The sequence below is a fragment of the Nonomuraea sp. NPDC049714 genome (assembly GCF_044465295.1).
GTDB lineage: Bacteria > Actinomycetota > Actinomycetes > Streptosporangiales > Streptosporangiaceae > Nonomuraea.
On the sequence record NZ_JBITLM010000002.1, the window covers coordinates 1,005,390 to 1,236,075 of the forward strand.

Consider the following 230,686-nt stretch of genomic DNA (forward strand, 5'->3'; position numbering starts at 1 on the left):
CGCGGGCACCCGGCTGACGCCCCTGCTCTCCGACTCGGACACCAGCCGCCTGGCCCAGGCCTCGCAGGTGCCGGCTCCCGTACGCCAGCACGCGCTCGCACTGGAGGCGGCGCTGCAGGAGGACGTCCCTGCGGCGTTCCGGGCGGTTCGCGAGGGGCTGGCCGAGGTGGGTGACCGAGCCGACGCCTTCGACGACCCGTCGCTGCGCGCGCACGCCGTCAGGGCGGGTGAGCGGCTGGCGGCGTTCGGGCTGCGGCTCGCGGTGCGTGACGGGGGCGCCGAGGAGGTGTTCGAGTGGGCCGAACGCTGGCGGGCGGTGGCCGTTCCCGCGCACGCCTGCTCCCCCGCGGTCCTCGACCAGGTACGGGCCGCGCTGGGCCGGGCGGCCCTGGTGGAGTTCGTCCCCGACGGGGAGTCGCTGGTCGCGGTCGTGGTCACCGGCGAGCGGGTGACGCTGCGGCGGCTCGGCGCCCTGCTGCCGGTGACCGAGGCCCTCATCCGCCTGCGCTACTCACTCCGCCGATCCACCCTCCGAGACGGCTTCCTCACCGAGCGACCGGCCGGCGAGACCGCAGAGCGTCCCACCGGCAGCGAAGCCGCCGGGCATCCCACCGCCGAGGACGACGGGCGGCCGATCAGTGTGCGTCATACGGCCGAGCCCGCTGCCGAGTTGGAGCGGCTGCTGCTGCGGCCGATCGACGCCGAGATCGGGGACCGGCCGCTGGTGCTGGTGCCCACCGGGGTGCTGCACACGCTGCCCTGGGCCACGCTGCCCGCCCTGCGCGAGCGTCCGGTGAGCGTGGCCGCGAGCGCCGCCGCCTGGCTCGGCGCCACCCGCCGGGCGCCCGTCACAGAGCCGACCACGGTGATCGCGGCGGTCGGGCCGGGGCTGGCGCACGCCCGCGAGGAGGTCGAGCGGGTGCTCGCCTGCCATCCTCACGCGCGTGAGGTGCCGGCGCGGACCGGCCCGGTGCTGGCCGCGCTGGAGTCCGCCGACGTGCTGCACCTGGCGGCCCACGGGGTGTTCCACGCGCGCAGCCCGCTGCTGTCGAGCATCACGCTGGACGACGGCCCGCTCATGGCCTACGACCTGCTGGGCATGTCACAGGCTGCCCGGCTCGTCGTGCTGTCGTCGTGCGACTCCGGGATGGCCCGCACGCCCACCGACGGCGCGCCGCTCGGGCTGGCCGGCACGTTCCTGGCGCGGGGCGCGGCATGCGTGGTCGCCGGGCTGGTGCCGGTGCGCGACGAGGACGCGCTGGCGCTGATGACCCGCTTCCACGAGCTGCTCGCGGCGGGCCACCCCCCGGCCACGGCGCTGGCGGACGCCTCGGCCAAGACCGGGGTGCTGGGGTTCGTCTGTTTCGGCGCGGGCGATCAGCCGGTGGCGACCGGCCTGGAGGGGTCGGCGACCCAGTTGGACCACGAGCCCACGTAGAGGGCGGCCGGCCGGCCCGCCACCTCCAGGGCGAGCACCTCGTGGGCGGCCGTCACGCCGGATCCGCAGTAGGCGCCGGCCGGGACGCCCTCGCCCACTCCGAGCTCGGTGAAGCGGGCCCGCAGCGTCTCCGGGGCCAGGAACCTGCCGTCGCTGCCGACGTTGGCGGTGGTGGGCGCGCTGACCGCGCCCGGGATGTGGCCGGCCACCGGGTCGATCGGCTCCACCTCGCCGCGGTAGCGCTCCTCGGCGCGGGCGTCGAGGAGCACGCCGGACACGGCCAGCGCCGCCGCCCCGTCCGCGTCGAGCATCGGCATCCCGCCCGGGACGGCGGTGAAGTCACCGGAGGCGACCTCGGGCTCCTCCTTGGTGACGGGCAGGCCGGCGGCGATCCAGGCTCCCAGGCCGCCGTCGAGGACCCGTACGTCCTGATGCCCGTAGTAGCGCAGCAGCCACCAGGCGCGCGCGGCGGCCATCGCGCCCGAGTCGTCGTAGACCACCACCGGCCGCCCGCCGGACACGCCCAGCCGTCGCATCGCCTGCTCGAACGCGGCCGCGTCGGGCAGGGGATGGCGGCCGGCCGCTCCGGGCGCCGCCGTCAGGTCGGCATCGAGGTCGCAGAAGACGGCGTCGGGCAGGTGCCCCTCCCGGTACATGCCGACGCCGGGCGGCCCGCCGAGCCGCCAGCGCACGTCGAGCACGCTCGCGTCGTCGAGCGCGGCCAGGTCGTCCGGGATGATCAGCGGGCTCATCGGGTGGATACCTCCAGAAGTGGCACGTGCTGCTCGGCCACGGTCATCGAGCCGTGGTAGCCGGTGAACAGGGCCTCGATCGGATGCGCGGCCGGGGCGACGATGGCCAGATTGGTGTAGGGGACAGCGATGACGTCGCCGATGCGGCCCAGCCAGTCGGCGCGCACCCGCGGCCCGAACCAGCCGGACTCGACCGCCTCCTGCCGGGAGACCACCCAGGCGCGGCCGCGCAGCATCTCGCCCCAGGCGTCGAACACCTCCACGGCGGCGCCCGGCTGAGCGTAGACATGCCTGGCCCTGGCCTCGCCGCCCAGCATGGCGACCCCGCGCGTCAGCTCGGGCGTCGCCTCGGCGTCGAGCTTGTCGAGCGCGTTGACCATCCCGTGGTCGGCCGTCACGAACAGCGCGGTGCCCGGCGGCAGGCCCTCGGCCAGCCGCTCGGCCATGGCGTCGACGATCGCCAGCTGCGCCAGCCACTCCGGGCTGCCCCAGCCCGTCATGTGACCGGTGGCGTCGAGATCGCCGTAGTAGACGGTGACGTGGGCTCGCGGGCGCGCCAGCTCGGCGAGTGTCCGCGCCACCCGCTCGTCCACCGTCTCGGCCCCCACATAACGGACCCCGCGATAGACGGCCTCGGTCAGCCCGGTGCCCTCGTAGGCGGCGGGCGCGACGTAGACGGGCTCGATCCCCGCCGCCGCGGCCCGCTCGTAGACCGTCGCGCTCGGCTGCCACTCCAGCGGGTCCATCGCCATCCCGGTCCAGCGCAGGCAGTTGAACAGCCGCCCGGCGCCGGGCACGGCGAGCATCAGGCCCATCATCCCGTGCTCCCCCGGCGACAGGCCGGTGCCGAGCGAGCACAGGCTCGTGACGGTGGTCGCGGGGAACCCGGCACTCAGCGTCCGGCCGGCGATGGCGGCCAGGAACGGCGCGGTGTCGGCGTGCGCGCGCAGCAGCTCCGCGCCGAGCCCGTCCACGATGAACAGGCAGGTGCGGGCGGCGGGCGCGATGGCCAGCGGATTGGGCTCGTCCAGGCCCAGCGCCGCGAGCAGGGAGCGGGCGAGATCGGGCAGCGCCGCCCCGTCGTACGCGGGCACCAGCGGTCCGATCTCCATGGCCCGATCCTATCGGCCCGCCCCCGCCCCGGCCATGAGCACGAACCCACCCAGGTCGTACGTTCCCTCCGCCCGGCCGGGCAGGCGGTCCTCCGATCGGTGGGACGGGACCTCAGTGCACGGCGGTGGCTTCGGACAGGGCCTTGGCGAACGACAGGACGTGGGCGACCGCCTCCGGGCCGTCGGCCGCCTCGCTGACCCGCAGCGAGAGGTCGTCGGCCGTGACGGCGCCGGTGTAGCCGTGGTCGGCCTCGCAGTTCTCGTCGCCGCAGGTCGCGGGCTCCAGGTCCACGTGGGAGATGGCGCCCCAGCCGATCGTGAGCGTCACCTCCGTCGGAGGGACGCCGGGAACATAGGAGGCGGGGTCGGGGACCACCCGGGTGACCGCCACCGACTGGATCCGGCTGAGCCGGACCGCCTCCGACGTGGTGGAGGCGTGCGCGGTGGAGACGCCCTCCACGGCCGGGTGCTCGTCGGTGTGGCAGACCAGGAGCCTCGAGGTGGACAGAACCAGGACGGTGACGTGCCTGCGCACCTCCATTGCGGGATCGAAGGTGGCCTCGTGGTGGACCACGAACGCGGTCACGGCCTCCTTGCCCAGCGCGGATTCGACCGCATCGGAGACGAGGTCGGGATAGTAGCCGCTGCGCTCGATGGCTTCACGCAGGCCCGCGGCTGAGACTCGGGTTTCCCTCATGGACCCAGTTTGCCAGGGCGACACAGTGCAACCACCCGCCGGATATAACGCTCTATAACGTCTTTTACCTGACGAAAACCTGACGTCGTGGCTGTCCGCCCACCCGGGGACGCGCCACGACAAGCGGGGGGCCGGGCTAACCCAGCCTGCGGGGGCCGCCGTCGAGGCGGGGGCCGGGTGGGGTGCGCAGGGTCGCCCGCGCGTCGAGGACTATCACCCCGGACTCCCCCACCAGGACCTGGTCCAGGTCGAGTCTGCACAGCTCGGGCAGGTCGTGGCCCAGGCGGCTCACCCTGGTCAGGAGGTCCTCGAGGGCGTCGACCGCGACCGGCGGGTAACCGTACTCACCGAACAGCAGCGGCGCGGCGCGTACGGACCGCACCAGGGCGGCGGCGTCCTCGCGGGTGAGGGGAGCCAGGCGGAAGCCCTGGTCGAGCAGGAGGCGCGCGGTCACCTCGCCCAGCCCGAAGGACACGACCGGCCCGAACGCGGGATCCTCGATGACGCTCACCACGGTCGGCACGGCGGGCTGCGGGGCCATCCGCTGGACTGCCAGCTCCACGTCCTCGCCGAACTGCTGGGCGAACTCGGCGTACGCGTGCCGTACGCTCTCGGCGTTCGGCAGCCCGAGCCTGACGGTGCCGGCGCGGCGCGAGGCGTCGGGGCCGGCCACCTTGAGCACCGCCGGCCAGCCGAGGCGTCCGGCGGCGGCGACCGCCTCGTCGGGCGAGCGCACCACCTCGGCGGGCCACACGGTGACGCCGTAGCAGGCGAGCAGTTCGGCGGCGTCGACCCGCACCGGCGGCCCCGCCTCGGCGAAGACGGGCGCCTTGGAGTAGGCCCCGGCATGCTCGGCGACGCTCACACCCGGCGAGCCCGGAACCAGGGGTGGGGCCGGAGTGCTGTCCGCGACAGCATCGGCCTGCGACGGAGCCTGTCCGCCATCAAGGCCGGTGGCGGCAGTCGACGGCTGTCCGCCGCCAGTGTCGGCGGCGACCGTCGACGGCTCTCCGGTAGCGCTGTCGGTGGAGGACGTCGACGGCTGAGCGGGAGTCAGCGCTTCGTTGGCGAGGGCGCGGGCGCGGTCCGTGTCGATGTCGTCGAGGTCCGGCGGCGGGAGGGCGGGCCGGGCTCGCCAGGTGGCGTAGCGGACCGCCAGCGCCAGCGCCCTGACCGCCTCCTCGGGCGCGGCGTAGGAAGGGATGGAGCCGCGTGCCGGGACCGGGCCGCCGGTCTGCAGGTAGGGGTGCATGCCGAGGCGCCCCTGGAAGGTGGCGAGCACGGGCTTGGCCGAGCCGTGCGAGACCTCCAGGAGCCGGGCGGCCACGGCTGCGGCGTCGCCGGGAATGGGCGGCATGTAGATGACGACCGCCGCGTCGACCTCGGGGGCGGCCAGCTCGCCCGCGAGTGCCGTACAGAACTCCTCGGCCCCGGCCGCCGGGCCGAGGTTGATCGGAGCGCGGGGCTCCAGCCCCGCCGCGACGCACCCGTCCGCGGCGAGCAGGCCGAGCGCGTCGGAGTTGGTGATCAGGGCGACGCGCGGTCCGGCGGGCAGCGGCTGGTAGGCCAGGAGCTGGCCGACGTCGAAGAGCTGGATGAGGTCGTCGACCCGGATCAGCCCGGCCTGCTCGAACAGGGAGCTGATCGCCGAGTCGGGCAGGCCGAGCTCCTCGGCGGAGTGACCGGCCGGGGTGCCACCGCTCTTGACCACCACGATCGGCTTGGTCCGCGAGATGCGCCTGGCCAGCCGGGTGAACTTGCGCGGGTTGCCGAGCGATTCGAGGTAGAGCAGGATCACCTCGGTCGAGGCGTCCTCCTCCCAGTACTGCAGCAGGTCGTTGCCCGACACGTCGGCCCGGTTGCCCGCGGAGACGAACGACGAGATGCCCATCCCGCGCTCCTTGACCCGCTGGAGCAGCGCGGTGCCGAGGGCACCCGACTGGCTGAAGAAGCCCACCCGGCCCCGGCCCGGCACGGTGGCGGCGAGGGTGGCGTTGAGCTTGACGGCGGGGTCGGTGTTGGCGATGCCGAGGCAGTTGGGGCCCACCACGCGCAGGCCGTAGGAGCGGGCGATGCGGGCCAGCTCGTCCTGCCTGCCCCGGCCCTCCTGGCCCGTCTCGCCGAACCCGGAGGAGAGCACGATCAGGCCGTGCACGCCCTTCTCGGCGCACTCCTTGACCACGTCGAGCACGCCTTCGGCGGGCACGGCGACGACGGCCAGGTCCACCTCGTCGTCGATGGCGGTCACACTCGGGTAGGCGCGCACGCCGGCCATGGCGCGCACCTCGCGGTGCACCGGGTAGACGGGGCCGGTGAAGTCGGCGGCGAGCAGGTTGCGCAGCGCGGTGTGGCCGACGCCGCCGGGGTCGCGCGAGGCGCCGATGACGGCGACCGAGCCTGGGGTGAGGAGCCTGGCGATCGAGCGGGCCTCGGCCCGGTGCTCGCGCGCGGTGGTCACCTCGGCGGCGGTCTCGGTGGGGGTCAGGTCGAGTGTCATGCGTACGACACCGTCGGCGAACCGGGTCTCGGCCGTGTAACCGGCCTGGCGCAGCACGCCCATCATCTTCATGTTGGCGGGCAGCACGTCGGCGACGAACCGCTCGATGCCCCGCTCGCGGGCGGTGGCGGCCAGGTGTTCGAGGAGCACCGAGGCCACTCCCCTGCCCTGGTGGGCGTCCTCCACGAGGAAGGCCACCTCGCCCTCACCCGGCGCGGTCCGGTCGTAGCGGATGACCGCGACCATCTCGGTGCCGATGGTGGCGATGAGGGCGACCCGGTTGAGGTAGTCGACGTTGGTGAACCACGCGACTTCCTTGTCCGACAGTCGCGGGCGCGGCCCGAAGAACCGGAAATAGATCGACTCGTCGGACAGGCGGGAGTAGAAGGCGCGCAGGCGGTCGGCGTCGGCGGGCCGGATCGGACGCACGTGGGCGGTGCCCCCGTCGGCCAGGACGACGTCGGCTTCCCAGTGGGCCGGATATTGTGCCTCCACAGTCACGAGCGTAAACCCGCATCCCACATGCCAAGAATTCCGGGGCGTTTTGGGCAACGCTTGTGCATCGACTCAGGCCTGGTGTCCTGGGTCCGCCCCACGAGCAGCCCGGAAGCTGTTAGTTTTGCCGTGGCCAGGCTCGATCCGAAGGCAGCAAGGTGGTGGCATCATGACGCGGGTCGTCGTGGTGGGCGATCTCATGACCGACGCGGTCGCTCGCGCCCGTTATGCGCTTGCCCGTGCGAGCGACACCCCGGCGATCGTGACCATGCATGGTGGCGGCTCCGGGGCCAACATTGCCTCGTGGCTCGCGGTCGAAGGCGCCGAGGTGGCCTTCATCGGCCGCAGAGGCGCCGACATCACCGGGCGTAACCGCGACATGGAGCTGATGGGCTATGGCGTGGACGCCAGGCTCGTCATGGATCCTGAGCGGCCGACCGGCACCTGCGTGGTGCTCGTCACGCACAAGGGTGAGCGCACCATGCTGTCCGATCCCGGCGCCAACGCCGCGCTCCTGCCGGAGGACCTGCCGCGCGACCTCTTCAACGGCGGCGGCGGACACCTGCACCTTTCCGGCTACACGCTGATCAACGAGGGCTCCCGCGACGCCGGCCTCGCCGCGCTCGACATGGCCCACCACTCCGGGATGTCGATCTCCGTCGACTGCGCCTCCTCGGCGCCTCTTGAGCGTACGGGGGCCGAGCCGTTCCTTGAGTGGACCAGTGGCGCCAAGCTGCTGTTCGCCAACATCGACCAGGCCAAGGTGCTGACCGGCCGGGACGACCCCGAGGCCGCCGCCAAGGTGCTGACGGCGTGGTTCCCGCAGGTCGTGATCAAGATGAACGCCGAGGGCGCGCTGTGGTTCGGCAACGGCCGGCCGGAGCCGGTCCGGGTGCCGGCCGAGCCGGTGGACCGGATCGTGGACGGCACGGGCGCGGGCGACGCCTTCTGCGCCGGCTTCCTGCCGCCGTGGCTGGCGGGCAAGCCTCCGGCGGAGGCCCTGGGCGCCGGCTGCAGCCTGGCGTCCAAGGCGATCGTGCACCTGGGAGCGCGTCCGCGCCTCTAGCGCCCGGCCTTCCGGACGACGTCTCCGACGCCCGGCTGCCGGACGGCCCTGCCGCGTGACCGGGCCGTCCCACTGCCGGGCCGTCCCACTGCCGGGCCGTCCCACTGCCTGCCGGGCCGTCCCACTGCCGGGCCGTCCCACTGCCTGCCGGGCCGTCCCACTCACGTGCACGTACGTCGTTGATCAGGACGTGGTGGCCAGAGCCAGCGGCAGGACCGCGGGGGCGCCCGCGTGGCGGATCAGGGCGGCGGCGAGGGTCATGGTCCAGCCGGTGTCGATCCGATCGTCGATGAGCAGCACCGGCCCGCCGCACGCGGCCACGGCGGCGCCCACGTCCTTGGGCATGGCCAGCGTCCCCCTGACGGCCTGGACGCGCTTGGCGCTGTTGAACTGCCGGCCGGGCGGCCCCGCGCGGTAGCCGAGCTCCCCCAGGTAGGTGAGCCGGCCGACCTGGGACAGCCGTTCGGCGAAACCGCGGACGAGCTGGGGCCGCGTCGAGGAGGGCACGCTGACGACGCCCACCGGCCGCTCCCGCCAGTCCCAGGCGGACAGCACCTGCACCACGGCCTTGAACATGTCGTCGGGCATCGGCCCGTCGGGGGCGTTGAACAGCTCTCGCAGCCGGTTGCCCCAGCCGATGTCGGTCAGCCGGCCCAGCGCCCTGCCCTGCTCGGCGCCGAGGTCGGGCTTGATCCGGCCGGACAGGTCGGACAGCCCGGTCGGCCACTGCCTGCGGGCGTCGATGTCGACGCCTGGCCTGCTCAGCCGCTCGCGGGCGCTCTCCACGGCCGGGGCCGCGATCTGCGGCGAGCGGTGCAGGCCGGTGCAGTTGTCGCAGCGCCCGCACGGCTTGGCGGCCTCGTCGTCGAGCCGCTTGCGAAGGTATTCCTCGCGGCACTCGGTGGTCGTCAGATAGCCGAGCATGGCGTCCTGCTCGGCCTTGCGCTCGCCGGCGATGCGGGAGTAGCGCTCGGCGTCGTAGTCCCACGGCCGGCCGGTCGCCTCCCAGCCGCCCTTGACCCTGCGCACCGCGCCGTCCACGTCGAGGACCTTGAGCATCATCTCCAGGCGGTTGCGGCTCAGGTCGACGGCCGTCTCCAGCGCCGGGGTGGACATCAGGCCCCGCTCCTCCAGCGTCTGCAGCACGGCCCTGACGACCGGCTCGGGCGGGAAGGCCAGCGAGGTGAAGTAGGCCCAGATCTCGCGGTCCTCGGTGCCCGGCAGCAGGATGACCTCGGCCCGCTCCACGCCGCGCCCGGCACGGCCGACCTGCTGGTAGTAGGCGACGGGCGACTGCGGGGCGCCTACGTGGACGACGAACCCGAGGTCGGGCTTGTCGAAGCCCATGCCGAGGGCGCTGGTGGCGACCAGCGCCTTGATCTTGTTGTTGAGCAGGGCCTCCTCGGCCTCCAGCCGTTCGGCCGGATCCGTCTGCCCGGAGTAGGCGGCCACCTCGTGGCCCTGCTCGCGCAGGTAGCCGACGATCTCGTGGGCGGCGGCCACGGTCAGGGTGTAGACGATGCCGGAGCCGGGCAGCTCGCGCAGCGTCTGCGCCAGCCAGGCCAGCCGCTGCTCCGCCGTCGGAAGCCGTACGACACTCAGGTGGAGGCTCTCACGCTCCAGCGCGCCGCGCAGGACCAGGGTGTCCTCGCCCATCTGCTCGGCCACGTCGCGGGTGACGCGGGCATTGGCCGTGGCGGTGGTGGCCAGCACCGGGATGCCGGGCGGCAGCTCCTCGAACAGGGTGGCGAGCCTGCGGTAGTCGGGCCGGAAGTCGTGGCCCCAGTCGGAGATGCAGTGGGCCTCGTCGACGACGACCAGGCCGGCGCTCTCGGCCAGCTCGGGCAGCACGTTGTCGCGGAAGTCGGGGTTGTTGAGCCGCTCGGGGCTGACCAGCAGCACGTCGATCTCACCCTCGGCCACCTGGGCGTAGACGTCCTCCCAGGCCTCGGGGTTGGCGGAGTTGATGGTGACGGCCTTGATGCCGGCGCGCTCGGCGGCGGCGATCTGGTTGCGCATGAGAGCGAGCAGGGGCGAGATGATGACGGTGGGCCCCTCGTCGAGCTCGCGCAGCAGGGCGGTGGCCACGAAGTAGACGGCCGACTTGCCCCAGCCGGTGCGCTGCACGACCAGCACCCGGCTCCGCTCGACGACGAGGGCCTCGATGGCCTTCCACTGGTCCTCGCGGAGCTTGGCGTGGTCGCCGGCCAGCGCCCGCAGCCGGGCCTCGGCCTGTTCGCGCAGCATCGCCGCGTCCGGGGCTTCAATCATGCGTCCTTGTTACCAGGTTTCCCCGACGTTTCGCGCACTCGGCGGCGCGGAACCCCGGGCCACGGCGGGACGTTGACTGTGTATCAACCGTGGATCGTGGCCCTGGAGGGCACATGACGCATGTTCCACTGGCCGGATCGGTGCGGAGGCGGAAGGCGATCCTACGCGTCGTCACGGCGCTCATGTTGCTCATGGGGGTGGGCGCGGCCGGTTGCTCGAGCGTGGATGTGAAGGCGTCGTACCGCCCCGCCTTCCTGCCGGTGAAGCTGGAGTGGGGCCCCGACGGGATGGTGAAGCTCACCGGCGACAGCTCCATCGTCACGCCGATCGGCGTCTTCTCGCTGGGCACCGAGCACGCCCTCTCGGCCAAGAAGCCGAACGTCATCTACGTCATCTTCCGCAACGCCAACGGGGTCCTGCCCGGCTCCACCGTGGTGGGCACCGATCAGGTCTTCGAGGTGATGAGTGGAGGCGGCCAGTTCACGGCCGTGGTCAACGGCACGGCGGTGATCCAGGTCGCCGACCAGGAAGTGCTCATCGATGTCACCGACGGCTCGGTCAGGGTCATCGAGTTCAAGGCCGCGCAGGCGGTCATGCAGGAGCAGCCCAGCGGCATCGCGCTGCGCTGGCAACAGTTCTGGGACGACTGCTTCTACTCCCCCATGGCCCTGTCCCGGTGGGCCTACGACGACTCCACCATGGACAAGTGGTTCGGGCTGGGCTTCTTCTGGTTTCTGATCCGGCTCGTGCTGGCGCTGATCCTCGGCGTGGTCGACCTGCTCCTCACCGCCGGCTGTTTCCTGGCCGCGATCGGCTTCCTGGTGGCCGGCACGACCGGGCGCAACATCGTCTACGGCGTCGAGGTGCTGCTCTTCATCATCCTGGTGTTCCTGTCACGGGATCTCCCCTAGAACCGATCAGCTGTCGGCGTGCTCAGGGAAGGCGTTGACGGTGACCCGGTGCATGCGGCGGCGCTCGGTGTAGTCGGCCACCGCGTAGTGCTGGGTGGGGCGGTTGTCCCAGAAGGCGAGGGTGCCGACCTGCCAGCGGAGCCTGACCTGATACTCCGGCGAGCGGATGTGGTCGATGAGCAGCGGCAGCAGCGCCTCGTTCTCGCGGTCCGTCAGGCCGACCAGTCGGGTGGTGGAGGCGCGGTTCACGAACAGCGCCTTGCGCCCGGTCTCGGCGTGCACGCGGACCACCGGGCGCTCGATCGGCGGCCACTTCGCCTGGATCTCGGCCAGGTCGAAGGGGTGTCCCTTGGAGATCGCCTTCTTCATGGACATCGTGATGTCGTGCACCGCGGTCAGCTCGTCGCACAGGCGCTGGATGGCGGGTGAGAGCGTCTCGTAGGCCAGGTAGGTGTTGGCCCAGCAGGTGTCGCCGCCCACGCTGGGCAGTTGGAGGCAGCGCAGCAGCGAGCCCATCGGCGGCGTCGGCTCGAAGGTGTTGTCGCTGTGCCATTCGTCGGCGCCCTCGCCCTTGGGCGCGGTCTGGTCGAGCACGTGGATGGGGCTGGTGGCGTCCTTTTTGAACGCCGGATGGTTCAGCGTGCCGAAATTCAGCCCGAACTGGACATGCTGCTCGTCGTCGATGTGCTGGTCGCGGAAGAACAGCACCAGGTGCTTCAACCAGCCTTGGCGCAGGATCTCGACCTCTTCCCGCTCCAGCGGCTTACGCAGATCTACCCCGGTGACCTCGGCGCCGATGTGCTTCGTCACGGGATGGAACTCGATCATGACGCCTCCGTGGGGCAGCGGGAAGGGAGCCTCCCGGGCAACGTAACGCCCAAGCAATTGCTTGGTCAAGGCGTCGGGATCGGTGTTGAAGTCGCGGGCACCCGGCTCTCTTCGGCACAATGTTCGACATGGCCCGACGCACGACTGCACCCCCGCCCGAGGACTTCGAGGAGCGGATCGTCGATATCGACGTCTCCTCGGAGATGCGCACGAGCTTTCTCGAGTACGCCTATTCGGTGATCTACCAGCGAGCGCTGCCCGACGCTCGCGACGGGCTCAAACCGGTGCAGCGTCGCATCCTCTACTCGATGAGCGAGATGGGACTGCGCCCCGACCGGGGGCATGTCAAGTGCTCCCGCGTCGTCGGCGACGTGATGGGCAAGCTCCACCCCCACGGCGACACCGCGATCTACGACGCCCTGGTACGGCTCGCGCAGCCGTTCTCCATGCGCCTGCCCCTGGCCGACGGCCACGGCAACTTCGGCTCGCCCGACGACCTGCCGGCCGCCATGCGTTACACCGAGGCCAGGCTGGCCCCGGCGGCGATGCTCATGGTGGAGTCGCTCGACGAGGACACCGTCGGCTTCAAGCCCAACTACGACGGCCAGGAGACCGAGCCCACGGTCATGCCGTCGGCGTTCCCCAACCTCCTGGTCAACGGCACCACCGGCATCGCGGTCGGCATGGCCACCAACATGGCGCCGCACAACCTCGTCGAGGTCATCGCCGCCGCCCGCCACCTGATCAAGAAGCCGGACGCGACGCTCGACGAGCTCATGAAGTACGTTCCCGGCCCCGACCTGCCGACCGGCGGCACGATCACCGGCCTGCAGGGCGTCCGCGACGCCTACGAGACCGGGCGCGGCACCTTCCGCATGCGGGCCAAGTGCGCGGTGGAGCAGATCACGCCGCGCCGCAAGGGCATCATCGTCACCGAGCTCCCCTACAACGTCGGCCCCGAGCGCGTCGTCACCAAGATCAAGGAGTTGGTGACCAGCAAGAAGCTGCAGGGCATCGCCGACCTCAAGGACCTCACCGACCGGCACAAGGGCCTGCGCCTGGTCATCGAGATCAAGAACGGCTTCATCCCCGAGGCCGTGCTCGACGAGCTCTACCGCCTGACGCCGATGGAGGAGACCTTCGGCATCAACAACGTCGCGCTGGTCGACGGCGAGCCCCGCACGCTGGGCCTGCGCGAACTGCTCCAGGTGTACGTCGACCACCGGATCGAGGTCGTCCGCCGTCGCTCCGAATACCGCAGGCGCAAGCGCGAGGAGCGCCTGCACCTGGTCGACGGCCTGATCGTCGCACTGCTCAACATCGACGAGGTCATCCAGGTCATCCGTTCCTCGGACGACTCCTCCCAGGCCCGCACCCGCCTGATGGAGGTCTTCAGCCTCACCGACATCCAGGCCGCCTACATCCTCGACACCCCGCTGCGCCGCCTGACCCGCTACGACAAGCTGGAGCTCGACAGCGAGAAGGTGACGCTGACCGAGGAGATCGCAGCGCTGACGGCCATCCTGTCGTCCGAGACCCGGCTGCGCCAGGTCGTCTCGGGCGAGCTCGCCGAGGTGTCGAAGAAGTACGGCACGCCGCGCCGTACCGTGCTGCTGGAGGCGTCCGGCGCCACCCGCACCGCCACGGTGACGCTGCAGGTGGCCGACGACCCGTGCCTGGCCCTGCTGTCGTCCACCGGCCTGCTGGCCCGCACGCCCGACGCCTCGCCGCTGCCGGGCGAGGGCGACCGCACGGCCCATGACGTGCTCGTCTCCGTGGTCCGCACGACGGTCAGGGGCGAGGTCGGAGTGGTGACGTCGCTGGGCAGGCTGATCCGCGTGCAGGTGGTGGACCTGCCGACCCTGCCGCCGTCGGCCAACCCGCCGTCGCTGTCTGGCGGCCATCCGGTGTCGGAGTACGTCTCCCTCCAGCCTGACGAGAAGGTGATCGGCCTCGGCTCGCTCGATCCCGACAGCCCGGGGCTGGCGATCGGCACCGCCCAGGGCATCGTGAAACGCGTGGTGCCTGACTACCCTGCCAACCGCGACGACTTCGAAGTGATCACCCTCAAGGACGGCGACACCGTGGTGGGCGCGGCCGAGCTGGATTCCGAGGAGCACGACCTGGTGTTCATCAGCTCCGACGCCCAGCTCCTGCGGTTCCAGGCCGCCCTGGTCAGGCCGCAGGGCAGGCCCGCGGGCGGCATGGCGGGCATCCGCCTCGACGGCGGGGCGCACGTGGTCTGGTTCGGCGTGGTCGATCCGTCCCGTCCCGCCCAGGTGGTCACGGTGGCCGGCTCGTCCACCGCCCTTCCCGGCACACAGGTGGGTGGCGGCAAGGTCTCCGACTACGTCGAATACCCCGCCAAGGGGCGCGCCACGGGTGGCGTCCGCACCCAGCGGTTCCTCAAGGGCGAGGACGTGCTGCTGCTCGCCTGGGCGGGGGCCGCGCCCGCCAAGGCGGTCTCGTCGGTGGGCAAGCCGGTGCCGCTGCCGGACGAGATCGGCCGCCGGGACGGCTCCGGCGTCCGCCTCACGCACACCATCGGCGCGATCGGCGGCGCCCTCGCCGGCCCCTCGGCCGCACCCCTCCCCGCTCTCCAGGAGGACGATCAGGACTGATCCGGCTCTTCTCCCGGCGGCTCACGCATCCCGGCCTGGAGGTCCGCTCCAGGCCGGCCCTTGACCGCCAGTGCTCGACCGTCAGCGCTCGACCGTCAATCCTCCGACCGTCAGCCCTCGACGGTCAGCCCTCGACGGTCAGGCAGAACGGGTGGCCCGCCGGGTCGAGGTAGACGCGGAAGTTGTCGTCCTCGCTCGGCTGGACCTCGCTCTTGGTCGCGCCGATCCTGAGCACCTGCTCCTCGGCCTTGTCCAGGTCCTCGACCATGGTGTCGATGTGAGACTGCTGGGGACGCTCCCGGCTCGGCCAGACCGGCGGCTGATAGCCCTCCACCCGCTGGAAGGCCAGCCGCATCGGTGACCCGATCTCGGTCACCACCACCCAGTCGTCCTCGTCGTAGGCGACGGGCCACCCCAGGAGCCGGGAGTAGAAGTCGGCCAGAGCTCGCGGGTCCGGGCAGTCGATCACGGTCGATCGAAACTCCGCGATACCGTTCATCACACACCTCCGAAATGATGGGGACAGGGGACAATAGGAGGCATGGCTGCCAACTCGTTCATGGTTCCTCTGGGCACACCTGCGCCTCCGTTCGATCTCACCGCCGTCAGCGGCGGCAGCGTTTCGCTCGCCGACCTGAAGGGCTCCCCAGCCGTCCTTGTGGCTTTCCTGTCCAATCACTGCCCATATGTCCGCCACATCGAGCATGGCCTCGGCGAACTGGCGGCCGGCTACGGCTCCCGGCTGTCGGTCGTGGCGATCTGCAGCAACGACAGCGTGAACTACCCGGACGACGATCCGACACACCTGGCCGAGCAGGCCGCCCGTGCCGGTTTCACCTTCCCGTACCTGCTGGACGACACGCAGGAGGTCGCCAAGGCCTACCGGGCCGCCTGCACACCCGACTTCTTCCTGTACGACGCGGAGTTCCGGCTGGTCTACCGTGGCGAGTTCGACGGGGCCCGCCCGCGTAACTCCGTCCCGGTGACCGGCTCCTCCCTGCGAGCCGCCATCGACGCCGTACTCTCCGGCGCCCCCGTCCCCGAGGACCAGGTCCCGTCCATCGGCTGCGGCATCAAGTGGAAGCCCGGCAACGACCCCACCTGACACCCGCCTCGCGCCCCTGCGAGAGCGCCCGTACGGAATCCGTACAAGCGCCCCCAGAGGCCTCAAACAACCCTCGGCATCCTCGGGGCCTCGCGAGGGGCGCGGGGCGTTCTCCGGGGCCGTGAGGGGCGCGGCGGCCCCTTCGGCGGCCACCAGACCGACCGCGGAGGGCCCGTAAACCCTCCCGCCCTGCGCCTCCGGCGACGGCCCCAGCACTTTCGCCGCAGACCCAGGCATTCACCGCAGCCCCTGACACACCCCTCCAGTACGACAGGCAGGCCAACTTACCGAGCCCCCCACCAGCCCTACTCCGACGGCACCGTAAGGGCGAACCTGAGGGCCGACCAGGCACGCGCTCAGATGAGAGGCGCGGACACGCCAGTTCTTTCGCCTGCCGTACTTCGGCGACGCCCGGGGCGGGCTCCAGCGCGAACTCGAGGCACATTCAGGAGAGGGCGCGGCGACATCGCGTCGGGTGAGAGAGACGCGGAGACGCGCCACCCAGTTCCCTCGCCGGCCCTCCTCCGACCACACCGGGAGGGCCGAACCCCAGTACGCGCGTGCAGGAAGGGCTCGGTGACGCGTCGCCCCTCGGCCCTACCTCGGCGACGCCGGGATGGCGGGATGGCGGGCTCCAGCGCGAGCTCGGCCGCCCTGCCCCACCCGAGGGACGCCGGGAGAGCGGCGGGCACACGGGCTCGCGGGCGGGCCCCGGCGTGTCCTCAGATGGGCCGGAAGGACGTGCTGCCGTATTGCTCGTCGGTGCGGTCCGGCGATGCGGTGATGGCGGCGGGCAAGGACAGCAGGAGGTCGTGGGGCTCGCCGCCCTGCCAGGTGCGGATGAGGCGGTTGCCCGCGTCGCCCGGGTCGAAGTCCTCGCAACCGAGCGGCCCGTAGCAGCCGGCCTGGTCGAGCATGAGGATGACCGGGTCGTCGTCGGGCAGGCTCGCGGCATAGGCCGCCGCGTCGAGCAGGGCCAGGGCTCCTCGGGCGTTACGGCCGCCGTCATTGGACTCCACTCGGTCCAGGCGGCGCCTGGCCTGGCCGCGCAGATATGCGGCGAGCGATTCGGACCTGCTCAAGACGACCTTCTTCAAGGGATGCACAACACTTTGGGCTATGACATCATCACGTAAAGTTAGCAGAGTTGGTGGGACGTTGGCCAAGTCCCGCCAGTCGCACCCCGCACAGGCTTACGAAGGAGGCATGAGGGATTATCTGTGACATGGATGCGTTCGACGACCTGTTTGCCGCCAATGCGACGTTCGCCGGAGTCTTCGAAAACTCCGGCCTCACCGGCACGGCAGCACGCGGCCTCGCCGTGGTGACCTGCATGGACTCCCGAATCGACCCACTCGGCCTGCTCGGCTTGCAGCCGGGTGACGCCAAGATCCTGCGTAACGCCGGCGCCCGTGTCACCGACGACGTGCTGAGGACCCTGGTCCTGGCCGTCTATCTCCTGGGCGTCGAACGAGTCCTGGTCATGCCCCACACCGACTGCGGCATGTCCAAGGTCACCGATGCCGAGGTCCACGCTCTGACCCAGAGCAAGGGTGTCGACACGCGCAGCCTGCAGTTCCACACCGTTCCCGACCAGGACGCAGCCCTCCGCTACGACCTCACCCGCATCAAGTCGTCCCCGTTCCTGCCGGAAGATCTGCCCGTGGCCGGCGCCATCTACGACGTCCGCACCGGCGAACTCCTGCCCGTAGCCTGACCAGCTCTCTGCGATAACACAGAGCGGGGAACGACGGCCGGGGCGGGCGGACAGGGAACACAATCCCGCCCCGGCTCCACGGGACCACGAAGCCAGGCCACCCGACCCAGCCGGACCAGGAAGCCCGATCGCTGCCCCGGACAACGCCACTTGATCACTGCCCTGGCCCAGCCCGACGCCGCCGCTTGATCACTGCCCTGACCCCACCGGGCAACGCCGCTTGATCACTGCCTTGGCCCAGCCGGACGACGCCGCTTGACACCACACCGGCCATACCGGATCCAGAGCCTGATCGCCGTCCTGCGATGACCGACCAAGGAATTCGATCATTGACCCGGGCCTTACCCGGCAACGCCGGTGGATCGACGCCTGCAGCGGCTACGCCACTTGAGCTGACAAGGTTGCCGGGCGCCTTCTCGCATCCGGCCGGCAGAGGCCTCCCGGTCACGGAGTCCACGGCGTCCCGCACGAGCGCACCCGCTCACCTGGAGAATGACCGGCCCCTCAGGGAGCCGGCACGATCATGCGTCGATGTGGTCGCGGTCAACCTCGGCGGCGCTCTTGACGATGAACTCGCGGCGCGGCGCCACATCGCTGCCCATCAGCAGGCTGAAGATGTTCTCCGCCTCCTGGACGTCCTCGATGCGGACGCGGCGCAGGATGCGGTGGCGCGGGTCCATGGTGGTCTCGGCCAACTGGTCGGCGTCCATCTCACCGAGGCCCTTGTAGCGCTGCACCGGGTCCTTCCACCGCTTGTTACGCCGCTCCAGGTCGCGCAGGACCTTCTGGAGCTCGGCGTCGGAATAGCAGTAGATGTACTTGTCCTTGCCCCGGCCCGGATTGGTGAGCTCGATGCGGTGCAGCGGCGGGACGGCGGCGAAGACGCGGCCGGCCTCCACCATGGGCCGCATGTAGCGGTGGAACAGGGTGAGCAGCAGGCAGCGGATGTGCGCGCCGTCGACATCGGCGTCGGCCATCAGGATGATCTTGCCGTAGCGGGCCGAGTCGAGGTCGAAGGAGCGACCGGACCCGGCACCGACCACCTGGATGATGGCCGCGCACTCGGCGTTCTTGAGCATGTCGCTCACGGACGCCTTCTGCACGTTGAGGATCTTGCCCCGGATCGGCAGCAGAGCCTGGAACTCCGAGTCACGGGCCAGCTTGGCGGTGCCGAGCGCGGAGTCACCCTCGACGATGAACAGCTCGCTGCGGTCGACGTCGTCGTTGCGGCAGTCGACGAGCTTGGCCGGGAGGGCGGAGTTTTCCAGGGCGCTCTTGCGGCGCTGGTTCTCGCGGTGCTCGCGGGCCGCGATGCGGGCCTTGGCGGCGGCGACGATCTTCTCGAGCGTGGCGCGCAGCTGCTGCTTGAGCCCGCGCGGCGGGTTGACGAACAGCTCCTTGAGCTCGCGGCTGACCACGTGGGAGACGATGCGGGTGGCGGCGGAGGTGCCGAGGACCTCCTTGGTCTGGCCCTCGAACTGCGGCTCCGGCACCCGCACGGTGACGACGGCGGTCAGCCCTTCGGAGATGTCCTCCTTGTTGACCGGGTCGTCGCCGTTCTTGAGCAGGCGGGTCTCGCGCAGCTGCTCGTTGAGGGTGCGCACCAGGGCACGCTCGAAGCCGGTGACGTGGGTGCCGCCCTTGGGGGTGGCGATCACGTTGACGAAGGAGCGGACGGTGGACTCGTAGCCCTTGCCCCAGCGCACCGCCACGTCGACGGTGAGCTCGCGCTCGACCTCGGTCGACGTCATGTGGCCCTGGTCGTCGAGGACCGGCACGGTCTCGTGGAAGTGGCCGACGCCCTGCAGCCGGAGCACGTCGCAGACGGCCTCGTCGCGGGCCAGGAACTCGGTGAACTCGGAGATGCCGCCGTCGAAGCGGAACTCCTCCTCGACGCGCTCCTCCTGCCTGCCGTCGATCAGGACGAGGGTGAGGCCGGGCACCAGGAAGGCGGTCTGGCGGAGCCTGACGTGGATCTCGTCGACCGACACCTCGGCGTCGGGCAGGAAGATCTGCTTGTCGACCCAGAAGCGCACCCGCGTGCCGGTGACCCGGGTGGCCACCTCGCCGCCGTCGCGCAGGCCGGACTTCTTCTTGAACTTGGCGGTCGGCCCGTCGCCGTCGAACACGCCGGGCACACCGCGGCGGAAGCTGATCTCGTGGATGTGGCCGTCGCGGTCGACCTGGACGTCGAGGCGCGCGGACAGCGCGTTGACGACCGAGGCGCCGACGCCGTGCAGGCCGCCGGAGGCGCCGTAGGAGCCGCCGCCGAACTTCCCGCCCGCGTGGAGCTTGGTGTAGACGAGCTCCACACCCGCCAGGCCGCTCTTGGGCTCGATGTCCACCGGGATGCCGCGGCCGTTGTCGCGCACCTCGATGGAGCCGTCGGGATAGAGCTCGACCTCGATGCGGTCACAGTGACCCGCGAGCGCCTCGTCCACCCCGTTGTCGACGATCTCCCAGAGGCAGTGCATGAGCCCGCGGCTGTCGGTGGACCCGATGTACATGCCGGGTCGCTTGCGTACGGCCTCAAGGCCCTCAAGCACCGACAGGTGACGAGCCGTGTAACCCGCCTCCACTAGCGTCACTCCGGCTCCCCTGGTCTCAGGTCATCGAACATGTGTGCGCAGCCTACCGCTCTTCCCCTATGGACGCGTACAAGCTTGCCATGACGGCACGTTTGCCGTTACCAGCGGGCTGATCATCAATACTTTCGGACACATTCTGCTCTGGGCGTAGAGAGGGGGCGGTTGGGAACGTCCACGTCCGGTTAGATGTTGTCCAAGTGACTGACGCCAGATCCTCGCTTCGGCGGGGGTGACCCGAAAGGCGATACGTGACTGGAGCTCTTGCCCCCGTTAAGCCGCTGACGGCCCTCGACCGCTGCGACCGTTGCGGTGCCCAGGCATACATTCGCGCGACCCTGCCCGTTGGCGGGGAGCTGCTGTTCTGCGCCCACCATGGGCGTCAGCACATCGCGGCGCTGCGCGAAAAGGGCGCCGACATCTTGGACGAGTCGGCACGTCTCAGCGAAACCCCTTCATTTACCGGCCCCAACGACGAGCGCTAACGCGTCCGTCGTGATGACATAACCACATATAGCGTTACAGAACGGCGATCCCGGCAACCCGGGGTCGCCGTTCTGCTTAAAACCAAGATCCATGCTAGGGCAGCGGCAGCGTCAACACGGGGATCCCGTACAGGACGCGCGGGTTCTATACCGATCTACGGGTCTGACCTGACGTGCCGATGCCGTACTGAGACACGCAGGTCTGTGCTGACATGCGGGAGCCGCACCAAGACACGCGGGTCTGCACTGACATGCGGGAGCCACGCCCAGACCCGCCTGTTCCACCCCAGGAAAGTCGGGTCCGCACCGATCTGTGGCCCTGAAGCCGCGCATAGGTGCGCGCGGTGTCTGAGGCCACACGGGCCAGCGCGCGCCGGGCTGACAAATCCGTGAGGGCCCGTGTCGACGTGCGTTCCTGCGTCCTGTACGGGTCCGCACGAGGTCTCAATCCCGTCGAGCGAGTCCGGGAGCCTGCGAATCCGTGGGGCCCAACATTCCGGTCCTGGGGCGTACGGCTCCGGGGTGGCCCTGCGTGTGGGTCTGCGGGCTGTGAGAGGGCTTGTGCGTTCAGCGGGCGCGGTAGTGGTACTCGCCCTTCACCGCTAGCCCCTCGCTGCCGTACAACGCCCGTGCGCCCTGGTTGCGGGACGTGACCACCAGGTACGCCGAGGTGCCGTCGAAGTGCCGGACGAGGGCGCGCAGGACGCTGCGAGCCAGCCCGCGCCGGCGAGCACCGGGCAGGGTGGCCATGCAGTAGACGCCCAGCGTGTCGCCCTGCGGCACGCCGCGCCCCACGGCGACCGGCACGCCGTCCTCCTCGACGGCGGCGTACCAGGCGGGCACGCCCGTGCAGATGCGTTCCGCCTCCGCCAGCCCGCTGCCGTAGCGGCCGTCGACCGCCCACCACGTCTCCAGCCACCCCCGCCACGGCCGTTCCTCGACCCGCACCTCGTCCAGGACGGGCTCGCGCACCACCGGCCCGGCCATGATTACAGTCGGATCGACCACGTGGTACCCCCGCGCCGCCAGCTCACCGTCGAGGCCGGGGGTGGCGCCGGGGCCGATGGAGAAGACACAGGGCAGCCCGCGCCCGGCGTAGAAGGTCTCGGCCTCCGCGATCGCCCCGGCCAGGTCCGCCGGGCTGCCCAGGGGCAGCACGGAGTTGGCCCGCTTGGTCACCCCTCCGGCGTGGCGCAGGACCCAGCCGTCGTGCGGGCGCTGCTCGTAGGCCGGCCACGCCTCATGGACGAGAAGGTCGAAATCCACCCCGAGAGCCTAGCTGACCTGCGGTGAGCGAAGTCGACCCCGGTAACGGCGAGCGACCCTCTTCCAGGGGACGGGCGGGGCAGGGGAATCGTCCAGGTGGGCGGTGCCGGCCGTTGGGCTGCGGGGCGCCCGCTTTCAACCTTCCCGTCAGATTCCCATGGAAATGTGAAACGCGAACGGTCCACGAGTTCTTCGCCCCTGATGGCCTGTGACGCGCGTACGCGACGTGCCCCGGCAAGCCCCCGATCCGGCCCGAACCACCCACGGCCACGACCCGAATTCGATCACCCTGCGTAACAGTGGCCCGCCTACAAAGATTTCATAACTCGTACGGCCGGCGTCCTGACCGACCGTTCACCCAGAGGACAGCGGCATCTTCGGGGCCGAAGCTGTGACCAGGAGCTTTGCCCAATAGGCTGCATCACTGTGCTGATTCTGCTGCCGCCGTCGGAGGGCAAGGCGTCCGAGGGAGCCGGTCCCGCCGTCGAAGGGCTGTCTTTCCCCAAGCTCGACCGGCATCGCAAGCGGGTGATGAGCGCCCTGATCAAGGCCTCACGCCGCCGCGACGCCCATCAGGTGCTCGGCCTGTCCCCGGGGCTGGGCCCCGAGCTGGCGAAGAACCTGGCCATCCGGCAGGCGCCCACGCTGCCCGCCGGCGAGCTCTACACCGGCGTGCTCTACGACAACCTGGCGCTGGCCGGGCTCGGCCCCGAGGCGCGGGCCAGGGCGGAGGAGAGCGTGCTGATCTTCTCGGGGCTTTGGGGGGTGTTGCGGGTCGGTGACCGGATCCCGCCCTACCGGCTGTCCATGGGTGTGAGCCTGCCGCCGATGGGCGGGCTGACGGCGTTCTGGCGGCCCGCGATCACCGCCGAGCTGGACCGGCTGCCCGGCCTGGTCGTGGACCTGCGATCGGCCACGTACGCGGGCGCGTGGCGGCCAGGCGAGCGCGGCGTGTCGGTGCGGGTGCTGAAGGAGGGCAAGGTCGTCAGCCACATGGCCAAGGCCACCCGCGGCGAGATCGCCAGGGCGCTGCTGGAGAGCGGCCTGAGCCCGTCGACGCCGGACGAGCTGGCCAAGGCGCTCGACGATCTCGGCTACGCGGTGCGGCCCGCGCCGGGCCGGCTCGACATCGACATCTGAGCAACAAAAAAGGGGGCAACGAGAGTTGCCCCCTTTTTGACCGCGATGCCTAGTCCAGGTAGTCGCGCAGGACCTGCGAGCGGGACGGGTGACGGAGCTTGGACATGGTCTTCGACTCGATCTGCCGGATGCGCTCGCGCGTCACCCCGTAGACCTTGCCGATCTCGTCCAGCGTCTTGGGCTGACCGTCGGTGAGACCGAACCGCATCGACACCACACCCGCCTCCCGCTCCGACAACGTGTCGAGAACGGAGTGCAGCTGCTCCTGCAGCAGCGTGAAGCTGACGGCGTCGGCCGGGACGATGGCCTCGGAGTCCTCGATGAGGTCGCCGAACTCGCTGTCGCCCTCCTCACCCAGCGGGGTGTGCAGGGAGATCGGCTCGCGACCGTACTTCTGGACCTCGACCACCTTTTCGGGCGTCATGTCCAGCTCGCGGGCGAGCTCTTCCGGCGTGGGCTCGCGGCCCAGGTCCTGCAGCATCTGCCGCTGGACGCGGGCCAGCTTGTTGATCACTTCGACCATGTGGACCGGGATGCGGATGGTCCGCGCCTGGTCCGCCATGGCACGCGTGATCGCCTGCCGGATCCACCAGGTGGCGTAGGTGGAGAACTTGTAGCCCTTGGTGTAGTCGAACTTCTCGACCGCGCGGATCAGACCGAGGTTGCCCTCCTGGATCAGGTCCAGGAAGAGCATGCCGCGGCCGGTGTAGCGCTTGGCCAGCGAGACCACGAGCCGGAGGTTGGCCTCCAGCAGGTGGTTCTTGGCCCGGCGGCCGTCCTCGGCGATCCACTCCAGCTCGGCCCTGACGTCGACCGGCAGGTTGTCGATCTCGCCGCCGCCGAGCTGCTCCTCGGCGAACAGGCCCGCCTCGATCCGCTTGGCCAGCTCGACCTCCTGCTCGGCGTTGAGCAGGGGGACCTTGCCGATCTGCTTGAGGTAGTCCTTGACGGGGTCGGCGGTGGCGCCCGCGGCCGCGACCTGCGCGATCGGGGCGTCATCGTCGTCGTCGGTCAGGATGAGGACCTCGTCCTCACTCTTCTCGACGACCACCGCGGCGGCGACCTCCGCGACCTTGGGCTCTTCGGGCTCCTCGTCGGAGTCGCCCTCGGTGTCGGAGTCGCTCACCGCGATCTCCACATCGTCGACGTCGATGTCCTCGAGGTCCTCCAGCTCGACGTCAGCGTCGAGCTCGATGTCCTCGTCGTCGACACCGTCGGCCGACTTGGGCTTGGTCTCGGCAGGCCCGGCGCTGTCCGGCTTGGCCTTCTTGGCCGGTCCGGCACTGTCTGCCTTGGCCTTCTTGGCGGCCGGCGCGGCCTTCTTGGCAGGAGTCGGCTTCTTGGCCGCCGGCTCGGCTTCGGCGGTGCCCACGACCGCGGTGACGGTCTCAGGCTGCTGCTCCTTGGCGGCTGCGGCCGCTTTGGTCTTGACGGGGGCGGCTGTGCGGCGCTTTGCTGGACGCGACTTCTTCGGCGCAGCCGAATCCGCGGCGGTCACCACCACGGTCACGCCCTCTTTGCTGAGGTTCCGCAAGAACGCGGCGGCGTGCGACATGGGGATGTCCGCCTCCTCGAAGGCCTGGCGGACATCCTCAGACTCGAGGAAACCCTGCGAGCGCCCACGCTCGAGCAGTCGCTGAATGACGGGCTCGTTCAGCTCTTGTGGCTTCGAGCGAGTCGAACTTGCAGGCGACACGAACACCTCTCGAACGAACGCGTGGCGACAATGGACCCAGATGCCCGCTGGGGGGCTGTTGCCTCTCTCAGAGATCGGTGAGGCCGTGCGGACCGCTACGGACCTGCCCAGCATTCTGGCACGACCTTGCGATCCATACGGCCACCTCCCGGCGGTTGACCTCCACCCTAGGCCGACCCAAGTAGTAGTGCGTACGTAAGGGCGGCACTGATACCCGAAAGCAACCCTTATGACTGATTCATTCAGTCACTCTTCGTGGCAGGCGGCACGTGAATGGCCAGGGCGGTAACGTCATCATCCTGTTCATATCCCGACAGCATCCGGTCAACCAGGAAGTCCAGCAGCATGTGCGGACTTCCGACCACCTCAGGCGGCGCTTCGGTCACAACACTGCAAATCTCTGCGAGTCCGGCATCCAGCCCGCGCTTGCGGTTCTCCACCAGTCCGTCGGAGTAGAGCACGGCGGTATGGCCGGGCGGCACTACGAAGCGGAACTGCCTTCGGCTGGTCGGCCAGCCTAGCGGAGTGCCCGGCTCGGCGTCGCAGAGAATCGCCGTGCCCTGCGGAGAGACCAGGACGGGTGGCGGGTGACCCGCGAGCGCCAGTGTGCCCTCGCCGGTGACCGGCTCGACCACCATGTAGGCGAGGGTGGTGACCTGCTCCTCCTCCTCGGTCGCGTCGAAGACCCTGTCGAGGCCCGTCAGCACGGCCGCGGGCGGCGGGTTGGTCAGCGCCAGCGCGCGCATGGCGTTGCGGATGCGGCCCATGCCGGCCGCGGCCTTGACGCCCTTGCCCATGACGTCGCCCACGACGGCCGCGACCCGGCCGTCCTGCAGCACGAAGGCGTCGTACCAGTCGCCGCCGACCTGCACGTGGCGGCTGCCCGAGCGGAAGCGCTGGGCCAGCTCAAGGCCCTTGATGACCGGCAGGCGGTCGGGCAGCAGGCTGCGCTGCAGCGTCTCGGCGGTGCGGTGCTCGCGCTCGAACAATGTGGCGCGCTCCACCGCCAGCGCGCACTGGCCGGCCAGCGCCTCCAGGAAGACGCCGTCCTCCTGCGAGATCTTCTGCGGCCTGGTGAACGAGAAGCGCAGCGCGCCCAGCGCCCGGCCGGCGGCGAGCAGCGGCAGCCCCACCCAGGCCCGCTCGTCGCTGTTGGCGAGGTAGGTGCTCAGCACGTCCTTGTCGCCGCCCGCCTCGAGAAGCTGCAGCTTCAGGCTGACGGGCGACTCGGCGAAGAACGGCCTGCGGCTGTTGACCGCCATGGTCATCACGCTGGTGTGAGACAGCGGGATCTCCTCGCCGGAGGACCCGGACGCCTCGGGGACGCCCTCGCCGTTGATCAGCTTGAGCGCCGCGCGGTCGGTGTCGAGCAGCGCCACGGCGGAACGGTCCGCGGCCAGCGCGGTGCGGCCGACGTCGATGATGACCTGCACCACCTGCTCGACCGTGAGCGCCTCGGCGAGCTGGGCGGTGGCGCCCTGCAGCCGGGCGGTGCGCAGGGCGGCGGCGCCGAGCTGGTCGGTCAGCCTGCCCCGCATCTCCTCGGCCTCACGCTGGGGCGTCACGTCGGTGTTGGCGCCCACCCACTCCACGACCCGGCCGTGCCGGATGATCGGCACCGCGCGCACCTCGAAGTGGCGGAAACCGCTGGCCCTGGTGCGCACGCGGTAGTTCCACTCGAACATGGTCCGGCCGCGCAGCGCCTCCTTCCAGGCCTCTTCGGTCTGCTGGCGCTCCTCCTGGTGGACCGCCTCCAGCCAGCCGTAGGCGAGATACTCCTCCAGGCCCTGGCCGGTGATCGCGCGCCACTGCGGCGCGTCCTCGACCACCGTGCCGGTGGGGGAGGTGATCCAGACGAGCTGCGACTGCGCCTCGACCAGCGAGCGATAGCGCTCCTCGCTGCGGCGCAGGTCCTCCTCGACCTGGCGGCTCTCGGTCACGTCGAGCCCGAGCATCGCGACGGCCAGCAGCTCGCCGGACTCGTCGTGCACCGGGGAGAACGACATCGACCAGTGGCGGTTCTCGCCCTCCGGCGAGCGCACCCGCACGCGCCGCTCCGCGACCGGCCCGCCACTGCCGATGACCGTCTGGAAGCTCTGTGTGACGACCTGACCGATCTCGGCGGTCAGCGCCTCGGCCGAGGCGCGGCCCAGCAGCCGCTCGGCCGGGACACCGACGACGTCGGTGAACACGTCGTTGACCCGCTGGATGCGGCCGTCGACGTCGAAGAAGGCAAAGGCGAACTCTGCCTCGGACAGCAGGCCCTTGAGGAGGGCGGAGTCTGAGATGTCCACATCCGACTCCCGGGGACGGGGAACGGAGGTCTCGGCGCTCATGGTCGGCACCTCCGTCGCGTGCCAGGGTCTCCCACGCGGCACATCTCCATAATCGTGTATCGGCGTAGCGCAGCTCCGGGCGACCGGATTCTGCAGTACATCATCGGCGATGGGCATGCGCGGACGGAAGCCCCGGCCGCCATACGGTCAACGCATCCTGTCAAAATCGCTCCACGTTGCGCAGCAAGATCAGGCTACTTGGCCTTCGCCGCCTGCTTGGCCTCCTGTTTGGCGGCTCGGACCCTGACCAGCGTGTCGGCGTCGACCACGTCGGCGACCGACCGGTAAGCGCCCTCCTCGCCGTAGGGACCGGCGGCCTCCCGCCATCCTGGCGGTTGGACCCCCAGCTGTTTGCCCAGCAATGCCAGAAAGATCTGGGCCTTCTGCTTGCCGTAACCCGGCAACTCCTGCAGCCGCTTCAGCAACCCTTTGCCGTCCGCCACGTCTTCCCAGAGCCGCTCGGCCTCGCCGTCATAGTGCTCGACCAGGTAGGCGGCGAGTTGCTGCACGCGCGCCGCCATCGACTTGGGGTAGCGGTGGACCGCCGGCTTTGCGGCCAGCAGCGCCACGAACGCCTCAGGATCATAGGAGGCTATCTCTTCGGCGGTCAGTTCGTGCCCGAGCCGCTCAGAAATGGTGTAGGGCCCCGTGAACGCCCACTCCATCGGCACCTGCTGATCGAGCAGCATGCCGATGAGCAGGGCGAGCGGGCTGCGGCCGAGCAGGTCGTCGGCCTCGGCGCGCTGGGCGAGCTGGATGCGCATGGGAACAGCTTCGCACGAAAGCCGTTCCCGAGAAGCGAACAAAGGCGTTGCGGAGGCTTGACAGTCGCCCGAGAAAAGATGAAATGGGAGCGCAAGTCGCCTGCGTCCATTCCTGGGGGTTTGCCCCGGGCGTACGGAGGAATCTCACATCTATGCTCGCTCTGGCCACACGCTTGCTCAAGGAACCGGTCAGTCTCAGACTCGCCGAAGAGTTCCTGACCGTGCCCGTGGACACGATCGACAGGTGTGTCGACGACGTGTGCGCCTGCGCGCATCACCTCGGCATCACGGCAACGCCCGAGATCGTCGAACGGATCGCCCGCGAACACCTGCTCGCGATCGTCAACTCCGCGCCACCGCCGCGGAGCCCTCGATAACATCGAAGTCACCAGGCCGCGTTCTACGCACCGTTTACGCCTGGAATGCGAGAGAGTGAGGGCGTGCGCCGACACCGACGAGACCCCCGGGAGAGCACCCCGCCCGACGATGTGTTCAAGGAGATGGTGCAGGCGGCCCGCGAGCTGCTTGCCGTACGCAGCCCGCTCGACGCGGAGCTGATGGTCTCCGACATGGTCGGCGCCTGGTGGGGCAGACCGGTGCGGGGCGGCGACGTCGAACAGGTCCTCGGTGAGGGGCTCGTCGACTACGCCGCCAAGGCCGGCACCCCGGCGTCGCTGACGCTGCTGATCTGCCTGGCCTATCTCGGCACGTCGCGGCAGGGCGCCAAGGCGGAGGGCGCGGCGCTGGCGATGATGGAGTCGGGCGTGGCGCGGCCGGGCTGGGCGGACCGGGTCGGCGCGGTCAAGCACACCGGCTGCTACGTCTCCCGCGACGCCTACGGCGACCAGGACACGGTGATCTGCACGTTCGCCTACCGCTGGAACGAGAACGAGACCCCGAGGCACGGCCAGGACCGCCACGCGCTCGTCATGGTCGTCGACCACAACATGTCCGGCATGGCGCGCGACGCCTGGGTCTCCTCCCACGTCGACAAGCTGCTGGAGCAGGCCAGGGCCGAGGCGGTCGGCAACCCGATGCTGCTGTTCGAGGAGATCGAGCCCCAGCAGGCCAGGGCGCTGCTGGAGTCGGCCATGAAGGCCACCAAGGAGCCCAAGACGCCGCCGCCCGTCAGCGACAGCTACAGCGCCTACCACGCCTTCGCCCGTGCCCGGCTGAAGGCGCTGCCACCCGGCCGCAAACGCCCCGCGCCGCTGCACATCGAGGCCCCGTACAGCCGTGAGCGGCGGGCCATGCTGGCGGCGGAGTTCCTCGCCTCCGACGCGGCCGAGCACCTGTCGGACCCGTCGGCGGCCTCCCGGTGCGCCGACCACATCATCGACTACGGCTGCGAGCGGGACTTCAGCAGGCCGCTGCGGGTCAGCCCGACCAAGTGCGAGACGTTCCTGCTCGACTGGCTGCCCCGCAAGGTGATGCTGTCGGTGGCCGAGCAGGAGGCCATGCCGCACGTCCTGGCCGCCTGGGTCCGTTTCGCCGCGCACCGCACCGGGCTGCCCGAGACGGGGCTGAAGGCCACCCTGGACGCGGTGTGGGAGGCCATCGGCAAGTTCCCGGAGGCCTACCGGGACCCGACGTCGTTCGGCCTGGACCGCCCCCTGCTGGAGCGGCTGCTGCCCGACGGCGACCTGTCCGCGCTGGCCAGGCGGGCCTTCGCGTTCCCGTTCCTGCAGGGCACGCACAACGGCGTCGACCTGGACCGGCTCAACCCCGCCGACGAGGCCGACAGGCGGGTGCTGCTGGAGATCGACCACGGGGGCACGCTCGACGAGGAGCACCTCGCCTGGCACGAGGAGATCGCCACCCGGATGTGGGAGGGCGATCCGCCGCAGCTCTGGGAGGCCGCCCAGCGCCTGCTCGACCTGGGCCACGACCGGCACGACGTGCTGCACGTGCTCATGGAGATCGCCGAGCGGATCGGCGACCATCCGGCGGAGCTGGCGGCGGCCCTCGACGACATCGCCGACATTCCCGACGAGCTCTAGATTCGACCGCATGTCGATGTACACCCGCCTGGCCCCCAGGCGCTATCAGGCAGCCGAGCACACCCAGGGCCCCTGGGACCCCGCCACGCAGCACATGGGACCGGTGACCGCGCTCATCGCGCACGAGCTGGCGATGACCGCCCCGCGCCCCGGCCTGGAGCTGTCCAGGCTCGCCGTCGACGTGTTCGCCCCCGTGCCCGTGGGTGAGCTGGAGGTCCGCACCGACGTCGTACGGGATGGAAAGCGGGTGCAGTGCCTGTCGGCGGCGGTGTTCTGCGGCGGACGCGAGCACGCCAGGGCCTCGGCCTGGCGCATCCGCGAGGCCGCCACCCCCGCGACCCCCGCGCAGGCCCCGCCGCCCCTCCCCGACGCGCCCACCGACAGCTGGCTGTCCACCGGCTTCGGCTACGGCAGGGCGACCGAGTGGCGCTTCGCCCGCGGCACGCCCATGGCGGTCGGGCCCGCCGCCGCCTGGGGCAGGCTCAGGATGCCGCTGGTCGAGGGCGAGGAGATCACGGCCACGGAGCGGCTGGCGCTGTTCGCCGACAGCGGCAACGGCATCAGCTTCGCCCTCGACTTCGACACCCACCTGTTCGTGAACGTCGACCTCACGATCTCGCTGTTCAGATCACCGGCCGGGGAGTGGATGTGCCTGGACGCCGAGACGGTCATCGGCCCGTCCGGCCGCGGCCTGACCCGCTCGATCCTGTACGACCAGAGCGGTGAAGTGGGCACCGCGACTCAGACCCTCTTCGTCGCGCCGAGGTAGTCCTACCGCCATGATGGAGTCCATGGTGATCGACCTCAACGCGGACCTCGGCGAGGGCTTCGGCATCTGGCGGCTCGGCGACGACACGGCGCTGCTCGACATCGTCACGAGCGCCAACGTCGCGTGCGGATTCCACGCCGGCGATCCGGTGACGATCAGGCGCACCTGCGCGGCCGCCGTCGACCGCGGCGTGACGATCGGCGCGCAGGTGTCCTACCGCGACCTGGCGCACTTCGGGCGCCGGGAGATGGAGGTGGAGCCGGAGGAGCTCTGCGCCGAGGTGCTCTACCAGCTCGCCGCCGTCGACGGCATCGCGCGGGCGATGGGCGGCCGGGTCTCGTACGTGAAACCGCACGGCGCCCTCTACAACCGGATCTGCCGCGACCGGGAGCAGGCCGCCGCGGTGATCGACGCGGTCGCCGACTACGACCTGTCGCTACCGGTGTTGACCCTGCCCGCGTCGGTCGTGCACGAGGTGGCGGCGGCCGAGGGCGTCCCCACCGTCAGCGAGGCGTTCGCCGACCGCGCCTACACCTCGGCCGGCGCTCTGGTGTCGCGGCGCGAGCCCGGCGCGGTGATCCACGACCCCGAGGCGGTCTCCTCCCGCGCCGTCCGGATGGCGGTCGAGCACACGGTGACGTCCGCCGACGGCCTGCAGGTTCCGGTCTCGGCCCGCTCGATCTGCGTGCACGGCGACACCCCGGACGCCGTGAGCCTGGCCCGCGCCGTGCGCGACGGCCTGCTGGAGGCCGGAGTGGTGCTGCAGGCCTTCGCATGACCACGCCACCGCGCCAGGACCGGGCTCTGGTCCGGCGCCGGCCGGGTGCGGGGCGGGGCCAGGCTCCGGCCGGGTCCCCGGCTGGGCTCGGGATCGGGTGGTGAGGCGGTGATCCGGCGGGCCGGGGAGCATGCGCTGCTCGTGGAGACCCGGGCGCTGGACCTGTCGCACCGCCTGGACGCCGCGCTGCGGGCCGATCGGCCCGAGGGGGTCGTTGAGGTCGTGCCCGGCCCTGAGACGGTCCTGGTGGTGGCTCCGGGAGCCGACCAGGGCCGGTTGCGGACCCGGCTGGGTGAGCTGCTGGCCGGCTGCGCGGAGAGCGGGAAGGGCGGGGAACCCGCGGAGGCCGCCGCGGACGTGGTGACGATCCCGGTGATCTATGACGGGGAGGATCTCCAGGCGGTGGCCCGGATGGCCGGGATCTCCGCCGACGAGGTGATCGCCCGGCACACCGGCCGCGAGCTGGTGGTCGGCTGGCTGGGGTTCTCGCCCGGGTTCGCCTACCTGATCGGCCTGGACCCGGTGCTGCACACGCCCCGGCTGGAGACGCCGCGCACGTCGGTGCCCGCCGGTTCGGTGGCGATCGCCGGCCCCTACTCCGCCGTCTACCCGACGGCCTCCCCCGGCGGGTGGCGGCTGCTCGGCCGTACCGGATCGCGGGTCTGGGACGTCACCGCCGACCCGCCCACGCCGTTCAGCCCCGGCACGCGCGTGCGGTTCGAGGCGGCATGATCGAGGTGCTCGCGCCCGGTCCGTACGCGACCGTCCAGGATCTGGGGCGGCACGGCCACGCCCACCTGGGCGTGCCCGGCTCCGGAGCCGCCGACGCGGCGAGCCTGCGGCTGGCGAACCGGCTCGTCGGCAACCCCGAGGGGCTGGCGGGGATCGAGCTGACGTTCGGGCTGGCACGGCTGCGGTTCCTGGCCGGGGCGTGGGTGGCGCTGGCCGGGGCGCCGTGCCCGGTGTGGAGCACGGCCCGCGATCCGGGGATAGGGGCGCCGTTCTGGGTTCCGGAAGGGGGTGAGGTGCGGCTGGGGGCGCCTTCGTGGGGGCTGCGCACCTACCTGGCCGTTCGCGGGGGGATCGCGGTGGAGCCGGTGCTGGGCAGCCGCTCCACCGACTCGCTGTCCGGCCTCGGGCCCCCGCCTCTGCGCCCCGGCATGGTGGTGCCGGTGGGAATGCGGCGAGGGGTGCCTGTGGGGGCGGTCGCGGGATTGGAGGACATCCGGGTGGATCTGGCGCCGCCGCGGCCCCCCGGGGCGGCGGTGCTGCGGGTGCTGGCGGGGCCGCGCGAGGACTGGTTCGTGCCCGGCGCGCTCGCGGCCCTGTGCGCGGGACCGTACGAAGTGAGTCAGGACAGCAACCGCGTGGGGGTGCGGCTGCGCGGCCCCGAGCTGGCGCGGGCCAAGGAGGGCGAGCTGCCGAGCGAGGGCATGGTCACCGGCGCGGTGCAGGTGCCGCCGAGCGGGCAGCCGATCGTCTTCCTCACCGACCACCCGCCCACGGGCGGCTACCCGGTGATCGCGGTGGTGTCAGAGGCCGACCTGGCCATCGCCGCCCAGCTCAGACCGGGCGACGAGGTCCGCTTCAGCACCCGGCTCCCCCACTGAACGGGCGAGCGTCGTCAAGACTCGACGCGACCACCGCCGGGCACGGCGTCAGGGCCCCGGCGTGACCGCCGACGGCCCGGGTGTCAGAGGTCGACGTGGCCGGTGACGCAGGTGATGGCGGGGCCGCCCACCCAGACGTCCTGGCCCGCTGAGGTGATGTGGATCTGTCCGGTGCGGCCGAGGGCCGTGCCCTGGCGGGCGGTATAGGGGGCGGTGACGCGGCCGGTGCGCAGGAGCCACTGGGCGACGGAGGCGTTCAGGCTGCCGGTGACCGGGTCCTCCGTCGTGCTGCCCCCGAGGGGGAAGAACGCTCGCACCTCGTAGGCGTGCGGCGATCCCGGCGGGTAGAGCCCGACGACGCCGATGTCCGCCGGGACCGACCCCGGCTTCAGGGCGAGCACCGCGTCGGCGTCCCTGAGCAGGAGCGCCACCCAGCCGGGGCCGTTGTCGGCCCACTCCGCGTCGACGATCTCGTCCCTGCCGATGCCGAGTGCCCGGGCGAGCTCTGCCAGGAAGTCCTCCTCCACCGGCCCCGACCGCAGCAGCGGCGGCGCGGCGAAGGCGTGCCAGGCGCCCTCGTCGCGGATGCGGACCAGCCCGGCGCCGCACTCCTGGACGACCGTGCGCGGGTCGCGGGGGACGCCGCCGGCCTCCAGCCAGGCGTGGCAGCTGCCGAGCGTGGGATGCCCGGCGAAGGGCAGCTCGCTGGAGGGGGTGAAGATGCGGACCCGGTAGTCCGCCTCTGGCGTGGTGGGCGGGAGCAGAAACGTGGTCTCGGACAGGTTGGTCCAGTTGGCGAACCGCGCCATCTCCTCGGTGCTCAACCCGGCGGCGTCGAGCACGACGGCGAGCGGGTTGCCGTGGTAGGGCGTCTCAGCGAACACGTCGACCTGGCGGAACGGGCGCAACATACGGCCAAGTGTCCCACGATCGCCCTCCCGGCCCCAGGCGATCCGCGCTGGGTCCACGAACCTCGCCCGCCGGTCCCCTCGGCGAACTCCGCCCTGTCTACGGACGACTCCTGCTGGGGCCCCGGCATTCTCCGCTCAGTGGGGAGGCCGCAGCAGCGACTCGATGCGGGTGACGGCCGCCTTCATCTGGTCCGGTGGCACCGGCTCGAACAGGTCCGTGGCGACCTGACCGTCCTTGGCCTCCCAGACTCCCGTGACCCTCCCCCGGTAGATCACCACGGGGGAGATCCAGCCTGCCTGTCGGCTGACCTTCGTCTTCACCGCCGCCGGGATGAGGGCCTCCAGAGCGCGGGGCGCGGCGAGGATGAACTGGTCGAAGCCCGGCAACAGGTGCACCTCGTCCGAGGGCCGGGTGGCGGCCAGCGCGTCCAGGTGAGCGGTCAGGGCCAGCAGGGTGCGGCCGTCGTCCGCCTCCACCTCGGTCAGCTCGGGCGCGAGGTCCCGGAACCATCCCTTGAGCACGGCCTTCCTGGCGGTGCCGCCGAAGAGCCAGGCGTCGAACATCTCGGGCGTCGCCGGCCCGTGGGCGGCCAGGAACGCGCGCGCCACCCGCAGGCCCGCCTCCTCATGCGGCGGCAGCTCCGCCGGCCAGCCGCGCAGCCAGTGACGCGGCGCGGTGAAGGTGACCCTGCCCTCGCGGGGCGGGCCGTAGCACAGCTCGCCGAGCCTGCTGAGTGGCTTGAGCAGCACGCCCCAGCCGGAGGTGAGCGCCTCCCGGAGATGGGCGTCTCCGGTCAGCCGGACCACCGCGTCGACCAGTTCCTGCCTGGTCTTCGGCACGTCGCCGAGGGCCTGCGGGACGGCCTCGATGATCGCGGCCATCTCGGCGGCGGTGACGCCGTGGCCGCGCAGCCAGGAGCCCTTCTCCCAGAACCGGAGCGTGCTGAGGGCAGCGCAATGGTCGGCCAGGTCGCCGGCGGGCACGAGGTGCAGGGTGCCGCCGCGCATGAGCCAGGTCTTGGCGAGAGTACGGTCGGCCCACAGGGCCCGGTCGACGCCGCCGGGGTCGGGCTCGGCGCTCCTGACCGCGACGGCGAGCTGGGCGGAGGAGGGCACCTGCGCCTGCACACCGCACAACCTGCCGGCGACCTCCACGGCACCGGAGGCGCCGGGCCCGCTCACGAACTGCCTGCGCAGCCGCCAGGCCAGGATCTGGGGCCAGGTCACCTGAATAGTCACCCGCCCACTTCTACACGCGGCCACCGACAAACCAGGAGAGGGGGTGAAGCCCACACCGACAAACCAGGAGAGGGGTGGAGCCCACACCGATAGACCAGCCCGGATGAGAGCTCCGCTGACAGACCAGCCCGGTGGGAACGCCGGGAGGTCGGACCGTCAGCGGAGGAAGCCGATGTCCTGGTAGCGGAGCCGGTGGAAGCCGCGGGCGCCCACGTTGGCCAGGGTCTCCTTCACCGCCACCAGCTGCGGCCGCTGGTAGAGCGGCAGGACGCTCGCCTGCTGCCAGATGAGCTTGTCGGCCGCGTTGGCTTCGGCGCGCGCCTGCTCCGGGTCCAGGTTCTGGGCCGCCCGGTCCATGGCGGTGTCGATGGCGTCGGACCCGACGCGGCCGAAGTTGGCGTTCCACGTCGTCCCGTCGGGCGAGTTCGCGTAGACGCCGTAGCTGCTGGACAACGGGTACGGGGTGCCGATGTAGGCGAACGGGGTGATGTCGAAGTTGCCGGGGATCACGTACTTGCTGAAGAAGTCGTCGCTCGGCACCACCTTGAGGGAGAGCTTCACCCCGATCCGGGTCAGCATGCTCTGTGCCAGCTCGCCCTCGGCCTTGCTGAGCTGCACCCCCGACGGGACGACGAAGCGCAGGTCGAGCGGGCGGCCGTTCTTCTGCCGTACGGAGCCGGTCAGCTTCCAGCCCGCCTGGTCGAGCAGGCGCTTGGCCCGTTCGGGGTCGTAGGCGCCGAGGTCGCCGGCGTTGTCCTGGTAGCCCTGCTGGGTGTTCATGAAGAAGTGGTTGTTCAGCGGCGTGCTCGGCCAGTCGAGGCCCTGCAGGTCGGATCGGGCGATGGCCTGCCGGTCGATGCCGAGCTGGACGGCCTGCCGTACGCGCACGTCCTGCAGCAGGTCGCTGGAGGCGTTGAAGGTGAGGTGGCGGAAGTCGGGACCCGCGGCCTGCCGCACCTGCGCGCCCGGGGTGGACCGGGCGCGGGCGTAGTCGGGCGCCGAGGTGCCGACGTCGGCGATGTCGAGTTCGCCGTTGCCGAACATGCCCATCAGCGAGTCCTGCTCGGCGGCGCGGTAGATGATCCGGTCGAGTTTGGCCCTGTCGCCCCACCAGCTGTCGTCGCGCACGATGGTGATGGTCTTGGCGGTCTGGTCGAAGCCGCCGAACCTGAACGGCCCGGCCGTCACGGGGATCTTGTTGAGCCAGGCGGTGTTGAAGGCCTCGGCCGTCTTGTTGGTCGAGGCGGGCAGCAGCGGGCTGAAGAGCGCCTTCCAGTCGCCGAAGGGCCTGGCGAACGTCACCACGACCTCGTGGTCGTTCCGGCCCCGCGTCACCTTCGAGATGTCCTGGTAGCCGGTGGAGGAGACGATGTGGAAGTCCGGGTCGCCGCCTTTCAGCGCGTGCCACTGGGTGTGGTAGTCGGCCCAGGTGATGGGCCGCCCGTCGGACCATCTGGCCTCGGGGTTGAGCCGGTAGGTGACGACCTGCTTCGGAGCCCGCCGGGTGACCGTGGCGTCGAGGAGGTAGTCGCGGTCGACGGTGATCCGTGCCTTGTCGTCGGAGACGAACGGCGACGGCAGCAGGGCGTCGCTGATCACGGCGGCCATCGCGAGGTTGCCGTCGACGTGGTTGCGGTTCCACTGGGAGGGGAACTCGTTGATGCCCCAGCGCAGTGTCCCGCCGTCCTTGACCAGGGGACGGGGCTGCGGGTTGATGTCGGACGCCTTGATCGTCTCATCGCCGCCGGGCCCGCCGCTGCCCCCTCCCGGGCCGCCTCCGCCGCATGCCGTCAGGGACAGCGCGACGGTCACGGCGACGGCCAGGCGAGGTGCTTTCATGGGCGGGCTCCTCCGGATCTAGACGACTGCGAGCTTCTCGGCGTAGTGGCAGGCCGCGCCCTGGTCCTCGCCGAGGGTGCGGATCTCGGGTTCGGCGTCCACGCACAGGGTGCGCTCCGCACCGGTCAGCACCCCGGCGAACTTCGGGCATCGGGTGCGGAAGCGGCAGCCCGACGGCGGGTGGGCCGGGTCCGGCAGGTCGCCTTCGAGCAGGATCCGCTCGCGGGCACGTTCGCGGACCGGGTCGGGCAGCGGGATCGCCGACAGCAGCGCCTGGGTGTAGGGGTGGGCGGGAGTCCCGTACACGGCCTCGACCCGGCCGATCTCGGCGATCCTGCCGAGGTACATCACGGCCACCCGGTCGGCGAGGTAGCGCACCACGGCCAGGTCGTGCGCGACGAACAGGTAGGACAGGCCCAGCCTCGCCCGCAGCGCGTCGAGCAGGTTGATCACGCCGGCCTGGATCGACACGTCGAGCGCGGAGACGGGCTCGTCCAGCACCAGCAGCCGGGGCTCCAGCGCGAGCGCGCGGGCGATGCCGATCCGCTGCCGCTGGCCGCCGGAGAAGTCCTGCGGGTAGCGGGCGGCGTGGGAGGGATCCAGGCCGACCAGGTCCAGCAACTCGGACACCCGCTGCCCCGGCGCCTGCCTGCGGTGCGTGCGCAGCGGCTCGGCCAGGATGTCGTAGATCGTCATGCGGGGGTCGAGGGAGGCCAGCGGGTCCTGGAAGACCACCTGCATGTCACGCCGGATCGCGGTGCGCTGCTCGCGGGTGAGCCGGGCGGTGTCCCTGCCGAGCACCACGACCCGCCCCTCCTGCGGCTGGGCCAGCTCCAGGATCTGCGTCAGCGCCGTGGTCTTGCCGGAGCCGGACTCGCCGACCAGGCCCAGGGTCTCGCCCTCGCGAAGGTCGAAGCTGACGCCCGCCACCGCGTGCACGGTGCCGACCCGGCGCTTGAGGATCCCGCCCTTGACCACCGGATAGTGCTTGACCAGGCCGTCGACCTCCAGCACCCGCCGCCGCCCGCGCGCCACCGGCCACCCCGCGCCGTCTCGGTCCGTCCACGGTCGTACCGCGTCGTTTTCGTCCGCCCACGGTCGTGCCGCGTCGTTTTCGTCCGCCCACGGTCGTACCGCGTCCCAGCGGATGCAGGCCGCCTGGTGCCCCGCCCCGACCTCGAACAGCGGCGGCTCCCGGTCGTCGCACGCCTCGACCCGCATCGGGCAGCGTGGCGCGAACGGGCAGCCGGGCGGGAGCGCGGCGGGCGCGGGCGGGTGGCCGTCGATCGGCACCAGCGCCCGCCGCCCGCCGGCGTCGACGCGCGGCACCGAGCCGAGCAAGCCCACGGTGTACGGCATGCGGGTGCGGTAATAGACGTCGTCCACGTCCCCCACCTCGACCGGGCGGCCCGCGTACATCACGAGCACGCGGTCGGCGAAGCCGGCCACCACGCCGAGGTCGTGCGTGATCATGACGATGGCCGCGCCCGTCGTGCGCTGCGCCGTCTTGAGCGCCTCCAGCACCTGAGCCTGGACGGTGACGTCGAGCGCGGTCGTGGGCTCGTCGCAGATGATGACGTCCGGGTCGTTGGCGATGGCCATCGCGATCACCACGCGCTGCCGCATGCCGCCGGAGAACTCGTGCGGGAAGGCCAGCGCCCTCTTCCCCGGGTCCGGGATGCCGACCAGGTCGAGCAGGTCGACGGCCTTGACCAGGGCTTGCTCCTTGCTGACCTTCTGGTGCACGCGCACGGCCTCGGCGATCTGGTCGCCGACCCGGTAGACGGGCGTGAGGGCGGACAGCGGGTCCTGGAAGACCATCGACACGGTCTTGCCCCGGAAGGCCGTCAGCTCCCGTTCGGGGGCGCCGATCAGCTGCTGGCCGTGCAGCCGGACCGAGCCGCCGACCCTGGCCCCGCGCGGCAGCAGCCCCATGACGGCGGCGGCGGCCACCGACTTGCCGGAGCCGGACTCGCCGACGATGCCGAGCACCTCGCCCTGCCGCACGGTGTAGCTCAGCCCGCGCACGGCGCGTACGTCGCCGAAGGAGACCTCCAGACGCTCGACCTCCAGGACCGGGCTCATCGTGACCTCCTGGCGGTGGGGTCGAACGCGTCGCGCAGCGCGTCACCGACGAGGTTGACCGCGAGCACGGTGATCACGAGCAGCCCGGCGGCGAACCAGAACGTCCACGGCGCGTAGACGGCGGTCCTGGAGCCGTCGGCGATGAGCGTGCCGAGGGAGACGTCGGGCGGCTGGATGCCGAAGCCGAAGTAGGACAGGGAGGTCTCGGTGAGGATGGCCGCGCTGACGTTCAGGGTGGCGTCGACGATCAGCAGCGACGACAGGTTGGGCAGCACATGAGAGAAAATGATCTTCATCGGCGGCGCGCCCATGAAGCGCGCCGCCTGGATGAACTCCCGCTGCTTCAGCGAGATCGTCATCCCCCGGGTGATCTTCGAGGTGACCATCCACAGGAACAGCGCCAGCATGAGCACGAACAGCGGCCACTGCCCGTCGCCGAACAGCGGCGACATCATCGCCAGGATGAGGAAGGCGGGCAGCACGAGCAGCAGGTCGGTGAGCCGGCTCAGCACCCGGTCGGTCCAGCCGAGGAAGTAGCCGGCGAAGGCGCCCACCAGGGCGGCCAGCGCCGTGGACACCAGCGCCGCGAGCAGACCGACGAGCAGCGACCGCTGCATGCCGCGCAACGTCATCGCGTAGACGTCGGCGCCCGTCTGCGAGGTGCCGAACCAGTGGCCGGCCGACGGCGGCCGCAAGAAGGCCAGGAAGTCCTTGTCGGTGTAGGTCCACGGGCTGAACAGCGGACCGGCGAACGCGAGCGCGAACATCAGGGCGAGCACCGCGAACCCGATCCGCCCCTGCCGGGAGGCGAAGAACCGCCCGGCCACCACCCTGAGCCGGGAAGGCGGGGCGGCCCGAGCCGTGGCGGCCCCGGTGCGCTCCTCGGCGAGTTCCTCCTCCGACAGCGTCATCCGGCGCCCCTCACCCGGGGATCGAGCACCCGTGGATCAAGCACGGCGTGCAGCAGGTCGGCGGCGAAGGAGGCGCAGAGCACGGCGACCGCGGCGAGGCAGGCGATGGCGGCCACGGTGTTGACGTCATTGGTGAAGATCGAGCTGATCAGGCGCTCCCCCAGCCCGTGCCAGCCGAAGATCTTCTCGGTGAAGGTGGCGCCGGTGAGCAGCACGCCGAAGGTGAAGGCGAAGTAGGTCACCACGGGGATCAGCGCTGTCCGCAGCCCGTGCCGGATGAGCGCCCTGCGCCTGCTCAGCCCTTTGGCCATGGCGGTGCGGACGAAGTCGGCGCCGAGCACGTCGAGCATCATGTTGCGCTGGTAGCGGCTGAACACCGCGACCAGCCCGAGCGACAGCGTGATCGTCGGCAGCACGAGATGCTGCAGCCGGTCCAGCAGCGAGCCCCAGAACCCGGCGTCGAGCCCCGCGGTGTACTCACCGCCGACCAGGAGCACCCGGTGGCCGAAGACATGGTCGTTGGCCCAGGTGCCGGCCAGGATCGCCACATTGGCCAGCACCACCACGGGCACCGCGAGCAGCACGAAGGCCAGGGCCGTCGACAGCCGGTCGAACCAGCCGTACTGCCTGACCGCGGCGTACGCACCGCAGAGCACGCCGAGCACGCTCCCGCAGACCAGTCCGAGCAGGACCAGCCTGAAGGTGACGCCGGCCCGCCGCGCGAGGTCCTCGTTGACCGGCGAGCCCGTCACGCTCCTGCCGAAGTCGCCGCGCAGCACCCCGCCCGCCCAGGTGAGGTAGCGCTCCAGCAGTGGGGTGCGGTCGTTGAGGTTGAGCTCGGTGAGCCGCGCGTCGACGACGGCGGGCGGCGGCTTCGGGGTGCGGTCGGCGTAGTTGGAGCGCGGGTCGAGCGCGCCGGCCGCCAGCAGGTAGGCGAGGCTGACCGCCACGGCCACCAGCAGCACGGAGCCGAGCAGCCTGCGGGCCAGGAACCCCGCCATCGCCCCTCCTCACACACTCTGTGTCGCCATATTGCTACACCAAGTGAGCATGTGGGCGCACGCATGTGCCAAAGAGGTGTCTGGTTAGCGTCCGGAAAGTTCGTCCACGGCGGTGCGGACGTCGTCGCTGGTGATGGTGGTCAGCTCGGCGGAGCTGGTGGACTCGCCGGTCGAGGCCAGCGCGGCCAGGCGCACGTCGCGGCGCATGGCCGCGCGCTCGAACAGCGACCTGGCGAACCTGCCGTTGCCGAGACCGTCGATCAGCCGCTCGTCGCACACCCAGGCGAAGACCTCGTCGAGGTCGCTCAGCGCGTCGTCGTCGAAGCGGTCACCGGCCTCCTCGGCCAGCAGCACGGCGATCTCCGACAGCTCGGCCGGGGAGTAGCTGGGGAACGTCACCCGCTGGCTGAACCTGCTGGCCAGGCCGGGGTTGGTGGCGAGGAAGGCGTCCATCTCGCGCTGGTAGCCGGCCAGCACGATGACGAGCCGGTCTCGGTCGTCCTCGGCCCGCTTGAGCAGCGTCTGCACGGCCTCGGCGCCGAACGCGTCGCCCCCGGAGTAGCCGGGGTTGACCAGGCTGTACGCCTCGTCGATGAACAGCACGCCGCCCAGCGCCCGGTCCACCAGCTCGTTGGTCTTGATCGCGGTCGCGCCGAGATGCTGGCCGACCAGGTCGGCCCGGTGCGCCTCCACCACGTCGGGCCTGGCCAGCAGGCCGAGCGCGGCGAAGACGCGGCCGACGACCCTGGCGACGGTGGTCTTGCCGGTGCCGGGCGGGCCGACGAACACGAAGTGGCGGGTCTGGGCCGGAGTGGGCAGCCCGCGCTCCTGCCGCATGCGGGCCACCTGGAGCTGCGCGGCGATCGCGTGCACCTGCCGCTTGACCGGCGCGAGCCCGGCCATCCTGTCGAGATCGGCCAGCGCCTCCTCCAGCGTGGGGGTGGCCACGTAGCCCCGGAAGCGCGCGGTCAGCTCGTCGAAGGCCTTGGTCACGTCGGCGGTCGTGGTCGTCACCAGGTCCTCGGTGGTCGGCGTGCCGCCCGCGCCCACCACCCGCACGTCGCGGGCCTGGGCGGCCGCCTCGACGAGGCTGCGCGCGAACCTGGCGTTGCCGAGCTCGTCGACGAGCCCCCGCCGGTGTACGTCCTCGAACCGGGCGAGGAGCTTGACCTTGGCCTCGGGGCCCATCGCGTCACCACGGCGGCGCTGGAGCAGCTCGGTGATCTCGGCCAGCTCGCCCGCCGAGTAGGTGGGGAAGCGCACCCTGGTGGCGAACCTGCTGGCCAGGCCGGGGTTGCTGGACAGGAACGAGGTCATCTCCTGCTCGTAGCCGGCCAGGATGATGATCAGCCGGTCACGGTCGTCCTCGGCCCGCTTGAGCAGCGTCTGCACGGCCTCGGCGCCGAACCGGTCGGGCTGGCCGTCCCCGGAGTTGACCAGGCCGTAGGCCTCGTCGATGAACAGCACGCCGCCCAGCGCCTTGTCCACCAGCTCATTGGTCTTGATCGCGGTCGCGCCGAGAAACTCGCCGACCAGGTCGGCCCGCTGCCCCTCGACCACGTAGGGCGTCTCCAGCAGACCGAACGCGTAGAAGATCTTCGCGAGGGTGCGCGCCACGCTGGTCTTGCCGGTGCCGGGCGGGCCGAGGAAGACGAAGTGCCTGGTGGGACGCCCAGCGGTGTAGCCGGCCTCGGCGCGCAGCCGGGACGCCTCGATGGAGGCGGCGATCGAGCGGACCTGCTCCTTGACCGGGGCCAGACCGATCATGCTGTCGAGCTCGGCGAGCGCCTCCTCGACGGAGATCTGGGGCAGCGCCGGCTGCTTGTCGGGGGCCGGCTCCGGCCTGCCCTCACGCGCCCGTACGCGTACCTGCTCCTCGGCGCTCATCTCGGACCTGGCCCTGCGGGCGAGCAGGAAGCGGTAGCCGAGGACGGCGGCGGCGGCGCCGTAGGCGACCCAGACCGCGAGGTTCGCCGAGACCAGCGAGAGCGCGGCGGCGAGCGCGCCGGCGGCCACGAAGGCGAGCAGCGCGGACACCCACGGCGTCACCCAGCGGATCAGGTGGGCGCCGGCGGCCACCGGCAGGGCCAGCACGAGCAGCAGCGTGGGGGCCATGGACGGAACCGGGAAGAGCATCATGAAGACCGGGAGCAACACGCACCAGCCCACGACGACCAGCGCGGTCGCGGCGGCACGCGGGAAGCGCAGGGTGAGCGCGACGAAGCAGAGCACCGCCCCGGTGATCAGGAAGGTGTTGACGAGGTCGCCGCCGAGCGCGGCGGCCAGGCCGACGGCGCCGATCAGGACCGCTACGTACAGCACGCGCCGGACGGCCGGTGGAAGCCGGAAGTAACGCTGCCGCACCTGTTCGAACAGATCCCGCATCGCGGCCCGTCCCGCGGTTCGGGTCCTGCTGGACTCCTGCATCACGCCTCCCCGGTCCGCCCCTGGTTATACCGCACCGGACCGTCGGTTGGGCGGACCTGACACGCTAGGTGGAGGTCACGAAAGCCGCTATGTGCCGCCCGAGTTCGGTGCCCGCGTCCTCCTGGAGGAAGTGCCCCGCGCCGTTGATCACCGGGTGGGCCCGGCCCGCCGCTCCCCGCATCGACCTGCGCAGAATGGGCGCCATGCCGCCGGTGATCGGGTCGCTGTCGGAGAAGGCGACGAGGAACGGCCGGTCGAGTGTGGTGAGGATCTGCCAGGCGGCGCGGTTCGCGGGCGCGGCCGGGTCGTCGGGCGTGGCGGGCACGAGCGGCGGCATGGCTCGCGGTCCCGCCTTGTACGTCTCGTCGGGGAAGGGGGCGTCGTAGGCGGCGCGGACCTCGGGCGCCAGCTCGGTGACGCAGCCGGACTGGACGAACCGGGCGATGTCCAGGGCGGGCGCGCTGATCACCGCGTCCTTGAACCGGTGCCACACCTCGGGCATGGGAATGTCACCGGTCGGCAAGCCCGTGTTGGCGGCGACGATCCTGGCGACGCGATCGGGATGCTCGGCGGCCAGGCGCAGCCCGATCAGGCCGCCCCAGTCCTGGCCGACCAGGGTGACGCCGGTCAGGCCGAGCGCGTCGTACAGCAGGGAGCGGGTCCACTCCACGTGCCCGGCGTAGCTGTGGTCGCCGACGTCGGCGGGCTTGTCGGAGCGGCCGAATCCCACGAGGTCGACGGCGATCGCGCGCAGCCCGGCCGCCGCGAGCTCCCGCATGACGTCGCGGTAGAGGAACGACCAGGAGGGCTCGCCGTGCAGCAGGACCACCGGCTCCCCGTCGGCGGGCCCGGCCTCGACGTAGGCCATCCGCAGGCCGTCGGGCACCTCGGCGTAGCGGGGTTCGTAGGGGAAGCCGGGCAGGCTGGCGAAGCGCTCTTCGGGCGTGCGCAGAACTCGCATAGAACAAGATTCTAGCTAGCGGCGCTGATGCCGCCCGGGGAACTCCCCGACGAGCACCTTCTTGGGAGTGACGCGCAGGACGTCCGAGCCGGCCAGCGCGACGCCCCGCACCTCGACCCAGTGCCTGCGCTGCAGGGGGTCTGCGGCGAACACCGACACGCTCGGGTCCGCCTCGATCGCCTCCCACGCCTGCGGCCCGGCGATCACCTTGAGCTCGCCCGATGCGGTGACCGTGGCCACCGCGCCCACCACCCTGGGCCCCAGGGCGTCGCCGTAGGCCAGCACGACGGTCCTGGCATAGCCGAACGCCTGCCGCGCCTGCGAGGTGAGCACGACGGTCGGCTCGGCCCCCATGGGCAGCTCACACATGATCAGCGAGGCGCGCCACGGTCCGGGCACCCCCTTCCACCAGGACCGCGCGGTCCGCAGCGCGAACACGGCCGCCACCGCGCCGAGCGCGCCGAACCCCATCCGCCACCCCCAGACCAGCCCGAGCCCGCCCCCGGCCGCGCACCCCACCGCCGCCAGCACGGTCAGCCCGCCCGCGACCGCCAGCCAGCGGTCGCGCCCGTGCCGGGTGGCGCGCCAGGCGCGCAGCATCGGGTACGGCGCCGCCAGCGTCACGACGGCGGCCCGCGGCTCCACCGCCAGGGCCGCACACCCCAACGGCACCAGCACCGACCAGGTACGGCCGAGCAGAACCCACAGGGTCACCCCCGCGTTCCGCCGACCCGCACGCTCCCCCGCACCGACGTCCAAGGAACCATCCAAACGCCTTCGGACCGCCACAGGACGCTCAGCCGTGTCCCCGAGGTCTGCACGCCCTCCCGGGCTGAGACCCCCGGGACGCTCTCCCTCGTCCCCGGGCGTCGTGCGCTCGGCGGCGGCCTGGTGGAAGTGGGTCAGGGCGCGTAGGGGGTGGCCGCGCCAGGTTTCCGCGAGTGCGCGTACGGCGGCCAGGGCCGGCCAGCCGAGCACCGCGAGGCCGCCCAGCCCGGCCCAGAGCAGGCCCGCCCAGGGCAGCCCACCGGCCGGCAGGCCGGGCAGCACGGCGATCCCCGCCGGCGCCGAGGCCAGCGCCAGCCACCCGGCGAACGCGACGACCGCCACGACGCCGCCCGCGACCGCCGCCCCGAACCACGGATCGCGCCCCAGCATGGCCGGCACCCAGGCCCACACCCGGACCCGGCGGGCCTGCCGTACCGTGAGCGCGGCCAGCAGCGCGAGCACGGCCAGGCCGCCCAGCTCCGCCTGCGGCCCCCGGTCGAAGACGAGTGCGGCCACCGCGATGGCGGCGGTCGCGACGGCGACCAGCAGGCGGGTCTGGCGGGACCACACCTCCAGTGCCCTCCTGGCCCAGCCGGTCTCGCGGGGGTCGATCGGCCAGGCCGGGTCGTGGTGCGTCCTGAACCGCTCCCAGCGCAGCAGCGTCAGGCCGAGGTTGACGTGGGCCTGCGGGTGCAGCGGGTCCAGGCGCAGTGCCTGGCGGTATCCGCGGGCGGCCTCGGCGTGCTCGGCGCGGAGCAGGTCGAGGTCGGCGACCAGGACGTGCGTGTCCGGCTCTTCCGGGGCGAACCTCGCGGCGAGCGCGGCCTGCTCGGCGGCCTCGTCCCAGCGGCCGGGGACGTGGCGCAGCACGGCGCCCAGGCGCAGGCGGGCCGCCCACGAGCCGGGGGCGAGGAGCACCGCCCGTTCGGCGGAGTCGACGGCGTCCGGCAGCCGCCCGATGCGCTCCTGCGCGAGGCTGAGCAGGCGATAGGCCCACTCGCTGGCGGGATCGAGGTGGGTCGCGGCGCTGGCGGCGGCCAGGGCGCTGTCCGCGCGACCGGCGGATAACATGGTGACGGCTTGGGCGCACCAGTCACGTGGTGACCGGTCGGATGCGTCTCTCTCGCCATCCGTGCCGTCGGTCCCCACGACAGCCATGATCGGTCGACTGATGGACGCTGAATAGATCCCGACATATGGCTGTATCTCTCTAGAGAGGTATCGACCGCCGGTGGATCATTCGATACCGCTACACCCATTGCGTGACATGGCCTAAGCTGCCACGCAAGTTCATGTGGGCCTGCTGTGAACTGATCGGCCTGCAAGGAGGTCCATGACCGTCACACAGGCCGCTCGCATCGCACGGCGCCCCGATCCCGAGCAGCGGGACAACCGCTGGGTCATCCTGGCTCTGCTCTGCTTGAGTCTTCTGCTCATCACCGTCGACGCCACCGTGCTGCACATCGCGGTCCCCGCCCTCACCGCCGCCCTGGAGCCGTCGGCGGTCCAGTTGCTGTGGATCGTCGACGTCTACTCGCTGGTCGTGGCGCCGCTGCTGATCATGTTCGGCACGCTCGGCGACCGCTACGGGCGAAAACGGCTGGTCCTCGCGGGGTTCGTGCTGTTCGGCGTCGCCTCGGCGGCGGCCGCCGCCTCCACCACCCCGCTGGCCCTGATCCTCTCCAGGGCGCTGCTCGGCGTGGGCGGCGCGATGATCATGCCGGCCACGCTGTCGCTGATCCGGCAGGTGTTCACCGACCGTCGCGAACGGGCCATCGCCCTGGGCGTCTGGAGCGCGGTCGCCGCCGCGGGGGCCGCGCTCGGGCCGCTGGTCGGCGGCCTGCTCGTCGGCTGGTGGTGGGGCGCGGTCTTCCTGATCAACGTGCCGATCCTGCTCGTGCTGCTGCCCGCCGCCGCGCGCCTGCTCCCGGACTCGCGGGAGCGGAGCGAGCGGCCCTGGGACGGGCTGAGCGCCGTCCTGTCCGTGCTCGGCATCCTGGCGCTCGCCTTCGGGCTCAAGGAGGCGGGCTCGGGCAGCCTGATGCCACTGGGCGCCGCCGTGGCCGTCTTCTTGAGCGGGGTGGCGCTGCTGGTCTGGTTCGTCAGGCGGCAGACCCGGCTGACCACGCCGCTGCTGGAGGTGGGCCTGTTCCGGAGCCGTGAGTTCACCACCGGCGTGGCCGGCGTGCTGTTCGGCGTGTTCGCGCTGGTGGGCCTGCAGCTCATGCTGGCGCAGTATCTGCAGCTCGTGCTCGGCGACAGTGAGGTCCGCGCCGCGCTCCGGATGCTCCCGCTGGTGCTGTCGGCCATCGCCGGAGGGCTGGCCGCGGCGCACATCCTGCCCAGGATCGGCATGCGGGCCACCATGAGCGGCGGCCTGGGCCTCGTCGCGCTCTCCCTCATGCCCACGCTGACCTGGGGCGTCGAGGGCCATCCCGTCATGCTCGCGTGCTGCTTCGTGGGCATCGGCTTCGGCGTCCAGGTCTCCCTGCTCGCCGCCTCCGACACGATCATGTCGTCGGCCACCGAGTCCCACGCCGGCGGCGCCGCCGCCATCGAGGAGACGGCCTACGAACTGGGCGCCGGCCTCGGCGTCGCCGTCCTCGGCACGATCACCACGATCGTGTACGCCCCCGCCCTGCGCACCGTGCCGGGGGTGCCGGAGCCCGGCATGGACCAGGCCAGGCAGTCGCTGGCCGGCGCCGCCCACGTGGCGGACCAGGTGGGCGGCAGCGCCGGCAGCGCCCTCCTCGACGCGGCCCGCTGGGCCTTCGTCAACGCCCTGCACACGACCGTGGTCGTGAGCGTCATCCTGCTCAGCCTGACCGCCCTGGCCGTGGCCACGCTGCTCCGTCGTGATAGAGGTGTGTGATGTCCCGATCAGGGCAGACAACAACCGTGAAGCAGGCCCTGCGTGATCTCGCCGCGATGGTCGCCCGGTTAGGTGTCGGCGGCATCTTCTTCGCCAACGGCTGGCGCAAGCTCGAGATCGGCCTGACGCAAACCGGCGTGCAGTTCCAGGGGCAGGGCGCACCCGCCCCCCGCGCCTGGGCGACGATCACCATGCTCACCGAGCTGATCGGCGGCGCGCTGCTGATCGCGGGGCTGATGGTGTCGGTGACGGGGCTGATCCTGTTCGCCGAGGCGGTCGCGGTCCTGTGGGTGGCGCCGCCGCTCAATCCCATCACCCTCAACGAGCTGATCCTGCTGGGCGCCGCCTCGCTGCTGCTGGCCGTGGTGGGCGCGGGGCGGATCTCCGTGGACCACATGGTGGTGATCAGGCGCAGGGAGTCGGAGGCGGCCAGCGAGTTCGCGGCCGACCATGAGGCCGACGCGGTGATCGCGTCCTTGCGCGAGCCGTCGAAACCGGCCGCCGACCCCGTGACGAAGACCTCCGACGCCGGGACCGCCGCCAAGAAGGACGCCACCAAGGACACCACCAAGGACGCCGCCAAGAAGGAGCCGCCCGCCAAGGCGGCCGACCCGGACGTCTCGCTGGAGGACACCGCTCCGCACGCCAGGCCGCGCCGTACGGACTCGGCCCCGACCCCCTCCGACGAGCCCGTTCAGGGCGACACGCTGGTGGCGGGCCGCAAGAAGCCGCCGGCCCGCGGCCGCCGCACCACCTCGGGCGGCGACTAGCCGGTCGCGGGCGCGGCGGCGGCTGTCACAGGTCGGCGGTCAGCCGGGCGATCACCCGCATCTTGTTCGTCGCGTCCAGCGCCGCCACCTTGTACGACTCCGCCAGGGTCGGGTAGTTGAACACGGCGTTGACCAGGTAGTCGACCGTCGCGCCACAGCCCATGACCGTCTGCCCGATGTGCACCAGCTCGGTGGCCCCGGTGCCGAACACGTGCACGCCGAGCAGCCGCCGGTCCTCGGTGGAGACCAGCAGCTTGAGCATGCCGTACGAGTCGCCGATGATCTGTCCCCTGGCCAGTTCGCGGTAACGCGAGATGCCGACCTCGAACGGGATCTTGTCCCGGGTGAGCTCGTCCTCGGACTTCCCCACGAAGCTGATCTCCGGGATGGTGTAGATCCCGATCGGCGCCAGGTGGTGCATCTCCCCCACCGGTTCGCCGCAGGCGTGCTGGGCGGCCAGCCTGCCCTGCTCCATCGAGGTCGCGGCCAGCGCCGGGAAGCCGATGACGTCGCCCACCGCGTAGATGTGCGGGACCGTGGTGGCGTAGTTCTCGTCCACCGCGATCCGGCCCCGGTCGTCGGCCTCCAGCCCGGCGGCCTCCAGGCACAGCTCGGCCGTGCGGCCCTGGCGGCCGGCCGAGTACATGACGCAGTCGGCGGGGATGCGCTTGCCGCTCTCCAGGACGGTCAGCGCGCCCCGGGACCGCCGCTCGACGGCGGCCACGGTCTCGCCGAACCGGAAGGTCACCGCGAGGTCCCGCAGGTGGTACTTCAGCGCTTCGACGATCTCCAGGTCGCAGAAGTCCAGCATCCGCTCGCGCCGCTCCACGACGGTGACCTTGGTGCCGAGCGCCGCGAACATGGAGGCGTACTCGATGCCGATGACCCCGGCGCCCACCACGACGAGCGTCTCGGGCACCTTCTCCAGGTGCAGGATCGCGTCGGAGTCGATGACGGTCTTGTCGTCGAACTCCACGCTGGCCGGGCGGGCCGGCGAGGTGCCGGTGGCGATCACGATCTTGTCGGCCGTGATCTTCTTCTCCTCCTCGTCGTCGACGACCCCGATGGTGTGCGGGTCCAGGAACCGCGCGGTTCCCTGCAGGAGGGTGACGTGGTTGCGGCCCAGCTGGCTCCGGATCACCTGGATCTCCCGGCCGATCACGTGCTGGGTGCGCATCCCGAGGTCGGCGACCGTGATCTCGTCCTTCACCCGGTAGCTCGCGCCGTACAGCTCCCGCTGGTTGAGTCCGGTGAGGTAGAGGACCGCCTCGCGGAGCGTCTTGGACGGGATGGTGCCGGTGTTGATGCACACCCCGCCGATCATGTTGCGTTTCTCGACCACCGCCACTCGTTTGCCGAGCTTCGCCGCGGCGATGGCCGCTTTCTGCCCGCCGGGACCCGTACCAATGACAACCACCTCGAAATCGGCCACATCGCCAGTGTGCTGGGTGCGGGCGATCAGGAGAAGGGCTGCGCCCCGGCGTTCGCCGGCCGGTCGTCGAGCGCTTTGCGGGCGTAGGCGCGGACGTCGGCGTCCAGGTCCGACAGCGCGGCCCGGAGTGCGGCGGCGGCAGGGGGCGCCGTCGACCAGCGGGTGAGCGCGAGCACGGCCGCCTTGCGTACGTCGAGGTTGGCGTCGGCGAGCGCGGCGGCGAGCGGTGCCACCGCGGTCCGCCGGTCCGCGGCGGCCAGGCAGCGGGCCGCGCCGACGCGCACCTCCCAGTCGGGAGCGGTGAGCCCGCGCAGCGCCTGCTCCTCCAACGGTGCGCCGACGGCTCCCGACGCCTCCAGGGCGGCGGCTCTGACCAGCGGGTCGGCGTCGTCGGCGAGGCCGGCCAGCACGGGGGACGGCTTGCCGATGAGGCCGAGGCCCTTGGCGGCCCAGACCCGGACCTCGCGGGACGGGTCAGCGGCGGCCGCGGCCACCCGGTCGGTCTCGTCGAGCGAGACCAGCCCCCGGATCGCCTCGATGCGCACCCGGCGGTCGGGGTCGGCCATGCCCGCGCCGAAGAGGTGCGCGTCGCCGAGCCGCAGGGCGCGCAGGACGTCCAGGCCGGTGGCTCTGACCAGGGCGTCGGCGCTGGTCAGGCGTTCGGCCAGGGCGGCGCCGAACGCCGGGGTCGCGGGCAGGACCTCGACCAGCTCCCGGAGGCCGGCTGCGGCGGCGCGGCGTACCGTGCCGTGGTCGTCGACGAGCGCGGCGACCAGGGCCGCGCCCGCGCCTTCGGGGACGGTCTCGGTGAGCGTGGCGATGGCCGCGCGGCGGACCTTGGGGTCGGCGTCGGCCAGGTAGGGGGCGAGCCGGTCCACCGTGGGCTGCTCCTCGGCCAGCCGGTTCAGCTCCAGGATCCGGGGCGAGCGCCCGACCGCGGTCCGCTCCGCGCGGGCGGCCGTGACGCGCCGGATCGCCGTGGCGGCCTGGGCGTCGAGCCGCACCGGCTCGCCGCCGGCCGGCGTGAACTCCGGCACGGGCACGAGGTACGGCTCCACCGGCCGCTTGACGAACTCCATCGCGCCATCGGACCGCCTGCGCAGGTTCAGGTGGTACAGCCATGCGGCGTCGTCGCGGGCGGGCAGGTCGGCGCGCTCGTGGTAGAGGCCCCAGCGGCTCTCGGTGCGGGTGAGCGAGGCGCGGGCGGCCATCTCGGCGCAGTCGCGGATGAAGTCGACCTCGGCGCAGCGCATGAGCTCGTGCGGGGTGCGCGCGCCCATCGAGGCGATCTCGTCGCGCATCCGCTCGAAGGACTCCAGCGCGATCTCCAGCTTGGCGCCGGTCTTGGGCGGGGCGATGTAGTCATTGACGAAACGCCGCAGTTTGTACTCCACCTGCTGCTGCGGCGGCCCATCGGGGTGGCGCAGCGGGCGGTAGATCAGCTCGTGCGCGTCGGCGATCTGGCCTTCCGGCAGCGCCGCGGCGGTGCTGTCGTGCCGGTTGTGCGCGGCGGCGTGCGCGCCGGCGAGGTCGCCGAACACGAACGCGCCGATCATGTAGTTGTGCGGCACGCAGGCGAGGTCGCCCGCCGCGTACAGGCCGGGCACCGTGGTCGCGCCGTGCTCGTCCACCCACACCCCGGAGGCGGAGTGGCCGCCGCACAGGCCGATCTCGGAAATGTGCATCTCCACGTCGTGGGTGCGGTAGTCGTGGCCGCGCCCGGCGTGGAAGGTGCCGCGGGTAGGCCGCTCGGTGAAGTGCAGGATGTTCTCCACCGCGCTGATCGTCTCCTCGGGCAGGTGCGTGAGCTTGAGGTAGATGGGGCCGCGGGCCGAGTCGATCTCGGCGGCCACCTCCGCCATCATCTGGCCCGACCAGTAGTCGGAGTCGACGAACCGCTCCCCCTTGCTGTTGACCTGGTAGCCGCCGAACGGGTTGGCCACGTACGCGCAGGCCGGGCCGTTGTAGTCCTTGATCAGCGGGTTGATCTGGAAGCACTCGATGCCGCTGAGCTCCGCGCCCGCGTGGTAGGCCATGGCGTATCCGTCGCCGGCGTTGGTGGGGTTCTCGTAGGTGCCGTACAGGTAGCCGCTGGCGGGCAGGCCGAGGCGGCCGCACGCGCCGGTCGCCAGGATGACCGCCCCGGCCGAAACGGTGACGAACCGGCCCGAGCGGGTGTCGAACCCGGCGATCCCGGCCGCCCGGCCGTCGACGGTGAGCACTCTGACCGGCATGACCCGGTTCTCGATGCGCACCTTCTCCCGGATGTCGCGGCGGCGCAGCACCCGGTAGAGGACCTTCTTGACGTCCTTGCCCTCGGGCATCGGCAGGACGTAGCTGCCCGAGCGGTGCACCCTGCGCACGGCGTACTCGCCGTACTCGTCCTTCTCGAACTTCACGCCGTAGCGTTCGAGGCGCTTGACCATCTCGTGGCCCCGGGTGGCCGTCTGGTAGATCGTCTTCTGGTTGACGATCCCGTCGTTGGCCCGGGTGATCTCGGCGACGTAGTCCTCGGGCGTGGCCTTGCCGGGGATGACGGCGTTGTTGACGCCGTCCATGCCCATGGCCAGCGCGCCGCTGTGCCGTACGTGCGCCTTCTCCAGCAGCAGGACGCGGGCGCCCTGCTCGGCGGCGGTGATCGCGGCCATCGTGCCGGCGGTGCCGCCGCCGACGACGAGCACCTCGCACTCCAGGTGCAGGCGGTCCTCGATCGAGGGGATCTCCATCTACAGCTCCTCCAGAATCCTGGCGCGCAGCTCGCCCCTGTCGGCGGCGGGGTCGCGCGGTCCCGGCACCTCGATCACCGAGCGGACGCCCTGCCGTTCGAGCACCACCACCCGGTCGGCGAGCAGCAGGGCCTCGTCCACGTCATGGGTCACGAAGACCACGGTCGCCCGGGTGTCGCGCAGCACGTCGAGCAGGAGGCGCTGCATCTGGGCGCGGGTCTGGGCGTCGAGCGCGCCGAACGGCTCGTCCATCAGCACGGCGCGGGGCGCGCCGACGAGGGCGCGGGCGAGCTGGACGCGCTGCCGCATGCCGCCGGACAGCTCGCGCGGCAGCTTGTTCTCCGACCCGGCGAGCCCCACCCGGCCGATCCAGGCGTGCGCCGCCGCCGCGCGCTCGCGCCGGGGGATCCCGCGGATGCGCAGCGGCAGCTCGACGTTGCGCCTGACGGTCCGCCACGGCAGCAGACCGTCGTCCTGGAAGATCATCGCGCGGTCACCTGACGTGGCCGCGACCTCCGCGCCGCCCGCCAGCACCTTTCCGCTGTACGGCCTGAGCAGGCCCGCCAGCGACCGGAGCAGCGTGGACTTGCCCGACCCCGAGGAGCCGACGACGACCAGCACCTCGCCGGGGATCACCTGCAGCTGGATCTCACGCAGGATCAGCTCGGGCCCGTAGCCCAGGGTCAGCGACTCCAGCGTGAACCCGAGTCCGGCCTGCGCCCCGGCCGTCCTCTCCTGCCGGGCGAGCGTCGTCATGCGGTGCTCCCTTCCGCGCGGGGCAGCCAGCGGGTGGCCTTGCGCCCGATGAGTTCGACGGCGGCCGAGGTGAGCCAGCCGAGCAGGCCGATGGTGGCCATCCCGACGATCACCGCCGGGTAGTCGACGAGCGTGTAGGACTGCCAGGTGCGGTATCCGACGCCGAACTCGCCGGAGATCATCTCCGCGGAGATCACGCAGATCCACGCCACCCCCATGCCGACGGACAGCCCGCCGAACAGGCCGGGCAGGATGCCGGGCAGCACGACGTTCCAGAGCACGTGGCGACGGCCGCCGCCGAGCGTCCTGACGGCGTCCTCCCACAGGGTCGGCAGGGCGCGCACGGCGTGCCGGGTGCTGACCATGATCGGGAAGAAGGCGGCGACGAAGGTGATGAACACGATGCCCTGCTCGTCGGTGGGGAAGAGCAGGATCGCCACCGGGACCAGGGCGATGGCCGGGATCGGGCGCAGGGCTTCGAGTAGCGGCAGCACCACGTCGCGGGTGGGGGCCGAGCGGGCGACGGCGATGCCCACGGCCAGGCCCACGACCGCGGCCAGGCCGAACCCGGTGAGGATGCGCACCAGGCTCTGCAGCAGGTCCAGGTAGTAGACCGAGGTGGCGAGCCTTCGCGCGGCCTCACCGGCGATCTCGTCCAGCGTCGGCAGCCGGTCGAAGGTCAGCCACAGGCGTGTGTCGGTGACGGTGAGCAGCTGCCACAGCCCCGCCGCCGCCAGGAGCGAGGCCACCTTGACCACCCCGCTCCGTCGCCGGGCGCCCATCAGGTGTCCCCGCCCTGCTCGGCGGCCTTGAGCGCGGCCTCGTAGGAGATCGGCTCGGCCTTCGGGTGGTCCTCGCGGTAGGCGTCGGCGCCGTCCTGCGTGGTGAAGGGCAGGAACCGGGCGTTCGCCGTGGCGCCGGGGTCGCGGAGCCAGACGGAGTCGGCGGCGAACCACTTGGTGCCGGTGACCGTGTCCGGGACGTACGCGGCCCGTACGGTGTCGCCCGCCCTGGCGATCTGGCGCAGCAGGCAGGTCGGCGTGGCGGCGGGCCGGGTCGTGGTGGCGCCGGCCGGCCACAGCTCGGAGGCCGTCCTCGGATCGTCGACCGGGCCGCCGCAGACGGGGTCGGTGCCGGTGATCGCGGCGGGGTTCGTCAGCCGGGCCACGTCGGTGTCGTAGGCCGCGCCGTACGCCTTGCGCAGGTAGGAGTCGTTGACGAAGGCCGGGACGTCCACTCCCGGGAAGTCGGTGCCGATCCGCTTGAGAAACGGCACGTCGTGCTCGTGGGCGGCCTTGAGCTGTGGTTTGAGCGTGACGTCGAAGGTGGAGATGCCGCCCCGCCCGTTGTAGAGGTAGACGACCTCGGCCGGCAGGCCGGTCGTCCGCGCCACGGACTCGGCGGCCTCCAGGGGGTGCTCGTGCAGGTAGCGGGTGGCGTCCATCTGCGCCTTGAGGAAGGCGTCCACCACCTCGGGGTGTGCCTCGGCGTACGCCTCGCGCAGCACCACGCCGTGGAAGGTGGGCACGTCCAGCGCGGAGCCGTCGTAGATCAGCCGGCCCTTGTCCTGGAACACCAGCAGGCCCGGCCAGGCCACGAACTGCGCGTAGCCCTGGACGCCGCCGGATTCGAGCTGTGAGGAGCCGACCGCCGGCTGGTGGTTGACGATCTCGGTGTCGGCGGCCGGATCGAGGCCCGCCCGTTCCAGCGCCTGGACGAGCGTGCCGTGCCCGGCGGAGCCGACGCTGGCGGAGATCTTGGCGCCCTTCAGGTCGGTGAGGGTCTTCGCCGTGGAGCCGGGCGGGACGACGACCATGTTGAGGCCGCCGCGCAGGTTGTAGCCCGTGATGGAGACCAGCTCCGTGCGGGCCGCCGGGATGTGCTGGGTGCGGGAGGCGTTGATCAGCAGCGGGTAGTCGCCCATCGAGCCGATGTCGATCTTCCCGGCGACCATCTTGGCCGTGATGGGGGCGCCGGTCTCGAAGTCCTGCCACTCGACGGCGTACTTGTCGCCGAGCCGCTTCTCCAGGTAGCCGAGCGAGCGCAACAACGTTCCGGCGGTCACGGTGTTGATGGTCTTGGACTGGTAGCCGACGACGACCGTCGTCCTGTCCTGCCCGCCCGCCTGGCCGGACACGGGACCGGCGACGGTGCAGCCGGTCGCGGCCAGCAGGGTGAGGACCGCCAGGGTCACGCGCATGGGTCGTTCCCTCATCGCAGCAGGTAGGGGATGTTGATGGTGACGGCGTCGACGGGGCACCTGGCGGCGCACGGGCCGCAGTACCAGCACTCGTCGACGTGCATGTACGCCTTGCCCGTCTCGTCGCTGATGGCCAGGGAATCGAGCGGGCACGCCTCCACGCAGAGCGTGCAGCCGTCGATGCAGAGTCCCTCGTCGATGGTCACGGGGACCTCGACCCGCTGGGTGATCAGTGCCATGGCTTCTCCTCCGGTTCGCGGTTCAGATGACCGCGCATGGTCAGCCGGTCGCCTCTGAAGCGGATGAACTCCAGGTCGACCGGCCGCCCGTCGGCCAGGTGGGTGAGCCGCTCGACCATGAGCAGCGCGGCGCCGCGCGGCGCGTCGAGGGCGGCGGCGGTGTGCGGGTCGGCGTTGACCGCTTCGAGGGTCAGCTCGGCCGTGCCGAGCGGCTGGCTCGCGATCCGTTCGAGCAGCACGAAGATGTCGTTGTGCACGAGATCGGCGTCGAACAGCGGCTCGCCGACGTCGCGGACCAGGTAGGTCAGGTCCAGGGAGAGCGGCAGGCCGTTGAGCAGCCGGAGCCGTTCGAGGTAGATGACCTGCTCCCCGGCGGGCAGGCCGAGCCGGTGGCGGACCGTCGCGGGCGGCTCGATCAGGGTCATCGTCCTGACCTGGTTGGTCACCTCGCCGTGCTCGTGCAGGGTCTCGGCCAGGCCGAGCAGCCGGTGCAGGCCGTGGGGATACTTCTCGCCCGCCACGGTGGTGCCCACGCCCGGGGACCGCTCGACCAGCCCTTCCTCGCGCAGCAGGTGGAGCGCCTCGCGCACGGTGTTGCGCGAGGTGTGGAACTCTCGGGCCAGCGCCGCCTCCAGCGGCAGCCGGCCGTGCGGGAACTGCCCGAGCACGACCTGCCTTCTCAGCAGATCGGCCACCTGCCGGGCACGATCGGCCCGGTGCCGCCGCGCCACCACCCGTACCATCCCTGCCTCCCGGCCGTCTCGCCTGTGCTGCCGGGATCAACCTACTAATCAGGTAGGAAAAAGGGAATAACGGGGAGATTGCGCCAGGGGGAAGGTGGCGCGACAGGCCCTCCACCAGGCGTTCCGACTTCTGTGCGGCAAGATCTGCCACCTGTTCTCAGGCGGACGCGCCCGCCATGATCCGGTCGACGATGCCACGGGTGCCCTCCTGGCGGGCGCAGTGAGCGCAGCAGTACCAGTGCTCGCCCGACTGGACCCCGTGGCCGATGACCTTGGTGCCGCAGTGCTCGCAGATCGGCGCCATGGCCTGGATGGCGCACTGGAAGGAGTCGAAGGTGTGGACGGCCCCCTGAGCGTGCACCTCGAAGGCCATGTCGTAGTCGTTGCCGCAGGTCTCGCAGACGGCCATGGTGATCCCCTCTTTCGTGGACTCGCCGATGGGCTACCCGGTGGCAGGGATTCATCTCCTCAACGAACGGCCATATTCAGGCCGCGAGAGCGCGGCCATCGCCAGCAGCGGGAGGGCGAACAAGCCCAGGCAGGCGAGGGCGCCGGGCAGGCCGAGCCACGCCGCCAGCGCCGCGACGAGCAGCGGGGAGGCCACGAAGGCGGCGTAGGAGATGGTCGACACGCTGGACACCAGCGCTCCGGTGGGGTCGCCGGCCGCGGCACGACTGAGCAGGGCGGGCACCAACGGGCCGAGCGTGAGCCCGGCGAGGGCGAACCAGGCCAGCGAGGGCCCCGGCGAGCCGGCCAGCCCCGCCAGGACGATACCGCCGCCGCCGCCCACTCCCCCCACCAGATACAGGGTGCGCGGCGTCAGCCGGGGCAGCGCCTGGGCGATGAGGCGACCGGCGGTGAGCGCGGCCATGTAGGCGGCGGGCGCGGCGCTGGCCAGCAGGACCGAGGCGCCCTGGTGGTCCTCGAGCAGCAGCACCGACCACTGCTCGACGGCGTTCTCGATCGTGAGCACAGCCGCCAGGAGCCCGCCGAGCAGCAGCGCGGCGGTCCAGCGGCGCGGCCGGGCGCCGTCGCCCGGCACGGGGGTCAGGCCCCGGCCCATGGGCAGGAGCGTCAGCGAGGCCGCCGCGACCACGACGACCACGCCGATCACCAGCAGTATCGCCTGCGTCTCGACGCCCTGCTCGCGGGCCAGGCCGGTGGCGGGCGCGGCGGCGATGACCGCGACGGGGAAGGCGGCGTGCACCGGCTGGAACAACCTGCGCCCGCTCTCCCGCTCGGCCCGCCCGGTGGCCATGTTGAGCGTGACGTCGAGCGCTCCGCTGGTGGCGCCGACGACCAGCAGCGCCACGGCCAGCTGCGGGGCCGAGGCGACCTGGCCGACGGCCACGATGCTCAGCGCGAAGACCACCGTGGAGGTGAGCAGCGCGGAGCGTTCCCTGCCGGAGGCCAGCCGCCCGACCAGGGCCATCACCGGGATCGCCCCCACCGGCGTGCCGATCAGCGCCAGCCCGAGCTCTGCGGTGGAGACCCCGAGCTGCTCCTTGACCGCCGGCAGCAGCGCCGACCAGGAGCCCCAGAAGACGCCCCAGGCCGCGCAGACGGCGATCAGCGGCGCGGCGTTTATCTTCATGACCGCTCCGGCGCGGCATTTATCTTCACGAACGCTCCACTGTTCGGTCAGTTCCCAGTAAAGTCGGTCGACGTCCTGTAAGTCCCCCTGCGAAGGGAAGCTCGTGCTCACGAGAACGGTCATCGCGGCCACTCTGGTCGCCGCCGGGATCGCCGCCACCCCCGCGCCCGCCTACGCCTCCTCCGCGGCCCAGTCTCCGGAGAGCATCTGCGGCCCCGGCTTCCACCGGGTCGCGGACGGCCACCGCTCGATGAAGACCCGCGCCGGCGCGGTGTTCGGGCATGTGTACCTCATGTTCAACAAGCGCAGCGGGAAGAACTGCGTCGCCGCGATCAAGACGGCCTACCGGGGGACGCGTACGGTCACGGGCGCCGCGCTCAACATCCGGGGCGGCGCCAAGTCGGTGGACGTGCGCGAGTATCGCTACTACGCCGAGACCGGCCACCTCACGGGAGCCTGGAAGTGCGTGAAGTACGCGGGCTGGACCAAGGACCCGCGCGGCCGGGTGGAGGCGTGGGGCGGCCGAGCCTCGTGGGGTAACTGCGCGGGTTAGAGGATTCTCCGCCGAAGCTGTCACAACGAGCGGCCCTGCCCCGTCCTCCTTGAGTAAGCACCACATCAAGGAGGTTCCCATGACACAGCGGCTCAATGTGGCGGCGCTCGCTCCGGAGGCCTACAAGTCGTTCATCGCCGTGGAGGCGTACCTGCACACCTGCGGGCTGCCCCTCGGCACGCTGGGGCTGATGAAGCTGCGCGCCAGCCAGATCAACGGCTGCGCCTTCTGCGTCGACATGCACAGCCGTGACCTGAAGAAGTCCGGCGAGGCCGACGAGCGGATCTGGTCGGTGGCCGCCTGGCGGGAGGCCACCGTCTACAGCCCCGCGGAGCGGGCCGCGCTCGCGCTCACCGAGGAGGCGACCCGGCTGGCCGACCGCGCGGCCGTGCCCGACGCGGTGTGGCAGGAGGCGGCCGAGCACTACGACGAGCAGCAGCTCGCGTCGATGGTGGTCGCGATCGCGATGATCAACGCCTGGAACCGGATCGCCGTCACGACCAGGACCCCTCCCGGCGCCATGTGACCGAGAGTGGGCGGCACAGCTCCGTGTCGCCCACCGTCACCGGGCCCAGCAGCCTGCTCATCCCCCGTGCTCATCCCCCGTGCTCATCACCGTACGAAGACGTACAAATGCATTGAGCGTCCGCGTGTCGCCGGTTAGGTTGGCGCCCAGGGCAACCCGTCGCCAAGCCGCTGTCAAGCGGCGCGGCGCAGAGTGGGCCCAGGGCGAGCGCTGAGAGGGGGCAGACCATGAGACGCGTGAGAACCGTCAAGACGACGAGCAAGCGGCGTCCGGACCGTGGAACAGACCTGGACCTGCGATCTCCGTCGGGCCGACGTCTTCCCTACTGATCTGATCCTTACACCGAACATACAGGGGTATCTGTAGATAACATAGGTAACAGGATTATCACGGGGGGGCTCACATGAACAGGCTGGTAGCAGTCGCATCGCACGTCGTCAGGCACAAGGTCCGCGACATCCGCTCGGCGGACCGGCGCAGGACCACCGCCGATCCGAAGGTCGTCGACCTGCGCGCCTACAGCGGCCGCAACGTCATCCGCTTTCCCGGTGGTCCCACTCCCGCCGCCTAGGAACGTTCCAGGCCGGTCGGCGTCCCGTCTTCAGGGGCGCCCGGCCTCAGCCGTAGAGCTTCTTGCTGTAGGCGGCCTCGGCGTAGTACGCCTCCAGCTCGGACAGGGTCTCCTCGGTCGCCTGAACGTCCTTGATCAGGGTGGCGTTCGAGGGCAACGCGTCGGGAGCCCAGGTGCCGGGCTTCCAAACCCCGCCGCGCATGAACGCCTTGGCGCAGTGGAAGAAGATCTGCTCGATCTCCACGACGAGCGCCAGGCGCGGCCGGTGACCCTTGACGATCATCTCGTCGAAGAACGGCGCCTCCCTGACCAGCCGGGCGCGCCCGTTGACGCGCAGAGTCTCGTCGCGGCCGGGGATGAGGAAGATCAGGCCGACCCGCGGGTTGGCCAGAACGTTGCGGAAGCCGTCGGCCCTGCGATTGCCGGGCCGGTCGGGGATGGCGATCGTGGTGTCGTCGATGACGTACGTGAAACCGGCGGGGTCGCCCTTGGGCGACACATCACAGGCGCCGTCGGCGTCCGAGGTCGCGATCAGGCAGAACGGTGAGGCCGCCAGCCACTGCCGGTCACGCTCGTGCAGGCGCACCCGCTCCTTGGTGACCGCCCGGGGCATCACCTCGCCCAGCAGCTCGCGCAGCTCGGCCTCGGACTCGATCTCCACCCAGCTCATCTGAACTCCCTTCGGGGGCTGCCGCGATTATGTCAGGGCAGGGGCTCCAGCATCCGGTTCGGCCTGCAGGCGGGCACGACGGTCGCCGTGGCGGCCTGCGTCGCGCTCACCACGCTCACGGCCATCGCCGCGCCGGCCACCCGGCACCGCTGAGCCGTCACCACAGCGGACCGTTGCCACCGCCGAGTCGCCGCCACCGCCGGGTCGTCACCACCGCCGGGTCGTCACCACCGCCGGGCCTGGGCCATCGCCCCCAGCAGCGCGTCACGCTCGACCTCGAACCGGCCCGCGTCCATGCCCTCGCGCTCGGTGCGCAGGTGCAGCATGGTCAGCTCGGTCGCCGCTTGCTGATAGTCGCTCATGGCCCGGCCCAGTCTGGCGCGCCTGGCCCACTTACGGGCCGCCCGCCGGGCCGGAAGAGTGGACAGCATGCGGATGTCCGGCGGCGTCACCAGTCCGGTCTGCTCGTATCCGGGCAGGTAGACGGCCATCTTGGCGACGAAGTGCTTGCGCTCCCTGACGGTGATCACGATCAGCAGGATCAGCGCCACCATGATCACCAGGTACGCGCCGCCGAGCGCCGGCAGCGACCCCATCGTGGCCGCGCCGTTCCACAGTCCGTGCAGCAGGACCGCGCCCAGGTAGCCGAGCGGGATCGCGGCGAAGCGGAAGGCGTTGCGGCGGGTGAGCGCGTAGGCGACGCCCACTCCGATCAGCGAGGTGTAGACCGGGTGGCCCAGCGGGTCGATCAGCCCCCGGACGACGAAGAGCTGCACGGCCGCCTCCAGGCCGTCCTTCCCGTAGGCGATCAGGTAGTAGCCGACGTTCTCCACCACGGCGAAGCCCAGCCCGGCCATCGAGGCGTACACGATGCCGTCGGTCAGCCCGTCGATCTCCCGCCTCCTGCGCAGGAGCAGCAGCAGCGCCGAGCCCTTGAGCGCCTCTTCGATCACCGGCGCCAGGAACACCGTGCCCACCACGTTGACCTGCTCAGGCCCGTAGCCCGCCCGAGCGAAAAGTGCCTGCCCGGCGATCGTGAGCACGATCGCGATGACCACCGCCACCCCCGCGCCCCAGGCGAACGCGAACAGGAGGTGGAGCTTCGGCTCCGGCTCCAGCCGGTCCAGCGAGAGCACCGCCGCCAGCAGCACCGGCAGCGGCGTCACCGCCAGCGCCGCCGCCACCCCGAACCCGACCGGCCCGCCGTCCAGCAGCAGCGCCACCAGCACGACCAGGGCCAGCACACTGGAGATCACCAGGCCGATCAGCAATGCCTTGCTGGGGCGTTGATCGAGCATCGACGTTCGGGCCGGAACGGTCATTGCGGAGCCTTCCTTGTTCTCGGGCTCCCACTGTGACGCAGCCGCATCGACGCCCGCTTGCCGATCACTTGCGAAACTCGTTGTAGAAGGGATCGACGACCCCCTCCGGGTACGAATACACCGCCCGGCCCGACACGAACACCCTCAGCGCCCGGCTCATCACGTCGAGCGGATCACCCGACCAGATGACCACGTCACCGTCGAGCCCCGGCCGCAGCGCGCCCACCCGGTCGTCGATCCCCATGATGCGAGCCGGGTGAACGGTGATCGAGCGCAGCGCCTCCGCCGCGTCCAGCCCTTCCTTGACCGCGAGCGTGGCCTGGTGGACCAGGAAATGGATGGGCACCACGGGATGGTCGGTGGTGATCGCCAGCTCGACCCCGGCGCGGGCCAGGATGCCCGGGTTGCGCAGCGAGCGCTGCCGCAGCTCCACCTTCGACCGGCTGGTGAACAGCGGGCCGATGATGACCGGGACACCGCGCTCGGCCAGCAGGTCGGCCAGCAGGTGCCCCTCGGTGCCATGGTTGATCACCAGGCGGTAGCCGAACTCGTCGGCGAGCCGCAGCGCGGTGGCGATGTCGTCGGCCCGGTGCGTGTGCTGGCACCAGGGCAGCTCGCCGTCGAGGACGCGGACGAGCACCTCCGACGTGGCGTCCCGGTCGAACGGCTTGCCCTCCTCCTCGGCGGCGGCGCGCTTGGCGCGGTAGTCCTGGGCCTTCATGAACGCCTCTCGGATCACCGCCGCCACGCCCTGCCGGGTGGACGGCAGCTTCTTCTGGTCGCCGTACACGCGCTTGGGGTTCTCGCCGAGCGCGCTCTTGACGCTCACCGGCTCCCTGATCAGCATCTCGTCGACGGTCCTGCCCCAGGTCTTGATCGCGACCGTCTGCCCGCCGATCGGGTTGGCGGAGCCCGGCTTGATCACCGCCGTGGTGACACCGCCGGACAGGGCGTCGGCGAAGCCCAGCTCCGCCGGATTGATGGCGTCCAGAGCGCGCAGCCGGGCGCCGTTCGGGTCGGTCATCTCGTTGGTGTCGTGCCCGGCCCAGCCCTCGGCCTCCTCGTGCACACCGAGATGGCCGTGCGCCTCCACGAACCCGGGCAGCACCCAGCCTCCTTGGGCGTCCACGACCGTGAAGCCCGCCGGCACCTCGACCTCGCGGCCCACCGCGACGATCTTCCCGTCCCTGATCAGAACGGTGCCGTCGTCGATGGAGTCGCCGTCGACGGGCACCACGTGCCCATGGGTGATCGCGAGATTCATGGCCCACAACCTACCGGCGCGGCCGTCAGGTGAGGGGACACGCCTGCCGGGTACCCGGAGGAGATGACCGCCGAACTGTACGAGCGCTGGCTGCTCGAGATGTGGAACGGGGACTTCCGGCTCGCGCACGACCTGGTCGGCCCCGGCTTCGTCGGCCACTGGCCGGGGATGGACGTACACGGGCCCGACGAGCTGATCGCGACGATGGAGCAGGGGCACGCGCCGTTCACCGGCGTCACCGTGACTCTCGACGTGGGCCCGATCGTGGACGGGGCGACCGTGGCGGCGCGGTGGACGTTCGCCGGCTCCTACCGGGGCGGCCTGCCGGGCGCGATGGCGCCGGTGGGCACCGGGATCGCCTTCAGCGGCCACGACATCCTCCGCGCCGAGGGCGACAGGTTCGCCGAATACTGGGTCATCTCCGACACCCAACACCTCTCCTGGCAACTCGGCATGACCTGACCGCCGGCCTCCCCCGGCAACGCCACACGTGCTGACTACTCCTACTACTGTGGGTCGATAAGTCGGGATAAAGGAGGATGTGTGACCCACGGTCCCGGGACAGGCCCGGCCCCCCGCGCGCTCCAGGACGCGGAGCTCGCCGACCTGCTCGCCCACCAGCGCTTCGGCGCGCTCGCGACCCAGCAGAGCAGCGGCCACCCCCACCTGTCCACCGTCGCCTACACCTGGGACCCCGAACGGCAGGTCGTCAGAATCTCCACCATCGCCGACCGCCTCAAGGTCCGCCAGCTCCAGCAGGACCCGTACAGCGCCCTGTACGTCGCCAGCGACGACTTCTGGTCCTTCGCCGTCGCCGAGGGCAAGGCCGAGCTGTCCCCGGTGAGCACCGAACCCGGCGACGAGGCCGGCCTCGAACTGCTCGCCATGCAGCCGAACGCCCCCGCGGACCAGGAGGCGTTCCTCCGGCAGATGGTGCACGACCGGCGGATGACCATCCGCCTCCAGGTCACCCGTCTGTACGGCACCGCACTGGACGCCACCGGCGAAACGTCCCCGTCGGCCCTGCTCCCAGAAGGCCTCGCGGCCCACCCACCCTGGTGACCCACCGCTCCGACCGTCAGCTATGCGACCCGTACCGACAGTGCTATACCCGCGTCTACTGGGGCAGAGCACTTATTCGAAGGGTGCGGTATTCCTCGCCGGCGGACGGGCTGCAACGCCTCCGAGCCCTCAAGGAGGGGAAGCCGGCTCTCCACGACGGCGCAATCCGTCGAGGATGACGCCGAGCAGGTGCCGGGCTCTGGTGTCCCACTCGGCCTGCTCAAGGCGGGTCAGATAGCCAATGAGCAGAATGACGTCACGGGCGTCGACGTCGGAGCGGATGACCCCACCGGTCTTCCCGGCGTCGAGGAGCATGGTCAGCGCGTCACCGATCGGGCCGAGGCTGTGCGCGGAGAGGTCCCGCCACACCGATGCCTCGATGGCGGCGAACACTCCACGTTTGATCTGCGCGTACTCGACCACCCGGTCAAACCAGCGGCCCAGCGCGGTGAGCGGATCGTGCTCGGCGAGCAGCGCCGAAGCCGCCGCCACGAGCTCACCGACGTCCTCTCGATAGACCTCGACGAGGAGATCCTCGCGGGTCGGAAAGTGGCGGTAGAGCGTGCCCTGGCCGACCCCCGCCTGTTTGGCGATCGCATTGAGCTTGATCTCGTCCGCGTCCGCGATGGCCGCTCGTGCGGCTTGGATGATCCGTGCGCGGTTGTCGGTGGCGTCGGCGCGGCGGCGGGTGGAGTCCATTCGTCCCTCTACTCGTTCACCTATACGGACACGTGTCCGGTAAGCTGCCAGCCATACGGACACGTGTCCACTTTAATGGAGGGATCCTGATGACAGCCATCGACGGCCAGGTCGTCGCCATCACCGGAGCGAGCAGCGGCATCGGCGAAGCCACCGCGCGCCTGCTCGCCGAGCAAGGCGCGGCCGTCGTCCTCGGCGCCCGACGGACACAGCGCCTCGACGAGCTCGCCCAGGACATCCGCGACCGCGGCGGACGCGCCATCGGCTGTGCCACGGACGTCCTCCGGCAGGAGGACCTCGAACGACTCGTCGGCGAGGCCGTGGCAGAGTTCGGTCGGCTCGACGTGTTGGTGGGCAACACAGGCATCGCCAAGATCGGGCCCGTGGCCGACCTCGACGTCAACGGCTGGTCGGCCATGATCGACGTCAATCTCCGCGGAGTGCTCAACGGCATCGCCGCCGCCCTGCCGGTGTTCCGCCGGCAGGGCCACGGCCACCTGGTGACCACGGTGTCGACCGCCGGCCTGACGATCACCCCCACGATGGCGATCTACGCCGCGACCAAGAACGCCGTCCGCACCCTGCTGGAAGGTCTGCGGCAGGAATCGACCGACGGTGTCCTGCGCACGACGGCCGTGTCGCCGGGCTTCGTCCGCACCGAACTCGCCGACTCCATCGACAACACTCAGGTCCGCGAGCAGATCCTCCGCAACATGGGCAAGATCGGCATCGCGCCAGAAGCCGTCGCCCGCGCCATCGCCTTCGCCATCGAACAGCCCCCCGACGTCGAAATCGGCGAAATCACCATCCGCCCGACCGTCCAGAACTAACCGCCGTCCTTGCGCTCGCCGGTCCGAATCCCTGGTCACGGGCGCCTGCTCGTGTTACGTCACGCAACGATGTCGTGCCGTTCGCTCCGAGAGCGGTGGTGCCGATTCGCTCGGTCCCACCGCTCTCGACAGCAGATTCGCGCCTGAAAGGTGCTCAGCCTCAGCTGCAGCCGCTGGTGGAGCCGCAGCCCTCGCAGACGTAGCAGCTGCCCGCCGGGCGCATCTTGGTGCCGCACGTCATGCAGAGCGGTGCGTCCGCCGTGAAGCGCTGGTGGCTCTCCAGCGTCAGCTCCAGCTCCTTGGCCGCCTCCGGCCTGGGCCGCTCCTCGATCGGCGCCGACTGGGCCAGCGCCTCGCGGTCGACCGTGTCCTGCAGCGCCGCCGGGTCCTCGCCGCGCTGCTGCGCCGCCCGCTCGGTCATCGAGAAGATCCCCAGCGCCGCCCGCTCGTCGTAGGGCAGGTGGTCCAGCGCCAGGCGGCGGAAGATGTAGTCCATCACCGAGGTCGCCATCCGGATGTCCGGATCGTCCGTCATGCCGGCGGGCTCGAAGCGCATGTTGACGAACTTGCTCATGTACGTCTCGAGCGGCACGCCGTACTGCAGCCCGATCGAGATCGCCACCGAGAAGGCGTCCATGACGCCCGCCAGCGTCGAGCCCTGCTTGGACATCTTGAGGAAGACCTCGCCGAGCCCGTCGTCAGGGTAGGAGGAGGCGGTCATGTAGCCCTTGGCGCCCCCCACCGTGAACCGGGTCGTGGTGCTGGGCCGCTGGTTGGGCATCCGGCGCCGGGTCGGCCGGTTGACCTCGATGACCTTGACCTCGGGCTCCGCCTCGGCCTCGGCCTTCTTCCCCTCGTTCTTCGAACCGCCGACCGACAGCGGCTGGCCCACCTTGCAGTTGTCGCGGTAGACCGCCAGCGCCTTCAGCCCGAGCTTCCAGCCCTCCATGTAGACCTGCTCGATGTCGTCGATCGTCGCCGACTCGGGCAGGTTGACGGTCTTCGAGATCGCGCCGGACAGGAACGGCTGCGTGGCGGCCATCATCCGGACGTGACCCATGGGCGCGATCGCCCGCTCGCCCATGGCGCAGTCGAACACCTCGTAGTGCTCGGGCCGCAGGCTGGGGGCGTCCACGACGTGGCCGTGCTCGGCGATGTACTCGACGATGGCCTCGATCTGCTCCTGCTGGTAGTGCAGCTGCCTGAGCGCGCGCGGGATCGTCTGGTTGACGATCTGCATCGACCCGCCGCCGACGAGCTTCTTGAACTTGACCAGCGCCAGGTCCGGCTCGATCCCGGTGGTGTCGCAGTCCATCATCAGGCCGATGGTCCCGGTGGGCGCGAGCAGGCTCGCCTGCGCGTTCCGGTAGCCGTTCTTCTCGCCGACCTTGAGGCACTCGGTCCACTGGCGCGTCGCCTCGGCGTGGATCTTGGCGTCCACGGTGCCGACCGTGCGCAGGTCGTCGTTGGCGGCGGCGTGCTTACGCATGACCCGCTTGTGCGGCTCGGCGTTGCGGGCATAACCGTCGTACGGCCCCACGACCCCGGCCAGTTCGGCACTGCGGCGGTAGGACACACCGGTCATCAACGACGTGATCGCCCCGGCCACCGCGCGGCCGCCGTCGGAGTCGTACGCGTGGCCGGTCGCCATGAGGAGCGCGCCCAGGTTGGCGTAGCCGATGCCGAGCTGGCGGTAGGCGCGGGTGGTCTCGCCGATCTTCTCCGTCGGGAAGTCCGCGAAGGTGATCGAGATGTCCATCGCCGTGATGATCAGCTCGGTCAGCTTGACGAAGCCGGCGATGTCGAAGGAGTTGTCGTCGTTCAGGAACTTCAGCAGGTTGATGCTGGCCAGGTTGCACGAGGAGTTGTCCAGGTGCACGTACTCGGAGCAGGGGTTGCTCGCGGTGATGCGGCCCGTTTCCGGGGTGGTGTGCCAGTCGTTGATCGTGTCGTCGTACTGCACGCCGGGGTCGGCGCACTCCCACGCCGCCTTGGCCATCTTGCGGAACAGGTCACGCGCGTCGACGGTCTCGATCACCTCGCCGGTCAGGCGGGCGCGCAGGCCGAACTGGTCGCCCTTCTGGACCGCGCGCATGAACTCCTCGGAGACGCGCACCGAGTTGTTGGCGTTCTGGTACTGCACCGAGACGATGTCCTTGCCGCCCAGGTCCATGTCGAACCCGGCGTCACGCAGCGCGCGGACCTTGTCCTCCTCGCGCGCCTTGGTCTCGATGAACTCCTCGATGTCCGGGTGGTCCACGTCGAGCACGACCATCTTGGCCGCCCGGCGGGTGGCGCCGCCGGACTTGATGGTGCCCGCGCTAGCGTCCGCGCCGCGCATGAACGACACCGGGCCGCTGGCCGTACCGCCGCTGGAGAGCAGCTCCTTGGACGAGCGGATGCGGGAGAGGTTGACCCCCGACCCCGAGCCGCCCTTGAAGATCACGCCCTCTTCCTTGTACCACTCCAGGATCGACTCCATCTGGTCGTCCACGGAGAGGATGAAGCAAGCGCTCACTTGCTGAGGCGACTGGGTGCCGACGTTGAACCAGACCGGGGAGTTGAAGGCGAAGACCTGGTGGACCAGGGCGTGCTTCAGCTCGTGGTCGAAGATCTCGGCGTCCTCCTCACTGGCGAAGTAGCCGTGCTCCAGCCCCGTCTTGGTATAGACGCCGACCACGCGGTCGACGAGCTGCTTCAAACTCCACTCGCGCTGCGGCGTGCCCACGGCGCCGCGGAAGTACTTGGTGGTCACGATGTTGGCCGCGTTGACCGACCAGAACTCGGGGAACTCGACGCCCCGCTGTTCGAAGTTGATCGATCCGTCGCGCCAGTTGGTCATGACAACGTCGCGGCGCTCCCACGTGATCTCGTCGTACGGGTGCACGCCGGGCGTGGTGAAGATCCGCTTCATCTTCAGGCCCTTGCGCGGACGCTTGCCCCCGCGCGCCACTGAACCACTGGACGTCTCCGTCATGACTCCCCCTTCTCCGCCTTCAACTGTTCGATCTCGGCCTCGAAATCCGCCAGGCTCTCGAAACCGCGATACACCGATGCGAAACGCAAATACGCCACCTCGTCGAGCTCGCGCAGCGGCCCGAGGATCGCCAGGCCCACCTCGTTGGCGGCGATCTCGGCAGCACCCCTGGCCCGGATGGCCTCCTCGACGCTCTGCCCGAGCTGGGCCAGGGAGTCCTCGCTCACCGGCCTGCCCTGACAGGCCCGCCGCACGCCCGCGACGACCTTCTCTCGCGAGAAGGGCTCGGTCACCCCGCTGCGCTTGTTCACCATGAGCAGTACGGTCTCCTGCGTGGTGAACCGCCGCCCGCATTCGGAGCACGTCCGGCGACGCCTGATGGCCGCGCCGTCCTCGGTGGAACGGCTGTCGATGACCCTGGTGTCGGGATGGCGGCAGAACGGACAGTGCACGCTTACGCCTCCTCGAACCGGGGTCACCACCGGCGCGAAACCCGCGTCACCATAGGCTCTCGCACGCGCCATGGCTCGCCAGGGTGCGTTCGCGGAAACACTAGGTGTGGTGAACTACATCGGTGTAACTACTAGATGTTGTGGTCCAACCGTAGGAGGGTGCGACCATGAACGCAAGTTGGAAACCGCCTGAACGCGGAACGCGCTGATCAGCCCCAGCCTTCCCTCCCGCCTCGGGCGTGTCGCCCCCTTCGCGGGCTCGCGTGTCACTCGCGTTGCTGTACGTCGCGTCGGTGAACTCCACTCACAGGGCGGTCATGTTCAACACCTGTCAAAGAGCGGCGATTACCTGGCGTCCCTGGCGGGCCGGAGAGTCGATCACCAGGCACTCCACTTGTGGATCTCCACCCAAGGCTGACTCACCCGGGCCGGTCCGGCGGACGCGTGACCCGCCGCCAGGGTTCCGAGCCAGAACCCGGCCAGCGACAGCAGAGCCAAGGCCAACACCAGCACGGCCCTGCCCCGGCGCGTGAGCCGCACCGGAGGCGCCTGGGACGGCTTGGGTGACTGGGGCGGCTGGGGCGGCGGCTTGGGCGCCGCGTTCTGGACGGCGCCGGACCTGCGGATCCCTGACACGGCATGCGGCCTGCCGCCCCTCCTGCGTGCCGCCCCCCGGATCGCCATCAGGTCGTAGACCTCGGCGCCACTCCCGGAGTCGGCCACGCGCCCACCCTCCCGGCTCTGACCTGAGGCCCGCAACGGCCCTCGGTGAGCCTTCACACCCGGCCGACGCCCCCTGCCGGCCCCCGCCGTCTCACCGCCACGTCCTACGGGCGTCGCACCCCGCACCGGCCGCCCGCCATCCGCCATCTGGTCGTACGGCCCCTCACCGCCCCGCCCACCCCGCCGTCCCCCGCTGCGCCCCTCCTGAGCCGCACCCCGCCCTCCGACTCGCCCACCATCGCGCCCCCACAGCCCAGCCCGCTCCCCCGGAGCCGCACCGCCCTCACCCTGAACCACGCCGCGCTCCCCCTGCACCGCACCACGCTGAATCTGGGCCGCACCACGCTTCCCCTGGACCACGCCGCGCTGACTCTGGGCCCCACCGCGCTGGGCCTGGGCCGCACGGCGCTCGCTCCCACCCGAGCCGCGCTTTCCAGTCCACCCAGCCAGTCCCGCACGCCACCCGCCGGCCCGCTCGCCGTCGCGCGCCTGCATCTCGGCCCTCTCGCCGTCACGCGCCCGCGTCGTCTTCCCACCGTCCTGCGCCCGCACCCCGACACGCTCATCCCCGACCGCACGCCGCAGCCCAGCCTCTTCATCCCGACCAGCACGCCTGGAAGCAGCAGGCTCACCCCCGCCTCCGGCCGCCTCACCGTCGCGCGCTCGCCTCTCAGCTCGCTCTTCTCCGGCCACACGCCGCCTTCCGACCGCCTCGCCTCCGCGCGCCCGTACCCTCGCCCGCTGATCATTGGTACGCCTCGGCGCCTCGGGCCGTTCATCGTCCTGTCGGCGTAGCACTGTCAGCTCATCACCGCGCGCACGGGCTTCGCCCCGCCTTTCCGGTACGCGTACGCCGGCCCGCTCGTCAGCATGAGCAGGCCGCACTCTCGGCGACGGCGGGAGGGCGTCAGAGTCCGCGCGAGGCGGAGGCACGAGCCGCAAGCGTGACCTCCCCGCAGATGCCGCCCGCCGGGCACCTGCCCCAGCAGTCCGGCGCGCACGTGCCCCAACAGACGGAACGCTCTCCGCGCGATCTACCGACTTTCCGGCCTCCCCGGCACCGCCATCCCCGGCCCCGCGAACCCCGGTACGGGGGACATCGTCGTCCGCAACGTCGTGGCGACCCTCCTCTGACGACACCTCGTCGCCCGCCGCGCCACCCTTCGGCCCCCGCTTGCCCAAAGCACCCCCGCTCGTGACACGCACACCCTCACTCGGAGCATCCTCGCCCAGAACACCCCCACTCGAAACGCACGGGACCGGAATTGTCACGGCCGGAGTACCCGCCGCAGAAACGCTCCCAGCCGTTTCCGAGAGGCCCCTCCTCACGACAGTTATCCCCTGGTCGACCTCTCCGGTCAGGCCCCCGCCCGGGACGCCGCGCCCCCTGCTACCACTCCCAGAGCCTTCATCCCAGCGACCGTCACCCTGAGTCATATCGCCCCCCGCACGCCTCCTGCGGGCACCACCGACCCCCGCGGCTTCGCTCCGGATCCGCCCATCCACAGGACTCGAACACGTCGCCGCCACTTCACCGGAAATATCGCCCGTACAGACACTCGTCCGGTCTTGATCGGAAATGTCCGAGCGGCCGTCCCTCCCCTGGACAGCCTCCATCACAAGGGTGAGACACTTGACGTCGTCGCTGGTCGGGTCTGTGTTTGTCGTCGCTCGCACGATTGACCTCCCGCCGTCGTGGCCCGAGAAACGCCACATAAAGATCGGCAAATCGAACACGATGTCGATCGAACTCCCGTACGATGTTGTACACCACGCTGCAAGCAATTTCGAGGAAGACTCGAACAATTGTTTGAAATTGATCTTCAACAGCGATACGGTCGCTGTGTGCGACATCGGGACCACGGACCGGGAGGCCTGCCGGTGAGGCGGGCCATCGGGCGAGGAGGCAGAGCATGAGCGAGCGGGATGACGCAAACGGGGTCACGGACCTCGCGGTGCGCCGGCGTGACTCCCTGGGGTTGACCCCCAGGCAGCGCAAGATCCTCGAGGTGATCCGCGAGTCGGTGCAACGGCGCGGCTATCCGCCCTCCATGCGTGAGATCGGCGAGGCCGTGCAGTTGACCAGCACGTCGAGCGTGTCGCACCAGTTGACCGCCTTGCAGCGCAAGGGCTATCTGCGGCGTGACCCGCATCGCCCGCGCGCATTGGAGGTTCGCCTGCCGGGCGAGCCGGTGCTCTGGGTCGACCCCGACGCGAGCAACGACGAGACCCCGGTCAGCAGGCCCACCGCCGCGTACGTTCCGCTGGTCGGCCGCATCGCCGCCGGTGGTCCGATCTTGGCCGAGGAGAGCGTGGAGGACGTCTTCGCCCTCCCCAAGCAGCTCGTCGGCGAAGGCACGCTCTTCCTCCTGCAGGTCGCCGGTGACTCCATGATCGACGCCGCCATCGCCGACGGCGACTGGGTCGTGGTCCGCCAGCAGCCGGTGGCCGAGAGCGGTGACATCGTGGCCGCCATGATCGAGGGCGAGGCCACGGTCAAAACCTTCAAGCGCAAGGACGGCCACATCTGGCTGGTCCCGCACAACGCCAACTACGAGCCGATCCCCGGCGACGAGGCCAGCGTCCTGGGCAAGGTCGTAGCAGTCCTCCGCCGCCTCTGACGACCGGCTTCCCCCACTGACACCCAGCATCGGTGCGGCTTTGCGCCGCACCGACGCTAGGTCTCATGGGTACGGCAATTCCGGGAGTAGGCCTGTACCTAGGTGCACCCTGTCCTGCACCCAGCGTGATTCCTCGGGTGAAGCCCGGTCCGTAACGTCGCCGGTATGACACTCATCGAAGCGAAAGACCTCCGCAAAAGTCGCGCACGCAACATCGCTCTCTGGGTGCTTCAGGTGCTTGCCGCAGCCTGCTTCCTCCTGGCGGCCGCCGGTAAGCTGACCGGCGCCGAGCCGTCCGCCTCCACCTTCGAGGCGCTCGGGTGGGGCGACTGGTTCCGCAACCTGGTGGGCGTGCTTGAGATCGTCGGGGTCGTAGCGCTTTTCGTCCCCTTGCTGACAGGGCTCGCCGCGCTGGCCTTCGCCGTGCTGATGGCCGGTGCGGTCGCGACCGAGGCGTTCGTGACCGGTGGCGGCGTGGTCCTGCCGCTGATTCTGCTCGTGGTGTCCGCAGTGATCGCCTGGGGCCGCCGAGGCAGCATCGCCCGCCTCCGGGCTCTGGTCACCCGGCGGTAATACGACGCCGCCCATCGAGCGGGGACCTTCCCAGCGGCGACGCGTCATTGGCCCGGCGCATCCGCAGGGAAGCTCAGCGGGTCCCGGTGAGATGGCCGGCCAGGATCGTGGTGACCGACAGCGCGGTGTCGAAGTTCGGGACGAGCCGGTTTTTCGTCAGCGCGAAGGCGACACCCCGCGCGGGGTCGGCGTAGGCGTAGCTTCCGCCGCCACCCGGCCATCCGAATGCCGTGCGGTTCTCCTCGGGAGAGGCACCCATCCTGCCGATCGGGAAGCCCAGCGCCATCCGCGCCGGAGTACCGAAAACCTGATCCACCCCCTCGAACGCGAGCGCGGACAGTTCCGCCAATCGCGCAGAGTCCACGAGCCTGCCCTGCAGCACGGCGTTGTACATCGCAGCAAGGCCATGCGCCGTAGCGATACCCACCGACGGTATATCGGCGCCCAGGATCTCGCCGTTGTTGCCGAAATCGGCACTCGGCCGGTTCTCCCACGGCGCGAGGATCACCGCACCGCTGTCCGGGGCGGCAGGCCATGGCCGCGCCTGCTCCTCCAGACGCGCCAACCCCGGCAGTGACTCCTCCGGAGCGGCGAAGTAGAGCCGCCCCTCGATACCAAGCGGCGCAGTGATCCACTCACGCAGCAGCTCGCACATCCGCGGCCCGGTCGCGCGGCGGGCCAGTTCACCGACGAGATAGCCGAAGGTGTAGGAGTGATAGCCCATGGCGGCGCCCGGCCGCCGCCTGCTGCGGCGTCGGCAGGAGCTTCACCTGCACCACCAGTTTCACAATCGAACACACTACCCTTGGGCCCATGTCACCGCGTCGGGAACCAACCCCGATATCCGGCGGGGCCGTAACGTGGTCTACAGCCTGCATGCGCATTTGGTCTTCACGCCCACATACCGGCGCAAGGTGTTCACCGACGAGATCCTGCGCCGCTGCGAAGACATCATGATCGAGATGTGCGACAGCTTCGCTGCCACGCTGGTGGAGTTCAACGGCGAACACGACCATGTCCACCTGCTAGTGCACCATCCGCCCAAGGCGGCGCTCTCGACTCTGGTCAACTCTCTCAAGGGCGTCTCAGCGCGGCTGCCGCGCAAGGAGTTTCCAGTCCACATCCGCCGGTATCTGTGGGGCGGCCATTTCTGGTCCCCCTCGTATTTCGCCGCGTCCTGCGGCGGGGCACCCCTATCGATCATCAAGGAGTACATCGAGAACCAGAAGCGGCCAGGCTGAGCTACCCACACAGACCGACTGTCAGAGCACCGCTCAGGCCTGGGGGCCCTCCCGCGCTGTCGTTTCCTCCCGGGCGTAAACGCCCGGGGTTCCACACCAGATCACGCTGAAGATCGGCGTACCGGAGGTGACCGGCCGCCCGCCGGCCGGATCGGCCGTACCGGCCACCGCGTCGACGATCAGCGCGCCATCCTGATAGACCGCGTCCTGCACACCGGTCTCCGCGCCGGCACCGACCAGCGCATCGATATGACGCTGGATCTGTTCCTGTATCTCACTCATCGCTACCCTCGTCACCCCCTGCCCGCGCGGAGGAATCGCCCCTCCGGCCGGCGGAGGATGGTGTGTCGGGCCAAGTCAACCGACGGCTGCCCACCGCGCGGACAACCATCAGCCACGAAGCCCTCACGTGCTGGTCGAACTGACCGGCATACGCTGCTGCTACCCACCCGCGAAGCACACGCCGAACGCGAGCTCAGGGCGTGCGTGGGTTGGGGGTGGCGGCCTAGGGGGATATAGGCGGGTATTTCTAGACTGGGTGGGTGAGCGACGCATTTGTGGGCGCAACCCTGAAGTCAACCAACGATGGACTCAAGTGGGCGAAGGCCGGACCCGAGGTCATTCCGGCCTGGGTCGCCGACATGGATCTGCCCACCGCCCCGGCGGTGATCGAGGCGCTGCACCGGCGGGCTGACGGCGATCTCGGCTATCCCGCCTGGCTCGACCGGCCGACGGGCGGTCCGCTGGCGGAGGCGTTCGCCGCGAGGATGACCGCGAAGTACGGCTGGAGTCCGGACCCGGGGCTGGTGCGACCCTTCTCTGACATCAACCAGGCACTCCAGGTGCTGCTCCACGTCTGGACCGAGCCGGGTGACGCGGTCGCCGTGCACACCCCGGCCTACCATCCGTTCCTCGGCACACTGGCGTCGATGGAACGCCCGCTCCGTCCCATCCAGGCCCGGCCTGACGGCGATTCGTGGCGGTTCGAGGTGCCGGATCTGTCCGGGTGCAAGGTGCTGCTGCTGGTCAACCCGCACAACCCCACCGGCAGGGTCTTCTCCCGCGCGGAGTTGGAGGAGCTGGCCGAGCACGCTGAACGGCACGACCTGATGGTCATCGCCGACGAGATCCACGCCGATCTGGTGTACGGCCCGGAGCGCCACATCCCCTTCGCCACCATCCTCCCGGCACGCACGGTCACCCTGACGTCGGCCACCAAGGCGTTCAACCTGGGCGGCGTCCGGTGCTCGGTGGCGCACATCGGCGCGCCGGAGGTGCGTAAGGCGCTCGACGCCCAGCCTGCCTTCCTGTACGGCTCGCCGGGCGTGCTCGGTGTGGAGGCCACGGTCGCGGCGTGGCTGCACGGTGACGGCTGGCTGGAGGAGGCCCGCGCACTGCTGGACCGCAACAGGCGCACGATCGCCGCACGCCTGCCCGACGGGGTGACGTACCGGATCCCCCAGGCCACCTACCTGGCGTGGCTCGACTACGGCCGGCCGGGCATGGCCGAAGTCCTGGAGAACGAGGCCAAGGTGCTGCTCAGCGACGGCGCGGCGTTCGGGCCGGGCGGCGAGACGTACGTACGGCTGAACTTCGCCACCACCGAGCCCGTTCTCGACGAGCTGCTGCGGCGGCTCGCGACCACGACGGCGTGACGCCCGCAGGCCCTCCGTGCGGAAGATCCGCACCGAGGGCCTGACGTCTACGGCGACCGCCGCGCAGCAGCCCTACGGCAGCGGCGGGAGGTCCGGAGGGCTGGCCGCGGGGTGCTCCTCCAGGGCGGCGAGGGCGAGCTCGACCGCCTTGTCCAGCTGTGGGTCACGCCCCGCGGCCCGGTCGTGCGGGGCCATGACCACCTCGACGTCCGGGTCGACGCCGTGGTTCTCCACGCCCCAGCCGTGGCCTTCCAGCCAGAACGAGTAGCGGGGCTGGGTGACGACGGTGCCGTCGACGAGGGAGTAGCGCGAGTCGATGCCGATCACGCCGCCCCAGGTGCGGACGCCGACGAGGGGGCCGATGGCGCGGTTCTTGATGCCGGCGCTGACGATGTCGCCGTCGGAGCCGGCGAACTCGTCGGTGACGGCGACGATGGCGCCGCGCGGTGAGTCCCCGGGGTAGCGCATCGGCTCGTAGCCGCGTGCTCGCATCCAGCCGGTGACCCGCCGCGACAGCTTCTCCAGCACGAGCTCGGAGACGTGCCCGCCACCGTTCTCGCGTACGTCCACGACGAGCCCGTCGAAGGCCATCTCCGTACGCAGGTCGCGGTGGAACTGCGCCCAGCCGGAGGCCACCATGTCCGGGACGTGCAGGTAGCCGAGCCTGCCCCCGGACGCCTGCCTGACATGGGCGCGGCGGCTCGCGACCCAGTCGTGGTAGCGCAGCCGGGTCTCGTCGGCGATGGGGGTGACCACGACCTTGCGCGGGTCGCCGCCCGTCGCGGGCCGCACGGTCAGCTCGATGGGGTGGTCGGCGGTGCCCGCGAGCAGCGGCAGGGGGCCGCGGGTGGCGTCGACGGGGCGGCCGTTCACAGCGGTGATGGCGTCACCCTCGCGTACGGCCACGCCGGGGGCGAGCAGCGGCGAGCGGGCGTCGTGGTCGGACGACTCGCCCGGCAGGATGCGTTCGACGCGCCACACCCCGTCGGGGTCGCGGGCGAGGTCGGCGCCGAGCAAGCCCTGGCGGCGGCGCGGGTCGAGGTGCGCGCCGCCGGCGATGGCATAGGCGTGGGAGGTGCCGAGCTCGCCCTGCACCTCCCAGAGCAGGTCGATCAGCTCGGAGTGGGTGCCGATGCGCTCGACGAGGGGCGCGTAGCGGTCGAGCACGCCCTGCCAGTCGACGCCGTTCATGTCCTCGCGCCAGTAGTGGTCGCGCATGAGCCGGCCGGCTTCGTGGTAGCCCTGCCGCCATTCGGCGACGGGGTCGAGCTGGACGGCGATCCGGTCGAGGTCGATGCCGACCGTGTCGTCGCCGTCGGTGGCGGGGCGGGTCTGCATGCCGTTCTTGCCGTTGCCGACGAGCCGGGTGCCGTCGCCGCTGACCTCGAAGGCCTTGAACTCCTTGCCGAGCTCGGACTTGGCGCGCTTCTTGAAATCGTAGCGTTCCAGGACGATCTCGCCGGTGCTCTCGGTGCCGTCGCCGAGGCGGCCGGTGAGCGGGTGGCGGAGCCAGACGAGCGCGTCCTTGGCGGTGCGCAGGTTGCCGTAGTTGGCGGCGGGCACCGGGACCGGCACCACCCGGGACTGCAGCCCTTCGGGGTCGACCTCGGTGCGCGGCGGGGCGTCGTCCTTCTGCTTGTCGTCCGCGGGCGGCTGGTCGTCCTCGCCGTTGAAGCCGCGCCCCTGCAGGCTGGGGTCGAACGGGGAGGGCGTGGTGGCGCGCAGCGGCACGAGGTACGGCCGGCAGCCGGTGGGGAACGACAGGTCGAACACGTGCGCGTCGTAGACCGGGTCGAACGTCCGGACCGACAGGAACGCCAGATGCTTGCCGTCCTTGGTGAAGACCGGGCCGTAGTCGGAGAAGCGCAGCGGGGTCACCTCGATCGACGAGGTGCCGTCGACACGGCCGATCTTGATCTGGGACAGCGGTTCCTGGTGCGGGTGCACCCAGGCCAGCCAGGCGGAGTCGGGTGAGAAGGTCAGGCCGCTGATGTCGCCGTGCGCGGTGCGGTCGAGCTCCCGGAGCTGCCCGCTCTCCAGGTCGACGACGAGCAGCCGCCCGTCGTGGGTGGCGACGGCGGCGTGCTTGCCGTCGGGCGCCGCGGCCAGGTCGAGGACGCGGCCGAGCTCGCCGGCGGCCAGGGTGCGGATCTCGCCGCCGGGGCTGCCGATCTCCAGCCCGTCCTCGCCGGTGGCGTCGGACACCCAGATGGCGTGGCCGTCGGCGTCCAGCACGCGCGGGAGCCGTACCCTGACTCCGGGCTGGACGCGCAGCGCTCCGGCGGGGCCGTCGCGGTGGGTGAGCCAGTGGGCGGTGCCGCGGATCTCCACGGCGCTGGCCCGTCCGGTGGTGTCGGGCGAGAAGGCGCCGACGCGGGCCGGCGCGGGCTTCCTGGCGCGGGCGGGGCGGGGGCCGCTGAGGTTGACCTCCAGGGGGTACGGCTCGGCGTCCAGGCTCTCCAGCAGCCACAGGTCGCCGGCGTGGCCGTAGATGACCCGCTCGCCGTCGGTGGTGGCGTGGCGGGCGTAGAACTCCTCGTGGGTGCTGTGGCGGCGCAGGTCGGAGCCGTCGGGCAGGCAGGAGTAGAGGTTGCCGATGCCGTCGGTGTCGGCAAGGAAGGCGATCCTGTCGCCCACCCACATGGCCGCCCAGTGCTGGGCGGCGTTGTCGGCGAACAGGCGGGTGAACTCGCCGGAGCCTTCGGCGTCGACCCAGATCTTGCCGGCCGTGCCGCCCCGGTAGCGCTTCCAGCTCGACGGGTCGCGGAACATCGGCGACACGGTGACCACACGGTCACCGCTGGTGGACAGGTCGCTCACCCATCCGTACGGCAGGCGGGTCGCGGGGCCGCCGTCGAGCGGGATCTCGTGGGCCCAGGTCCTGATGCGCCCGCCCTGGCCGGTGGCGCTGACCGCGCGCACCCGCCCGTCGGCGCTCCAGCCGCGCACCTGCGTGGTCGGGGCGCCCCAGTGGGTCAGCCGCTCGCCCTGCGAGCCGTCGAGCTCGGCGGCGAACACCTCGGGGGCGCCTTCGCGGCTGCTCGTCCAGGCGAGGTGGCCGCCGTCGGGGGAGAATCTCGGGTTCGACACGGGGGTCCGGTCAGCGGTGAACCTCCAGGCCCTGCCGCCGGTCACGGGGGCGAGCCAGACGTCGTCATCCGCTACGAAGGTGACCAGGTCACCGCATAGATGGGGGTATCTCAGGTAAGCGCCAGTTGTCACAGCTGAACCCTAATAGCAGGTCCCAGCCATGGGTTCATCAAAATCTCGCCGCCCTGAGCCGAAACCGGCCCTGGCCCGGTTCGGAAGCGGGTCAAGACCCTCACCGGCGTGGATACGAGAAAGGGGCGAGGGAAGAGGGCTCGCGTCCGCTTCGTACAGATGTGAGGCTTTCATGCGATTCTTCACCCGTACCCACCAGATCCCGCTCCGCCTGGCGACCGGGGCCTTCTTCCTGAACTCCGGCCTGAGCAAGGCCGAGGCCGACGAGCCTACCGCCGCGGGCTTGCACGGCATGGCCTCGCACACCTATCCCTTCCTGTCCAAGCTTGACCCGCAGCGGTTCACCCGGCTGCTGTCGAAGGCCGAGATCGCGCTCGGCACCGCCCTGCTGATCCCGGTGGTGCCGCCGCTGCTGGCCGGGGCCGCGGTCACCGCGTTCGCGGGCGGGCTGATCGGCCTGTATCTCAGGACGCCCGGCATGCGCGAGGAGGGCAGCATCCGGCCCACCCAGCAGGGCCTCGCCGTGTCGAAGGACATCTGGCTGCTGGGCATCGGGCTCAGCCTGGTGCTGGAGGAGCTCGGCGACCGCCAGGCCCACCTGCGGCCGGTGATCGTCGCCGAGCGATAACTAGCCAGGACAAATCAGGGTAGTTCGGACAGCATGCCAGAATTCGGCTACACCCTGATGTGCGAACAGACACCCGCCCGCCGGCTGGTGGACTTCGCCGCCATGGCGGAGCGAGCCGGCTTCGACTACGCGGTCATCTCCGACCACTTCTTCCCGTGGATCGAGGAGATGGGCCACTCACCGTACGCCTGGTCGGTCCTCGGTGCGGCCGCGCACGCCACCGAGCGCCTGCCGCTGATGACCTACGTGACCTGCCCGCTCATGCGCTACCACCCGGCCGTGGTGGCGCAGAAGGCCGCCACCATGGGCGAGCTCACCCAGGGCCGCTTCACCCTCGGCCTGGGCGCCGGCGAGAACCTGAACGAGCACGTGATCGGCGAGGGCTGGCCCTCCGTCGACGTCCGGCACCGCATGCTCAGCGAGGCGGTACGGATCATCCGCGAGCTGTTCGGCGGTGACTACGTCACCTTCCAGGGCGAGTTCTACGACGTGGACTCGGCCAAACTGTACGACCTGCCCGACTCACCGGTCCCGATCGGCATCGCCGCCTCCGGCGGCGCCTCGGCGCGGCTCGCCGCGGAGTACGGGGACAGTCTGGTGATCAACGAACCGATGCCGGACGTGGTGGAGCGCTTCAGGGCCGCCGGAGGCGCGGGCAAGCCGGTGTACGGCCAGCTCCCCGTCTCCTACGACACCGACGCCGAAGCCGCCAAGGAACGCGCCCACCGGCTGTGGCGCTGGTCGGCGGTGGGCGGCTGGAAGGTCATGGCCGAGCTGCCCGGCCCGGTCAACTTCGAGGCCGCCGCCGGCACCGTACGGCCCGACGACGTCGCACGGAGTGTGCCGTGCGGCGACGACGTGGACGCGGTCGTGGAGGCGGCCAGGAAGTACGTCGAGGCCGGCTACACGCATCTCGCGCTCGTGCAGATCGGCGCCGACCAGCAGGAGCCGTTCTTCGGCTGGGCGCAGGAGAAACTGCTGCCCGCGCTGCGCCGCCTGTGAGAGGCGGCGCGACGCGGGGATCAGGGAACGATGTTGACCAACTTCGGGGCACGCACGATCACCTTGCGAGGCGTGCCCCGCAGGTGGGCCTGGACCTTCTCCGAGGCCAGCGCCAGCTCGCGCAGCGCGTCCTCGGAGACGTCGGGCGCGACCTCCAGCCGGTCGCGCACCTTGCCCGCCACCTGCACGACGCAGGTCACCGACTCCTGCACCAGCAGCGCCGGGTCGGCGGCCGGCCAGCCGGCCTTGGCGACGGTGCCGCCGGTGTGGCCCAGCCGCTCCCAGCCCTCCTCGGCCGTGTAGGGCGCCACCAGCGACAGCATGACCGCCAGTGCCTCCGCGGCCTCACGCACCGCCGGGTCGGCCGCGCCGGGGCCGGAGTCGATCGCCTTGCGGGCGGCCGACGTCAGCTCCATCAGGCGCGCCACCGCGACGTTGAAGCGGTAGGAGTCCAGCAGTTTGGTGACCTCGTCGATGGTGTGGTGGGTGACCTTGCGCAGCGCCGGGTCACCGCCGTCATAGGAGACCCCGGGCGGGCTCGCCACCTCGTCCATGACGCGGAAGGCGCGGGCCAGGAACTTCTGCGACGCGGCCGGCGACAGGTCGGCCCAGTCGATGTCGTCCTCCGGCGGCCCGGCGAACACCATGGTCAGGCGCACCGCGTCCACACCGAAGTCGTCGATCTGCTGGCCCAGGTCCACACCGTTGCCCAGGGACTTCGACATGGCCTTGCCGCCGTTGATCACCTGCCCCTGGTTCAGCAGCCGCCGGAACGGCTCGGTGAAGCTGACCATGCCCATGTCGTGCAGGACCTTGGTGAAGAAGCGCGCGTACAGCAGGTGCAGCACCGCGTGCTCGACGCCGCCGACGTACTGGTCGATCGGGCCCCACTTGCGGACCTGCTCGACGTCGAACGGGCCGTCGGTGTAGCCGGGCGAGCAGTAACGCAGGAAGTACCAGGAGGAGTCGACGAAGGTGTCCATCGTGTCGGTGTCGCGCTTGGCGGCGCCGCCGCACTTGGGGCACTCGACGTTGACCCACTCGGTGGCACTGGCCAGCGGGGAGACGCCCTTGGGTGACAGGGCCTCGCCACGCAGGTCGGGCAGGGTGACGGGCAGCTGCTCGTCGGGGACGGGCACCTCGCCGCAGTCGGGGCAGTGGATGATCGGGATCGGCGTACCCCAGAAGCGCTGCCTGGACAGCAGCCAGTCGCGCAGCCGGAAGTTGACCGTGCCCTCGCCCTTGCGGTCGACCTCCAGGATATCGATGATCTTGGCGATGGCCTCGGTCTTGGTCAGGCCGTCCAGCGGGCCGGAGTTGACCAGCTTGCCCTCGCCCGGGGTGGCGACGCCGGTCTCGCCCGGGTCGGCCAGGCCGGTGTGCACGACGACCTTCACCGGCAGCCGGAACTTCATGGCGAAGTCCAGGTCGCGCTGGTCGTGCGCGGGGACGGCCATGATGGCGCCGTGGCCGTAGTCGGACAGGACGTAGTCGGCGGCCCAGACCGGGATGCGCTCGCCGTTGACCGGGTTGATCGCGTAGCGGCCCAGGAAGACGCCGGACTTGTCCTTGTCGGTGGACAGCCGCTCGATGTCGCTCAGCTTGGCGACCTCGGCGCGGTAGGCCTCGAAGGCCGGGCGCCGCTCGTCGGTGACGATCTCCTCGGCCAGCGCGGCGTCCACCGCGACCACGAAGAACGTGGCGCCGAACAGGGTGTCGGGGCGCGTGGTGTAGACGTGGACCGGCTCGTCGCGGCCCTCGATCTCGAACAGCACGTCGGCGCCCTCTGAGCGGCCGATCCAGTTGCGCTGCATGGTCATCACGCGCTCGGGCCAGCCGCCCTCCAGCTCGTCCATGTCGTCCAGCAGCCGCTGCGCGTAGTCAGTGATCTTGAAGTACCACTGCGTCAGCTCGCGCCTGATCACGTCGGCGCCGCAGCGCTCGCACTTGCCGGCCACGACCTGCTCGTTGGCCAGCACCGTCTGGTCGTTGGGGCACCAGTTGACCAGGCCGCCCTTGCGGTAGGCCAGGCCACGCTCGAAGAACCGGTTGAACAGCCACTGGTTCCAGCGGTAGTAGTCGGGGTCGCTGGTGTGCAGGCGGCGCGACCAGTCGAAGGAGACGCCGTAGCGCTTGAAGGAGTTGGCCTGCGTCTCGATGTTGGCGTAGGTCCACTCGGCGGGGTGCGCGTTGCGCTTGATCGCGGCGTTCTCCGCGGGCAGGCCGAAGGAGTCCCAGCCGATCGGGTGCAGGACGTTGTAGCCCTGCTGGAACCAGTAGCGCGAGACCACGTCGGCGATGGCGAACACTTCGCCGTGGCCCATGTGGAGGTCACCCGAGGGATAGGGGAACATGTCGCACACGTAGCGCCGTTCGCGGGTGTCGGCGGCGTCCTCGCTCGCCCGGAACGGGTCCAGCTCCTCCCATCGCTGCTGCCACTTGGCCTGCAGCGCCTGCGGGTCGTACTCACTCACGGCGGTCGTCCTTCTGATTGACTCGGACCCATAAGAAAACCCCTCGTGCGCAACGAGGGGTAGCCGCGACGGCGAGATGCTCAGAGCCGTCGCGGCCCGCTAAGAAGCAGGGTCGCGGAACGCATAGGTCAAGCCTAGCGCACGTCTTCGGCAGAATGCAGACGGTCGATCGAGGTACGGGGGCACAATGGATCCTTCAGGTCTGGTGAGATCTGATGGTGATCTATCCGTTGTGACCTCATATGTCCCTTTAGAATACTGTCGTCGCCGTGGTGCATCCAGCTGAGCCAGAACGCTCGGAGGCCGACCTGCCCATGCAGGATCCGCCGACCGATCCGCACGGCTTCGCCCGTTTCCCTGCGGAACCGGCAGGATCTCCTAGAAGATCCCATGAGATCATGCATGACACGTCGAAGTCGGACAGTAACTCGGGAGGGCCGGCAGCAATGGCAACGGAGAATTCCGGAGCACCCCACCTGCCGCCGTCCTGGCCCGAGGCACCGCAGCGGGACGCCCCCGCCTGGCCGGAGCCCCCGCGGAACGACGTCCCGACCTCCTGGCCCTCGGCCGGCGCAGGCCCGCAGCAGTCCGCCCCGTCCTGGCCGGAACCGGCATCCCGCGAGGCACAGGCCGGCTGGCCGGAGCCCGCCCGCGACGAGGTGCCCACCGGCTGGCCGCAGAGCTCGCCGCAGCCTCAGCCCTCCTGGCCGGAGGCCTCCCAGCCCGCGCACGGCCCCCAAGGCGGCCGCCCCGAAACCTCCCCCGGCCCCGGCCCCGGCGCGTCGTCGCCCGCCCAGGGCCCCTGGCCGGAGCCGCCCGTGCACGACCCCGTCCCGGCCTGGGCCGAAGCCCCCGCCAAGCAAGCCGCCGCCTGGGCCAACCTCTCCTCCCCGGCCCCCTGGCCGCAGCACGACGCCGCCCACGCGAGCGCCGCCTACGACCGGGCCCCCGCACCGCCGCACGACCAGACCCTGCCCGGCGCCTTGCCCCCGCACGACCGCGCCGGGCCGTACGACCAGACCTCGCCGCCGCGGGACGAGCGGGCGAGCACCTACAACGCGACGCACGACCAGACTCCGCTGGACGACAGAGGGACAGCGGTGTACGGACAGGGAGTTTCTCCGTTGGACGAGCGCGCCGCCGCGCCGCGTCACCAGGCCGCCACCCCGCTCGACGACCGCGCGACGCCGCGCGGTCCGGGCGGCGGTCCCGCCGATGACCGGACCATGACGTACGGCCAGCAGAACGGCCAGCACATCGGGCAACCGGGCGGGCACCCAGGCGGGCACCCGGGTGGGCAGCCGGGCGGCCGGGTGGACGAGCGGCCCGGCCAGGACGGCGGCCGGCCCGGCGAGCAGCATCCGGAGCAGGGCAGGCCGGGGCACAACCTGAGCCGCGACCCCTCCGACCCGGACCGGCCGTTCGTGACGGCGGGGCAGATCAGCGGCTCGCGCACCCCGCCGCCCGAGCGTCAGCAGGAGCTCTGGAACACCGTCTTCGGCGACAACTACCAGGCGATGGGCGAGCCCGAGTCGCTGGACGACCCGGGCAAGCCCATCTGGATCTACGCGCTGGCCGGTTCGGTGGCCATCGCGCTCGTCGCCGCGCTGCTGTGGGCGTTCCTCGCGGGCCCGCTGGCAGGCGAGGAGCCGCCCAAGACGAACGTGGCGGTCACCAAGTCCACACCCCCCGCCGCACCGACGAAGAAGCCGGTGAACGCGATCGGCCGGCTGCCGAGGTACCGGGGCAAGGCCGCCCCGGTGATCGGCACGGTGCCGAACGCCCAGGCGGGGATCACCGTGCCGCGCCTCGGCGGCACCTGGCGGCTCGACCAACGGTCCACGGTCAAGGGCACCTACGGCTTCGACACCCGCCAGTACGCGCTGATCGACTCGGACACCGCCGGCCAGATCCTCACCGGTCCGCTGCCCAGCCGGCTGACCGATTACTACACCACTCCCGACGACCTGGAGCCGGTGATCAAGGCCGTCGTGGTGGACGCGCGCAAGCGCTTGTTCCCGGAGGGCAACACGGTCCGTAAGATCGCCCAGCAGCCGATCAAGGTGGGCGACGCCACGGGCAGGCTGATGGCCTACTCGCTGACCTCCCCCACCGAGAAGGCCACCATCGTCACGGCCGCGATCAACACCGGCGGCGAGGTGCCGGCGATCGTCTACATGTCGATCCCGGCGGAGGGCAAGGCCCTCCTGCCCGACATCAACACCGTGGTGAAGCGACTCAGCCTCAGCCAGGGCTGACCGGCCGGGTCAGAACGTGCACTCCATGTGCTTGATGCCGTTGATGAAGCTGGAGTGCAGCCGGTCGGGGCTGCCGCCCTCGATCTGCGGCACCCGGCTCAGCAGCTCCCGGAACATCACGGTGATCTCGCGGCGGGCCAGGTGGGCGCCCAGGCAGAAGTGCGGCCCGGGGCCGCCGAACCCGACGTGCGGGTTCGGCCGGCGGGTGACGTCGAACCGGCCCGGGTCGGCGAACACCTCGGCGTCCCGGTTGGCAGCCCAGTAGTACAGCAGGACCTTCTCGCCCTCGCGGTAGAGGTGACCGTTCATCTCGTGGTCGCGGGTGACCTTGCGGCGCATGAAGTTGACCGGCGAGGCGAGCCGGACGATCTCCTCGACCGCCGTGGGGGTGTGGTGGTCGAAGTCGCTCAGCCACAGCGCCCGCTGGTCGGGGTTGCGGGTGAGCAGGCGCAGTCCGTACGAGATGGCGTTGCGGGTGGTCTCGTTGCCCGCAACGACCAGCAGGATGAAGAACGAGCCCAGCTCCTGCATGGTCAGCCGCTCGCCGTCGATGTTGGCGTTGACCAGTGACGAGGTCAGGTCGTCGGTGGGGTCCTCGGCACGCTGGGCGGCCAGGTCCTGGACGAGCTGCTGCAGCTCCATGCCGGCGGTGAGCAGGCGCTCGGCGATCTTGTCGAGGTCGGTGCCGGCGTACTCGGGGTCGAACCCGCCGAGGATCACGTTGGAGCGCTCGAAGACGAAGCCGTAGTCGCGCTCCGGGATGCCCATCATGTCGCAGATGATCTTCAGGGGCAGGCGGGCGGCGACCTCGGTGACGAAGTCACAGCCGGGGCCCTTGGCCAGCAGGTCGTCGACGATCTTCGTGGCCGCGCTCTCCACGTCGGCCTCGAACTGCTTGATCATCTTGGGCGTGAAGGCACGGGAGACGATCCGGCGCAGACGCGCGTGCCGTGGATCGTCCATGTTGATCATGGAACCGAAGTACTCGGCGAACTCCGCCGGCATGTCCGGGATGTTCGTCGCGCCGCCCTGGCCGGAGCTGAAGACGTCGGGGGTGCGGCTGGCTTCGAGGATGTCGGCGTGCTTGACCAGGGCGTAGTAGCCGGGGCCCCTGGGCGCGAAGGAGATCTCGGGCTCCTCGAAGAAGGCCGGCGTCCGCAGCCCGCGCAGCAGCTCGAACGCCTGCTCGCGCTCCGCCATGGGCTTGGCCCAGAAGAGGCTGTCCGACAGGTCGAAGTCAACGACGCTCATGAGGCCATCCTTGGAGTCGGGGGCACGTACGTCAATGCTTTGGCACGTACACCGTACGTACGCGGCCGGAAAACCTGTTGAAACGCGCGCCGGGTGATCGCTACGGTTCCCCGCGTGACGTACTACTTCTTCCTCCGCTAGCGACCCGCCGGCGGGTCGCGGACGACCCCACCGCCGGTGATGCGGGACGGCCGACCGCCGCCCCGGGTCGCTTTGTGGGAGAAAGTACGTGCATACTCCGCTGTCCGCGGTCAGTCCTGCCCTTGTCGTCGCCAGGACGGTGCGTGGCATCGAGCCACTGGTCGCCGCGGAAGTCCACCGCCGCCGGCTCGGCACCGTCCGCGAGCTTCGCCGCCGCGAGGTCTGGTTCGAGCCCGCCGCCCCCGTCCCCGCCCTGCTGGGACTGCGAACCGCCGACGACGTCCTGCTCGCGGCAGCCGTCGTCGACGGCATCGGCCACGACCGATCGGCCCTACGCCGCCTGTCTCAGGCGGCCCGCGACCTCGACACCACGCGCTTGACCGGCCTCCGCGCCGGGCACACCCGGGCATCCGACGACGAGCCGGGGCCGGTGACGCCGCCATCGGGACCGGGCCGCGAGCTAGGTCCGGTGATCTCCTCATCGGGACCGGGCGGTGTGCCGGGGCTGGAGGTGTCGGCGTCGTTCGTGGGGCGGCGCAACTACACGCGGTTCGAGATCGAGGATGCCGTTGGCGAGGAGCTCGGCGGGCGGCTGTGCCTGCCGTACCACTCGCGAGCGCGGGGCGGGGTGCCGCCGCGTGGGTCGATGGCCTGGCGGGTGACGATCGAGGGTGAACGGGCGCTCATCGCCCTGCGCGCCTCCGGCAGGCCGTTGCATCGCAGGCCGTACAAGATCGACTCGATCGCCGGCACCCTGCACCCCCCGCTGGCCGCCGCCATGGCCGAACTCGGCGGGCTCAGCCGGCCCAGCAAGCTCGATGGGCCGAGCGGACTCGGTGGACCGGGCGGACTCGGTGCGCGCGGCGGGCGCGATGAGCGGCTTACGGTGCTCGATCCCTGCTGTGGTGCCGGGACGACGCTGATCGAGGCGGGTGTGCTCGCGCCGCACGCCCGGCTGCTCGGGCTGGACCACGACCCTGGCGCGGTGGCCACCGCCGCCGCGAACGCCGCCCGCATGCCCACGGCCGGACGGCCGGCCTGGGGCGTGGCCGACGCCGGGCGGATACCGGTGGCGGACGGGAGCGTGGACCGGGTGCTGGTGAACCCGCCGTGGGGGCTGCAGGTGCCTGCCAAGGGCCTGCTCGCGCGAGACCCCTGGCGGTTGTGGCGGCAGGTGCGCCGCGTGCTGGCCGACGACGGCCTGGTGGTGGCCCTGCTGCACGACATCGCGGCGGACCCGCCCGGGTTCGCGCCGGTCCGGCGGCTGGAGGTGAGCCTGATGGGGCGGCACCCGGTGATCGCGGTGCTCAGAGAACAAGGCCGCACCGGGTCCCGACGACCCTGAGCCCACGCCGGTCAGCCGGCACCCGGCACCCGGCGCTGGGCCAGGCTCAGTGCCGGGTGATCAGGTCGGCCGCCTTCTCGCCGATCATGATGGCCGGGGCGTGCGTGTGGCCGCGATTCAGCGTCGGCATGACGGACGCGTCCACCACCCTGAGCCCCTGGACACCGCGCACCTTCAGGGTGGGGTCCACGACGGACTCTTCGTCCGCGCCCATCCGGCAGGTGCCGACCGGGTGGTAGAGGGTCTCGCCCCGCTCGCGCACCCACTGCGCCAGCTCGTCGTCGGTCTCGGGCGCGGTGTAGGGCGCCATCGGACCGTCCGCGTACGGCTGCATCGCGGTGGTGGTGAAGACCTGCTGGGCCACCTTCAGCCCGGCGACCAGCCGCCTGACGTCGGCCTCCTTGGCCAGGTAGCCGGGGTCGATCAGCACCTCGCGGCCGTTCAGCCCGACCCTGCCGCGGCTCTCCGGCTGCAGCAGGATGACGCCGACGGTCAGGCCGTGGGCGGTGGGCGGGGTGAGGCCGTGGTCGATGAAGGGGCCGGGCGCGAAGATCAGCTCGATGTCCGGCGCCGGCTCCTCGGGCGAGGTCCTGAGGAAGGCGACGGCCTCGCCCACGTTCGTGGTGAGCATGCCGGAGCGCAGCACGAGGTAGCGCAGCAGGTTGCCGATCGACTCGGCCCTGGTCAGGGTGACGGGCTGCTTGCAGGAGATGAACACCCCCGACGAGAGGTGGTCCTGGAGGTTCTTGCCCACCTGCGGCGAGTCGCGCACGATGGGGACGCCCGCGTCGCGCAGCTCGTCGGCCGCGCCCACGCCCGAGCGCAGCAGCAGGTACGGCGAGCCGATCGCGCCCGCCGACAGGATCACCTCCCGCCTGGCCCGCAGCACGGCGCCGCCGCTGTGCTGGACGCCGGTGGCGCGGGTGCCGTCGAAGATCACACGCTCCACGTTCGTGCCGGTGAGCACCGTCAGGTTGGGGCGTTTGCGCGCGGGGCGCAGGTAGCCGTCGGCGGCGCTCCAGCGGCGCCCGCGCTGCTGGGTGACGGGAGTGGGGCCGTAGCCGTCGTTGGAGGGGCCGTTCATCTCGGTCAGCCGGGGGATGCCGAGCTCTTCACACGCCCGCAGGAAGGCGGCGGTGGTGACGTTGGGGCTGCGCAGCTCGGAGATGAACAGCGGCCCCGCCGAGCCGTACACCTCGCCGTGGTTGCTGCCGACGCGCCGCTCGGCCCTGGCGAAGTACGGCAGGACCTCGTCGTAGGACCAGCCGGGGACCGCCCACTGGTCGTAGTCGCGCCTGCAGCCGCGCAACCACATCTGGGCGTTGAGCGAGGAGGAGCCGCCGATGACCCGGCCTCTGGGCCAGTAGAGCTCGCGGCCGGCCATCTCGCTCTGCTTGGCGGTGGTGAAGTTCCAGTCGTAGTCGGTCTTGAAGAGCTTGGCGAAGCCCGCGGGCATGCGGATCTCCAGCTTGTCGTCCTTCCCGCCGGCTTCGACCAGTGCCACGGACACCTCGGGGTCCGCCGAGAGTCTGTTGGCCAGCACGCATCCGGCCGACCCGGCTCCGACGATCAGGTAGTCGTACTCCACTGCCCCTCCCAGGGTGAGCAATCTGGTACTTGCTTACTCCACGTGGTGAGGCGCGTCCATACGTAGTTGTGACCTCTGTCACCTACCGGCCGGTATGGGTTGCTGCGAAGATGTCGCGCGAAGGCCAAACATGGGGAGGAAGGCACACATGCTGAACCTGTCGAGCGTCCTGGAAGACAGTGCGAGGAACACCCCGGACGGCACCGCCATCGTTTTCGGTGACATGCGCCTGCCGTACTCCATGATCGAGACTGTCGCCTGCCAGGTCGCGAACCTGCTGGTGTCCCGTGGCATCGGCAAGGGCGACAAGGTGGCGCTCGCCTGTCCCAACCTGCCCTATTTCCCGTTCGTCTACTTCGGCATCCTCAAGGCCGGGGCGACCGTGGTGCCGCTGAACGTGCTGCTGCAGGCCCGGGAGATCACCTACCACCTCAACGACAGCGACGCCAAGGCCCTGTTCTGCTTCGAGGGCACCCCCGAGCTGCCGCTGGGCGAGCGGGGCAAGGCGGGCTTCGAGGGCGCCGAGGGGTGTGAGCAGTTCTACGTGCTGCCCGCCACGCCGCTGGCGACGGAGTCGGAGTACGGCGAGTCGTTCTGGGCGGCGCTGGGCGGGATGTCAGGCGAGTTCGAGACGGTGCAGACCGCGGCCGACGACACCGCCGTGATCCTCTACACCTCCGGCACCACCGGCCAGCCCAAGGGCGCCGAGCTCAGCCACCAGAACATGCTGATGAACGTCATGGTCAACGACAAGATGTTCCCGCCCACCGAAGGCGGCGACACCTACCTCGCGGTCCTGCCGCTGTTCCACAGCTTCGGCCAGACGGTCTGCATGAACACCGGCTTCATGCGGGGCGCGACGCTGGTGCTGATGGCGCGCTTCGAGCCCGGCGAGGCGCTCGCCCTCATGAGCCGGGAGGAGGTCACCTTCTTCGCCGGCGTGCCGACCATGTACTGGGCCCTGCTCTCCAAGATCCACGCCGAGAACGCTACGGTGCCCACCTCGCTCAGGATCGCCGCGGCCGGCGGCTCCGCCTCCCCCGTCGAGGTGCTCAAGGACTTCGAGAAGACCTTCGGCCTGAGCATCCTGGAGGGCTACGGCCTGTCGGAGACCTCCCCCGTCGCCAGCTTCAACCAGCTCGGCCGGCCCACCAAACCCGGCACGATCGGCACGCCCATCTGGGGCGTGGAGATGAAGCTGATCGACAACGACTGGAAGACGGTCGACGGCGAGGGCCCCGGCGAGATCGCCATCCGCGGCCACAACATCATGAAGGGCTACTACGGCCGGCCCGAGGCCACCGCCGAGGTGATGAACAACGGCTGGTTCCGCACCGGCGACATCGCCACCCGGGACGCCGACGGCTACTACTCGATCATCGACCGGGCCAAGGACATGATCATCCGCGGCGGCTTCAACGTCTACCCGCGGGAGGTGGAGGAGGTCCTGGTCACGCACGAGGACGTCTCGCTCGCCGCCGTCGTGGGCGTCCCGCACGACACCCACGGCGAGGAGATCAAGGTGTACGTCATCCGCGTCCCCGGATCCTCGCTGACCGAGGAGGAGCTCATCGCCTGGAGCCGCGACAACATGGCGGCGTACAAGTATCCGCGCATCGTCGAGTTCCGCGACACGCTGCCGATGACGGCCACCGGCAAGATCCTCAAGCGCGAACTCCGCTGATCCCGTCCCGGGACCCTCTCCAGGGAGGGTCCCGGGACGCACGCGGATCAGGGCCAGTCGAGCGACGGACGCAGCGGCACACCCGCGCGGCCGTCCTGGTCCAGCTTGACGCCGAGGACCTGGTGCAGCTGGACCTTGTTGCGTTCGAAGCCGACGATGGAGCCCGCCATGTACAGGGCCCAGACCCGGGCCGTGCCCATGCCGACCTCGGCGACGGCTTCGTCCCAGTTGGCCTCCAGGTTGTCGCACCAGAACTTGAGCGTCCTGGCGTAGTGCTCCCTGAGGTTCTCCTGGTGGCGGATCTCGAAGCCGCAGTCCTCCATCTCCCTGACCAGCACGCCGACCGACTCCAGCTCACCGTCGGGGAAGACGTAGCGGTTGATGAAGCCGCCCTTGTTGAACGTCTTCTCCTTGCCGGTGGGCCGGGTGATGCAGTGGTTGAGCATGCGGCCGCCCGGCTTGAGCTTGCCGTACAGGAAGCTGAAGTAGGAGGTCAGGTTGGCCCTGCCGATGTGCTCGGTCAGGCCGATGGAACTCACCGCGTCGAAGCCCGACTCGGTGACGTCCCGGTAGTCCATGAACCGGACTTCGGCCAGATCCTGCAGCCCCGCCTCGGCGATGGCCTTCTGCGCCCATTCGGCCTGCTGCCTGCTGAGGGTCACGCCGAGGGCCTTGACGCCGTAGTGCTTGGCCGCGTGGATGACCATGCCGCCCCAGCCGCAGCCGACGTCGAGCAGCCGCATGCCGGGCTTGAGGCCGAGCTTGCGCGACACCAGGTCGAACTTGGCGAATTGCGCCTCCTCCAGCGAGGAGGACTCCTCGGGGAAGACCGCGCAGGTGTAGGCCATCGACGGCCCGAGCACCCACCGGTAGAAGCGGTTGGACACGTCGTAGTGGTGGTGGATCGCCTCGGCGTCACGCTGCTTGGCGTGCTGGGAGCCGAGCCGGGCCAGCGTGCTCTGGCGGATCTCCTGCGGCGGCGACGGCACCCGCATGAGCAGCGGCTTCACCCCCAGCGAGCGAACCGCGGCGAGTTTCTCCGCCGCGGTCAGGTCGATGGTGGTGATTTTCCACATGCGGTCGAGCAACGTATACAGATCGCCGCGCACATCAAGATGACCGGACACGAACGCCCTGGACAACCCCAGCTCGCCGGGCGCCTGTGCCAGATAGGCCACCGCTATCGGCGACTTCACCTCCAGCGCGACATCGGAGCCGTCCGGTCCCGCCTTGCTGCCGTCGTAGGCCGTGAACGCGATGTTGGCGTCAGAGCCGACGATTTTCTCGAAGAGAGACGCGAGAGCCATCTCATCACCTTCCCCGTACACACTTGTCGTACAGGTCCAGCAGGCGACCATGAGGGTCGTATTCCCGCTTGACCGGCCAATAGGCGTCGCCGTTGTAGAGCTGCCAGAACTGCTCACGGCCGTAGTAGGACGTCGAATAGAGAGACTTGTGCCCGTCCAACTCGTGCACTGAGCTCTCGATGAGCCGGTTGTAGTAGCCGTCGAACTGTCCCCGAGGCAACGGGACCAGGCCCCAGAAGCCGAAGTTGACGTACAACTTGCCCGGTTCGAGCGGATAGAGCGGCCAGTTGCCGGTGGCCCGCAGCGGGCACATCCACACCGGCGTCATGCCGACCTTGTCGTGGAAGAACTCCAGGAACCGGGCGCCCTGCTCGACCGGCACCTCCACGTCCTGGATGACCGACTCCTGCACCGGCTGGCCGCGCCACCTGTCGACGCGCGCGACCACGCCGTAGCGGCGGTCGAGGGCGACGAGCTTGCGGTAGACGTCGGAGCGCATCCAGCGGCGCGGCATGAGCGAGCGGACCACCGGCTGCTGCACGCCGAAGGCGCGCGAGCACCAGAACCAGTCGGTGTCCCAGCGCCACAGGTAGTCGCGGACGGTCAGCCAGTCGCGGTTGCGCTGCTGGATCGACTGGTAGTAGATGCGCATGCCGGTGTAGTCGGAGACGTACGGCGCGCGGTCGGCGAAGCGGCCGACCGTGACGTACATCTCCTGCGGGTCGAAGTAGACCCCGTCCACGAAGTCGACGGGCTCGCCGTCGTACGTCCGGCTCTCGCAGATCTCCTGCATGGCCAGCATGCACTTGTCGGCGTCGGTGAAGCGGATGTGGGTGAGCCGGACGTACGGCTCGACCCGGCGCAGTTTGATCCTGATGCGCAGGGCGTAGCCGAGCGTGCCGTAGGAGTTGGGGAACGCCCGGAAGAGCTCCTGGTGCTCGTTGTCCGCGCGCGCCACGACGATCCGGCCGTCGCCGGTGAGGATCTCGAGCTCCTCCACCGACTCGTGCGGCAGGCCGTCCCTGAAGCTGGTGGACTCGATGCCCAGTCCCGTCACCGCTCCCCCGAGGGTGATGGTCTTGAGCTGCGGGACCACGTACGGCATGAGCCCGTGCGGCAGCGTGGCGTCCACCAGGTGCTCGTAGGTGGTCATGCCCTGCACCTCGGCGGTGAGCGTCTCGGGATCGACGCTGATGACCTCGTCGAGGTCTCTGGCCGACAGCTTGGCCGTCTTGCCCGAGTCACGGAACCTGAAGAGGTTGGACGTGGCCTTGGCCAGGCGCGGCGCGGCGTCGCCGGGAATCTCGGCGTACGACTGCCTGATGTGCTCTACTGCCCGTTGGTGTGTCGACATCGTCGTCATCACGCAAGCACCCCCTTGAGCCGGTAGAGATCGTCGTGAAGACGGTATCTCCCTGACTCGACCCGGAACAGACCGGGGTCGTTAAAGACACGAAAACTCTCGATAGTGCCAGCCGGCACCACTACAAAACAGACGAATCCGCGAATTTCCTTCGGATTATCGGCGAGACGCCGTTCACCACGTTCGCCACCTGGCGTCCGTCGAGCGCGGCGGTGAGGTTGTCCAGGGTGACCGTGATCAGGCGTCCGGTGGACTCTGAGGTCACTCCGGCCGCGTGCGGCGACAGCAGCACGCCGGGCAGCTCGCGCAGCGGGTCGTCCCTCGGCGGCGGCTCGGTCTCGAAGACGTCCAGCGCGGCTCCCGCCAGGTGGCCCGCACGCAGCGCGGCCACCAGCGCCCGCTGGTCGACGATCTCGCCCCTGGCCGCGTTGACCAGGATCGCGCCCTGCTTGAGCCGGGCCGGGTCGATCAGGCCGCGTGTCTCCGGCGCCAGAGCGATCACCGCGACCACCACGTCGCTGGAGGCCAGCAGCGTGTCCAGGTCGGTGTAACCGGGATCCTCCCGCGGCGTGCGCGTCCAGTAGGACACCTCGCAGCCGAGCGCCCGGAACAGGGCGGCACAGGCCACGCCGATCGGGCCGTAGCCGACGATCCCGACGCGTTGGCCGTGCAGCTCACGCGGCCGCAGGCCCTGCTGCGGCCAGTCGCCCGCGCGCACGGCGGCGTCCGCCTCGCCCAGCTTGCGCGTCAGCGACAGCGCGGCGGCCAGGCACCATTCGGAGACGGCGACGGCGCTGACGCCCGCGGTGTTGGCCACCGGGACGCCCGCCGCGGTCAGGGCGGTCAGGTCGTGGCCGTCCACGCCGACCGAGGGCTGCTGCACGAACGCCAGCCAGGGCGCCGCCGCGACCGCCTCGCCGTCCAGGGCCAGCTTCCCCGTCCAGTCGCCGAGCACGATCTCCGCCGAGGGCAGCGCGGCCAGCATCGACTCACGGTCACGGGCGGCCGGCACGCGGACCTCGACCCGGTCACCGAGCGGCTTGAGCAGCGAGCGGATCAGGGCCTCGTCCAGCGGCGGGAGCGCCAAGAGGTGCCACGGTTTCATGCGTTAACCGTAAAACTCCCGATCACTCTGCGCATCAGGTTGGCGTTACGCCGCCACTGAGGCTCGGTGACCGTCCAGGACAGGACGTAGGCCGTGTCGCCGATCGCCACGGCGCGCCGCACCTCGCGGTACCGCGTCCCCTGCGCGGCCCACGGCGTGCCGCCGCCGGCGCCGGCGGTCCAGGTGAACTCCCACTCCACGGCCTTGACCCCCTGGTGCCTGACCGTCCGGCGGCCGATGCTGCGCACCTCGGCGGCGTCGAGCTTGAGGGACTCCTCGGCGTCGCGCAGGAGCTGGTGCGGGTCGAGGTTGGCGTAGACCGCCTCGACGCCCAGATGGCCGCTCCCGTCGCGTCGCGTCCACTCGGTGTACGACTCGGCGCGCGCCCCCCGCCAGCCGGTGGGCCGCGCGATCGACCAGCCGTCGCGCGAGGTGTAGGCCCGTACCGGCGCCCGCCGCACGACCGGCGTGATCGTCGGGGTGGGCGTGGGCGTGGCGCTCACCGTGGGCGTGGGCGACGGGCTCGGCACCGGGCTGGTGGATGCCGCCACGTGCTGGGTCAGCCGCGGCGCGCCCTCTGCGGGGCCGGCGAGCCTGAAGTAGGTGACCGTGCCGGCCGCCACCACCAGGACCGCCGCCGTGGCCGCGGCGATCAGGCCGCGGCTGGTCCGGCGCCGCCTGGCCCGTCCCGGCTCGGGCACGAGCTGGTCGACGTGGGCGGGCCTGGTCGCGGTGATCGCGGCCAGCATCTCGTCGGCCTGCTGCGCGGTCAGCCGCTCCTCGGGCTCCTTGCTCAGCAGCCCCTTGAGCACCGGGTGCATGGCCGGCGGGATCCGGCGGTAGTCCGGCTCCTCGTTGAGCAGCGCGTTGAGGGTGGCCATGGGGTCGCCCCGCTCGAACGGCGAGCGGCCGAGCAGCGTGGCGTAGAGGGTGGCGCCCAGCGACCACAGGTCCGAGGCCGGGCCCGCCTCGGCGGCGCGCACCCGCTCCGGGGCCAGGAAGCTCGGCGAGCCCGTCACCATGCCGGTGCTGGTGAGCGAGGAGTCGCCTTCGGCGGTGGCGATGCCGAAGTCGGTGAGCACCGCCCGGCCCTCGGCGGTCAGCAGGATGTTGCTCGGCTTGACGTCACGGTGCAGGATGCCGAGCTCGTGCGCCGCGCTCAGCGCCGACAGCACCTGCCGCCCCACGTCGGCCGCCTGCCGTACCGGAAGCGCGCCCGAGGTGGCGACGACGTCCTCGACCGAGGAGGCGTGCACCAGCTCCATGATGATCCAGGGACGGCCGTCCTCCTCGACCACGTCGTAGATCTGCACGACGGCGGGATGGTTCAGCTTGGCCGCCGTCCGCGCCTCACGCGCGGTGCGGACGAGTTGCCGCTCCTGCTCGGCCCGTGGCTGCCCCTCGGGCAGCACCACCTCTTTGATCGCACACTGCCGATTGAGCAACGTGTCCTGGCCTTCCCAGACCACGCCCATTCCCCCACGGCCAAGCTCGCGCAGTAATTCGTAGCGCTTGGCGATCAACCGGCTGCTATCCGAAACCATGTCCTACCCCTGTAGACCACCCACAATAGTGGGCAAGTTTCCCATACCCGTGGCTCGTCTGAAGGCAGGTCCGGAAGGCGCCTTGCCACGACTCACCGAATGTTGTTCTACTGATGCCGTCGCGATCGTCCCAAGGTCATCTGAGGAGTCGTTCATGTCCGAAGCCCGACAGGGCCCGCTGGCCGGGATACGCGTGCTGGAGCTCGCCGGGCTCGCGCCCGGACCGTTCGCCGGGATGATGCTCGCCGACCACGGGGCCGAGGTGCTGCGGGTGGACCGGGTCGCCGCGGTCTCCGACCGGCCCAGGACCGACGTCATGGACCGCGGCAAGCGCACGATCGGGCTGGACCTGAAGTCGCCGGAGGGCGTGGCCGCGTTCAAGGACCTGACCCGCGGCGCCGACGTGGTCATCGAGGTCTTCAGGCCCGGCGTGGCCGAGCGGCTCGGCATCGGCCCCGACGACCTGCACGCGGTGAACGAGCGGCTGGTCTACGGCCGGATGACCGGATGGGGGCAGGACGGGCCGCTGGCCCCGACGGCCGGGCACGACATCGACTACATCGCGATCTCCGGCGTGCTGTCCATGCTCGGCCGCGAGGGCGACAAGCCGACGCCGCCGATCAACATCCTCGGCGACTTCGCCGGCGGCGGCCTCATGCTCGCCTACGGCGTGCTGCTCGCCCTGCTGGAGCGCGGGCGCACCGGCCAGGGGCGGGTGATCGACGCGGCGATGGTCGACGGGGCCGCGATCCTGTTCGCCATGTTCTACCAGGGAGTGCAGGGCGGGGGCTGGGGTCCGCGCGGCACGAACCTGCTCGACACCGGCGCCCCCATGTACGACACCTACGAGACCGCCGACGGTCTCTATCTGGCGGTGGGCTCGCTGGAGCCGAAGTTCTGGGAGGCCATGGTGAGCCTCATGGGGCTGACGGACCTGCCGGACAGGGGCGACCGGGAGCAGTGGCCGGCGCTGAAGGAGCGGCTGGCGCGGGAGTTCAGGACCAGGACCCGCGCCGAGTGGGAGGCGGTGTTCGAGGGCTCCGACGCGTGCGTCTCGCCGGTGCTGTCCATGACCGAGGCGCCGGAGCACCCGCACAACACCGCCCGGGGCGCCTTCGTGGAGGTCGGCGGCCGGAGCCAGCCGGCGCCCGCGCCGCGCCTGCTCGGCACGCCGCCCCGGGACCTCTCCCCCGCGACCAGGCTCGACGACCTGTCTTCCTGGGGGATCAGCGCGGAACGGGCCGACAAGCTGCGCTCACAGGGAGTGCTGGCCTGACGCGACCTCGTACCGCGCGTAGTCCTTGAGCGCGAACGAGTCGTGCAGCCGCGCGCCCTTGGCGCCGAGCGTGCTCACGGCCCTGGTCAGCCCGGCCGGGAGGTGGTTGATCAACCGCATGCCCTGCAGGAGCGCCCACAGGTCCGTGCGGCTGCGGGGGACGAGCCGCTTGGCCACCCCGACGGCGAACGCGCGGCTGCGCCGTACGTACGCGGCGAGCTCGGCCTCGTAGGCGGGGAAGGCCCGCGCGGGCTCGCCACCGGCCGCGGCGAGCTCACCCGCCAGCACGTACGCCCCGACGACGGCCAGGCTGGTGCTGCCGCCGACGGCGGGGCCGGGGCAGTAACCGGCGTCGCCCACCAGGGTGACCCGCCCGCGCGACCAGGTGTCGAGGTGGAGCTGGGTGATGGAGTCGAAGTAGAAGGCGGGCGTGGAGTCCAGCTCGCGCAGCAGCCTGGGCACCTCCCACCCCAGGTCGGCGAAGTGCTCGCGGAGCAGCTCCTTCTGCCGGGGGACGTCACGGTGGTGGTAGTCGAGCGGCTCCGGCGTCCTGAAGAAGAAGGCGGCCCGCGCGTCGGACGGGCGGGCCGCGCCGTACGCCGCCATCCGGCCGACGCCGACCACGCCCTCCACCCGGTCGTCGCGCCCGAAGTGATCGGGCAGGGAGACCACGGCCAGGTAGGCGCCGATCCAGGTGGTGAAACGGGACTCGGGCCCGAAGACGAGGCGGCGCACGTTCGAGTGCAGGCCGTCGGCGCCGATCACCAGGTCGAAGGACCTGCCGGGGCCGCGCTCGAAGGTCACCTCGCCGGCCTCGGAGATCGAGGTGATGGAGTCGTCGAAGACGTACTCGACGTCGTCGCGGGTGGCGTCGTAGAAGATCTCGCTCAGGTCGTCGCGCATGATCTCGACGTGCCGGGAGGAGACCGCCGGCATCAGCTTGCGCAGCTCCAGCTCCACGGGCCGGGCGCGGCCCGGTGTCCACAGGGTCAGCCGCTCGGTGCCGGTCCTGCCGGCCTGGACGCGGTCCAGGACGCCCATCTTCTCGACGATGTCCATGGCCGGCCTGAACAGGTCGACGGCATGGCCGCCCGCCTTGCGTAACGCGGGCGCCCGCTCCACCACCGTGACGGTGAAGCCGTACCTGGTCAGCCAGTAGGCGAGCACGGGCCCGGCGACACTGGCGCCGGAGATGAGAACGTTCATGGCGAACCCCCTTACTTAACGGATGGTAAGCCAGGGTTCGCCGCGGGCACAAGGACTTACTTAACGATAGGTAAGCGTTAGGGTGAGTCCATGGCCAGGCCCAGTGACACCAAGGCGCGCATCCAGGCGGTGGCGCGGGAGCTGTTCGTACGGCAGGGCGTGCAGCAGACCAGCCTGCGCCAGATCTCCGACGAGCTGGGCATCACCAAGCCCGCCCTCTACTACCACTTCGCCTCGCGCGAGGACCTCGTCAGGAGCATCATCCAGCCGTTGGTGGACGACATGGACCGGTTCGTGGCCGACCTCGAACCGGGTGACGCCCGGGAGCTGCTGGAGGACTACTTCGACCTCAGCTGGCAGCACCGCGACATCATCGTCATGCTCGTGCGCGACCTGGCGGTCCTGTCCCACACCGACCTGGCCGAGCGCATGTTCGCCTGGCGGCGGGAGATCATCTCCCTGCTGCTGGGCCCCGAGATCACACAGGAGCAGCACATCAGGGCGACCGTGGCGCTCGGCGGGATGGCCGACTGCACGGTGGTGTACGCGCACCTGACGACGGCGGAGGTGCGGCCCGTCGCCGTCGAGGCGGCGCTGGCCGCGCTGGGGATGACGGGCCGCTAGACGGCCACGTAGAGGTCGGCGCCGTCGGGGTGGTGCACCTCCAGGTCGGTGGTGAAGGACCGGGCGGGCGTGCCCCCGGACTCGGTGTGCTTCCACACCCGCTGCCAGGCGTCGACGATCGCCTGCGGCATCTGCCCGCGCGCCTCGGCCTTGAGCACCCGGGCCGCGGGCACGCGCACCGCGACCATGCCCTCGGGCAGCCGCGGCACCGTGCGCACGGCACAGCCGACGATCTGCGTGTAGGCGCCGTGGTGATCGCTCTCGTAGTCGGTGAGCACCGCGTACAGGCGCTCGTCAACGCGGCCGGCCACGTGCGCGAACGCGCCCGGAGCCCCCGCCCGCTGCCACAGCGGGGGCAGCTTCGCCCGTGCCGGGTCGAGCTCGTCGGCGTTCGTGGTCCGTACGGCAAAGCCGACGACGATCACTTCGTCCCGATTTGTGACGTCCACACGCCTCTCCATCCCCCATAAGTACCCCGGCCGATCATAAGCCACCGAGAAAGGGGGAAATCCCTTGGTGACCCTGTCACCTCATAAGATGGATGAACGTGAAATTCTTGAACGGCACGGAACCGCAGTACGACCTGACCTACAGCGACGTGTTCATGGTCCCGTCGCGCTCGGCGGTCACCTCCCGGCTCGCGGTGGACCTCTCGACCCACGACGGCACGGGCACCACCATCCCGCTCGTCGTGGCCAACATGACCGCGGTGGCCGGTCGCCGGATGGCGGAGACCGTCGCGCGCAGGGGCGGCATCACCGTGATTCCGCAGGACATCCCCTTCGACGTCGTCGCCAACGTCATCGATTGGGTGAAGAAGCGCGATCTGGTGCACGACACCCCCCTCACCCTCACCCCCCACGACACCGTCGGCGAGGCGCTGCGCCTGCTGCCCAAGCGCGCGCACGGCGCCGTCATCGTCGTCGACTGGGACAACCGGCCGGTCGGCGTGGTGACCGAGGCCGACTGCCAGGGCGTGGACATGTTCACCCAGCTCGCCCAGGTGATGTCCAGCGAACTGCTGACCCTGCCCGCCGGGCTCGACCCGCGCGCCGCCTTCGACCGGCTGCACGACGGCCGCCACCGCCTGGCGCCCATCGTGGACGGCGACGGCCGCCTGGTCGGCATCCTCACCCGCACCGGCGCGCTGCGTGCCACCCTCTACACCCCGGCGCTCGACTCCGAGGGCAGGCTCCGGGTGGCCGCCGCCGTCGGCGTGAACGGCGATGTCGCCGCCAAGGCCAAGGAACTGCTGGAAGCCGGCGTCGACTGCCTGGTCGTCGACACCGCCCACGGCCACCAGGACAAGATGATCTCCGCCTTGACGGCCGTGCGCGCGCTCGACCCCGGTGTGCCGGTCGCGGCGGGCAACGTGGTGACCGCCGGCGGGGTGCGCGACCTGGTCGACGCGGGCGCCGACATCATCAAGGTCGGCGTCGGGCCCGGCGCGATGTGCACCACCCGGATGATGACCGGCGTCGGCCGGCCGCAGTTCTCCGCCGTTCTGGAGTGCTCGGCCGAGGCCCGCCGGCTGGGACGGCACGTGTGGGCCGACGGCGGCGTGCGCCACCCGCGCGACGTGGCGCTCGCGCTCGCGGCCGGAGCGGCGAACGTGATGATCGGCTCCTGGTTCGCCGGCACCTACGAGTCGCCGGGCGACGCCCGCACCGACGCGGACGGCCGCAAGTACAAGGAGAACTTCGGCATGGCCTCCGCACGCGCCGTGCGGCTGCGCACCGCCGAGGACAGCCCGTTCGACCGGGCCAGGAAGGCGCTGTTCGAGGAGGGCATCTCCACCTCGCGGATGTACCTGGACCCACGGCGGCCCAGTGTGGAGGACCAGATCGACGCCATCGTGGCCGGGCTGCGCTCCTCGTGCACCTACGCGGGCGCCGCGGACCTGGAGGAGTTCCACGAGCGGGCGGTCGTCGGCATCCAGGGATCGTCCGGCTACGCGGAGGGCATGCCGCTGCACCAGAGCTGGTGACCGCCAGAAGCCGGTGACCCTCAGAAGCCGGTGACCGTCAGACGCGCCGCCAGCCGCCCGCCGCGTGGATGCCGCCGTCCACGTGCACGGTGGCGCCCGTGACGAACCTGGCCAGGTCACCGGCCAGGAAGACCGCCGCGCCCGCCGCGTCACCCGGGTCGCCGAGCCGGCCGAGCGGCGGAACCCGTACCGGATCGAACTCGCCGGCCGGCATGCTCTCCCGCACCCCCGACTCCCCCTCCGTGGGCAGGGCGTCGGGGGCGATCGCGTTCACCCGGATGCCGCGCGGAGCCAGCTCCAGTGCCAGCGACCTCGTCAGGCTCTCCAGCGCCGCCTTCATGGCCGCGTAGACGGCGAACCCGGGGGCCGCCTGATGGGCCTCGCTGGAGGTGACGTTGATGATCGACGCGCCCGCGCCCATGAGCGGGAGCATGCTCCGGATCATGCCGGTGACCTGGGTGAAGTTCTCCTCGATCAAGGTCCGCTCGCCCTTGGCCGACACGTCCGCGAACGGGGCGTGGAACGTCCCGCCCGCGTTGTTGACCAGCACGTCCACCCGGCCCCACCGCTCGGCCACCGCCCGCGCGAACACCTCCACCGCCACCGGGTCCCGCACGTCCAGCGTCATCGCCAGGGCGCCACCCTTGCCCTGGTCCGTTCGGTCACGGCGTGGCTGGTCCCGGTCACGGCGTGGCTTGTCCCGGTCGCAGACCGCGACTTGGGCGCCGAAGGCTTCGAACGCCTCCGCGATGGCCCGGCCGATCCCCCGGGCGGCTCCGGTGACCACGGCTACGCGTCCGGTGAGCAGGATCGCATCGGGAGAAAGGGCGGCCATGGACGATGACCATATCCCGACCGCATAGAGTCGTCGGGTTCATTCCCATCGTCATCAGGAGCACTTCGTGGCACTCGAGAAGCCGGAGATCGACTTCCCGGAGGGCAACCCGCCCGCCGAGCTGAAGATCGAGGACATCGTCGTGGGGGACGGCCCCGAGGCCAAGCCGGGTCACACCGTGAGCGTCCACTACGTCGGCGTCGCCTTCTCCACCGGAGAGGAGTTCGACGCCTCGTGGAACCGTGGCCAGGCCTTCGAGTTCCCGCTCGGCGGCGGCCGGGTCATCGCGGGCTGGGACCAGGGGGTCGCGGGCATGAAGGTCGGCGGCCGGCGCAAGCTCGTCATCCCGCCGCACCTCGGCTACGGCAACGCCGGCGCCGGCGCCCGCATCAAGCCGGGTGAGACGCTCATCTTCGTCGTGGACCTCCTCGGCGTACGCTGACCCACCACCCAGTGGGCAGGACCCGGACCCCTGCGGCGCCAGGCCCTGCCCACTCCCCGGCCCCTTCGGACCCCTGCGGTGCCAAACCCTGCCCACTCCCCGGCCCCTTCGCCCCGGGCCGAACAGGGGCCTTTCGATCACGGCGCTTCGATCACGGCGCTTTGATTACGGCGCTGCCCAGGTTGCGGAATTGTCGCCGGGGTGAGGCACCATAGCGGTGTGCTTCTGATCGACGTGGTCCGGGTGTCCGAAGCGGTGACGCGCACGTCCGCACGGCTCGGCAAGGTCGGCCACCTGGCGGAGTTGCTCGGCCGGGTGGGCGCCGACGAGGCGGAGATCGCCATCGCCTACCTGTCGGGCGAGCTGCCGCAGCGCCAGGTCGGCGTGGGCTGGCGCGGGCTGCAGGACCTGCCGGGCCCCAAGCTGGCCGCCACGGCCACGCTCACCGACGTCGACGCCCTGCTGAGCAAGATCAAGGCGGTGTCCGGCCAGGGCTCGCAGGCGGCCCGCAAGGCCCTGGTGACGCAGCTGTTCGCCGGGCTCACCAGCCAGGAGCAGGCGTTCATGCTCAAGCTGCTGGGCGGCGAGCTGCGGCAGGGCGCGCTCGACGGCGTGATGATCGAGGCGATCGCCAAGGCGTCCGGCGCCCCGTCCGCCGACGTGCGGCGAGCGCTGACGTTGCGCGGCTGGCTGCCCGCGGTCGGCGCGGCCGCGCTGGCCGGCGGGGTGGAGCGGCTGCGGGCCTTCAAGCTGGAGGTGGGCCGTGCCGTCTCCCCGATGCTCGCCGGCAGCGCCCCCAATGTCGCCGCCGCGCTGGAGAAGGCCGCCGCCCCGGCGGCCCTGGAGTGGAAGCTCGACGGCATCCGGGTCCAGGCCCACCGCTCCGGCACGGAGGTCAAGGTGTTCACCCGCACCCTCGACGACATCACCGCCCAGATCCCCGAGCTGGTGGAGGCCGTGCTGGCGCTGCCCGTCGACGACCTGGTGCTCGACGGCGAAGTGATCGCCCTGCGGCCGGACGGCCGCCCGCACCCCTTCCAGGTGACGGCCGCCCGCACCCGCAGCAGGATCGACGTCGTCCGGCTGCGCGAGGAGACGCCGCTGCACGTGTTCTTCTTCGACGCGCTCCGGATCGGCGGCGCCGACCTGCTCGACCTCCCCTACTCCGAGCGGCAGGCGATCCTCGCCCGGACCGTCCCGCCGGGCCTGCTCACCCCCCGCCTGGTCACCTCCGACGTGACGGCGGCCGAGGGATACTTCACCGAGGTGATCAAGGCGGGCCACGAGGGCCTGGTGGTCAAGTCGCTCACCTCCCTCTACGCCGCGGGCCGCAGAGGCGCCGGCTGGATCAAGGTCAAGCCCCGGCACACCCTCGACCTGGTCGTCCTGGCCGCCGAATGGGGTCACGGCCGCCGCGAAGGCAAGCTGTCCAACCTCCACCTCGGCGCCCGCGACCCCGAGACCGGCGGCTTCGTCATGCTGGGCAAGACCTTCAAGGGTCTGACGGACGAGCTCCTCGCCTGGCAGACCGAGCGCTTCCTCGAGCTGGCCGACGGCCCCGCCGACGAGTGGACGGTCCCCCTCCGCCCCGAGCTGGTGGTGGAGATCGCCTTCGACGGCGTGCAGCGCTCGCCGCGCTATCCCGGCGGCATGGCGCTGCGCTTCGCCCGTGTCCTTCGCTACCGCCCCGACAAACGTCCCGAGGATGCCGACACGGTGGAGACCGTCCGTTCCCTGATGGTCTGACACCGGTCAGGTGATGCCCCAGGGTCGCGTCGCCGCGGCGGTTCGGGGAAGGGGGCAGACATGGGGGACAGTTCACGGCCGCGGATCGCCGTCTCGAGCTGCCTGCTCGGCGCTCCCGTGCGGTACAACGGCGGCCACAGCCAGGACCGCTTCCTGCGCCACCTGCTCTCGGAGCATGTCGACTGGGTGCCCGTCTGCCCGGAGATGGAGATCGGGCTGGGCACGCCCCGAGACACGCTCCACCTCGAGGAGTCGCCGGAGGGCGCCCGGCTCATCGCCGGCAGGACGCGCCAGGACCACACCGAGTCGATCAACGCGCTGGCCGCCTCCCGCATCCCCCGGCTGGACGCCGACGGCTACGTCTTCAAGGCCAGGAGCCCGAGCTGCGGAGTCCACGGCGTGGCACTGCACCGGGACCGCACCGTCGTCGACCATCGGCAGCGCGGCGTGTTCGCCGCCGCGGTGTTGGAGGCCCGCCCCCTGCTGCCGGTGGAGGACGAAGGGCGGCTGCACGACCCGGTCCTGCGTGAGGCGTTCGTCGAGCGGGTCTTCGCGCACGCCCGGCTCCGCGCCCTTCTCGACGGCGACTGGCGGCCACGCGACCTGATGGCCTTCCAGGCCAGGCACAAGATGCAGATCATGTCCCACACGTCCTACCAGGAGACGGGCCGCCTGGCCGCCGCGTCCGGCACCCGTCCCCGCGACGAGCTCGCTGTAGAGTACGCCGAGGCGTTCCAGCGGGCGCTGGCCCACAGGACGACGGTCGGACGCCATGTGAACGCCCTGCAGCACTGCCTCGGCATGCTCGACCTGGACGACCTCCGCCGTGACGACCTCCTCGACGTGATCGAGTCGTACCGGGACAGGCAGGTGGCGCTCAGCGTGCCGGCAGCGCTGCTCCGCCACCACGCACGCGGCGAGAAGGCGGCCTATCTGGAAGAGCAGACCTACTTCCGCCCGTACCCGGACGAGCTGGCCCTGCGCAACCACATCGCGCCTTGACCTCGGCTCGCAGCCTGCGGCCGGTCAGGCGAGGGGGAACGGCAGGCCGTGCTCGTTCTGCGGGCGTGGGCCGAGAATCCGGCGCTCCGCGGCGGTGATCCGGAGATCGTTGATGCTCGCCTCCCGGCGCGCCATCAGCCCGTTCTCGTCGAACTCCCACAACTCGTTGCCGTAGCTGCGCCACCACTGCCCGTCGGCGTCGTGCGACTCGTACTGAAAGCGCACGGCGATGCGGTCGCCGGTGAAGGCCCACAACTCCTTACGGAGCGCGTAGTCGAGCTCCTTCTCCCATTTACGCGTCAGGAAGGCGACGATCTCTTCGCGGCCGGTGACGAATTGGTCGCGGTTACGCCAGACCGACTCCGGGGTGTAGGCCAGGGCCACGCGTTCGGGGTCGCGGGTGTTCCAGGCGTCTTCGGCGGCCTGGACCTTGGCTTGGGCGGTCTCGGCGGTGAAGGGCGGGACAGGCGGACGCGTCATGCGTACTCCTTGGTGCTCAACGTGCGGTGATCGGGCAGCCTGCGCGGGCGATCTTGAGACGATCGTAGGCGAAGGGTGAGCAGGCGGTCGCGGACGGTCAGTGGCCGGGCGGGTCATCCGGCTTTCAGTCCCAGTCCACGACGATCGCCTGTACGGGACAGACCCGGACGGCCTCGTCGAGGGCACGCTGATCGGCGGCGTCCGGCGTGGCGTCGTACACCAGCTCGTCGTCCTCATCGAGGGAGAACACCTCGGGGGCGGCGAAGACGCACTGGGCGTGGGTCTGGCAGAGCGCCTTGTCGACGGCGACGCGCATCATGAGTCCTTCCGGGCGGGGTTGAAGCGGGAGTAGCTGCCGAACGACCAGCGCAGCCGGGTGGCGCCCGTGACCTGGACGACCTGTTCGACGTCGAAGTCGACCAGCCGCTGGGCGCCGGGCACCGCCGCGGCTCGCTCCGGCGACCAGTCGACGCGGGCACGGCCGGTCAGGTGCAGCGTGTGACCACGTTCCCAGTCGACGAACAGCAGGCCACAGCGCGCATCGAGCTCAAGATTGCCCAGCGTCATGTACATCGAGTTGCCGACGTAGTCGGGCCAGGTGAGCCGCCGGTCGCCGGTGACGGTGACGAAGCCGGGGTTACCGCCGCGGTGTGACACGTCTGTGCCCAGCCCGGCCGCGTGGGTGGCGACGAAGAACGTGTCGGCCGCGCCGATCCACCGCAGCTGGTCGGCGTCCAGCGTGCGGGTGGTGTGCGCCGTCGTGGTCGCCGTGGGCGGGTCCTCTTCGGTCACCGTACGGGTCTGGATGTATTTCGGGCAGTTCGCGTACACCTGCTCGGTGTGCACGAGCAGCCGGTCGCCGTCCTTACGGGCTCTGCCGTTGACCCGCATCCTCCGGCGGCCGGCCGGGTCGATGGCGAGCATGCCGATGTCGCGTTCGGTGTCGAAGCACCCGGCGAGCGGATCACCGTCGCCTGGCGACAGGTTCGCGACGACGGTACGGGGGTCGGGCGCGGTGGTGAAGCCTTCCGGGCCGGTGAGCAGGCCGGCCCAGACCGTCCCGTCGTCAGCGGCCGCGGCGATCACCAGCATGCGCTGCCGGCTGAGGAACTCCGCGGCCACCGTCGGGATGGCGGCCCGCACACCGGCCGACCCCAAGCGGTCGGCGGTGACGCCGGCGCGGCGCTGCACGAGCTGTTCGCCTTCGTGACGCATGACGCTCCTTGGTCGAGGCCGGGCCGCGTCGGCCCGGGATCCCTGGCTTTAGAAGAACCCGCAGGTCGGCGCGCCCTGCGTGGGCGCCGGCGCGGCATCGACGCCGGCCGGGGCGTAGATCTCCAGGCGGATGCCGTCGGGGTCGGTGAAGAACACACCACCGGAGGACGCGCCTTCGCCATGCGGAACGATCCCGTCGTAGACCAGCTCCGCGCCCAGATCACGCAGGACGGCCTCGGCGTGCCGCACGGCTTCGAGGTCGGGCACCTGGAACGACAGATGGTGCAGTCCGGGCAGGTTCGTGGCGAACGCTCCCTCGCTCTGCTGCCACAAGGTCACCTGCAGGGTGCCGTCGCGGCCGAGGAAGGCGAACCTGCGTGCGCCCTCGATCTGCTCTCCGAGGATCTCGAAGCCGAAGACCTGACGGTAGAAGGCGGTCGAACGGGCGAGATCGGTCACGTTCAGGCCGACATGACCTGTCTTGAGCGTGCTCATACTGAGCCTCCGAAATTTTCTAATGGATGACGTGCATGCCTTCCGTTAGATAGTTGCGCATGTTTCTCACGGAGTCAAACGGCCGGTACCGTTAGAAGCATGGAAGTCGCCGATCTCACCAGTGGTGGAGCCCCACTCCTGGGCGAGCCGCTGCCGATCGAACTCGGCAACACCGCCTATGCGGTACGCGGCCATCCCAGGGAGGGCCTGGAGACCGTCGAGCACCTCGCGGCCTGGCTGCGCGACGTACGCCCACGCCTGGCGATCCCCCTGACGGACGCCGACCTGCTCGGCGTGACCCCCGACGACCTGCGCCTCGCCCTGGAGTCCCGGGAAGCCATCCGCCGCCTGGCGGCCGGAGCCGCATCCGGCCGAGGCCCCGCCCCCGACGCGGTCGCGACCCTCAACCACCACGCCCGCCACACCCCCCGCTGGCACGAACTACGCCTCGCCCAGCAGGACACCCCCCACCCGGCCGAACAGCTGAGGGACAGCACTCACCAGCCGGTCGATGCACATGAGGACAGCACCCACCAGCAGGTCGATGCGCATGAGGACGGCACCGACCGGCCAGACGGGCCGGGTGAGGACAGCGCCGACCGGCCTGCTGGGCAAGCCGAACCCCAGGTGGTGGTGTGCACCGCCGGCCGACCGGTGGCAGCCGTGCTCGCCGCGATCGCCGAGGACGCGATCATCCTGTTCGGCGGACCGTCACGACACAAGGTGCACGCCTGCCAGGGGCCTGGCTGCAGGCTGCACTTCGTCCGCGAGACACGACGGGAGTGGTGCTCAGGCGGCTGCGGCAACCGAGCACGAGCGGCCCGCCATTACGCCAAGGTGCGGCACCTCTGACCCGTCCACACCACAAGCCCGTCGGCCTGGCTCCGGGAGTGTCCGGCCCGTCCTTACCCGACGAGTTCGGCGATGTCTTCCTTGCTCAACCTCAGCGTGCCGGCGGCGATGTTCTCTTCGAGGTGGTCCAGTGAGCCGGTGCCGGGGATGAGCAGGATGTTCGGAGATCGGGTCAGCAGCCAGGCCAGGGCCACCTGCGGCGCGGTCGCGCGGTGGCGGGCGGCGACGGCGTTCAGGTGCTCGGCCGCGAGCGGCTAGAAGCCGCCGACCGGAAAGAAGGGGACGTAGGCGATGCCGTCCTCCGCACAGGCGTCGATGAGGCGGTCGTCATCGCGCCGGGACAGATTGTAGAGGTTCTGGACGCACACGATCGGCGCGATCTTGCGGGCTTCGGCGAACTCGGCGGCGCTGACGTTGGAGATGCCCAGATGGCGGATCAGGCCCTCCTCGCGCAGCTCGAGCAAGGTCTCCAGGGGCGCGGCCAGCGGTGTCCGGCTGCGGTCGAGGTCGCCCATCCGCAGGTTGACCACGTCCAGGCGGTCCACGCCGAGCGTGCGCAGGTTCGCCTCGATGCCACGGCGCAGGTTGCCGGGGGTGAGGCCGGTCTTCTCATCCGCGGGGAGGTCGAGGTCGGAGCCCTCGACCAGCACCCCCACCTTGGTCACGATCACCAGGTCGTCCGGGTAGGGATGCAGCGCCTCTCGGATCAACTCGCTGGCCGCCACCCCGTCACGCGCGTAATAGTGCGAGGTGTCGATGTGGTTCACCCCGAGTGCCGCGGCCCGGCGCAGGATGGCCAGGGCTGTTTCCCTGCTGGGCCTGTCGCCCCTCGGCCAACCGGTCAGCTTCATCGCGCCGTACCCGATCCTCGCGACGCTCAGATCGCCGCCCAATGCCCATCGCTCCGTTGTCACGACGCCCACCCTGGATGTCCCCGGCGACTGGTCATGGACCGGACAACCCCGAGGCCGGCACCGGGCTCATACCTACCCTGCCAAGATCGTCGGACACCCGGAGCCACACCGCCGGCGCGGACGGCGCCGGGCGCGCCACGACCGTGAGACCCGCGTACGACTCTCCGACGAAGAAACCGACGAACCCGCCCTCAACGTGTGAAGGCGGGTTGTGAGTCCGGAAGAGGTGGCTACTTGATCAGCCGGACCGTGAGCGGGTAGCGGAAGGCGGTCTCGGAGAGGGCCGCGACGCCGCCCACGATGGACAGGACGATGGCGGCCACCCAGATCACCGGCAGGAGCACGATGCCGATGACGGTGAACGGCAGCAGGAAGGTGGCGCCCGTGACCGTGAGGTGGAAGTTGAGTGCCTCCATGGCATGGCGCCGGATGTAGGGCGAGGTCTTGCCGCCCGTCAGCAGCATGATGAGCGGGCCGATGATGGGGAACCCGAGGAGGGCGAGCAGGTGGGCCGCGGACGCGCCGAGGCGTTCGTTGCTCTCGGGCGGCGCCTCCGTGCCGGCCAGGGGCGTGGGCGGAGCCAGCCGGGGCACGGACCTCGTGCCGTACAGCTCCGACATGATGGGCATCAGGTCGCCGTGCGTGCGCGCCGTCATGGCGCGCTCCAGGCGCTCGTCGAATTCGAGCTTGTCGAAGCGGCCTTCCGCGTATGCCGCCTGGACGTGCTCGACGACGTGCTCGCGGTCCTGGTCGGTGACGCGCAGATGTGCTGGCGGCACCTGTCCCGGCTTCGGGGGTGTGGGTACCCCAGCCATAAGAGCCATGCCTCTCCTTCGGTCGGACAGTCATCTCCCATACTGCGTGACGACTCGCGAATGTGGCATCGGGTGAATCCCGGAGGTATCCCCTAGATCACCCCGACGCGCCGAGCCGCTTGACGGTATAAAAAGGATCCATGAGATGGCGAGACCGCTACGGCCTCCGGCGGCGGCGTGGCCCGAAGATCGCGAAGTTCGATCGAGAGGCGACGGACGCCGACATCGAAGCGCTCATCGCCTTTGCCCGTTCGCGGCGTGGCGTTGAGTTCTACGTCGAGCCCGAGACGTTCGCGACCGACACGACGGCCGTCGCCGTCGCCGATGACGGCGAATGGACCAGGCGCAGGGTCGGCTCCCCCGCGGTGATCCGCAAGGTGGCCCGTGACCTGGCCTTACCGGTCTATGACGTGCAGCTCACGGGCTATCCCCAGCGCATGCGCGCCTACAACGACCGTCGCCGACGCGAAGAGGACAACCTGGACTAACCGCAGGTGACATCGACGCCCGGTGGCGGGTCGTCGTCGCCGATCCGGTCGAGCAGCGGGAAGAGCCAGCTCGCCCGGGCCTCGCCCATGGCGTTGTCGAGCTCCGCCGGGGTCGGCAGGCGTCCGCTGAGCATGCCCGGGGACATGAGATTCTGCAGGGCGTGCATGAGCAGGTTGGCCATGGAGTAGTGCGGGTCGGCGGTGAGGGCGCGCTCCAGGGCGATGGTGGCCAGGATGCTGTCCCCTGATCGCCAGGCGGCCATCGCGAGCAGCGAGGCCGCCGCCGGCACGAAGGACGGCTCCAGACGGCGGGTGAGGTCCTTCCACAGCCCGGCGTGGCTCTCCTCAAGGAGCGTCCAGGCCTCGTCCCGCACTCTGATCACCGCGAGGTCCAGGCCCAGCCTGGCCGCCTCCCCGTCGTCGAGGCGGCCATCGGCGACCAGCGCCGCGCGGACCCTGGCGAGTGCTTCGGCGGTGAACTCCTTCGCGAAGGCGTCGGCGTCGGCGCAGGCGATCAGCCGGCAGCGCAGGTCGCGCACGGCCTGGGCGGTCGCCCTGCGCATCGCCACCCGGACAGGGCCGGTGACGGGCGCGATCGTGTGCTCCAGGGCCCGGCGGTCGGGCAGCGCGACCAGGCCGCGCACCGTCGCCTCGGCCGCTATCCGGCTGGACCTCGGATCGTAGGCGGTGCCTTCGGGCGGGCAGCACAAGGTGCTGTCGCAGACATAGGACCAGAACCGGCCGCCGTCCGCGCGCAGCGCCTCGCCCACCTCCACCCCGGCCCGCGCGGCCAGCGACCTGGCCTCGTCGACGGCGGGCGTGACGTGCTCGCCGGGGCCGTAGCCGACCACGACGACCTCGCTCACCGCCTCGCGCTCGAACAGCGGCACGAGCGGCGCCAGCGTGCCCGGCGGCAGCGGCAGCCCCCACCGGGCCGCCACCTTGGCCCGGCCGTGATCGAGGCCGATCACGACGAGGCTGTCCACCGGGTGGAACCCGACCAGATAGGGCACGGCGGCCAGCACGTCGGCGGGGCCGGTCAGGGTGAGGCAGGGCTCGTGAGCGTTGGTCGTCATGGACAAGGAGAGTGCCTGAACGGGGCAGCTCCCCGAGGGCCGACCTCGCCGTCTGTGGATGAGCGGCGGCGATGACGTTCAGCCTGTGGAAAACAGCCGCCTACGCCGGGACCAGGCGCTCACGGACGAGCAGGGCGCCGCCCACGACGGCGGCCGGCATCGCGATGACCGCCACGAACGGCACCAGGAACAGCAGGAAGACCACCACCCCGAAGCCCAGCGCCGCGGCCTTGTTCCGGCGCAGCAGAGCGAACCGCTCCTTCCGCGCCATCCCCCGGCGCTCCAGTGCCAGGGTGGTGAGCTCGACCGTCAGGAAGAAGCCCGAGACGGCTGCCCCGAGCACCGGCACCACGGTCTGCCCGACCACCGGGATGAAGCCGAGGAAGAACAGCGGGACGGTGAACAGCAGCACGTACGCCAGCGTGATCAGGCTGTCCTTGATGGACCTCGGCAGGGTCCGCCACCAGGGCTGCTCGTCGGCGTGCTCCAGCACGTCGGCCTTGGCCGACAGCTTCTCGTAGAACGGCTCGCCGATGGTCAGCGTCAGCGCGGCGAAGGTGAGCACCGCCACCGCCAGGCCGCCGAGCACGATGGCGACGGCGATGGTGGCGCGGAAGAACTCACGCCAGCCCCACGAGTCGGCGAACGGGGTGAGGAACTCCGCAAGTGTGGACGCGTTCGTGCCGAGGAGGATCAGCGCCACCACGTAAACGGCGAACGCGATCAGCGCCGGGATCAGCCCGAACAGCCACCAGCGGCCGTTCCTGGCGACCCAGCCCACACCCTGCATGAAGAAACCGACGCCGGAGGCGAAGTCGCGCAGTGATCGCATGCCCGGCAGGCTAGCGCCAGAACGCGGTGACCGTGTAGCCCAGCTCGTCGAACAGGGTGCGCAGCAGCGGGAGCGAGATGCCGAGGACGTTGCCGTGGTCGCCGTCGATGCCGTCGACGAACCAGCCGCCGCGCCCGTCGAGGGTGAACGCCCCCGCCACGTGGAGCGGCTCGCCGGTGGCGGCGTAGGCGGCGATCTCCTCCTCGGAGGGCTGCCCGAAGTGCACCACGGTGGTGGCCACCTCGGCGGCCTGCCGGCCCGACGGCACGTCGATCACGCAGTGGCCGGTGACGAGGCGGCCGGTCCTGCCGCGCATCATCCGCCAGCGCTCGACGACCTCCTCGGCGGTGGCGGGCTTGCCGTAGGGGCGGCCGTCGAGCTCGAGGATGGAGTCGCAGCCGATGACCAGGCCCTCGTCGAGGCCTTCGGCGACCGCGGCGGCCTTGGCCTTGGCCAGGGCGAGGCTGAGCGCGGCGGGCGAGTGGGCGGTGAACGCCTCCTCGTCGACCCCGCTCACGATCACCTTGGGGTCGAGGCCGGCGCTGCGCAGCAGGGCCAGTCGGGCGGCGGAGGCGGAGGCCAGGACGATCACCGCCCCAGCTTACCGGTCACCCGCCCCCTCCCGGCCTGCGGCCGGCGCCACGGTGTCGCCGAAGATGCCCTGGAGTACGCCGGCGATCAGGTTCTCCAGCCCGGCGGGCCCGGCCGAACGCTCCCGGCGCAGGTCGGCGGCCATGCTGCGGGTGTCCATGCCGGCCTTGATCGCGCGGTCGGCGAACAGCGACATGATCATCGGGGCGAGCAGCGGCAGCACCTTCATGAGGGCGCCCACGTCGGCGTCGGCGAGCCGCGCCAGCCCCTCGGCGGCGTACTCGACGCCCTGGCCGCCGAGCACGTGCGCCAGGATGTGCTGGCCGTCGCGCGTCAGCGACGCCACGTCGCTGTTGAACGGGTCGGTGTCCACGTGCTCGTCCAGCGCGCAGCGCAGCGCCTCGGCGCCCTCCGGGTACGCGGCGCTGCGGGCCAGGCCCGCCACGATGATCCCCCCGGCCGCCTGAAGGACCCAGCGGGCCGTGCCGACGTCGGTGCCGAGCATCCCGGCGAGCTGTTCCAGGCCGGGTTCGCCGAGCTCTGCGAGAAGCTCGTCGGTCAGTGTCACGGCATGTCCCCCCGATCTTCGTTCAGGAGAAGGTGCCCAGCACCGCCTGTGTCTATCTCCGGCCTTGCGCTAACTCTTCGCCAAAGGCTCGGCCTTCTTCTCGGTGGCCAAGGGCTCGGCCTTCTTCTCGGCGCCCAGCAGCCCGGCGGCGGCGTAGGCGCTCTCCTCGTCCAGCGTCTCGTGCTCCAGCAGGGCGGCGACGATGCCTTCGAGCTTGTCGCGGTTGTCGGTGAGGATCCGCACCGCCCGCTCGTAGCACTCGTCCACGATCCGCCGCGTCTCCTCGTCCACGATGGCGAGCGTGGCGGGCGAGGCCTGCGGCTGGCCGTCGTTCGGCAGGATGGTCAGCGGCCCGACCTTGTCCGACATCCCCCAGCGGCCGACCATGCCGCGCGCGATCATGGTGACCTGCTCCAGGTCGTTCTCGGCTCCGGTGGTGATGACGCCGTAGATGACGTCCTCGGCCGCCATGCCGCCGAGCGCGCCGGTGATGCGGCCGCGCAGATAGCGCTCGTCGTAGGCGTAGCGGTCGGTGTCGGGGGTGGAGAGTGTGACGCCGAGCGCGCGCCCGCGCGGGATGATGGAGATCTTCCTGACCGGGTCCGCGCCGGCCTGCAGCATGCCCAGCAGCGCGTGACCGGCCTCGTGGTAGGCCGTCCTGGTGCGCTCCTCCTCGGGCATCACGATGCTGCGGGCGGCGCCGAGCTGCAGCTTCTCCAGCGCGTCCGCGAAGTCGCCCATGCCGACCTTCTCCCGGCCGCGCTTGGCCGCGAGCAGGGCCGCCTCGTTGACCAGGTTGGCCAGGTCGGCGCCGGTCATGCCGGGGGTGATCTTGGCGAGCTGTTCGAGGCCGATCTCGCCTTCGAGCGGCACGCCCCTGCTGTGCACCTGAAGGATCGCGGTACGGCCCGCCGCGTCGGGCAGGCCGACCTGGACGGTGCGGTCGAAGCGGCCGGGGCGCAGCAGCGCGGGGTCGAGGACCTCGGGCCGGTTCGTGGCGCCGATGACGATCACGCCTTCGGTGCCGGAGAAGCCGTCCATCTCGGTGAGGATCTGGTTGAGCGTCTGCTCGCGCTCGTCGTGCCCGCCGATGCCGCCCGCGCCGCCACGGGCGCGGCCGATGGCGTCGATCTCGTCGATGAACACGATCGACGGCGCCACCTTGCGCGCCTCCTCGAACAGGTCACGCACCCGGGACGCGCCGACGCCCACGATCATCTCGATGAACTCCGACGCGCTCGCCGAGAAGAACGGCACGTTGGCCTCGCCCGCGACGGCCCTGGCCAGCAGCGTCTTACCGGTGCCGGGAGGGCCCGCGAGCAGCACGCCCTTGGGCAGCTTGGCGCCGAGCCTGCGGTACTTGCCGGGATCCTTGAGGTAGTCGACGATCTCGACGAGCTCGTTCTCCACCTCGTCGATGCCGGCGACGTCCTCGAACGTGACGCGCACCTGACCGGCCTCGACCGGCTTGGCCGCCTTGGACTTGCCGAGGCCGCTGAGCCCGCCGCCGCCCATCATGCTCGCGCCGCGCCGCATGATCCAGATCCAGAGCCCGGCCAGCAGCAGCACGGGCAGCAGGGACAGCAGCAGGTTGAGGAAGAAGCCGCGGCCGGAGCCGAGCGGCTCGGCCCTGATCTCCACACTGGCCGACTGCAACCGCTGGGAGAGCTGGTCGGTGTTGGCGAAGGTGGGGATCTCGGTGCGGAACTCCGTATAGGACTGGTTGTCGCTGGCCGGGTCGGTGGCGGCGGCCTTCAGCTTGCCTTCGACGGACAGGCCGGTGGCGTAGATCTCCTTGACGTTCTTGGCGTCCACCTGCTTGGTGAACTCCGTGTAGGAGACCGTCTCCACCGGGGCGCTGTCGAAGAAGGAGGAGACGAAGAAGAAGGCGGCGTAGACCGCCAGCAGCGTGATGGCGAACCGCCACCAGTTGATCTTGGGACGCCCTCCTGGCGTGCCTGGAAGCCCTTCGGCACGCCACGGCGGCTTGATCTTCTTGCCGTTGGGCACCTGCGGCGATCCAGCGCGTTCCACAGTCACTCCCCTGTCACGCCGCAGTCGATGAGCTCTAACCCAGGTCACGCACCCCGGCGACTATGCGGCTGATCTCGCGCCAGCGGTTGCGTTGCGTGTCCGGCACTGTCACAAACGCCAGTCCCGGCTTCGCCATTCCGCCATCCGATACCACGACGGCCGCCCGGCTGCTGCGCTTGCCGTAAGTGACCTGATAGAGCAGCATCCAGCCGTCCTTGGCGCGCTGCGAGGCCAGCCAGCGGATCTTGGCGCCCCTGGGGTGGTGGTTGAGCGTCCACCGGGCGGCCAGCAGCGCCGTGTCGCGCGGGGTTTCCTGCGCCTCGATGGGCAGCGGGCAGGTCAGGAGCATGCCGCGCCGGCTGTCGCGGCGGTTCTTGGGCAGCATCTGCCGGCTGGTGAACGGCGCCGCGCGGTAGGTCTTCCACGGCTTGCCGAGGTTGGGCACGGCCAGGCCGCTGCGCTTGTCCTTGATCAGGTGCTTGGTCCCGGCGGGCAGGGACAGGCGCTTGACCTTGCCGGTCAGTCTGGGGACGCGTGTGTCGGCGTACAGGGCCTCCATCGCCGTGTAGCCGGGGGCGAGCGACGCGCCGGGGGTGGGCGTCCGCTTGGCGGTCGGGCTGGCGCTGGGCGTCGGCGAGGCCGACGCGGAGGCGGAGGCTGAGGCTGAGGCGGAGGCTGAGGCTGAGGCGGAGACGGCCGAGATCGGCTCGGTGCCGGCGGACGGTGGTGGGCCGGACGAGGCAGGCACGGCCGATGGCGCGGCGACCGGCCGGGCGCCGGCCTCGTCCGGCCTCGACGGGAGCGCCATGACCACCGCGACGCCGGCGACCGCCAGCGCGGCGACCACGGCGAGCCCCCGGTAGACATCCCGCATCCGTAGATCACCGATGCGGGAGCGCCGGGGCGAGGAAACAGGGGTTCCCGGTCTGTCTTCGGTTCTCACAAGGGAACCTTCGGTCTCATCATCCCCATCGAGCACGACGGGAGCGTACGACAAATTCCCCTGTTCCGCGCCAGAAGCTACCGAAGTGTCATCTTGACATTTGTCCGGCCTTCTGCGGGGGTATCGCGGTCAGGATCGGGCGACCCTCCCGTAGAGCCAGGGGGCCTCGGCGACGAACGTGCACGAACCCGGCTCGAGCTCGGTGAACCCGGCGTCGCGCACCACCGGCAGCCCCGCCGCGACCTTCTCCGCGAAGGCGTCACCGGCGGCCGTGCGCACGGACACCGCCAGCCCCGCCGCCCGCCAGGCGGCGCGTTCGGCGGCGTCGCTGGCCCACCAGGCGAGCTGGGCGGCGTGCCCGGCCTGGGCCATCGCCTTGCCCGCCGACATCGACAGGCCGGGGTTGGCCCACAGGATCGGCGGCGTGGCGGGCCCCGGCTCGGCGGTGTCGGTCAGCTCCGTGCCGGACACCTGCAGCCGGGCCAGGTCCCGCGGCCAGGCGTCCAGCGGCACGGGCGGGTGCACGCGCACCTCGGCCGTGCGGTGCTCGATGGTGCGGCCGGGCAGCGCGACCGCCCTGCGCCACTCGGCGCCCCTGGCCCGGCGCACCACCTTGCGGATCTTCCCGGTGACCTCCCAGCCGTGCAGCTCCGCGACCCATTCACCGGGGTCGTCGAGCAGGCTGAGCACGGCCGTCGCGGCCGCTTCCATGGCGTCGGTGCGCTCGGGCGGGGTGGCCCTCTCGATCCTGACCACCAGCGGCAGGACCATCAGCTCTGAGTCGTTCATCGCTTCCCAGCATGCCTGATGGCCAGCGACATGGCGGTGGCGACCAGGCAGAGCAGGCCGGCGCCGTACCAGGCGAGGTCGTACACGCCGAGCTGGTCGCGGGTGACCCCGGCGGCGACGGCGGCGATCGCCGCGCCCACCTGGTGGGAGCCGAACACCCAGCCGAACACCACGGCCCCGTCGCTGCCGTAGATGCTGCGGCACAGCGCCACCGTGGGCGGCACGGTCGCCACCCAGTCCAGGCCGTAGAACACGATGAAGATCAGCATGCTGGGCTCGGTGGTGGCGGCGAACAGGCTCGGCAGGACCATCAGCGACAGCCCGCGCAGCCCGTAGTAGACGGCGAGCAGCATCCGGGGATCGACCTTGTCACTGAGCCAGCCAGAGGCGACCGTGCCCACGATGTCGAAGATCCCGATGACCGCGAGCAGCCCGGCGGCGGCCGGCTCGGCCATGCCGTGGTCGTGCGCCGCCGGGATGAAGTGGGTGCTGACCAGCCCGTTCGTACTGGCTCCGCAGATCGCGAAGCCGCCGGCGAGAAACCAGAACGGACGGGTGCGCGCCGCCGACCGCAGCACGGACAACGCGCGCACCGCCGCGTTCGTGGCGGCGGGGATGGTACGGGGTGCCTCCGGATCCGCTCCCAGGGCGGTGGTGCCCACGTCCTCGGGACGATCGCGCAGCAGCCACCAGACGAAGGGCACCACGGCCAGGGCCGCCCCGGCGACGGTCAGCGAGGCCACCCGCCAGCCCGGTCCCTGGGCGAGGTGGGCGAGCACGGGCAGGAAGATGAGCTGCCCAGTGGCTCCGGCCGCCGTCAGCACGCCCATGACGAGCCCCCGGTGCCGGACGAACCACCGATCGGTCACCGTCGCGGCGAACACCAGGGCCATCGACCCGGTGCCGAGCCCGACGAGCACGCCCCACAGCAACTGGAGCTGCCAGCTCGCCGTCATCAGGGTCGTGAGCCCGCTCCCCGCCGCGACGAGCAGCAGCGCGAAGGAGACCACGCGGCGCATGCCGAAGCGGTCCATCAGAGCGGCGGCGAAGGGCGCGGTCAGGCCGTAGAGCACCAGGTTGATCGAGACGGCGAGGGAGATCGTGCCCTTGGACCAGCCGAACTCGTCCTGCAACGGGGTGATCAGCACGCCGGGCGTGGCCCGGAAGCCGGCGGCGCCCAGGATGGCCACGAACGCGACGGCGGCGACGAACCAGGCTCTGTGCAGCCGGGGACGCTCGGTGGTGGTGCTCAGGGTCATCCAGCAATCTTGCTTTATCTGGACATATGGGTGTGAGTGGCCGATCGGCCAACATGCGAACGAATTCGGCCATGGCGCATCGGATCGCGGCCGTCGTGCTCGACCGCTTCGCCCTGCTCGACCTGGGAGCCGGGGCAGGTGCCCCGGAGCGCGGAGTCGCCGCCGGAGAGAGACCGCCTCCCGGCGGCCGTCAGACCACCGCCGGGATACCCGCCACCCTCAGGTGCCTCGTCGGTCAGTCAGTCCTGACCTCGATGGCCTGCCCAGGGCACAATTGTGCGGCCGTCTCGACCTCGCCCCGTTTCGTCTCGTCGGGCCGCTCGTCGAGGAGTACGGCGATGCCGTCCTCGTCGCGCTGATCGAACACCTCGCCGATGGTCAGCACACATTGCCCGGCCCCGACGCACTTCTCCTCATCGAGCAGAATTCTCATTGAACCTCCCTGGATGCCGGCGATCCCGCGATCGCCGGGAGTTCATGGCCGGGTTTCGCGGTCAGGCGTCCCACGTCACCGGAAGCCGGTGGACACCGTAGATCTCGGCGTCGTTCTTGAACGGCAGTTCCCCGGCCGGCACGGCGAGCCGCAGAGAGGGCACCCGCCGGAAGAGGGTGCTGAAGACGATCTCCAGTTCCAGCCGGGCGAGGTTCTGCCCGAGGCACTGGTGCCGGCCGTATCCGAAGGCCAGGTGGTTGCGGGCGCCGCGGTCGAGCTTCAGCCGGTCCGCGTCGGGAAAGATCTCCGGATCGTGGTCGGCCGTGTTGCTCAGCGAGACGACGGCCTCGCCGGCGCGGATCGTCGTCCCGGCAAGCTCCACGTCGTCCATGGCCACGCGCGAGTTGCCGTACTCGGCGATGGTGAAGTAGCGCAGTAACTCCTCGACCGCCATCGGGGTACGCGACGGGTCGGCGAGCAGCGCGGCCAGTTGCTCCGGCCGTTCGAGCAGGGCCAGCACGCCCAGCGAGATCATGTTCGCCGTGGTCTCGTGGCCCGCGACCAGCAGCAGGAGCGCCAGCGCGACCACGTCTTCCGGATCGGCGCCGTCGGCGAGCTGCCGGCTCAGCACGTCGTCGCCCGGCTCGCGGATCTTGCCGTGGACCAGCTCGGCCAGGTAGACCCACAGCGCCTTCATCGTCTCTTGCAGCTCGTCGGGCGGCGTATCGCGGTTGACGAGGGTCGCCGTGTGGGCCTGGAAGAAGTCATGGTCGGCGTACGGCACCCCGAGCATCTGGCAGATGACCAGCGAGGGCACCGGCAAGGAGAACGCCCGCACCAGGTCGACCGGCTGCGGACCGGCCAGCATCGCATCGATCAGCTCGTCGACGATCTCCTGGATGCGCGGCCGGAGCTCGGCTACGCGCCGGACGGTGAACTCGCCGGTGATCGCACGCCGGGCGGGGCCGTGCTCCGGAGGATCCATGTTGATGAGTATCTTGCGCGAGCCGCCGGTGGAGGAGGGAACGGCACCGGCGCGAAACGAAGGGTAATGCGGGTGGTCACGGTCGGAGCTGAATCGTGGGTCCGTCATCATGGCCCGGAGGTGATCCATGCGGCTCAGCGCCCAGGCCTCCTGGCCGTTGGGCAGTCGCACCCGGGCGATGCCGCCGTTGTCGCGCATCTCGACGTGCTGGGCCGGCGGAGCGTAAGGACAGCTCCGTGCGATCTGCAGGGGTTCGGAAGTCATGCGGAACGTCTCCCATGTACTCGCCCAATTCAAACGTTCGATTAAATCAAACGTACGTTAGAGTGCAGACAGCTGGCAACCCCGCGATCCAGCATCCAGATCATGGAGCCGGCGGGTCTGCTCACCCGGCCCGACGTCGCGAGTCGTCAGGTCCCGGTCGGTGGCGCGCTCATCGCCGCCGTCAGATACGTGATCGCCCAGCGCCGGGCCGCCTCGCCCGCCACCGGGGACAGGCTGTCCGGGGGGCGCTGGTAGACCTGGACGCGGTCCACGGCCGTCACAGCGAGGATGCCCCGCATCCGGAACCACAGTTCCTCTGGGGAAAGGTCGGGCAGGGCGCGCCCGAAGGCGGCCAGGAAGCGGTCGCGGACCGCGTCCTCGGCCGGGCCGGTCCAGGTGCGCGCCTCCTCGGCCGGGTCGCTGAGGATCGTCACGATCAGCCGGGACGTCCGGGCGCCGCCCTCGTCGCCGGCCGGCATCTCGTCGAACAGCGGCCCCGCGAACACCTCCACCAGGTCGGCGACCGTCGGGTCCGGGGTCCGGGCGAGCAGCCGGTCCAGCCCGGCGCACTGCGCGGCGTTGATGGGCTCGATCACGCGGCGGGCGACCGCGGCCAGCAACTCGGCCTTCGAGCCGAAGTGATACCCGACAGCGGCCAGGTTCGCGCCGGCCAGGTCGGTGATCGCGCGCACCGAAGTGCCGCGGAAACCACGCTCGGCGAAGAGGCGCTCGGCCGCGTCGAGGAGCTGGGTGCGGGTATCGGGGGTTGCCATGCGCCTAATATACGTGCGTATGATCAAAAACGAACGTATGATTGAATATGCGGAAGAGGGTTGCCATGAAACTGCTCGTTTACGGCGCCGGAGTGCTCGGTAGCCTGTACGCCGCCCACCTGCATGAGGCCGCCGGGAACGACGTCTCGCTCCTGGCCCGGGGCGAGCGCCTGACCGCCCTGCGCCGGCACGGCGTGCAACTCGCCGAGGGAGACAGCCCGGCTGTCAGGCGGGTGCCGGTGCCGGTGGTCGAGCACCCGGCCGGCGAGTACGACCTGATCACCGTCTTCGTCCGTACCCATCAGGTGGACGCGGTGCTGGAGTCACTCGCTGGTGTCGACGGCGACGTGCTGTTCCTGCTCAACTGGGCGGCCGGCGCACAGCCGCTGGGCGAGGTGATCGGCCACGAGCGGGTGCTGCTCGGCTTCGGCGCGACCGGCGGCACGATGGACGGCGACGTGGTCCGCTACCGCCCGGCCGGCTTCTTGACCCGCCGGGTCCCGATGACGATCGGCGAACCCGACGGCCGTACCACCCCGAGACTGGAACGGATCCTGCGGGCGTTCGGCACCGCCGGGCTCAAGGCCAAGGCCGAGCCGCGGATGGATGCCTGGCTCAAGACGCACGCCGCGTTCGAGGTGCCGCTCGGGCAGGCGGCGAACGCGGCGGGCGGCCCGCTGGCGCTGGCCGGCGATCCGGACGCGGTACGCGGCATGGTCCGCCTCATGCGGCAGAACTTGGCCGCCATGCCCATGCCGCCGGTCCCCCGCGGGTTCAACGCGTTGCGGACCCTGCCGGAAGGGCTGCTCGTGGCCCTGCTACGGCGCTTCTTGCGCAGCCCGACGGTCGCACACAGCGGGCTCAACGACACCTCGCCCGCGGCGGCGGCCGAACTCGAGCGACTGACCGAACAGATGCGTGCTTATGCCCCGGTTCGGTAGGCGATGGGCGTGGACGGTAGCCTTCCGCCACACGTTCCGCCGCCCGTAAGATCCCTTTTGTAGATCCACAACGAGAGGGGTGGTCGCGTGGGTGGCTTCGACGAAGTGCCCGCCGGGATCGACGCTCGCGTGCCGAGCGTCGCCCGCATGTACGACTACTACCTCGGCGGGAAGGACAACTTCGCCTCCGACCGCGAGGCCGCCGAGAAGATGATCGAAATCGGCCGCCAGATGGGCAACGACACCCGCCAGATCGCCCGTGCCAACCGCGCCTTCCTCGGCCGGGCCGTCACGATGCTGGCCAAGGCCGGCGTCCACCAGTTCATCGACCTCGGCGCCGGCCTGCCGACGCAGGACAACGTCCACCAGGTGGCCAGGCGGCACGTCCCCGACGCGCGGGTGGTGTACGTGGACAACGACCCGATCGTGCTCATCCACGCACGGGCGCTGCTGGGCGGCGACCCCGACGTCATCACGGTGCAGGGCGACGTCATGAACCCGGACGCGATCTTCGACGACCCCCAGGTGACCGGGCACCTCGACCTCACCCGGCCGTTCGCCGTGCTCATGGTCGCCGTGCTGCACTTCGTCGTCGACGACGCGGACGCCGCCCGGATCACCGCGACCGTCCGCGACCGGCTGGTCCCGGGCGGCCACCTGGTGCTGTCCCACATCTACGAGGGCAACGCCGCCGACGACGTCGCCGAGGCGAGCCAGCGGATCTACGGGAAAACGGCCCCCGGCGGCCTCGCGCGGCGCGGCCTGGCCCAGATCTCCGGCTTCTTCTCCGGCATGGACCTGCTCCCGCCGGGCGTCGTCCCGGTCGCCGACTGGGACGCGCGGACACCCCCCGAGTCGGTCGACCTGGTACGCGCGGGCATCCTGGCAGGCGTGGCCCGCGCCCGCTGAACACGCCCAAGCGCCAGGCGCGCCCCTCGAACTTTCATAAGTACAGCTCTCATAACTGTACTTATGAAAGACGAGCTGAGGGCAGCGAGGCGGGCCCCTCCGGCGCGCGAGCCGCCTCCACATATCTCGTGCCCGGGGGAAGTCGGCGAAGATGTCACGTTCCCCAGCGTTCTGGTCCAAGGATCGGCGCCCGCTGCCCGGCGTGCTGCTGCTGGGCGCCACCGAGTCCATGATCGGCCCGTACCTCGTGCTGTACGGCGCGCAGCGCATGCGTCTGTCGGCCGTCGAGATCGGGCTGTTCCTCTCCCTGACGGCGACCACGCCTACCCGCTGATGCTCCTCATCGGCGCGCTGTTCCTCGGCGCGGGCAGCGCCGCGTTCCCGCAGCTCTTCGCACTGAGCCGGAGCCACGCCGACGGCGGTGCGGGCGCGACCGGCGGTGGCATACCGGTCCTGCGGTCGGCGTGGTCGCTCGCGTGGGCGGTCGGCCCGCTGGCGGGAGGCGCGCTTCTCTCCGGGGTTCACCGGGCTGCTCCTGGCCACCGGGCTCGGCTTCGGGCTGGTCATCGTGGCCGTCCTGAAGGTCAAGGCACCGCCCCCGGCGTCCCTCGGCCCTGACAGGGAGGTGCGAACGGCCCGGTCAGAGCACATGCGGCCGCTGGTGCCGGCGATCATCGCCGTCACGCTGTTCCAACCGCGATGTTCTCCGGCTCGGTCGCCCTGCCCCTTTACGTCACCGAGGACCTGGGCCGTCCGGCCGGCGAGGTGGGGCTCATATTCAGCGTCTGCGCGCTGGCCGAGATCCCGGCCGCGCTCAGCCTGATGCTGCTGCCGCCCGGTGTCCGCAAGGATCGCGTGATTCGGCTCGCCGGGGCTCTTCGTGCTGTATTTCGTGCTCGTGGCGGCCGCCACCGGCGTCGTCGCCCTGGTGCTGGTCCAGCTCGCCCGGGGTGTGGCCATCGCCGTGGTCGGGGCGCTGGGCATCACCTATTTCCAGGATCAACTGCCCGGCGCGGCGGGCCGGAGCACCACCCTGTTCGCCAACACCGCGACCGCCGGGTCACTCGTGTCGGGCATCGCCGCCGGGGCCGTCGCCCAGGCCCTGGGCTATCGCGCGGCCCTGGTCGCCTGCGCCGTCCTCAGCGTCCTGGCCTGGTCACTGTTCTTCCTGGCGCGGCGTCGCGGTCAGCCACTGCCGCTGTGACCTCAGAATTCGTCGTGCCCGGAGACCTGACCGATGGAGAAGATGTGCCGGTTGGCGGCACAGATCGTCTCCAGAGCGTGAACGGGCGTGCCTTCGGCGGAGTAGCTCGCTCGGAGCACCTGAACGATCCACTCGCCGGCCTCAAGCTCCAGCGTCTCGCGCTCGAAGGCCGTCGGCGGCCGGGCGGTCAGATGCTCCTCCGCGTGGCCGAACGAATAGCCCAGGGCGGTCAACGCGGACTGAAGGGACGGCTGTACGAACTCCGGCTCGGCCAGCCTGGTGTCGCCGAACAGGTCCGCGCGGAAGTAGCTCGTCGCGATGCGCACCGGTACGTCGTTCGCGGTCATCATCTTGCGCCGGGCCACGATCTCCGCACCGGGCTCAACCCGCAGGCAAGACGCTACATGATCTCCAGCAGGCTCCAATCCGACGTAGAGCATCCGCCGACCGGCTCTGAGCCCCTGCCGCTCCGCCTCCGCCAAGAACAGAGACTTCGACCCCCGTACGGCAGGCTCGGTCGGCAGCGCCCGGTACACCAGCACGCGAGGGGCCGGCGAGGCAGGGCCTTCCGGCGCGCGAGCCGCTGGCCCTTTCCGCATCTGCGAGATGCGACCGGGCGAGACCCCCAACCGCCCGGCGATCTCCTCCAGGCTCATGCCGTTCTCCCGCGCCTCGGCGATCGCCTGCCGCCGCATCTTGGCCGCCTCGGCCACCAACCCCTGCTCCTCGGTCATGAGTCGGCTGAGGAGACGGGCTCGTTCCACAGGATCGCCGACCTGCGCGACCTCTCTCAGCGTCTTCAAGTCCATCCGGGCCTAGCCTCCTCGGCAACCGACATTCAGCACACTTTAGTCCCCCTATTGCGGGGGTGCAGCCAGAGCCCTACCCTCAACTTTAGCCCCCCTAAAGTAGGGGAAGAGTAGACCCCCGCCTATGGGACGAACGGTGCTGCAACACCACCCGCAGACGGAGGTCTAAAGCATCGAGAGCTTGGGGCGTCAACGATGCAGGACCAGATTATCGCCGTGCCCGAGAACGGCAAGAAAACGCAAGCTGAGCTGTCCGCAGTTCTTCTGGCCGAGGCCCTCCGGACCGAGCACGGTATACAAGCCGACACCCACGCTGGATACGATCTCGCCCTGGTTTCGGTCTGGGTCGGGCTGGTGGTCTGGTGCGACGGCGAGTGCTACTGGTGGCGTGCGGGCTGGGATGAGCCGCGCAGGCGAGTGCTTTACGCCCGCCATCTGGCTATCGAACCGTCACGGGCCGCTCGGCGGATCGCCTTCCGCTACGCAGATCTCCGAAAACAAACTCCGCGCCTGGAGGTCATCGGTGATCCCTTGTCGGTCGGAGCGTCGGGAGAGAGATACGAATGAGTGAGTCGAGGCTTCCTGGCGATGATTACCGCCTCGGGCTGTCGGGCACCGGCCGCGAAGCCGTACGGCATGCGGTGCGAGCCGACACCGAGAACAGCCTGTGCGGAGAAGAGGTCTATCCGCTGCCCATCTGCGGTTGGTCTCTTTCCTTCTCACCTACCGCCGCGCGAGCTTGCACCGCCTGTGTCCAAGCCGCCCAGCAGGCTTCACGGACCGGCCGGTGAGACGTCCGCCGCGACTCGGCGGAGTTCATCGACGGGGTACGGGGTTCGTTTGGTGTCGGTCGTGAGCCGGCGGTGGAAGGCGTGCAGGATCACGGCGGGTCCGGCGTGCCGGTCGAGGATCGCGGCGAGGGCGGGCGGGACGGGCTGGGTGTCGCCCGCGAGCCGGCGGCGCAGGAACGACTCGTGCTGGGCGTCGTTGTCGCCGAGGCCGGGCAGGTGGTGGCGGAGGAGGTGGGCGGCGACGTAGTGACGGTCGTAGGTGAGGTGATCGGTGAGGAAGGCGGTCTCGGCCGGCGAAAGGGCGAACCGGGACGAGAGCGCGAGCCCGAAGTCGGCGAAGTAGAGCAGCCGGCCGTCGGTCAGGACGTTGTGGAAATGGGCGTCGAAGTGGACCAGGCCCTGCGAGCTCATGAAGGCGGCCCCTCGGGCGAGCTGCCGCTCGGCCCACGTGTGCCGTGTGAGGTCCCGGCCTTCGGCCAGCCAGGCGCTCAGTCTGTGGGGGATGTGCTCCAGGAAGAGGACCAGGCTGAGCGTGGATCGGCCGATGGCCTTCAGGCGCTCGCGCACGGCTGCCGAGCCCTCCCAGTGTCTGACGGCGCCGTCGATGCCGCCGAACTCGTCGGCGAACCCCACCGGCGGGGAGTCGGGGATGACCCGCCAGTGGTACATCAGGGGGAAGCTCTCGAACGTGCCTGAGAGAACCCAGTCGGTGGTCATGGTGTGGGCCGCCAGCTCGCGCCAGGCGCCGAAACCGGCCGAGCCGAGACCGTACTGGTAGAAGGTGGGCAGGTCGAAGACGTTGGCCGTCGAGCGGAGGTGGGTTTCGAGGTCCGTCAGCGGGATCCGCTTGACGAAGACCCGCCTCCCGTCGACGTCCAGCTCCGCCGACCTGCCGCCGATGCCGGCGCCGTGCGTCGTGGTCGCGGCCATGAGGCCGGCGATCCGACGGTCGCTCAGCATCGACAGCCGGGCGGAGACGGCCTGATGGGCGGCCAGACGCGCCGCCTGCCGCGCTACGCCGGCTCCTTGACGGCCGAGCCCGTCGTGGCCCGCCGCCCCGTGACGCGGCGGCGGCGGGTCGGCAGCCCGAGCATCGGGTTGGCGACGCCCCAGGCGGCGCCCTTGCAGACCAGCTCCTTGTAGACGGCGGCGACCCGGCCCGTCAGGACCGCCTTCACCGCGCGGTCGTCGGCGGTGACGTACTGGATCAAGCCCTCCTTGCGGCCCAGTGAGATGCACTGGTTGAAGTAGCGGATCGGTGCGTTCGGGAGCTTCCCGCCGGTCAGGCGCGCCGCGATCGCGTCGGCGGCCTGCCATGCGGTCGGCGTTCCCGAGGCGCACGACATCCGCAGCGGCTTGTTCCCGGGGCCCATCACCATGGCCGCGTCGCCGATGGCGTACACGTCCGGGTGCGAGACCGAGCGCATGGTCCCGTCGACCACGATCTGGCCGGTGCCGGTGACCTCCAGGGCGGTCGCTTCCGCGATCGGGTGGACCGCGAAGCCGGCGGTCCACACGGTGACGGCGGCCGGGATGATCTTGCCGTCGGCGGTGGTGACGTGGTCGGCTTCGACGGCGGTGACCTGGGCGTGCTCGTACACGGTGATCCCGAGCTTGCCGAGGACCTTGCGCAGGTGGTCGCGGCCCTTGGGCGAGAGCCAGTCGCCGAGGCCGCCGGCGGCGGCGAGGGCGACGTCGAGGTCCGGGCGGGCCTCGGCGAGCTCGGTCGCGGCCTCCACGCCGGTGAGACCGCCGCCGACGACGACCACGCTCTGCCCGCCGCCGAGACGGGCCAGGCGCTCGCGCAACCGGAGCGCTCCGGGGCGACCGGCGATCTCGTAGGCGTGCTCGGCGGTCCCGGGGACACCTTGGGCGTTCCAGCCACTGCCGAGGGCGTAGATGAGCGTGTCGTAGGGGAGCTCTCCGGCGCCGGACTCGGGCGCGATGAAACCCGCGCCGGACTCGGGCGCGATCGAGTTCGCGTCGGTGACGGTGACGGTCTTGCGGTCGACGTCGACGCCCGTGACCTTCGCGAGTCTCAGGTGGACGCCGGTGCCCGCGAACATCTCGCTGAACGGCCGGGGCTTGAGGTCTTGGCCGGTCGCCAGCTGGTGCATGCGGACGCGTTCGACGAAGTCGGGCTCGGCGTTGACGAGGGTGATGGTGACGTCCTCCCGGTGCAGCCGCTTGGCGAGGCGGCCGGCGGCGATGGCTCCGGTGTAGCCGGCTCCGAGGACGACGATGCGGTGCTGCATGTCCTTGCTCCTGTCTGGTTCGGGTTCGCCACTTGAACCGGGCGGCCCGCCGATTCCTGACAGGAACGCGGTGTGAAGCACCTCACACGGCTCAGAAGACGGTGAGCAGGGGCTCCCCGTGGTCCGCTGCCGCCCAGCGCGCGGTCGCGCGTTCGAGCTTGTCAGGATTGACCTGGTTGCGGAACGCGGTGATGCCGTCGGCGGTGACCTCCAGGCACAGGACGCCGATGACCCGGCCGTCCACGACGGCCACGACGGCGGGGTCGCCGTTGGCGGACCAGGCGTAGACCCCGGCCGCGCCGCCGGCGATGGCGCGCTTGGCCGCGCCGGGTTTGAGCAGCCCCCGCAGGAACTTCGCGACCGCGACGGCGCCCTCGAACACCTTGGGGTGGGCCGGGACCTTCCCGCCGCCGTCGCCGACCGAGATGGCGTCCTCGGTGAGCAGGCGCACGAGCGGCTCGATCTGGCCGCCGGCGGCTGCGGCCAGGAACTCCTCGACGATTCGCCGGGCGGCGGCCTCGTCGACCTCGATGCGGGCCTTGCCGTCCGCGACGTGCTTCTTGGCGCGGTGGAAGATCTGCTGGCTGGCGGCCTCGGTGATGTCGAGGATCTCGGCGATCTCCCGGTGCGGGCAGTCGAAGGCCTCCCGGAGCACGTACACCGCCCGTTCGTTGGGAGAGAGGCGCTCCATGAGGGTGAGGACCGCGTACGAGACCGATTCGCGCTGTTCGGCGGTTTCGGCCGGGCCGAGCAGCGGGTCACCGGCGAGCAGCGGCTCGGGCAGCCATTGGCCCACATACGTCTCACGGCGCGCCCGCGCGGAGGTGAGCTGGTTGAGGCACAGGTTGGTGAGGACCTTCGTCAGCCAGGCCTCGACGACCTCGATGCGGTCGACGTCGGCGTGCTGCCAGCGCAGGAACGTCTCCTGCACGACGTCCTCGGCCTCCCCGGCGGAGCCCAGGAGGCGGTAGGCGATGGCCTCCAGACGTGGTCGGGAGGCCTCGAACCGGTCGACGTCGTTCGCGGTCAAGGGCATGACCCGATCCTAGGTCGAACGGCGCGAATCGGCCGCCGCCGCGATGGCGCCGTATCGGCCGGAAACGACGAAATCCCGTCCGATCGGACGGGATTTGGTCAGTTCAATAACGGCTCTCAAGGGGTGGAGCTATGGGGATTCGAACCCCAGACCTCCTCCATGCCATGGAGGCGCGCTACCAACTGCGCCATAGCCCCGTGCAGTGCTGTGTTCCCCAGTGTATCGGACTTCCCCGGCCCCCAAGTACGCCATTTCCGGCGGCCACCGCCCGCCCGGCGCACCCCTGGGATACGGGCCAGGGGGCGCCGGGGCAGGTGGCGTGCCGTATCAGCCAGCCGGGGAAAGGGTCAGGCCGCCTCGCGGGCCTGGTCGATGAGGGTGACCAGTTCGGTCACCATCGGGTCCTCCGCCTCGCTCGCCAGCCGCCTCCCCTGCTCCCCCAGTGCGTCGAGGTCCATCCCGAACGCCTCCCGATCGCGCATGTACAGCGCGAAGGCCGCCGCCAGCACGTCCACCCGCAGCCGCACGGGCGCGTCCTTCCACAGCTCCTCGGACAGCGCGTCCACGTCGACGGAGTCACTCGTCTCGGCGGCCACCCTGGTGTCGGGGTGCTGCCACCGCACGGTCGCCGTGGCGAGCTGTCCCGTCGCCCCCGGCTTGAGGCGTACGGAGTACAGGGCCGTCACGGAGTGGCCGGGACCGACCTCGCCGCCGTCGCGGGAGTCGTCGCGGAACTCCTCGGTGGCGAGCGCCCGGTTCTCGTAGCCGAGGAGCCGGTGGCTCGCCACGACCGACGGGTTGAACACGACCTGAGCCTTGGCGTCCCGTGCCCGCAGCTCGATGTTGGCCGGGAGCTGCGTGGTGAACGTCTTCTCCGCCTCCTCCGGCGTGGAGACGTACACGGCGGAGCCGTCGCCGTTGTCGGCCAGCTGCTCCATGAGCTCGTCGCCGTACTCCCTGCCGACGCCGACGGTCAGCAGCGTGACCTGCTTGCCCGCGTGTTCCTTCACCCGGTCCAGGATGGTCTGCCAGGCGGTGTTGCCCTGGTTGGCCAGGCCGTCGGAGAGCAGGATGACCTTGTTCGTGGCGGCGGGGCGGAAGGCCTCTGCCGCGTGCTCGTAGCCGAGCAGCATGCCGCTCTCCAGGTTGGTGCCGCCCGCGACGACGAGCCGGTCGACGGCGGCGTGCAGGTCCGCCCTGGCGGTGAGCGGCGTCATCGAGGCCAGCGCCTCGGCGGTGTCGCTGAAGGCCACGATGGACACCTGGTCACCGGGGGCGAGCTGGTCGAGCAGGGTGTGCAGGGCCTGCTTGACCAGGTCGAGCCTGCCTGGCTCGGCCATCGAGCCGGAGACGTCGACCACGAAGGTGAGGTTGGCGGGGCGGCGCGCCTCGGCGGCCGTGGCGCGCGTCTGGAGGCCGACCCGCAGGACGGCCTCGTCGCGGGTGCCCGATCGGGCGCCGTCGACGTGGACGGCGAAGCCGTCGCCGGGCGGCTCTGCATAGTCCTGCCGGAACGAGTTGACGAACTCCTCCGGCCGGATCTGGCCCGGCTCGGGCCAGCGGCCCTCCTCAAGCGTACGGCGGGCGTAGGCGTAGGAGGCGGTGTCCACGTCGAGGGCGAAGGTGGAGATCTGCGCGCGGGTCGTGTCCTGTTCATCATCTGGGGCCTGGCTCGCCGATGGGGTGGTGCGGGGCCGATCGTTGCCGGATGCGCGTTCGGGAGCGCGGTCCGGAGCGGTGGCGTTGCCTCCAGGCCCGCCGCCGCACGCGGCGAGCGCCAACAGCGCCGCAACCCCGACACTCGCCACTATGGGACGAAATTTCATCGCAATGCACCTCCAGGCCGTATGACGGCTCCCCGCCCCCAGGTGGCCGGGCCGGTGACGTAAGCGAGCGCAAACCGCTATCCACGCGTGATCGATTGTGGTGAACCGGTCATATCCGGTAGGCATGGACCTCGTGCGTGTCTATCTGGGACTGGCCGCCAAGGGCCACGACGTTCCCACCCATGTTCTGGACCGGGTCCGATCCGTTGCCGAGACCGCGTTCCCGGTGCCTCCGGACGTGATCCGGGGGCAGGAATGGCATGGCAGGGGGGTGTCGCTGTTCGGGTGGAGCAACGAGCCTGACGACTCCCGGCAGCCGCCGCTGATCGCCGACCACGGCGGCCGCGTCCTCGGGCTCAACGGCCACCTGGCCGATCCGGGCGAGGCCACCCGGCTGCTGGACGATCCCTCCAGCGGCGACGTGGGCGGCTGCTTCTCCGCCTGGGTGGCGCGCGACGGCGAGCTGACCGCCGCCACCGCGATCAACCGGGTCTGCCCCGTCTTCTACACCGAGACGCCGGAGCTGCACATCGTGGGCAGCCGGGCCCTGCTGGTGCACCTGGCCGCCCGGCTGGACGACCGGATCGAGCATGACGTGCTCGCCCTGCAGACGATGATCCGGCAGGGCTTCTTCCTGTCGGACGAGACTCCGTACAAGGACGTGGCGGCACTGCGGCCGAGCTCGCGGCTGGACGTGCGGGACGGGCGCCGGACGATCACCGAGACGCCGCTGCCGGAGGCGGCGCCCGCGCCCGAGTCCGCGCGGCGCAAGCGGGCGGCGATCACGGACCTCGCCGACGCGCTGCTCGCCACCGTCGCGCCGCTGCGCGACGCCGGTGAGCCGGTTAACCTCGCGCTGACCGGCGGGCGCGACACCCGCATCCTGGCCGCACTGCTGCACGCGGCGCGGGTGCCGTTCCGGGTGACGACGAACGGGCTCGACACCCACCCCGACGTGATCCTGGCCCGCCGGATCGCGGCCCTGCTCAAGGTCGAGCACACGGTGATCGCGCCGCCGCAGACCGCCCAGCAGGACGCCGTGCTGGTGGAGCACCCGCTGAGCCGGGCCTGGGAGACGCTGCGTACCTGTGAGGGCATGACGTCGGCGTACGAGTCGATCGTGGGCTACCTGCCCTACACCGGCAAGCCGACCATGTCCGGGCAGAGCGGCGAGACGCTCAGGGCGGGCAGCCTCAACCTCCTGCAGACCGACCTGAGCGACAAGGCGCTGCTGCGGCGCGTCAACAACACGTTCTACAAGGACGAGAAGCTGTTCACCGCCGAGGCGAACGAGCACGCCCGCGAGCTCGCCAAGCCCTGGCAGGCACGGACGAACCGGCTGGAAGCCCTGGATCACATCTACATCTGGTACAAGGTCGGGCGCTGGCAGGCCAGCGCCCGCGCGGGGTCGCTGCGCCGGGGGGACCCGGTCCGGCCGTTCCTGGACAACCGGGTGGTACGGGCCGCGCTCAGTCTGGACCAGGGCTGGCGCCTATCAGAAGAAGTGATTTATACGCTAATTCTGCGATTCGCCCCTGAGCTGCGGGATGTGCCCATCGAGGGGAAGCCGTGGCGGTTCGCCGAAGGGCTGGCGGCCCAGCGCAAGTGGTGGACGCGGACCCAGGTCCCAGCCGAGCACATGCCGACGGCCAAGACCGGCGGCGGCTGGAGCTGGCGCACCAGCCCGGGGCCCGCGCTGACGGACGTCCTGCGTGAGCAGGTGCTCGGCCGGCTCGACGTCCTCACCCCGATCGTGAACCCGGACGAGGTACGCGCCCTGTTCGCCGAGCCGGTGACCAAGAAGCCGGGGCTCGCCTGGCACCTCTACACGGTCAGCACCCTGCTGACCGGGACGTACCCGGGCAAGCAGCCGGAGGGCCTGGAGAAGATCCCGGTGTCCAAGCCGTAGCCGGGCGGTCACCAGTGCAGCAGGAGCAGCTCGGTGGAGAAGCCCGGCCCCAGGGCTAGCAGCAGGGCGGGCTGCTCCGCGCGCCCGCGCGTCTGCTGCAGGACGTGCAGCACCGACACCGACGACAGGTTGCCGTGCTCGCGCAGCGACTGCCAGGTCACCTCCAGCGCCTCGGCGGGCAGCTCCAGGACCTCCGCTATCCGGTTGATCACCTTGGGCCCGCCGGGATGGCAGATCCAGGTGCCCACCTGGGCGGCGGTCAGGCCGTAGTCGGCCAGGAAGGACCTGATGTCGCCGGCCAGCACCCGGTCGACGAACTCGGGCAGCCCGGCGTCGAGCATGATGCGGAAGCCGTGCCCGCCCACGTCCCAGCCCATGAGGTGCTCGGTGTCCGGGTAGAGCTTGCTCCGGGTCGCGACCACCTCACGCCCCTGGCCGTGGCCGGTCGCCACGACGGCCGCCGCGCCGTCGCCGAACAGGCCGCTGGCGATCAGGTTGGCGACCGAGACGTCGTCGCGCTGCACGGTCAGCGAGCACAGCTCCACACAGACGAGCAGCGCCGTGTGGCCGGGCCAGCCGCGCAGGTAGTCGTGCAGGCGGGACAGCCCAGCGGCCCCGGCGGCGCAGCCCAGCCCGAACACCGGGACCCGCTTGACGTCCGTCCGCAGCCCCACGCGCTGTGCCAGGCGGGCGTCGAGCGACGGGGTGGCCAGGCCGGTGGTCGAACAGAACACCAGGAGATCGACCTTCTCCGGCGGCGACCCCGCCTTCTCCAGCGCACCGGCGATCGCCCGCTCCCCCAGGTCGAGCGCGACCTCGACGTACGCCTCGTTGGCCCGGTCGAAGGAGTCGAGCTTGGCGTAGTCGTCGAGCGGCAGCGCGAGATTGCGGCCGGTCACCCCCGTGGCGAGGTGAAAGCGTCGCAACAGCTCCCCGTCGGCCGCGGTGAGCTGGGCGAACGCCTCGGTGATCTCTTCCTGCCCATAGCGGTGCTCCGGCAGGACGGTCTGCACCCCCGATATGTACATATACCGTTTCTGCCGCTGAGACGAGCGGGCTAACCCGCCGGAGCCGTCAGCCGGTGAGCTGGCGGGTGATGGACACGTCGGTGATGGCGGTGTCGGCCGCCAGGAGGAAGGCCTTGGACAGGATGATCGACAGCATCCCGCCGTCCTGCTCGAAGGGCAGGAAGACCCGGCCGGGCCCCTCGCCGCCGGGGACGACGCACAGGTAGGCGTCGTTGGGCTCCATGAGGATGTTGCCCGAGCCCAGATGGATCTTGTAGGTGCGCAGGTCACCGCGCACACGCAGGAAGCGGTCGATCAGCTCGGCCCGGTCGGCGATGGCGAGCCTGGGGAGCAGCCGGGTGAGCGCGTCGCGCCGGATCTCGGCCGTCTCGGTCAGGCCGCCGAAGCTGTAGGAGTGCCAGTAGTCGCCCTCCCCCTGCGGGTCGAGGCCGGTCGAGGTCACCCCGACGGCCAGGTCGGCGTCGCGCAGCGTCTCCGAGAGCACCAGGGGCGGCACCGTGGCGAGCGGAACGGGACGGCCGTCGGCGAGGAAGCGGAGGGCGCCGCTGACGCAGTGGGAGTTGCTGTAGCCGTCGCGCTCGGCCGTGTGCCAGTCCAGGTGGAAGTCCCAGTCGGCGGTCAGGCCGCCGGGGAGTTCCTTGACGGTCTGGCACTGGTTCGATCCGCCCGCCCCGTCCCACCAGCCGAGCGACATGCCGGTCCAGCCACGGCCGGCCAGCAGGGCCTTGGCCTGGCCGTACTTCAGGATGTGGGCGGCGAAGCGCAGCGAGTGGTCGCCGGTCCGCTCTTCGGCAGGCGTGAGCAGGTAGACCTCGCGGTAGGCCTGCTTGAACGGCTGGCGCAGGCCGGTGTCCATGAGGTGGTCACGCCAGACGCGCACCTCGTCCGGGGTGGCGAAGATCGGGTGCCACAGCCTGACGGGGGTCTCCGGTCCGGGACTGACGCGGCGCCCGCGCGGATCGGCCAGCTCCCAGCCTTCGGCGGTCCTGACGGGCAGCCCCGCCTGTCCCTGGACGACCTCCCAGATCAGCGCCCTGGCGTGCGTCCCGGTGACGGGATGGTCGAGATAGAAGGCGCGGACATCGCTCCAGGGCAGCACGCGCCCGGTGGCCAGGGCCCGCTCGACCCGGTGACGCTCGGCGGGCAGCGTCTTCTTCAGCTCCTTGGCGGCGGCCTTGAGCTCGGCCAGCAGCTCGCCGTGCGCCGCCCGCACCGCCTTGGGGACGGCCTTGCGAACCTTGCCCGCGTCGTCGACGTAGCTGATCGTGCCGTCAACGGAGAGCCGCAGGCCATGCTCGGTGCGGGTGCCGTCGGGGCCGAGACCGTGGGCCGGGACCGTGCGCTCCAGCAGCTGCTCGGGTGACAGACCGGTGCGCTCCGCGACCCCGTCCAGGGTCTTGCGGACGAGTGTGAGGATGCTCTTCCTTCGGACCTTGGCCTGGACCCGGGCCAGCTGGGCCACCACCTCCAGGCCGCCGCGTCTGGCCAGCACGCCGATGGCGGCGTTGGTGGTGCGCTCGTTGCGCGCGTTGGGGCCGGATCCGCCGACACCGGTGCCGGTCGCCACCGCCACGTCGCCGAGCAGCCCCGTCACCCAGGGCTCGTCGACCTGCTCGCAGGTCCACACCATGCCGCGGACGAGCACGGCGGTGCGTTCGTGGAAGTAGGTGACGATAGGCCTGCTGGGGTAAGACCGGTCGACGTCCTCCCGATGGCCGGGGATGCGGGCCAGCACATCGCGCACCAGCGTGACCGCCTCCGGCGTGACGAGCGCGGCGGCGGTGGCGAGCCAGGCCTCGTCGGGCCTCGGCTTGGTGGCCGTCGTCCAGTGACGCAGCAGCGCCACCACCTCGGAAGCCCCCAGCCGGTCGGCGAAGTCGTCGCGGAGCAGCGTGGCGAAGCCGTCCAGCTCCGGGACGAGCGCCCGAGCGCGTTCGGCCGGTGTCTCGGCGTGCTCGGCCACCAGGCGCTCCAGCCGTAAGACGATCTTGTCCGTCACCTGCCACCACCGTTGCAGCCCCAGGTCCGCCCTGGCTTGCCGGAACCAGTGCGCGTACGGCTCGCGCTCGGCGATCGGCAGCTCCTCGGCCACGGCGACGGGCAGCGTGAAGAAGTCCTCGTGCCGCTGGCGCTCGCCCGGCGGGGTGACGGTGAGGCGCCACAGCAGCTCGATCTCCTCCGGTGTCCAGCGGAGCCGGCGCCGCGCCACCGCGGCGGGCACCGGGGTCAGCACGAAGGCGTGCTCGTGCGACTGCCAGAGGAGGTGCATCCGCAGCTGCGCCCACAGGCCCATGGCCCGCCACTCGGCCTCGCCGAACCCCCTCGACACCCGCCCGAACGGGGTCGCCGCGAGCGTCGGCTGCCACACGGTGGGCCGGAGGGGGTCGAAGACGGCGTCCAGCCGGTCGAAGACGTCGTGGGCCGCCTCGTCCAGGAAGTCCAGCCAGCCGCGCTGCGACTCCGGCAGCTCGTCGATGATCCGCACGTCAGCCGCCGACCAGCGGGACGAGCTTGATGAAGGACACCACCGGGTCGCCGAGGAGCGCGATCTTCTCGTCGAGGTCGTCGATCTGCCGGTCGCCGATCAGCAGGATGAATCCGTTGCGGGCGAAGGCGGCCTCGGCCGCGTCCGCCTGCTTCTCCCAGTCGAGCGGGCGGGCGGACCTCATCCGGTAGCCGTTGAGGTCGGCCTCCGCGTCGGTGGGCTTGACCAGGCCGCGGAAGTGGGGTGACGGGGCCGCGTTGTGCCGCGCCACCTCCTCGCGGACGCGCAGCCGGACGAGCTCGCGGGCCGTGATGCTGTCGGGCAGGTCGGGGAGCGTGAACTCCCCGAGGGTCCTGCCGGTCGCGGTCTCGTCGCGGAAGATGACCAACGTCATTGCGTTCCCTTGATCGCCGGGGTCGATGGCGTCATTAGAGCAGCCACCGGCGACAGAATCGCTCAGACGGTGTAGTCGAAGGTGTAGGAGTGGGAGCCGTCCGGGGCGATGGCGATGTCCATCTCGCCGCACAGGCCGCGCAGCTCGCCGGTGCCGGAGTCGGGGACGACGGTGACGCGCAGCGACCGCCCGGCCGGGTCGCTCACCGCGCTGTGCTGGACGACGAAGCTGCCGGACCGGCCGTGCAGGGCGCCCTCGACGCGCTCCACCGCGACGTACGCCCTGGACTCCTCGACCGGGGTGGACACGACCGTGAGGTGCACGACGCTGGTCGCGGTCAGGTCGCCGTGGAAGGTCTTGCTCATGGTGACGTGTCCGAGCGTGATGCCGTCGCGGTCGTCGAAGGGCGGCTGGGCGTTCCAGTCGGCGGTGTCGAAAGGGCCTGTTGCGATCATGTGTCCATGGTGGCGGGCGTACCTGTCAGTTCCCGTCAGGTACCGGCGAGCCGTTCGACCACCGGCGCGAACTGCTCCAGAAACTGCCCGTTGACCGACACGTACGACACGCCGAGCTTGTCCCTGCGCCTGTTCAGCCTGTCCACCATCTGCTCGACCGTGCCGGACAGCATGCCGACGGCCGTGCCGTCGAGGGCGCCGAAGCGGCTCACCATCCAGGCGGGCTGCTCGTCCCCCACCACGGCCAGGTTGATGTTGAGCTCCAGCTCGTCGAAGCGGTCCCCGGCGAGCTCGTACAGCTCGTCGAGCTTGGCCGTGAGGTGCTCCTCGGTGCTGTGCGGCGGCAGGCCGAGCGCCACGGTGCGAGCCCTGGCCGCCGCCAGCCGGAGCATCTTCGGCCCCGTGGCGGCGATCAGGATCGGCACGTCCTCGACGGCGTCCAGGGTCCGCTCCAGCCGGTCGATCCGCCGGCTCGGGGTGCCGTAGCCGACGCCGAGCCGGACGGCGTCGGCCTCGGCGTCCGGCCGTCCGGCGCCGAGGCCCAGCTCGAACCGGCCGCCGCTGAGCGTGCGCAGCGTGGCCGCCTCCCAGGCGACGGCCGCGGGCGTGCGGAGTGGGGCGCACAGCACGTACGTGCCGACGCGCAGGGTCGTGGTCGCCGTCGCGGCGGCCGCCGCGGCCGCGAACGGCGACAGGGTGCCCAGCGTGTCGGGCACGAGCAGGGTGTCGTAGCCGAGGCTCTCTGCCCGGCGCGCCAGGCCGGCCCACGCGCCGGCGTCGGGGGCGTGTCCGGCGACGACGCCGAACCGGAAGGGATGGTCGATCATGCCTCAACGATCACCCATCGGCCCGCCCCGGCACATCGTCCGCCAGGCTGGTGACCCGCTACGCCGCCGGACGCACGTCCCCGGCCGGGCCCTACTCCTCCAGCAGTAGGCGGGTGAAGTCGCCGGCGAACCTGCCCTCCGGGTCGTGCCGCCGCACCAGCTCGCGAAACCGCTCCGGGCAGGCCGGCCGGCGGGTGAACACCTTGCCCCAGTGCGGCCGGGGGTCGAACGGCGCCAGCACGTCCTCCACCAGCTTGACCACCGGTATCACGGCCTCGGTGTCCTTGACCCAGGTGAAGTGGACGGCCACGCTGTCGCGGCCGTAGGACGGGCTCAGCCAGAGATCGTCGGCGGCGACCGTGCGTACCTCCGTGATCTGCAGCACCGGCCGGATCCGGTCCCGCACGGCCCGCAGCTCGCGCAGCGCGTCGGCCGCGTGCGCCCGGTCCATCAGGAACTCCGTCTGCAGCTCGTCGCCCGCGCTGCTGGGCGGCGAGTCCGCGCGGAAGTGCGGCAGCCGCTCGTGCCACGGCCCCGGCACGCCGAGCTGCTCGGTGCAGCTGTCCGGCGGCATCCCCGGGACCGGGTGCCGGGGCCCGTCCGCGGCCCGGGTGCCGTGCCAGTCACCGTCTGGCAACTCCGTGCCGCGCTTGATCCAGGCGCTGGTGTCGCACCAGTCGGTGAACAGGCTGACGCTGTAGCCGTCGCCCATCAGCTCGTCGAACGGCGCGTCGTCGGGCACGCCCTCGCGCACGTACTGCCGCAGTTCGAAGGTGGGCACCAGGTCGAGCGTCAGCGTGGTGACGATCCCGAGCGCGCCGAGCGCCACCACCGCGCCGGGGAAGTCGGCGTCGCCGCGTTCGAGGGTGAGCAGGGAGCCGTCGGCGGTGACCAGCTCCAGCGCCGACACCGCGGCCGCCAGGCTCTGGTTGCGCTGCCCCGACCCGTGCGTGCCGGTCGCCACCGAGCCGGCCACCGAGATGTGCGGCAGCGAGGCCAGGTTGCCCAGGGCTAACCCGCTCGCATGCAGCTCGGCGGCGAGTTCGGCGTACGTGGTGCTCGCGCCGACCCGCACGCGCGCCGCCGCGCTGTCGATCTCCATCCGGTACGGCATGCGGTCCAGGCGGACCAGCTCGCCGGGGGAATCGGCGATGTCGTTGAAGGAGTGCCCGCTGCCCAGGGCCCGCACCCTCGGGGTGGCGGCGACCAGGCGCTGGAGCTCGTCGAGGGATGTGGGGTGGTGGAGCCGTGTTGCCCGGAATGCGGTGTTTCCCGCCCAGTTCGTCAGCGTCACCGCCCAACCTTGCCATACCGCCGGGAACGCGGATCAGGACGGTCGGCCTCAGATCTCGATGACGACCTTGCCGCGCGCGTGACCGTACTGGATGTCGGGCAGCCTGACGGGCAGTTGGTCGAAGGGCACCTGGGCCTGGATCTGCACGCGCAGGTCGCCGCGGTCGACCTGCGCGGCGAGGTCGGCCAGCAGCGGGCCACTGGGGCGGTGCACGAGATTGACGGCGCGGATCTCCCGTTCGGTGAGCTCGTCGGGGTCCAGGGCGCCGACGGTGCTGACGATGATGCCGCCGGGGCGCAGCACCCGGATCACGTCACCGATCGCCTCGGGCGGGTCCACCAGGTCCAGGACCGCGTCGACGCCGTCGGGGCAGAGCGCGAGCACCTGGTCGGCGACGGGAGCGGCGGTGTGGTCGACGGTGTCGGACGCCCCCAGGTCGCGGGTGAGCGCCTCGGCGTCGGGCGCGGCGGTGGCGATGACCCGGGCCCCGCGCCGGGCGGCGAACTGGACGGCGCTCTGGCCCACGCCGCCCGTGGCGCCGATGATCAGCACGGTCTGGCCGCTGTCCGGCCGGACGGTCTCGACCACCTCATGAGCCGCGCCCGTGGCCGTCGGCACGGCCGCCGCCTGCTCGAAGCGCACACCCTGCGGCTTGTGGGCGATCGCGCCGTCCTCGGCGGCCACGCCGTACTCGGCGAAGGAGCCCAGGCCACGCGGGTAGTCCGCGAAGCGGCCGAAGACCTCGTCGCCCGGACTGAAGGCGGAGACCTCGGCCCCTGTCGCCTCCACCACGCCCGCCCCGTCCGTGCCGAGGATCAGCGGGAACGTGAACGGCACCATGCCCTTCATGGCCCCGTTCGCGACCTTCACGTCGACGGGGTTGTAACCGGCGGCGCGCATCCGGACGAACACCTCACGCGGGCCCGGCTCGGGCGCGGGCAGTTGCATGATCTCCGGATCGGCTCCGAATCCGGTAATGGCGATGGCGCGCACGAGGACCCCCGTCGACGACTCCTGGACGAGGTAGACGTCCCCCTGGCCACCACCGCCAATCCGGTCATGGCGCTTCTTGGCAGGACTTTTCAGGCGCCTGTCAGAAGCCCTGGGCGAGCCGGTAGTAGGCCTGGTTCCAGCGCAGCTCCTTGGTGAGCCGGCGGGTGGTGGTCTCGGCGTCGATGACCACCAGCTCCACCCCGAGCATGTCGGCCAGGTCGGACAGCTCCTCCGTGCCGACGGCCGTGGACAGCACCGTGTGGTGCGGTGCTCCGGCGGTCAGCCACGACTCGGCCGAGGTCCGCAGGTCGGGGCGGGGACGCCAGACGGCGCGGGCCACCGGCAGGCTGGGCAGCGGCTCGGGCGGAGACACCACGTCGATCTCGTTGGCGACCAGCCGGAACCGGTCGCCCAGGTCGGCGAGGCCGACCACGATGCCGGGACCGGGCTCGGCGTCGAACACCAGCCGCACCGGGTCCTCCCGGCCGCCGATGCCCAGCGGGTGGATCTCGCACGACGGGGTGCCGGCAGCGATGCTCGGGCACACCTCCAGCATGTGCGCGCCGAGGATGAGCTCCTCGCCGGGCGTCAGGTGGTAGGTGTAGTCCTCCATGAACGAGGTGCCGCCGGGGGTCATGGCCTTCAGCGTGCGCAGCAGCACCGAGGTCTTCCAGTCGCCCTCCCCGCCGAACCCGTAGCCGTCGGCCATCAGCCGCTGCACGGCCAGACCGGGGAGCTGCCGCAGACCGCCGAGGTCCTCGAAGTTGGTGGTGAACGCCTTGAAGCCGCCGCCTTCGAGGAAGTGGCGCAGGCCCAGCTCGATCCGGGCGGCGTACCGCAGCGACTCACTCCGCTCGCCGAGCAGCTCGGGCGCCACCCGGTACAGCTCCTCGTACTCCTTGACCAGCGCGGTGACGTCGGCGTCGGAGGCGGCGTCCACGGCCTCGACCAGGTCGTTCACCCCGTAGGTGTTGACCGAGACGCCGAAGCGGAGCTGCGCCTCCACCTTGTCGCCCTCGGTGACGGCCACGTCCCGCATGTTGTCGCCGAAGCGGGCCAGCTTCAGTGTGCGCACCTCGGCCACGCCGGAGGCGGCGCGGGTCCAGGCGAGGATCCGCTCGGCCACGGCCGGGTCGCTGACGTGCCCGGCGACCGTCTTGCGCGGCACGCCCAGCCTCGTCTGGATGTGGCCGAACTCGCGGTCGCCGTGCGCGGCCTGGTTGAGGTTCATGAAGTCCATGTCGATGGAGCTCCACGGCAGCGCCACGTTGGCCTGGGTGTGCAGGTGCAGCAGCGGCTTGCGCAGCGCGTCGAGGCCGGCGATCCACATCTTGGCCGGGGAGAAGGTGTGCATCCAGGCGATCACGCCCGCGCAGGAGTCGTCGGCGTTGGCCTCCAGCATGATCCGCCTGATCGCGGCCGCGTCGGTGAGCACGGGCTTCCACGTCACGGGCACGGGCAGCGCCTCGGCGATCCGCTGCGACTGCTCGGCGACCTGGCGCAGCGTGTCCTCGCCGTACAGCCCCTGGCTGCCGGTCAGAAACCAGATGTTCAACGCGGGCTCCTCTGTCCGTAGACGTTCTGATAGCGGTCGTACAGGCGGTCGACGTCGGCCTGCGGGATCGGCAGCGGCTCGCCGAGTTGCCTGGCGATGTGCACGGTACGGGCGACGTCCTCGCACATCACCGCCGCCTTGACCGCCGCCTTGGGGTCCTTGCCGATGGTGAAGACGCCGTGGTTGCGCATGAGGACGGCGGGCGAGCGGTGGCCCTTGAGCGTCTCGACGATGCCCTGGCCGATGGAGTCGTCGCCGATCAGCGCGAACGGCCCGACCGGGATCTCACCGCCGAACTCGTCGGCCATGGCGGTCAGCACGCACGGGATCGCCTCGTCGCGCGCGGCCCAGGCCGAGGCGTAGGTGGAGTGGGTGTGCACGACGCCGCCCACCTCGGGCAGGTGGCGGTAGACGTAGGCGTGCGCGGCGGTGTCGCTGGACGGCGCGTGCTCGCCCTCCACCAGATTGCCGTCCAGGTCGCACAGCACCATGGTCTCCGGCGTCAGCTCGTCGTAGGAGACGCCGGACGGCTTGATGACGAACAGGTCCTCGCCGGGGACTCGGCCGGAGACGTTCCCGGCGGTCCAGGCGACCAGGTTGTAGCGGACCAGCTCGGCGTGCAGGTCACTGACGATCTTTCTCATCTGCTGGGTCATGCCTCGTTCCTGATCGCGCGCAGCCGGTGCAGCAGCCGTCCGTCTCCGAAGTGGTCGTGCAGGGCCCGGTACTCGGCGTACAGCCGGTCGTAGGCGTCGGCCCTGGCCGGGTCGGGCACGTACGCGGCCTCGGTGCGCCGGCCCATGACGGCGGCGGCCTGCTCGATGTCGGCGTAGGCGCCCGCCGCGACGGCGGCGTGGATCGCCGAGCCGAGCGCGGGGCCCTGCTCGGAGCCGATGACCGACAGGGGGCGGCGCAGCACGTCGGCGTAGACCTGCATGAGGAAGGGGTTCTTCAGCAGGCCGCCCGCGACGACGAACTCCTCGACGGGGACGCCGGACTTCTCGAACGTCTCGACGATCATGCGGGCGCCGTACGCGGTGGACTCGACCAGCGCCCGGTAGACGTCCTCGGGCTTGGTGGCGAGCGTCTGGCCGACGATGACGCCGGACAGGTTGTGGTCCACCAGGACCGACCGGTTGCCGCCGAACCAGTCCAGCGCGATCAGGCCGTGCCGGCCCACGGGCTGCTCGGCGGCCAGGGAGGTGAGATAGGCGTGCATGCCCATCTCCCCGGCCTGCTCGTGGTAGGAGGCGGGCACGAAGGTGTCCACGAACCAGGCGAAGATGTCGCCCACGGCGGACTGGCCGGCCTCGTAGCCCCACAGGCCGGGCACGATGCCGTCGCGGACCACGCCGCACATGCCGGGCACCTCGGCGAGCTGGTCGCTGGGCATGATGTGGCAGGTCGAGGTGCCCATGATGGCGACCATCTGGCCGGGCCGCACGGCGTCGGCGGCGGCGGCGGTGACGTGCGCGTCGACGTTGCCGACGGCCACGGTGATGCCCTCGGGCAGTCCTGTCCATGCGGCGGCGGTGGCCGACAGCGTGCCCGCGGACCCGCCGAGCGGCGCCAGCCGCACGCCGCCGAACGTGTCGCCGACCTGACCGGTGGCGAGCTTGCCCGGGAAGTCGACGAAGTCGGGGTTGAGCTCGGCCAGGTAGTCCCGGGGCGGGTAGCTTCCGTCCTGGAAGATCCCCTTGTAGCCGGCGGTGCAGATGTTGCGGCTCTCGACGCCGCAGAGCTGCCAGACGATCCAGTCGGCGGCCTCGATCCAGCGCTCGGCCCTGGCGTAGACCTCGGGGTCCTCCTCCAGGACCTGCAGGGCCTTGGCGAACTCCCACTCCGAGGAGATCTTGCCGCCGTAGCGCGGCAGCCAGGCCTCGCCGCGGCGGGCGGCCACCTGGTTGATCCGGTCGGCGTGCGGCTGCGCGGCGTGGTGCTTCCACAGCTTGGGCCACGCGTGCGGGCGCGACGGCGTCTCGAAGCACAGGGGCGTGCCGTCGGCGGTGGCCGGCAGCACGGTACAGGCGGTGAAGTCCGTGCCGATGCCGATCACCTGCTCGGGCGAGACGCCCGAGGCGGCGACGGCCTGCGGCACGGCCACGCGCAGCACGTCGATCCAGTCCTGCGGCGACTGCAGCGCCCAGTCGGGGCCCAGCCGCACGTCAGAGTCGGGGAGCGTGCGCTCGATCACGCCGTGCGCGTACTCGTGCACGGCGCTGCCCAGCTCGGCGCCGTCGGCGACGCGGACCACCACGGCACGGCCGGACAACGTGCCGAAGTCCACGCCGACCACGAATTTGTTAACGTTCACACTTGACTCCTGGGGGTTGTGCGGGCGGGGCGTGCCTCTATCGTGCGGGAGCCGTGCTGGATCTGACGATGAAGCCGGGCGGCACGACCAGCCGCTCGTAGGCGACCGGCCCCGAGTCGATCTGCCGGAGCAGCGCCTCGATGCAGTGTCTGCCCACCGCGTCGAAGTCCTGCCGGACCGTGGTGAGCGGGGGCGAGAAGAACTCCGACTCGGGGATGTCGTCGAAGCCCACGACGCTGATCCGGTCGGGGACCTTCACTCCTTCCTCCGACAACGCCCGCAGCACGCCGAGCGCCATCTGGTCGTTGGCCGCGAAGACGGCCGTGACCCCGTCCATCGCGGCCAGGCGCCGGCCGGCCTCGTAGCCCGTGCGCGGGCTCCAGTCGCCGGGCAGCGGGGGCGGCACCGGGCGGCCCGCCGCCTCCAGCGTCGAGCGCCAGCCGGCGAGCCTGCCCTCGGTCTCCAGCCAGTCGGACGGGCCGCTGACGTGCCAGACCGTCTCGTGGCCGAGCTCCAGCAGGTGCCGGGTGGCGAGCCTGGCGCCCTCGAACTGGTCGATGCAGACCACCGACACGTCGGCCCTGTGGGTGCCTTCGACGGCCACCGCCGGCGTGCCGGAGGGCAGGCTCTCCAGTGCGCGGCCGGCCGAGCGCTGCGGCGCGACCACCACGACCCCGTCGACGCCCTGCTCGGTGAGGTAGTCGATGGCCTCGCGCACGCTGGTGGCGTCGATGGACTTCAGGCTGACGATGCTGACGAAGTAGCCGGCCGTCCTGGCCGCCTGCTCGATGCCGTAGATCGTGCTGGCCGGGCCGTACAGCGTGGTGTCGAAGCTCACCACCCCGAGCATCCGCGAGCGCTTGGTGACCAGGGCGCGCGCGACCAGGTTGCGGCGGTAGCCGAGCCGGAGGATCGCCTCCTCCACCCGCGCCCGGGTGTCGGCCCGGACGTTGGGGTGGTCGTTGAGCACGCGGGAGACCGTCTGATGTGACACGCCGGCCTCCTTGGCCACGTCGGCCATGACCGGCAGGCGGCGTTTGGGGGTGGTCGTCACGGTCTCTCCTCTCCTCGGCACCGAGATCGTATTGCGTGGCGGTCAGCCCGCCGCGCCCGCCCTGCGCTTGGTCCACACGTCGAAGGCGACCGCTGCCAGCAGCACCGCGCCCTTGACGAGCATGACCCGCTCGCTCGGCGAACCGATCAGGGACATGCCGTTGTTGATCACCGCCATGATCAGCCCGCCGGTGAGCGCGCCGACGACCTTGCCGACACCACCCTGTACGGCGGCGCCACCGATGAAGGCGGCGGCGATGGCGTCCAGCTCGAAGGCGTTGCCCGCCGTCGGGCCCGCCTGGTTGAGCCGACCGGCGAAGATGATGCCGGCGATGGCCGACAGGACGCCCATGTTGACGAAGATCCAGAAGACGACCTTCTTCACCTTGACGCCGGACATGACGGCCGCCTGCAGGTTGCCGCCGATGGCGTAGATCTGGCGGCCGAAGACCGTGCGGTTGGCCATCAGGGAGTAGGCCAGCACCAGGATCGCCAGCAGCACCAGCACCCAGGGCAGGTTGTTGAAGCGGGCCAGCTGCACCACCAGGAAGAGGATCAGCCCGGCGCCGGCGGCCATCTTCAGCACGAACACCGCCATCGGCTCCACGACCTGGCCGTAGCCGATCCGGCCGGCGCGGCTGCGCCACTGCGAGGTGACCATGCCGGCGACGGCGGCCACGCCGATCAGCAGGCTGAACAGGTCGGCGCCACCCAGCGGGCCGAGGCCGATGTTGCCGAGGTAGCCGCTGGTGAAGCCGTTGGCCAGGGTGCGGACCTGGTCGGGGAACGGGCCGATGCCCTGGTTGCCCAGCACGGTCATGGTGAGCGCGCGGAACAACAGCATGCCGGCCAGCGTCACGATGAACGCCGGGATGCCGAAGTAGGCGATCCAGTAGCCCTGCCAGGCGCCGATGAGGCCGCCGGCGATGACCGTGATCACCAGGGCGAGCGGCCACGGCAGGCCCATGTTCACCATGAGCACCGCGGCCAGCGCCCCGGTGACCGCCACCACCGAGCCCACCGACAGGTCGATGTGCCCGGCGATGATGACCAGGATCATGCCGATCGCCAGGATCAGCACGTAGGAGTTCTGGACGATGATGTTGGAGATGTTCTGCGGCTGGAGTAGGGCCCCGTCCGTCAGCACCCAGAACAGCGCGACGATCAAGGCGAAGGCGATGTAGATGCCGCTCGCGCGCAGGTTGAGCGAGAGTCCGCCCAGTGACACCTGGCCGGGCCGCCGGGGCCCGTCCGATCCGCCGCCCTTCGCGCCGACCTTCACCTCGGCGGGCGTGATGCTGCTCATTGGAGCTACTCCTGTCCCTTGGTCATGAGATGCATGAGGCGTTCCTGCGTGGCGTCCGCGCGCGGCAGTTCGCCGGTGATCCGGCCTTCGCAGAGCGCGTAGACGCGGTCGCACAGGCCGAGCAGCTCAGGCAGCTCCGAGGAGATCACCAGCACCGCCTTGCCCTCGTCCGCCAGGCGATTGATGATCGTGTAGATCTCGTACTTGGCGCCGACGTCGATGCCTCTGGTGGGCTCGTCGAGGATGAGCACGTCGGGCTCGGTGAGGATCCACTTGGAGAGCACGACCTTCTGCTGGTTGCCGCCGCTGAGCTTGCCGACGACGCTCGACACGCTGGGTGCCTTGATGTTCATGCTCTTGTGGAAGCCCTCGGCGACCCGGTACTCCTCGTGCTCGTTCACCCAGCCGTGCCGGGACAGGCCGCTCAGCCCAGCGGCGGAGACGTTGCGCTTGATGTCCTCGATGAGGTTGAGGCCGTATCTCTTGCGGTCCTCGGTGGCGTAGGCGAGGCCGTGCTTGATCGCGTCCTGCACGGTGCGGATCTCGATCGGCCGGCCGTTCTTGAAGATCTTGCCGGAGATGTGCACGCCGTAGGCCCGGCCGAACACGCTCATGGCCAGCTCGGTACGGCCTGCGCCCATGAGCCCGGCGAGCCCGACGATCTCACCCCGGCGCACGTTGAGCGAGGCGCCGTCGACGACCTTCCTGCCGGGCTGGCTCGGGCTGTAGACCGTCCAGTCCTCGATGCGCAGCGCCTCCTCGCCGATCGTCGGCTGGTGCGGAGGGAAGCGGCTGTCGAGGGCGCGGCCGACCATCCCGGAGATGATCCGGTCCTCGGTCACGGCGTCGCCAGCCATGTCGAGCGTCTCGATCGTCCGGCCGTCGCGGATGATCGTGACGGAGTCGGCGATGGCGGTGACCTCGTTGAGCTTGTGGGAGATGATCACGCAGGTGATGCCCCCGTCCCGCAGCCCGCGCAGCAGGTCGAGCAGGTGCGCGGAGTCGTCGTCGTTGAGCGCCGCGGTCGGCTCGTCGAGGATGAGGAGCTTGACCTCCTTCGACAGCGCCTTGGCGATCTCGACGAGCTGCTGCTTGCCGACGCCGACGTCGGCGACGACGGTCGTCGGGTTCTCCCGCAGGCCGACCCGCTCCATGAGCTGGGCGGCCTCGTAGTTGGTACGGTTCCAGTCGATGATGCCGCGCCTGGCCCGTTCGTTGCCGAGGAAGATGTTCTCGGCGATCGACAGCTGCGGGCTGAGCGCGAGCTCCTGGTGGATGATGACGATGCCGGCGTGCTCGCTGTCGCGGATGCTGCCGAACCGGCTCCGCTCGCCCTCGAAGGTGATCTCGCCGTCGTAGGTCCCGTGCGGATAGACGCCGGACAGCACCTTCATCAGCGTCGACTTGCCGGCGCCGTTCTCGCCGCAGATGGCGTGGATCTCGCCCCGCCGCACGGACAGGGTGACGTCCTGCAGCGCCTTCACGCCGGGGAACGTCTTGGTGATCCCGCTCATCCGCAAGATGTGATCGGTCATGTCTCAAGCCCCTCGGTCAGGGGCTCCGGGGGCGGCGGACCGCCCCCGGAGCGCGCCCTTACTTGAGCTGGTCCTCGGTGTAGTAGTTGGCGCCGATGATGACGTCCTTGTAGTTGCTCTTGTCGACGATGACCGGGTCGAGCAGGAACGAGGGGACGACCTTGTTGCCGTTGTCGTAGTCCTTGGTGTTGTTCACCTCGGGCTTGCCGCCCTTGAGCACCGCGTCGGCCATCTTCACGGTGGTCTCCGCGAGCGTGCGGGTGTCCTTGAAAATGGTGGAGTACTGCTCGTCGGCGACGATCGACTTGACCGAGGCGAGCTCGGCGTCCTGGCCGGTCACGATCGGGTACGGCTGGGAGCTGGTGCCGTAGCCGCTGCTCTTGAGCGCCGACAGGATGCCGATGGACAGGCCGTCGTACGGCGACAGGACACCGTCGACCTTGGTGTCGCCGGTGTAGGTCTTGGTGATGATGTCCTCCATCCGCTTCTGCGCGGTGGCCGGGTCCCAGCGGAGGATGGCGGCGGTCTTGAAGTCGGTCTGGCCGCTCTTGACCACCAGGGTGCCGTCGTCGATCTTCGGCTGGAGGATCGACATGGCGCCGTTCCAGAAGAACGTGGCGTTGTTGTCGTCAGGCGAGCCGCCGAACAGCTCGACGTTGAACGGCCCCTTCTCGCCCTTGTCGACGCCGAGGCCGGCCAGGAGCGAGGTCGCCTGCTGCACGCCGACCTTGAAGTTGTCGAAGGTGGCGTAGTAGTCGACGTTCGGGCTGTTGCGGATCAGGCGGTCGTAGGCGATGACCGGGATCTTGTTGTCCGCCGCCTGCTGCAGCTGAGAGGTGATCGCGGTGCCGTCGATCGAGGCGATGATCAGGAGCTTGGCGCCCTTGGTGATCTGGTTCTCGATCTGGTTCGCCTGCGTGGGGATGTCGTTCTCGGCGTACTGCAGGTCGACCTTGTAGCCGAGCTTCTCCAGCTGCGACTTGACGTTGTCGCCGTCGTGGATCCACCGCTCGGACGACTTGGTCGGCATCGTGACGCCGATCAGCGCGCCGGCGTTGCCGCCCTCGGCCCCCGCCGAGGGCTGAACGTCTACCGTCTTCTGGCTGGAGCCGCAGGCCGTCATGGTCGCGGCGAGCGCGATGGCGGACACCAGTCCGCCGATCCGGGCCAACCTCATCGGGTTTCTCCTCGCACATGGGGTCACGGCAGCACCGGTCGCCCTGGCTGCCGTCGATACAGGGGATTGATCACAAACAGTGATAAATCAGAACAAAACTCGCGTACGTTCTCGCAGATTGTTATCGCTAACAACGGGGCTGTCAATGCCTGTCGGTCACCTCCATGAAACGTTCGGGTAACGTCCGGTCCCAGGTCAGCGGCGGGACCTGGCTGAGAACAGGCGCTGCAAAAGGATGAAGGCGAACAGCAGCATCCCGATGAAGATCTTCGTCCACCAGGGACTCAGCGTGCCCTGGTAGCTGATGATCGTCTGGATCAGGCCCAGCACCAGCACGCCCAGCACGGTGCCGAACAGGAACCCGGTGCCCCCCATCAGCATCGTGCCGCCGATCACGACCGCCGCGATGGCGTCCAGCTCCATGCCGACCGCGTGCAGGCCGTATCCCGAGAGCATGTAGAACGACAGCAGGACCCCGCCGAGCGCGGAGCAGAAGCCCGAGATCGTGTAGACCGTGATCTTCGTCCGGCCCACCGGCAGGCCCATCAGCACCGCCGACTGCTCGCTCCCGCCGGTGGCGTAGACCGCCCGGCCCAGGCGCGTGTAGTGCAGCACGTAGGCGGCGGCCAGCACCACGACCACGGCGATGACCACGCTCGGCGAGATCCACAGATCGGCGAACAGGTCGATCCTGGTCTGCGCGAACGCGGTGAACGTCGGGTCCTCGATCGGGATCGACTCCGTGCCGATCGTGTAGCACAGGCCCCGGGCCAGGAACATCCCGGCCAGCGTGGCGATGAACGGCTGGATGTCGAAGGCGTGGATCAGATAGCCCATGATCAGCCCCAGGGTGGAGCCGACGAGCAGCACGAGCGGGATCACGACGTACGCCGGCCAGCCCGGCCCGGCCATCAGACTGGCCGAGATCATCGTGGACAGCGCCACCACCGACCCCACCGACAGGTCGATCCCGCCGGTGAGGATCACGAACGTCATGCCGACGGCCACGACCAGCAGGAACCCGTTGTCGATGAAGACGTTGAGAATGACCTGCCCGCTGGCGAACCCTTCGTAGCGGATCCCGCCCACCACGAACATGGCCACGAACAGGCACGCGGTCACCAGGACCGGCACGTACTTGGCCGGGATGGTCCGGCCACCGCCCAGCGTCAGCGTCGTCATGCCGTCACCCGCGCCTTCTCCTCGGTCGCCGGCCCGGAGGGGGCGGGCGGCGCCGCCGTCCGGCGGCGATGGAACACCTTGTCGCGGAAGGCCTTGGACTGGATCAGGCAGACCACGGTCACCACGAGCGCCTTGAACAGCAACGTGGTCTCCGGCGGCACGCCGATCGAGTAGATCGTCGTGGTCAGCGTCTGGATGATGAGCGCGCCGAGCACCGTGCCGCCGAGCGAGAAGCGCCCGCCCGCCAGCGACGTGCCGCCGATCACCACGGCCAGGATCGCGTCCAGCTCGATCCAGAGCCCGGCGTTGTTGCCGTCGGCGCTGGAGACGTTCGAGCTGATCATCAGTCCGGCGATGCCCGCGCACAGCGCGGCGAACGCGTAGACCATGACGATGATCCCGCGCGCCCTGATGCCGGCCAGCCGGCTCGCCTCGGCGTTGCCCCCCACCGACTCGATGAGCAGCCCGAGCGCGAGCCGCCGGGTCAGGAACGCGGTGACCGCCAGCACCACCAGCACGATCAGGATGCCGAACGGCACCGTCAGCCAGTAGCCGCCGCCGATCAGCTTGTAGGCGGGGTCGTTGACGGTGATGATCTGCCCGTCGGTGATCAGCTGGGCCAGGCCGCGCCCGGCCACCATGAGGATCAGCGTGGCGATGATCGGCTGGATGCCGACGCCCGCCACCAGGAACCCGTTCCACGCGCCGAGCAGCACGCTCAGGCCGAGCGCGAGCACCACGGCGGTGAACACGCCCGCGTCCTGGCTGATCTGCAGGCAGGCCAGCGCCCCCGAGATGGCCACCACCGAGCCCACCGACAGGTCGATGCCGCCGGTCGCGATGACCAGCGTCATGCCGAGCGACACCAGGATCAGCGGGGCGCCGAACCGCAGGATGTCGATCAGGCTCCCGTACAGGTGCCCGTCGCGGACCTGGACGCTGAAGAAGCCGGGCGTGAACAGCACGTTGACCAGTAACAGCACGGCCAGGATCAGGACCGGCCAGAGCAGGCGTCTCATGAGGCTCGCCCTCCGCTCGCGATCGTCTCCATCAGCACGTCGGTGGTGAGCGCGTCGTCGTTGGGCAGCTCGGCGACGAGTCTGCGGTCGCGCAGCACGGCGACCTTGTGGCTGAGCCGCAGCACCTCCTCCAGCTCGGCGGAGATGAACAGCACCGCCACGCCACCGCCGGACAGCTCCGCCACCAGGCGCTGGATCTCCGCCTTGGCCCCCACGTCGATGCCCCGGGTGGGCTCGTCGAGGATGAGCAGCCTCGGCTCCAGGATGAGCCACCTGGCCAGCAGCACCTTCTGCTGGTTGCCACCGCTCAGGTCGCGCACCAGGTGCTCGGGGTTCGGCGGGCTGATCTTCAGCGCCTTGACGTACTTGCCGACCAGCTCGTCCTGCTGCTCGCGCGGCACCGGCCTGGTCCAGCCTCTGGTCGCCTGCAGGGCGAGGATGATGTTCTCGCGCACGGTGAGGTCCGGGACGAGCCCGTCGGCCTTGCGGTTCTCCGAGCAGAAGGCGATCTTGTGGGTCATCGCCGCCCGGGGCGTGCGCAGCGGCGTGGGCTCGCCGCCGATGGCCACCTGCCCGGTCCCGGCGTGGTCGGCGCCGAACAGCAACCGGGCGATCTCCGTACGGCCCGAACCCAGCAGCCCGGCCAGCCCCACGACCTCGCCCTCGTGGACGGTGAGCGTGAACGGCTCGATGGCGCCGGTGCGTCCCAGCTCGCGGGCCTCGACCAGCGGCCGGTCGAAGACCTTCGCCTCGCCGTGCAGCTTGTCCAGGGCTTCGAGCTCCTGGCCGATCATCTTGGCCACCAGCTCCACCTGGCCGAGCTCGCTGGTGAGGAACTCGCCCACCAGCCGCCCGTTGCGCAGGATCGTCATCCGGTCGGATATCGCGTAGACCTGGTCGAGGAAGTGCGACACGAACAGGATCGCGATGCCCTCGTCCTTGAGCCGTTTCATCACCCCGAAGAGGCGGTCGACCTCGTCGGCGTCCAGGCTGGATGTGGGCTCGTCCAGGATGAGCACCTGGGCGTCGACGTCCAGCGCGCGGGCGATGGCGACCATCTGCTGGATGGCCAGCGAGTAGGACGACAGCGGCGCGGAGACGTCGAGGTCGAGCTCCAGCCGGGCGAGCAGCTCCCTGGCCCTGGCTCGCATCCGTTTCCAGTCGATGCGCCCCAGACGGCGCGGCTCACGGCCGATGAGGATGTTCTCCGCCACCGACAGGTTCGTGCAGAGGTTGACCTCCTGGTAGACGGTGCTGATCCCGGCCTGCCGGGCCTCCAGCGGGCTGCCGAACGCCACGGACCGGCCGGCCAGCTCGATGTCTCCGGCGTCGGCCGGGTGGACGCCGGTCAGCACCTTGATCAGGGTCGACTTGCCCGCGCCGTTCTCGCCCATGAGCGCGTGCACCTCCCCGGGCAGCAGCCGCAGGTCCACGCCGTCCAGGGCGCGCACGCCCGGGAACTGTTTGCCGATTCCGCTCATCCGCAGGATCGGCGCGGGTGCGTCCATCCGGCGCCCCTTCCCTTCTGTCCGACCGGGCCGGCCGTCACGACCGGCCCGGTCCTCTCGCCGGTCAGTACTCGCGGGTGGGCAGCGCGGCCTTGGCCTGCTCCTGGGTGAACGTCGTCTCCTCTGTCACCACGCGGGCCGGGATGCTCTCGCCCTTGATGACCTTCTGGGCCAGGTCCATGAGCTGCGGGCCGAGCAGCGGCGAGCACTCCACGATGAAGTTGATCTTGCCGTCGGCCAGGGCCTGCATCCCGTCCTTGACCGCATCCACCGTGATGATCTTGATGTCCTTGCCGGGCACCTTGCCCGCGCCCTCGATCGCCTCGATCGCGCCCAGACCCATGTCGTCATTGTGCGCGTACAGCACGTCGATGTCCGGGGTGGACTTCAGGAACGCCTCCATGACCTCCTTGCCCTTGGCCCTGGTGAAGTCGCCGGTCTGCGAGGCCACGATCTTGAACTTGGGGTCGGCGGCGATGACCTCGGCGAAACCCGCCTTGCGGTCGTTGGCCGGCGCGGAGCCCGTCGTGCCCTGCAGCTCGACGATGTTGACGGTGTCCTTGGCGTCCTTGTACTCCTCGACCAGCCACTGGCCGGCCTTCTTGCCCTCTTCGACGAAGTCGGAGCCGAGGAAGGTCTTGTAGAGGGTGGTGTCCTTGGAGTCCACCGCCCGGTCGGTGAGGATGACCGGGATCTTCGCGTTCTGGGCCTCCTTGAGCACGGTGTCCCAGCCGGACTCCACCACCGGCGAGAAGGCGATGATGTCCACCTTCTGCTGGACGAAGGAGCGGATCGCCTTGATCTGGTTCTCCTGCTTCTGCTGGGCGTCGGAGAAGCGCAGCGTGATCCCGCTCTTCTCGGCCGCGCTCTGCACGGACTTGGTGTTCGCGGTCCGCCAGCCGCTCTCCGCGCCGACCTGGGAGAAGCCCATGACGATGGTGTCATCGCCGCCGCCTCCGCCGCTTTCGGTACCGCCGCCGCTGCTGCTACTGGTGCCGCATCCGGTCAGCGCCACCGCCGTCAGCCCGGCGATCACCAACGCCGAGATCCTCTTCATCATGTGGGGGGTGTCCTTTCTTCAATGTGAGCGTTAACAAGCGACCGGGCGGAAACCGCCTCGCCGTGCCCTGCTAGCGCCTGGCCGTACTGACTCGTGGGACGAACATGGGAGGGACCACGAGCCGCTCGGGCTCCCGGGGCCCGTCTCCCTCGATCTGCCGCAGCAGCACCCCGATGCTGTGCCGGCCGACCGCGCCGAAGTCCTGCCGGACGGTGGTGAGCGGGGGCGAGAAGAACTCCGACTCGGGGATGTCGTCGAAGCCGACGACGCTCACCTGCTCGGGCACCTTCACCCCCTGCTCGGCGAAGGCGCGCAGCACGCCCAGCGCCATCTGGTCGTTGGCCACGAAGACCGCCGTGACGTCCGCCATGCTCGCCAGACTGCGCCCGGCCTCGTAGCCCGAGCGCGGGCTCCAGTCTCCGGCCAGCGGCTCCGGCGCCCGGCGGCCCGCCCGCGCCAGCGCGGCCCGCCAGCCGGCCACCCGACCCCCGGCCTCCAGCCAGTCGGCGGGGCCGCGGACGTGCCACACGGTCTCGTGTCCCAGGGAGAGCAGGTGCTCGGTGGCGAGCCTGCCCCCCTCGACCTGGTCCACGCAGACCACCGCCACGTCGCCGGCCTGGCCGCCCTCGACCGCGACCGCCGGGACGTCGACCGCCAGATCGGCCAGCGCCTGGGCCGCCGAGCGCTGCGGCGCGACCACCACGATGCCGTCGACGCCCTGGTCCGCCAGGTAGTCGAGGGCGTCACGGACGCCGGCCCTGTCGATGGAGGTGAGGCTGACGATGCTGATGAAGTAGCCGGCCGCCCTGGCCGCCTGCTCGATGCCGTACACCGTGCTGGCGGGGCCGTACAGGGTGGTGTCGAAGCTGACCACGCCGAGGGTCCTGGAGTGCCTGGTGACCAGGGCGCGAGCGACGAGGTTGCGGCGGTAGCCGAGCTTGCCGATCGCTGCCAGCACCCGGGCGCGGGTTGCGCCGCGCACGTTGGGGTGGTCGTTGAGCACGCGGGAGACCGTCTGGTGAGACACTCCGGCCTCCTTCGCCACGTCCGCCATGACCGGCTGACGCTGCTTCTGGATGGCTGTCACCGCCGCCCCTTTCCGCGCTTGGGACGACTGTGAACGTTAACAAAGGGTCCCGTCAAGGGGCGCTCCGATTACGGTCGCGTTACGCGACGGCCCTTCGCGGCGGTCCTCCCCTGTCACATCGTCGCGGTGGAGTCCCGGATCACCAGGCGGCAGGTCATCCGGTGCACGCCCGGCGTGGCCTTGCCGCCCATCGCCGCGAACAGGTGCTGGGCGGCCGTCCTGCCGAGCCGCTCCAGGTCGGGGTCCACGGTGGTGAGCGGCGGGCGGGTCTCGGCGGCCAGCACCTCCCAGTTGTCGTAGCCGACCACCGCGAGGTCGTCGGGCACCCGCCTGCCCAGCTCACGGGCCGCCTCCACGAACCCGGCGGCGATCTGGTCGCTGCCGCAGAACACCGCGTCCAGCTCGGGCTCGGCACGCAGCAGCATCTCCGCCGCGTGCCGGCCCCACCGCTGGGACCAGGTGCCCCACAGCGTCTGCCCGGTCTGCGGCACGCCCGCCTCGGCCAGCGCCTCCGCCAGCCCTTCGGCCCGGTCGCGGGCGGCCTTGTAGTCGACCGGCCCGGTGACGTGCGCGATCCTGCGCCGGCCCAGCGCGAGCAGGTGCCGCACGGCCAGCATCGCGCCGCCCACGTCGTCGGGCACGAACGAGACGTCCGACGGGTCGTCGGAGGGCCCGTAGGCGTACACCACCGGCACCGGCAGGTCCTTGCTCAGCGACGGCCGCGGATCGGTCGACTCCCCCACGACGATCAGCCCGTCCACCCGCCGCGACAGCAGCGCGCGCAGGTGATGCTGCTCCCTGATCGCGTCACCGCGGGCGTCGCAGAGCAGCACCGCCATCTCGCCCGCGCCGAACGCGTCCTCCGCGCCGAGCAGCACCGGGATGCCGAACCGGCCGGCGCTGTCGGAGGTGAGCAGCCCGACCGTGCGCGTCTGCCCCGACAGCAGCCCCCTGGCCAGCGCATTGGGCTGGAAGGCGAGCTGCTCGGCGGCGGCCAGCACCCGCTGCCGGGTCGAGTCGCGTACGTCCTGCCGCCCGTTGAGCGCCTTGGACGCCGTGGCGATCGACACCCCCGCCAGGGATGCCACGTCTCTGATGGTCGCCCGTTTGTCCACCACTATCGAAACCCTTTTCGGTCACCTGAAGGCCAGAGCAAACCCTAACAGCCATTGACATGCCCGCAGGTTTCTCTTACGTTTCCGAAAACCTTTTAGTCCACACGGGGGACCGAAGGAGTCAACCATGAGACCACGGCTCGCCGGGATGGCCATCGTCACCCTGTTAGCGCTAACAACAGCCTGTGGAGGTAGCGGGGCGCAGCAACCCGCCGACGGGCCCGTCACGATCACCATGTGGACCAGAGCCGCCACGCAGGCGCAGAGCGAACGGCTGGTCAAGGCCTACAACAGCGGTCACAAGAATCAGGTGAAGCTGACCGTCATCCCAACGGACAACTACCAGCCGCGCATCGCGGCCGCCGCGGGTGCCAAGCAACTGCCCGACCTGTTCGCCTCGGACGTCATCTTCGTCCCCAACTACACCTCCCAGGGCCTGTTCCTGGACATCACCGACCGGATCGCCGCGCTGCCGTACAAGGACAAGCTCGCGCCCTCGCACATGCGGCTGGGCACGATGGACGGCCGGCAGTACACGCTGCCGCACACGCTCGACCTGTCCGTCTGGTTCTGGAACAAGGATCTCTACGCCAAGGCCGGGCTGGACCCCGAGCAGGGGCCCAAGACGCTCAAGGAGTTCGCCGAGCACGCCACCACGATCGACGAGAAACTCGGCGAGGACGGCAAGGTGCACGGCACCTTCTTCGGCGGCAACTGCGGCGGCTGCTACGTCTTCACCTTCTGGCCGTCCGTCTGGGCCGCCGGCGGCCAGGTCATGAACCCCGAGGGCACCGCCTCGCTGAACGACCAGCGGGCGATGACGGACGTGTTCGCGATCTGGCGCGACCTCTACGACAAGGGCGTCACCGGCCCGACCGCCAAGGAGGAGCAGGGGCCCACCTGGGCCGGCTTCTTCCCCAAGGGCGAGATCGGCGTCATGCCGATGCCGTCGACCACGCTCGGCCTGATGCCCGCCGACATGAAGATCGGCGTCGCGCCCATCTCCGGCCCCGACGGCGGCGAGTCCACCTTCGTCGGCGGCGACTCGATCGGGGTCTCCTCCACCACCCAGCACGCGGACGCCGCCTGGGAGTTCCTGTCCTGGACCGTCTCCGACGAGGCTCAGGTGGAGGTCATGGCCAAGAACAAGGACGTGCTCGCCCGTACGGACCTGTCCAGCAACAAGTACTCCGCCGAGGACCCCCGCGTGGTGCTGATGAACTCGCTGGTGGCCAAGGGCGAGACGCCGTACGCGCTGCGCTTCGGCCAGACCTTCAACGACCCGCAGGGACCGTGGCTGCGGCTGGCCCGTGAGGCGGTGTTCGGTGACGCCGCGAAGGTCACCCAGCTCAACGCCGAGGTCACGAAGTCCTTGACGCAATGACCGTCTCCTTCCGGCCCACCTCCCTCCGGCACAGCAGGAAAGCCCAGGGCTGGCTCTACGCCGCGCCCACCGCGGTGATCGTCGGCGTGCTGTTCGTCGCGCCGCTGGTGCTGGTGGTCTGGATGTCGCTGAACCGCTGGCCCCTGCTGGGGCCGGCGACCTTCAACGCCCCGGACAACTACACCAAGATCGCCGGGAACCCGCTCTTCGTCGACTCGGTGCTCTTCACGCTCAAGTACACCGCGATCACCACCGTCCTGCTGTCGGCGGTCGCGCTCGGCCTGGCCCTGCTCGTGCAGGAGCGCAGGCCGGGCGTCGGCTTCTTCCGCACCGCGTTCTTCCTGCCGGGCGCGGTCGGCTTCGCCGCCGCCGCGCTGCTCTTCTACGGCATGCTGAACGCCGACTTCGGCCCCATCGACCCGATCCTGCGGACGCTGGGGCTCATCGACGAGCCGGTGAAGTGGATCGGCACGCCGAACATGGCGCTGTTCTCCACGATCACGCTGGTGCTGTGGCGCTTCGCCGGGTTCAACATGCTCATCCTGCTGACCGGCCTGCAGGCGATCCCGGTCGAGGTGTACGAGGCGGCCAGGAGCGACGGGGCGAACCGGTGGCAGATCTTCACCAGGATCACCCTGCCGCTGCTGCGCCCGACGCTGGCCCTGATGCTCATCCTCAGCGTCACCGGCTCCCTGCTCGCCTTCGACCAGTTCTTCATCTTCACCAACGGCGGCCCGGACAACAGCACGGTGTCCATGGTCATGGTCGTCTACCGGGACGCCTTCTTCCGCTTCGACCTCGGCGGCGCCGCGGCCCTGTCGGTCGTGCTGCTGGCCGGCCTGGTCGGGCTCAACACCCTCATGATGCGGAGACTGCGATGAGGAGGTACACCACGCTTTCGGCGCTGGCCGTGCTGTTCCTGTTCCCGCTGCTGTGGAGCGGTTACGCCTCGCTGGAGAAACCGTCGAACTATCTCAAGATGGCCGCCTACGGCGAGGGGATCGGCACCTACGCGACCAACAGCGTGCTGGTCTCGGTGATGACCGTCGGCGGCACGCTCCTGGTGTCGGCGCTCGGCGGCTACGCCTTCGCCCGCTTCGACTTCCCCGGCAAGAACCTGCTGTTTCTGGCCACGCTGGCGATCCTCATGGTGCCGTACGCGACCATCCTCATCCCGCTGTACGTGCTGCTCGGCTATCTCGGGCTGCAGAACTCGCTGGTGGGGCTGTCGCTGGTGTTCGTGATGTTCCAGCTCCCGTTCGCGCTGTTCATGATGCGCAACGCGTTCGAGTCCGTCCCGCGCGAGCTGGAGGAGGCGGCGCTGGTGGACGGCTGCGGCACGTTCCGGGCGTTCTCCCGGATCCTGCTCCACGCCGTTCGCCCCGCGCTGATCACGGTCGGCCTGTTCGCCTTCCTCGCCTCCTGGAACGACTTCTTCGCGCCGCTCATCCTGCTCAACGACGGCGCGTCGTTCACCCTGCCGGTGGCCGTGGTCAGCATGACGTCGGGCACGTTCGGCACCGTCGACTACGGCATGCTCCAGGCCGGCGTCATGGTCATGGCCATCCCCTGTCTCGTCCTCTTCATCGTGCTGCAGCGCCACTATGTGCGCGGATTCATGTCAGGAGCTCTGCGTGGCTAACCCCGTCCTGCCCTCCTCGGGCGCGCTGTCCCCGCTCGGCCTCGACGCGGTACGCCTGTCGCCCGGATTCTGGGGCGACCGCGTCGCGCTCAACCGCGAGGTCACCATCGCCCACTGCCAGGAATGGATGGAACGCGAAGGCTGGATCGGCAACTTCCGGGGCGAGCGCCCGCGCCGGGGCCGCGAGTTCAGCGATTCGGAGATCTACAAGCTGCTGGAGGCGATGGCCTGGGCCGGCCACCCCGAGCTGCCGGCGCTGGCCGAGACGGTGGCCAGGGCGCAGGAGGGCGACGGCTACCTCAACACCCGCTGGAGCGGCAGCCGCTACACCGACCTGGAGTGGGGCCACGAGCTCTACTGCTACGGCCACCTCATCCAGGCGGGCGTGGCCCGGCTCCGCACCCACGGCCCCGACCAGCTGACCGAGGTGGCCGTGCGGGCGGCCGACCACGTCTGCCGCCGCTTCATGACCGGCGCCCAGACGTGCGGGCACCCCGAGATCGAGATGGCGCTGGTGGAGCTCTACCGGGCCACCGGCGCCGAACGCTACCTGGAGATGGCCCGCCGCTTCGTCGAGCGCCGCGGCCTGCCCGCCCTCGGCGAGATCCACCTCGGGCGCGCGTACTTCCAGGACGACGTCCCCGTCCGGCGGGCGCCGGTCTTGCGCGGGCACGCCGTACGCGCCCTCTACCTGGCGTGCGGCGCGGTGGACGTGGCCGTGGAGACCGGCGACGAGGAGCTGCTGAAGTCGGTCGAGACGCAGTGGGAGCGGACCGTCGCCCGGCGCACCCACCTGACCGGCGGGATGGGCTCACGCCACGCCGACGAGGCGTACGGCGACGACTTCGAGCTGCCGCCGGACCGGGCCTACGCCGAGACGTGCGCGGGCATCGCCTCCGTCATGCTGTCGCACCGGCTGCTCCTGGCCACCGGCGACGCCCGTTACGCCGACCTGGCCGAGCGGACCCTGTACAACGTGCTGGCCACCTCGGTGGCGCTGGACGGCCGCTCCTTCTTCTACGCCAACCCACTGGCCGTACGGGTGCCCGCCGAGCCGCTCGCAGGGGTCGCCAGCCACGCGGCGGGGGGCGGGCTGCGCTCGCCGTGGTTCGACGTGTCGTGCTGCCCGAACAACATCGCCCGCACCCTCGCCTCGCTGGCCGCCTACGTGGCCACCGGCTCGGCCGGCGGGGTCCAGATCCACCAGTACACGCCGGGCGAGATCCGGCACGGCGACCTGGCCCTGCGGGTGGAGACCGGGTACCCGTGGACGGGCGGGGTGCGGGTGCGGGTCCTGGAGGGCGGCAGCGCGCGCATCTCCCTGCGCGTCCCCGCCTGGGCGGCGGGCGCCACCCTCTGGTCCGGCACGCCGGCCGTCACCGGCGACGGCGGAGACCTCGGAGGACGTGGCGGGATCGACGGTTCGGACGCCGGGCGGGACGGCGGCTCGGAGGCCGGGCGGCGTGACGGCGGTTCGGAGGGCGTGCGGCTGGTCGAGCCCGGTTATGTCGTGGTCGAGCGGGACTGGCGGGCGGGTGACGAGCTGCGGCTGGAGTTGCCGATGACGGCGCGGTGGACGTATCCGGACCGGCGGATCGACGCGCTTCGCGGGTGCGCGGCCGTGGAGCGTGGGCCGCTCGTCTACTGCGCGGAGTCCGTCGGCGACGAGCCTCCTCTCGCCGAGATGGCCGTCGTGCCCGCGTCACCGCCCGCCGAGGTGACCGTCGTGCCGACGTCATCGCCCGGCGACGCCGCCGTCGTACCGGCGTCGCCGCTCGCCGAGGGCCTGGCGGAGGGGGCGGTGGAGCTGGAGGTCGAGGGGGTCGCCGGGTCGCCGGACTCGGGCGCGTGGCCGTACGGCTCGGAGCGGGACGGCGAGCCGTACCGGCAGCGGGCCGCGAGCGAGGCCGGGACGGCGCTGCGGCTGATCCCCTACCACCGCTGGGGCAACCGCGGCCCCGCCACCATGCGCGTCTGGCTGCCCGTCGCCGACCGGGACGGCCCCGCCGGGGATGGGCGGGGCCGGGCTCGCTGACGGCGCCGGTCGTCAGGTGAAGTTGACGTCGCTGCAGATGTAGTAGGCCTGGTCCATGTGCGAGGCCTGCCAGATGGTGAACACCACGTGCCGTCCGCTGCGTCCCGGCGCGCTCACGTCGATGTTGATGTTCTGGCTGGGGGCGTACCTGCCGGTCTGGCGGACCAGTTCCAGGCTGCCCCAGGTCAACGGCTGCGTGGCGGCGTTGAAACCCTGGCGGGTGACGTAGATCCGGAAGTAGTCGGCACCGTGGCTGGCCTGGTCGTACAGGTGCGCGGTGAAGTTGGTGCCGATGTTGGTCATCTGCCACGCGCCGACGGCGTCCAGGGAGCGGTAGCGCCCGCCCTCGGTCCGGCCGCCGCTGCAGAGTTGCCCGTCGGGGACCGCGGCCTGGTGGTTGCCGCCGACGTTGTTGCGGTACAGGCCGTTCCAGTTCCACATGGCGTTCGGGTTGTCCTGCCATGCCTGCCAGCACATGGGGTCCTGCTGCTGCATGTTCGGGTTGAGGTGGTCGTCGCCCCAGCGGTCCCAGCAGCTGTAGTTGCGGGAGGCGGGGTTGATGATCGACCCGTGGGCGGAAGCGGACTCCGCCCACGGGAGCAGGCAGAGCATGGCCGTGGCCACGATGGTCAGGACACGCAGTGCTCGGCGGGTGGCACCGGCGGGCTCGTGATGTCGCATTGTGCGGTCTCCGTCTTTCCGGCTTGGGGGGTTCCGGGTTTGGGAGCGCTCCCAACCACCGCCTCTGGCGAGTGGTCTGACCGCTACCTTCACCGGAGGCAACACTCACCGTCAACCGAACGCGTCGGAGAGTCCGGGCGAAAAGATCTGGCGTGATCTCCCAGAGTCGCCACCGACCAGGTCAGACACGGCCACGAAACCGAGCCGCGTGTCATGAAATTTCGTGAAAACAACGGAAAGGCCGCCGACCCAGCCCAGGGAACCTCCCCCGCCCTCCGGTCGTTCACCCAGTAGACGATCTGGAGCCGAAGGAGGACCATGGGCTGGCACTACAGGAAGTCGATCAAGGTGGGCCCGTTCCGCGTCAACCTGTCGCGGCACGGTGTCAGCCACAGCTTCGGCAACCGCCGCTTTCACGTCACGACAGCACCCGACGGCCGCCGCCACGTGACGGTACGCCTTCCGGGCGGCTTCCAGGTGGGCAAGTCCTTCGGCAAGCGCCGCCGCTACCGGCATTACTGAGGGTCCACACCCTTCAGGCCGGTCTTGGGGGACTCACGGCACGCGGAGGTCGCGGCCTGGCTGGGAACGCGGCTCGCCGCGTCGCTGCGGGTCATGGCCGCCGGGCTACTGGCTGGTTTCTGGGCGAACTCCATGTTCGTTCCTTGTTCTGCCATAGCGTGATCGGTGACGCCGAAAGGATCTCCATGAAACGTACGACCGCCGGCATGTCCCTCGCCGCCGTGCTGCTGACCGGTTGCTCGATCACCATCCCGGAGCCGGACCAGAAGGGCATCGTGTACGACGCCGGCCTGTTCTCGGACACCACATTCCAGAACTGCGTCAACCCGGGGGTGCGCGACGTCTCCGGCCCGGGCGACCAGGGGTTCGTGTATCCGGCCGGGCAGCGGACCTTCGAGTTCGCCGCCGACCCGAACGACCCCGACGGGGCCAAGACCAAGCCCGGGGCCGAGTCCGGACCGCTGAGCATGTGGACCAAGGACCCGCTGGAGATGCGGGTCTCGGGCGTGGTCACGTTCTCGCTCACCAGCGACTGCAAGACGTTACAACGTTTCCACGAGCAGATCGGGCTGAAGTACGAGGCCTACACCGACGAGGGGTGGACCCGGCTGCTCAGCGTGTACGTGAGCCAGCCGCTCGACCGGGCCCTGGACGCGGCCAGCAAGGAGTTCGCCTGGCGCGACCTCACCTACGTCGACCCGCAGGCCAAGCAGCAATGGGAGACGAAGGTCGCCGAGTTCATGACCCAGTTCCTGCGCGAGCAGGGCGGCGCCGCCTACTTCGAGAAGTTCTCCGTCACCCTCCAGCAGCCGCAGCCCCCGATCAAGGTGCGCGAGGCGATGGCCGCGGTGCAGCAGGCCGAGGAGGAGAACACGGCTCAGAAGGCGAAGAACGAGAAGGCCCGTACGGAACTGGAGGCGATCAAGGCGCTCAAGGACGTGCTCGGCGCGCAGGGCGCGGTGATGTGGCAGGCGATCAAGGACGGCCGGATCCAGGTCATCGTCTCCGACAGCGGCAACATCAACATCACCCCCGGCAACAAGGGCAACGGGAACTGACCTTGCAGAGGCTTCCAGGGGGCAAGTCTTTCGGCGAACGCCGCTCATTGTCGGCCCGCTGAGTCCTTCGAAAAGGTCAATAAAGGGCATAGATCTGGGTAGTCGTTGTTCCTCGCGATCTCTTGGAGGAATGCGACCATGGGCTGGAGCTACCGAAAGTCAATCAAAAAGGGGCCGTTCCGGCTGAACCTGTCCCGCCGCGGCGTGGGACACAGCTGGGGCAACCGGCTGTTCCGCATCACGCACGGGCCGGACGGCCGGCGCACGCTGTCGGTCAACCTGCCGGGCGGCTTCCACTGGCGCAAACACCTCAGCAGCCGCTCACGGGGCTGAGCCTTCTTTCCCAGGCCGGGGACACCTCCTCCGAGGTGTCCCCACCGGCTTTCGTGCGTCTCCCCGCCGCCCTGGTCAGCGAGCGTCCGGCGACGTGGCGCGGACGAGGCGGGCGGCGAGGGAGCGCAGGTGCTCGACGAGTTCGGGCGGCTCGCGTACCTCGAACTCGCAGCCGAGCCCGGTCAGCCGCAGCGCGAGCCACTCCAGGGTGTCGCCGTGGCAGCGCAGCAGGCACGTGCGCTCGTCGAGCTCCGACAGCTCGCCCACGTCCGCGCCGATGCGGCGGGACAGCTCCGCCATCGGCGCGTGCAGGGTGACGACGGCGGTATAGGTGGGCAGCAGCGAGTAGAGCTTGGCGGCGACGTACTCCCCCGCGTCCTCGGCGGGCAGGTCGCGTGGCGTGCTGCGGCCGCCCGTGGGCGTGACCTGCCTGATCCGGTCGATGCGGAAGATCCGCCAGTCGTCGCGGTCGCGGTCGTGGCCGAGCAGGTACCACCGCCGCCCGGCGGAGACGAGGCGGTGGGGATCGACGTGGCGGGCGCTGCCGGTCCCGTCCCCCGTCCGATAGCCGAACCGCACCCGCTCCCGGTTGGCGATCGCACCGGCCAGCGCCGTCAGCACCTCGGGGTCCACGTCGGCCCCCGTCGAACCGGGCAGCGATACGGTCGCGCCACCCAGCGAGCTCACCCGATACCGCAGCCGCGCGGGCAGCACCCGCTCCAGCTTGGCCAGCGCCCGCACCGACGCCTCCTCGATCCCCCGCACCGGATTGCGCGCCGCCGTGGCCAGCCCGACCGTGATGGCCACGGCCTCCTCGTCGTCCAGCAGCAGCGGCGGCATGGCGGTGCCCGCGACCAGGCGATACCCGCCGTCGGCCCCCCGCGTCGCCTCCACCGGATATCCCAGCTCGCGCAGCCGCTCGACGTCGCGCCGGACCGTACGCCGGCTGATCCCCAGCCGCTCGGCCAGCTCCCCGCCGGGCCACTCGCGCGAGGTCTGCAGCAACGACAGCAGGTTGAGCAAGCGGGACGAGGTGTCGGCCATGACGCCAAGAATGCCGTACCAATAGGCCAGAAACTGACCTATACCGCCTCTACGGTCGAGACCAGCAACACACCACCGACACAGGAGGCAGTCATGATTCCCGAGGGCTACACCACCGTCACTCCGTGGCTCATCTCCCCGGACACCGCCCGGCTCATCGACTACGTCAGGGCGGCCTTCGGGGCCGAGGAGCTCTTCCGCCTCGCCGGCGAGAGCGGCGCCATCGAACACGCGGAGGTCCGCATCGGGAACGCGATCGTGATGATGTTCGACTCGCCTCCGGAGTGGCCGCCGACGCCCGGCTTCCTGCGCCTGTACGTGGACGACGCCGACGCCGTGCACCAGCAGGCCGTCGCGGCCGGCGGCACCTCGGTCACCGAGGTCACCCACCTGTACTTCGGCGACCGCGCCGGCCGGGTCCGCGACCCGCTGGGCAACCTGTGGTGGATCCATACGAGGATCGAGGACGTGAGCGCGGAGGAGCTGGAGCGCCGCCTCACCGACCCGGTCTTCACCAAGGCGATGGAGTACGTCCAGAGCGCCGAGTTCTTCCCTGCCCGCGCCTGAGCTCGCAGGCGCCCGTCAGTGGCCGTCGCGCATGCCGAACAGGAAGCGGGTGATCCGGGTGCGCCGTACCAGCAGGTCGTAGGCGGCGACGGTGAGCAGGAGGGAGGCCGCCACGATCAGCGGGTACTTGACCGCGATCGGCGCGTCCAGCCTGACCACCCCGTACGCGACCGCGACCACGACCGGCTGGTGCAGGATGTACAGCGGCAGCACGGCCGCCGCCAGGTAGGCGTACACCCTGCGGCGGGCGCCGGGGCGCGGGGGCGAGGCGCTGGGGGCGGCGGCGCGGCGGTCGAGCAGGCCGAGGATCGCGACCAGCACCGACCACCCCGCCGCGCCGTACATCGCCCGCGCGATGATCGCCTGGAGCGTCATGTCGGTGAAGGGGTCGCCCCCGGCGAGCAGGAACAGCGGGAACCCGACCAGGAGCAGCGCCAGGCCGGCGAGGGCGGCCGGCCGCGCGTCGCGGCGCATCGCGGCCCGGAAGCCGGCGTCGGCGGCGAACACGAAGCCGTAGCAGAAGAACAGCAGGTAGGCCCAGCGGCTCCACCCGGCGTACTCCTCCTCCAGCCCGGCCAGCGCGCACAGCAGCGACACCGGTACGGCGGGCAGCAGCGCCGCGCCCCGGTGGGCCGCCGCGGCGACGAGCCGGTCGCCGATCCGGCGGGCGCCGGCCGCGGGGAACCAGCGCACCACGGGCGCGAGCATGAGGGCGAACACCAGCAACAGCACCATGAACCACAGGTGCCCGGTCTCGAAGTGCTCGCCCTGCAGCACGAAGGGGTATTCGGCCAGGTCGAGCCGCACGTCGAAGAAGCGCGGCAGGAAGGCCGGGTAGGACTCGTGGTAGCCGGGATCGGCCCGCAGCCGTAGCCACTGCGGCAGCGGGGCGAGGGCGAGCGTGCCGAAGACCAGCGGCACGCCGAGCCGCAGCAGCCGCTCGGCGGCGAAGCCCGCCGGGCCGCGGCGGCGCAGGGAGTGCCAGGCGCCGAGGCCCGCGATGAGGAAGAGCATCGGCATCGCCCACACCACCCCGAGCGCGGACAGCACGAACGTCGCGCCCGTGGTCTCGGCGTTGCGCACGTAGAAGTCGTCGTCGGCGGCGAAGACCAGCGCGGAGTGGAAGAACACCAGCCCGACGACCACCAGCACCCGGATGGAGTCCAGCTCGCTCCGGCGGGTGGCGGGGGCCGGGCCGGTTTCTTCCGGGGACGCGGCCGGGCGCGGGTCGACGATCATCGGCCGGGGGCTTCGCGGCGGCGCGCGGCCACCACGGTCACGATGAGCAGGACGAGCCCCGGACCGAGCAGGTCCTTGGGCCAGAACTCCAGCGGGCAGGCCGCCTGGACGCTCGCCACCACCCAGCTCACCACCCCGATGGCGGCGGCCGCGCCCCACACCGCCCAGCCCAGCCTGAGCCAGCGGGGCACCGCGGCCGGAAGCGGCGCGACCATCCCGGTAGCCGCCGGGGCGGCGGGCGGCAGATCCGCCGTCAGGTGGTCCAGCTCGCGGCGGGTCACGGCCTGGAAGGCCAGGCCCAGCCGGTCGTCGAACTCGGTGAAGTCGAGGGAGCCGTCCTCCACCGCCAGGCGGAGCCTGCGGGCGGCGGACTCCCGGTCGCCGTCCGATGCCCGTACCTCGGGCTGTTCGTCCATCGTGCTCCCCCCTCTGTCAGCGGTGCTCAACGGTCATCCGGCGGCCTCGTGCCGCTCGCCGGCCAGGAAGGCGTCGATCGCGCTCTGCTCCGCCGGATCGACGGGGCGGTCCGCGCGCCACCGTTCGGCGATAACGGGCAGATACGGTCGCGCGGCGTCGATGTCGGAGCCGGCCGTGAACCCGCCGACCATGTCCTGCCGCCACTGTGGCCCCGGCGCCTCGGGCACGGGGGCGGTGGCCAGGATGAGCCAGGTGCAGGCCACGTCCGCGGCCGGCGCGCCCCTGGCGGCGTTGGCCCAGTCGACGACCCGCGGCCCGTCACCGGTGCTGATCACGTTGGCCGGGTGCAGGTCCAGGTGGAGCAGGCGGTTGCCGGGGCAGCCCTCGGCCGCCTGGAGCCAGCCGGGCGCGCGTACGGCCGCCAGTGCCCGCAGCAGCTCGGCCAGGAGCCGGCCGTACTCCGCGACGTCGCCGGGCCGCTGGAGCGCCAGATCCTTCAGGCTCGGCCCCTCCAGACGTTCCATCAGGAGGTCGGGCCCGTCGGCGTCGAAGACCTCCGGCGTGGGGAACCCGTGCCTGCGCGCGTGCCGCATGACGGACGCCTCGCGCTCCAGACTGCGGCCGTCGCGCGAGCGCTTGACGACCTTGCCGGCGCCCGCCTCGAAGACGAGGCAGTCGAGCCCGGATGCGATCAAAGTACCCACGCGCATATTTGTCAGATTAGGCAGTAAGGATGTCCGACCGGAATGGAAGGCCATTGGCCGCTTTTTCCCGCAACTTGTTGCCACCGGCCACATGGGAGTTCATCGCTATCGTATGGAGAACATCGCGCATATCGGCATTATTCAATTGCGAATGTGTGGCATCCGAGGAGGTGACACATTGCTGGTGGTAACCGATCTCGTCAAACGGTACGGCACAGTACAAGCGCTTGACGGATTCTCGCTGAACGTCGCGGCCGGTGAAATCGTCGGGCTGGTCGGGCACAATGGCGCGGGCAAGACGACCTTTGTGGAAATCGTGTCCGACCTGATCCGCCCGGACAGCGGTCACGTGACCATCGACGGCAGACCGCCGTCCGCCACGCGCGGGCAGGTCGGCGTCGCGCCCCAGCACATCGCGCTCTACCCCTCCGTCACGGTGCGCGAGCACCTGGAGCTCTACGGCAGGCTCGCCGGGCTGCGACCGGCCGCGCTGCAGGCGGCCATCGACGACCTCGCCGGCATCCTGCGGCTCTCCGAGATCATGGACAGGAGGACCGGGAAGCTCTCCGGCGGCCAGCAACGGCGCACCCAGGCCGCGACCGCGCTCGTCCACCGGCCGGCGCTGCTGCTGCTCGACGAGCCGACCGCGGGCGCGGACCTGGAGACCCGGCAGGCCATGCTCGACGTGGTCAAACAGCGAGCGGGCGAGGGCGCGGCCGTCGTCTACACCACCCACTACCTGCCCGAACTGACCGAGCTGCAGGCCACGATCGCGGTGGCGCAGAACGGCCGGGTCATCGCCAGGGGCACCTACGAGGAGCTGGCCAAGGATCTGCCGGGCGAGGTGCGGGTCGTCCTGGAGGACGAGGAAGAGATCGTCATGTCCACCACCGAGCCCACCGCGACCCTGGTGGACCTGCTGGGCCGCCTCGACCGCCCGATCAGCTCGGTCGAGGTGCGCCACCCGTCCCTGGACGACCTCTACAACTCCCTGGCGGTCCACCATGCTCGCTGACACCACGCTCGCTGACACCCGGCCACGCGCGCCACGCGCGGCGGGCGCGTTCGACGCGCTCTACCGGATCGCCGCCGTGGCCAGGCACAACATGATCATCCGGTTGCGCGACCCGGGGCAGGCGATCAGCTACATCGTCATGCCGATGGTGCTCATGCTGGTCCTCAAGCCTCTCTACGTGCGGGCGGTGGACGGCGGCGCGGCCCAGGTGTCCACCGGCCTCATGGTGATGTTCTCGGTGTTCGCGATCTCCCTGGCGGGCAACGCGATCCTGTCCGAGCGCACCTGGCGCACCTGGGACCGGCTGCGGGTGAGCAAGGCCGCCTCCGCGGAGCTGCTGCTGGGCAAGATCCTGCCGATCTTCGTGATCATGGTGGTGCAGCAGTCGGTGCTCCTGATCTACGGCGTCCTGGTCATCGGGCTGCCGGTGCCGGGCGCGCCGCACTACGTGCTGCTGGCGATCGTGATCTGGGCCTTCGCCCTGCTCTCGCTCGGCGCGCTGCTCGCCGCGATCGTGCGCAGCCACGGCGAGCTGAGCGTGATCTGCGACGTGGGAGCGCTGACCATCAGCTCGCTGGGCGGCGCCCTGGTGCCGCTCAGCATCATGCCCGAGTGGGCGCAGATGACCGCGTACGTCTCGCCCGGCTACTGGGCGCTGACCCTGATGCAGTCCGCGGTACGCGGCGACCTGGCCGGGATGCTGCCGTCCGCCGGGGTCCTGCTGGCGCTGGGCCTGCTGGCGGGCGCGTTCGCGGCCCGGCGGCTGGCGCGCGGCTGGGGCCGCGGCGGGCTGATCTGAGGCGGGGCAAGCGCGGAGCAGGCCTGGAGCAGGCCTGGAGCAGGCGCGGAGTAAGCAATGGCGACTTCAGTGAAGAGGGGCACGTCGATGGATGAGCAGCGACCACCGGGCGCGGAAGAGGTGGCGATCATCGGGATGGCCGGTCGCTTCCCCGGCGCGGCCGATGTCGAGACGTTCTGGCGCAACATCAGCACCGGTGTGGAGTCCTTCACGCGGTTCTCCGACGAGGAGCTGACCGCCGCCGGGGTCGACCCGGCGACCTTCCAGCAGCCCAACTACGTACGGTCCCGGCCGATCCTCGACGACATCCGGGGCTTCGACGCCGGGTTCTTCGGCTACAACCCGCGCGAGGCGACGCTGGCCGACCCCCAGCAGCGCATCTTCCTGGAGTGTGTGTGGGAGGCGCTGGAGTCGGCCGGGTACGCCGCCTCCACGGGCCGCGGCGACGTCGGCGTGTTCGCCGGCATGAACATCAGCGGCTACCTGCTGACCCGCCTGCGGGCCTTCACCATGGGCATCGACACCTCCGCCCTGATGATCGGCAACGACAAGGACTCGCTGGCCACGAACGTCTCCTTCCGGCTGGACCTCGGCGGGCCGAGCGTCACCGTGCAGACGTTCTGCTCCACGTCCCTGGTGGCGGTGCACCTGGCGAGCGAGAGCCTGCGCCGCGGCGAGTGCGACATGGCGCTGGCCGGCGGCGTGTCCGTGCGCATCCCGGACCGCACCGGCTACCTGTGGGAGGAGGGCGGGCAGGAGTCCCCCGACGGGCATGTGCGGACCTTCGACGCCCAGGGCCGGGGCAGCATGTTCGGCGACGGCGCGGCCGTCGTCGTGCTCAAGCGCCTGTCCGACGCGGTGGCCGACCGCGACACCGTGCTCGCCGTGATCCGAGCCTCGGCCATCAACAACGACGGCGCGATGAAGTTCAGCTACCTGGCGCCCAGCATCGACGGCCAGCGCCGCTGCGTCTCCGCCGCCCTCGCCAAGGCGGGCGTGGATCCGTCGGAGATCTCGTACGTCGAGGCGCACGGCACCGCCACCGAGGTCGGCGACCCCATGGAGGTGGCGGCGCTGAGCCGGGCCTTCGGCGCGACCAAGGACAAGCAGTACTGCGTGCTCGGCTCGATCAAGCCCAACGTCGGCCACCTCGACCGGGCCTCCGGCGTGACCGGCCTGATCAAGGTGGTCCAGTCGCTGCGGCACGAGCTCATCCCGGGGACCCTGCACTACAACAAGCCGAACCCCGAGATCGACTTCGCCGGCAGCCCGTTCCGGGTCACCGCCGAGACCACCCCCTGGCGATCGGACCCCGACCGGCCGCGCATCGCCGGCATCAGCTCGCTCGGCATGGGCGGCACCAACGCGCACGCCATCGTCACCGAGGCGCCCCGGCCCGCCGAGCGCCGCGCGCGCTCGCGCCGCCGGCAGATCCTGCCGGTCTCGGCGCGCTCCGCGGCCGCCGCCGACCAGGCCTGCGCCAGGCTCGCCGGACGGCTGGCCGACTCCTCCGACGACCTCGGCGACGTGGCCTTCACGCTGCAGGCCGGGCGCAAGGTCTTCAACCACCGCCGGTTCGTGGTGGCCGACTCCACCGGCGAGGCCGCGGCCCGGCTCGCCGACCCGGCGGGGCCGCTGGGGCGCAACGACGCGACGACGGGCCGGAAGGTGGGCTTCCTGATCGCCGGGGTGGGCGAGCAGTACCCCGGCATGGTGGCCTCCCTGTACGCGTCGGAGCCGGGCTTCCGCGCCGACGTGGACGAGTGCCTGACCGTGCTCGGCCTCACCGAGGCCGCCCAGCTGTCCGACGTGTTCGTGCCCGTGGAGCGCGCCCAGGCCCCAGCGGGTGACCTGGCCGGGTTGCTCGGCCGGGCCGCGCCCGCCGGGCCCGCGTCCACGACCGACGCCCACCTGGTCCAGCCGGCCATCTTCGTGGCGGAGTACGCGCTGGCCCGCCAGCTCGTCCGCTGGGGCGTGCACCCGGAGATCATGATCGGCTACAGCCTCGGCGAGTACGTCGCCGCGTGCCTGGCCGGCGTGCTGTCCCTGCCCGACGCGCTGCGGCTGGTCGCCTACCGCGCCAAGCTGATCACCTCACAGCCCGAGGGCGCGATGATCGCGATCTCCGCCGACGAGCGCCGGCTGCGCGTGGTGCTGGGCGAGCCGATCACCCGCGACCTCGACGTCGCCGTACGCACCGGCTCGCAGGTGGTGCTCGCGGGCCCCACCGAGATCGTGGAGGCGGCTGCCGCGCTGCTGCTGGAGGCGCGGATCGGCCACCGCAGGCTGGAGACCACGCACGCCTTCCACTCCCGGATGCTGACGGCCGTCGCTGAGGAGCTGACCACCTGGATCAAGGACAACGTCACGCTGCGCCCGCCCGAACTGCCTTACCTCAGCAACGTCACCGGCGAACTCGCCACCGCCGAGCTGGTCGGCGACCCCGGCTACTGGGCCAGGCACATGTGCGAGACGGTCGAGTTCGGCGCCGGGCTGGGCCACGTGCTCGGCATCGCCGATCTGGCCCTGGCCGAGATCGGCCCCGGGCAGTCGCTCGGCGCGCTGACCCGCGGTCACCCCGGCTGCGACCGCGCCCAGTGGCCGCTGATCGTGACCACGCTCCCGGCCGCCAACGACCCGCAGGACGCCGACACCGCGCTGGCCACCGCCGTCGGCAAGCTCTGGCTGACCGGCGTGCCGATCGACTGGGCGGCGCTGCACGACGACCCGGGCTGGACGCCGGGCCGCGTGCCGCTGCCGACCTACCCGTTCGAGCACCAGGAATACTGGCTGGAGATCGACGAGAGCGCCCTGGGCTCCGGGACACCGGCGTTCGACGAGAGCGACCCGACGAGCATCGCCAAGGCGTACCCCCGGCTGCCCGACACCCGCTGGATCCACCTGCCGACCTGGCGGCAGACCACCCTCCGGCCGGCCCGCGCCGACGAGGCCACCCGCTGGCTGGTCTACACCGACGCCGGGTTCGCCGACACGCTGGCCGCGCCGCTGCTGACCCACCTGGCGGCCGCCGGCCACGAGGTCGTGCTGGTCCGACCCGGCGAGGGCTTCGAGAGCGGCCCCGACGGCTTCCGGCTGCGGCCGGGCTCACCGGACGACACCCTGGCGGCGCTGCGCGAACTGGCTGGCCGCGACTGGTTCCCCGAGCGGGTCGTGCACCTGTGGACGGCGGACGACGCGCCGCCGCGCCCGGAGGACCCGCCGACCGAGGAGTGCCTGCGGCGTGGCCTGCACGCCCTGGTGGCGCTGGCCCGCGCCGCCGGCGACCTCGGCCTGCCCGGCTGGACGCTGGACATCGTCACCGCCGGCAGCCACCGGGTGCACCCCGGCGAGGCGGTGCACGCCGAGCGCGGCACCCTGCTCGGCCCCACCCGGCTGATCCCGGTGGAGTACCCGAAGGTCAGGACCCGGCTGATCGACCTCGACACGCGAGCCGGCGGCGCGCCCTCGGCGCTGCTGGCCGAGCTGCGCGCCGAGCCCGAGGACCAGGTCGTCGCGCTGCGCGGCGGCCACCGCTGGATCCCCGACTACGAGGCGCTGGACGCCTCGGTGATCGAGGCGGCACCCCCCGCCGCGAGCGTCCGGCAGGGCGGCGTGTACCTGGTGACCGGCGGTCTCGGCGGCATCGGCCTGGCGATGGCCGAGCGGCTGGCCGAGGACTACCGGGCCCGCCTGGTGCTGCTGGGCCGTACGCCGGTCCCGCCGCGCGACCAGTGGGACCAGATCCTGAACTCGGAGACCGCCGTGGGCGAGGTCCGCAGGCGGCTGGAGGGCCTGCGCCGCCTGGAGGCGGCCGGCATCGAGGTGCTGACCGTCGCCGGCGACGTCTCCCGCGCCGAGGACGTACGCCGCGCGGTCGACGCCGCGATCGAGCGGTTCGGCGAGCTGAACGGCGTGCTGCACTGCGCCGGAGTGCCCGCCGTCGGCCTGATGCAGTTCAAGACCGTCGCCGACATGGACCGGGTGCTGGCCCCCAAGGTCGGCGGCACCCTCGCCCTCGCGGAGGTGCTGCGCGAGGTGCCGGTGGACTTCCTGGCGCTGTTCTCCTCCACCACCTCGGCGACGGGCGGCGGCGCGGGCCAGGTCGACTACTGCGCCGCGAACGCCTTCCTGGACAGCTTCGCGCTGGCCGACGCGCTGCCCGGCGTGGCCGTCACCTCCATCGACTGGTGCGAGTGGACCTACAACGGGTGGACCGACGGCCTGGACAACTACGACGAGGGCTCCAAGCAGTACTTCGAGTGGTACCGCGAGAACTTCGGCCTCACCTTCGACCAGGGCTGGCAGACACTGCTGCGGGTGCTGGCCAGCGGCGAGCGGCACGTGGTGGCCTCCACCCAGGACTTCGCCCCCATGGTGGCGATGAGCCGCAAGTCCTCCATCGAGAGCCACCAGGCGACGGTGAAGAAGCTCCGCGACGCGTTCGGACGGCACCCGAGGCCGGACCTGTCGACCGCGTACGTCGAGCCGCAGTCGCCCGCCGAGGAGGCCATCGCCGGCGTCTGGTCCGAGGCGCTCGGCCTGGAACAGGTCGGCGTGCACGACAACTTCTTCGAGCTCGGCGGCAACTCACTGCTCGGCATGGAGATCATCGCCGAGGTCCGGCGGGCGCTGGAGCTGCCGTACCTGCCCCCGCACATCCTCTACCAGGCGCCCACGATCGCCTCCCTCGCCGAGGCGGCCCGGGCGGGCCAGGAGGCGGGCGAGGAGCCGGCCGAGGCGCGCGAACAGCAGCGATCCCGCATCGCCCAGCGACGCAACATGCTCAAGAGCGGAAGGACGTCTTGACATTCTCCCCGTCGTAGAACGCGGGCCGGCCCGGCGGCGAGGACGTTCTTCGCAGCGTTCACGTCCCTGTCGTGGGTCGCGCCGCAGGCCGAGCCGACGACTCCACATAAGAATCCTGCGCATGTTCGATCCCGCGGCACTGTTCCGCGTTTCTTCCCGGCCCTGAAGGAACGGGGCTTCACGCTCAAGGAGATTCGATGACTGAAACCGACTACGACTCGGCGGTCGCGCTGATCGGCATGTCCGGACGCTTCCCCGGCGCCGGCAGCGTCGCGGATCTGTGGCGCAACCTGCTGGCCGGGGTCAGGGGCCTGCGTACGATCACCGACGAGGAGCTGCGCGAGGCGGGCGTCGACCCGGGGACCATGGCGGACCCGCGGTACGTCCGCGTCGGCGGGCCGCTGGACGGCCTGGACACCTTCGACGCCGCCGTCTTCGGGGTCAACCCGCGCGAGGCGGAGATGATGGACCCGCAGCACCGGCTGTTCCTGGAATGCTCGTGGGAGGCCCTGGAGGGCGCCGGCTACTGCCCGACGGACGTGCCGGGCCAGGTCGCGGTGTTCGGCGGCTGCGGCTTCCCCGACTACATCGTGCGGAACATCCGGCACCTCACCGCCCAGCCGGGCGGGGCGCTGCTGGCGGCGATCGGCAACGAGCGTGACTCGCTGGCCTCGCTGGTCTCCTACAAGCTGGGTCTGCGCGGGCCTGCCGTGTCGGTGCAGACGTTCTGCTCGACCTCGCTGGTGTCGGTGCACCTGGCCTGCCAGAGCCTGCTGACCTACGAGTGCGACATAGCGGTGGCGGGCGGCGCGTTCACGCCGCTCCCCCAGCCGTCCGGCTACCTGTACGAACAGGGCGGCATCCTGTCGCCCGACGGGGTGGTCCGCAGCTTCGACGCCGAGGCGGGCGGCACCGTGATGGGCAGCGGCGCGGGCGCGGTCGCGCTCAAGCGGATGTCCGACGCGCTCGCCGACGGTGACGTCATCCACGCGGTGATCCTCGGCTCGGCGTCCAACAACGACGGCCGGCTGCGCGCGGGCTACACCGCGCCCGGTGTGGACGGCCAGGCCGAGGTGATCGATTCGGCGCTCGGCGTGGCCGGGGTCAAGCCGGAGACCGTCGGTTACGTCGAGTGTCACGCCACGGGCACCATGCTGGGCGACTCCATCGAGCTGGCGGCGATGAACCGGGTGTTCACCCAGGCTCGCGACACTCCGTGCGTGCTCGGGTCGGTCAAGCCGAGCCTGGGTCACCTCGACCGCGCCTCCGGCGTCACCGGGCTGATGCGGGCGGCGCTCAACCTCAAGCACGAGGTGCTGCCCGGCACGCCCGGCTACGAGACGCCGAACCCGGCGCTGGCCACCGCGCACGACCGCTTCACCGTCCTGCGGGAGGACCGGGCCTGGCCCGCGGGACCGCATCCGCGCCGCGCCGGGGTCAGCTCGTTCGGGCTCGGCGGCACCAACGCGCACGTCGTGCTGGAGCAGGCCCCGCCGAGGCCGGCCCGCCCGGCGCGGCCCGGCCCGCACCTGCTGGTGTTCTCCGCCGCCGACGACCGGGCGCTGACGGCGCTCACCGAGCGGCTCCGCACCCATCTGGGAGATGCGGACGGCGCCGAGGACTTCGCGGACGTGGCGTTCACGCTGCAGGTCTCCCGCAGCGGCTTCGCGCTGCGGCGGGCGGTGGTGTGCCGGGACCGCGAGGACGCCATCGCCGCGCTCGGCGACTCCTCGCGCTGGATCGACGGCAAGACCCAGCGGCGCAACCCCAAGGTACGGCTGGCCGTACCGGACTCCGGTGTGCCCGACGGGTGGTGGGCCGAGCTGCACGCGGCCGTCAAGGCCGTCCTCCGCCCGGGTTCGCACGCGCCCGTCGACGCCGTCCTCCGCCCGGGCTCGCACGCGGCCGTCGATGCCGTACAGGACGCGGCCGGGCGTGCGGAGGCGCTCACCGCGCTGGCCGACGGCCTGCGCGGGATCGGCGTGACCGTCACCGGCGAGGAGGACGGCGCCGAGACGGTCACCGTCGCGCCGGAGGAGGGCACCGCCGCCGCCGAGTGGCTGCTCGCCACCGTGGCGCGGCTCTGGCTGGCCGGCAGCGCGATCGACTGGACGCCGCTGCACGGCGGCGCGGGACGCCGGGTGGAGCTGCCGACCTACCCGTTCCAGCGGCGCAGGTACTGGGTCAACCCGCCGGAGGACCAGGCGCAGCCGCAGCTGGGCGCCGGCAAGACCTTCGACCGGGCGCAGTGGACGTACCTGCCGGGCTGGCGGCAGCGCCCGCTGACCGTCACCGGCCTGGACGAGCGGCTGCGCGAGGCCGGGCCGTGGCTGGTGTTCGCCGCCGACCCGCGCGCCGAGAAGCTGGTCGAGCGGCTGGTCGAGGCCGGGGCCGAGGTGACGGCCGTGCGTCCCGGCGACCGCTTCGAGCAGGACGACGCCGGTGACTACACGGTCCGGGTCGGCACCGCCGATGACATCGCCGAGGTGATGTTCTCCCTGGTGGCGGCGCCGCGCGCGATCGTGCACGGTTTCAGCCTGGCCGCCGCCGAGGCTGACCCCGGCGCGGACCCGGTGGCGCACTTCGCCGCCGAGCAGCGGCGCGGCTTCTACTCGGTGCTGGCGCTGGCCAGGGAGCTGATCGACAACACCGGCTCGGCCCCCCGCGCCGAGCTGGTCCTGCTCACCCCCGAGGCGGTGAGCGTGGCCGGGGCCGACCTGCGCCACCCCGAGCACTCCACCCTCGGGACGCTCGCGCCGAGCCTGGCCCAGGAGAACCCGCGGCTGCGCTGCCGCGCCATCGACGTGGACGACGAGGCCGACGCCGCCCGCATCCTGGCGGCGGCCGTCTGCCCGTACGAGGGGCCGGTGGCGATCCGCGCCGGCGAGACCTGGGTGCGGCACTACGAGCAGTACCCGATCGAGGCGCCGGCGCAGGAGGAGCGGCCGTTCCGCGACGGCGACACCGTACTCATCACCGGCGGCCTCGGCGACGTCGGCCTGGTCTTGTCCCGGCACCTGGCCGGCGCGTACGGCTGCCGCCTGGTCCTCACCGCGCGCAGCGAGCTGCCGCCCCGGCAGGACTGGGACGGCTACCTCGCCGCCACGCCGCCCGGCGGGGAGCGCGCTGCCCGGCACATCCGCAACATCAGGGACCTGGAGGAGCGCGGCGCCACGGTGCTCGCCCTGTCCGCCGACGTGGCGGACGAGGACGCGATGCGGGCCGTGGTCGAGCAGGCGGTGGCCCGCTTCGGCGGCATCGACGTGGCGGTGCACGGCGCGGGCGTGCAGGACGGGGCGTACTTCAACTTCGCCCATCTCATGGACCGGCAGCAGTGCGAGGCGCACCTGGCCGCCAAGGTGACCGGGTTCCACGTGCTGCAGAAGGTGCTCGGCGGCCACTGCCCGGATCGCCGGATCACGCTGTCGTCGATCGCGGCCGTGCTCGGCGGGATGACGCTGGCGCCGTACGCGGCCGCCAACGCCGCGCTGGACGCCTACGTGCGGGTCGCCCGCGCGGCGGGCCGGGGCCGATGGGTCACCGTCGACTGGGACACCTGGAACATCGACCCCGACCGGGTCGAGGGGCACAGCGGCGCGGTCATCGACTTCGCGATGGCGCCCGCCGAGGGTGTGGACGTGTTCGAGCGGGCGCTGTCGGCCGCCGACCGGGTCGGGCACCTGGTGATCTCCACCGGCTCGCTGGACGGCCGGGTGGCGCAGTGGGTCACCGGCGACATCCACGAGGCCGGGGACGAGGCCGACGACCAGGAGCGGCACCCGCGTCCCGAGCTGAACAACCCCTACGTCGAGCCGCGCGAGGGGACCGAGGCCACGCTCGCCGCGATCTGGTCGCGGGTGCTCGCCATCGAGCCGATCGGCGCGCTGGACAACTTCTTCGAGCTGGGCGGGCACTCGCTGCTGGCGATCGAGCTGACCACCCGCATCCGCAAGGCGCTGAACGCCTCCGTGCCGGTGACCGGACTCCTGGAGTGCCCGACGGTGCGCCAGCTCGCCGAGCTGCTCGACTCCCGCGACGAGGAGGGCTGAGCGATGAACCGTCCCGAGCATCTGCGGGCCCTGCAGGGTTTCGTCCGCCGCGAGCTGACCGGCAGGGACGCCTACCTGGACTCGCTGGCCGAGGCGCCGCTGCCGCTCTATGAGCGGTTCGCCGACACCGGGCTGTCCGGCTGGTGGCTGCCCGAGGAGTACGGCGGGCTGGGTCTCGGTCTGGAGGAGAGCGTCCGCATCGTCTCCGAGCTGGCCTACGCCGACGCCGGTGTGGCCTTCACCCTGTTCATCCCGGTGCTGACCACGAGCATGGTCCAGTGGTACGGCGGCGAGGAGCTGCGCAAGGAGCACCTCGGCGGGCTGGCCGCCGGCGGCTTCGCCGCCACGCTGGGCAGCGAGCACGCCGCGGGCAGCGAACTGGCCAGGATCGGCACGACCGCGGGGCGCGAGGGCGACATGATCGTCCTGGACGGGCAGAAGGCGTTCTCCACCAACACCGGCTTCGCGAAGTTCCTCGTGGTGATCGCGCGCGCCGAGGACGACCCGTCGGGCTACCTGGCGGTGCTGGTGCCGGGCGACGCGCCCGGCGTCACGGTGGACAAGCGCTGGGACGTGATCGGGCTGCGCTCCTCGGCGACCTACCAGGTGTCGCTGTCCGGCGTCCGCGTCCCGGCCGGCAACGTGCTGCGCGGGAACGGGCTGCGCCTGCTGGAGATCGGGCTGAACGCCAGCCGGGTGCTGATCGCCACGACGGCGCTGGGCATCGCCCGCCGCATCCGGGACGTGTGCATGGAGTACGGCAAGTCCAAGTCGGTCAAGGGCGCGCCGCTGTCGGCGAACGCGGTCTTCGCCGGCCGGCTCGGCCAGTTCGAGATGCAGATCGAGGTCATGACGAACCAGTGCCTGGCCGCCGCGCGCGCCTACGACGCCATCGCGGCCCGGCCCGACGCGGGCGAGGAGTTCATGCGGGTGGGCACGCTGAAGTCCGCTCTCACCACGAAGATGTTCTGCGGCCAGACCGGCTGGCAGATCGCCTCGACGGCGTCGGAGATGTTCGGCGGCCTCGGCTACACCCACGAGGCGGTGATCGGCAAGCTGCTGCGCGACATGAGGTACGTGTCGATCGTGGAGGGCGGCGACGACGTGCTGCGCGATCTGGTCTTCAGCCGGTACGTGGTGCCGGTGTCGAAGCGGTCGTGACCAGCGCGGCGGCGTAGCCGGGGGCGACGTCCAGCCAGCGGACCGGGGCCCGGGAGCCGGGGAGGGAGCGGGAGACCGCGCTCCCTCCCCGGCTCTGTTCGCAGGTGGCGGCGGCCGGGCGTACCAGGACGTCGCGCAGACCGGCCAGCCCGGCCCCGCTCGCCTTGACGTACGCCTCCTTGGCCGTCCACAGCCGGAAGTACTCCCCCAGGCCCGCCTCGCGCACCCTCGCGGCCTCCTCGGGCTGGTACATCCGCCTGGCCATCTCCAGGTGGTCGAGGTCGGCGCGGACGCGTTCGACGTCGACGCCCACCCGTGTGCCCGGCGCGGCCACCGCGATCAGCGCCCACTCCGCCGAATGGGACAGGTTGAAGTCGGGCCGCGGCCGTCCCGCCGGGGGCAGCAGGCACGGGCGGCCCGACTCCTCGGCGCCGAAGGCGAGCCGGGCGGCGGGGACGCCGCACAGCCGGCCGAGGACGTGGCGCAGGGCGGCGTGGGCGGCCACGTACCGGCGCCGGGCGAGGGGGTCCGCGAAGGCGGCGGCCTTGTCGCGTTCGGCGCCGGACAGGCAGTGCCACCGCCCCGGCCCCCCTGCCCGCTCCGGCCGGTCCAGGTGGACCCGCCACAGCCTCACGCCCATGGGCGCAGCGCCTCCGCCACGATCGCGCGGGTGCGGTCCGCCTGCTCGAACACCGCGAAGTGGCCGCCGTCGAACGGGTGCAGCGCGAACGCGCCCGCGGTCTGCTCCCGCCAGGCCGCCACCTTCTCCGGCGCCACCCGCGGGTCGGAGCCGCTGGGCAGCACCGAGATCGGCACGGCCAGCGGCGGCTCCGGCGTGTAGCCGTAGCTCTCCTTGACGGTGAAGTCGGCCTGCACGGCCGGCAGGATCATCTCCAGCGCCCCCGGGTCGGCCAGCAGCCACTCCGGCGTGCCGCCCAGGTCGCGCAGGAGCCCCACCACTTCCTTCCTGGACATCCCGCGCACCGGCGGCCCGTCCTCGTAGGTGACGTGCGGGGCGTCGGAGCCGGAGACGAACAGGTGCACCGGCTCCGGGCCGCCGCGCCGCCTGACCTCCCTGACCAGCTCGAAGGCCACGAGGCCGCCGAGGCTGTGCCCGTACAGGGCGTACCTGTGCCCGGCGGCGGACTGCGCCACGTCGGCGAGCACCGCGTCGGCCAGGTCGGAGACCAGCGGCTCCATCCGCAGGTAGGGCGGCTCCCGGTGCCGGCTCTCCCTGCCGGGGAGCTGCACCGGCTGCACCGCGATGCCCGGCAGTTTGCCCTGCCACAGCCGGAACGCCGACGCCGCGCCGCCCGCGTGCGGCAGGCAGTACAGCGGCAGCGCGCCCGGCTCGGCGCCGGTCAGGGCCCGGAACGGCAGCCATTGGGTCAGCAGGGCGTCGCTTGTCTCGTCGTAGACGGTCATCTCGGTCCCTTACTCGACGATCTCGAGTCTCACGTACGCCGGCGGGGGCTGTACGGCGGTCAGGTCGGCTTCCAGGACGACGTGCGCGCCCTCCCTGCTCGCCTCGTGGAACCCGGCGAAGGCGTACGTCACCTGCATCATGCGGTTGCGCCCGGTCTCCACGAAGTCCGCCCGGACGGTCGCGCCCGCCTCCACGGCCAGCCGCATGATGTGGTTGAGCAGCACCATGCCGACCCCGCGGGACATCACCCGGCACGACATCAGCATCATGCGCAGCCACCAGGCGTCCTCGCCCTTCTCCACCAGGGCCAGCCCGATCTTGCCGTAGCCGCCGAACCGGTCGGTGAGCGAGGCGACCAGGAGCAGGTGGTCCGGCGACTCCCGCAGCGCGTCCAGCTCCTCGTAGGAGTAGGTGCGCCCGGTGGAGTTGAGCTGGTTGGTGCGGACGGTGAGTTCCTCGGCGCGCTGCAGGTCCTCCCTTCTGGCGGGGGAGATGGTGAAGGACATCTCCAGGCCGGCCAGGAACTCCTCGTTCGTGCCGACGAACTCGCCTTCCAGCTCCTCCCTGGCGATCTGGCTGCGGTACATCTCGCGCCGCAGCGCCGACTCGTCGGTGACGAAGCGCGGCCGGAACTCCGGCCGCGCCAGCGCCTCCTCCAGCTCCAGGATGTCCACGCAGGTCACCTCGGGGACGCCGTGGGCCACCTCGGCGCGCTCGAACTCCTGGTCGTCGACGAACGCGAAGGCGTCCAGGCCGAGGTTGAGCGCCTTGGCGATGTGCCGGATGGAGTCCGACTTGGGGTTCCAGTTGATCTGCGGGTGCAGGAACATCTCCTCCAGCCCGAGGGCGCGCAGCTTCTCCATGGCCGCGTCCCTGTCGTTCTTGCTGGCGATGGAGTGCAGGACGCCCTTGCGGTCCAGCTCGTGGATCCGCTCGACCACGGCGGGTCGTACGGTGACGTCGCCGTCCTCCAGGAGCACCCCGTTCCACAGGGTGTTGTCGAGGTCCCACACGATGCACTTGATCCGGCCCCGCTTCGGCTTCTCCGGGAGCGGGACGGCCGGGGTGGCCGAGGTTGTCACGGTCACGGCGTTCTCTCCCTTTCCGCCTGGCCGGCGATGGTGATCCGCTGGATCTCGTTGCTGCCTTCGATGATCTCCATCACCTTGGCGTCGCGGTACAGCCGGGCCACCGGGTAGTCCGGGCTGCACCCGTTGGCGCCGTGGATCTGCACGGCCTCGGCCGCGTGGCGGACGGCGGCCGTGGAGGCGAAGTACTTCGCGACCCAGGTGGCCATGAGCGTCGCCGACTCCCCGGCGTCCTTGAGCCGGCCGGCCTCGGCGACCAGCAGCCGGGCCGCCCGCGCGTCGGTGACCATGTCGGAGAGCTTCGCCTGGATCAGCGGCAGCTCGCGCAGCGCCGAGCCGCCCACCCTGCGGTGCGCGGCGTACGCGGAGGACGCCTCCAGGCAGGCCTGGAGGATGCCCAGCGAGCCGGCCGCCACGCTGTAGCGGCCGAGGTCGAGGGTGCCCGTGAGCACCATGCCGGCGGTGAACCCGCTCGGGCCGAGCAGCGCGTCGGGCCCGAGGACGACGTCGTCGAAGGAGATCTGCGCCAGCATGGAGGCGCGGGTGCCCAGCATGTCGTCGATGGGACGGACCCGGACGCCCGGCGCGTCCCTCGGCACGAGGAAGGCGCCGATGCTGGCGGCCGTGCGGGCGAACACCAGGAACAGGTCCGCCCGCTGGCCGCCCGTGGTCCACGTCTTGACCCCGTTGAGCACCCAGCCGCCGCCGGACTCGACGGCGGTCGTGGTGATCCCCGAGGTGTCGCTGCCGGCGCCGGGCTCGGACAGGCAGAAGGCGCCGAGCACCTGCCCGCTGCCGAGCACCGGCGTCCACCGCTCGCGCTGGGCCGGGGTGCCCCACCGCTGCACCGTCCACGACACCATCGTGTGGACGGTGAGCAGGCTGCGGAGGGAGGAGCAGCCGCGCCCCACCTCCTCGTGCACCTCCCCGAGCGTGACCATGTCCATCCCGGCGCCGCCCGAGCCGGGCGGCAGGAACGGCGCCCACAGGCCCGCCTCGGCGACCCGCACCAGCAGGTCCTCCGGCACCCGGCCGGCCCGGTCGTAGGCGTCGGCGTACGGCACGACGTGGGTGTCGACGAAGGCGCGGGCCGAGCCCCGATCAGTGACCTGGTCGGTGACCCGATCCGTGCCCCGGTCCGCGGTCCGGGTGGGGGGTGCCGGGTCGGTGAGGGTCACGCCACGGCCAGGTCGGCCGAGAGCCTCGCCACCAGGCTCGCCATCGAGTCGGCGGTGCGGAAGTTGTCGATCCGCAGCTCCTCGTTGGGGATGGTGACCTCGAACGTCTTCTCCACGAACATCACCAGCTCCATCGCGAACAGCGAGTTGACGAAGCCGAGGGCGAAGATGTCCTGCGACGCGTCGATCTCCGCCTGCGGGTAGCGCTCGCGGACGAAGGTGAGAATCTGATCCCTTGCGGTGGTGGACATGGGCATTGCTCCGTTTCAGTTCGTCTTCAGTTCGAGTCGTAGGTGTAGAAGCCACGGCCGGTCTTACGGCCGTGCAGTCCGGCGTCGGTCATCTGCTTCAGCAGCGGGCACGGGCGGTACTTGCTGTCGGCGTAGTGCTCGTAGAGCACCTCCACGCTGTAGAGGATCGTGTCGACGCCGATCAGGTCGGCCGTCTCCAGCGGTCCCATCGGGTGGCCGAAGCAGCCGCGGAACACCTCGTCCACCGACGCGGCGTCCGCCACGCCCTCGTGCACGAGGAAGGCCGCCTCGTTGACGGTGAGCATCAGCACCCGGTTGGAGATGAAGCCGCACGAGTCCTTGACGTGCACGGCCTTCTTGCCCATGGCGTGCAGCAGGTCCTTGGTGCGCTCGACCGTCTCCGCTGAGGTGTGGAAGCCCGGGATCAGCTCGACGACCGGCTTGGCCGGCACCGGGTTCATGAAGTGCACGCCGACCACCTTGTCCGGGCGGCCGGTGACGGCGGCGACCTTGGTGATCGGGATGGCCGAGGTGTTGACGACGAAGACGGTGTCGGGACCGCACTCGGCGTCGAGCGTCTCGTACACCTCCCGCTTGACGTCCCAGTTCTCGGTCACGTTCTCGATGACGATCTCGGCCTTGGCCGCGCCCGCCGCTCCGACGGCCGTGGTGATCCTGGACAGGATCTCGTCGGCGTCCAGGGCGGGGCCGCCCATGAGGCGGCTCATCCGGCTGTTGCGCTCGATGGTCGCCAGCGCTGCGGTCAGCGTCTTCTCGTCCTTGTCGACCAGCACCACGTCGTGCCCGGTCGAGGCTAGGTTCTGGGCGACGCCGACTCCCATGACGCCGGCGCCGATCACCCCGATAACAGACATGTCATCTCCGTTCCCTTCATCGTTCCGCTCCTTGATCGCGACGTTCCCGGCGTCGGTCCTTGTCGGTCCGGGTCGGTCCGCGTTGGTCCGTGTTGGCCGTGTTGACCGTGTTGGCCGTCACCTCCCGCGCCTGCGCGCGGCGGCCTCCAATCCCGAGCGCCGGAGCTGGGCTCGCACCTGGCTGCCGCCGTCGGCGACGGCCGGCGCCTCGCCCGAGGCGAGCGCCTCGACGGTGCGGCTCAGCGCGGCCACGGTCGGCGACTCGTAGAGGATGTGCGGCGGCAGTTCCGGCAGCTTGAACGCGCGCCGGACCGCGGCCACGATGGCGACGCCGAGCAGCGAGTTGCCGCCCAGCTCGAAGTAGTTGTCCAGCACGCCGACCCGGTCCAGCCGCAGCGACTCGCCCCAGATCGCGGCGATGGCCTCCTCGGTGGCGCCGGCGGGCTCCTGGTAGTTGGTGACCAGCTCGGGCCTGGGGTGCAGCTCGCCCCCGCCGCCCATGGCGGGGGAGGTCACCGCCTCCAGGGTGAAGCGGGAGCTGCCGCTCACCAGCGTGGGGAAGTCCTGGGTGGACACGACGACGTGCGGCTCCCCGGTGGCCAGCGCCCGCAGCAGCGAGCGCCAGCCGTCGGCGAAGTCGATGCCGACGCGGGCCCGGTTCTGCCGGAAGAAGTCGCGCAGCGCCTCCTCGTACCCGGCGAGCCCGGCCTCCCACGCGTTCCACGTCCACTCGCCCCAGCCGACGGACACCACCCGGCGCCCGGTCGCGGCGAGCTCGTGGGCGTAGCCGTCCAGGAAGGCGTTGGCGGCGCAGTAGTCCACCTGGCCGGGGCCGCCGCCGGTCGCGGAGGTGATCGAGGAGAACAGCACCAGCAGGTCCAGCTCGACCTCGTCGGGCCGGCCGACACGCAACGCCTCGGCCAGCGCCAGTGTGCCGCCGACCTTGGGGGCGAGCACCTCGTCCAGCTCCTCGGGCCGCTTGAACTGCATCAGCCCCATGGCCGGCACGCCCGCCGCGTGCAGCACGCCGTGCAGCGCCCCGAAGCGCCCGGTCGCCGCCTCGACGGCCCGGCGTACGTCCCCGGCGCTGGCGACGTCACCGGCGACGATCTCGACCTCGGCGCCGAGCCTGATCAGCTCGGTGACCTGCCGCACCCTGTGCCGCGTGACCTCGTCGACCGGACTCCCACCGGAGTCGCCGGAGTCGCCGGAGTCGCCGGAGTCGCCGGAGGCCAGGATCGCGGGCCAGTCGGCGCGCGGCGGCAGGCCGCGCCGGGCCAGCAGGACCAGCTTGGCGCGGTAGTCGCGGGCCAGGTGCCCGGCCAGGCCGAGGGCGATGCCGCCCAGCCCGCCGGTGATCAGGTAGACACCGCCCTCGCGCAGGCCGGTGACATCGGCGGCGGCCAGGCCACCGCCGGGCAGCGGCGGAGCGGGCACCGGGGCAGACGTTCCGGCGGGCAGGGGCGGGGGTTGCATGCGGGCGTATTCGGGGACGTAGCGGCGGCCGTGCCGGAGCGCCACCGTGCGGTCGTGCTGCGGGCGGGCCAGCTCGGCGGTCAGGCCGCGCAGGTCACGCGCGGACGGGCCGGCCGGGAGGTCGATCAACCGGGTGGTCACGCCCGGATACTCCAGCGGGATCACCAGGGACGGCCCCATCAGCGTCGCGCCGGCCGGGTACGCCACCTCCTCGCCCAGCACCCGCTGGGTGCCGGAGACGGCCACGTCGAGCGACCAGTCGCCGATGCCGGACTCCCCCGCCGCCCTCGCCAGCGCGACGAGAGTGTGCAGGCCGTGCGCGATGGTGACGTCGTGCGCCGCCGGTTCCAGGGTCCACAGGTGCACGACCCGCTCCAGCCGCCGTCCCGCCGTACGCAGGTCGCGCAGCACGGCGAGCATGTCGCCGACGCTGCCGGGCCTGGCCGTGTGCCCGTCGCCGGTGACGGCGTACGCCTCGCCGGGACGTACCGGCGTGACGCTGGCGCCGGTCGCCGCGGCGGCCTCGCGCAGTCCGGCCAGCGCCTCGTCGGCGAGCCCCTCGCGGGTGAAGACCAGCCACGAGCCCGGCGGGCGTTCCGCCGGCGCGGCCGTCTGCCGCCACACGGGCAGGTAGAGCCACTGCTCCTCGGGCAGCTTGGGCAGGCTCGTGATGGCCTCGAACAGGTCCTCCGGCTCGGCCGCCGTCTCCCGGCGGGCGGGCGGGTCGATCCAGTAGCGCTGCCGCTGGAACGGGTAGGTGGGCAGCGGGATACGGCCGGGCAGCGTGGCGGGGTCGGCGCCCTCGACGCGTCCGTGGTAGGCGTCCCATCCGATGGCGACCCCGCCGAGCCAGAGCCTGGCCAGGCAGCCCGCCAGCGCCTCGTCACCCGGCGTGGCGTCGCTCGCGGCGGGCAGCGTGTGCGTGATCAGCGACCAGCGCTCCGCCGGGCAGCCCGCCCCGCGCACCAGCGCGCCCAGCGACTGGCCGGGGCCGATCTCCACCATCGCGAGCTCCGGCTCGGCCAGCAGCGTGTCGACCCCCGCCTGGAAGCGCACGGTCGCGCACATGTGCCGGGCCCAGTAGCCGGGGTCGCACACGAGCTCGGCGTCGGCCCGCGCGCCGGTCACGTTCGAGATGTACGGCAGCGCGGGCGGGTTGAGCGTGACCTCGGCCTTGATCCACTGGGTGAGCTCGTCGCTCAGCGGCTCCAGCATGCGGGAGTGGAAGGCGTGGGTGGTCTCCAGCGCGCGGCACGCGATCCCGGCCTGCCGCAGTTCCCCGGCCAGCGTCTCGATCGCCTCGACAGGGCCGGCGACCACGACCGTCTGAGGGCCGTTGACGGCGGCGACGTCCAGCTCGCGTTCCTCCAGCCGGAAGCGCCTGCGCAGGTCGCCCGCCGGGAGGGAGACGGCCAGCATCGCCCCCGCCGGCATCCCCGCGATCAGCCGGGCCCGGTGGGTGACCAGGGCGACGGCGTCGGGCAGCGACAGGACTCCGGCGAGACAGGCGGCGACGTACTCGCCGAGGCTGTAGCCGAGCATGATCGCCGGTTGCAGCCCCCAGGACATGAGCGTGCGCGCCAGTGCGTACTCCACGGCGAACAGCGCCGGCTGAGCCACTTCCGTGCGCTGCAGCACGGCGGCCCGGCCCGCCGAGGAGGCCCCACCTGCGGAGGCCTCGTCCGAGGAGGCCCCGTCCGAGGAGGCCCCACCTGCGGAGCCGCCACCTGCGGGGGCCCGGCCGAGGAGGGCGGCGAGGCTCGCGCCCGCCTCGCGCTCGCCGGTCAGCAGGTCGGCGAGGTTGACGAGGTCGGCGCCGTCTGCGCCGTCCAGGTGCTGCGCCAGCAGCGTCAGGCACTCGTCCAGCGCGGCGCGGAAGGCCGGCTCGTGCCGGTACAGGTCGCCGGCCAGGCCCGGGTACTGCTCGCCGACGCCTGCCAGCAGGAAGGCGGTGCGGCGGCCCTGTACGGTGTCGACCCGGCCCAGCAGCCCCTCCTGGCGCGTCCCGGTCAGGGCGGCCGCGGCGGCCGTGCCGTCGCCGGTGACCAGCGCCCGACGGTGCTCGAAGGTCTTGCGCCCGACCTGGAGCGTGTAGGCCACATCGGCCAGCCGCGCACCGGGCTCGGCGGCCAGGTGCTCGCCGAGCCGCCGGACAGCGGCGTCGGCCGCCGGGGCGTTGCGCGCCGAGACGGGCAGCACCTGGAAGCGGCGGGCCGATGGCGGCGAGCCGGGACGGACGGGTGGCTCCTCGATGACCATGTGCACGTTGGTGCCTCCCATGCCGAGGGAGTTGAGTCCGGCGATGCGCGGGCGGCCGTCGCGCGTCCGCCACGGGGACAGCTCGGCGTTGACGTAGAACGGGCTGCCGGCGAAGTCGATCTCGGGGTTCGGGCTGGTGTAGTGCAGAGTGGGCGGGATCACGCCCTCGCGCACCGCGAACGACGTCTTGATCAGCCCGCTCGCGCCGGCGGCCCGGTCCAGGTGCCCGACGTTCGTCTTCACCGACCCGATCGGGCAGTACCCCCTGTCCCGGGTGGCGCCGAACGCGCGGGTCAGCGCGGCCACCTCGATCGGGTCGCCCAGCTCGGTGGCGGTGCCGTGCGCCTCGACGTAGCTGATGTCCTCGCCGGTGACGCCCGCGTCGGCCATCGCGTCCTCGATCACCCTGGCCTGGCCGACGACGCTGGGCGCGGTGTAGCCGACCTTGAGCGCGCCGTCGTTGTTCATCGCGGAGCCGCGGATCACCGCCCAGATGTGGTCGCCGTCGCGCACCGCGTCGGGCAGCCGCTTGAGCAGGACGGCGGCCGCGCCGTCGCCGAACATGCTGCCCCGGGCCTGGGCGTCGAAGGCGCGCACGTGGCCGTCCGGCGACTCCTGCCCGCCGGGGCCGAACAGGTGGCCCACCCGGTCCGGCACCCGGATCGAGACGCCTCCCGCCAGGGCCAGCTCGCACTCGCCGTTGCGCAGGCTCTGCACCGCCAGGTGCGCGGCGACCAGCGACGTGGAGCAGAAGGTCTGGACGGCCACGCTCGGGCCGTACAGGTCGAGCAGGTAGGAGACCGTCGTGGTCAGGGCGTCCTTGTCGTTGCCCATGATGACCTCGAAGTCGCTGAACTCCTGCTGCCCGCCGCCGAGCAGATGGTCGGTCATCCGCAGCAGGTACGTGCTGATGTTGGCGCCGCCGAACACGCCGACCCGGCCGCGGTGATCGGGGGCCGCGTAACCCCCGTGCTCCAGCGCCTCCCAGCACACCTCCAGGAAGGCCCGCTGCTGCGGATCGTTGATCGCGGCCATCCGGGGGCTCATGCCGAAGAAGGACGCGTCGAAGCCGCTGATGTCGTCCAGCACCGGCCGGGCCGGGACGTACGCGGGATCCTTGATCTGCTCGGGGTCGGCCCCTGCGGCCAGCAACTCCTCCTCGGAGAAGAAGGTGATGGACTCGACGCCGTCGCGCAGGTTGCGCCAGAACCGGCCCACGTCGGAGGCGCCGGGGAAGCGTCCGGCCATGCCGACGATGGCGATCCGCCTGTCGTCGTCACCCGGACGACCCGTATCCCGGTCGCGGGCGGTCACGGCCTGAAGCGTCCCGGCGGAGGTGCGGGTTCGTGGCCCGCCGACTGCCGCGGGGGGCTGTGGCGCTCCGGCGGGCGCCGGTGCCGGTGCGCGGCGCTCGTCCAGGGTGGCGGCCAGCGTGCTGACCGTCGGCGCCTCGAACAGCGAGACCGTCGGCACCGCCACGCCGAACTGCTTCTTCACCAGCGCGAGCATCTGCAGCGCGACCAGCGAGTTGCCGCCGAGGTCGAAGAAGTTGTCCCGGGTGCCGACCGGTTCGACGCCGAGCACTTCTGACCAGAGGCCGGCCAGGTCGCGTTCCGTCGCCGACAGCGGCGGGGTGTAGGGCTGTGGCAGCTCCGGGCGCGGAAACCGGTCGCCGGTCCCGGCGGGCACGGCGTCACCGACGTGACCACCGACGCCGCCGACGCCGGAGGCGTAGGCATGGGGCAGCCGGTCGTCCAGGCCGCCGGCGGCCACCACCAGGCTGGGCCGCGAGGCGACCAGCAGCTCGTCGAACGCGCCGAGCGCTTGCTCGGCCGTCATGGAGTGCGCGGCCATGGCCGCGCCGAACCCGCCCTCGACCCGGCCCAGGGTGACCGACCAGGTGTCCCAGCCGGCGCTCACCCATCGGGTACGCGTCCGGCGGGCGTGGTTGCGCAGGGCGATCGCGGTCAGGGCGGCGTTGGCGGCGGCGTAACTGGCGAACGCGATGCCGCCGAGCACGGCGGAGGTGGAGGAGAACAGCACGCAGAAGCTCGGGGCCCGATCGGCGGGCAACTCGCTCAGCAGCCGTTCCAGAACCAGCGCGCCGGTCACCTTGGCGGCGAAGTGCCGCTCGACGGCGGTGGCGTCCAGATCGCGCAGCGGGCGGAAGGTGTCAGGGCCGGTGTCGGCGGCGGCGTGCACCACGCCATCCAGCCGCCGGCCGCCCGCGACCGCCTCGTCCAGCAGCGCGCGCATGGCGGCGTCGTCGGTGACGTCGACCCGGGGGGTGAGCACCTCGGCCCCGAGCTCGCGCAACCGCCGCACCCCTGCCCGGCGCGGGTCCCCCTCGCTGTCGGGCACCCCGCCGCGACTGGCCAGAATCAGCCGCCCGGCACCGCCCCGGACCAGGTGCTCGGCGACGAGCAAGCCCACATCGCCGAGACCACCGGTGATCAGGTAGGTGCCCCCCTCCCGCACACCGGCGACATCCTCCGACTGCGGCTTGCCGACCCAGCCCCCGTGTGAATCAGCCTCAACCGATCCGTTCGGCACCCCTTGGGCAGACCCGTCCGGCCCGGCTTCGATGGGCTCGTCCGGGGTGAAGCCGCGGACGAGCCGGCGGCCGGCGCGGTAGGCGACGAACACCTCGCCGGAGGGCAGGCGCACTTCGGCGGCGAGCGCCTCGGCGATCGCGGCGGGACTCGCCGCCGGGTCGAGGTCCACCGTGGCGCAGTCGAGGTTCAGGTACTCCTGGTTGGCGACCATCGGCAGGGTCGCGGCGGCGGCCTGCCGGAGCGCGGGCACCTCGCCGTCCGCCACGGCCTGTCCGCCCGAGGTGGCCACGATGATCCGTACGCCGTCACCGGCCTCACCCCAGGCGTCGAGCAGCCGGGTCAGGGGAAGCAACCCGTCGCGGCCGTCGTTCGGGCCGGTGGAGGCGTCCTCCTGGTCGAGGAGGCGCAGGTCCACCAGGACCGTGGGGCCACCCCCGGCCAGCCGCCTCGCCAGCTCGGCATGACAGGCCGCCGAATCCAGGTCGACGACGAAGCCGTCGGGAGTCTCTACGAAGGCACCGGCCCCATCGGCCGACTTGCCCGAGGTTTCATCGAGCCCACGCGGAGTCTCCGAGACCACGCCCGAGGCCTCACCCAGCCCACGCGGGGTCTGAGTGAAGGTTTCCGAGGGGGTGACGGTCACGACCTCGATTCCGTGGGCGCGCAGCGTCCGGGCCAAGGTCTCAGCGGCCTCCGTACGACCGCCCAGCAGGACACAACGGGCAACCGACGCGAACGCCTTATGCGTGCCGGCAGCAGATACTTCGGGCCTGTCCACCGCAGCGGCCGTACTCACCGCAGCCGCTCCCAGCGCGCCTGCGACGGGTGCCTCAGGTATGCCGTCGGCGGACGCTCCGAGGGTGTCCGCCTGCGTCCAGCGCGGGCTCAGGAGTCGTACGTGCGGCTCGGCGGGCGTCCCCATGGCTCCGGGTGCGGCACCCGTACCGGCACCGTTGGCACCGGCGCGGGAAGCCGCGCTGTGAGCGGCGGCGGCCGTGACGCCGGCGCTCGCCACAGCGCCGATGTCGGTTGCGGCGTGGATGCCGGTGCCGGTGCCGGGAGGCGCGGTGGCGGGGGCCGAGGGCGGGTTCACCCAGTAGCGTTCGCGTTGGAACGGGTAGGTGGGCAGGCCGGCCTTGGCCACTGGGCGGTCCTGCTGGTAGCCGGGCCAGTCGAGCCCCACGCCCGCCAGCCAGAGCCGGCCGGCTGCGTCGGCCAGGGCGGCGCCGGCCGGGCGGGGGTCCTGGGCGCCCGGCAGGGTGCCGACGATCAGCGGCCAGCGCTCACGGGCGCAGTCCCGGTGTCCGCGCGCCATCGCGCCGAGCGACTGGCCGGGCCCGATCTCCAGCAGCGCCGCGTCGCCCTCCTCCCGCAGCACGGTGGCCAGCACGGCGTCGAACTGGACCGGCGCGCACATGTGCTCGGCCCAGTAGGCCGGGTCCGTCACCTGCTCGGCGGTGGCCAGGATGCCGGTCACGTTGGAGACGTACGGCACGCGGGGCGCGTTCAGCGGCACGTTCTCCGCTATCCAGGCGGTGAGCGGCTCGCGGATCGGCTCCATCATGGCCGAGTGGAAGGCGTGGGTGGTGGCCAGCGGGCGGCACGGCACCGCGTCGGCCTCCAGCAGCGCGCGCACCGCCACCATGGCCTGCGGTTCGCCGGCCAGCACGGTGAGGTCGGGGCCGCTCACCGCGGCGACGTCCACGCCGGAGATCCCGGCGCGCCGGAGGCGTTCGACCGCGTCGGCGGCGGACAGCGGAACGGCGCTCATCGAGCCTTCGGGCAGCGCGCCGATAAGGCTCGCGCGGTGCGCCACCAGGGCGAGCGCCGACTCCAGCGACAGCACGCCGGCAAGGCAGGCGGCGACGTACTCGCCCAGGCTGTATCCGGCCAGGATGGCGGGCTCGACGCCCCATGTCAGCACCAGGCGGGCGAGCGCGTACTCGACCGAGAACAGCGCGGGCTGGAGGACGGCGGTCGGGGTCGCGTCGGCGGCCGGGCCGCGACCGAGCAGCGCGCCGAGCCCGCCGGTCGCCTCGGTGCGGCGGGGTGCGAGCATCTCGGCGAGCGGGTCGTCCCCGCCCATCCGGCGGCGCAGGACGGCGCGGCACTCGTCGAGCACCTTGCGGAAGACGGGCTCGGTCCGGTAGAGCTCGGCGGCCATGCCGGGGTACTGCTCGCCGGTTCCCGCGATGAGGAAGGCCACGGGCCGGTCGGCGCGGCCCTCCTCGCGGCGCAGCACCGCCCCGTCGCGCATGGCGGCGGCGGCCTCGGCGGTGGACGAGGCGACCAGCATCCTGCGGTGGGCGAAGAGCTGCCGCCCGCTCTGCAGCGTGTGGGCGACGTCGGCGAGCCGCGTGTCGCCGCCGGGGCCGGCGAGGTGCGCGGCGAGCCGCTCGGTCATCGCGTCGGCGGCGGCGGCCGAGCGGGCGGACCACACCAGCGGCTCGGGCCGGGGCTCCTCCTCGGTCCGGGGGACGAGCGGCGCCTCCTCCAGCACCACGTGGGCGTTGGTGCCGCCGATGCCGAACGCGCTCACGCCCGCCCGGCGGGTGTGTCCAGCCTCGCGTGGCCAGGCGCGCAGCGAGGTGACCACCTCCAGCTGGGCATCGCCGGCGCCGAGTTGCTGGTTGGGCTCCGTCAGGTTGAGCGTCGCCGGGATCTCGTCGTTGCGCAGCGCGAGGGCGGCCTTGATCAGGTTGGTGACTCCGGCGGCCCGGTCGAGGTGGCCGAGGTTCGTCTTGACGGAGCCGATCAGCAGCGACTGCCCGCGGAACACCTGCTGGAGCGCGGCCAGCTCGGCGGCGTCGCCGAGCGCGGTGCCGGTGCCGTGCGCCTCGATGTAGTCGATGTCGGCGGGCGTCAGGTCGGCGCTGGCCAGCGCCTCGGCCATCACCGCGGCCTGGCCCTGCACGCCGGGCGCGGTGAAGCCGACCTTTCGGCCGCCGTCGTTGTTGACCGCCCAGCCGCGCAGGACGGCGTAGATCTGGTCGCCGTCGGCGAGCGCGTCCTCCAGGCGGCGCAGCGCGACCACGCCGACGCCGCTGCCGAGCGGGGCGCCGAGGCCGCCCGCGTCGAAGGCGCGGCACTCGCCGTCGGGCGGCGAGATCCCGCCCTGCTGGTAGAGGTAGCCGACATGCTGCGGCACGCTGACCGCGACGCCGCCGGCCAGGGCGAGATCACACTCGAAGCCGGCCAGGCTGGTGGCCGCGGCGCAGACCGCGACCAGCGACGTCGAGCAGTAGCTCTGCACGCCGTACGACGGGCCGGACAGCCCCAGCGTGTGCGCGACGCGGGTGGTGAGCGAGTCCTTGTCGTTCGCGAGCCCGAGCGCGAGGTCGCCCATGACCTCGCCGATACCGCTGGGCAGCAGGTTGTTCTGCATGTACGAGCTGTGCGCGCAGCCGCCGAAGACGCCGATCGAGCCGTCGAAGCGCTTGGGGTCGCAGCCGGCGTCCTCCAGCGCCGCGTGGCTGTGCTCCAGGAACAGCCGGTGCTGCGGGTCGAGGATCTGCGCCTCCTTCGGGCTGAACCCGAAGAAGGCGGCGTCGAACAGCTCGACGTCCTCGATCACCGGCGCGGCCTTCACGTACGCGGGGTCGGCCAGCAGGTCGTCCGGGACTCCGGCGGCACGCAGCTCGTCGTCGGTGAACCGGGTGATCCCGGACGCGCCGGCCCGGATCGCGGACCACAGCTCGGCGACGTCGGACGCCCCCGGGAAGCGGCCCGACATGCCGACGATCGCGATGTCGGTGCCGGAGTTCTCGCCCTCGATGTCGTCGATCACGTCTTCCGTCCTCATTTCCGGTTACTGGAACGGGCCCGGCGCCGCCGCTGCCCCCGTGCCGAACTGGTGGTCAGCGATTCCTGTACGCCGCCGTCACCGTCCAGGGCGGCGGCGAACTCCGCGATGGTCGGGTGCTCGAACAGCAGCGCGGGCGGGACCGGGTGGCCCAGCCTCTTCTCCAGGGCGAGCACCATGGCCATGCCGAGCAGCGAGTTGCCGCCGAGGTCGAAGAACGGGTCGTGCACGCCGACCCGGTCGATGCCGAGGTAGGCGCCCCACAGCTCGGCCATCTCGGTCTCCGCCTCGGTCCGCGGCGCCGCGAAGTCGGTGCGCAGCTGCGGGCGCGGGAACCGTTCGCCCGCCGGCACGGCGGAGGCCGCGCCGATCAGGTCGTCCAGATCGAGCATGTCGGACCAGGCGCGCACCACCTCGTGCAGCGGCTGCCGCACCGCCATCACGCTGCCGTGGCCGCCCGCCACGATCCGGTCCAGCAGCTCGCAGCCGGCGTCGTCGGCGAAGCCGTAGCGGGCGCGGTAGGCGGCCACCCGGTCGGCCAGGCCGCCCGCCGACTTGAGGTTCTCCGACTGCCAGACATCGTGCTGCCAGGGGCCCCAGGCGACCGACACGACCCTGGTCGACGGGCTGGTGGCGGCCAGCGCGTCGCCGTACGCGTCCAGGACGGTGTTGGCGGCGCAGTAGTCGCCCTCGCCGATGCCGCCGAACGCGGTGACCGCGGACGAGTACAGCACCAGCAGCTCCGGCCGCTCGGCGGCCGGAGTCCCGGGGCCGACCAGCTCGGCCAGCGGGCCCATCGCCAGGACCTTGGGCGCGAGCACCTCGGCGGCCTCGGCCACGGTCCGCCGCCGCAGCAGGCCGCCCGCCGGCAGGCCGGCGGCGTGGATCACACCCGTCAGCGCGCCGAAGTGCTCCCGCCCGCGCCGCAACACCTCCCTGAGCTGGTCGGGAACGCCGGTGTCGGCGGTGAGCAGCAGCACCTCCGCGCCGCTCGCCTCCAGCTCGGCGACATCTCGCAGGGTCCGCTCCGCCCGCTCGCCGTCGGCCGCGCCGCCTTCCCATGCCTCTTCCACCCGCTCGCCGTCGGCACGGCCGCGCCGCAGCGGAGTGCGGCCGACCAGCGCGAGCCGCCGCACACCTGCCCGTACGAGGTGCTTGGCGAGGGCCATGCCGAGCCCTCGGGTCCCACCCGTGATCAGGTACGTCCCGTCCTCCCGCCATACGGGGGCCGGGGGCGGGGCGGTGGAGACGGGAGCCCAGGACCGCACCCAGCGGCGACCCCGCCGCCATCCGGCGAGCGGGTCGGGCGCGTCGGGCGCCGCGTCGGTGTCCGGCTGGTGCAGCAACTCCTGCGCGAGCCGCAGGGCGTCCAGGGCCGATCTAGCACCAAGCTCGAACTCGGGCTCGCGGCCGAGACCGGAGTGAAGATCCAGGCCGGTGCCAGGGGCTGAGCCGAGGCCGGGGCCTGAGCCGGAACCGGAATCTGAGGCGAGGCCGGGATCTGAGACAGGGCCGGGGTCTGAGGCGAGGGCTGGGTCGAGGTCGGTGCCCTGCCAGGTCAGGCCGGGGTACTCGTGCCGGGCCGCCCGGCCGAGGCCGTGGGACAGGGCCTGGTGAGGGGACGGGATGTCGTCGCCGAGGATCTCGGTGGCGCCCCGGGTGACCGTCAGGAGTCGGACACCCCGGTCTTCGGGCAGGTCGCCGAGGGCTTGCAGGGCCAGCATGAGGCTGTTGAAGCCGTCGGCGACCGCTGCTCGCAGGTCCGCGTCGTCCAGGCGCCCGCCCGTGGGGGAGGTCAGGCTCCACAGGTGCGCGACGTGCACCGGGCCGTGTCCGTACGCCGGGTCGCCGAGCGCGGTGAAGACGTCGGCGTAGTGGGCGGGGACGGCGGGGTCGATGGTCAGTCGGCGGCCCTCGCGGCGCGGGGCGCCGTCACCGGCGACCACTTCGAGCACGGGGGTGCCGGCGGCGGCGGCCAGGTCGGCGAGGGCCGTGCCCACGCCGCCGGGGTCGGCGAAGACGACGAGGGGGCCGGGCAGACCGAGAGCCATGGAGGAGGTGTCCCAGTGGCCCCCACGGACCCGTCCTTGGGGCCGAGAGTCCAACTCCGACCCTTGCGCGCCGTCCTGCAGCCCTCTCTCCGCGTCCTGGCCCCACCTCACCGCGTCCTGCCGCCACCTCGCCGGATCCTGTCGCCACGAGTGGGCGAAGGTGAAGTCGGCGGGCTCGGCGTTCGGTGCGGGGATGGCCGGGCCGGTGGGCACGGTCTGCTCGGGCCAGAAGCGGGTGCGCTGGAACGGGTAGGTGGGCAGGCTGAGCACCTGGCCTCCTCCGGCGTGCGCGCCCTCCCACGTCACCGGGGCGCCGAGCTCCCACAACCGGGCGCGCGTCTGGAGCAGGTCGTCGTACGGGTCGCGGCGGGGCCCGCCGGTCCAGTGGGCCGGCAGGGTGCCGAGGACGGCGGCTGTGGAGCCTCCGGCGAGGTTCTGCCGGACCAGCCCGCCGAGCGTCTGGCCGGGGCCCAGCTCGACGAACACGTCCACGTCCTGGCTCAGGCAGTGCCGTACACCGTCGGCGAAGCGGACCGTGCTGACGAGCTGCTCGGTCCAGTACGAGGTGCTGGTGGCCTGCTCCTCGGTGAGCGGGCGGCCGGTGAGGTTGGAGACGACGGTGCTGGACGGCGCGCGTCTCGGCACGGTGTCGAGCACGGCGGCGAGCTTCTCCCGGGCGGGCTGCAGCAGCCTGGAGTGGAACGCGTGCGCGGAGCGCAGCGTCCGGCAGGCGATGCCCTCGCCGGCCAGCCGGGCGGCCGCCGCCTCGATCTCGGCGGGCGGCCCGCTCAGCACGGTCATCGACGGGCCGTTGCGGGCGGCGACGTCCACGTCGATCCCGGCTGCCGCGAGGGCCTCGGCGATGCGCTCCTCGGGGGCGGCGACGGCGATCATGCGCCCGGTGGGCACGGCGGTGATCAGGTGCGCCCGCTCCAGGACGACGTGCAGCGCGTCCTCCAGGGTGAACACCCCGGCCAGGCAGGCGGCGACGTACTCGCCGAGGCTGTAGCCGATGAGCATGTCGGGGGTGACGCCCCAGTGCTCGAACAGCCGCGCCAGCGCGTACTCGGCGGTGAAGAGGAAGGGGTGGGCGACCTCGGCGTGGTCGAGCGGTCCGAAGGCCTCCGCCGCGCCGCCGCCCCGGCCCAGCAGGGCGGCGAGGTCGGCGGAGTCGGAGGCCGTCTCCCGCTCGGGGAGGAACAGGGGGCGCAGGTCCGTGCCCGAGCGGCGGCGGACGAGCTCGACGCAGGTGTCCACCGCCTGGGCGTACACCGGCTCCCTGGCGTACAACTCCCGGCCGAGTCCTTCGTACTGGTCGCCGACGCCGGGGAGCAGGAACGCGACGCGTGGCCGGCCCTTCACCCGGTGGCCGTCGCCGCTGTCGGCGGTGGCGCGCAGCCGGCGTACGGCGTCGTCCGGGCTGTCGCAGAGGAGGGCGCGACGGTGGTCCAGCTCGGCGCGCCCGGCCTGGAGCGTGTGGGCGAGGTCGGGCAGGGTCGTGCCGGGGTGGGCGTTCACCCAGTCCGCCAGCCGGGCGGCCTGCTCGCGCAGCGCCGCGGCGCTGCCGGCGGACAGGGGCAGGACGTGCGTACCGGCGCGCGCCGGCTCCTCCCGGGGGTCCGGTACGGGGGCGCTCTCCAGGATGATGTGGGCGTTGGTGCCGGACAGGCCGAACGAGCTGACTCCGGCCAGCCTGGGCCTGTCCTCCTCCTCCGGCAGCGGTTCCAGGCCGGTGACCGGCCGGACGGTGCCGTCCTCGGGGAACGCGGCTGCCGGGGTGGTCAGGTGCAGGCTGGGCGGGATCTGCCCATTTTTCAGGATCAGCACCGTCTTGATCAGGCCCGCAACGCCCGCCGCCGCCTGGGTGTGGCCGATGTTGGTCTTGATCGCGCCGACGCGCAGCGGCCGGTCCGGCGAGCGGCGGCCGAAGACGTCGTGGAGGGCGGACAACTCGATGGCGTCGCCGAGGTGGGTGCCCGACCCGTGCGCCTCCACGTATGCGATGTCGTCGGGGCTGAGACGGGCGGCGGCGAGCGCGCGGCCGATCACGTCGGCCTGCGCGCGCCGGCTCGGGGCGGTGAGCCCGTTGCTGCGCCCGTCCTGGTTGACCGCGGAGCCGCGCAGCACGGCGTGGATGCGGCGGCCGTTCGCGACGGCGCTGGACAGCCGCTCCAGCACCACCAGGCCGCCGCCCTCGCCCATGACGTAGCCGTCAGCGTCCTCGTCGAAGGTCTTGCACCGCCCGTCGGAGCACATCATCAGGCCCGCGCACGCCTGGATGTAGAGGGAGGGGTGCAGGGTCAGCGAGGCTCCCGCGGCGATGGCCAGGTCGCTCTCGCCCCGGCGCAGGCTCTCGGCGGCCAGGTGGACCGCGATGAGCGACGAGGAGCAGGCGGTGTCCACCGTGATGGTGGGGCCGATCAGGTCGAGCTGGTAGGCGATGCGCCCCGCGGCGATGCTGGCCACCGAGCCCTGGCCGAGGTAGGGGTCGCCGAGAGCGTCGACGCCCTGCCGCTCGATCTGCAGCCGGCCGTACTGCAGGGTGTCCATGAAGCCGACCATCACGCCGGTGCGGGTGCCGGCCAGCCGCGAGGGTGACAGGCCGGCGTTCTCCAGGCCCTCCCACGCCAGCTCCAGCAGCAGGCGCTGGTGGGGGTCCATGCGCAGCGCCTCACGCGGTGAGAGGCCGAAGAACTCGGCGTCCCAGCCGGTGATGTCGTCCAGGAACGTGCCGTACCTGGTGTAGACGCCGCCGGGGGTGCGCGGGTCGGGGTGGTAGTAGTCGTCGATGTCCCAGCGGGTCGCCGGCACCTCGCGGACCGCGCTGCGGCCTTCGCGCAACAGCTCCCAGAGGCCCTCGGCCGTGTCCGCCCCGCCGGGGTAGCGGCAGGCCATGCCGACGATCGCGATGGGCTCGTGGGCGCGCTCCTCCGTCTCGGTGAGACGGCGGCGGGTCTGGGCCAGTTCGACCGTGGCGCGCTTGAGGTAGGCGCGGAGCTTGTCCTCTGTCCCCATCGTTGGTGCCTTTCCGGTCGCGGGAGTCATGGGTCACAGGTCGTTGTCGATGAGGGCGAAGATCTCCTCGTCGGAGGCGGAGTCGATCTTCTCCATGACGCCGCCCACGTCGTTCTGGCCGGCGCCGCCGAGCTTGGTGAGCGCGCCCTGCAGGATGACGGTGAGCCGCTCGCGCATGCTCTTCGCGTCGCCGTTGGCCGCCGTGAGCAGGTCGTCGACCCGTTCCAGGGCGGTGCGCAGCGTCTCTTCCGCCGTGGGCGGCGCCGGTACGAGGACTTCGGCGAGGTAGGCCGAGAGCAGACGGACCGTGGGATGGTCGAAGACGAGGGTCGCGGGCAGTCGCAGGCCGGTGTCGGCGTTGAGCCGGTTGCGCAGTTCGACGGCCGTCAAGGAGTCGAAGCCGAGCTGGTTGAACGCCTGGTCCACGTCGACCTGGTCGGGGTCGCCGTGCGCGAGGACGGCCGCCACGTGGTCGCGGACGGCGTCCGTCAGTGACCGCAGGGCTTCGTCCCTGTTCAGCTCGGCGAGCCGGGCCACCAGGCCCGCCGCCGCTCCCTTTCCCGCTGTACGGCGCGGCAGGCGTACCAAACCGCGCAGCACTCCCGGCAGGTCACCGGCTTCGGCCCGAGCACGCAACCCGGCCGCGTCCCAGCGAGCCCCGACGACGACCGGCTCCGCGTCGCCGGTCAGGACGCCGTCGAACAGGCCCAGTCCCTCTTCCACCCGCAGCGGGGCGACTCCGGCGCGGCTCAGCCTGGCGACGTCCAGTCCGCCGGTCATGTCCGACTCGACGTCCCACAGGCCCCAGGCCACCGACACCGCCGGCAACCCGGCATCCCGCCGGTGGACGGCCAGCCCGTCCAGGAACGCGTTCGCGGCGGCGTAGTTACCCTGCCCCGCGTTGCCCACCACCCCGGCGAGCGAGGAGAACAGGACGAAGAACCGCAACGGCATGTCCTTGGTCAGCTCGTGCAAGAACCAGGCCGCGTCCGCCTTCGGTCTGAGGACCACGTCCACCCGCTCGGGAGTGAGGCTTCCCACGACGCCGTCGTCCAGGACCCCGGCCGCGTGCACGACACCCGCCAGCGGCCCGGCCGAAGCCACCGCATCGGCCAGCGCTGCCCGATCGGTCACGTCACAGGCCAGCACCCGAACCCGGGCCCCGGCCTCTTCCAGGCCGGCCACCAGGTCCGAGACCCCCGGAGCGGCGGGGCCCCGCCGTGACAGCAGCACCAGATCCCGGACCCCGTGGCGCTCCACCAGCCGACGCGCCACCAGCGCACCCAGCCCACCGGTCCCGCCGGTCACCAGCACCGCCCCAGGAGAGAGGGCGGAGACGGGAGCAGAGATCGAGGAGGACGCGGGGGCGGAAGCCTGGGCGGAGGGCTGGGTAGGGAGAGGGCGGCGGGCCAGGCGGGGGGCCAGTACTCGACCGTCCACGACACGGACCTGCGCCTCACCCGAACCCTCGACCAGCCCCCAATCATCGAACCCGTCCGGCACCTCCGCCAGAACGAACCGACCCGGCTGCTCACTCTGCGCCGACCGCACCAACCCCCACACCGCCGCAGCCGCCACATCCCCCGACCGCGTCACGAACACCAACCGCGACCCCGCCAACCCCTCGTCCTGAACAGCCCCCAACACCCGCGACGTCAACTCACGCACCGCACCCGGCACATCCACCGACCCACTCACACACCGCACCACCACCAACCCATCCGACCCCGAACCCGAACCCGAGCCAGAACCGGAGCCAGAACCGGAGCCAGAACCCGAGCTGACGGGCACCTCGACCCATTCGACGCCGTGCGGCGGCAGGCCGGTGCGGGTGGACGGGCGGCTGTCGGCGGGCCGGGCGCGGAGCGAGCCGATGGACAGGACAGGCGCGCCGGTGACGTCGGCGGCCTCGATGACGGTGTCCTCGCCGGTGGTCGTGAGCCGTAGGCGCAGGGTGGAGATCTCGGAGGCGTGCAGCCGGACGTCCCCGAAGGCGAACGGCAGCCGCAGCTCGTCGTCCCCGGCGGCCAGCACGAGAGGGTGGAAGGACGCGTCCAGCAGGGCGGGGTGGACGCCGAAGCCGGTGACGTCCACCCCGTCGGGCGCGACCACCTCGGCGAACAACTCCTCACCACGCCGCCACACCCCCCGCAACCCCTGGAACGCCGCACCGTACTCGTAACCTGACTCCGCCAACCGCTCGTAACCACCCTCCAGATCCACCACCACCGCATCCACCGGCGGCCACACCCCAGCCCACTCCCGAACATCACCACCCGACGCCGAACCACTCAGCACACCGCAGGCGTGCCGGATCCAGCCGCCGTCGTCCTCGTCGCCGTCGGCGCGGGAGTACACGGCGATCTGGCGCCGCCCCGCGTCCGGCGGGTCCACGGTGACCTGTACGGTGACCGCGCCCTGGTCGGGCAGGAAGAGCGGGGCCTCGATGACCAGTTCGTCGAGCCGGGCGCAGCCCGCCTGGGCACCGGCCTCCAGGGCCAGGTCGGCGAAGGCGGCGCCGGGCAGCAGCACGCGTCCCGCCACGGCGTGGCCCGCCAGCCAGGGCGTGCCGCGCAGGGAGATCCGGCCGGTGAGCACGTAGCCGTCTCCGGCCACCGGGATGACGGCGTCGAGCAGCGGGTGCGCTGAGCCGTCCGCCCCGGACATCCGGCCGGACTCGCCGCCGAGGAGCCAGAACCTGCGCCGGGAGAAGGCGTACGTCGGCGGCTCCCGGCGGGGGTGCGTCGCGGGGCGCAGCGCGTCGCTCCACGCGACCTGCGCGCCGAGGACCCACGTGTGGGCGAGCGCGGTGAGGAAGCGGCGGCGGTCGCCCGCGTCCCGGCGCAGCGTGTGGCAGACGCCCGCCGGCACGTCAGCGGCGTCGCAGATGGCCTCGGTGTCGGGTCCGAGCACCGGATGCGGGCTGACCTCGACGAACAGCGGGGTGCCGGTGCCGGCGAAGGCGGTGACGGCCTGCTCGAACCGTACGGGATTGCGCAGGTTGTCGTACCAGTACTGAGTGGTCAGCTTGGCGGGGTCGATGAACTCGCCTTCGAGGGAGGAGCAGAAGCCGACGTCGGTGCCGCGCGGCCGTACACCGTCGAGGACGGCGAGCAGTTCGTCGCGGAGCGCCTCGACGTGCGGGGTGTGGGAGGCGTAGTCCACGGCGATCCGGCGTACCCGCACCTCGTCACCGCAGGCGGCGGCGAACTCCTCCAGCGCGGCGACCTCTCCTGCCACGACCGAGCCGGCGGGGCTGCTGTGCACGGCCACCCACAGGCGGTCCGCCCACGGCTCGATCCGCTCCTGGACCTGCGCCGCAGGCAGCCCCACGGCGAGCATGCCGCCGCTGCCGCCGAGCCGGATCAGCGCGCGGCTGCGCAGCGCCACGATCTTGGCGGCGTCCTCCAGCGAGAGCGCGCCCGCGACGCACGCGGCGGCGATCTCGCCCTGGGAGTGGCCGACCACCGCGGCGGGCCGCACCCCGAGTGAGCGCCACAGCTCGGCGAGCGCGACCATGACCGCGAACAGCACCGGCTGGATCACGTCGGTGCCGTCCAGCGCCCGCGCGCCGGGCGCGCCACGCAGCACGTCCACGACCGACCATCCGGTGTACGGGCGCAGCGCCTCGTCACAGCGGAGGAGGGCTGCCCGGAACGTCTCGTCGGCGTCCAGGAGGTCCACCGCCATCCCCGCCCACTGTGAGCCCTGGCCGGGGAAGACGAACACCGGGCGGGCATCGGCGTACGCGACACCGGTGGCGACGGCGGCGTGCGGCGCGCCCTCGGCCAGCGCGGTCAGCCCGGCCAGCAACTCCTCCCGGTCCTGCGCCACCACCACCGCGCGATGCTCGAACACGGCACGCCGAGCCAGCACCCGGCCGGCACCAGCAAGCTCGTCGACCGAGACGTCCCCGGCATAGGCGAGCAACCGCCCAGCCTGAGCCCGCAGAGACTCCGCGGACTTGGCCGACACCGGCCACACCAGCGGCTCCCCCGCCACAGACGCCACCCGCTCCGGCCCAGCCGCGCCCTCCACGATGACATGCGCGTTCGTACCACTGACCCCGAAACTCGACACCCCGGCCCTCAACGGCCGATCACCCGGCAGCCTCACCGCCTCCGTCAGCAGCCGGACACCCCCCGCCGACCAGTCGACATGCGGCGTCGGCTCCTTCACATGCAACGTCGGCGGAAGCGTCCGATGCTCCAGCGCCTTGACCATCTTGATCACACCCGCCACCCCGGCAGCCGCCTGCGTGTGGCCGATGTTTGACTTCAGCGAGCCCAGCCACACCGGGTTGTCCTCCGACCGGATACGACCGTAGGTGGCCAGCAGCGCCTGCGCCTCGATCGGGTCACCGAGCGTGGTGCCGGTGCCGTGCGCCTCCACCACGTCCACGTCGCGCACGTCGAGCATCGCGTCATTCAGTGCTTGCTGGATCACGCGCTCCTGGGCCGGGCCGCTCGGCGCGGTCATGCCGTTGCTGGCGCCGTCCTGGTTCACCGCCGAGCCGCGGATCACCGCCAGGATGTGCCGGCCGTTGCGCCGGGCGTCGGACACCCTCTCCAGCGCGAGCACACCGACGCCCTCCGCCCACGCGGCCCCGTCGGCGGTCGAGGAGAACGACTTGCACCGCCCGTCGGGAGCCAGCGCGCGCTGGCGCGAGAACTCCACGAACGGCACCGGCGACGCCATCACCGACACGCCGCCGGCCAGGGCCAGCGAGCACTCGCCGCGCCGCAGCCCCTGCACGGCCAGGTGGAGTGCGACCAGGGACGAGGAGCAGGCGGTGTCGACCGCCAGCGACGGGCCCTCGAACCCGAAGGTGTAGGAGACCCGGCCGGACAGCACGCTGGCGGCGCTGGAGGTGAACAGAGTGCCCTCGACCGATTCCGGCGCCTTGTCCAGGAAGCGGGTGGAGTAGTGCTCGTACATGCTGCCGGCGTAGACGCCGGTGCGGCTGCCGCGCAGCGTCCCCGGATCGATCCCCGCCCGCTCCAACGCCTCCCAGCACGACTCCAGGAACAACCGATGCTGCGGATCCGTCGCCAGCGCACTACGCGGACTCATCCCGAAGAACGCCGCGTCGAACTCCCCCGCGTCATAAACAAACCCCCCATGACGCGTATACGACTTCCCCGCCACCTCCGGATCCGGATCGAACAACCCCTCCAGATCCCACCCACGATCAACCGGAAACTCCCCGATGGCATCCCCACCCGACACCACCAGATCCCACAACTCCTCCGGACTCCCCACCCCACCCGGATACCGGCACGCCATACCGACGATCGCGATCGGCTCATGCCTACGCCCCTGATCCTCGGACAGACGCTGACGAGCCTCCGCCAGTTCGACGGTCGCGCGCCTCAGGTAATCGCGAAGCTTCTGCTCGGTCTCCATCGCTCCGGCCTTTCCAGTCACAGAAGTGGGTCACAGGTCGTTGTCGATGAGGGCGAAGATCTCCTCGTCGGAGGCGGAGTCGATCTTGTCCACCATCGTGTCGGGCTGCCCGGCGCCGTCCGGTTCCCCGCTGAAGCGGGCCAGGCCGCTCCTCAGCACGGCGACGAGCTTGCCGCGGATGATCTCGCCGTCGTCCTTGGCGGTGGTGAGCATCGACCCCACGTGCTCCAGTGCGCCGCGCAGCATGTCCTCGGGCGAAGGTTGCGCCGGGGCCAGCGAGTCGAACAGGTGCTGGGCCAGCTCCCGCACGGTCGGATGGTCGAAGACGAGGGTCGCGGGCAGTCGCAGGCCGGTGTCGGCGTTGAGCCGGTTGCGCAGTTCGACGGCGGTCAGGGAGTCGAAGCCGAGCTGGTTGAAGGCGCGGTCGACGCTGATCTTCTCCGCGCTGCCGTGCGCGAGGACGGCGGCGACCTGGTCGCGGACCGCGTCGGTCAGCAGCCTCAGCGCCTCGTCCTTGCTCAGCTCGGCGAGCCGGGCCACCAGGCCCGCCGCCGCTCCCTTTCCCGCTGTACGGCGCGGCAGGCGTACCAAACCGCGCAGCACTCCCGGCAGGTCGCCCGCTTCGGCCCGAGCACGCAACCCGGCCGCGTCCCAGCGAGCCCCGACGACGACCGGCTCCACCTCGCCGGTCAGAAGCGCGTCGAACAGGCCGAGCCCTTCCTCCTCGCCCAGCGGGGCGATCCCGGCGCGGGCCAGCCTGGCGACGTCCAAGCCACCGGTCATCCCCGACTCGACGTCCCACAAGCCCCAGGCCACCGAAACCGCCGGCAACCCCGCATCCCGCCGATGAACAGCCAACCCGTCCAGGAACGCGTTCGCGGCGGCGTAGTTACCCTGCCCCGCGTTCCCCACCACCCCGGCGAGCGACGAGAAAAGGACGAAGAACCGCAACGGCATCCCCTCGGTCAGCTCGTGCAAGAACCAGGCCGCGTCCGCCTTCGGCCCCAGCACCACGTCCACCCGCTCCGGCGTCAGACTCCCCACGACGCCGTCGTCCAGGACCCCGGCCGCATGCACCACACCCGCCAGCGGCCCCACCGACCCGACCACGTCAGCCAGCGCCTCCCGGTCCGACACGTCACAGGCCAGCACCCGCACCCGCGCCCCAGCCCCTTCCAGACCGGCCACCAACCCCGCCGCCGCCACCCCACGACGTGACAGCAGCACCAGATCCCGGACCCCGTGACGCTCCACCAGCCGACGCGCCACCAGCGCACCCAGCCCACCGGTCCCGCCGGTCACCAGCACCGCCCCAGGAGAGAAGGCGGAGACGGAAGCAGAGATCGAGGAGGACGCGGAGGCGGAAGCCTGGGCGGAGGGCTGGGTAGGCAGAGGGCGGCGGGCCAGGCGGGGGGCCAGTACTCGACCGTCCACGACACGGACCTGCGCCTCACCCGAACCCGCGACCAACCCCCAATCATCGAACCCCTCCGGCACCTCCGCCAGAACGAACCGACCCGGCTGCTCACTCTGCGCCGACCGCACCAACCCCCACACCGCCGCAGCCGCCACATCCCCCGACCGCGTCACGAACACCAACCGCGACCCCGCCAACCCCTCGTCCTGAACCGCCCCCAACACCCGCGACGTCAACTCACGCACCGCACCCGGCACATCCACCGACCCACTCACACACCGCACCACCACCAACCCATCCGACCCCGAACCGGAGCCGGAACCCGAGCCGGCAGCCGCCTCCGCCCACTCCACCCCGTAGAGCGGCAGGCTCGTCGCGCCGGTGCCCAGCGATTCGGCCGGTACCGGGCGGACGCGCAGTGAGGCCAGGGAGAAGGCCGGGCGCCCCGAGGGGGCGGCCGCCTCGATGGCGCAGCCGTCGGCGCCGGTCGTGGTCAGGCGGACCCGGAGCGCGGTGGCCTCGGCCTCGTGCAGGCGCAGGCCGCGCAGCTCGAAGGGCAGGCGCAGCTCGTCGGAGGAATCGGCGACGAGCAGCGGGTGGAACACGGCGTCGAACAGCGCGGGGTGGACGCCGAAGCCGGTGACGTCCACCCCGTCGGGCGCGACCACCTCGGCGAACAACTCCTCACCACGCCGCCACACCCCCCGCAACCCCTGGAACGCCGCACCGTACTCGTAACCCAACTCCGCCAACCGCTCGTAACCACCCTCCAGATCCACCACCACCGCATCCACCGGCGGCCACACCCCAGCCCACTCCCAGACACCACCACCCGACCCCGAACCACCCAGCACACCGCAGGCGTGCCGGATCCAGCCGGCCTCGTGGTCACCGTCCGGCTGTGAGTGCACGCGTACGGATCGCGTGCCGGAGTCGTCCGGGGGATCCACGATCACCTGGACCGTGATCCCGCCGTGCCGGGGCAGCACCAGCGGCGCCTCGAACATCAGCTCCTCGACGAGGCCGAGGCCGGTCCGTGCGGCGGCCTCCAGCGCCAGATCCGCCAGGACCGCGCCGGGCAGCACCACGGCCCCGGCGACGACGTGCTCGGCGAGCCATGGCGTGTCCGTGATCGACAGGCGGCCGGTGAGCATGGTCGGGCCGCCCTCGGCGAGCTCGACCTCGGCGCCCAGCAGGGGGTGGGCGACCTCGCGCAGGCCCACGGCGGGCAGGTTCGCGGCGCGGGCGGGCGGGCCGAGCCAGTACCGCTCGCGGTCGAAGGCGTAGGTCGGCAGGTCCACCCGGTTCCCCTGCGGGAGCAGTGCCGGCCAGTCGACGGGGGCCCCGGCCACCCAGGCGGCGGCCAGGCAGGCGGCCAGCGCGTCGGGTTCGGCGCTGTCGCGGCGCTGCAGGGACAGGATCGTGGCGCCCTCTCCGGTGACGCAGTCGTGTGCCATGCCGGCGAGCACGGCCTGCGGCCCGACCTCCAGGTAGAGGTGCACGCCCAGCTCCTCCAGCCGGGCGATCATCTGCTGGAACATGACGGGCTGCCTGATCTGCCGCAGCCAGTACTCGGGGCTGGTCCACGGGGTGTCGAGGACGCCGGTGAGGCCGGTGACGCTCGCGATCCGGGGCCGGGCGAACGTCACCGACTCCAGCTCGGCGGCGAACTCGGCGATCATGGGTTCCATCAGCGGGGAGTGGAAGGCGTGGCTGACGGTCAGCCGCCGGGTGCGGCGGCCGAGTTCGCGCCAGTGGGCGGCGACGGCGAGGCACGTCCGCTCGTCGCCGGAGATCACCACGCCGGCCGGTCCGTTGACGGCGGCGATGCCGGCCTTGTCCTCCAGCCCGGCCAGGGTGGGCCGGACCTCTTCCGGCGTGGCGGCCACCGCGATCATGGCGCCCGGTGCGCGCAACCCCTGCATGAGCCGGCCTCGGGCGGCGATCAGGCGGGCGGCGTCCGGCAGCGACCACAGTCCGGCGACGTGCGCGGCGGCGAACTCGCCGACCGAGTGCCCGGCGACGTGCGCGGGCGTGAGCCCGAGCGACTCCAGCAGCCGGAAGGCGGCCACCTCGAAGGCGAACAGGGCCGGCTGGGTGTAGGCGGTCTCGTCGAGCAGGGCGGCTTCGGGGGTGCCGGGCTCCGACCACATCACCTCGCGCAGCGGCCGGTCGAGGTGGGGGTCGAGCGCCGCGCACGCTTCGTCGAGGGCGGCGGCGAACACCGGCGAGGCGGCGGCCAGCTCGCGCCCCATGCCGGGCCGCTGCCCGCCCTGTCCGGTGAACAGGAAGGCGGTGCGGGTGCGCTCGGCCGCCACGCCTTCGACCACCTCGGCCGCCTCGACCATCTCGACCGCCTCGACCATGGGCGGGTGGCCCAGGTGGTCGCCGAGGCCGGCGACCAGGGCCGCGCGGTCGCGGCCGAGCACGACCGCGCGGTGCGGGTGCACGGATCGGGTGGTGACCAGGGAGTGGGCCACGTCGGCCGGGTGAAGCCCGTCGTACGTGGTGACGTGCGCGTGCAGCCGTTCGGCCTGCCCGCGCAGCGCCTGCTCGGTGTGGGCGCTGACGATCCAGGCGAGCGGGCCGGTGAAGACCGGTTCGGCGGGGGGCGGCTCAGGGGCCGGTTCGGGGACGTACTCCTCGATGATGGCGTGCGCGTTCGTACCGCTGATGCCGAAGGAGGAGACGGCGGCGCGGCGGGGGCGCTCGCCGCGCGGCCAGTCGCGCGGCTCGGTGAGCAGCCGGACGCCGCCCGCGGACCAGTCGACGTGCGGTGTCGGCTCCTTGACGTGCATCGTCGGCGGGAGCGTCCCGTGCTCCAGCGCCTTGACCGCCTTGATCACGCCGGCCACCCCGGCGGCGGCCTGGGTGTGGCCGATGTTCGACTTGAGCGAGCCGAGCCAGATCGGGTCGTCGTCCGTGCGGGTGCGGCCGTAGGTGGCCAGCAGTGCTTGGGCCTCGATCGGGTCGCCGAGCGTGGTGCCGGTGCCGTGCGCCTCCACCACGTCCACGTCGCCCGCGTCGAGCATCGCGTCATTCAGTGCTTGCTGGATCACGCGCTCCTGGGCCGGGCCGCTCGGCGCGGTCATGCCGTTGCTGGCGCCGTCCTGGTTCACCGCCGAGCCGCGGATCACCGCCAGGATGTGCCGGCCGTTGCGCCGGGCGTCGGACACCCTCTCCAGCGCGAGCACACCGACGCCCTCGGACCACGCGGCCCCGTCGGCGGTCGAGGAGAACGACTTGCACCGCCCGTCGGGAGCCAGCGCGCGCTGGCGCGAGAACTCCACGAAGGCGTCGGGCGAGGCCAGTACGGTGACGCCGCCCGCGAGCGCGATGGCGCACTCCTCGTCGCGCAGCGCGCGCACGGCCAGGTGCAGCGCGACCAGGGACGAGGAGCAGGCGGTGTCCACGGTGAGCGAGGGGCCTTCGAGCCCGAGGGTGTAGGAGACCCGGCCGGACAGCACACTGGGGGTGCTGCCGGACAGGAGCACGCCCTCGACCTCGGGCGGTATCGCGCCGTGCACGAACCGGGAGGAGTAGTCGTTGAACATGTTGCCGGCGTAGACGCCGGTGCGGCTGCCGCGCAGCGTCCCCGGATCGATCCCCGCCCGCTCCAACGCCTCCCAGCACGACTCCAGGAACAACCGATGCTGCGGATCCGTCGCCAGCGCACTGCGCGGACTCATCCCGAAGAACGCCGCGTCGAACTCCCCCGCGTCATAAACAAACCCCCCATGACGCGTATACGACTTCCCCGCCACCTCCGGATCCGGATCGAACAACCCCTCCAGATCCCACCCACGATCAACCGGAAACTCCCCGATGGCATCCCCACCCGACACCACCAGATCCCACAACTCCTCCGGACTCCCCACCCCACCCGGATACCGGCACGCCATACCGACGATCGCGATCGGCTCATGCCTACGCCCCTGATCCTCAGACAGACGCTGACGAGCCTCCGCCAGCTCCACCATGACCTTCTTCAAATACGCTCGCAGCTTGTCTTCATTCGCCATGGTCTGGCCTTTCCTGCGGTGACCTCAGGGGAGACGTCATCGCCCGGTTGTCGATCAGGGCGAAGATCTCCTCGTCGGAGGCGGAAACGATCTCCTCAGCGGCGCCGTTGGAACCGTTCGGCGCGGCGACGCTGACAGGTGAGGTGCCGATCCTGGTGAGCGCGCTCTGCAGGATGGCGACGAGCCGGCCACGTACGGCGTCCGCTTCGCCGTTGGCGGCCTGCATCATGGATTCGGCCTGGTCCACCGCCGTCCGGAGGGCGTCCTCGGCGGAGGGTGTCTCGGGGGCGAGGGTGCGGAGCAGGTATTCGGCCAGCGAGCGGATCGTCGGGTGGTCGAAGATCAGGGTGGACGGCAGCCGCAACCCGGTGCCCGTGGTGAGCCGGTTGCGCAGCTCGACGGCGGTCAGCGAGTCGAAGCCGAGATCGTTGAAGGCCAGGTCGGGGTCGACCTGGTCGGGGTCGCCGTGCGCGAGGACGGCGGCGACGTGCGAGCGGACCAGCTCGGTCAGGTGGGCCAGCGCACCGGCCTCGCCGAGCACGGCCAGGCGCTCGGTCAGGCCCGCCGGTCCCGCCGGACCGGCCGCGGCGCGGACGGTCGTGGCGGCTGTACGGCGCGGCAGGCGTACCAAACCGCGCAGCACTCCCGGCAGGTCGCCCGCTTCGGCCCGAGCGCGCAGCCCGGCCGCGTCCCAGCGAGCCCCGACGACGACCGGTTCCACCTCGCCGTCCAGGACGCCGTCGAACAGGCCCAGTCCCTCTTCCACCCGCAGCGGGGCGATCCCGGCGCGGGCCAGCCTGGCGACGTCCAGGCCACCGGTCATCCCCGACTCGACGTCCCACAGGCCCCAGGCCACCGAAACCGCCGGCAACCCCGCATCCCGCCGATGAACAGCCAACCCGTCCAGAAAGGCGTTCGCGGCGGCGTAGTTACCCTGCCCCGCATTGCCCACCACTCCGGCGAGCGACGAGAAAAGGACGAAGAACCGCAACGGCATCCCCTTGGTCAGCTCGTGTAAGAACCAGGCCGCGTCCGCCTTCGGCCCCAGCACCACGTCCACCCGCTCCGGCGTCAGACTCCCCACCACGCCGTCGTCCAGGACCCCGGCCGCGTGCACCACACCCGCCAGCGGCCCCACCGATCCGACCACGTCAGCCAGCGCCCGCCGGTCCGACACGTCACAGGCCAGCACCCGCACCCGCGCCCCAGCCCCTTCCAGGCCGGCGACCAGGTCCGCCGCCGCCACCCCACGACGCGACACCAGCACCAGATCCCGAACCCCGTGACGCTCCACCAGCCGACGCGCCACCAGCGCACCCAGCCCACCGGTCCCGCCGGTCACCAGCACCGCCCCATCCCCAGCTGGGACGGAGGTGGGAGGGGGAGTCGGGAGGGCGCGGCGGACCAGGCGGGGCACGAGGACGGTGTCGTCCCGTGCGGTCAGCTCCGTCTCGCCGGCCGCGATGGCGGCGGCCACCAGGCCCCAGCCGGAGAACCCCGCTCCCACCTCGGCCAGCACGAACCGGCCCGGCTGCTCGCTCTGCGCCGACCGCACCAGCCCGCGTACCGCCGTGACCGCCGGCTCCCCTGCCCGGGTGAGGCAGACCAGCCGCGACCCGGCGAACCGCTCGTCACCGAGCCAGCCCTGCACCAGGTCGAGCGCCTGCCCCACCGCGTCGTGCGCGGAGTACGGCAGGTCACCGGGGTCGGCGTGACAGGGGGCCAGGACCAGGTCGGGGACGCGGTCCGCGGTCATCTCGGCGAGCGAGGCAAGGTCGTAGTAGCGCGGCGGGTCGATCCCGGCCGCCGCCAGCTCGGCGCCGATCTCGTCGGTCAGCTCGTCGGCGCCGACCAGCGCCCAGCGCAGCCCCGACCTGTCGGCCGGGGCCCCGGCGAACCCGGTCCACTCGACGGCGTGCGCGAGGGAGTCGGCGGGCCCGGCGGCGTCGTTCCTGGACATCCGGCGCAGCACCAGCGTGTCCACGTCGGCGATCCACTGCCCGGCGCCGTCGAAGACGGTCAGCGACACGCGATCGTCGCCCAGCCATTCGAGCCTGACCCGCAGCGTCTGCGCGCCGACCGCGGCCACCCGCACCCCGCTCCAGGAGAACGGCAGCAGCAGCCCGGCGTCGTCCGCCGACTCCAGCACCACCAGGTGCAGCGCCGCGTCCAGCAGCGCGGGATGCAGCGTGAAGCGACCGGCGTCACCGCGCACCGGCTCGGGCAGGGCCACCTCGGCGTACGCCGCGTCGTCCGCTCGCCAGGCGGCTCGCAGCCCCTGGAACGCCGGGCCGTACGCGTAACCGCGCGCGGCCAGGCGACTGTACGGGTCGTCCAGGTCCACCGGTTCGGCGGCGGGCGGCCAGCTGATCGGCGCCACCGGTCCGGTGCCGGGGTCGTCGCCGAGCAGGCCGGTCGCGTGGCGGGTCCAGCCCGCCTCGGCGTCGCCGGCCGGACGACTGTGCACGGTCACGGCCCGGCGCCCCTGCTCGTCCGGCCCGCCGACCGCGATCTGCAGGTGTACGGCTCCCGTATCGGGCAGGAGCAACGGGGCTTCCAGGGTCAGGTCCTCGACCTCGGCGCACCCGGTCGCGGCCGCCGCCTCCAGCGCCAGCTCGACGAAGGCCGTGCCCGGCAGCAGCACCGTACCGTCCACCGCGTGGTCGGCCAGCCACGGCGAGCTCGCCAGGGACAGCTGCCCGGCCAGCAGGAACCCGTCCTCGGCGGCGAGCGGGACGCTCGCCCCGAGCAGCGGGTGGCGTGAGGGCGCGAGCCCGCCACCGGCGGCGGCCGATTCGGCGTCGAGCCAGTGCCGCAGGCCCTTGAAGGCGTAGGTCGGCAGCGCGTCGTCGTGGCTCGCCGCCGGGCCGAGCACCGCCGGCCAGCTCACGTCCACGCCGAGCACCCAGGCCTGGGCGGCGGCCTTGAACAGGCGGGCCGCGCCGCCGTCGGCGCGCCGCAGCGTGCCGGTGGCGCCGCCGGGCGCTCCCGTGGCGGCCAGCGTGTCCTCGACGTGCCCGGTGAGCACGGGGTGTGGGCTGACCTCCAGGAACACCGGGACGCCGGAGCCGGTGAGCGACTCCACCGCCTGCCGGAACAGCACCGGTTGCCGCAGGCCGGTGAACCAGTAGTCGCCGGTCAGCCTGGCGACGTCGATGGGGCCGCCCGCCAGCGACGAGCAGAACGTGACGTCTACAGGGCGGGGCCGGAGTCCGTCGAGCGTCTCCAGCAGTTCCTCGCGCAGGGCGTCGATGTGCGGGGTGTGCGCGGCGTAGCCGATGGCGACCCGCCGGACCCGCATCGTGTCACCGCAGGCGGCGGCGAACTCGTTCAGCGCGTCGGCGTCGCCCGCCACGACCGAGCTGGCCGGTCCGCTGTGGATCGCGAGCCAGAGCCTGCCGGCCCACGGCTCCAGCATCCGGGTGGCCTGCTCGGTGTCGACGGGCAGGGCGAGCATGCCGCCCCGGTCGCCGAGGCGCATCAGCGCCCGGCTGCGCAGGACGACCACCCGCGCGGCGTCGTCCAGAGGCAGCGCCCCGGCGACGCACGCGGCGGTGATCTCGCCCTGGGAGTGGCCGAGCACCGCGTCGGGCCGCACGCCGAGCGAGCGCCAGACCTCGGCGAGGGAGACCATGACCGCGAACAGCACCGGCTGGATCACGTCCGAGCCCTCCAGCGCGGGCGCGCTCTCCGCGCCGCGCAGCACGTCCACGACCGACCAGCCGGTGTGCCGCGCCAAGGCGCGGTCGCAGCGCTCCAGTTGCTCGCGGAAGGCGGCGTTGGAGCCGAGCAGGTCGACGGCCATGCCGGCCCACTGTGAGCCCTGGCCGGGGAAGACGAACACCGGCCGGGCATCGGCGTACGCGACACCGGTGGCGACGGCGGCGTGCGGCGCGCCCTCGGCCAGCGCGGTCAGCCCGGCCAGCAACTCCTCCCGGTCCTGCGCCACCACCACCGCGCGATGCTCGAACACGGCACGCCGAGCCAGCACCCGGCCGGCACCAGCAAGCTCGTCAACGGCGACGTCCCCGGCATAGGCGAGCAACCGCGCCGCCTGAGCCCGCAGAGACTCCGCGGACTTGGCCGACACCGGCCACACCAGCGGCTCCCCCGCTGCGGGCGCCACCCGCTCCGGCCCAGCCGCGCCCTCCACGATGACATGCGCGTTCGTACCACTGACCCCGAAACTCGACACCCCGGCCCTCAACGGCCGATCACCCGGCAGCCTCACCGCCTCCGTCAGCAGCCGGACACCCCCCGCCGACCAGTCGACGTGCGGCGTCGGCTCCTTCACATGCAACGTCGGCGGAAGCGTCCGATGCTCCAGCGCCTTGACCATCTTGATCACACCCGCCACCCCGGCAGCCGCCTGCGTGTGGCCGATGTTCGACTTCAGCGAGCCCAGCCACACCGGACGGTCGGCGGTGCGGGCGCTGCCATAGGTGGCCAGCAGTGCTTGGGCCTCGATCGGGTCACCGAGCGTGGTCCCGGTGCCGTGCGCCTCCACCACGTCCACGTCGCCCGCGTTCAGCATCGCGTCGGCCAGCGCCTGCTGGATGACGCGCTCCTGGGCGGGACCGCTGGGGGCGGTGAGGCCGTTGCTGGCGCCGTCCTGGTTGACCGCGCCGCCACGGATCACCGCGCGTACCGGATGGCCCAGGCGGCGGGCGTCGGAGAGCCGCTCCAGCAGCAGCACACCCGCGCCCTCGGCCCATCCCGTGCCGTCCGCCTCGGCGGAGAACGCCTTGCAGCGGCCGTCGGCGGCCAGCCCGCCCTGCCTGCTGAACTCCACGAACATTCCCGGGCTGGACATCACGGTCGCGCCGCCCGCCAGCGCCATCGCGCACTCGCCGCGTCGCAGCGCCTGGACCGCCAGGACGATGGAGACCAGCGACGACGAACAGGCCGTGTCCGTGGTGATCGCCGGGCCGCACAGGCCCAGCGTGTACGCGATGCGGCCGGAGACGACGCTGAGCGCGGTGCCGGTCAGCAGGTGGCCGTCGGCGACACCGCCGGTGCGGTACAGGCGGGGGCCGTAGTCGGGGGCCATCGCGCCCATGAACACGCCGGTGGCCGAGCCGCGCAGGTCGGCGGGGTCGATCCCGGCCCGCTCGATGCTCTCCCAGCAGATCTCCAGCAGGAGCCGCTGCTGCGGGTCCATGGCCGCCGCCTCGCGCGGGCTGATCCCGAAGAAGGCCGCGTCGAACCGGTCGGCGTCGTGCAGGAATCCGCCGTACCTGGTGTCGCTGGTGCCGGAGCGGTCGGGGCCGGTGGCGAAGAGGGCGTCGACGTCCCAGCCGCGGTTCGCGGGGAACTCACCGATCGCGTCGGCTCCGGTGCTGGCCAGCCGCCACAGGTCCGCCGGCGAGGAGACGCCGCCGGGATAGCGGCATCCCATCCCGACCACCACGATCGGGTCGTCCGCCTCCGCCTGCCGCCCGGCCGCCCGAGCGGGCCCGGCGGCCAGGTCCGGCGTCGAGCCGGTGAGCAGGGCGTGCAGGTGGCCGGCGAGCCGAGCAGGCGTCGGGTGATCGAACAGCAGTCCGGTCGGCAGCTTCAGCCCCGTCGCCGTACGCAGCCTGTCGCGCAACTCGACGGAGGCCGCCGAGTCGAAGCCCAGATCCTTGAAGGTACGGCCGAGCTCCACCGCGGCGGCGTCCTCATACCCGAGCAGCTTGGCCGCGGCGTTCCGCACCAGACCACGCACCTCGTCCAACGCCCACCCCGACCTCGCCTCGCCACCGTCGGCGCGGGGTTCCCGCTCGGCGGCTGCTGGTGAGGGCCGCGCGGGGACCGCGGTCGTTCCTGCCGGGGGGTACGGGCGCCGCTGGAAGGGGTAGGTGGGCAGGTCCACCAGGTGGGCGCGTGGCGTCTCGCGCACGGCCGGCCACTCGACCGGAGCGCCCGCGGCGTACGCCTGGGCGAGCGAGCGCAGCACGCGGTCCGGCCCGCCCTCGCCACGGCGCAGCGTGCCGATCACGGACACGTCGACCTCTGCGTCCTCCGCCGTCTCCTCCACGGCCGTGGCCAGCACCGGGTGCGGGCTGCACTCCACGAACAGCTCGCAGCGCTCTTCGGCCGCCACCCGTACGGCCTGGGCGAAGCGGACCGGGTGGCGCAGGCTGCGGTACCAGTAGCCGGCGTCGAGCCCGGCGGTGTCCATCAGCTCGCCCGTGAGGGTGGAGACGAACGCCGTCGGCACGCTCACCGGCCGGATCGGGGCCAGCGCGGCGAGCACGTCGTCGCGTACCTGCGCGACCTCGGCGGTGTGGGAGGCGTAATCGACCGGGATGAGCTTGGTGCGGTGGTCGGGCAGCCGCTCGGCCAGCTCGGTGAGCAGCTCGCGAGGGCCTGCGACGACCAGCGAGTGCGGCCCGTTGAAGGCCGCCACGGAGAGGTGGTCCGCCTGGTCGCCGATGGCTCGCTCGACCACGTCGAGGGGGGCCGCGACCGACATCATGCCGCCCCGGCCCGCGATGCCGGCGATGGCGCGGCTGCGCAGGGCCACGACGCGGGCCGCGTCGGGCAGGGTGAGGGCGCCGATGACGGTGGCGGCGGCGATCTCGCCCTGCGAGTGGCCGACGACCACGTCCGGCTCGACGCCGTGAGCGCGCCACATCCCGGCCAGGGCGACCATGACCGCCCAGAGCGCCGGCTGGACGACGTCCACCCGGTCCAGGCCGGGGGCGCCGGGCCGCTCGTTCAGCACGTCGACGAGGGAGTAGCCGGTGTGGGGCGCGAGGGCGTCCGCGCACTCGGCGACGCGCGCGGCGAAGACCGGCGACGCGGCCAGCAGCTCGCGGGCCATGCCGGGCCACTGCGATCCCTGACCGGGGAAGACGAACACCCGCCGACCGCTCGCCGCGGCACCGAGCAGGACGTCGTCGTGCGGCCGGCCGTCGGCCAGCGCCCGCAGCCCCGCCACCCTGGCCTGCGGGTCCGGGCCCAGCACCACCGCGCGATGCTCGAAGACCGCCCGGCTCCGAACCAGGCTGGCCGCGACGGCCGCGAGGTCGGCCTCCGGCTCCGCCACCACCTCGGCCAGCCGCGCCGCCGCCTCCCGCAACGCCCCCGGACTCCGCCCCGACACCACCCAGGGCAGTCCAGCGCCGGAAACCCCAGCGGCAACCGACTGCGCGGGCGATGGCGTGGGTGGTGCTTCGGTGAGGAGGAGGTGGCAGTTGGTGCCGCCCATGCCGAAGGCGCTGACGCCCGCCACCAGGGGGCGATCGGCCGCGGGCCAGGGGGCGGTCTCGCGTACGACGCGCAGGCGCAGGTCCGGCAGCGGGATCTCCGGCGGCGGCGACTCGAAGTGCAGACTGGCGGGCAGTTCGCGGTGCTTGATGGCGAGCACCACCTTGAGCAGCCCGGCGATGCCCGCCGCGCCTTCCAGGTGGCCGATGTTGGTCTTGACCGAGCCGACGGGCAGCGGCTCGCTCTCCGGCCGGGCCGAGCCGTACGCCGCGCCGAGCGCCGCTGCCTCCACCGGATCGCCGACCTTGGTGCCGGTGCCGTGCAGCTCGACGTAGCCGACGTCGCCCGGCGCCACGCCGGCGCGGGCGCAGGCCAGCCTGATGGCCTCCTCCTGCGCCCGCCGGCTGGGCACGGTGAGCCCTTCGCCGCCGCCGTCGTTGTTGACCGCCCCGCCGAGGATGACGGCGTGCACCGCGTCGCCGGCGGCCACCGCGTCCGCGAGCCGCTTCAGCACCACCAGCGCGCCGCCCTCGCCGCGCACGTACCCGTTGGCGCGACTGTCGAAGACGTGGCAGCGGCCGTCCGGCGACAGGGCGCCGAAGCTGCCGATGGCGTCGGTGGTCGCGCCGCTCAGGTTGAGGTTGACGCCGCCGGCCAGCGCCAGCGCGGTCTCGCCGTGGCGCAGGCTCTCGCAGGCCATCTGCACCGCGACCAGCGAGGACGACTGTCCCGCGTCGAGGGTGAGGCTGGGGCCGCGCAGGCCGAGGAAGTAGGAGATCCGGTTCGCGATCATGGCGCGGTTCGCCCCGGTGTAGGCGTGCCTGCCCGGCTCGGCGCCGGCCTGGGCCAGCAGCGCGGCGTGGTCGTTCGAGATGGCGCCCAGGAACACGCCGCCGGCGCTGCCGCGCAGCCCGGTGGGCGCGGTACGGGCGTTCTCCAGAGCCTCCCAGGCGAGCTCCAGGACCAGGCGCTGGTGCGGGTCCATCGCCGCCGCCTCGTTCGGCGAGATGCCGAAGAAGGCCGCGTCGAAGCCGTCGACGTCCTGGAGGAAGCCGCCTCGGCGGTAGTCCGCCGCCTCCGGCCACCGGCCCTCGGGCGCCTCGGTGACCGCGTCCACGCCGTCGCGGAGCAGCCGCCACAACGCTGCGGGGTCGGCGGCCCCGGGCAGACGGCAGGCCATGCCGACGACGGCGATCGCGTCCGGACCGCCGGTGACCACCGGCCGCATCGACTCGTCACCCATCAATTCGCCACCCCAAGCCTCTGGCATCTTGACGCCGCCGCTTTGTCTGGAACGACTTTCATGAAGCCCGCCTGTTCGGCTTTATTGCGTTGCCGATACTCGGGCCGTTGCTCAGTTATTGCGACTTTAGGGGCGACTCCGGTTCCGGCCCATGGTCCGCTGCTGGCACGTAGTTACCGCCATTAGTTGCCATCGCGGAGAGAGGCGGTGGCCTTGACCCGCGCGCTTCCCGTCCGCGATGAATAACGAGCGGAGAAAGCCGGCTCGAGGAGATCACATGACGGTCGAGGCACACTTGAGTCACGGCCAGCTCTTCAGCTGGCGGGAGATCGAGCGTTATCCGCAGGGCTGGGGCCACGAGGCGAACCTCCCGGCGACGTGGGACCTGCGCGGCCTGACCCCGGCGCAGGTGGACCGGGCGCTCGGGCGGCTCGTCGACCGGCACGAGACGCTGCGCACCACCTACGAGGTGTGCGACGGGCTGCCGGTCCAGCGGATCCACGAGAGCGTGCGGCTGCCGGTCGAGCGGGTGGACCGCCTGGTCACCGACCCCCACGAGCACGAGCGGGTCAAGCGGGAGCGACTGGCGATCCCGTTCCCGATGACCGGCGACCTCAACTGGCGGGCCCTGATGGTCAGCTCCGAGGGCGCGCCGATGTACCTGAGCCTGACCTTCTCGCACCTGATCGTGGACGTGTGGTCGATCCATCATCTGCAGGACCAGTTCAAGGCCCTGGTGGCCGGCCGTCCGGGCGTGGCCGAGCTCGGCTTCACCCCGCGCGAGCTGGCGCGGCGGCAGCGGACGGCGTCCTGGCAGCCCAGGCAGGCCGCGTCCGAGCGCTACTGGCGCGGCGTGCTCGCGGACGGTCTGATGGACCGGTTGCCGACGCTGCCGTCACGGGTCGAGCGCGAACGGCTGGAGCTGACGCTGACCTCCCGCCGCCTGGGCGGGCTGGCCGCGCAGGCCGGCCGGACGCACGGTGTCACCCCTCCGGCCGTGATCATGGCCTTCGTCGCCGCCGGTCTGGCCCGCCACCTGGACACCGACCGGGTCACGATGAGCCTGATGTCCTCCAACAGGTTCGCCCAGGAGGACCAGCACAACATCGGCACGATGAACCAGCTCATCCCCTTCGTCACCGCCGTGGACCGTGGCGCCACGCTCGGCGAGCACATCAAGCGCCTGCACTGGGCCGGCGCCAAGGCCTACCGCTACTCCTCCTACGACTTCGACCGGGTCACGGCCATGGCCGCGGCCGCCGGGGAGGATCCCGGCCACGACTGCTGGGTCAACCACCTGTTCCGGGCCTGGTTCAACTACGTCCAGGTGGACCGGCGGCCGGCCGACCCCGCCGACCAGAGCCCGGCGACGCTGGCGTGGACGCCGCTGGCGCAGAGCTACGGGCAGGCGTTCCGGGTGCGCGTCGAGGTGGACGGCGGCGAGACCCGGGTGCTGATGCTGGCCGACCCCGACGTGCTGTCCGCCGAGGCGATGATCGACATCATGCGCACGCTGGCGCTCGGCGTCCAGCTCGCGGTGACCGATCCCGGCCGCGGCCTGAAGGACCTGTGGAACGGGCACGCCCGGGACCTCCCACCGGCGCTGTTCCCCCGCGACCTCCCCGAGCGGGTGGTTACCGCACCGATGACGTACGCGAGCCCGACCGACGATGGGAGAGACCGTGGCACGCACCCTGTACCAGTGGTTCGCCGACTCCGCGGCACGTCACGGCGACCGGATCGCGCTTGAGGCGGGCGGCGTCCGGCTCACCTACGCCGAGCTGGAGACACTGTCCGCGCGTCTGGCGGCGGAGCTGGTCCGCGCCTGCGGCGGCCCCCCGGCCAGGGCCGGACTGTACGCGGCGCGTACACCTCTCGCGTTCGCCGGATACCTGGCGATCCAGCGGGTCGGCGCGACCGCGGTCCCGCTGAACCCCGCCGTGCCGGACGCGCGCAACCGCACGGTGGCCGCCACCGCCGGGCTCGACGTGGTGCTCGCCGACGCGGACCTGCGCCCGCCGCCGGACCTTCCCGCCCCCGTGCTGGCAGTGAGCCTGGCCGACCCGCCCGCGCCGGGACCGCTCCCCGCCGGTCCGGTGGACCCGGGTGAGCCGGCGTACGTGCTGTTCACCTCGGGCTCGACCGGCGCGCCCAAGGGCGTGCCGGTGCGCCACCGCAGCGTGGACGCCTACCTCTCGCACGTCGTCCCGCGCTACGAGCTGGCGCCCGGCTGCCGGGTCTCCCAGACCTTCGACCTGACCTTCGACCTGTCCGTCTTCGACATGTTCGCCGCCTGGGGCGGCGGGGCGACGCTGGTCGTCCCCGGCAGGTACGACCTGCTCAAGCCGGTGGCGTTCGTGAACCGGGAGCGGCTGACCCACTGGTTCTCGGTGCCCTCGGTGGTGTCGCTGGCCATGCGGCTGCGCCGCCTCGCGCCGGGGTCCATGCCGTCGCTGCGCTGGAGCCTGTTCTGCGGGGAGCCGCTGTCGCTGCGGCAGGCGGGCGCGTGGCGGGCGGCCGCGCCGGGAAGCGTGCTGGAGAACCTGTACGGCCCGACCGAGCTGACCATCAGCTGCACCCAGTACCGGCTGCCCGCCGATCCGGCCGCCTGGCCGAGCACGGCCAACGGCACCGTGCCCATCGGCCTGCCGTACCCGGGGGTCGAGCACGTGGTGCTCGACGGCGACGGGCGGCCCGCCGGGGAGGGCGAGCTGTGCCTGCGCGGGGTGCAGCGCTTTCCCGGCTACGCCGACCCGGCCGACGACGCCGGCCGGTTCGTCTCCTTCGACGGAGTACGGGCCCGCGACGGCGAGGCGGTGACGGAGGAGTCCTGGTACCGGACGGGCGACCGGGTCGCCTGGCGGGACGGCGTGCTGGTGCACCTCGGCCGGCTGGACCAGCAGGTGAAGATCTCCGGTCACCGGGTGGAGCTGGGCGAGATCGAGGCGACCCTGCGCGGGCTGCCCGGCGTGCACGAGGCCGTCGTGCTCGCGCTGCCGGACCGGGACGGTGAGCCGGCGCTGGAGGCGGCCTGCACCGGGCACGGGCTGGACGGCGTGGCCCTGGCCAAGGGGGTCGCCGAGGTGCTGCCGGGGTACATGGTGCCGCGCACGGTGACGGTGCTGGAGGCGCTGCCGCTCAACGCGAACGGCAAGGTGGACCGTCGAGCCATCGCGGGCGCCCTGCGCGGCTGACGACCCACAGAGATCAGGCAATGCGGGCGGAACAGGCCGGATAGGACTGGGCCGGGATAGGACTGGGCCGGGATAGGACTGGGCCGGATCGGGCGGGGCCGGGATCAGCTGCGGGCCACGAGGGGGGCCACCGCCGCCCACAGTGAGCCCACCGTGGCGAACGTCGCCTCGTCCAGGATCTCGTCAGGCACCTGCACGCCGTAGGCGTCCTCGATGTCCACGAGCAGCCGCACCACGCCCATGGAGTCGAGCCCGAGGCCGGCCAGCTCGTCGAACGCGGCCAGCATCCCGGAATCGGCGAAGGGCAAATGCGGCCGCAAAATATTCTGGAATTCGTGAGGTATTTCGAGCATCGTCACCAGGCACCTCATAGAAGAGCGTACTCGTAACGATTTTCGCGGCCACCCGCCGCACCGGTCAAGGCGGCCCCCCAGCACCCCACTGGCAGGAAATAGCGGCCTGTTCCGGCCAGCGTGGACAGGTTGTCATACGTGGGCGGAAAGCCAATGCTCAATATTGTCGACCTGTCCTCGCATACGCGGCGGTGGAGGCCCCAATTGTCCGCTGTGAAGTCCGCGAACCTCTGCTGGGGGCATCGCTACATGTGGCTGAGAATCAATCAGCTGCCGCCCGAGCACCAGCACGAGTCGCACATCCTGCTGCGCTTCCGGATACATCCGGGTCTCACCCTCGCCAACATCAAGGCGATACTGCTCTCCCTGACCCGCCGGCACGAGGCGTTGCGTACCACCTTCCACCTCGACGGCGGCCCCCGGCAGCGGGTGCACGCTCCCGGCGCCTGGCCGATCGTGCAGGCGAGCGTGGAGCGGGACGGGACGCCCAGGCCGGCGGACGTCATCGAGGAGCTGGCCTCCCGGCCGTTCGACCTGGCCGCCGAGTGGCCGATCCGCGCCTGCGTCATCACCCGGGACGGCGCGCCGCAGCAGGTCGTCATCGTCTTCAACCATCTGGCCGTCGACATGTGGACGCTGGAGAAGTTCGAGCACGAGCTGTGGTCGCAGGCCCGGGGCATGACCTCGCGCCGCCCCACCTCGCTGCCCCCGGTGCGGCAGCAGCCCACGGACCTGGCCCGGTGGGAGACGTCGGCCGACGCCGCCGTCCTGGCCGCCCGCGCGATGGCGTACTGGGAGGAGCAGATCTCCCGCCTGCCCACCGACCCGTTCGCCGCCCGCCGGCGGACCGGTGATGCCACCCGGCGGCAGGCCGGTGATGCCGTCCAGCAGCAGGCCGCGATGTCCCACGAGGCGCGGCACGCGACGCTGACCTCGCCGGCGCTGCTGGAGGCGGGCCGGCGGATCGCCGCCAGGCACAAGGTGTGGCCGTCGGCGGTCCACGTGGCCGCGCACACCGCGCTGCTGGCCGCCTACACCGGACAGCCGGCGGTGGGCCAGCTGGCGTTCTCGGGCAACCGTGAGTCGCACCCCTTCCAGGACGTGCTCACCTGCATGTTCTCCCCCATGCTGGTGCGGGTCGACTGCTCGGACGACCCGCCGTTCAGCGAGCTGATCCAGCGGGTGACGCGCGGCTCCGAGCAGGCCGCCCAGCACTCGTACGTGCCCTACGACGAGGTGGTCGAGCTCGTGTCCCGGGAGGGTTCCCGGCGCGGCGAGCCCGTACGGCTGGGCTCGGAGGTCAACTTCCTCAACCAGCGCACCCTGACCTACCGGGGCAAGCGGACCACCTTCACCTGGAACCGGCCGCCGGAGGCGTGGGCGCATCACGGCGGCGACACGTACCTGCGGATCGACGAGTGGCGGGACGCGGTCGTGCTCGCGCTCCAGGCGGCGTCCTCGGTCATGGACGCCGGGACGGTGGAGGCGTTCCTGCGCGGCCACGAGGCCCTGGTGCTCGCGCACGACGACCCGGCGGCCGACCTGCGGATCAGCCAGGTGGCCGCGCTGGCCGGCTTCAACCCCCCGGCCCTGCCCGCCGCGGTGCCACCCGCCGCCGTCATCCCGGAGGCGGCCGAGGCCGCCGTGCGGGCGTTGGCGGAGGCGGTGTGCCGGGTGCACGGGCTCGCCCGTCTCGATCCGTCGGACAGTTACGTCCTCGCCGGAGGGCGCGTCCTGCGCGCCCCCGAGGTGCTGGCCGAGCTCGGCGAACGAGGCTGGGAGGGCCTGACGCCCCGCCTGCTCGCCGCGCCCACGCCGCTGAAGGTCCTGGCCGGCCTGCTGGCCCCGGCCCACCCCCCTGCCACCGGCACCGCCGAGCCCGACCTCACGACCAACCAGAAACTCGGAGTGTGAAGAACCATGGGTAACGTTGTCAGCGACCGGGTGACCAAGGCGCACCGGCTCGTGGCCTCGGAGCAGGAGCTCCGCGAGGTGATCGGCCGCGAGCTGCCCGGCGCGGGCCTCGGCGAGCTGGTCATCATGGGTGGCCATTTCATGCTCTTCGAGGACGACGCCACGGGCCGCCTGGTCCCCGGCATCATCGAGGAACAGCGGGACGACATCATGCGCCGCCGCGTCGCCGGCCGCGTGGGCGTCTTCCCCGGCTACACCTGGCGCCTGGCGGCGGACCTGGCCAGGGCCTACACCGACGCGGGCGCCGCGATCCGCCTCCTGCTGCTGGTCAACGACTGGCAGTACGTGCCCAAGACCGACCGGCCGGCCTCCGCGCTGCGCGCCGAGTTCTTCGAGGGGTTCACCGCGCTGCCCGCCGGCTACCTGAGCGCCCTGGACGAGGCGGGCCTGTCCCCCGACATCGTGCTGCCCAGCCGCAAGCACCCGCTCGCCTTCCCCGAGACGTGGCTGAAGTACCGGTTCCAGAAGGCGGCCGACAAGTTCGTCAAGCAGGGCCTCCTGGAGAAGCGCTTCCTCGACACCGGGGAGTCCGGCCGGGACACCGAGGTGGCCTTCCTCGACGCCGAGGGCAACTACCGCACGCTGATCAGCTGCGGGATCACCGGCTGCGCGGGCGAGATCACCGAGATGATCTCCGAGGTGCACCGGGCGGGTCACCGTTCGATCCTGATCTTCGCGCCGGGTGAGTGCCTGGTGCCGGTGCAGACGGGCGTGGAGATCGCGCTCAATCTGTACGACCTGCGCGGCATGCGGGTGGTCGTCGCGGCCCCCGGTGGCAGCGGGGAGATGTCCCAGGACGAGATCTACCACAATCTCGTCTCAGTCAGTACCTACAAGAGCTGACCGCCATGAAAGTCATCTACCTGGACAACTGCGCCACGACCCGCGTCGACGACGAGGTGGTCGACGCGATGCTGCCCTTCCTGCGCGAGGACTTCGGCAACCCGTCGTCCCCTCACCTGCTCGGCAAGCGCGCCCGCAGGGCGGTGGACGCCGCCACCGAGTCGGTGGCCCGGCTGATCGGCGCCGACCCCGAGAGCCTCGTGTTCACCTCCGGCGCGACCGAGAGCAACAACCTGGCGCTGCTGGGCATGTTCGGCCACGACGAGCGCTCCCCGGTCAACGCCGCCGTCTGCCCGACCGACCACAAGTCCTCGCTGTCCATCGGCCGGGCCCTGGCCGCCCGTGGCCTGGACGTCGGGACGATGCGGGTGGGCCCGGACGGCCGGGTCGACCTCGGCCACCTGGCCGGCCTGCTGGACCCGTTCTCCCGGGTGGCCACCGCCGCCTGGGTGAACAGTGAGATCGGCACGGTCCAGCCCGTCGCGCGGATGGCCGCGCTCTGCCACGACGCCGGCGCCATGCTGCACGTCGACGGCGCCCAGGCGGCGGGCCGGATCCCGATCGACGTGCGGAAGGCGGGCGTCGACACGATGTCGGTCTCGGCGCACAAGGTGCACGGTCCCAAGGGCGTCGGCGCGCTGTACGTACGGCCGGAGATCCGGCACCGGCTGCGGCCGGTGCTGTTCGGGGGCGGGCAGTACGCGCTGCGCAGCGGGACGATCCCGACCCATCTGGTCGTCGGCATGGGCAAGGCGTGCGAGCTGGCGCTGGCCGGGCTGGAGGCCGGGTGGCGGCGGGCGCGTGAGCTGCGCGCGACGGCACTGGACCTGCTCATGGCCGGTTTCCCCGGCGTCCGGGTGAACGGCGACCCGGAGGGCGGCGTGCCCCACGTGCTGAACGTCGTGCTGCCCGGCGTGCGCGGGGAGAGCCTGGTGTCGAGCCTGCGCACGGTGGCGCTGTCCACCGGGTCGGCGTGCAACTCCGGCTCCCAGGAGCCCTCCTACGTGCTGACCGCCATCGGCCTGGCCGCCGAGGACGCCAACAGCTCCGTGCGGTTCTGCCTGGACCCCGGGATGGCCACCGAGGACCTGGTGCTGGGCGTCGAGCTGGTCCTGGAGCGGGCCCGTGCCCTCGCCGACGTGGTCGTGGCGATGCACGGACACCGCGTACCGGAAACGCTCGTCTAGCGGGTTCCCCCGCGTCCCGCTCGCGGGACGCGGGGGACGCGGGATCATCCGGCGGCCCCGAGATATCGGCGGGCCGCCTGCACGCCGGCCTGGAACCTGCTGGTCGCGTCCAGGTCGCGCATCAGCATGGCGATGTGCCGGCGGCAGCTGCGCACCGACATGCCGAGCTTCCTGGCCACGACCTCGTCGGTGTAGCCCTTGGCCATCAGCGAGGCGATCGCCTGCTGGAGGTCGTCGGCCACGTTGGCGTAGCCGACCTCGACGCCTTCCAGCGGCGTGGCCGTCTCCCACAGGTGGTTGAACAGGTCCAGCAGGAACTTGGCGATGCCGTGGTTGTGCACGCGGGCGACGCTGGCCTCCCCGTTGTCCTCCACACCGTCCTCCCCGTCGCCCTCCACGCCGAACATGACGACGAGCGCCCGGTCGAAGACGACCGCCGACCTGGGCACGTGGCTGACGGTGAAGACGGCCGCGCCCGCGTCGGTCAGCCGCTTCAGCAGCATGCGGGTGGACACGTCGGCGCGGCTGCGGTGCTGGCAGATGATGCGCACCGTGACACCTCTGGCCAGCAATGTCAGGTACATCTGCGACAGGTCCTCGACGTCGCCGCCGGCGGCCTGCATGGCCAGCACCTCGTCGCGGCAGGCGTCCCCGGCCATCTTCAGGAAGCCGCGCACCTCCATGGCGCCCACGAGGTACTCCACGGCGCTGGCGGCCGAGCTCCGGCCGGCGTCCCCGTACTCCGAGCGGAAGGCCCCCATCCGCTCGCGGATCTGGTCGATCAGCTCGCGGCGCTGGTAGATCTCACGTTCCACGGAGGACACGAGGGAGGCGGAGGCCAGTTCGGGATCGACCGGCACGAACCGGCGGCCCTCGCTGTCGTCCACTCTGAGCAGCCGGCTCTCCACCAGGTTGGCCACCGCCTCGTGCGCCTCGCGCAGGCTCAGGCCGAGATCCTCGGCGGCCACCTCGACCGCCTCGATCACACCTTTGCGCGCGGCATAGCGGTAAATGTCCGTCACAGGGTCGCCGTCGGCGGGCGATCTGCCGGTGAATAATGTGGTCACACTCATGGGTCGGTCTTCCTCTCACCTGTTCATGAACTGCTCGGCCACCGAGATGACGTACTGGCCGTAGGTGGACTTCTCGAGTTCGACGCCGAGCCGGTGACAGGCCTCGGCGTCTATGTAGCCCATTCGCAGGGCGATCTCCTCAAGGCAGGCGATGCGTACGCCCTGCCGCTGCTCCAGCAGTTGGACGTACTGGCTCGCCTGCAGCAGCGACTCGGGGGTGCCGGCGTCCAGCCAGGCGAAGCCGCGGCCGAGGTCGACCACTCTCGCCCTCCCCCGTTCCAGATAGGCGCGGTTGACGTCGGTGATCTCCAGCTCGCCGCGCGCCGAAGGGGTGATGTTCTTGACGATGTCCACGACGTCGGGGTCGTAGAGGTAGAGGCCGACGATCGCCCGGTTGGACCGGGGTGTGCGCGGCTTCTCTTCGATGGACAGCAGGCGGCCGTCGGCGTCGGTCTCGGCGATGCCGTACCGGTGCGGATCGCGTACCGGATAGCCGAACAGCACGCAGCCGTCGACGGTGTCGCACTCCTGGCGCAGCCGCTCCTGGAAGGAGTAGCCGTGGAAGACGTTGTCCCCCAGGATCAGCGCGACCGGGTCGTCCCCGATGTGGTCGGCGCCGAGCACCAGCGCCTCGGCGATGCCGTTGGGCTCGGCCTGCTCGGCGTAGTCCAGGCGCAGCCCGAGCCGGGAGCCGTCGCCCAGCAGGCGGCGGATCTGCGACAGGTCCTCCGGCGTGGTGATCAGCAGGATGTCGCGGATCCCGGCCAGCATCAGCACCGACAGCGGGAAGTAGATCAGCGGCTTGTCGTTGACGGGCAGGAGTTGCTTGGAGACCGCCAGCGTCGCCGGCAGCAACCGGGTGCCGCGCCCTCCCGCGAGAAGTATCCCCTTCATCCGTACCATCCCCCTTGTGGCGATCAGGTGACCCGAGTGCGCCGGTCGAACAGGATCAGCGAGCCGCCCAGCAGCAGGACGGCCATCCCCGAGAGCACGGCCACCTCGGGCAGGACCGTGCCGAGCCCGGTGCCGGGCTTGGTGAGCGCGAGCAGCGCGTCCATGCCCCAGGCGTGCGGGAAGGCGTGGCCGATGGCGTTGATGAGCTCGCCGGAGGCCTCGCGCGGCCACAGGCAGCCGCCCAGCATGCCCAGGACGACCCCGAGCGGCGGGCCGATCGCCGGTGCCTGGTCCGGCGAGCGCAGCAGGGTGCCGACCAGGATCGCGGCACCGGTGGCGACCAGCGCGAACACGCCCACGACGACGGCCACCGCGAGCGGGTCGCCCCACGTCACGCCGAACGCCAGCGAGCTCACCACCATGATCAGCACGGCCTGGGCGGCCGCGACCAGGAACCTGCTCAGCGCTTCCCCGAGCAGCACCGACCGCTGGTGCACGGGTGCGGTCAGCGAGCGCTGCAGCATGCCCAGCCTGCGGCTCTCCACCAGCGCCGCGGCGACCGCCATGGAGTTGATGAAGGTGAACAGCAGCAGGTTGGCCGGGGCGGTGTAGGCGAAGCCGTGCGGGTCGCCGGCGGTCGTCGCGGAGTCGGTCACCGCGACCCTGCCCCCCTCGGCCTGGGCCTGGCGCACGTACTCCGCGGCCTGCGCGGGGGTGGCGCCCGCGACGCCGGCCGCCCGGGTGGCCTCCAGGACCGCCGCCACCTTGCCCACCGCGACGTCCACGGCACTGCGGGCCGCCATGCCGCTGCCGTTGGTCTGCGTCATGACCAGCTCCAGCCGGGTCGAGGCCGCGGGGATGACCAGGCCGGCGGCCAGGGCGCCCTCGCGTACGCCGGAGCGCAGCTCGGCCGCCGTGTCCATCGGCAGGACCTCCAGGTCCGGGTGGCGCCGCAGTTCGGCCAGCACGGCCGTGGTGATCGGGTCGGAGCCCCCGGCGACGACCCCCACGGGCAGCCGGGCGGAGCCGGTGGTGCCACCGCCGAGCGCCATCCCGACGAAGACGATGGACACGAACGGCATGATCACCATGAAGAACAGGCCGACCCGGTCACGCGTGTGACGTCGCAGGTTGGCGGCCACCAGCGCCAGCACCGGCCGGGGCCTGCCTCCGGGGAACGGGCTCAAAGCAGCAGTCCCTTCTTGAACCCGGCGACGGCCAGCCCGCCCGCCACCAGCGTGATGGCGCACAGCACGCCGATCGGCCCGGCCACCGCGCCGACGGACCCCGCCGCGCCCGAGCCGGCCAGCTCGGTCAGCGCCGTGGAGGTCCAGCCGTTCGGGGTGAGCATGGCCACCGCGCGCAGCGGCTCGGGCAGGTCGTAGAGCGGGACCAGGCT

180 protein-coding genes, 1 tRNA gene and 2 pseudogenes (2 of these 183 only partly in view) are annotated in these 230,686 nt (G+C 71.5%); 65 read left to right on the plus strand and 118 right to left on the minus strand.

Going from position 1 to position 230,686, the window contains the following annotated elements:
• Positions 1-1,438 carry the 3' portion of a CHAT domain-containing protein gene (locus ACIBQX_RS11960; protein WP_397003354.1) on the plus strand. Its footprint begins 1,229 nt before the window's first position, so 1,438 of the gene's 2,667 nt are visible here — the last part of the coding sequence; its start codon lies beyond the left edge, outside the window; its stop codon occupies positions 1,436-1,438.
• Here ACIBQX_RS11960 and ACIBQX_RS11965 read toward each other — a convergent pair.
• The 4 genes from ACIBQX_RS11965 to ACIBQX_RS11980 form a co-directional block, all read right to left on the minus strand.
• Positions 1,378-2,190 carry a sulfurtransferase gene (locus ACIBQX_RS11965; RefSeq protein ID WP_397003356.1) on the minus strand — a complete coding sequence of 271 codons (813 nt, stop codon included), beginning with the start codon at positions 2,188-2,190 and terminating at the stop codon, positions 1,378-1,380. The two genes, ACIBQX_RS11960 and ACIBQX_RS11965, sit on opposite strands and share 61 nt — an antisense overlap.
• Positions 2,187-3,302, minus strand: a complete 1,116-nt coding sequence (locus tag ACIBQX_RS11970) for an alkaline phosphatase family protein (protein ID WP_397003358.1) — start codon at positions 3,300-3,302, stop codon at positions 2,187-2,189. The genes ACIBQX_RS11965 and ACIBQX_RS11970 overlap by 4 nt, the downstream gene beginning before the upstream one ends.
• Before the next feature lie 112 nt (positions 3,303-3,414).
• Positions 3,415-3,999 carry a DUF5998 family protein gene (locus ACIBQX_RS11975; protein WP_397003360.1) on the minus strand — a complete coding sequence of 195 codons (585 nt, stop codon included), beginning with the start codon at positions 3,997-3,999 and terminating at the stop codon, positions 3,415-3,417.
• Positions 4,000-4,135: 136 nt separating this feature from the next.
• Complete coding sequence (locus ACIBQX_RS11980) at positions 4,136-6,991, minus strand: GNAT family N-acetyltransferase (protein ID WP_397003362.1); 2,856 nt, start codon at positions 6,989-6,991, stop codon at positions 4,136-4,138.
• Positions 6,992-7,160: 169 nt separating this feature from the next.
• Between ACIBQX_RS11980 and ACIBQX_RS11985 the strand changes: the two genes are divergently transcribed.
• A complete protein-coding gene (locus tag ACIBQX_RS11985) occupies positions 7,161-8,057 on the plus strand; it encodes a carbohydrate kinase family protein (RefSeq protein WP_397003364.1) in 897 nt (298 codons plus the stop codon).
• 183 nt (positions 8,058-8,240) lie between these two features.
• On the opposite strand, the gene ACIBQX_RS11990 is transcribed toward ACIBQX_RS11985, so the two are convergent.
• Positions 8,241-10,328 (minus strand): RecQ family ATP-dependent DNA helicase, encoded by a 2,088-nt coding sequence (locus ACIBQX_RS11990; RefSeq protein ID WP_397003366.1) that lies wholly within the window; start codon positions 10,326-10,328, stop codon positions 8,241-8,243.
• A 113-nt stretch (positions 10,329-10,441) separates the two neighbouring features.
• Here ACIBQX_RS11990 and ACIBQX_RS11995 point away from each other — a divergent pair, with 113 nt between their 5' ends.
• Complete coding sequence (locus ACIBQX_RS11995; protein ID WP_397003368.1) at positions 10,442-11,239, plus strand: hypothetical protein; 798 nt, start codon at positions 10,442-10,444, stop codon at positions 11,237-11,239.
• 6 nt (positions 11,240-11,245) lie between these two features.
• On the opposite strand, the gene ACIBQX_RS12000 is transcribed toward ACIBQX_RS11995, so the two are convergent.
• A complete protein-coding gene (locus ACIBQX_RS12000; protein ID WP_397003370.1) occupies positions 11,246-12,067 on the minus strand; it encodes a TauD/TfdA dioxygenase family protein in 822 nt (273 codons plus the stop codon).
• Positions 12,068-12,186: 119 nt separating this feature from the next.
• On the opposite strand from ACIBQX_RS12000, the gene ACIBQX_RS12005 reads away from it, so the two are divergent.
• A complete protein-coding gene (locus ACIBQX_RS12005) occupies positions 12,187-14,688 on the plus strand; it encodes a DNA topoisomerase (ATP-hydrolyzing) subunit A (RefSeq protein ID WP_397003372.1) in 2,502 nt (833 codons plus the stop codon).
• 124 nt (positions 14,689-14,812) lie between these two features.
• Here the strand turns inward: ACIBQX_RS12005 and ACIBQX_RS12010 are convergent, their stop codons facing one another.
• Positions 14,813-15,187 (minus strand): VOC family protein, encoded by a 375-nt coding sequence (locus ACIBQX_RS12010; RefSeq protein WP_397003374.1) that lies wholly within the window; start codon positions 15,185-15,187, stop codon positions 14,813-14,815.
• Positions 15,188-15,229: 42 nt separating this feature from the next.
• On the opposite strand from ACIBQX_RS12010, the gene ACIBQX_RS12015 reads away from it, so the two are divergent.
• On the plus strand, positions 15,230-15,793 hold the full coding sequence (locus ACIBQX_RS12015) for a thioredoxin family protein (protein WP_397003376.1): 564 nt from the start codon (positions 15,230-15,232) through the stop codon (positions 15,791-15,793).
• 722 nt (positions 15,794-16,515) lie between these two features.
• On the opposite strand, the gene ACIBQX_RS12020 is transcribed toward ACIBQX_RS12015, so the two are convergent.
• Positions 16,516-16,875, minus strand: a complete 360-nt coding sequence (locus ACIBQX_RS12020; RefSeq protein WP_397003378.1) for a hypothetical protein — start codon at positions 16,873-16,875, stop codon at positions 16,516-16,518.
• 143 nt (positions 16,876-17,018) lie between these two features.
• On the opposite strand from ACIBQX_RS12020, the gene ACIBQX_RS12025 reads away from it, so the two are divergent.
• Positions 17,019-17,510: a beta-class carbonic anhydrase gene (locus ACIBQX_RS12025; RefSeq protein WP_397003380.1), complete on the plus strand. Its 492-nt coding sequence runs from the start codon at positions 17,019-17,021 to the stop codon at positions 17,508-17,510.
• A 521-nt stretch (positions 17,511-18,031) separates the two neighbouring features.
• Here ACIBQX_RS12025 and ACIBQX_RS12030 read toward each other — a convergent pair.
• Positions 18,032-20,098, minus strand: a complete 2,067-nt coding sequence (locus tag ACIBQX_RS12030; RefSeq protein WP_397003382.1) for a type IIA DNA topoisomerase subunit B — start codon at positions 20,096-20,098, stop codon at positions 18,032-18,034.
• A 248-nt stretch (positions 20,099-20,346) separates the two neighbouring features.
• Between ACIBQX_RS12030 and ACIBQX_RS12035 the strand changes: the two genes are divergently transcribed.
• Entirely contained in the window at positions 20,347-20,580 is a 234-nt protein-coding gene (locus tag ACIBQX_RS12035; protein ID WP_225277535.1) for a hypothetical protein, read from the plus strand.
• A 567-nt stretch (positions 20,581-21,147) separates the two neighbouring features.
• Here ACIBQX_RS12035 and ACIBQX_RS12040 read toward each other — a convergent pair.
• The gene (locus tag ACIBQX_RS12040) at positions 21,148-21,846 is read right to left on the minus strand and encodes a GNAT family N-acetyltransferase (protein WP_397003384.1); all 699 of its coding nucleotides are present in this window, start codon (positions 21,844-21,846) and stop codon (positions 21,148-21,150) included.
• Between the two features lie 426 nt (positions 21,847-22,272).
• Between ACIBQX_RS12040 and ACIBQX_RS12045 the strand changes: the two genes are divergently transcribed.
• The gene (locus ACIBQX_RS12045; protein WP_397003386.1) at positions 22,273-22,986 is read left to right on the plus strand and encodes a YaaA family protein; all 714 of its coding nucleotides are present in this window, start codon (positions 22,273-22,275) and stop codon (positions 22,984-22,986) included.
• Between the two features lie 49 nt (positions 22,987-23,035).
• Here the strand turns inward: ACIBQX_RS12045 and ACIBQX_RS12050 are convergent, their stop codons facing one another.
• The 3 genes from ACIBQX_RS12050 to ACIBQX_RS12060 form a co-directional block, all read right to left on the minus strand.
• Entirely contained in the window at positions 23,036-24,682 is a 1,647-nt protein-coding gene (locus ACIBQX_RS12050) for an RNA polymerase sigma factor (protein WP_397003388.1), read from the minus strand.
• A gap of 242 nt (positions 24,683-24,924) precedes the next feature.
• Positions 24,925-27,018, minus strand: a complete 2,094-nt coding sequence (locus tag ACIBQX_RS12055; RefSeq protein WP_397003390.1) for a SpoIIE family protein phosphatase — start codon at positions 27,016-27,018, stop codon at positions 24,925-24,927.
• 194 nt (positions 27,019-27,212) lie between these two features.
• Positions 27,213-27,782, minus strand: coding sequence for an HhH-GPD-type base excision DNA repair protein (locus ACIBQX_RS12060; protein WP_397003392.1), 570 nt, complete (start codon positions 27,780-27,782; stop codon positions 27,213-27,215).
• Between the two features lie 152 nt (positions 27,783-27,934).
• Here ACIBQX_RS12060 and ACIBQX_RS12065 point away from each other — a divergent pair, with 152 nt between their 5' ends.
• The 6 genes from ACIBQX_RS12065 (at position 27,935) to ACIBQX_RS12090 (ending at position 32,939) form a co-directional block, all read left to right on the plus strand.
• Positions 27,935-28,159 carry a hypothetical protein gene (locus ACIBQX_RS12065; protein ID WP_397003394.1) on the plus strand — a complete coding sequence of 75 codons (225 nt, stop codon included), beginning with the start codon at positions 27,935-27,937 and terminating at the stop codon, positions 28,157-28,159.
• Between the two features lie 123 nt (positions 28,160-28,282).
• A complete protein-coding gene (locus tag ACIBQX_RS12070) occupies positions 28,283-29,782 on the plus strand; it encodes a hypothetical protein (RefSeq protein ID WP_397003869.1) in 1,500 nt (499 codons plus the stop codon).
• Between the two features lie 10 nt (positions 29,783-29,792).
• Positions 29,793-30,551 carry a thioesterase family protein gene (locus ACIBQX_RS12075; protein ID WP_397003396.1) on the plus strand — a complete coding sequence of 253 codons (759 nt, stop codon included), beginning with the start codon at positions 29,793-29,795 and terminating at the stop codon, positions 30,549-30,551.
• A 22-nt stretch (positions 30,552-30,573) separates the two neighbouring features.
• On the plus strand, positions 30,574-31,329 hold the full coding sequence (locus ACIBQX_RS12080) for a LamB/YcsF family protein (RefSeq protein ID WP_397003398.1): 756 nt from the start codon (positions 30,574-30,576) through the stop codon (positions 31,327-31,329).
• A gap of 108 nt (positions 31,330-31,437) precedes the next feature.
• Positions 31,438-32,061 (plus strand): allophanate hydrolase subunit 1, encoded by a 624-nt coding sequence (locus ACIBQX_RS12085; RefSeq protein WP_397003400.1) that lies wholly within the window; start codon positions 31,438-31,440, stop codon positions 32,059-32,061.
• Positions 32,058-32,939, plus strand: coding sequence for a biotin-dependent carboxyltransferase family protein (locus ACIBQX_RS12090; protein WP_397003402.1), 882 nt, complete (start codon positions 32,058-32,060; stop codon positions 32,937-32,939). Before ACIBQX_RS12085 ends, ACIBQX_RS12090 begins: the two co-directional genes overlap by 4 nt.
• An 83-nt stretch (positions 32,940-33,022) precedes the next feature.
• Here the strand turns inward: ACIBQX_RS12090 and ACIBQX_RS12095 are convergent, their stop codons facing one another.
• The 9 genes from ACIBQX_RS12095 to ACIBQX_RS12135 all read right to left on the minus strand — a co-directional run bounded on the left by ACIBQX_RS12095 (position 33,023) and on the right by ACIBQX_RS12135 (position 46,152).
• Positions 33,023-33,850, minus strand: a complete 828-nt coding sequence (locus ACIBQX_RS12095; protein WP_397003404.1) for a PhzF family phenazine biosynthesis protein — start codon at positions 33,848-33,850, stop codon at positions 33,023-33,025.
• A gap of 135 nt (positions 33,851-33,985) precedes the next feature.
• Entirely contained in the window at positions 33,986-35,089 is a 1,104-nt protein-coding gene (locus ACIBQX_RS12100) for a DNA glycosylase AlkZ-like family protein (RefSeq protein WP_397003406.1), read from the minus strand.
• Between the two features lie 156 nt (positions 35,090-35,245).
• Positions 35,246-36,928 (minus strand): ABC transporter family substrate-binding protein, encoded by a 1,683-nt coding sequence (locus ACIBQX_RS12105; RefSeq protein WP_397003408.1) that lies wholly within the window; start codon positions 36,926-36,928, stop codon positions 35,246-35,248.
• 18 nt (positions 36,929-36,946) lie between these two features.
• Positions 36,947-39,013, minus strand: coding sequence for a dipeptide ABC transporter ATP-binding protein (locus ACIBQX_RS12110; protein WP_397003410.1), 2,067 nt, complete (start codon positions 39,011-39,013; stop codon positions 36,947-36,949).
• The gene (locus ACIBQX_RS12115) at positions 39,010-39,924 is read right to left on the minus strand and encodes an ABC transporter permease (protein WP_397003412.1); all 915 of its coding nucleotides are present in this window, start codon (positions 39,922-39,924) and stop codon (positions 39,010-39,012) included. The genes ACIBQX_RS12110 and ACIBQX_RS12115 overlap by 4 nt, the downstream gene beginning before the upstream one ends.
• Positions 39,921-40,925: an ABC transporter permease gene (locus ACIBQX_RS12120; protein ID WP_397003414.1), complete on the minus strand. Its 1,005-nt coding sequence runs from the start codon at positions 40,923-40,925 to the stop codon at positions 39,921-39,923. Before ACIBQX_RS12120 ends, ACIBQX_RS12115 begins: the two co-directional genes overlap by 4 nt.
• Positions 40,926-41,009: 84 nt before the next feature.
• A complete protein-coding gene (locus ACIBQX_RS12125; protein ID WP_397003416.1) occupies positions 41,010-43,352 on the minus strand; it encodes an AAA family ATPase in 2,343 nt (780 codons plus the stop codon).
• Positions 43,353-43,416: 64 nt separating this feature from the next.
• Positions 43,417-44,313, minus strand: coding sequence for a haloalkane dehalogenase (locus ACIBQX_RS12130; RefSeq protein ID WP_397003418.1), 897 nt, complete (start codon positions 44,311-44,313; stop codon positions 43,417-43,419).
• 15 nt (positions 44,314-44,328) lie between these two features.
• Positions 44,329-46,152: a tetratricopeptide repeat protein gene (locus ACIBQX_RS12135; RefSeq protein WP_397003420.1), complete on the minus strand. Its 1,824-nt coding sequence runs from the start codon at positions 46,150-46,152 to the stop codon at positions 44,329-44,331.
• 262 nt (positions 46,153-46,414) lie between these two features.
• Between ACIBQX_RS12135 and ACIBQX_RS12140 the strand changes: the two genes are divergently transcribed.
• Entirely contained in the window at positions 46,415-47,953 is a 1,539-nt protein-coding gene (locus ACIBQX_RS12140; protein WP_397003422.1) for an MFS transporter, read from the plus strand.
• Positions 47,954-47,979: 26 nt separating this feature from the next.
• The gene (locus ACIBQX_RS12145; protein ID WP_397003424.1) at positions 47,980-48,723 is read left to right on the plus strand and encodes a DoxX family membrane protein; all 744 of its coding nucleotides are present in this window, start codon (positions 47,980-47,982) and stop codon (positions 48,721-48,723) included.
• Between the two features lie 25 nt (positions 48,724-48,748).
• On the opposite strand, the gene sthA is transcribed toward ACIBQX_RS12145, so the two are convergent.
• The 9 genes from sthA to ACIBQX_RS12190 form a co-directional block, all read right to left on the minus strand.
• Positions 48,749-50,155 (minus strand): Si-specific NAD(P)(+) transhydrogenase, encoded by a 1,407-nt coding sequence (gene sthA, locus ACIBQX_RS12150; protein WP_397003426.1) that lies wholly within the window; start codon positions 50,153-50,155, stop codon positions 48,749-48,751.
• 26 nt (positions 50,156-50,181) lie between these two features.
• Complete coding sequence (locus ACIBQX_RS12155) at positions 50,182-52,881, minus strand: fumarate reductase/succinate dehydrogenase flavoprotein subunit (RefSeq protein ID WP_397003428.1); 2,700 nt, start codon at positions 52,879-52,881, stop codon at positions 50,182-50,184.
• Positions 52,882-53,637: an ABC transporter ATP-binding protein gene (locus ACIBQX_RS12160; protein ID WP_397003430.1), complete on the minus strand. Its 756-nt coding sequence runs from the start codon at positions 53,635-53,637 to the stop codon at positions 52,882-52,884.
• Complete coding sequence (locus tag ACIBQX_RS12165) at positions 53,634-54,419, minus strand: ABC transporter permease (protein ID WP_397003432.1); 786 nt, start codon at positions 54,417-54,419, stop codon at positions 53,634-53,636. Before ACIBQX_RS12165 ends, ACIBQX_RS12160 begins: the two co-directional genes overlap by 4 nt.
• Positions 54,419-55,837 carry an ABC transporter substrate-binding protein gene (locus ACIBQX_RS12170; protein WP_397003434.1) on the minus strand — a complete coding sequence of 473 codons (1,419 nt, stop codon included), beginning with the start codon at positions 55,835-55,837 and terminating at the stop codon, positions 54,419-54,421. The genes ACIBQX_RS12165 and ACIBQX_RS12170 overlap by 1 nt, the downstream gene beginning before the upstream one ends.
• Before the next feature lie 11 nt (positions 55,838-55,848).
• Positions 55,849-56,076 (minus strand): ferredoxin family protein, encoded by a 228-nt coding sequence (locus ACIBQX_RS12175; RefSeq protein WP_397003436.1) that lies wholly within the window; start codon positions 56,074-56,076, stop codon positions 55,849-55,851.
• A complete protein-coding gene (locus ACIBQX_RS12180) occupies positions 56,067-56,819 on the minus strand; it encodes a GntR family transcriptional regulator (RefSeq protein ID WP_397003438.1) in 753 nt (250 codons plus the stop codon). The genes ACIBQX_RS12175 and ACIBQX_RS12180 overlap by 10 nt, the downstream gene beginning before the upstream one ends.
• Positions 56,820-56,976: 157 nt before the next feature.
• Positions 56,977-57,228, minus strand: coding sequence for a hypothetical protein (locus ACIBQX_RS12185; protein WP_397003440.1), 252 nt, complete (start codon positions 57,226-57,228; stop codon positions 56,977-56,979).
• A 51-nt stretch (positions 57,229-57,279) separates the two neighbouring features.
• Positions 57,280-58,413, minus strand: coding sequence for an MFS transporter (locus ACIBQX_RS12190; protein ID WP_397003442.1), 1,134 nt, complete (start codon positions 58,411-58,413; stop codon positions 57,280-57,282).
• Between the two features lie 103 nt (positions 58,414-58,516).
• On the opposite strand from ACIBQX_RS12190, the gene ACIBQX_RS12195 reads away from it, so the two are divergent.
• The 3 genes from ACIBQX_RS12195 to ACIBQX_RS12205 all read left to right on the plus strand — a co-directional run bounded on the left by ACIBQX_RS12195 (position 58,517) and on the right by ACIBQX_RS12205 (position 60,063).
• Positions 58,517-58,966 carry a hypothetical protein gene (locus ACIBQX_RS12195; RefSeq protein ID WP_397003444.1) on the plus strand — a complete coding sequence of 150 codons (450 nt, stop codon included), beginning with the start codon at positions 58,517-58,519 and terminating at the stop codon, positions 58,964-58,966.
• Between the two features lie 79 nt (positions 58,967-59,045).
• The gene (locus ACIBQX_RS12200) at positions 59,046-59,492 is read left to right on the plus strand and encodes a carboxymuconolactone decarboxylase family protein (protein ID WP_397003446.1); all 447 of its coding nucleotides are present in this window, start codon (positions 59,046-59,048) and stop codon (positions 59,490-59,492) included.
• 403 nt (positions 59,493-59,895) lie between these two features.
• Positions 59,896-60,063 carry a hypothetical protein gene (locus ACIBQX_RS12205; protein WP_397003448.1) on the plus strand — a complete coding sequence of 56 codons (168 nt, stop codon included), beginning with the start codon at positions 59,896-59,898 and terminating at the stop codon, positions 60,061-60,063.
• Positions 60,064-60,109: 46 nt separating this feature from the next.
• Here the strand turns inward: ACIBQX_RS12205 and ACIBQX_RS12210 are convergent, their stop codons facing one another.
• From ACIBQX_RS12210 to ACIBQX_RS12225, 4 genes are all read right to left on the minus strand, one after another.
• Positions 60,110-60,733 carry a pyridoxamine 5'-phosphate oxidase family protein gene (locus ACIBQX_RS12210; protein ID WP_397003450.1) on the minus strand — a complete coding sequence of 208 codons (624 nt, stop codon included), beginning with the start codon at positions 60,731-60,733 and terminating at the stop codon, positions 60,110-60,112.
• A gap of 32 nt (positions 60,734-60,765) precedes the next feature.
• On the minus strand, positions 60,766-60,894 hold the full coding sequence (locus ACIBQX_RS12215; protein ID WP_397003452.1) for a hypothetical protein: 129 nt from the start codon (positions 60,892-60,894) through the stop codon (positions 60,766-60,768).
• Between the two features lie 63 nt (positions 60,895-60,957).
• Positions 60,958-62,055 carry a PrsW family intramembrane metalloprotease gene (locus ACIBQX_RS12220; protein WP_397003454.1) on the minus strand — a complete coding sequence of 366 codons (1,098 nt, stop codon included), beginning with the start codon at positions 62,053-62,055 and terminating at the stop codon, positions 60,958-60,960.
• Between the two features lie 64 nt (positions 62,056-62,119).
• The gene (locus tag ACIBQX_RS12225) at positions 62,120-63,319 is read right to left on the minus strand and encodes an amidohydrolase (RefSeq protein ID WP_397003456.1); all 1,200 of its coding nucleotides are present in this window, start codon (positions 63,317-63,319) and stop codon (positions 62,120-62,122) included.
• A 63-nt stretch (positions 63,320-63,382) separates the two neighbouring features.
• Here ACIBQX_RS12225 and ACIBQX_RS12230 point away from each other — a divergent pair, with 63 nt between their 5' ends.
• Positions 63,383-63,781 carry an ester cyclase gene (locus ACIBQX_RS12230; protein WP_397003457.1) on the plus strand — a complete coding sequence of 133 codons (399 nt, stop codon included), beginning with the start codon at positions 63,383-63,385 and terminating at the stop codon, positions 63,779-63,781.
• 81 nt (positions 63,782-63,862) lie between these two features.
• Positions 63,863-64,381, plus strand: coding sequence for a TIGR03618 family F420-dependent PPOX class oxidoreductase (locus ACIBQX_RS12235; protein WP_397003459.1), 519 nt, complete (start codon positions 63,863-63,865; stop codon positions 64,379-64,381).
• Positions 64,382-64,510: 129 nt separating this feature from the next.
• On the opposite strand, the gene ACIBQX_RS12240 is transcribed toward ACIBQX_RS12235, so the two are convergent.
• On the minus strand, positions 64,511-65,080 hold the full coding sequence (locus ACIBQX_RS12240) for a TetR/AcrR family transcriptional regulator (protein WP_397003461.1): 570 nt from the start codon (positions 65,078-65,080) through the stop codon (positions 64,511-64,513).
• A gap of 89 nt (positions 65,081-65,169) precedes the next feature.
• On the opposite strand from ACIBQX_RS12240, the gene ACIBQX_RS12245 reads away from it, so the two are divergent.
• Positions 65,170-65,910 (plus strand): SDR family oxidoreductase, encoded by a 741-nt coding sequence (locus tag ACIBQX_RS12245; protein WP_397003463.1) that lies wholly within the window; start codon positions 65,170-65,172, stop codon positions 65,908-65,910.
• 160 nt (positions 65,911-66,070) lie between these two features.
• On the opposite strand, the gene ACIBQX_RS12250 is transcribed toward ACIBQX_RS12245, so the two are convergent.
• The 3 genes from ACIBQX_RS12250 to ACIBQX_RS12260 all read right to left on the minus strand — a co-directional run bounded on the left by ACIBQX_RS12250 (position 66,071) and on the right by ACIBQX_RS12260 (position 70,062).
• On the minus strand, positions 66,071-68,887 hold the full coding sequence (locus ACIBQX_RS12250; protein ID WP_397003465.1) for a vitamin B12-dependent ribonucleotide reductase: 2,817 nt from the start codon (positions 68,885-68,887) through the stop codon (positions 66,071-66,073).
• A complete protein-coding gene (gene nrdR, locus ACIBQX_RS12255) occupies positions 68,884-69,339 on the minus strand; it encodes a transcriptional regulator NrdR (protein ID WP_397003467.1) in 456 nt (151 codons plus the stop codon). Before nrdR ends, ACIBQX_RS12250 begins: the two co-directional genes overlap by 4 nt.
• A gap of 378 nt (positions 69,340-69,717) precedes the next feature.
• Entirely contained in the window at positions 69,718-70,062 is a 345-nt protein-coding gene (locus ACIBQX_RS12260) for a hypothetical protein (protein ID WP_397003469.1), read from the minus strand.
• A gap of 45 nt (positions 70,063-70,107) precedes the next feature.
• On the opposite strand from ACIBQX_RS12260, the gene ACIBQX_RS12265 reads away from it, so the two are divergent.
• From ACIBQX_RS12265 to ACIBQX_RS12280, 4 genes are all read left to right on the plus strand, one after another.
• On the plus strand, positions 70,108-70,857 hold the full coding sequence (locus tag ACIBQX_RS12265; RefSeq protein WP_397003471.1) for a hypothetical protein: 750 nt from the start codon (positions 70,108-70,110) through the stop codon (positions 70,855-70,857).
• Positions 70,858-71,695: 838 nt separating this feature from the next.
• The gene (locus ACIBQX_RS12270) at positions 71,696-71,947 is read left to right on the plus strand and encodes a hypothetical protein (protein WP_397003473.1); all 252 of its coding nucleotides are present in this window, start codon (positions 71,696-71,698) and stop codon (positions 71,945-71,947) included.
• 28 nt (positions 71,948-71,975) lie between these two features.
• Entirely contained in the window at positions 71,976-72,683 is a 708-nt protein-coding gene (lexA, locus tag ACIBQX_RS12275; protein WP_397003475.1) for a transcriptional repressor LexA, read from the plus strand.
• A 165-nt stretch (positions 72,684-72,848) separates the two neighbouring features.
• Positions 72,849-73,256 (plus strand): DoxX family protein, encoded by a 408-nt coding sequence (locus ACIBQX_RS12280; RefSeq protein ID WP_397003477.1) that lies wholly within the window; start codon positions 72,849-72,851, stop codon positions 73,254-73,256.
• A 73-nt stretch (positions 73,257-73,329) separates the two neighbouring features.
• Here the strand turns inward: ACIBQX_RS12280 and ACIBQX_RS12285 are convergent, their stop codons facing one another.
• Positions 73,330-73,980, minus strand: coding sequence for a serine hydrolase domain-containing protein (locus ACIBQX_RS12285; RefSeq protein ID WP_397003479.1), 651 nt, complete (start codon positions 73,978-73,980; stop codon positions 73,330-73,332).
• Here ACIBQX_RS12285 and tnpA point away from each other — a divergent pair.
• Positions 73,979-74,497, plus strand: coding sequence for an IS200/IS605 family transposase (tnpA, locus tag ACIBQX_RS12290; RefSeq protein WP_397003481.1), 519 nt, complete (start codon positions 73,979-73,981; stop codon positions 74,495-74,497). The two genes, ACIBQX_RS12285 and tnpA, sit on opposite strands and share 2 nt — an antisense overlap.
• A 33-nt stretch (positions 74,498-74,530) precedes the next feature.
• Here tnpA and ACIBQX_RS12295 read toward each other — a convergent pair whose 3' ends face one another.
• A complete protein-coding gene (locus ACIBQX_RS12295) occupies positions 74,531-74,779 on the minus strand; it encodes a hypothetical protein (RefSeq protein ID WP_397003483.1) in 249 nt (82 codons plus the stop codon).
• 260 nt (positions 74,780-75,039) lie between these two features.
• Between ACIBQX_RS12295 and ACIBQX_RS12300 the strand changes: the two genes are divergently transcribed.
• Positions 75,040-76,152, plus strand: coding sequence for a MalY/PatB family protein (locus ACIBQX_RS12300; protein WP_397003485.1), 1,113 nt, complete (start codon positions 75,040-75,042; stop codon positions 76,150-76,152).
• Positions 76,153-76,224: 72 nt separating this feature from the next.
• Here ACIBQX_RS12300 and ACIBQX_RS12305 read toward each other — a convergent pair whose 3' ends face one another.
• Positions 76,225-79,374, minus strand: a complete 3,150-nt coding sequence (locus ACIBQX_RS12305) for a PDZ domain-containing protein (RefSeq protein ID WP_397003487.1) — start codon at positions 79,372-79,374, stop codon at positions 76,225-76,227.
• Between the two features lie 172 nt (positions 79,375-79,546).
• Between ACIBQX_RS12305 and ACIBQX_RS12310 the strand changes: the two genes are divergently transcribed.
• Both ACIBQX_RS12310 and ACIBQX_RS12315 read left to right on the plus strand, forming a co-directional pair.
• Positions 79,547-80,002, plus strand: a complete 456-nt coding sequence (locus tag ACIBQX_RS12310) for a hypothetical protein (protein WP_397003489.1) — start codon at positions 79,547-79,549, stop codon at positions 80,000-80,002.
• 33 nt (positions 80,003-80,035) lie between these two features.
• Positions 80,036-81,004 (plus strand): TIGR03557 family F420-dependent LLM class oxidoreductase, encoded by a 969-nt coding sequence (locus ACIBQX_RS12315; RefSeq protein ID WP_397003491.1) that lies wholly within the window; start codon positions 80,036-80,038, stop codon positions 81,002-81,004.
• Between the two features lie 20 nt (positions 81,005-81,024).
• Here ACIBQX_RS12315 and leuS read toward each other — a convergent pair whose 3' ends face one another.
• A complete protein-coding gene (gene leuS / locus ACIBQX_RS12320; protein WP_397003493.1) occupies positions 81,025-83,478 on the minus strand; it encodes a leucine--tRNA ligase in 2,454 nt (817 codons plus the stop codon).
• Positions 83,479-83,924: 446 nt separating this feature from the next.
• On the opposite strand from leuS, the gene ACIBQX_RS12325 reads away from it, so the two are divergent.
• Entirely contained in the window at positions 83,925-85,736 is a 1,812-nt protein-coding gene (locus ACIBQX_RS12325) for a hypothetical protein (RefSeq protein WP_397003495.1), read from the plus strand.
• A 9-nt stretch (positions 85,737-85,745) separates the two neighbouring features.
• On the opposite strand, the gene ACIBQX_RS12330 is transcribed toward ACIBQX_RS12325, so the two are convergent.
• On the minus strand, positions 85,746-86,987 hold the full coding sequence (locus tag ACIBQX_RS12330; protein WP_397003497.1) for a cytochrome P450: 1,242 nt from the start codon (positions 86,985-86,987) through the stop codon (positions 85,746-85,748).
• A 229-nt stretch (positions 86,988-87,216) separates the two neighbouring features.
• Here ACIBQX_RS12330 and ACIBQX_RS12335 point away from each other — a divergent pair, with 229 nt between their 5' ends.
• Entirely contained in the window at positions 87,217-88,473 is a 1,257-nt protein-coding gene (locus ACIBQX_RS12335; protein ID WP_397003499.1) for a TRM11 family SAM-dependent methyltransferase, read from the plus strand.
• A gap of 46 nt (positions 88,474-88,519) precedes the next feature.
• On the opposite strand, the gene ACIBQX_RS12340 is transcribed toward ACIBQX_RS12335, so the two are convergent.
• Positions 88,520-90,061 carry a GMC family oxidoreductase gene (locus tag ACIBQX_RS12340; RefSeq protein ID WP_397003501.1) on the minus strand — a complete coding sequence of 514 codons (1,542 nt, stop codon included), beginning with the start codon at positions 90,059-90,061 and terminating at the stop codon, positions 88,520-88,522.
• Positions 90,062-90,209: 148 nt separating this feature from the next.
• Here ACIBQX_RS12340 and ACIBQX_RS12345 point away from each other — a divergent pair, with 148 nt between their 5' ends.
• Positions 90,210-91,745, plus strand: a complete 1,536-nt coding sequence (locus ACIBQX_RS12345; RefSeq protein ID WP_397003503.1) for a long-chain fatty acid--CoA ligase — start codon at positions 90,210-90,212, stop codon at positions 91,743-91,745.
• Positions 91,746-91,792: 47 nt separating this feature from the next.
• Here ACIBQX_RS12345 and ACIBQX_RS12350 read toward each other — a convergent pair whose 3' ends face one another.
• The 4 genes from ACIBQX_RS12350 to ACIBQX_RS12365 form a co-directional block, all read right to left on the minus strand.
• Positions 91,793-93,052: a class I SAM-dependent methyltransferase gene (locus tag ACIBQX_RS12350; protein ID WP_397003505.1), complete on the minus strand. Its 1,260-nt coding sequence runs from the start codon at positions 93,050-93,052 to the stop codon at positions 91,793-91,795.
• A gap of 4 nt (positions 93,053-93,056) precedes the next feature.
• Positions 93,057-94,415 carry an FAD-binding oxidoreductase gene (locus tag ACIBQX_RS12355; protein ID WP_397003507.1) on the minus strand — a complete coding sequence of 453 codons (1,359 nt, stop codon included), beginning with the start codon at positions 94,413-94,415 and terminating at the stop codon, positions 93,057-93,059.
• Positions 94,416-94,536: 121 nt separating this feature from the next.
• The gene (locus tag ACIBQX_RS12360; RefSeq protein WP_397003509.1) at positions 94,537-95,520 is read right to left on the minus strand and encodes a 2-hydroxyacid dehydrogenase; all 984 of its coding nucleotides are present in this window, start codon (positions 95,518-95,520) and stop codon (positions 94,537-94,539) included.
• Complete coding sequence (locus ACIBQX_RS12365) at positions 95,517-97,064, minus strand: serine/threonine-protein kinase (protein WP_397003511.1); 1,548 nt, start codon at positions 97,062-97,064, stop codon at positions 95,517-95,519. Before ACIBQX_RS12365 ends, ACIBQX_RS12360 begins: the two co-directional genes overlap by 4 nt.
• A 154-nt stretch (positions 97,065-97,218) precedes the next feature.
• On the opposite strand from ACIBQX_RS12365, the gene ACIBQX_RS12370 reads away from it, so the two are divergent.
• Positions 97,219-98,340 carry a CaiB/BaiF CoA transferase family protein gene (locus ACIBQX_RS12370; protein WP_397003512.1) on the plus strand — a complete coding sequence of 374 codons (1,122 nt, stop codon included), beginning with the start codon at positions 97,219-97,221 and terminating at the stop codon, positions 98,338-98,340.
• On the opposite strand, the gene ACIBQX_RS12375 is transcribed toward ACIBQX_RS12370, so the two are convergent.
• Positions 98,320-99,546 (minus strand): FAD-dependent monooxygenase, encoded by a 1,227-nt coding sequence (locus ACIBQX_RS12375; protein WP_397003514.1) that lies wholly within the window; start codon positions 99,544-99,546, stop codon positions 98,320-98,322. The two genes, ACIBQX_RS12370 and ACIBQX_RS12375, sit on opposite strands and share 21 nt — an antisense overlap.
• Before the next feature lie 90 nt (positions 99,547-99,636).
• Between ACIBQX_RS12375 and ACIBQX_RS12380 the strand changes: the two genes are divergently transcribed.
• Complete coding sequence (locus ACIBQX_RS12380) at positions 99,637-100,170, plus strand: TetR/AcrR family transcriptional regulator (RefSeq protein WP_397003516.1); 534 nt, start codon at positions 99,637-99,639, stop codon at positions 100,168-100,170.
• Here the strand turns inward: ACIBQX_RS12380 and ACIBQX_RS12385 are convergent.
• Positions 100,167-100,619 (minus strand): GyrI-like domain-containing protein, encoded by a 453-nt coding sequence (locus ACIBQX_RS12385; protein WP_397003518.1) that lies wholly within the window; start codon positions 100,617-100,619, stop codon positions 100,167-100,169. The two genes, ACIBQX_RS12380 and ACIBQX_RS12385, sit on opposite strands and share 4 nt — an antisense overlap.
• A 98-nt stretch (positions 100,620-100,717) precedes the next feature.
• On the opposite strand from ACIBQX_RS12385, the gene ACIBQX_RS12390 reads away from it, so the two are divergent.
• The gene (locus ACIBQX_RS12390) at positions 100,718-102,157 is read left to right on the plus strand and encodes a GuaB1 family IMP dehydrogenase-related protein (protein ID WP_397003520.1); all 1,440 of its coding nucleotides are present in this window, start codon (positions 100,718-100,720) and stop codon (positions 102,155-102,157) included.
• 37 nt (positions 102,158-102,194) lie between these two features.
• On the opposite strand, the gene ACIBQX_RS12395 is transcribed toward ACIBQX_RS12390, so the two are convergent.
• Positions 102,195-102,992, minus strand: a complete 798-nt coding sequence (locus ACIBQX_RS12395) for an SDR family oxidoreductase (protein WP_397003522.1) — start codon at positions 102,990-102,992, stop codon at positions 102,195-102,197.
• 67 nt (positions 102,993-103,059) lie between these two features.
• Between ACIBQX_RS12395 and ACIBQX_RS12400 the strand changes: the two genes are divergently transcribed.
• The 3 genes from ACIBQX_RS12400 to ACIBQX_RS12410 all read left to right on the plus strand — a co-directional run bounded on the left by ACIBQX_RS12400 (position 103,060) and on the right by ACIBQX_RS12410 (position 106,182).
• Positions 103,060-103,434 carry an FKBP-type peptidyl-prolyl cis-trans isomerase gene (locus tag ACIBQX_RS12400; protein WP_397003524.1) on the plus strand — a complete coding sequence of 125 codons (375 nt, stop codon included), beginning with the start codon at positions 103,060-103,062 and terminating at the stop codon, positions 103,432-103,434.
• 219 nt (positions 103,435-103,653) lie between these two features.
• A complete protein-coding gene (locus ACIBQX_RS12405; protein WP_397003526.1) occupies positions 103,654-105,180 on the plus strand; it encodes an ATP-dependent DNA ligase in 1,527 nt (508 codons plus the stop codon).
• A 60-nt stretch (positions 105,181-105,240) separates the two neighbouring features.
• The gene (locus ACIBQX_RS12410; protein ID WP_397003528.1) at positions 105,241-106,182 is read left to right on the plus strand and encodes a YbgA family protein; all 942 of its coding nucleotides are present in this window, start codon (positions 105,241-105,243) and stop codon (positions 106,180-106,182) included.
• A 24-nt stretch (positions 106,183-106,206) separates the two neighbouring features.
• Here the strand turns inward: ACIBQX_RS12410 and ACIBQX_RS12415 are convergent, their stop codons facing one another.
• The 4 genes from ACIBQX_RS12415 to ACIBQX_RS12430 form a co-directional block, all read right to left on the minus strand.
• The gene (locus ACIBQX_RS12415) at positions 106,207-106,662 is read right to left on the minus strand and encodes a DUF1348 family protein (protein WP_397003530.1); all 456 of its coding nucleotides are present in this window, start codon (positions 106,660-106,662) and stop codon (positions 106,207-106,209) included.
• A 124-nt stretch (positions 106,663-106,786) separates the two neighbouring features.
• Positions 106,787-106,981: a ferredoxin gene (locus ACIBQX_RS12420; RefSeq protein ID WP_397003532.1), complete on the minus strand. Its 195-nt coding sequence runs from the start codon at positions 106,979-106,981 to the stop codon at positions 106,787-106,789.
• A complete protein-coding gene (locus ACIBQX_RS12425; protein ID WP_397003534.1) occupies positions 106,978-107,877 on the minus strand; it encodes a pyridoxamine 5'-phosphate oxidase family protein in 900 nt (299 codons plus the stop codon). The genes ACIBQX_RS12420 and ACIBQX_RS12425 overlap by 4 nt, the downstream gene beginning before the upstream one ends.
• 48 nt (positions 107,878-107,925) lie before the next feature.
• Positions 107,926-108,372: a VOC family protein gene (locus ACIBQX_RS12430; RefSeq protein ID WP_397003536.1), complete on the minus strand. Its 447-nt coding sequence runs from the start codon at positions 108,370-108,372 to the stop codon at positions 107,926-107,928.
• 99 nt (positions 108,373-108,471) lie between these two features.
• Here ACIBQX_RS12430 and ACIBQX_RS12435 point away from each other — a divergent pair, with 99 nt between their 5' ends.
• Complete coding sequence (locus tag ACIBQX_RS12435) at positions 108,472-109,224, plus strand: CGNR zinc finger domain-containing protein (protein ID WP_397003538.1); 753 nt, start codon at positions 108,472-108,474, stop codon at positions 109,222-109,224.
• Positions 109,225-109,277: 53 nt separating this feature from the next.
• Here ACIBQX_RS12435 and ACIBQX_RS12440 read toward each other — a convergent pair.
• Positions 109,278-110,147 (minus strand): annotated as a pseudogene (locus tag ACIBQX_RS12440) (oxidoreductase).
• Positions 110,148-110,368: 221 nt separating this feature from the next.
• Complete coding sequence (locus ACIBQX_RS12445) at positions 110,369-110,962, minus strand: DUF1707 and DUF4870 domain-containing protein (protein ID WP_397003540.1); 594 nt, start codon at positions 110,960-110,962, stop codon at positions 110,369-110,371.
• 131 nt (positions 110,963-111,093) lie between these two features.
• Between ACIBQX_RS12445 and ACIBQX_RS12450 the strand changes: the two genes are divergently transcribed.
• Entirely contained in the window at positions 111,094-111,441 is a 348-nt protein-coding gene (locus tag ACIBQX_RS12450) for a hypothetical protein (protein ID WP_397003542.1), read from the plus strand.
• Here ACIBQX_RS12450 and ACIBQX_RS12455 read toward each other — a convergent pair.
• From ACIBQX_RS12455 to ACIBQX_RS12505, 11 genes are all read right to left on the minus strand, one after another.
• Complete coding sequence (locus ACIBQX_RS12455) at positions 111,438-112,517, minus strand: DUF4192 domain-containing protein (protein WP_397003544.1); 1,080 nt, start codon at positions 112,515-112,517, stop codon at positions 111,438-111,440. The genes ACIBQX_RS12450 and ACIBQX_RS12455 overlap by 4 nt on opposite strands.
• Before the next feature lie 100 nt (positions 112,518-112,617).
• Positions 112,618-113,349 (minus strand): EI24 domain-containing protein, encoded by a 732-nt coding sequence (locus ACIBQX_RS12460; RefSeq protein WP_397003546.1) that lies wholly within the window; start codon positions 113,347-113,349, stop codon positions 112,618-112,620.
• Positions 113,350-113,359: 10 nt separating this feature from the next.
• Entirely contained in the window at positions 113,360-113,941 is a 582-nt protein-coding gene (locus tag ACIBQX_RS12465) for a Maf family protein (RefSeq protein ID WP_397003548.1), read from the minus strand.
• A 9-nt stretch (positions 113,942-113,950) separates the two neighbouring features.
• A complete protein-coding gene (locus ACIBQX_RS12470) occupies positions 113,951-114,508 on the minus strand; it encodes a DUF937 domain-containing protein (protein ID WP_397003550.1) in 558 nt (185 codons plus the stop codon).
• A 69-nt stretch (positions 114,509-114,577) separates the two neighbouring features.
• Positions 114,578-116,542 (minus strand): ATP-dependent zinc metalloprotease FtsH, encoded by a 1,965-nt coding sequence (ftsH, locus tag ACIBQX_RS12475; RefSeq protein ID WP_397003552.1) that lies wholly within the window; start codon positions 116,540-116,542, stop codon positions 114,578-114,580.
• Positions 116,543-116,576: 34 nt separating this feature from the next.
• The gene (locus tag ACIBQX_RS12480; protein WP_397003554.1) at positions 116,577-117,416 is read right to left on the minus strand and encodes a hypothetical protein; all 840 of its coding nucleotides are present in this window, start codon (positions 117,414-117,416) and stop codon (positions 116,577-116,579) included.
• A 198-nt stretch (positions 117,417-117,614) separates the two neighbouring features.
• Positions 117,615-118,274 (minus strand): peptidyl-tRNA hydrolase, encoded by a 660-nt coding sequence (locus tag ACIBQX_RS12485; RefSeq protein WP_397003556.1) that lies wholly within the window; start codon positions 118,272-118,274, stop codon positions 117,615-117,617.
• Positions 118,271-119,533, minus strand: coding sequence for an MFS transporter (locus tag ACIBQX_RS12490; RefSeq protein WP_397003558.1), 1,263 nt, complete (start codon positions 119,531-119,533; stop codon positions 118,271-118,273). The genes ACIBQX_RS12485 and ACIBQX_RS12490 overlap by 4 nt, the downstream gene beginning before the upstream one ends.
• Before the next feature lie 235 nt (positions 119,534-119,768).
• On the minus strand, positions 119,769-119,966 hold the full coding sequence (locus tag ACIBQX_RS12495) for a ferredoxin (protein ID WP_397003560.1): 198 nt from the start codon (positions 119,964-119,966) through the stop codon (positions 119,769-119,771).
• 61 nt (positions 119,967-120,027) lie between these two features.
• Entirely contained in the window at positions 120,028-121,215 is a 1,188-nt protein-coding gene (locus tag ACIBQX_RS12500) for a cytochrome P450 (RefSeq protein WP_397003562.1), read from the minus strand.
• Between the two features lie 146 nt (positions 121,216-121,361).
• Positions 121,362-121,988 (minus strand): TetR/AcrR family transcriptional regulator, encoded by a 627-nt coding sequence (locus ACIBQX_RS12505; protein WP_397003564.1) that lies wholly within the window; start codon positions 121,986-121,988, stop codon positions 121,362-121,364.
• A gap of 65 nt (positions 121,989-122,053) precedes the next feature.
• Between ACIBQX_RS12505 and ACIBQX_RS12510 the strand changes: the two genes are divergently transcribed.
• The 4 genes from ACIBQX_RS12510 to ACIBQX_RS12525 all read left to right on the plus strand — a co-directional run bounded on the left by ACIBQX_RS12510 (position 122,054) and on the right by ACIBQX_RS12525 (position 125,042).
• Positions 122,054-122,929, plus strand: a complete 876-nt coding sequence (locus tag ACIBQX_RS12510; RefSeq protein ID WP_397003566.1) for a ketopantoate reductase family protein — start codon at positions 122,054-122,056, stop codon at positions 122,927-122,929.
• Positions 122,930-123,016: 87 nt separating this feature from the next.
• A complete protein-coding gene (locus ACIBQX_RS12515) occupies positions 123,017-123,838 on the plus strand; it encodes an SAM-dependent methyltransferase (RefSeq protein WP_397003568.1) in 822 nt (273 codons plus the stop codon).
• A 151-nt stretch (positions 123,839-123,989) separates the two neighbouring features.
• A complete protein-coding gene (locus ACIBQX_RS12520; RefSeq protein WP_397003570.1) occupies positions 123,990-124,172 on the plus strand; it encodes a hypothetical protein in 183 nt (60 codons plus the stop codon).
• 546 nt (positions 124,173-124,718) lie between these two features.
• Positions 124,719-125,042, plus strand: a complete 324-nt coding sequence (locus ACIBQX_RS12525) for a hypothetical protein (protein ID WP_397003572.1) — start codon at positions 124,719-124,721, stop codon at positions 125,040-125,042.
• Positions 125,043-125,044: 2 nt separating this feature from the next.
• Here ACIBQX_RS12525 and ACIBQX_RS12530 read toward each other — a convergent pair whose 3' ends face one another.
• The gene (locus ACIBQX_RS12530) at positions 125,045-125,851 is read right to left on the minus strand and encodes a UTRA domain-containing protein (protein ID WP_397003574.1); all 807 of its coding nucleotides are present in this window, start codon (positions 125,849-125,851) and stop codon (positions 125,045-125,047) included.
• A 195-nt stretch (positions 125,852-126,046) separates the two neighbouring features.
• Here ACIBQX_RS12530 and ACIBQX_RS12535 point away from each other — a divergent pair, with 195 nt between their 5' ends.
• Positions 126,047-126,418, plus strand: coding sequence for a hypothetical protein (locus tag ACIBQX_RS12535; protein WP_397003576.1), 372 nt, complete (start codon positions 126,047-126,049; stop codon positions 126,416-126,418).
• 206 nt (positions 126,419-126,624) lie between these two features.
• On the opposite strand, the gene ACIBQX_RS12540 is transcribed toward ACIBQX_RS12535, so the two are convergent.
• From ACIBQX_RS12540 to ACIBQX_RS12560, 5 genes are all read right to left on the minus strand, one after another.
• A complete protein-coding gene (locus ACIBQX_RS12540) occupies positions 126,625-127,572 on the minus strand; it encodes a protein kinase family protein (protein ID WP_397003578.1) in 948 nt (315 codons plus the stop codon).
• Between the two features lie 83 nt (positions 127,573-127,655).
• Positions 127,656-128,897 (minus strand): NAD(P)/FAD-dependent oxidoreductase, encoded by a 1,242-nt coding sequence (locus ACIBQX_RS12545; protein WP_397003580.1) that lies wholly within the window; start codon positions 128,895-128,897, stop codon positions 127,656-127,658.
• A 91-nt stretch (positions 128,898-128,988) separates the two neighbouring features.
• Positions 128,989-129,933 (minus strand): RNA polymerase sigma factor SigJ, encoded by a 945-nt coding sequence (sigJ, locus tag ACIBQX_RS12550; RefSeq protein WP_397003582.1) that lies wholly within the window; start codon positions 129,931-129,933, stop codon positions 128,989-128,991.
• Positions 129,934-130,057: 124 nt separating this feature from the next.
• A tRNA-Ala gene (locus ACIBQX_RS12555) sits at positions 130,058-130,130 on the minus strand.
• A 150-nt stretch (positions 130,131-130,280) separates the two neighbouring features.
• Positions 130,281-131,759 (minus strand): von Willebrand factor type A domain-containing protein, encoded by a 1,479-nt coding sequence (locus ACIBQX_RS12560; RefSeq protein ID WP_397003584.1) that lies wholly within the window; start codon positions 131,757-131,759, stop codon positions 130,281-130,283.
• 124 nt (positions 131,760-131,883) lie between these two features.
• Here ACIBQX_RS12560 and ACIBQX_RS12565 point away from each other — a divergent pair, with 124 nt between their 5' ends.
• Entirely contained in the window at positions 131,884-133,668 is a 1,785-nt protein-coding gene (locus ACIBQX_RS12565; protein ID WP_397003585.1) for an asparagine synthase-related protein, read from the plus strand.
• 8 nt (positions 133,669-133,676) lie between these two features.
• Here ACIBQX_RS12565 and ACIBQX_RS12570 read toward each other — a convergent pair whose 3' ends face one another.
• The 21 genes and pseudogenes from ACIBQX_RS12570 to ACIBQX_RS12670 all read right to left on the minus strand — a co-directional run bounded on the left by ACIBQX_RS12570 (position 133,677) and on the right by ACIBQX_RS12670 (position 157,028).
• Positions 133,677-134,120: a 3-oxoacyl-[acyl-carrier-protein] synthase III C-terminal domain-containing protein gene (locus tag ACIBQX_RS12570; protein WP_397003871.1), complete on the minus strand. Its 444-nt coding sequence runs from the start codon at positions 134,118-134,120 to the stop codon at positions 133,677-133,679.
• Positions 134,106-134,705 (minus strand): annotated as a pseudogene (locus ACIBQX_RS12575) (type III polyketide synthase); the annotation flags it as partial. The gene ACIBQX_RS12570 and the pseudogene ACIBQX_RS12575, both read right to left, overlap by 15 nt.
• 37 nt (positions 134,706-134,742) lie before the next feature.
• Positions 134,743-137,181 carry a DUF4132 domain-containing protein gene (locus ACIBQX_RS12580; RefSeq protein ID WP_397003587.1) on the minus strand — a complete coding sequence of 813 codons (2,439 nt, stop codon included), beginning with the start codon at positions 137,179-137,181 and terminating at the stop codon, positions 134,743-134,745.
• 1 nt (position 137,182) lies between these two features.
• Entirely contained in the window at positions 137,183-137,575 is a 393-nt protein-coding gene (locus ACIBQX_RS12585) for a hypothetical protein (RefSeq protein WP_397003589.1), read from the minus strand.
• 62 nt (positions 137,576-137,637) lie between these two features.
• On the minus strand, positions 137,638-138,030 hold the full coding sequence (locus tag ACIBQX_RS12590; protein ID WP_397003591.1) for a DUF3224 domain-containing protein: 393 nt from the start codon (positions 138,028-138,030) through the stop codon (positions 137,638-137,640).
• Between the two features lie 35 nt (positions 138,031-138,065).
• Entirely contained in the window at positions 138,066-138,857 is a 792-nt protein-coding gene (locus ACIBQX_RS12595) for an LLM class flavin-dependent oxidoreductase (protein ID WP_397003593.1), read from the minus strand.
• Positions 138,858-138,948: 91 nt separating this feature from the next.
• Positions 138,949-140,151: an FAD-binding protein gene (locus ACIBQX_RS12600; RefSeq protein ID WP_397003595.1), complete on the minus strand. Its 1,203-nt coding sequence runs from the start codon at positions 140,149-140,151 to the stop codon at positions 138,949-138,951.
• Between the two features lie 48 nt (positions 140,152-140,199).
• Positions 140,200-141,144: an NADP-dependent oxidoreductase gene (locus ACIBQX_RS12605; protein WP_397003597.1), complete on the minus strand. Its 945-nt coding sequence runs from the start codon at positions 141,142-141,144 to the stop codon at positions 140,200-140,202.
• A gap of 100 nt (positions 141,145-141,244) precedes the next feature.
• A complete protein-coding gene (gene araA, locus ACIBQX_RS12610; RefSeq protein WP_397003599.1) occupies positions 141,245-142,699 on the minus strand; it encodes an L-arabinose isomerase in 1,455 nt (484 codons plus the stop codon).
• A complete protein-coding gene (locus ACIBQX_RS12615; RefSeq protein WP_397003600.1) occupies positions 142,696-143,355 on the minus strand; it encodes an L-ribulose-5-phosphate 4-epimerase in 660 nt (219 codons plus the stop codon). Before ACIBQX_RS12615 ends, araA begins: the two co-directional genes overlap by 4 nt.
• Positions 143,352-144,995: a ribulokinase gene (gene araB / locus ACIBQX_RS12620; protein ID WP_397003873.1), complete on the minus strand. Its 1,644-nt coding sequence runs from the start codon at positions 144,993-144,995 to the stop codon at positions 143,352-143,354. The genes ACIBQX_RS12615 and araB overlap by 4 nt, the downstream gene beginning before the upstream one ends.
• A 55-nt stretch (positions 144,996-145,050) precedes the next feature.
• Positions 145,051-146,034, minus strand: a complete 984-nt coding sequence (locus tag ACIBQX_RS12625) for a LacI family DNA-binding transcriptional regulator (protein ID WP_397003875.1) — start codon at positions 146,032-146,034, stop codon at positions 145,051-145,053.
• A gap of 75 nt (positions 146,035-146,109) precedes the next feature.
• Positions 146,110-147,372 carry a multiple monosaccharide ABC transporter permease gene (gene mmsB / locus ACIBQX_RS12630; protein WP_397003602.1) on the minus strand — a complete coding sequence of 421 codons (1,263 nt, stop codon included), beginning with the start codon at positions 147,370-147,372 and terminating at the stop codon, positions 146,110-146,112.
• 5 nt (positions 147,373-147,377) lie between these two features.
• Positions 147,378-148,907 carry a multiple monosaccharide ABC transporter ATP-binding protein gene (mmsA, locus tag ACIBQX_RS12635; RefSeq protein WP_397003604.1) on the minus strand — a complete coding sequence of 510 codons (1,530 nt, stop codon included), beginning with the start codon at positions 148,905-148,907 and terminating at the stop codon, positions 147,378-147,380.
• 58 nt (positions 148,908-148,965) lie between these two features.
• Positions 148,966-150,084 carry a multiple monosaccharide ABC transporter substrate-binding protein gene (gene chvE, locus ACIBQX_RS12640; protein WP_397003606.1) on the minus strand — a complete coding sequence of 373 codons (1,119 nt, stop codon included), beginning with the start codon at positions 150,082-150,084 and terminating at the stop codon, positions 148,966-148,968.
• 195 nt (positions 150,085-150,279) lie between these two features.
• Positions 150,280-151,266: a galactofuranose ABC transporter, permease protein YjfF gene (gene yjfF, locus ACIBQX_RS12645; protein WP_397003608.1), complete on the minus strand. Its 987-nt coding sequence runs from the start codon at positions 151,264-151,266 to the stop codon at positions 150,280-150,282.
• Positions 151,263-152,285, minus strand: a complete 1,023-nt coding sequence (locus ACIBQX_RS12650) for an ABC transporter permease (RefSeq protein ID WP_397003610.1) — start codon at positions 152,283-152,285, stop codon at positions 151,263-151,265. The genes yjfF and ACIBQX_RS12650 overlap by 4 nt, the downstream gene beginning before the upstream one ends.
• Positions 152,282-153,793 (minus strand): sugar ABC transporter ATP-binding protein, encoded by a 1,512-nt coding sequence (locus ACIBQX_RS12655; protein WP_397003612.1) that lies wholly within the window; start codon positions 153,791-153,793, stop codon positions 152,282-152,284. The genes ACIBQX_RS12650 and ACIBQX_RS12655 overlap by 4 nt, the downstream gene beginning before the upstream one ends.
• Before the next feature lie 64 nt (positions 153,794-153,857).
• Positions 153,858-154,853 carry an ABC transporter substrate-binding protein gene (locus ACIBQX_RS12660; RefSeq protein WP_397003614.1) on the minus strand — a complete coding sequence of 332 codons (996 nt, stop codon included), beginning with the start codon at positions 154,851-154,853 and terminating at the stop codon, positions 153,858-153,860.
• 70 nt (positions 154,854-154,923) lie between these two features.
• Positions 154,924-155,907: a LacI family DNA-binding transcriptional regulator gene (locus ACIBQX_RS12665; RefSeq protein WP_397003877.1), complete on the minus strand. Its 984-nt coding sequence runs from the start codon at positions 155,905-155,907 to the stop codon at positions 154,924-154,926.
• 146 nt (positions 155,908-156,053) lie between these two features.
• A complete protein-coding gene (locus ACIBQX_RS12670) occupies positions 156,054-157,028 on the minus strand; it encodes a LacI family DNA-binding transcriptional regulator (RefSeq protein WP_397003616.1) in 975 nt (324 codons plus the stop codon).
• Between the two features lie 154 nt (positions 157,029-157,182).
• Between ACIBQX_RS12670 and ACIBQX_RS12675 the strand changes: the two genes are divergently transcribed.
• Genes ACIBQX_RS12675 through ACIBQX_RS12690 form a run of 4 tightly spaced genes read left to right on the plus strand, consistent with a single transcriptional unit; the run spans position 157,183 to position 162,116 of the window.
• Positions 157,183-158,439 (plus strand): ABC transporter substrate-binding protein, encoded by a 1,257-nt coding sequence (locus tag ACIBQX_RS12675; protein ID WP_397003618.1) that lies wholly within the window; start codon positions 157,183-157,185, stop codon positions 158,437-158,439.
• Positions 158,436-159,320 (plus strand): carbohydrate ABC transporter permease, encoded by an 885-nt coding sequence (locus ACIBQX_RS12680; protein WP_397003620.1) that lies wholly within the window; start codon positions 158,436-158,438, stop codon positions 159,318-159,320. Before ACIBQX_RS12675 ends, ACIBQX_RS12680 begins: the two co-directional genes overlap by 4 nt.
• The gene (locus ACIBQX_RS12685) at positions 159,317-160,081 is read left to right on the plus strand and encodes a carbohydrate ABC transporter permease (RefSeq protein WP_397003622.1); all 765 of its coding nucleotides are present in this window, start codon (positions 159,317-159,319) and stop codon (positions 160,079-160,081) included. Before ACIBQX_RS12680 ends, ACIBQX_RS12685 begins: the two co-directional genes overlap by 4 nt.
• A complete protein-coding gene (locus ACIBQX_RS12690) occupies positions 160,074-162,116 on the plus strand; it encodes a glycoside hydrolase family 127 protein (protein ID WP_397003624.1) in 2,043 nt (680 codons plus the stop codon). Before ACIBQX_RS12685 ends, ACIBQX_RS12690 begins: the two co-directional genes overlap by 8 nt.
• Positions 162,117-162,128: 12 nt before the next feature.
• Here ACIBQX_RS12690 and ACIBQX_RS12695 read toward each other — a convergent pair whose 3' ends face one another.
• Positions 162,129-162,797 carry a lytic polysaccharide monooxygenase gene (locus ACIBQX_RS12695; RefSeq protein WP_397003626.1) on the minus strand — a complete coding sequence of 223 codons (669 nt, stop codon included), beginning with the start codon at positions 162,795-162,797 and terminating at the stop codon, positions 162,129-162,131.
• A gap of 318 nt (positions 162,798-163,115) precedes the next feature.
• Between ACIBQX_RS12695 and ACIBQX_RS12700 the strand changes: the two genes are divergently transcribed.
• From ACIBQX_RS12700 to ACIBQX_RS12710, 3 genes are all read left to right on the plus strand, one after another.
• On the plus strand, positions 163,116-163,319 hold the full coding sequence (locus tag ACIBQX_RS12700) for a DUF4236 domain-containing protein (protein ID WP_397003628.1): 204 nt from the start codon (positions 163,116-163,118) through the stop codon (positions 163,317-163,319).
• Positions 163,320-163,504: 185 nt separating this feature from the next.
• Positions 163,505-164,377, plus strand: a complete 873-nt coding sequence (locus tag ACIBQX_RS12705; RefSeq protein ID WP_397003629.1) for an SPFH domain-containing protein — start codon at positions 163,505-163,507, stop codon at positions 164,375-164,377.
• 138 nt (positions 164,378-164,515) lie between these two features.
• The gene (locus tag ACIBQX_RS12710) at positions 164,516-164,710 is read left to right on the plus strand and encodes a DUF4236 domain-containing protein (protein ID WP_397003631.1); all 195 of its coding nucleotides are present in this window, start codon (positions 164,516-164,518) and stop codon (positions 164,708-164,710) included.
• 75 nt (positions 164,711-164,785) lie between these two features.
• On the opposite strand, the gene ACIBQX_RS12715 is transcribed toward ACIBQX_RS12710, so the two are convergent.
• Positions 164,786-165,754, minus strand: a complete 969-nt coding sequence (locus ACIBQX_RS12715; protein WP_397003633.1) for a helix-turn-helix transcriptional regulator — start codon at positions 165,752-165,754, stop codon at positions 164,786-164,788.
• Between the two features lie 93 nt (positions 165,755-165,847).
• Between ACIBQX_RS12715 and ACIBQX_RS12720 the strand changes: the two genes are divergently transcribed.
• Positions 165,848-166,321 carry a VOC family protein gene (locus ACIBQX_RS12720; RefSeq protein ID WP_397003635.1) on the plus strand — a complete coding sequence of 158 codons (474 nt, stop codon included), beginning with the start codon at positions 165,848-165,850 and terminating at the stop codon, positions 166,319-166,321.
• A gap of 15 nt (positions 166,322-166,336) precedes the next feature.
• Here ACIBQX_RS12720 and ACIBQX_RS12725 read toward each other — a convergent pair whose 3' ends face one another.
• From ACIBQX_RS12725 to ACIBQX_RS12740, 4 genes are read right to left on the minus strand one after another with little or no spacing between them, the layout of a single operon-like run.
• Positions 166,337-167,560 (minus strand): acyltransferase, encoded by a 1,224-nt coding sequence (locus ACIBQX_RS12725; protein ID WP_397003637.1) that lies wholly within the window; start codon positions 167,558-167,560, stop codon positions 166,337-166,339.
• Positions 167,557-167,976, minus strand: a complete 420-nt coding sequence (locus ACIBQX_RS12730; protein WP_397003639.1) for a DUF1707 domain-containing protein — start codon at positions 167,974-167,976, stop codon at positions 167,557-167,559. Before ACIBQX_RS12730 ends, ACIBQX_RS12725 begins: the two co-directional genes overlap by 4 nt.
• A gap of 33 nt (positions 167,977-168,009) precedes the next feature.
• The gene (locus tag ACIBQX_RS12735; RefSeq protein ID WP_397003641.1) at positions 168,010-168,687 is read right to left on the minus strand and encodes a phosphotransferase; all 678 of its coding nucleotides are present in this window, start codon (positions 168,685-168,687) and stop codon (positions 168,010-168,012) included.
• Positions 168,688-168,697: 10 nt separating this feature from the next.
• Positions 168,698-169,030, minus strand: coding sequence for a hypothetical protein (locus ACIBQX_RS12740; protein ID WP_397003895.1), 333 nt, complete (start codon positions 169,028-169,030; stop codon positions 168,698-168,700).
• Here ACIBQX_RS12740 and ACIBQX_RS12745 point away from each other — a divergent pair.
• The 5 genes from ACIBQX_RS12745 (at position 168,953) to ACIBQX_RS12765 (ending at position 180,511) form a co-directional block, all read left to right on the plus strand.
• Positions 168,953-169,696 (plus strand): ABC transporter ATP-binding protein, encoded by a 744-nt coding sequence (locus ACIBQX_RS12745; protein ID WP_397003879.1) that lies wholly within the window; start codon positions 168,953-168,955, stop codon positions 169,694-169,696. The two genes, ACIBQX_RS12740 and ACIBQX_RS12745, sit on opposite strands and share 78 nt — an antisense overlap.
• Complete coding sequence (locus ACIBQX_RS12750) at positions 169,686-170,495, plus strand: ABC transporter permease (RefSeq protein WP_397003643.1); 810 nt, start codon at positions 169,686-169,688, stop codon at positions 170,493-170,495. The genes ACIBQX_RS12745 and ACIBQX_RS12750 overlap by 11 nt, the downstream gene beginning before the upstream one ends.
• An 87-nt stretch (positions 170,496-170,582) precedes the next feature.
• On the plus strand, positions 170,583-175,301 hold the full coding sequence (locus ACIBQX_RS12755; RefSeq protein ID WP_397003645.1) for an SDR family NAD(P)-dependent oxidoreductase: 4,719 nt from the start codon (positions 170,583-170,585) through the stop codon (positions 175,299-175,301).
• 197 nt (positions 175,302-175,498) lie between these two features.
• Positions 175,499-179,350, plus strand: coding sequence for an SDR family NAD(P)-dependent oxidoreductase (locus ACIBQX_RS12760; RefSeq protein ID WP_397003647.1), 3,852 nt, complete (start codon positions 175,499-175,501; stop codon positions 179,348-179,350).
• 3 nt (positions 179,351-179,353) lie between these two features.
• The gene (locus tag ACIBQX_RS12765) at positions 179,354-180,511 is read left to right on the plus strand and encodes an acyl-CoA dehydrogenase family protein (RefSeq protein ID WP_397003649.1); all 1,158 of its coding nucleotides are present in this window, start codon (positions 179,354-179,356) and stop codon (positions 180,509-180,511) included.
• Here the strand turns inward: ACIBQX_RS12765 and ACIBQX_RS12770 are convergent.
• The 11 genes from ACIBQX_RS12770 to ACIBQX_RS12820 all read right to left on the minus strand — a co-directional run bounded on the left by ACIBQX_RS12770 (position 180,474) and on the right by ACIBQX_RS12820 (position 219,769).
• Positions 180,474-181,151, minus strand: coding sequence for a 4'-phosphopantetheinyl transferase family protein (locus ACIBQX_RS12770; RefSeq protein ID WP_397003651.1), 678 nt, complete (start codon positions 181,149-181,151; stop codon positions 180,474-180,476). The genes ACIBQX_RS12765 and ACIBQX_RS12770 overlap by 38 nt on opposite strands.
• Entirely contained in the window at positions 181,142-181,936 is a 795-nt protein-coding gene (locus ACIBQX_RS12775) for a thioesterase II family protein (RefSeq protein WP_397003653.1), read from the minus strand. Before ACIBQX_RS12775 ends, ACIBQX_RS12770 begins: the two co-directional genes overlap by 10 nt.
• 9 nt (positions 181,937-181,945) lie before the next feature.
• On the minus strand, positions 181,946-183,025 hold the full coding sequence (locus tag ACIBQX_RS12780; protein WP_397003655.1) for an HAD-IIIC family phosphatase: 1,080 nt from the start codon (positions 183,023-183,025) through the stop codon (positions 181,946-181,948).
• The gene (locus ACIBQX_RS12785) at positions 183,022-184,203 is read right to left on the minus strand and encodes an acyl-CoA dehydrogenase family protein (protein ID WP_397003657.1); all 1,182 of its coding nucleotides are present in this window, start codon (positions 184,201-184,203) and stop codon (positions 183,022-183,024) included. The genes ACIBQX_RS12780 and ACIBQX_RS12785 overlap by 4 nt, the downstream gene beginning before the upstream one ends.
• Positions 184,200-184,454, minus strand: a complete 255-nt coding sequence (locus tag ACIBQX_RS12790; RefSeq protein ID WP_397003659.1) for an acyl carrier protein — start codon at positions 184,452-184,454, stop codon at positions 184,200-184,202. Before ACIBQX_RS12790 ends, ACIBQX_RS12785 begins: the two co-directional genes overlap by 4 nt.
• A gap of 26 nt (positions 184,455-184,480) precedes the next feature.
• The gene (locus ACIBQX_RS12795) at positions 184,481-185,329 is read right to left on the minus strand and encodes a 3-hydroxyacyl-CoA dehydrogenase family protein (protein ID WP_397003661.1); all 849 of its coding nucleotides are present in this window, start codon (positions 185,327-185,329) and stop codon (positions 184,481-184,483) included.
• Between the two features lie 117 nt (positions 185,330-185,446).
• Positions 185,447-195,421 (minus strand): SDR family NAD(P)-dependent oxidoreductase, encoded by a 9,975-nt coding sequence (locus ACIBQX_RS12800; RefSeq protein ID WP_397003663.1) that lies wholly within the window; start codon positions 195,419-195,421, stop codon positions 185,447-185,449.
• Positions 195,418-200,487 (minus strand): beta-ketoacyl synthase N-terminal-like domain-containing protein, encoded by a 5,070-nt coding sequence (locus ACIBQX_RS12805; RefSeq protein ID WP_397003665.1) that lies wholly within the window; start codon positions 200,485-200,487, stop codon positions 195,418-195,420. The genes ACIBQX_RS12800 and ACIBQX_RS12805 overlap by 4 nt, the downstream gene beginning before the upstream one ends.
• Positions 200,488-200,520: 33 nt before the next feature.
• Positions 200,521-205,893 (minus strand): SDR family NAD(P)-dependent oxidoreductase, encoded by a 5,373-nt coding sequence (locus ACIBQX_RS12810; protein ID WP_397003667.1) that lies wholly within the window; start codon positions 205,891-205,893, stop codon positions 200,521-200,523.
• 30 nt (positions 205,894-205,923) lie between these two features.
• Positions 205,924-211,332, minus strand: a complete 5,409-nt coding sequence (locus ACIBQX_RS12815; protein ID WP_397003669.1) for an SDR family NAD(P)-dependent oxidoreductase — start codon at positions 211,330-211,332, stop codon at positions 205,924-205,926.
• Positions 211,322-219,769, minus strand: coding sequence for an SDR family NAD(P)-dependent oxidoreductase (locus ACIBQX_RS12820; protein WP_397003671.1), 8,448 nt, complete (start codon positions 219,767-219,769; stop codon positions 211,322-211,324). The genes ACIBQX_RS12815 and ACIBQX_RS12820 overlap by 11 nt, the downstream gene beginning before the upstream one ends.
• Before the next feature lie 277 nt (positions 219,770-220,046).
• Here ACIBQX_RS12820 and ACIBQX_RS12825 point away from each other — a divergent pair, with 277 nt between their 5' ends.
• Positions 220,047-221,519, plus strand: a complete 1,473-nt coding sequence (locus ACIBQX_RS12825) for a condensation domain-containing protein (RefSeq protein WP_397003673.1) — start codon at positions 220,047-220,049, stop codon at positions 221,517-221,519.
• Positions 221,452-222,963 carry an amino acid adenylation domain-containing protein gene (locus ACIBQX_RS12830; protein ID WP_397003675.1) on the plus strand — a complete coding sequence of 504 codons (1,512 nt, stop codon included), beginning with the start codon at positions 221,452-221,454 and terminating at the stop codon, positions 222,961-222,963. The genes ACIBQX_RS12825 and ACIBQX_RS12830 overlap by 68 nt, the downstream gene beginning before the upstream one ends.
• 104 nt (positions 222,964-223,067) lie before the next feature.
• On the opposite strand, the gene ACIBQX_RS12835 is transcribed toward ACIBQX_RS12830, so the two are convergent.
• Positions 223,068-223,271: a phosphopantetheine-binding protein gene (locus tag ACIBQX_RS12835; protein WP_397003677.1), complete on the minus strand. Its 204-nt coding sequence runs from the start codon at positions 223,269-223,271 to the stop codon at positions 223,068-223,070.
• A gap of 258 nt (positions 223,272-223,529) precedes the next feature.
• Here ACIBQX_RS12835 and ACIBQX_RS12840 point away from each other — a divergent pair, with 258 nt between their 5' ends.
• Genes ACIBQX_RS12840 through ACIBQX_RS12850 form a run of 3 tightly spaced genes read left to right on the plus strand, consistent with a single transcriptional unit; the run spans position 223,530 to position 227,320 of the window.
• The gene (locus ACIBQX_RS12840) at positions 223,530-225,230 is read left to right on the plus strand and encodes a condensation domain-containing protein (protein ID WP_397003881.1); all 1,701 of its coding nucleotides are present in this window, start codon (positions 223,530-223,532) and stop codon (positions 225,228-225,230) included.
• A 6-nt stretch (positions 225,231-225,236) separates the two neighbouring features.
• Positions 225,237-226,133 carry an LPD16 domain-containing protein gene (locus ACIBQX_RS12845; protein WP_397003679.1) on the plus strand — a complete coding sequence of 299 codons (897 nt, stop codon included), beginning with the start codon at positions 225,237-225,239 and terminating at the stop codon, positions 226,131-226,133.
• A 5-nt stretch (positions 226,134-226,138) separates the two neighbouring features.
• Positions 226,139-227,320, plus strand: a complete 1,182-nt coding sequence (locus ACIBQX_RS12850) for a cysteine desulfurase family protein (protein ID WP_397003681.1) — start codon at positions 226,139-226,141, stop codon at positions 227,318-227,320.
• A 44-nt stretch (positions 227,321-227,364) separates the two neighbouring features.
• On the opposite strand, the gene ACIBQX_RS12855 is transcribed toward ACIBQX_RS12850, so the two are convergent.
• The 4 genes in view from ACIBQX_RS12855 to ACIBQX_RS12870 are tightly spaced (at most 23 nt apart) and all read right to left on the minus strand, a layout consistent with a single transcriptional unit that may run on beyond the window.
• Positions 227,365-228,393 (minus strand): hypothetical protein, encoded by a 1,029-nt coding sequence (locus ACIBQX_RS12855; RefSeq protein ID WP_397003683.1) that lies wholly within the window; start codon positions 228,391-228,393, stop codon positions 227,365-227,367.
• Positions 228,394-228,408: 15 nt separating this feature from the next.
• Complete coding sequence (gene rfbA, locus ACIBQX_RS12860; RefSeq protein ID WP_397003685.1) at positions 228,409-229,287, minus strand: glucose-1-phosphate thymidylyltransferase RfbA; 879 nt, start codon at positions 229,285-229,287, stop codon at positions 228,409-228,411.
• A gap of 23 nt (positions 229,288-229,310) precedes the next feature.
• A complete protein-coding gene (locus ACIBQX_RS12865) occupies positions 229,311-230,474 on the minus strand; it encodes an ABC transporter permease (RefSeq protein ID WP_397003687.1) in 1,164 nt (387 codons plus the stop codon).
• Positions 230,471-230,686 carry the 3' portion of an ABC transporter permease gene (locus ACIBQX_RS12870; protein ID WP_397003689.1) on the minus strand. 969 nt of this gene lie beyond the right edge of the window, so the window shows 216 of its 1,185 coding nt (coding positions 970-1,185); the start codon falls outside the window, past its right edge; its stop codon occupies positions 230,471-230,473. Before ACIBQX_RS12870 ends, ACIBQX_RS12865 begins: the two co-directional genes overlap by 4 nt.

Coding starts and splice junctions, on each gene's coding strand:
- ACIBQX_RS11965 (WP_397003356.1), bottom strand. CDS start 2,190: ATGAGCCCGCTGATCATCCCGGACGACCTGGCCGCGCTCGACGACGCG.
- ACIBQX_RS11970 (WP_397003358.1), bottom strand. CDS start 3,302: ATGGAGATCGGACCGCTGGTGCCCGCGTACGACGGGGCGGCGCTGCCC.
- ACIBQX_RS11975 (WP_397003360.1), bottom strand. CDS start 3,999: ATGAGGGAAACCCGAGTCTCAGCCGCGGGCCTGCGTGAAGCCATCGAG.
- ACIBQX_RS11985 (WP_397003364.1), top strand. CDS start 7,161: ATGACGCGGGTCGTCGTGGTGGGCGATCTCATGACCGACGCGGTCGCT.
- ACIBQX_RS11990 (WP_397003366.1), bottom strand. CDS start 10,328: ATGATTGAAGCCCCGGACGCGGCGATGCTGCGCGAACAGGCCGAGGCC.
- ACIBQX_RS11995 (WP_397003368.1), top strand. CDS start 10,442: ATGACGCATGTTCCACTGGCCGGATCGGTGCGGAGGCGGAAGGCGATC.
- ACIBQX_RS12000 (WP_397003370.1), bottom strand. CDS start 12,067: ATGATCGAGTTCCATCCCGTGACGAAGCACATCGGCGCCGAGGTCACC.
- ACIBQX_RS12005 (WP_397003372.1), top strand. CDS start 12,187: ATGTTCGACATGGCCCGACGCACGACTGCACCCCCGCCCGAGGACTTC.
- ACIBQX_RS12010 (WP_397003374.1), bottom strand. CDS start 15,187: ATGAACGGTATCGCGGAGTTTCGATCGACCGTGATCGACTGCCCGGAC.
- ACIBQX_RS12015 (WP_397003376.1), top strand. CDS start 15,230: ATGGCTGCCAACTCGTTCATGGTTCCTCTGGGCACACCTGCGCCTCCG.
- ACIBQX_RS12025 (WP_397003380.1), top strand. CDS start 17,019: ATGGATGCGTTCGACGACCTGTTTGCCGCCAATGCGACGTTCGCCGGA.
- ACIBQX_RS12055 (WP_397003390.1), bottom strand. CDS start 27,018: ATGAGCGCCGAGACCTCCGTTCCCCGTCCCCGGGAGTCGGATGTGGAC.
- ACIBQX_RS12060 (WP_397003392.1), bottom strand. CDS start 27,782: ATGCGCATCCAGCTCGCCCAGCGCGCCGAGGCCGACGACCTGCTCGGC.
- ACIBQX_RS12065 (WP_397003394.1), top strand. CDS start 27,935: ATGCTCGCTCTGGCCACACGCTTGCTCAAGGAACCGGTCAGTCTCAGA.
- ACIBQX_RS12070 (WP_397003869.1), top strand. CDS start 28,283: ATGGTGCAGGCGGCCCGCGAGCTGCTTGCCGTACGCAGCCCGCTCGAC.
- ACIBQX_RS12075 (WP_397003396.1), top strand. CDS start 29,793: ATGTCGATGTACACCCGCCTGGCCCCCAGGCGCTATCAGGCAGCCGAG.
- ACIBQX_RS12080 (WP_397003398.1), top strand. CDS start 30,574: ATGGTGATCGACCTCAACGCGGACCTCGGCGAGGGCTTCGGCATCTGG.
- ACIBQX_RS12090 (WP_397003402.1), top strand. CDS start 32,058: ATGATCGAGGTGCTCGCGCCCGGTCCGTACGCGACCGTCCAGGATCTG.
- ACIBQX_RS12095 (WP_397003404.1), bottom strand. CDS start 33,850: ATGTTGCGCCCGTTCCGCCAGGTCGACGTGTTCGCTGAGACGCCCTAC.
- ACIBQX_RS12105 (WP_397003408.1), bottom strand. CDS start 36,928: ATGAAAGCACCTCGCCTGGCCGTCGCCGTGACCGTCGCGCTGTCCCTG.
- ACIBQX_RS12110 (WP_397003410.1), bottom strand. CDS start 39,013: ATGAGCCCGGTCCTGGAGGTCGAGCGTCTGGAGGTCTCCTTCGGCGAC.
- ACIBQX_RS12115 (WP_397003412.1), bottom strand. CDS start 39,924: ATGACGCTGTCGGAGGAGGAACTCGCCGAGGAGCGCACCGGGGCCGCC.
- ACIBQX_RS12120 (WP_397003414.1), bottom strand. CDS start 40,925: ATGGCGGGGTTCCTGGCCCGCAGGCTGCTCGGCTCCGTGCTGCTGGTG.
- ACIBQX_RS12125 (WP_397003416.1), bottom strand. CDS start 43,352: ATGCAGGAGTCCAGCAGGACCCGAACCGCGGGACGGGCCGCGATGCGG.
- ACIBQX_RS12130 (WP_397003418.1), bottom strand. CDS start 44,313: ATGCGAGTTCTGCGCACGCCCGAAGAGCGCTTCGCCAGCCTGCCCGGC.
- ACIBQX_RS12135 (WP_397003420.1), bottom strand. CDS start 46,152: ATGTTATCCGCCGGTCGCGCGGACAGCGCCCTGGCCGCCGCCAGCGCC.
- ACIBQX_RS12140 (WP_397003422.1), top strand. CDS start 46,415: ATGACCGTCACACAGGCCGCTCGCATCGCACGGCGCCCCGATCCCGAG.
- ACIBQX_RS12155 (WP_397003428.1), bottom strand. CDS start 52,881: ATGGAGATCCCCTCGATCGAGGACCGCCTGCACCTGGAGTGCGAGGTG.
- ACIBQX_RS12160 (WP_397003430.1), bottom strand. CDS start 53,637: ATGACGACGCTCGCCCGGCAGGAGAGGACGGCCGGGGCGCAGGCCGGA.
- ACIBQX_RS12165 (WP_397003432.1), bottom strand. CDS start 54,419: ATGGGCGCCCGGCGACGGAGCGGGGTGGTCAAGGTGGCCTCGCTCCTG.
- ACIBQX_RS12170 (WP_397003434.1), bottom strand. CDS start 55,837: ATGCGCGTGACCCTGGCGGTCCTCACCCTGCTGGCCGCGACCGGCTGC.
- ACIBQX_RS12175 (WP_397003436.1), bottom strand. CDS start 56,076: ATGGCACTGATCACCCAGCGGGTCGAGGTCCCCGTGACCATCGACGAG.
- ACIBQX_RS12180 (WP_397003438.1), bottom strand. CDS start 56,819: ATGGTACGGGTGGTGGCGCGGCGGCACCGGGCCGATCGTGCCCGGCAG.
- ACIBQX_RS12185 (WP_397003440.1), bottom strand. CDS start 57,228: ATGGCCGTCTGCGAGACCTGCGGCAACGACTACGACATGGCCTTCGAG.
- ACIBQX_RS12190 (WP_397003442.1), bottom strand. CDS start 58,413: ATGAAGATAAACGCCGCGCCGCTGATCGCCGTCTGCGCGGCCTGGGGC.
- ACIBQX_RS12200 (WP_397003446.1), top strand. CDS start 59,046: ATGACACAGCGGCTCAATGTGGCGGCGCTCGCTCCGGAGGCCTACAAG.
- ACIBQX_RS12205 (WP_397003448.1), top strand. CDS start 59,896: ATGAACAGGCTGGTAGCAGTCGCATCGCACGTCGTCAGGCACAAGGTC.
- ACIBQX_RS12210 (WP_397003450.1), bottom strand. CDS start 60,733: ATGAGCTGGGTGGAGATCGAGTCCGAGGCCGAGCTGCGCGAGCTGCTG.
- ACIBQX_RS12220 (WP_397003454.1), bottom strand. CDS start 62,055: ATGACCGTTCCGGCCCGAACGTCGATGCTCGATCAACGCCCCAGCAAG.
- ACIBQX_RS12225 (WP_397003456.1), bottom strand. CDS start 63,319: ATGAATCTCGCGATCACCCATGGGCACGTGGTGCCCGTCGACGGCGAC.
- ACIBQX_RS12230 (WP_397003457.1), top strand. CDS start 63,383: ATGACCGCCGAACTGTACGAGCGCTGGCTGCTCGAGATGTGGAACGGG.
- ACIBQX_RS12240 (WP_397003461.1), bottom strand. CDS start 65,080: ATGGACTCCACCCGCCGCCGCGCCGACGCCACCGACAACCGCGCACGG.
- ACIBQX_RS12245 (WP_397003463.1), top strand. CDS start 65,170: ATGACAGCCATCGACGGCCAGGTCGTCGCCATCACCGGAGCGAGCAGC.
- ACIBQX_RS12250 (WP_397003465.1), bottom strand. CDS start 68,887: ATGACGGAGACGTCCAGTGGTTCAGTGGCGCGCGGGGGCAAGCGTCCG.
- lexA (WP_397003475.1), top strand. CDS start 71,976: ATGAGCGAGCGGGATGACGCAAACGGGGTCACGGACCTCGCGGTGCGC.
- ACIBQX_RS12280 (WP_397003477.1), top strand. CDS start 72,849: ATGACACTCATCGAAGCGAAAGACCTCCGCAAAAGTCGCGCACGCAAC.
- tnpA (WP_397003481.1), top strand. CDS start 73,979: ATGGCGGCGCCCGGCCGCCGCCTGCTGCGGCGTCGGCAGGAGCTTCAC.
- ACIBQX_RS12285 (WP_397003479.1), bottom strand. CDS start 73,980: ATGGGCTATCACTCCTACACCTTCGGCTATCTCGTCGGTGAACTGGCC.
- ACIBQX_RS12295 (WP_397003483.1), bottom strand. CDS start 74,779: ATGAGTGAGATACAGGAACAGATCCAGCGTCATATCGATGCGCTGGTC.
- ACIBQX_RS12310 (WP_397003489.1), top strand. CDS start 79,547: ATGCGATTCTTCACCCGTACCCACCAGATCCCGCTCCGCCTGGCGACC.
- ACIBQX_RS12315 (WP_397003491.1), top strand. CDS start 80,036: ATGCCAGAATTCGGCTACACCCTGATGTGCGAACAGACACCCGCCCGC.
- ACIBQX_RS12325 (WP_397003495.1), top strand. CDS start 83,925: ATGGCAACGGAGAATTCCGGAGCACCCCACCTGCCGCCGTCCTGGCCC.
- ACIBQX_RS12330 (WP_397003497.1), bottom strand. CDS start 86,987: ATGAGCGTCGTTGACTTCGACCTGTCGGACAGCCTCTTCTGGGCCAAG.
- ACIBQX_RS12345 (WP_397003503.1), top strand. CDS start 90,210: ATGCTGAACCTGTCGAGCGTCCTGGAAGACAGTGCGAGGAACACCCCG.
- ACIBQX_RS12350 (WP_397003505.1), bottom strand. CDS start 93,052: ATGGCTCTCGCGTCTCTCTTCGAGAAAATCGTCGGCTCTGACGCCAAC.
- ACIBQX_RS12355 (WP_397003507.1), bottom strand. CDS start 94,415: ATGACGACGATGTCGACACACCAACGGGCAGTAGAGCACATCAGGCAG.
- ACIBQX_RS12360 (WP_397003509.1), bottom strand. CDS start 95,520: ATGAAACCGTGGCACCTCTTGGCGCTCCCGCCGCTGGACGAGGCCCTG.
- ACIBQX_RS12365 (WP_397003511.1), bottom strand. CDS start 97,064: ATGGTTTCGGATAGCAGCCGGTTGATCGCCAAGCGCTACGAATTACTG.
- ACIBQX_RS12370 (WP_397003512.1), top strand. CDS start 97,219: ATGTCCGAAGCCCGACAGGGCCCGCTGGCCGGGATACGCGTGCTGGAG.
- ACIBQX_RS12375 (WP_397003514.1), bottom strand. CDS start 99,546: ATGAACGTTCTCATCTCCGGCGCCAGTGTCGCCGGGCCCGTGCTCGCC.
- ACIBQX_RS12380 (WP_397003516.1), top strand. CDS start 99,637: ATGGCCAGGCCCAGTGACACCAAGGCGCGCATCCAGGCGGTGGCGCGG.
- ACIBQX_RS12395 (WP_397003522.1), bottom strand. CDS start 102,992: ATGGCCGCCCTTTCTCCCGATGCGATCCTGCTCACCGGACGCGTAGCC.
- ACIBQX_RS12410 (WP_397003528.1), top strand. CDS start 105,241: ATGGGGGACAGTTCACGGCCGCGGATCGCCGTCTCGAGCTGCCTGCTC.
- ACIBQX_RS12415 (WP_397003530.1), bottom strand. CDS start 106,662: ATGACGCGTCCGCCTGTCCCGCCCTTCACCGCCGAGACCGCCCAAGCC.
- ACIBQX_RS12420 (WP_397003532.1), bottom strand. CDS start 106,981: ATGATGCGCGTCGCCGTCGACAAGGCGCTCTGCCAGACCCACGCCCAG.
- ACIBQX_RS12425 (WP_397003534.1), bottom strand. CDS start 107,877: ATGCGTCACGAAGGCGAACAGCTCGTGCAGCGCCGCGCCGGCGTCACC.
- ACIBQX_RS12430 (WP_397003536.1), bottom strand. CDS start 108,372: ATGAGCACGCTCAAGACAGGTCATGTCGGCCTGAACGTGACCGATCTC.
- ACIBQX_RS12435 (WP_397003538.1), top strand. CDS start 108,472: ATGGAAGTCGCCGATCTCACCAGTGGTGGAGCCCCACTCCTGGGCGAG.
- ACIBQX_RS12445 (WP_397003540.1), bottom strand. CDS start 110,962: ATGGCTCTTATGGCTGGGGTACCCACACCCCCGAAGCCGGGACAGGTG.
- ACIBQX_RS12450 (WP_397003542.1), top strand. CDS start 111,094: ATGAGATGGCGAGACCGCTACGGCCTCCGGCGGCGGCGTGGCCCGAAG.
- ACIBQX_RS12455 (WP_397003544.1), bottom strand. CDS start 112,517: ATGACGACCAACGCTCACGAGCCCTGCCTCACCCTGACCGGCCCCGCC.
- ACIBQX_RS12460 (WP_397003546.1), bottom strand. CDS start 113,349: ATGCGATCACTGCGCGACTTCGCCTCCGGCGTCGGTTTCTTCATGCAG.
- ACIBQX_RS12480 (WP_397003554.1), bottom strand. CDS start 117,416: ATGCGGGATGTCTACCGGGGGCTCGCCGTGGTCGCCGCGCTGGCGGTC.
- ACIBQX_RS12485 (WP_397003556.1), bottom strand. CDS start 118,274: ATGAACGACTCAGAGCTGATGGTCCTGCCGCTGGTGGTCAGGATCGAG.
- ACIBQX_RS12490 (WP_397003558.1), bottom strand. CDS start 119,533: ATGACCCTGAGCACCACCACCGAGCGTCCCCGGCTGCACAGAGCCTGG.
- ACIBQX_RS12495 (WP_397003560.1), bottom strand. CDS start 119,966: ATGAGAATTCTGCTCGATGAGGAGAAGTGCGTCGGGGCCGGGCAATGT.
- ACIBQX_RS12500 (WP_397003562.1), bottom strand. CDS start 121,215: ATGACTTCCGAACCCCTGCAGATCGCACGGAGCTGTCCTTACGCTCCG.
- ACIBQX_RS12505 (WP_397003564.1), bottom strand. CDS start 121,988: ATGGCAACCCCCGATACCCGCACCCAGCTCCTCGACGCGGCCGAGCGC.
- ACIBQX_RS12510 (WP_397003566.1), top strand. CDS start 122,054: ATGAAACTGCTCGTTTACGGCGCCGGAGTGCTCGGTAGCCTGTACGCC.
- ACIBQX_RS12520 (WP_397003570.1), top strand. CDS start 123,990: ATGTCACGTTCCCCAGCGTTCTGGTCCAAGGATCGGCGCCCGCTGCCC.
- ACIBQX_RS12530 (WP_397003574.1), bottom strand. CDS start 125,851: ATGGACTTGAAGACGCTGAGAGAGGTCGCGCAGGTCGGCGATCCTGTG.
- ACIBQX_RS12535 (WP_397003576.1), top strand. CDS start 126,047: ATGCAGGACCAGATTATCGCCGTGCCCGAGAACGGCAAGAAAACGCAA.
- ACIBQX_RS12540 (WP_397003578.1), bottom strand. CDS start 127,572: ATGGCCGCGACCACGACGCACGGCGCCGGCATCGGCGGCAGGTCGGCG.
- ACIBQX_RS12545 (WP_397003580.1), bottom strand. CDS start 128,897: ATGCAGCACCGCATCGTCGTCCTCGGAGCCGGCTACACCGGAGCCATC.
- sigJ (WP_397003582.1), bottom strand. CDS start 129,933: ATGCCCTTGACCGCGAACGACGTCGACCGGTTCGAGGCCTCCCGACCA.
- ACIBQX_RS12560 (WP_397003584.1), bottom strand. CDS start 131,759: ATGAAATTTCGTCCCATAGTGGCGAGTGTCGGGGTTGCGGCGCTGTTG.
- ACIBQX_RS12565 (WP_397003585.1), top strand. CDS start 131,884: ATGGACCTCGTGCGTGTCTATCTGGGACTGGCCGCCAAGGGCCACGAC.
- ACIBQX_RS12585 (WP_397003589.1), bottom strand. CDS start 137,575: ATGACGTTGGTCATCTTCCGCGACGAGACCGCGACCGGCAGGACCCTC.
- ACIBQX_RS12590 (WP_397003591.1), bottom strand. CDS start 138,030: ATGATCGCAACAGGCCCTTTCGACACCGCCGACTGGAACGCCCAGCCG.
- ACIBQX_RS12595 (WP_397003593.1), bottom strand. CDS start 138,857: ATGATCGACCATCCCTTCCGGTTCGGCGTCGTCGCCGGACACGCCCCC.
- ACIBQX_RS12615 (WP_397003600.1), bottom strand. CDS start 143,355: ATGACCCAGCAGATGAGAAAGATCGTCAGTGACCTGCACGCCGAGCTG.
- ACIBQX_RS12625 (WP_397003875.1), bottom strand. CDS start 146,034: ATGGCCGACGTGGCCAAGGAGGCCGGCGTGTCACATCAGACGGTCTCC.
- mmsB (WP_397003602.1), bottom strand. CDS start 147,372: ATGAGCAGCATCACGCCCGCCGAGGTGAAGGTCGGCGCGAAGGGCGGC.
- mmsA (WP_397003604.1), bottom strand. CDS start 148,907: ATGACCGATCACATCTTGCGGATGAGCGGGATCACCAAGACGTTCCCC.
- chvE (WP_397003606.1), bottom strand. CDS start 150,084: ATGAGGTTGGCCCGGATCGGCGGACTGGTGTCCGCCATCGCGCTCGCC.
- yjfF (WP_397003608.1), bottom strand. CDS start 151,266: ATGACGACGCTGACGCTGGGCGGTGGCCGGACCATCCCGGCCAAGTAC.
- ACIBQX_RS12650 (WP_397003610.1), bottom strand. CDS start 152,285: ATGAGACGCCTGCTCTGGCCGGTCCTGATCCTGGCCGTGCTGTTACTG.
- ACIBQX_RS12655 (WP_397003612.1), bottom strand. CDS start 153,793: ATGGACGCACCCGCGCCGATCCTGCGGATGAGCGGAATCGGCAAACAG.
- ACIBQX_RS12660 (WP_397003614.1), bottom strand. CDS start 154,853: ATGATGAAGAGGATCTCGGCGTTGGTGATCGCCGGGCTGACGGCGGTG.
- ACIBQX_RS12665 (WP_397003877.1), bottom strand. CDS start 155,907: ATGGCGGACGTGGCGAAGGAGGCCGGAGTGTCTCACCAGACGGTCTCC.
- ACIBQX_RS12675 (WP_397003618.1), top strand. CDS start 157,183: ATGAGACCACGGCTCGCCGGGATGGCCATCGTCACCCTGTTAGCGCTA.
- ACIBQX_RS12680 (WP_397003620.1), top strand. CDS start 158,436: ATGACCGTCTCCTTCCGGCCCACCTCCCTCCGGCACAGCAGGAAAGCC.
- ACIBQX_RS12685 (WP_397003622.1), top strand. CDS start 159,317: ATGAGGAGGTACACCACGCTTTCGGCGCTGGCCGTGCTGTTCCTGTTC.
- ACIBQX_RS12695 (WP_397003626.1), bottom strand. CDS start 162,797: ATGCGACATCACGAGCCCGCCGGTGCCACCCGCCGAGCACTGCGTGTC.
- ACIBQX_RS12700 (WP_397003628.1), top strand. CDS start 163,116: ATGGGCTGGCACTACAGGAAGTCGATCAAGGTGGGCCCGTTCCGCGTC.
- ACIBQX_RS12705 (WP_397003629.1), top strand. CDS start 163,505: ATGAAACGTACGACCGCCGGCATGTCCCTCGCCGCCGTGCTGCTGACC.
- ACIBQX_RS12710 (WP_397003631.1), top strand. CDS start 164,516: ATGGGCTGGAGCTACCGAAAGTCAATCAAAAAGGGGCCGTTCCGGCTG.
- ACIBQX_RS12715 (WP_397003633.1), bottom strand. CDS start 165,754: ATGGCCGACACCTCGTCCCGCTTGCTCAACCTGCTGTCGTTGCTGCAG.
- ACIBQX_RS12720 (WP_397003635.1), top strand. CDS start 165,848: ATGATTCCCGAGGGCTACACCACCGTCACTCCGTGGCTCATCTCCCCG.
- ACIBQX_RS12725 (WP_397003637.1), bottom strand. CDS start 167,560: ATGATCGTCGACCCGCGCCCGGCCGCGTCCCCGGAAGAAACCGGCCCG.
- ACIBQX_RS12730 (WP_397003639.1), bottom strand. CDS start 167,976: ATGGACGAACAGCCCGAGGTACGGGCATCGGACGGCGACCGGGAGTCC.
- ACIBQX_RS12735 (WP_397003641.1), bottom strand. CDS start 168,687: ATGCGCGTGGGTACTTTGATCGCATCCGGGCTCGACTGCCTCGTCTTC.
- ACIBQX_RS12750 (WP_397003643.1), top strand. CDS start 169,686: ATGCTCGCTGACACCACGCTCGCTGACACCCGGCCACGCGCGCCACGC.
- ACIBQX_RS12755 (WP_397003645.1), top strand. CDS start 170,583: ATGGATGAGCAGCGACCACCGGGCGCGGAAGAGGTGGCGATCATCGGG.
- ACIBQX_RS12760 (WP_397003647.1), top strand. CDS start 175,499: ATGACTGAAACCGACTACGACTCGGCGGTCGCGCTGATCGGCATGTCC.
- ACIBQX_RS12765 (WP_397003649.1), top strand. CDS start 179,354: ATGAACCGTCCCGAGCATCTGCGGGCCCTGCAGGGTTTCGTCCGCCGC.
- ACIBQX_RS12770 (WP_397003651.1), bottom strand. CDS start 181,151: ATGGGCGTGAGGCTGTGGCGGGTCCACCTGGACCGGCCGGAGCGGGCA.
- ACIBQX_RS12775 (WP_397003653.1), bottom strand. CDS start 181,936: ATGACCGTCTACGACGAGACAAGCGACGCCCTGCTGACCCAATGGCTG.
- ACIBQX_RS12790 (WP_397003659.1), bottom strand. CDS start 184,454: ATGTCCACCACCGCAAGGGATCAGATTCTCACCTTCGTCCGCGAGCGC.
- ACIBQX_RS12795 (WP_397003661.1), bottom strand. CDS start 185,329: ATGTCTGTTATCGGGGTGATCGGCGCCGGCGTCATGGGAGTCGGCGTC.
- ACIBQX_RS12800 (WP_397003663.1), bottom strand. CDS start 195,421: ATGAGGACGGAAGACGTGATCGACGACATCGAGGGCGAGAACTCCGGC.
- ACIBQX_RS12805 (WP_397003665.1), bottom strand. CDS start 200,487: ATGGGGACAGAGGACAAGCTCCGCGCCTACCTCAAGCGCGCCACGGTC.
- ACIBQX_RS12810 (WP_397003667.1), bottom strand. CDS start 205,893: ATGGAGACCGAGCAGAAGCTTCGCGATTACCTGAGGCGCGCGACCGTC.
- ACIBQX_RS12815 (WP_397003669.1), bottom strand. CDS start 211,332: ATGGCGAATGAAGACAAGCTGCGAGCGTATTTGAAGAAGGTCATGGTG.
- ACIBQX_RS12820 (WP_397003671.1), bottom strand. CDS start 219,769: ATGGGTGACGAGTCGATGCGGCCGGTGGTCACCGGCGGTCCGGACGCG.
- ACIBQX_RS12825 (WP_397003673.1), top strand. CDS start 220,047: ATGACGGTCGAGGCACACTTGAGTCACGGCCAGCTCTTCAGCTGGCGG.
- ACIBQX_RS12845 (WP_397003679.1), top strand. CDS start 225,237: ATGGGTAACGTTGTCAGCGACCGGGTGACCAAGGCGCACCGGCTCGTG.
- ACIBQX_RS12850 (WP_397003681.1), top strand. CDS start 226,139: ATGAAAGTCATCTACCTGGACAACTGCGCCACGACCCGCGTCGACGAC.
- ACIBQX_RS12855 (WP_397003683.1), bottom strand. CDS start 228,393: ATGAGTGTGACCACATTATTCACCGGCAGATCGCCCGCCGACGGCGAC.
- rfbA (WP_397003685.1), bottom strand. CDS start 229,287: ATGAAGGGGATACTTCTCGCGGGAGGGCGCGGCACCCGGTTGCTGCCG.